This window comes from Streptomyces sp. NPDC005803, from assembly GCF_040630435.1.
Classification (GTDB): domain Bacteria; phylum Actinomycetota; class Actinomycetes; order Streptomycetales; family Streptomycetaceae; genus Streptomyces.
Genome location: NZ_JBEXXO010000008.1, coordinates 113,187 through 299,945, shown reverse-complemented (window position 1 = coordinate 299,945; position 186,759 = coordinate 113,187). Strand labels below are relative to the sequence as shown.

The window sequence follows — 186,759 nt, the reverse complement described above, 5'->3', positions numbered from 1 at the left end:
GGGCCCCCTGGGGGGCGCCCTGGCCCGCCCGTCCCCGCGCGGGGGCCCCCCCCGCCACCCGGGGGGGCCCCCCGGATACTAAACAAACGGGGGCGCCGCCCTCGGGCGTTGGGCGGGACTGGGTCGTCGTCGCTGCTCCGGCCCTGGTGGACGAGGCAGCGCGGCAGGAGCCGCTCGCTCCCGTACGGCACAGCACTCGGGCCGCCCCCTTCGTCGAGGGGGCGGCCCGAGTGCTGTGTGGTCCTGAACGCGGCGGCGGGGTCAGCTGTTGCCGCTGGTGAAGTAGTTCTGCAGACCCGGCACCGTCAGCGTCCCGCCGAACTGGCCCGCCTGCGTCACCTTCACGTTGGTGAAGAAGGCGAACGGCACGTTCAGCGGCGGCGGGGTCTGCGGGCTGAAGGTGATCGGGATGAGGCCGAAGAGGTTGCCCTTCAGCTCCTCCGTGTACATCGTCACCTCGCCGTCGCGGATGGTCGAGGTGGAGCCCTTCCGCGCCTTCACATGGCCGGTCACGCCCGGCTGCGGGCCGACCGTCAGCTGGTGGAGGTCCTTGATGTCGACGGAGGAGGCGGTGAACTTCAGCACCTTCTTCGTGGTGCCGTCGCCCTTCTCCACCTCGACGATGCCCTTGTAGTCGAGCCCGCCCAGGGTGAGCAGCGAACTCTCCAGGATCCACGGGTCGTTCGGGAGGCGCGGGATGCCCTGCTCCAGCTTGGCCGCGGCGAGGGCCTCCGGGTCGGCGGTCGGGCACGGGAAGGAGGGCTTGGCGCCGTCCGGGATGTCCTCGTCCGCCTTCGGGTCGAGTCCCTTGACGTCCTCGTCGAGCTCCTCGACCGGTTTGCCGGCCTCGTCCGCCGCCTTGCGGATGGCTTCGGTGGTCTTGTCGACCGTGTCCTTCGCCGCGTCCGTGACCTTCTCGACGGGCTTGTCGGCGGCCTTGTCCGTGGGCTCCGCGGTGGCGGACTTCGAGGGCTCCGGGGTCGCGGTGGTGGCGCTGGGGGACGGGCTCGCCGTCTCCTCGTCCGGGCCGTCGAAGAGGTCCTTGAGCGCGTCGCCGACGCCCAGCGGGTCGAGCGGGTTCGTCGACTTCGTGGGGGCGGGGCTCGGGCTCGTCGTCGCGGCCGGCGCGTCGGCGCTCTTCGTGGTCTCCTCGGCCGGCGCCTCGTCCGTGGCGCCCGCCGACGGGGTGGCCGTCGGCTTCGGGGTCGCCTCGTCGGTCGTGTCCGGCGTCGGCTCGGCGTTCTCGGTGGCCGAGGGGGACGGCGTCTTCGACGCCGAGGGCGACGGCTGCGCCGACTCGCTCGGCTCGTCGGAGCGGGTCACACAGGGGCCGGGCGCGAAGGGGATGTCCGTGGCGTCGTCGGCCATGGCGAGCTTGGGGGTGAGCCCCATGCCGACGAAGACGGCCGTCGGCATCGCGGCGAGCGCGAACGCCTTCTTGCCGGCGGGCATGTTCAGCTTCGTCAGCAGCGACTTCCGGGGGGCGGCGTGACGCGGCCCTCTGCGCTCCTGGAGCCCGCCGTCGTCCAAGGCGTTCGCCTGACTGTCGTCACCCCGCACGATGCCTCCCGCCGTCGACCTCAACTGTCGTGTCGTACTGCGCCGACTGCTGCTCGGGGACACCCATCCCGTGGAACGCGCCCTCGGGGTGGACCGGGGCCTGCTCGTCCTTCGTGAAGGAGATGCCCTCCGGTGCCTCCGCGCCAGGAGCGCCTTCGGCCGGTGCGGCTTCGTCCGTCTTCGGCTCGCCCGGGACCCAGGACACGGAGAGCGCGCCGCCGAGCAGGGCGAACAGGAAGCCGACCAGGAAGCCGCCGATGTTGGCGACGGGTATGGAGATGAGCGCGAGCAGAATCGCCGCGACGCCGGCGAACACCCGGACGATGCTGTGGAACCACATCGTCAGGCCCAGCGTGACCAGCAGGACGCCGATGATGAGCGACCCGGCGCCCGCGGTGGTGGACATGGCCAGCGTCATGTTGCCGAGGTGCATGTTCGCGTACGGGAAGTACGCGATGGGCACCCCGCCCGCCATGGTGAACAGGCCCGCCCAGAACGGCCGGTTACCCCGCCAGGTGCGGAAGCCCCGCCGGAAGACGCTGAGGTAGTGCTCGTTCTGCCCTTGGGATTCGGGGCTCATGGAAAACAGCTCCCTGGAACCGGTACTGCTGTGAGAAAGAGAAGGGTGGGTGGCCGGGGGTCCGCTGCAAGGCGTACCCCGGCCACCCGGGCGAGTGCTTAGTAGCACTCCTTGACGCCCTTGTGCAGCTTCAGCGACAGGCCCGGCAGCTTGAACGTTCCAGCCGTGGTGGCCCACGCCTGCTGGTGCACGTTCGACAGCTTGGCGGTGTCCGCCCGCTGCGAGAACCCGTAGGGGTTGGCCTGGGTGCCAGGCTGAATGCCTATGCTCCCGGGCTTGGTGGTCTTCAGCGAGCCGGCAGCCACACCGATGTCGATGTTCCCGAACTCGGCGTCCGCATCGAGTTGCGACACGTCAAGGTACAGGTCCTTGGCGTAGACCGGATCGTCACCCTTCTTCGGGTCACCGGCGTTGAGCTGCAGCGTGATGTTGCCCAGCCCGAACGGCAGGTCGGGCGTGACGACCGACTGGCACATCTTGGTGATGGTGGCCTCGCTGAACCCGGACACAGCGACCGGAGCCGCCATGTCCTTGCCCTTGAGGTCCTTGCCCGTCGCGACACTGCCGTACTGGACGAAGTTCTTGCCGTTCAGCTCTTGCGCGCTGACCTTGAACTCCTGGCCGGACACGCTGAACGACGCGGCGAGCGCGCCCTGTGCCAGACCCACACCCACCGCGGCGGTGGCTACGACGCTCGGCACCATGACGACAGCGAAACGCTTCCATCTCGTGCCACCGCGAACCTGGGAACTCATACTTTTCCTCCTTCTCGGACGTACATCTCCGGCCTGGCATCCTGCCGGACCTGGGATGGGAGAAGTGCTACGTCCTCGGAAAGGAGAGCACCCGCGAACGGAGGCCTGAACCGCCTCCGCGTCACCGGCGATCACCCCCGAGCGACAACCACTGGCCACGCGTTCGCGCAACCTGTTCGGACAGGCCCTGCCGGTCAGCAGGAACCCCCCTGTCCGGAGCCGGCGCGACTGCCGCCGACCCGCTCGGTGGGGACCCAACGGAGCCACCGCACCGACTGGCAGCCGGACTGGCGTTATTGGACCGAGCGTGGCCGATCGTGGTCCATTCGGGGCCGTCACACAAGGGGGTTCGTTACTGGCTAGTAACGGCCCGATAACCGACCCGCGACCGCGCGACACCGACCGGCCACACAGGGTTGCCTCGACCCGGCAGACGAAAGCCACGAATGCGGAGCGAACTCGGACAGATCCCGAAGATCGATTTACTGCGAGTAACAGGCCGTACTTTTGTCAAGATTTGGTAAAGCAGGGCCCACTCTTAGCGCCGGAACGCGAAAACGGCCGTGACCCCCGCCAGGGGCCACGGCCGTGTTGTCAGATCAGAACAAGACGCGCGCGAGCGCGGTCCGCGCGGCGCCGACGCGCGGGTCGTCGGGGCCGATCACCTCGAAGAGCTCCAGCAGACGGACCCTCACCCGGTCCCGGTCGTCGCCGAAATTGCGGCGGACCGTCTCGACGAGGCGCCCGAACGCGTCCTCCACGTGGCCGCCGACCAGGTCCAGGTCGGCCGCGGCGATCTGCGCGTCCACGTCCCCCGGGTTCTCGGCGGCGTCCTTGCGGACCTGCTGGGGGTCCATCTTCTGGACCCGGGACAGGAGTTCCGCCTGGGCCAGACCGAGCTTGGCCTCGCTGTTGGCCGGGTCGTCGGAGAGGACGTTGCGGTACGCCTGGGCGGCGCCGGCGAAGTCGTTGGCGTCCAGCGCCTGCGCGGCCGCCTCCAGATGGGCGTCGTACGGCCCTGCGGGCGCCTCGGGGGCCTGCGCGGCCACGTCGGGGCCCGCGGCGTCCTGGTCGACGACGATGCCGGTGAGGCCGAACCGCTCCTCGCCGACCTGGATCAGCTGGTCCAGCGTCTGCCGGATCTGGGACTCGGGGGCCGCGCCCTGGAAGAGGGGCAGCGCCTGTCCGGCGACGACCGCGAACACGGCCGGGATGCCCTGGATCCCGAACTGCTGCATCAGCATCTGGTTGGCGTCGACATCGACCTTGGCCAGTACGAACCGGCCGTTGTACTCATGGGCCAGGCGCTCCAGGAGCGGGCCCAGCTGCTTGCACGGCTCGCACCACTCGGCCCAGAAGTCGATGACGACGGGGACTTCGGCGGAGCGCTGGAGGACGTCGCTCTCGAAGCCCGCCTCATCGACGTCGATCACGAGGGAGGACGGGGGCACGGCTGCGGGGCCGCCCTGCCGGGCGGACTCGGCACGGGCCTGCTCCGCCTTCACCTTGGCCTCACCGGCCGCCTTCACCGCGGCGAGGTCGACGACGCCGCTCATGGACATGTTCCTAGGCTGCATACGTACATCCTCCCCCCTCGGCGCACTGTTCCGGAAAGCGATACGGGAACCGCACCCGTCCGCTGCCCCCGCCGGTGTGCGAGGTGCACGGACAGACACGGTCCGAGGGCCCCTGAAAGACCCGGTTCGGCGCCCGGTCCCCACCCGGCGCCTTGTGGTTGTAGCTCGTTCGCAGCGCCGCGACGGCGGACCATCGTTCTTACGCTACGACCCGTAGCGTAACTGGCACCCGCCCTCGGTGCGCAAGAGCGCCCGGTGATCTGTCTCACGGCCGACGGGGTCGGCCGAAAATAGCTACCGGCGGGTATGGTCACGGGATGCTGAGCCACAGCCACCCCAAACCCTCACGAACGGGACGTCCGCGCAGTGCCGCGGCCGACGAGGCGATCCTCGAAGCGACCAGAGCCTCCCTGGTCGACCTGGGCTGGTCGAAGCTGACGATGGGTGATGTGGCGACGCGCGCGGGGGTCGCCAAGACGACCCTGTACCGGCGCTGGGCGGGCAAGAACGAACTGGTCGTGGACGCCGTGGCGGTGCTCTTCGACGAGCTGGAACTGCCGGACCTGGGCAGCCTGTCCGACGATGTGCAGGCGATGGTGCTGCAGTTCGCGGCGCTGCTGGAGCGGCCGGAGACCCAGACCGCCCTCATGGCGGTGGTCGCGGAGTCGACCCGCGACGAGGCGCTGCGCACCCGGATCCGCGATTCGATCGTGAACCGGCAGAAGCGCCTCGTCCTCGAGGGGCGGCGGCGGGCGCAGGAGCGCGGGGAGTTGCCCGTCGAAGCGGACGAGGCGACGGCGGCGCTCACCGCCGACCTGGTCTTCGACGTGATCGCCGGCGCGGTGGTGCACCGGGCCCTGGTCAGCGCCGAGCCCGTCGATGCCGAGTGGGCCCGGCGCTTCACGCTGCTGCTGCTCGCGGGACTGGGCGCGGCCGCCGCGGGTTAGCCCCGGGCTTCCATGAGGTGGTGGGTTGCCCCTGCGCACCCGCCGCTCGCTACGGGACCGGCCCCTCCCTCGGAGATCAGCGTTCCACGCGGATCTTGAAGGGACTCATGTCGTCATCGGCGTCAACAGCCTGAAAGCCCGCAGATCCGAGGATCGCGATCAACGTCGCGTGCATATGCTCGGTCACAAAGCTGAAATACCGGAAAGCCGCCGACGACCGCATCTCATCCTTCTGCGCACTGTCCGCCAGAGCTTGGCTGAGGGACGGACCGATGAGCCACTCGACGAAGACTCCTCCCTCGGAGCCTTCTGCCGGGTCCGCCCAGACCAGCACGCTCCGCGCGACAGCCGGTTGGTTTATGTCCTGATGGACTGCAAATCCGGCCATCGTCAACGCTTGGGCCACCTGACCGGCCACATCGTTGCGTTCGGCGATCTCCGCCTCACTCGCCGCTTTGATGCCGAACATCACTACCTGCTGTCATTTCGCCATGAGGTCAGGAGAAGGGGTGGGTGACCCATCGGGTCACCCACCCCTTCGCATTCTACGAAGTTGCCTGGCCGGGATCAGGACCTTCGCCGCCCCGTCGGCGTACCGACGAGGCCTCATGACGGATCGTGACCGGCGGTGCCCCCGTGGTGCCGTCAGAAGCCGGGCGGCTCCGTGTAGGTGCCCCACTCCTCGCGCAGCACCCCGCAGATCTCGCCCAGGGTCGCCTCCGCGCGGACCGCGTCGAGCATCGGCGCGATCATGTTGGAGCCGTCGCGGGCGGCGGCCAGCATCGCGTCCAGCGCCGCGCTCACCCGGGCGTCGTCGCGGCCCTCCTTGCGGACGGCGAGCTCGCGGACCTGCTCGCGTTCGACCTCGTGACTGACCCGCAGGATCTCCAGGTCGCCGGTGACCGAGCCGTGCGCGACGTTGACGCCGACGACCCGCTTCTCCCCCTTCTCCAGCGACTGCTGGTAGCGGAAGGCGGACTCGGCGATCTCGCCGGTGAACCAGCCGTCCTCGATGCCGCGCAGGATGCCGGAGGTCATCGGTCCGACGGGGTGCTGCCCGTCGGGGTGGGCGCGCGTGCCGCGCTCCTTGATCTGGTCGAAGATCTTCTCGGCGTCGGCCTCGATCCGGTCGGTGAGCTGTTCCACGTACCAGGAACCGCCCAGCGGGTCGGCCACGTTGGCGACGCCGGTCTCCTCCATCAGCACCTGCTGGGTGCGCAGCGCGATCTCGGCGGCCTGCTCGGAGGGGAGCGCGAGGGTCTCGTCGAGGGCGTTCGTGTGCAGGGAGTTGGTGCCGCCGAGCACGGCGGACAGGGCCTCGACGGCGGTGCGTACGACGTTGTTGTACGGCTGCTGGGCGGTGAGCGAGACGCCGGCGGTCTGGGTGTGGAAGCGGAGCCACTGCGCCTTGTCGGTCGTGGCGCCGTACGTCTCCTTCATCCAGCGGGCCCAGATGCGGCGGGCCGCGCGGAACTTGGCGATCTCCTCGAAGAAGTCGAGGTGCGCGTCGAAGAAGAAGGAGAGGCCGGGGGCGAAGGTGTCGACGTCGAGTCCGCGGGACAGGCCGAGCTCGACGTAGCCGAAGCCGTCGGCGAGGGTGTACGCGAGCTCCTGCGCGGCCGTGGCCCCGGCCTCGCGGATGTGGTAGCCGGAGACGGAGAGCGGCTTGTAGGCGGGGATGTCGCGGGCGCAGTGCTCCATCAGGTCGCCGATGAGGCGCAGATGGGGCTCGGGCTGGAAGAGCCACTCCTTCTGCGCGATGTACTCCTTGAAGATGTCCGTCTGCAGCGTCCCGTTGAGCACGGCCGGGTCGACGCCCTGGCGCTCGGCGGCGACCAGGTACATGCAGAAGACGGGCACGGCGGGGCCGCTGATCGTCATCGACGTCGTGACGTCGCCGAGGGGGATGTCCTTGAAGAGGACCTCCATGTCGGCGGCGGAGTCGATGGCCACCCCGCAGTGGCCGACCTCGCCGAGCGCGCGGGGGTCGTCGGAGTCCCGGCCCATCAGCGTCGGCATGTCGAAGGCCACGCTCAGGCCGCCGCCGCCCGCGGCGAGGATCATCTTGTAGCGCTCGTTGGTCTGCTCGGCGTTGCCGAAGCCGGCGAACTGGCGGATGGTCCAGGTGCGGCCGCGGTAGCCGGTCGGGTGCAGGCCCCGGGTGAAGGGGTACTCGCCGGGCCAGCCGATCCGCTCGAAGCCCTCGTACGCGTCCCCGGGGCGGGGGCCGTACACGGGCTCGACCGGGTCCCCGGAGAGCGTGGTGAAGTCCGCGTCACGCTTGCGGGCCTTGTCGTAACGGGCCTGCCAGCGTTGGCGGCCTTCCTCGATCGCGTCAGCGTCCATACCCCTCAATTTACTAGGACGTCCTAGTAAATGTCGATGACAAACCGCCCGGTGCTTCGCACGGGGCGGTTCGGGCCGGACTTTTCGGCTCAGGCGTTCGCGGGCGCCGGGGCCGGGTCCGCGATCAGCGGCTCGACCTCGCGGACGACCTTGCGCTCGACGAAGAACGCGGCCGTCGGGATCGTGCCGGAGAGCAGCACCCAGGCCAGCTTGCCCATCGGCCACTTCGCCTTGGACCCGAGGTCGAAGGCGAAGATGAGGTAGATGATGTACAGCACGCCGTGGATCTGGGAGACGACGAGCGTCAGACCCTCACCCTTGTCGAAGCCGTATTTGAAGATCATGCACACGCAGAGGATCAGCAACATGACGGCGGTGACGTAAGCCATCACCCGATAGCGGGTCAGCACACTGCGTTTCATGCCATCGAGCGTAACCGCCCGTCCGGGGCGATCTTGCAGCGGGCCCGCGCCCGGAACGGCGTCTCTCAGATCTCCTCGAAGTCCTGCGCGGCGATGCGCAGCGGACGCAGCAGCGCGAAGATCTCCGCGCACTCCTCGGCGTCGTACGCCCCGAGTCCGAACTCCATCGCGACCAGGTCGCGGGTGGCGGACTCGACGACCTCGCGGCCCTTGTCGGTGATGGAGGCGAGGGTTCCGCGGCCGTCGTTGGGATTGGGGCGCTTGTCGACGAGGCCGGAGCGCACCAGCCGGTCCACGGTGTTCGTCACCGAGGTGGGGTGGACCATGAGCCGCTCGCCGATCTTGGACATCGGCAGCTCGCCGGCCTTGGAGAAGGTGAGCAGCACCAGCGCCTCGTACCGCGCGAAGGTCAGTCCGTACGGTTTGACGACCGCGTCGACCTCGGCGAGCAGGATCTGCTGTGCCCGCATGATCGAGGTGATCGCCCCCATGGAGGGCACCGGGCCCCAGCGCTGCTGCCAGAGTTCGTCGGCGCGGGCGATGGGATCGAAGGGAAGGCTGAGGGGCTTCGGCACGGCCACGACCTTACCCATGAGGAACTTGCCGCTCCTCCCCGTCTCGAACTTCGGTCCGAATCCCGGACGGGGTGGGGGCGCGCGAAGCCCCCGGCCGGTGACCGGCCGGGGGCTGGGGACGTGTGCGCGGACGGCGTCAGTCCGCGAGGTAGCGCTCCACGGTCTCGACCTTGGAGGTCAGACCGTCGGTGACACCCGGACGGATATCGGCCTTGAGCACGAGGGAGACCCGTCCGGCGCGGGCCTCGACGGCCGCGACGGCACGCTTGACGACGTCCATCACCTCGTCCCACTCACCTTCCACGGAGGTGAACATGGCGTCGGTGCGGTTGGGCAGCCCGGACTCGCGGACGACCCGGACGGCGTCGGCGACGTACTCGCCGACGTCCTCACCGACACCCAGCGGACTGACGGAGAAGGCGACGATCATGCGCTGACCGTACCTTCCCGGCGGGCCCGGGCGGCGATGACGCCGTCGGTCTCGTAGCGCTTCAGCACCTTGTCGCCGTACAGACCGCCGAACGGCAGCACGCAGAGCAGGAAGAAGAACGCGACGCGCTTGAGCGGCCACTTGGTCTTGTTCCAGACATCCAGCAGCGCCACGACGTAGATCACGAAGAGCACGCCGTGCAGCATGCCGAGCGGCATCATCAGGAAGTCGATGTCGGAGATCCGGCTCAGGACCGAGCCGAAGATGATCAGCGCCGGGAACGAGAGCGCCTCGGGAATCGAGATGAGGCGCAGCCGGTGCAGGGCGGTAGCGGTCTTGATGTCCACGGGGGCACCTTCGGTGGGAGGACGGTGACAGCTTGTGAACGCACGCACAAGCGGCCCCCATTGTGGCATCGCCCGTCACGGGCCGCGGCGGCGGGGGCGGCCCGGGGCCGTTCGGGTGACGCCCGGCGACCACCCGCTCCGCGCGGGATACGTCTTGATAAGGTCCGCATCCGGTCCCGGATGCGTATCAGGGGCGGTTCAGGGGGCCGGATCGCGCCGCGGGGCCTGTTGTCCCGGCCGCCTCTGCCGCTACCTTCGCCGGGTGGCGATGTTCCGACTCCAAGGCAGCAAGACGCTCGCCGTCGACCTGACCGGCGACGCCGTCAAGGCGAAGAACGGCTCGATGGTCGCGTACGACGGGCGGATGACGTTCAAGAAGATGACCGGCGGCGGTGAGGGCCTGCGCGGCATGGTGACCCGCCGGCTCACCGGCGAGCAGATGACCGTGATGGAGGTGACCGGGCAGGGCACCTGCTACTTCGCCGACCGCGCGAGCGAGATCAACCTCGTATCGCTGCGCGGCGAGAAGCTGTGGGTCGAGGCGAGCAATCTGCTCTGCACCGACGCCGGGCTGCGCACCGGCACCACGTTCACCGGGCTGCGCGGCGGCGCGACGGGCAACGGCCTGTTCACCACCACGGTCGAGGGAACGGGCCAGGCGGCGATCATGTCGGACGGCTCGGCGGTGGTCCTGCGGGTCTCCGCCCAGTACCCGCTCTTCGTGGACCCCGGCGCCTACATCGCCCACCAGGGCAACCTCCAGCAGCACTTCCAGTCCGGGGTGAACTTCCGGACGCTGATGGGTGAGGGCTCGGGCGAGTCCTTCCAGATCCGGTTCGAGGGCGAGGGACTCGTCTACGTCCAGCCCAGCGAGCGGAACACGATCGGGGGCGATGTCTGATGCCGTTCCGCGAGATCAACTCCAAGATGGTCGAGGCGACGGTGATCCCCGGCCAGAAGATGTTCAGCCAGCGCGGCGCGATGCTGGCCTACCGCGGCGAGGTGTCGTTCACGCCGAACATCCAGGGCGGCCAGGGCGGTGTGATGTCGATGATCGGCCGCCGGATGGCGAACGAGGCGACCCCGCTGATGACCGTCGAGGGAAGCGGCACCGTGATGTTCGGCCACGGCGGCCACCACATCCAGGTGATCAACCTGGCCGGGGACACCCTCTACGTGGAGGCCGACCGGCTGCTCGCCTTCGACGGGACGCTCCAGCAGGGGACGATGTTCATGGGCTCGCAGGGCGGCGTGATGGGCATGGTGCGGGGCCAGGTGACCGGCCAGGGCCTGTTCACCACCACGCTCAAGGGCCATGGCGCGGTGGCGGTGATGGCGCACGGCGGGGTGATCGAGCTGCCGATCACGCCGGGCCGCGAGGTGCACGTGGACCCGCAGGCGTACGTCGCGCACCACGGCGACGTACGCAACAAGCTCTCCACCGCGCTCGGCTGGCGCGACATGGTGGGACGGGGTTCCGGCGAGGCGTTCCAGCTGGAGCTCAGCGGCAGTGGTGCGGTGTACGTCCAGGCGTCGGAGGAGAAGCTGTGAGCACGCCCGTGGTCTTCGACCCGATGACGCTGCCGTCGGACGACAACGTCAACGCGTACACCTTCTGCGTGGAGCTCAAGGGGAGCCAGTGGTTCCTGCAGAAGGGCAAGATGATCGCCTACTACGGGCGGATCGAGTTCAACGGCATCGGCCACGGCCGCTTCGAGCGGCTGATCCGTACGAGCTTCCACTCGCCGCTGCACGCGAGCGACTGGGTGGTGGCCGAGGGCAGCGGAAAGATGCTGCTCGCGGACCGCGCCTTCGATGTGAACTCCTACGACCTGGACAACGGGAACCTGACGATCCGGTCCGGCAATCTCCTCGCCTACCAGCCGACCCTGGCGCTGAAGCAGTCGATCGTGCCGGGGTTCCTGACCCTGATCGGCACCGGTAAGTTCGTCGCCGCGTCCAACGGCCCGGTGGTCTTCATGGAGCCGCCGCTGCGGGTCGACCCGCAGGCACTGGTCGGCTGGGCGGACTGCCCCTCCCCGTGCCACCACTACGACCACGGCTACATGACGGGCGTAATGGGCGGGCTGCGGGCGTTCACGGGAATCGGGGGCGCCTCGGGCGAGGAGCACCAGTTCGAGTTCGTGGGCGCCGGTACGGTGCTGCTCCAGTCCACCGAGGTGCTGATGGCCGAGCAGCCGACGGGCGCGGTCCCGCAGCAGCCGGGCGTCCCGGGTGGCGGCGGGGGTCAACCTGGGTCCGCACCCCGCATGCCAGGTCAGCTGGGGGACCTCCAGCGTCGCTTCGGGCTGTGAGCGGTAGTCTGCGGAGTGTGACGTCGAACGTCTGCGCCCAGCCTGCGAGCGCGTGCCGGGCGTCACACTCCCAGACTTCGTCCGGCTTTCAACTTCTTAGGTAGAATCCATATATGGAGACCGAGACGGCCACTCGCTGGCTGAGCGACGCGGAGCAGTGCGCCTGGCGCACCCACCTGGACGTCGGCAGGCTGCTGACGCACCAACTGGAGAAGGACCTCCAACCGTTCGGCCTGACCATGAACGACTACGAGATCCTCGTCAACCTGTCGGAGTCGGACGACCAGCGCATGCGGATGAGCGACCTCGCCGGCGCCACGCTGCAGTCCAAGAGCAGGCTCTCGCACCAGATCACCCGCATGGAGAGCGCGGGCCTGGTCCGCCGGGAGAACTGCGAGTCCGACCGGCGGGGGCTGTACGCGGTCCTCACCGAGGCGGGCGCCGAGACGATGCGCGAGGTCGCGCCGCACCACGTGGCGTCGGTCCGCAAGCACTTCATGGACCTGCTGCCGCCGGAGGCCCTGGAGCAACTGCACGCCGCCCTGACCCCGGTCGCCGACCATCTGCGCGGACGGCGCGGGAAGCTCTGATCCCGGCCGGGACCCAGCGGGCGTCCGGCAGCCCCAGTGCGAACCGGGAGCCGCCTGACCCCGTGCCGCACGGGCGGAGGCGCGCCCCCGCCCCGCCCTCGTCGCGGGGGAACCGCACCCGTCGCCGCCTGCCGAGGCCGTGCCTTTCCCGTCCCGGTGCGGCCGCACGCCGCACCGGGACGGGGCCGCTCAGGCCTCCCCAGTCAGTCCCGCCACCAGTTCGTCCGCCGCCGCGTAGGGGTCGAGGCGGCCGGCCACGATGCGTTCGGCGAGGGCGTCCAGGCGGCGGTCGCCGTGCAGGTCGCCGATGCGTTCGCGGAGCCGGGTGACGGCGATCGTCTCGACCTCGCGGGCCGCACGGGCCGTGCGCCGCTCGGCCAGGACGCCGTGCTCCTCCATCCACGCCCGGTGCTTCTCCAGCGCCTCGACGACCTCGTCGATGCCCTCGCCCCGGGCGGCGACCGTCTTCACGATCGGCGGCCGCCAGTCACCGGCACCGCGGGACTCCCCCAGGCCCAGCATGTGGTTGAGCTCGCGGGCGGTGGCGTCGGCGCCGTCCCGGTCGGCCTTGTTCACGACGTACACATCGCCGATCTCCAGGATTCCGGCCTTCGCGGCCTGGATGCCGTCACCCATGCCGGGGGCGAGCAGGACGACGGAGGTGTCGGCCTGGGAGGCGATCTCCACCTCGGACTGACCGACGCCGACCGTCTCCACCAGGATCACGTCGAAGCCCGCCGCGTCCAGCACCCGGATCGCCTGCGGCGCCGCCCAGGCGAGACCGCCCAGATGGCCGCGGGTGGCCATCGACCGGATGTAGACGCCCGGGTCGGAGGCGTGGTCCGACATCCGGACCCGGTCCCCGAGGAGCGCGCCGCCGGAGAACGGCGACGAAGGGTCGACGGCGAGCACGGCGACCCGCTTGCCCTGCCGCCGGTAGGCGGAGACCAGCGCCGACGTCGATGTCGACTTGCCGACACCCGGTGATCCGGTCAGGCCCACGACACACGCGCCGCCCGCCAGCGGCGCCAGGGCCGCCATCACCTCGCGCAACTGCGGCGACGCCCCCTCCACCAGGGAGATGAGCCGGGCCACGGCCCGTGGCCTGCCCGCGCGGGCCTGCTCCACCAGGGTGGGGACGTCCACCATCACCGCTCCGTCTCCTCGTCGCGTGTTCTGCCGAGTACTACTTGCCCGGGACGCGGATGATCAGCGCGTCGCCCTGACCGCCGCCGCCGCACAGCGCCGCCGCCCCGGTACCGCCGCCGCGCCGCTTGAGCTCCAGCGCCAGGTGCAGCACCACGCGGGCGCCGGACATCCCGATCGGGTGGCCGAGCGCGATGGCGCCGCCGTTGACGTTGACCTTGTCCGAGGTGACGCCGAGGTCCTTCATGGACTGGACGGCGACGGCCGCGAACGCCTCGTTGATCTCGATCAGGTCCAGGTCCTCGACGCCGATGCCCTCCTTCTTGAGGGCGTGGCGGATGGCGTTGGACGGCTGCGACTGGAGCGAGTTGTCCGGACCGGCCACGTTGCCGTGGGCGCCGATCTCGGCGATCCAGTCCAGGCCCAGCGCCTCGGCCTTGGCCTTGCTCATGACGACGACCGCGGCGGCGCCGTCGGAGATCTGCGAGGAGGTGCCGGCCGTGATCGTGCCGTCCTTGGCGAAGGCGGGGCGCAGCTTGCCGAGGGACTCGGCGGTGGTCTCCGGGCGGATGCCCTCGTCCTTGGAGAAGAGGACCGGGTCGCCCTTGCGCTGCGGGATCTCGACCGGGGTGATCTCGGCCTCGAAGAGACCGTTCTTCTGCGCCGCGGCGGCGCGCTGGTGGGACTGGGCGCCGATCTCGTCCTGGGACGCGCGGTCCAGGCCGAGGCGGGTGTTGTGCTTCTCGGTGGACTCGCCCATCGGAATGTTCTCGTACGCGTCGGTCAGACCGTCGTACGCCATCGAGTCGAGCATCTCGATCGCGCCGTACTTGTGGCCCTCGCGGGACTTCGGGAGCAGGTGCGGGGCGTTCGTCATGGACTCCTGGCCACCGGCCACGACGATGTCGAACTCCCCGGCGCGGATCAGCTGGTCGGCCAGGGCGATGGCGTCCAGGCCGGAGAGGCACACCTTGTTGACGGTGAGTGCCGGGACGTTCATCGGGATGCCGGCCTTGACGGCGGCCTGGCGTGCCGGGATCTGCCCCGCCCCGGCCTGCAGCACCTGGCCCATGATCACGTACTCGACCTGGTCGCCGCCGATGCCGGCCCGGTCCAGCGCCGCCTTGATGGCGAAGCCGCCGAGGTCGGCTCCGGAGAAGCTCTTCAGGGAGCCGAGGAGGCGGCCCATGGGCGTACGGGCGCCCGCGACGATCACCGAAGTGGTACCGGTCGTTCCTGACATGAGGCACAGCCCCTTGGAATAGGAGTGAACGAGGGTTTACTCGAATGTACTGAGCAGTACCACGCCCGTCATCCGGCAGCGGGTGTGATCGCGCGCACGTTGCGTAACCATCCTCCGAGCGCTGCACTGGTTCCATGCTGACGCGAATCGACCACATCGGGATCGCCTGTTTCGACCTCGACACGACCGTCGAGTTCTACCGATCGACCTACGGGTTCGAGGTGTTCCACTCCGAGATCAACGAGGAGCAGGGCGTGCGGGAGGCCATGCTCAAGATCAACGAGACGTCCGACGGCGGAGCCTCGTACCTCCAGTTGCTGGAACCGACCCGCGAGGACTCCGCGGTGGGCAAGTGGCTGGCCAAGAACGGCGAGGGCGTGCACCACATCGCCTTCGGCACGGCGGACGTCGACGCGGACGCCTCGGACATCAGGGAGAAGGGCGTCAGGGTGCTGTACGACGAGCCCAGGACGGGGTCCATGGGGTCCCGGATCACCTTCCTCCACCCCAAGGACTGCCACGGGGTCCTCACCGAACTCGTCACGTCCCGTACGGAGCACTGACCCGGAAGCCCTCGTACGGCTCCTTCGGGGCATCCGGTGCGGCCGGCCGCACGGCGCCGGGGAGCCCTCGGGACCCAGCTGGGCGGGTCCGTGGCAACCCCGCGAGCGGCCGCGCCCGGCGTGCCGAGCCCAGCGGGAGCCGGACAACAGCTTCTCAGGGATACCCGGCCCGGTAGAGTGGGCGGTTCCGGGCCGGGGCCGGGTCGGGGCCGCGCCGCGTCCTCAGCCGTTGATCTGTCACCATTCCCCGGGGGACCGTTCGCCGGCGAACGGTACTCGTTTGGAGTTCGCGATCAGGGTTGGGGTCTCCCCTGCTCAGTGGGGCATCTCCTGCTCGAACGAAGTTGAGAGCTTGGGGAAGAAGTTGAGAGCTCGGGGAAGGATGGGACCGCGCAGTGCGGGGCTACGAACGCCAGGAGAGCCACCGAGCTGAAGTCGACCATCTCTCGCGGTTCGAAGCCGAGATGGACCGGCTGAAGACCGACCGGGAGAAGGCCGTCCAGCACGCCGAGGACCTCGGCTACCAGGTCGAGGTCTTGCGCGCCAAGCTGCACGAGGCCCGGCGCAGTCTGGCGACCCGTCCCGCGTACGACAGCGCGGACATCGGTTACCAGGCGGAGCAGTTGCTCCGTAACGCCCAGATCCAGGCGGAACAGCTCCGCAACGACGCCGAGCGCGAGCTGCGCGACGCCCGTGCGCAGACGCAGCGGATCCTTCAGGAGCACGCCGAGCACCAGGCGAGGCTCCAGGCCGAACTGCACAACGAGGCGGTGCAGCGCCGCCAGCAGCTCGACCAGGAGCTGGCCGAGCGCCGCCAGACCGTCGAGTCCCACGTCAACGAGAACGTCGCGTGGGCGGAGCAGTTGCGCGCCCGCACGGAGGCCCAGGCCCGCCGGCTGCTGGACGAGTCACGGGCCGAGGCCGAACAGGCGCTGGGCGCCGCCCGCGCCGAGGCCGCCCGGCTGGCCGACGAGACGCGTCGGCGCCTCGGCTCCGAAGCCGAGGCCGCCCGCTCGGAGGCCGAGGCGATCCTGCTGCGCGCCCGCAAGGACGCCGAGCGGCTGCTGGGCGCCGCCTCCAGCCAGGCGCAGGAGGCCACCGCCCACGCCGAACAGCTGCGTTCGTCGACGAGTGCCGAGACCGAGCAGGTCCGGCAGCAGACCACCGAGTTGAACCGGGCCGCCGAGCAGCGCATGCAGGAGGCCGAGACGCAGCTGCGCGAGGCCCGCGTCGAGGCCGAGAAGGTCCTGTCCGAGGCGAAGGAGGCCGCGGTCAAGCGGCTGGCCGGCGCCGAGTCGCAGAACGAGCAGCGCACCCGTACCGCCAAGTCGGAGATCGCCCGGCTGGTCGGCGAGGCCACCAAGGACGCCGAGTCCCTCAAGGCGGAGGCCGAGCAGGCGCTCGCCGACGCCCGCGCCGAGGCGGACCGGCTCCGTTCCGAGGCGGCCGAGAGCGCGCGCACCGCCGCGGCGGAGGACGCCGCGGCCCAGCTCGCCAAGGCGGCCCGCGCCGCCGAGGAGGTGCTGACCAAGGCGTCCGAGGACGCGAAGTCGACCACCCGGGCGGCGAGCGAGGAGGCCGACCGGATCCGCCGCGAGGCGGAGGCCGAGGCGGACCGCCTGCGCGGTGAGGCCGCCGAGCAGGCCGACCAGCTCAAGGGCGCGGCCAAGGACGACACCAAGGAGTACCGGGCCAAGACGGTCGAGCTCCAGGAGGAGGCCCGCCGGCTGCGCGGCGAGGCCGAGCAGCTGCGCTCCGAAGCGGTCGCCGAGGGCGAGCGGATCCGCGGCGAGGCCCGGCGCGAGGCCCTCCAGCAGATCGAAGAGGGCGCGAAGACCGCCGAGGAGCTGCTGGCCAAGGCCAAGGCGGACGCGGAGGAGCTGCGCGCCGCGGCGGGCGCCGAGAGCGAGCGCGTCCGCAGCGAGGCCACCGAGCGGGCGGCGGCGCTGCGCAAGCAGGCGGAAGAGGCCCTGGAGCGGGCTCGCGGCGAGGCAGAGCAGCTGCGCACCGAATCCGAGGAGCAGGCGGAGGCGGTGACGGCCGCGGCCGAGCAGGCGGCGGCCGGGCTGCGCGAGGAGACCGAGCGCGCGATCGCGGCCCGGCAGGCGGAGGCGGCCGACGAGCTGGCCCGGCTGCACAGCGAGGCCGAGACCCGGGTCGCCACCGCCGAGCAGACGCTGGGCGAGGCGCGTTCCGACGCGGAACGCATCCGGCGCGAGACGAACGAGGAGTCCGAGCGGCTGCGCACGGAGGCCGCCGAGCGGCTGCGCACGCTCCAGGAGCAGTCCGAGGCGGAGGCTCAGCGGCTGCGCGACGAGGCCGCGGCCGACGCCGCGCAGTCCCGTGCGGAGGGCGAGACCGTCGCCGTACGGCTGCGCAGCGAGGCGGCCGCCGAGGCCGAGCGGCTGAAGACCGAGGCCCAGGAGAGCGCCGACCGGGTGCGGTCGGAGGCCGCGGCCGCCGCCGAACGGGTGGGCACGGAAGCCGCCGAGGCGCTCGCCGCCGCCCAGGAGGAGGCGAACCGGCGCCGCCGCGAGGCCGAGGAGACCCTCGACGCGGCGCGTACCGAGGCCACCCAGGAGCGCGAGCGCGCCCGCGAGCAGAGCGAGGAACTGCTGGCCTCCGCCCGCAAGCGGGTCGAGGAGGCGCAGGCCGAGGCCCAGCGCCTGGTCGAGGAGGCGGACGCGCGGGCGACCGAGATGGTCGCCGCCGCCGAGCAGACGGCCCAGCAGGTGCGGGATTCGGTCAACGGACTCCAGGAGCAGGCCGAGGCGGAGATCGCGGGGCTGCGCTCCACCGCCGAGCACGTCGCGGAGCGGACGAAGGCCGAGGCGCAGGAGGAGGCGGACCGGGTCCGCTCCGACGCCTACGCGGAGCGGGAACGGGCCGGCGAGGACGCGGCCCGGATCCGCCGGGTGGCGCAGGAGGAGACCGACGCCGCGAAGGCGATGGCCGAGCGGACGGTCTCCGACGCGATCGCGGAGTCGGAGAAGCTGCGCGCCGACACCGCGGAGTACAGCCAGCGGATGCGTACCGAGGCGTCCGACGCCCTGGCCTCGGCCGAACAGGACGCGTCGCGCAGCCGGGCCGAGGCCCGGGAGGACGCCAACCGGATGCGGTCCCAGGCCGCGGAGCAGGCCGACAGCCTGGTGTCCGAGGCCACGTCCGAGGCCGAGCGCCTGGTGTCCGAGGCCACGGGCCAGGCCGAGCGGATCCTCACGGAGGCGACGCAGCAGGCGACCCGGCTCGGTGACGAGGCGGCGGGCGAGGCGGAGCGGCTGCGGGCGGAGGCGGCGGCGACCGTCGGTTCCGCGCAGGAGCACGCGGCCCGCACCCGTGAGGAGTCGGAGCGGCTGCGGGGCGACGCCGAGGCGGCAGCCGAGCAGATGCGCGCCGAGGCGCGCCAGGAGGCGGACCGGCTGCTGGACGAGGCGCGCGAATCCGCCGCGAAGCGCCGCGCCGACGCCGCCGAGCAGGCGGACCAGCTGATCAACAAGGCCCAGGAGGAGGCGCTGCGCGCTGCCACCGAGGCCGAGGAGCAGGCCGACACGATGGTCGGGGCGGCCCGCAAGGAGGCCCTCCGGATCACCTCCGAGGCGACCGTCGAGGGCAACTCCCTGGTGGAGCGGGCCCGGACGGACGCGGACGGGCTGCTGGTCGGCGCGCGCCGGGACGCCACCCAGATCCGGGAGCGGGCCGAGGAGCTCAGGACCCGCTTGGAGAGCGAGATCCAGGAGCTGCACGACCGCGCCCGGCGGGAGACGTCCGAGCAGATGAAGACGGCCGGGGAGCGCGTCGACCATCTGATGAAGGCGGCGACCGAGCAGCGCGAGGAGGCCGCCGCGAAGGCGAAGGAGCTGCTGGCGGACGCCAACTCCGAGGCGAGCAAGGTCCGGATCGCCGCCGTGAAGCGGGCCGAGTCGCTGCTGAAGGAGGCCGAGCAGAAGAAGGCCACTCTGGTGCGCGAGGCCGAGAAGCTGCGGGCCGACGCCGAGGCCGAGGCCAAGCGGACGGTGGACGAGGGCCGGCGCGAGCTCGATGTGCTGGTGCGCCGGCGCGAGGACATCAACACCGAGATCTCCCGGGTCCAGGACGTCCTGGAGGCGCTGGAGTCCTTCGAGACGCCCGGGGCGGGCGGTAAGGCGGCGGGCGCCGGTCCGCCGGGCGGTGTCAAGGCCACGGCGGCGGCGGGCACCCGTACGGGTGGCAAGCAGTCGGATGGGTAGCCGCCAGGTGCACTCCCGTGGTCCGGCAATGACGTTCAGCCCTCCGAGTGGCAAGTCTTACGGGGGTTAGCCACTCAAAAGGGGTGTCATTCTCCAGATCAAACGGGCATCCGCTCGATGACACGCCGTTCTGGCCCCTAGGATTCCCTCTATCACCTCACCGGTCTCACTTCGACAGGAACCCCATGAGTGACCCTTCCTCCCCCTTCGGCTTCGAGCTCGTGCGGCGTGGTTACGACCGCGGTCAGGTGGATGACCGCATTACCAAGATCGTCGCCGACCGTGATAGTGCTCTCGCCCGCATCACGTCTCTGGAAAAGCGCATCGAGGAACTGCACCTCGAAACGCAGAACGCCCAGGCCCAGGTGAACGACGCGGAACCGTCGTACGCGGGTCTCGGCGCGCGCGTGGAGAAGATTCTCCGCCTCGCCGAGGAGGAGGCCAAGGACCTGCGTGAGGAGGCCCGTCGCGCCGCCGAGCAGCACCGCGAGCTCGCCGAGTCCGCCGCCCAGCAGGTGCGCAACGACGCCGAGACCTTCGCCGCCGAGCGCAAGGCCAAGGCCGAGGACGACGGCGTCCGCATCGTCGAGAAGGCCCAGGGTGAGGCCAGCACGCTGCGCTCGGACGCGCAGAAGGACGCGGCCCAGAAGCGCGAGGAGGCCGACGCCCTCTTCGAGGAGACCCGCGCCAAGGCCGCCCAGGCCGCCGCGGACTTCGAGACCAACCTGGCCAAGCGCCGCGACCAGTCGGAGCGCGACCTCGCGTCCCGTCAGGCCAAGGCCGAGAAGCGTCTGGCCGAGATCGAGCACCGCGCCGAGCAGCTCCGCCTGGAGGCGGAGAAGCTCCGTACGGACGCCGAGCGCCGCGCCCGTCAGACGGTGGAGACCGCTCAGCGCCAGGCCGAGGACATCGTGGCCGACGCCAACGCGAAGGCCGACCGGATCCGCAGCGAATCGGAGCGCGAGCTGGCGGCGCTCACCAACCGCCGCGACTCGATCAACGCGCAGCTGACGAACGTCCGCGAGATGCTGGCGACGCTGACCGGCGCCGCGGTGGCCGCCGCCGGCACCCCCGCCGACGAGGAGCCCGTCTCCCGCGGCGTTCCGGCCCAGCAGACCCGCTGACTCCCGGGGTTCGACGCCGTAACCCTCGCGCGCCCGGTTCCGCCTTTGTGGTGGCGCCGGGCGCGCGGCCGTTCTAGCGTGAACGCATGATCGAGCTCGAGGGCCTCACGAAGCGCTTCGGCGACAAGGTCGCCGTGGACCAGTTGTCGTGCCGGATCAGGCCGGGGATGGTGACGGGTTTTCTGGGCCCCAACGGGGCGGGCAAGTCCACCACGATGCGCATGATGCTCGATCTCGACAACCCCACCAGCGGATCGGTGCGCATCGACGGCAAGCACTACCGCGAGCTGTCGGAGCCCCTGAAGCACATCGGCGCGCTGCTGGACGCGAAGTCGATGCACGGCGGCCGCAGCGCGTACAACAATCTCCTCTGCCTCGCCCAGAGCAACCGGATCCCGGAGAGCCGGGTGGCGGAGGTGCTCGACACCGTCGGCCTGACCGCGGTGGCGAAGAAGAAGTCCAAGGGGTTCTCCCTCGGCATGGGCCAGCGCCTGGGAATCGCTTCGGCACTGCTCGGTGATCCCGAGATCCTGATGTTCGACGAACCTGTCAATGGTCTGGACCCCGAGGGAATTCACTGGATTCGCAATCTGATGAAGGCGCTCGCCGCGGAAGGCCGGACGATCTTCGTCTCCTCCCATCTGATGAGTGAAATGGCGCTGACGGCCGACCATTTGATCGTGATCGGGCAGGGCCGGCTGCTCGCCGACACCTCGATGGCGGATTTCATCCATCAGAACTCCCGCAGTTATGTACGGCTGCGTTCCCCGCAGCAGGAGCGGCTGCGGGACGTCCTGCACGCGGAGGGCCTCATCGTGGTCGAGTCGGGCAACGGCACGCTGGAGATCGACGGCGCCACCACCGAGGCCCTGGGCGAGCTCGCCGCCCGGCACGCGATCGTGCTGCACGAGCTGAGCTCCCAGCGGGCTTCTCTGGAGGAGGCGTTCATGCAGATGACGGCGGACTCGGTGGAGTACCACGCGCATTCGGAGAGCGGGGCCGCGCCGCCACCGGCGGTGGGGCCGCACTGGGGTGACGAACGGGGCGGGCGCGGCACGACCCCGGGGGCTCCCGGCGAATCCGGCACCGGAACGGGGGTGTGACGGCGATGGCGTCGGTTCCCGCGGTCCTGACCTCCGAATGGACCAAGATCCGTACGGTCTCCTCGACGACCTGGACGCTGATCTCCGCGTTCGTCGTCACCGTCGCGATGAGCGCCGCGCTCTGTGCGGTGATGAACTCCCAGTTCGACGACCTCTCCGACGCGGAGCGGGCCACCTTCGACCCCACGTTCATCAGTTTCTCCGGGATGATCCTCGGCCAGCTGGCGATGGTCGTCTTCGGCGTCCTGGTGGTCGGTACGGAGTACAGCTCCGGCATGATCCGCACCTCCCTGGCGGCGGTGCCGCAGCGGGCCACCTTCCTGTTCAGCAAGATGCTGGTCGCCGTCGTGCTGGCCCTGGTGGTCGGGATGGCCACCAGCTTCGCCTCGTTCTTCCTCGGTCAGGCCCTGCTCGGTGACCACAGGATCGGCATCGGTGCGGACAACGTGCTGCGGGCGGTCTTCGGCGCCGGCCTCTACATGGGGCTGATCGCGCTCTTCTCCATGGGCGTGGCGGCGATGCTGCGCAGCTCCATGCTGTCGCTCGGCATCCTGATGCCGTTCTTCTTCCTGGTCTCGCAGATCCTGTCGGCCGTCCCGGGGGCCAAGAGCGTCGCCCAGTACTTCCCCGACCAGGCGGGCTCCAAGATCATGCAGGTGGTGCCCGACGCGATGAACAGCGATCCGGCTCCGTACGGTCCGTGGGCCGGTCTTCTCATCATGGTCGCCTGGGTGGCGGCCGCCGTGATCGGCGGTTTTCTGGTACTCAAGAAGCGCGACGCCTGACCGGAAGCCCTGGCTCCCGGACCCCGGCGTCCGGGAGGGACTCGCCCGGTGACGACTTGGCCGGAACCGTCAAGGCCTGGATATCCTCCTCACTCATACGGGGGGCGTGCGGCCGACGGCCTGTGCCCCGACGACAGAGAGTCGATGGGGCTGGAGCATGATCGAGGCAGTCGGCCTGACCAAGCGCTACGGCGCGAAGACGGCCGTGTACAACCTTTCCTTCCAGGTGCGGCCCGGCGCCGTCACCGGGTTCCTCGGTCCCAACGGGTCGGGCAAGTCGACGACGATGCGGATGATTCTCGGCCTGGACCGGCCGACGGCGGGCCGGGTGACCATCGGCGGCCACGACTTCCGCGCTCTGCCGAACGCACCGCGCCAGGTGGGCGCACTGCTCGACGCCAAGGCCGTGCACGGCGGGCGCAGCGCCCGCAACCACCTGCTCTCGCTCGCCCAGCTCGCCGGCATCCCGGCCGCCCGGGTGGACGAGGTACTGGGCGTCGTCGGCCTCCAGCAGGTCGCACGGAAGCGGTCCAGGGGCTACTCACTGGGCATGGGGCAGCGCCTGGGCATCGCGGCCGCCCTGCTGGGCGACCCGCAGGTGCTGCTCTTCGACGAACCGGTCAACGGTCTCGACCCGGAAGGCATCCTCTGGGTCCGGAACCTGATGAAGATGCTGGCGTCCGAAGGCCGCACGGTCTTCGTCTCCAGCCATCTGATGAGTGAGATGGCCCTCACCGCCGACCATCTGATCGTGATCGGCCGCGGCCAGCTGATGGCCGACATGAGCGTCACGGACTTCATCTCGGCCAACTCGGCCGATTTCGCCCGGGTCCGGGTTTCGGAGGACGGGCCCGAGCAGCGGGAGAAGCTCACCGCCACCCTCACCGAGGCGGGCGGCCAGGTCATGTCGGAGCCGGACGGGGCCCTGCGGATCACCGGTCTCCGGCTGCCGCGGATCAGCGATCTGGCCCATGAGGCCGACGTCCGGCTGTGGGAGCTCTCGCCGCACCAGGCCTCGCTGGAGGAGGCGTACATGCGGATGACGCAGGGGGCCGTGGACTACCGCTCCACGGCGGACCAGGTGGCCCACCTGCAGGCGCCGCCGGCGCCCGGCGGATACGGGCCGCAGCAGGGGTACGCCCCGCCGCAGAGCGCCCCCGAGGTGCCGCAGCAGGGCTGGTACGCCCCGCCGCCGCCGGGACAGAACCCGTACGCGGCCGCCCCGGCCCCCGCGGCCCCCGCGGCACCGGCCGCTCCGGTGGCGGCCCCCGCAGCCGCCCCCGCCCCGGCAGTCCCGGCCGCCGCCCCCGCCCCCGCCCCGGCGGTCCCGGCCGCCGCCCCCGCCCCCGCACCGGCGGCGCCCGCCGGATCCCCCGCAGACATGACCAAGCGCGACACCAGCGAGGACTCCCGATGACCACGCCGTCCACGCCGCCGACGCCCCAGGCCCCGTACCAGCAGCAGGCGTACCAGCAGCCCCCCGCTCCCCAGCAGCACGCGCAGGGCATGCACGGCACGCAGGGCATGCAGCGCGGCTACTACACCTCGCCGATCCCGGTGCGCGCCGCCACCCTCGGCGACGCGATCGCCTCCGAGTGGACCAAGATCCGTTCCGTGCGCTCCACGATGTGGACCCTCGGCGTCATGATCGTGCTGCTGCTCGTCATCGGGGTGATCTCGGCGGTCGCGGTCAACTCGACCGACGGCGACCTCGGCTCCACCCCGGTGCTCAGCCTCGGCTTCTTCGGCGTGCTCCTGGGGTCGATCTGCGTGATCACGCTCGGCGTGATGACCATCGCGTCGGAGTACGGCACCGGCATGATCCGCACGACGCTGACGGCCTGCCCGAGCCGGGGCCGGGTACTCGGCGCGAAGGCCGTCGTCTTCTTCCTGCTCACCTTCGTGCTGACGACCGTGATGACGACGATCGTCGCGCTGCTCCAGACGTCCATCCTGGACGGCGCGGCGCCCACCGGCGGCGAGTGGCTGCGCGGCACGGTCGGGGTCGGTCTCTACATGGCGACGCTGGGGCTGCTCTCGCTGGCGGTCGGCGCGCTGATCCGGCACTCGGCCGGAGCGATCACGATCATGATCGGCGTGGTGCTGCTGCCGCTCGTGCTGGCCATCTTCATGTTCGCCGAGTCGCTCTCGTCGCTCCGGGAGTGGCTGCTGGAGTACTCGATCCCCAACCAGCTCAGCATCTTCTACGACAACTCGGTCAGCTCGTCCGGCGGCCCGTCCGGCTGGGACCCGCTGTGGATCATGCTCGCCGTGGCCGCCGTCGCCCTGGGCGGCGCCTACCTGGTGATGAACAAACGCGACGTCTGACGGCGGCGGCCCCGGCGGCCGTTCAGTACCGAGGCGCGTTCCTGGACCGCTGCACCCGCGTGGTGCGGCGGTCCTTCGCGTTCCAGCACGCCTTGTGCCAGTGCCGGCGGTCGTCGATCCCGCCGTAGTCGGACCAGGCCACCAGGTGCGGGAGGCCCGAGGGGATCTCCTGGTCGCAGCCCGGGCACCGGTAGCGCTTGCCCTTGGCGCTCGCGCCGCTCACGGGGCGGACCGACCACTCCTCGCCCTGCCACTCCTCCGAGCGCCCTCCGCCGCCGTACCGGTCCCCCGCCGCGCCTGCGCTGTCGGTGGGACTCTCGCCGCCTCGGGGGCGGTTGCGGCGCGGGGACACGTAACACCTCACGGGGCAGGCTGGGCAGTTCCCGTCCAGCGTAGGGCCATGCGACGGGGGTAGGCGTCCCGCACCGCCCGGTACGGGCCCCGGGGCGGGACGGGTTACCGGAAAATCGCAACAACTTCCGGGCGGACCGTGCCTTTGGCACGTGTCAGACGTTGTTGCCAGTAGGGGAGAGCCGCGTCGGCCGCAAGGAGGTATCTGGCGATGCGTGTGGGAACGTTCGTACTGGCAGCTCAGTTTCCGGGGCAGGGCCCGGGTGAAGCGCTGCATCGCGCGATCCGGTCCGCCGAGGTCGCGGAGGAGTCCGGCCTCGACTCGGTCTGGCTGGCCGAACATCATTTCGTGCCGTACGGGGTCTGCCCGAACGCCGTGACGCTGGCCGCGCTGCTGCTCGGCCGCACGCGCCGGATCCGCGTCGGCACGGCGGTGAGCGTGCTGCCGACCCAGCATCCGGTCGCGCTCGGCGAACAGGCCGCGCTGCTGCACCTCACCAGCGGCGGCCGTTTCACCCTCGGTGTGGGCCGGGGCGGCCCCTGGATCGACCTGGAGGTGTTCGGCGGCGGCCTGGAGGCGTACGAGCACGGCTTTCCGGAGTCCCTGGGGCTGCTGCTCGACTGGCTGCGCGAAGCGCGGGTCTCGGGCCGCGGGGAGCGCTACGGCTTCCGCGAGGTGGCGGTGGTCCCCCGGCCCGACGAGCTGCTCGACGCGGAGAGCGGGGAGAGCCCCGGAGGACCGGAGGTGATCGTCGCGTGCACCTCGCCGAAGAGCGTGGAACTCGCCGCACAGAACGGCCTGCCGATGCTGCTCGGGATGCACTGCGGTGACGAGGAGAAGGCGGAGATGGTCGCTCTCTGGCGCTCCCACGCGCTCGCCGCGGGCCGTTCGCCGGAGAGCGTGCGCCAGGCCGGGCACGTGTCCGCGGGGGTGGCCCAGATCGCGGACCGCACCGACGACGCCCGCGAGACGCTCGTGAAGGCGATGCCCGGCTGGCTGCGGCAGGGGCTGGACGCCCATGTGACGGTCGACGGCCGGCACCGGGTGATGCGTGACCCGGTCGCGTACACGGAGCTGCTGTGCGGCCTTCATCCGGTGGGCCCGCCCCGGCTGGCGGCGGACCGTCTCGCGGCCACGGCGGAACGCACGGGCATCACCCGCTTCGCGCTCCTGGTGGAGGGTTCCGGAGATCTCGTGGCCACGGAGGAGAACGTAGCGCGGCTGGGCACCGAGGTGCTGCCCCTCCTCGAATGACCCACACCCACGGGCCGCACGGTGTGCGTACGGGAGCTGCCGCCCCGGACCAGTTGCACCTCCCGCGGCCCGGGTCGGCAGCAGAAGCGTTCAGCAGTCCCGTAGTTCGGGCGACTGGTTGAGCAACTGGCCCCTCACCGAGGTGAATCGGGCCAGCCGGTCGTCGACCGAGGCGTCCAGCGGGAACACCGCGACGCGGTGGCAGTTCTGGAATGCCAGGCGCACCCCGAAGTGCCGCTGCAGCGCACCGCGTATCGCATCACTCGCGAGCGCACGCAGCAGCTGACCACGTGCCTGCTCGTTGGGCGGCGGCGTCTGGTTGTCGGCGAACTCCCCACCGTCGACCTTCAGCTGAGCCACCAACGAGCTGATCATCTCCCATGCGTAGGGCAGGGAGGTCCGGACGCAGTCGACGAAGTCGGCTTCGTCGACCTCGCCTCGCTCGGCCTGTTCCAACAGCGCCGGTGAGACGTCGAGCGACATGGGTTCTCCTCTCGCGACCCCGGCACAGTGCCGGAGCCTTGGACCGGCCGTCACATGAGGGGGCGGCGTCGCGGGGCTGGGCACGCGCGTCTGCGGCGTTGTCGTCGATCACCATGGCTCCGCCATGCCTCGATCCTCCGCCTTGCAGCTGCACGCACCCGGCCACGCTCCTTCACCCACCCCCCCATGAGACGGTCGGCCTTACGGGCAGGGAAGGAGGACGGCGACGCAGCGTGCACGCACGGCGACCTCCTGCATCCACGGTAAGGGCGCAGTCCGGGCCGCACCAGGAGATTGGGAACACAACCGGCCAATAACGAAGGGGTTCAAAGCCGGGCAAGCCAGAAGGCGTCGCTCCCGGGCGGGGCGGGAGTGACGGGTGGGTGAATCGCGTCGAGTACCGGTCGTCGAGTAGCGTTGCCGACCATGCGTCTCGTCATCGCCCGCTGCTCCGTGGACTACGCCGGCCGGCTCACGGCCCACCTGCCCTCCGCTCCCCGTCTCATCCTGGTGAAGGCGGACGGGAGCGTGTCGATTCACGCCGACGACAGGGCGTACAAACCGCTCAACTGGATGTCGCCGCCCTGCACGCTGAAAGAGGGCTCCGACGACACCGCGGGCGTCTGGACCGTGGTGAACAAGGCGGGCGAAAAACTGATCATCACGATGGAGGAAATCCTCCACGACTCGTCCCACGAGCTGGGCGTCGACCCCGGCCTGATCAAGGACGGCGTGGAAGCGCACCTCCAGGAACTGCTCGCCGACCGGATCGAGACGCTGGGCGAGGGCTACACCCTCATCCGCCGCGAGTACTTCACCGCCATCGGCCCCGTCGACATCCTGTGCCGTGACGCCGACGGGCAGACCGTGGCCGTCGAGCTCAAGCGGCGCGGCGACATCGACGGCGTGGAGCAGCTGACCCGTTATCTGGAGCTCCTCAACCGCGATCCCCACCTGGCGCCGGTGAAGGGCATCTTCGCGGCCCAGGAGATCAAGCCCCAGGCCCGCGTCCTGGCGACGGACCGCGGCATCGGCTGCGTGATCCTCGACTACGACGCGATGCGCGGCATCGAGGACGACAAGCTCAGGCTGTTCTGACCTTCTCGGTACCCGAGCCCGTCCGGCGATCGAGGACGGGCCCTCCGCGCGGAGACCGGGTATCTCGCCGGACGGGCACGCGCGGACATCGGACCCGTCCGGAGCTCGCTGACACGGCGCGTCCAGGGGACGCCCCGGCTCAGGTCACCGACGGGCTCGCGCTCGCCCCCGTGGGCCCACTCGCCGAGTCGGACGAATCAGGCACGCCCGGCTCCGGCTCCGTCGTCTCGGTGTCCGTCGGTGTCGGGTCCGTGGGCGGCGTCTCCGTCGGCGGCTCGCTGGTCTCCGACTCGGCCGGCGAGGCACTGCTCGCCGTCGGCTTCGGCTTCGTACGCGTGGGCGACGGCTCGACGGACGACGATTCGCCCGGCGACGACGGGGTCGTCGCCGACGCCGTGCCCCCCGGGGACGTCGCCCCGCCCCCGCCCGCCGGCGCGGACCCGCTCCCCGACGGCCCCGGCGTCGCCGACGAGGACGACGACGACGCGGAACCGGACGACTTGGCGGACGGGGTCGTGCCGTCCGTGGACTCCTCGGCCGGCAGCTCCTCCTCCTGGCCGCCGCCGTCGGTCACCGACTGCTCGGCCGAGCCCCCTGGATCACCCTGCGGCTCGGTGTTCGAGGTGAGCCCGAGGGTCACCACCGTGCCGAGTACCCCGGCGAGCAGCACCCCCGCACCGGCCGCGACCAGATTGCGCCGGGCCCCGCCCAGCATCGCGAAGGGGCCGCCCCCCTGCTTCTCGGCCGCCTGCGGAGCGCTCTGCCGGGCAACGACGACGGTCTCGGCCGGGGACGTACGCGGCATCGAGAGGGGGATGACGGCCGGCAGACCGCGGGGCGAGGACGCCAGAAGGGGGTTCGACGGTATCTCGCCGCTCGTCCTGACCAGACCCGCGGCCGATCCGCCCGAGCGGTCCTCGACGAGGGCGAGCGCCCGTCGCCCGGCCACCGCCCCGGACTTGTCGGCGAGCGCCCCTCGCATGCTGATGGACGTCTCCAGCTCGGCCCTGGCCCGGTCGAGGTTGCCGGCGCAGAGGGCGAGCACGCCCAACTCGTGGTGGAAGTAGGCCTCTTCGGCGACCTCGCCGGCGATCCGGGCAGCCTCCTGGCCGATCCGCAGGGCCCTCTCCCAGGCGCTCCAGTGCAGCCCGGCGGCGAAGGCGGGCGAGGCGCTGCGGGCCAGCAGCACGGCGACGCTGGTCTGCCCGGCCCCGTCCCCCGGCACCAGCTGGGCCATCGCCGCGACGATCGCGTCCGCCTCGGCCACCACGCGTGCGGGGGTGACGGAGGGGTGGCCGGCCCACCAGGCGTAGTGCTGGGCCACCGTCCTGGCCCGCTCCGTGGCGTCGTCGCCGTATCCGGCGGCCTCCAGCTGGGCGAGGACGCCGGCGGCCAGCCGGTAGCGGGGACCGGCCGGGGACAGCAGCCCGCAGCCGGCCAGCTCACCGAGCGCCGCGTCGGCGTGCGTGTCCCCGACGAGCGCCGGCAGATGCGCCTGGTGCGGGACCTCGCCGCCGAGCGCGACCGCGAAGCGCAGGGTGGCGCGCGCGGCCGCGCTCAGCCGTGAACCGAGCAGCGCGGCGGGCGCGGCGCCCTCGCCGAGGCTGGGCAGCGGCACCTCCGCGGCCTGCGGACCGAAGGCGTCCTCGGCCGGCGGCTCATCGGCGGGCCGGTTCTCCAGGTAGCCGTACTCGTCGTAGGCGGTGGGGTCGGTGCCCAGCATGTCGCGCTGGCGCAGCAGGGCGCCCGCCTGGACGAAGCGCAGCGGAAGGCCCTCGGACTCGAACCAGAGGTCGCCCGCCCAGTTGGCCTCCTCCTCGGTGAGCTTCCGCTCGACGACCCGCTCCATCAGGTCGATGGAGGCGCCCCGGTCCAGCCCGGCGAGGAAGACCTCTTCGAGGTGGGAGTCGGGGCCGGGCGCGGCGACGTCGGGCGTCGCGGCCAGCAGGAAGGCGCATTCGGGCGTCGCGTCGAGCAGCTCGTCCAGGGCGGCGCCGCCGAGTTCCAGGTCGTCGAGCACGACGACGGCGCCGGTCGTCCGCAGTTTCTCCAGCAGCGCGTCGTGGTCCGGGCGGTGCAGCGGTGCGTCGTGAACGGCCTCGAAGAGTCCGTAAAGGAGGTCGGTGAGCGTGCGCTTGTGGCCGTTGAGCCGGACGACTCCGTCCGGTGCGAGCTCGGCGCAGTCGGCGGCGACGGCGTTCAGCAGCGCGGTCCGGCCGGAACCGGCCGGTCCGGTGAGCCGTACGGAGCGGCCGCCGGCCAGCAGACGCGTCAGTCGCTCGCGTTCGTCCTCGCGCTGCAGCAGGGGGAGCTGGAGGACGGGCGGGCCGGGCGGGACGGGGGGTGCGGCGGCCCGTTCACGGTCGGCCCGCTCCGCGGGGGTGCGCCGGACGGGTGCGGCGGGCTGCTCCCCGGGCGGGCACAGTTCGACCTCGCTGCCGTCGACGGGGTTGACGGTGAGCAGGAGGTCGCCGGATATCAGCGGGACGATGCGTGCCTGTTGCGGCGTTTGCTGACTGAAATCAGGCGTCAGCGGATCGCGGGAAGGACGGCGCCGGCCGGCTTCCTCGGCGAAGTCGTTGCTGTCGTGGCCGTACTCTTCCGGCCCCCGGTGTGTCGGGTCCATCGCCAAAGCCCCCAAGACGCGTCGAGCGCGGTAGTCCCTCCCGGCCTCACACGCCCAGCTGTCGCTTACGGTCCGGTGTCCGCCAGGTGGGTCCGTCAATCGGCAGACGGCCGAACCCTAAACCTTCGCACAGTATCTACGAACACCCGGGGCACCGCGCCGCCCCACAGATCACGGTCTCGTGAGGATTGTGTGGCGCCGGCCGGGGGTGCTGCGGGCCCGCCCGGGCACCTGGCCGGGCGTCCACCGCCCCGCGTCCGCCGCCGGGCGCACTCAGACGCGCGGCAGCGATTCCGCGGCGATCCCGCCCTCGATGGCCAGGATGCGGTGCAGTCGGGTGGCCACGAGAAGGCGTTGCATCTGCGGCGGTACGCCCCTCAGCACCAGCCGTCGCCCGGCGCGCCCGGCCCGGCGGTGGGCCCCCATGATGACGCCCAGCCCGGTGGCGTCCCACGAATCCAGCTCGGTCAGGTCCAGCACCAGGTCGCCGACTCCGTCGTCGAGGGCCGAGTGCAGAACCGTACGGGCGTCCGCCGCGCTTCGGACATCGAGGCGGCCCCCGACGACCAGCTCGGCATGGTCGCCCCTGATGTGCATATGCGCTCCCCTGGAATGCTCCGTGGCATGGTCGGTCTGTCTGAAACTGTCTCTGCCCCAACTGACTGCGGCAGCGACAGGGAAGTTGCCGTCTGTAAGCGAACCGATACCGAATTCACTCCGTGGAGTGACCCGGGCCCGCCGTGAGCCCTCTGCGGATCCGCTGGTTCCGGAAGGTGGCCCCCGGAATCCCGGGCCTGACTGACGGCAGATCAGGCGACCGGGGACCGAAAACGATCAGTACGTGTAGAAGCCCTGCCCGCTCTTGCGCCCGATGTCACCAGCATCGACCATTCGGCGCATCAGCTCCGGGGCGGCGAACTTCTCGTCCTGGGACTCGGTGTAGATGTTGCCGGTGGCGTGCAGCAGGATGTCGACGCCTGTCAGGTCCGCGGTGGCCAGGGGCCCCATGGCGTGGCCGAAACCGAGCTTGCAGGCGATGTCGATGTCCTCGGCCGAGGCGACACCCGACTCGTACAGCTTGGCGGCCTCGACGACGAGCGCCGAGATCAGCCGGGTGGTGACGAAGCCGGCCACGTCACGGTTGACCACGATGCAGGTCTTGCCGACCGACTCGGCGAACTCCCGCGCGGTGGCGAGGGTTTCGTCGCTGGTCTTGTAGCCGCGTACGAGTTCGCAGAGCTGCATCATCGGAACCGGCGAGAAGAAGTGCACGCCGACGACGCGCTCGGGGCGCTCCGTCACGGCCGCGATCTTGGTGATGGGGATGGCGGAGGTGTTGGAGGCGAGCACCGCGTCGTCCCGGACGATCTTGTCGAGGCTCCGGAAGATCTCGTGCTTCACCTCCAGCTTCTCGAAGACGGCCTCGACGACGACGTCCGCGTCGGCGACGGCGTCGAGATCGGTGGTCGTGGTGATGCGGGCGAGCGCGGCCTCGGCGTCGGACGCCGCGAGCTTGCCCTTGGAGACGAACTTGTCGTACGAGGCCTTGATGCCGTCACGGCCACGGGCGAGGGCCGCGTCGGTGACATCGCGCAGCACGACGTCCCAGCCCGCCTGGGCGGAGACCTGCGCGATACCGGACCCCATGAGTCCGGCGCCGATGACGGCGAGCTTCCTGGCCACGTTGGCACCCCTATGCTTTCTCAACGGTTCGTTCGCACGTGCTCTCCGGCGGAGATTAGTACCCGTGAGGGGCCCTGGGGCATCGAAGAGATGCGCGTCACGTCTCACATGACGGACATCACACCGGGACGCGTCATTCGGCGGCGCGCCGCGCGTAGTTGAGCACCCTCTCCCCCAGCAGGTCCTCGATGTCGTCGAGCAGGACCAGGGCGTCCCTGGACACCTCCCCGGCCCGGCGGCCCGCCACCATCTCGCCACCGATGTACGCCATGAGCGTCGCGTGCACCCAGGAGAGCTGCCCGGCCACCAGGCTCGCGGTCCGGTCCCTGGGCCCGGCCGGGCACTCCTCCTGAAGGGTCGCCTCCAGGTGCTGGAGGGCCTCCTGCTGGACGTGCCACAGGCGGGCCTTGAGGCTGTCCGCCCCTTCGATGACCCGCATGAACCGCTCGTAGCCCTCGATCAGGCCGACGGTGGGTGACACGCCCTCCACCTGGATGCGCAGTTCGCGCAGGACGGCGTCGGCCGCGGACTCCCCCTTGTCCCGGCCGCGGACGTACCGCGAGAGGCGGTCGACGATGCCGCTGCTGCGGTCGAGGAAGAGGTCCTCCTTGGTCGGGAAGTAGTTGTAGACGGTGTTCACCGAGACGTCGGCGACGCGGGCGATCTCGGCGATCGTGACCGCGTCGAAGCCGCGTTCCAGGAAGAGACCGGTGGCCACGTCCGACAGGTGCTGCCTGGTCTGGCGCTTCTTGCGCTCCCTGAGTCCCTCAGCCATGGCCCCATCGTAGGCCGCTCTGGGGTCCTTCAATATTTGGCGTCATTGCAATTTTTCAGTGCCTCTGTTTTTGTGGTCGCTATGCCAATCATCAGTACGTCCGGTCTCGCCCGGACCTTCGCCTCCAAGGCCGGCCCCGTGGAGGCCGTCCGTTCCCTCGACATGACCGTCGCTCCCGGGGAGATCGTCGGCCTCCTCGGCCCCAACGGAGCGGGCAAGACCACGACCCTGCGCATGCTCACCACGCTGCTCGCCCCCACCGGCGGCGCGGCCACCGTCGCCGGCCGCGACCTGCTCACCGACCCGGCGGGCGTGCGCGAGAAGTGCGGGTACGTGGCCCAGTCGGGCGGCGTCGACCCCCACGTCAGCGTCCGGGAGGAGCTGGTCACCCAGGGTCGGCTGTACCGGCTCGGCAAGACCGCGGCGGTGGCCCGGGCCGCGGCACTCGCCGCCGAGCTGGGGCTGACCGAGCTGCTCGACCGCAAAACGGTCACGCTCTCCGGGGGCCAGCGCAGGCGGCTCGACCTCGCGATGGGGCTCACCCACCGCCCGGCCGTGCTCTTCCTCGACGAGCCGACCACGGGCCTCGACCCGGGCAGCCGCACCGACCTGTGGGACCTGGTGCGCCGGCTGCGCGACACGTACGGCACGACCGTCGTGCTCACCACCCACTACCTCGACGAGGCCGACGCGCTCGCGGACCGGCTGGTCGTCGTGGACGGCGGCCTGGTCGCGGCCGAGGGCACACCGGCCGCGCTGAAGAGCCGCTACGCGGGCTCCCCCACCGCCTCGCTCCAGGACGCCTTCCTGGCGATCACCGGCCGCTCCCCCGCCCCCGCGGACGCCGCTCCCGTCGCCGTCTAGTGCCGCAGCCGGCCGGGCCGCCCCTGGCCCGTCTCCGGCAGCCCCTTCACCGCCGCCTGCCAGAGGAATCCGATGCTTCTCCACGACACCGCGCTCGTCTTCGGGCGCTACGCCCGCCAGACCCTGCGCTCCCGGTTCCAGATCCTCTTCGGCATCCTCATGCCGCTGCTGTACCTGCTGTTCTTCGGCCCGCTGCTCACCGGTCTGCCGCTCGGTCCGGACGGCGACTCCTGGCAGGTGCTGGTCCCCGGACTCCTGCTCCAACTGGGCCTCTTCGGCGCCTCGTTCACCGGCTTCGCCATCATTCTGGACAAGTCGACCGGGGTCATGGAGCGGATGCGCGTCACCCCGGTCAGCCGGATGGCCCTGCTCCTGGGCCGGGTCCTGCGAGACGCGCTGCTGTTCGTGTTCCAGGCGGTGCTGCTGGTGCTCGTCGCCGTGCTCATGGGGCTGCGCGCGCCCCTGCCCGGCGTGCTGATCGGCTTCGCCTTCGTCGGTCTCCTGACGGTCTCGCTGGCCTCGCTCTCGTACGCCCTGGCCATGAAGGTCGGCACGCCGCAGGAGTTCGGGCCGGTGATCAACTCGCTCACCATGCCGGCGATGCTGCTCTCCGGCCTGATGCTGCCGATGACGCTCGGCCCCCGGTGGCTGGACGTGCTGTCGCACTTCACGCCGCTGCGCTACCTCGTGGACGCGGTGCGGGACGCGTACGTCGGGTCGTACGCCACCGCGCACATGCTGTACGGCGTCCTGGTCGCCCTCGGATGCGCGGCACTCGCCGTGACGGTGGGCACACGCGTCTTCCGCAGGGCGGGCGCCTAACTAGGCTGGCCGCATGGTCAACCTGACACGTATCTACACCCGCACCGGCGACCAGGGCACCACCGCCCTCGGGGACATGAGCCGGACCGCCAAGACCGATCTGCGGATCGCCGCGTACGCCGACGCCAACGAGGCCAACGCGGTCATCGGCACGGCGATCGCGCTCGGGCAGCTGAGCGAGGACGTCGTCAAGGTCCTCGTCCGCGTGCAGAACGACCTGTTCGACGTGGGCGCGGACCTGTCGACACCGGTCGTCGAAGCCCCGAAGTACCCGCCGCTGCGGGTCGAGCAGTCGTACGTCGACAAGCTGGAGGCGGACTGCGACCGCTTCCTGGAGCAGGTGGAGAAGCTCCGCAGCTTCATCCTGCCGGGCGGCACCCCGGGCGCGGCGCTGCTGCACCAGGCGTGCACGGTGGTCCGGCGCGCGGAGCGGTCCACGTGGGCGGCGTTCGAGGTGCACGGCGAGGTCATGAACCCGCTGACGGCGACGTACCTCAACCGGCTCTCGGACCTGCTCTTCATCCTGGCCCGGGTGGCGAACCAGGAGGTCGGCGACGTGCTGTGGGTTCCGGGGGGCGATCGCTGACCCGGGGCGTCAACGCCGTCCGCGGGGTCCTCATCCCGCGGGCGGGCCGGGCACGCGCTTCGCGTCGTCCCGCGGTTCCGGCTTCGGGAACAGCGTGTAGCTCGCGGCGATCACCAGGTTGATCCCGAGCACGAAGAGCATGGTCCGCTGCCACGACCGCAGCGACGCCACGTCCCCGTCTCCCCCCACGTACCAGACCGCCGCCTGGAGCAGTGCGAGCGCCGTCACCGCGGCCACCGTCCACCGGCCGGCCACCCGCCACTCGTGCACGGCGCGCGCCCTCCCGTACTTCGGCGGCTTCACCGGCGGCGGACCGCCCGCGAACCGGTGGGCGACCCGGGCGTCGATCCACTTGACGGTGGAGTGCCCGAGGCCCAGCGTGAAGCCGATGTAGACAGCGGCCAGTCCGTGCTTCCAGTCCGGAGCGGCGCCGTGCTTCAGGTCGACGGCCGTCACCACCAGCAGGACGACCTCGAGCAGCGGCTCGCACAGCAGCACGGCGGCGCCCAGCCGCGGCCGCTTGAGCGCGTACCGCAGCGTGAGCCCGGCGGCGAGCAGCACCCAGAAGGCGATCTCGCAGAGGACGATCAGTGTGACGATCACGGTCCGTTTCCCTTCGCTCCCCTCCAGCTTCCCGGCACGGCCGTCCCCGGTCATCGCCCCCGGTGACGAGCGACCACTGCATCCTTCGATGTAGTGGCGGATCGCTCCCGGTGCGGACGTGCGCCACGGGCGGGCCGTGTTGGATGGGCGGGTGTTCTCCCTCGCCCGCCCCCACCGCCACGACCTCCTCATCGCGGTCGTCGGACTGCTCGGCGGAGCGGTCCTGTCCCTGCTCGGTCTGCACATGCAGAACGGCCGCCCCCTCGACGCGCCGTGGCTCGCGCTCCTCCCGCTCGCCGTGATGTCGGGGGCGGAGCTGCTGCGCAGGAGCGCGCCGCGGACGGCGCTGGGCATCGGCACGCTCGCGCTGGCCGTGGACCAGTTCACGCCCGGGAACCTGGCGACCGTGCTGATGTTCACCGACCTCATGTACGCGGCGGTGCTGTACGGGACCCCGGCCGCCGCGCGCCGGATTCCGGTGACCACGTTCCTGATCACGGTCGGCGTCACGATCGGCTTCCTGGCCTGGTTCCGGGAGCCCGAGGCGCTGCTCATCGGCATCGTCACCGGCCTCGTCTCCTTCGGGCCCGCCCTGACCGGCGTCAGTGTGCGCAACCACCGCGACGCCGCGGAGACCGCCCGGCTGCGCGCCGATCAGACCGCCCTGCTGGCCGAGATGGACCGCGCGCAGGCGGTGACCGCCGAACGCGCCCGGATGGCACGGGAACTGCACGACATAGTCGCCAACCACCTCTCCGCCATCGCGATCCACTCCACCGCCGCGCTGTCCATCGACGACCCGGCGACCTCCCGCGACGCGCTCGGGGTCATCCGTGAGAACAGCGTCGACGGTCTGGCCGAAATGCGCCGTCTGATCGGGCTGTTGCGCACCGGCGCGGCCGATCCGGAGCCGAGCAGCTCGCCCTCCCTCGGCTCGCTGGACGTCCTGGTCGAACAGCACCGTACGAACGCCGCCTCCAGCGGACTGACCTGCACCCTGGACGACACCCGCACCGACCCCGGCCGGCTGCCCGCCCCGGTCGAGCTGGCCGCGTACCGGATCGTCCAGGAATCCCTCACCAACGCCCTCAAGCACGCCGCGCCGGGCCCGGTCACCGTGCGGCTGGGGCAGACGGGCGAGCAGCTGACGGCGGAGGTGGTCAGCGTCTTCGGGGCCCGGCCCGGAGCGCGCGCCCCGGGGTCGGGGGCCGGTCTGACCGGGATGCGGGAGCGGGTGGCCCTGCTCGGCGGGGAGTTCGAGGCGGGCCCCGTCCCGGCCGGGGACGGGGCGAAGATCTGGCGGGTACGGGCACGACTGCCCCTGGGAGAAGGAAGCGTGAAGCCATGACGATCCGGGTTCTGGTCGCCGAGGACCAGTCGGCCGTACGGGCGGGGCTGGTGCTCATCCTGGGCAGCGCGCCGGACATCGAGGTCGTCGGCGAGGCCGGCGACGGCGAGGAGGCCGTCCGGCTGGCCCGCGCACTGCGCCCGGACGTGGTGCTGATGGACATTCAGATGCCCCGGCTCGACGGGGTGTCCGCGACGAAGCAGGTGGTCGCGGAGCGGCTGGCGGACGTGCTGGTGCTGACCACGTTCGACCTGGACGCGTACGTCTTCGGCGCGCTGCGGGCCGGAGCGGCGGGCTTCCTGCTGAAGGACACCGAGGCGCGCGGGCTGCTCGACGCGGTCCGTACGGTGGCGCGGGGCGAAGGGCTGATCGCCCCGTCGGTGACGCGACGGCTGATCGCGGAGTTCGCCGGGACCGCGTCCGCCCGGACGTCGGCGGGTCCGGACCGGGCGGTCCTGGACGCCCTCACCCGGCGCGAGCGTGAGGTGCTCGGCTGTCTCGGCGAGGGGCTGTCGAACGCGGAGATCGCGGTGCGGCTGTCCATGGCCGAGGCGACGGTGAAGACGCACGTCAGCCGGTTGCTGGGCAAGCTGGAGCTGCGCAGCCGGGTCCAGGCGGCCGTGCTGGCGCAGGAGTTGGGCGTATGAGGTTTATCCGCGCGGGACTCCGATCTTTGGTCTGGACCTCTTGACGATTGGTCCAGACCTTCCTAATCTCACCGAGCACACTGCGGTGAGCCCGCCATGACAAGCGGGCTCAGGGCGGCGCAGGGTACGCAGTCCACGGACCACCCCCCGTTCGGCCGGACCCCACCCGAGGAGCACCGTTGAGCACTGAGACCCCCCGCCGGACCCGATTCAGATTCGGTGCCGGAAGAGCCACCAGAACCCGAGCCGTCGCGGGCCTCACCGCACTGCTCCTTCCGATCGCCGCGCTGGTCGGCATGGCCTCCCCCGCCGAAGCGGCCACGTCGGCGACCGCCACCTACGTCAAGAAGTCCGACTGGGGCACCGGCTTCGAGGGCCAGTGGACGGTGAAGAACACCGGGACCACCGCCCTGTCCTCCTGGACCATCGAGTGGGACTTCCCCTCCGGCACCGCGGTCGGTTCCGCCTGGGACGCCACCGTCACCGGTTCCGGCACCCACTGGACCGCCAAGAACGTCGGCTGGAACGGCTCGGTCGCGCCGGGCGCCAGCGTCTCGTTCGGCTTCAACGGCACCGGCTCCGGCGCTCCCTCCGGCTGCAAGCTGAACGGCGCCTCCTGCGACGGCGGCAGCGTCCCCGGCGACAACGCCCCCTCGGCGCCGGGCACCCCCACCGCGAGCGCCGTCACCGACACCTCGGCGAAGCTCAGCTGGAGCGCCGCCACCGACGACCACGGCATCAAGAACTACGACGTCCTGCGGGACGGCGCCGTCGTCGCCACGGTCACCGGCACCACGTACACCAACACCGGCCTCACCGCGGGTACCGACTACTCGTACACCGTGAAGGCCCGGGACACGGCCGACCAGACCGGTCCGGCCAGCGGCGCGGTCAAGGTGCACACCACCGGCGGCGGGGGCACCGACCCCGGCACGGGCACCGGCGGCAAGGTCAACCTCGGCTACTTCGCCGAGTGGGGCGTCTACGGCCGGAACTACCACGTCAAGAACCTGGACACCTCCGGTTCGGCCGCGAAGATCACGCACATCAACTACGCCTTCGGCAACGTCCAGGGCGGCAAGTGCACCATCGGTGACTCGTACGCCGACTACGACAAGGCCTACACGGCCGACCAGTCCGTCGACGGCGTCGCCGACACCTGGGACCAGCCCCTGCGCGGCAGCTTCAATCAGCTGCGCAAGCTCAAGGCGAAGTACCCGCACATCAAGGTCCTGTGGTCCTTCGGCGGCTGGACCTGGTCAGGCGGCTTCGGCCAGGCCGCGCAGAACCCGGCCGCGTTCGCCCAGTCCTGCTACGACCTGGTCGAGGACCCGCGCTGGGCCGATGTCTTCGACGGCATCGACATCGACTGGGAGTACCCCAACGCCTGCGGTCTGACCTGTGACACCAGCGGCCCGGCCTCGCTCAAGGCCCTCACCTCCGCGCTGCGCACCAAGTTCGGCAGCAGCAACCTGGTGACCGCGGCCATCACGGCCGACGGCTCGCAGGGCGGCAAGATCGACCTCGCGGACTACGCGGGCGCCGCGCAGTCGCTGAACTGGTACAACGTGATGACGTACGACTTCTTCGGCGCCTGGGACGCGAAGGGCCCGACGGCCCCGCACTCCCCGCTCACGTCGTACAGCGGCATCCCGAAGGCCGGCTTCACCGCCGCCGAGGCCATCGCCAAGCTGAAGGCCCAGGGCGTCCCGGCATCGAAGCTGCTGCTCGGCATCGGCTTCTACGGCCGCGGCTGGACCGGCGTCACCCAGGACGCACCCGGCGGCACCGCCACCGGCGCGGCCCCGGGCACGTACGAGGCGGGCATCGAGGACTACAAGGTCCTCAAGAACAGCTGCCCCGCGACCGGCACCATCGCCGGCACCGCGTACGCCCACTGCGGCACCAACTGGTGGAGCTACGACACCCCGGCCACCATCTCGTCCAAGATGACCTGGGCGAAGAACCAGGGCCTGGGAGGCGCGTTCTTCTGGGAGTTCAGCGGGGACACCAGCAACGGTGAGCTCGTGAGCGCCATGCACGGCGGTCTGCAGTAGCCCCCGCCGCACGGCTCATCGCGTAACCCCCGAAAAGCGCCGGGGAGACAGGTCCGCCCCCTGTCTCCCCGGCTTTCGTGTGTGTGGTGCGTGGCGTGAGGCCACGGTCACCCGCCCCCGGGCTCCGTCCGGGGAGGCGCCCCTTGCCGGCGAGGCCGTCCGCTCAGGCCACGTTGACTCGCTGGCCGGGCGGGGCCGCCTCCAGCCAGGCGAGGAATCCGGTGAGGGCGTCCTCGCTCATCGCCAGCTCCAGCCGGGTCTCCCGGTGGAGGCAGCAGAGCACGACGGCGTCGGAGAGGAGCGCGAGCTCCTCCTCGCCCTCGGGCAGCCGGCGGGTGACCACCTCGATCGAGGCGCGCTCCAGCACCCGGCGCGGGCGCGGGGAGTAGCTGAAGACCCGGAACCAGTTCACCTTGTCGCCGCTGTACCGGGCGACTCCGTACACCCAGCCCTTGCCCGAGAGGTCCGGCTCCTCGGACACGTTCCATCGCAGGCTGCAGTCGAAGGTCCCGCCGGAGCGCTGAATCAGCCGCCGGCGCAGACCGAAGACGAAGAGACCCACCACGACCAGTGCGACGACCAGCCCGCCCACCCACAGCGCGAGGAACATCTCCACCGACCTCCTCGCGTCATCGAGTAAACGGATACCGCCCGAACTTCACCTGCATCTGCATCGCCTCAGCCGCGACACGGTCTGGAGGGGTCTCCAGCACGGGCCGCGGCTGAGGGTAAAGCCGTTGCGCGGGGTGACTAGTGCACCGCCACCGCACGCAGTCGCACATCGGCGCGGCGCTCGGCAGCGCCGTCCGTGTCCGACTTCGCACGCTCGAACGCACGCTCCGCGCGCTCGACATCGATCTCGTCCGCCAGCTCGGCGATCTCCGCCAGCAGCGAGAGCTTGTCGTCGGCGAAGGAAAGGAAACCGCCGTGCACCGCGGCGACGACAGTGGAGCCGTCGCTCGTACGGATCGTCACCGGGCCCGATTCCAGCACACCCAGGAGCGGCTGGTGACCGGGCATGACGCCGATGTCGCCGGACGTGGTACGTGCGACAACGAGGGTGGCCTCGCCGGACCAGACACTGCGGTCCGCGGCGACCAGCTCGACATGCAGCTCAGCAGCCAAGGGTGGCTCCTCGGGTCACCACCCGGCGGTCGTGCCGGGTGTTGGGTCAATTCTACGGGGCGTGGTGAGGGGGGCGGGACACACCCACCCCCCTCGGTGAGCCGGAGGCTCAGGAGACGCCGAGCTCCTTGGCGTTGGCCTTGAGGTCCTCGATGCCACCGCACATGAAGAACGCCTGCTCGGGGAAGTGGTCGTACTCCCCGTCGCAGATCGCGTTGAACGCGGCGATCGACTCGTCGAGCGGAACGTCCGAACCGTCCAGGCCGGTGAACTGCTTGGCGGCGTGGGTGTTCTGCGACAGGAAGCGCTCGACGCGACGGGCACGGTGGACAACGAGCTTGTCCTCCTCGCCCAGCTCGTCGATACCGAGGATCGCGATGATGTCCTGGAGGTCCTTGTACTTCTGCAGGATCCCCTTGACGCGGCTGGCCGTGTCGTAGTGGTCCTGCGCGATGTAGCGCGGGTCCAGGATGCGGGACGTGGAGTCCAGCGGGTCCACGGCCGGGTAGATGCCCTTCTCGGAGATCGGACGGGAAAGAACCGTCGTCGCGTCGAGGTGGGCGAACGTGGTGGCCGGGGCCGGGTCGGTCAGGTCGTCCGCGGGGACGTAGATCGCCTGCATCGAGGTGATCGAGTGACCACGCGTCGAGGTGATGCGCTCCTGGAGCACACCCATCTCGTCGGCCAGGGTCGGCTGGTAACCCACTGCGGACGGCATGCGGCCGAGCAGCGTGGAGACCTCGGAACCGGCCTGCGTGAAGCGGAAGATGTTGTCGATGAAGAGCAGCACGTCCTGCTTCTGCACATCGCGGAAGTACTCCGCCATGGTCAGGGCGGACAGCGCGACCCGCAGACGGGTGCCCGGCGGCTCGTCCATCTGGCCGAAGACCAGCGCGGTCTTCTCCAGGACGCCCGAGTCGGTCATCTCGTCGATGAGGTCGTTGCCCTCACGGGTGCGCTCGCCGACACCGGCGAACACCGACACACCGTCGTGCAGCTTCGCCACACGCATGATCATTTCCTGGATGAGGACCGTCTTGCCGACGCCCGCACCACCGAACAGACCGATCTTGCCGCCCTTGACGTACGGGGTCAGCAGGTCGACGACCTTCAGGCCGGTCTCGAACATCTCGGTCTTGGACTCGAGCTGGTCGAAGGCCGGGGCCTTGCGGTGGATCGGCCAGCGCTCGGTGATCTGCGCCTCGGCCTCCGGCTCGTTCAGGATCTGACCGAGGGTGTTGAACACCTTGCCCTTGGTGATGTCACCGACGGGGACGGTGATGCCCGCACCCGTGTCGGTCACCGGGGCCTGGCGGACCACGCCGTCGGTGGGCTGCATCGAGATCGCGCGGACCATGCCGTCGCCCAGGTGCTGGGCGACTTCCAGGGTCAGCGTCTTACGAGCGCCGGCCTCGGCCGGGTCGTCGACCTCGATGTGCAGGGCGTTGTAGATCTCCGGCATCGCGTCGACGGGGAACTCCACGTCGACGACCGGGCCGATGACCCGGGCGACGCGGCCCGTGGCAGCGGCCGTCTCAACTGTCGTCGTCATTACTTGTCACTCCCCGCGGACGCGTCGGCCAGCGCACCTGCACCGCCGACGATCTCGCTGATTTCCTGGGTGATTTCGGCCTGGCGGGCCGCGTTGGCAAGCCGGGAGAGGCTCTTGATCAGATCCCCGGCGTTGTCGGTCGCCGACTTCATCGCACGACGGCGGGCAGCGTGCTCGGAAGCGGCTGCCTGCAGCAGTGCGTTGTAAATGCGGCTCTCGACGTAGCGCGGCAGGAGGGCGTCGAGGACGTCCTCCGCCGACGGCTCGAAGTCGAACAGCGGAAGGATCTCGCCCTTCTCACTGCTCTCCTCCTCGACCTTGTCGAGCGACAGCGGCAGCATCCGGCCGTCGACCGCGTTCTGCGTCATCATCGACACGAACTCGGTGAAGACGATGTGCAGCTCGTCGACGCCGCCCTCGGCCGTGTCCGTGGTGATGGACTCGATAAGGGGCGCCGCGATCTTCTTGGCGTCCGAGTACTCGGGGCTGTCGGTGAAGCCGGTCCACGACTCCACGACCTTGCGCTCGCGGAACCCGTAGTAGGCGACACCCTTGCGGCCGACGATGTACGTGTCGACCTCCTTGCCCTCGGCCGCCAGCCGCTCCCGCAGCCGCTCCGCGGCCTTGATGGCGTTGGAGGAGTAGCCGCCGGCCAGACCGCGGTCGCTCGTGAGGAGCAGGACCGCCGCCCGGGCCGGAGCCTCGGCCTCGGTGGTGAGCGGGTGCTTGGTGTTGGAGCCGGTCGCCACCGCGGTCACCGCACGGGTGAGCTCGGTCGCGTACGGCATCGACGCCGCCACCTTGCGCTGCGCCTTGACGATGCGCGAGGCGGCGATCATCTCCATCGCCTTGGTGATCTTCTTGGTCGCGGTGACGGCTTGGATGCGGCGCTTGTAAACGCGAAGCTGAGCGCCCATCGATCAGCCCTCGCCCAGGAGCTTGCCGTCCGAGGTCTCGAACTGCTGCTTGAAGGCGGCGATCGCGTCGGCGATCGACTGCAGCGTGTCGTCGGACATCTTGCCGCCCTCGGCGATGCTGGTCAGGAGGTCCTTGCGCTCACGGCGCAGGTACTCCAGCAGCTCGCTCTCGAAGCGGCGGATGTCCTCGACCGGGACGTCGTCCATCTTGCCCGTGGTGCCGGCCCAGACGGAGACGACCTGCTCCTCCATCGGGAACGGGGCGTACTGCGGCTGCTTCAGCAGCTCGACCATGCGCTTACCGCGCTCCAGCGACGCCTTGGAGGCCGCGTCCAGGTCGGAACCGAAGGCGGCGAACGCCTCCAGCTCACGGAACTGGGCGAGGTCCACGCGCAGACGGCCGGAGACCTGCTTCATGGCCTTGTGCTGGGCGGAGCCACCGACTCGGGAGACCGAGATACCGACGTTGAGCGCCGGACGCTGACCCGCGTTGAACAGGTCGGACTCCAGGAAGCACTGGCCGTCGGTGATGGAGATGACGTTGGTCGGGATGAACGCCGACACGTCGTTCGCCTTGGTCTCGACGATCGGGAGGCCCGTCATCGAACCGGCGCCCATGTCGTCGGAGAGCTTGGCGCAGCGCTCCAGCAGACGCGAGTGCAGGTAGAAGACGTCGCCCGGGTAGGCCTCGCGGCCCGGCGGACGGCGCAGCAGAAGCGACACGGCGCGGTAGGCGTCGGCCTGCTTCGAGAGGTCGTCGAAGATGATGAGGACGTGCTTGCCGTCGTACATCCAGTGCTGGCCGATGGCCGAACCGGTGTACGGCGCCAGGTACTTGAAGCCGGCCGGGTCGGACGCCGGGGCGGCGACGATGGTCGTGTACTCGAGCGCGCCGGCCTCTTCCAGGGCACCTCGCACGGAGGCGATGGTGGAGCCCTTCTGACCGATGGCGACGTAGATGCAGCGCACCTGCTTGTTCACGTCGCCCGAGCGCCAGTTGTCGCGCTGGTTGATGATCGTGTCGACGGCCAGCGCGGTCTTACCCGTCTGACGGTCGCCGATGATCAGCTGACGCTGGCCGCGGCCGATCGGCACCATGGCGTCGACGGCCTTGTAGCCGGTCTGCATCGGCTCGTGCACCGACTTGCGGACCATGACGCCAGGGGCCTGCAGTTCGAGGGCGCGACGACCTTCGGTCGCGATCTCGCCGAGGCCGTCGATCGGGTTGCCGAGCGGGTCGACGACGCGGCCGAGGTAACCCTCGCCGACGCCGACGGAGAGCACCTCACCGGTGCGCTGCACCGGCTGGCCCTCCTCGATTCCGCTGAACTCGCCGAGGACGATCGCACCGATCTCGCGCTCTTCGAGGTTGAGGGCGAGACCGAGGGTTCCGTCCTCGAACTTCAGCAGTTCGTTCGCCATGGCGGAGGGCAGGCCCTCCACCTTCGCGATGCCGTCACCGGCAACGCTGACCGTACCGACCTCCTCGCGCGAGGCCGCGTCCGGCTGGTACGACTGGACAAAGTTATCCAGTGCGTCCCGGATCTCCTCCGGCCGGATCGTGAGCTCCGCCATCTGGGTTCCCTGCTCTCCTTGTTGGGCCCGAAGTTTCTTAAGGGGGTCTGGGGGCCGACCCCCAGGAATCTTCTGCAATTTCTGCACGGCCCAACCGGGCCGCTGGTCTTGCTCTGTTCTGTTGGTGCGCCGCGCGGTCTCAGCCGGCCATGCGACGGGTCGCCTCGTCGAGGCGCTCCGCGATGGAGCCGTTGATGATCTCGTCACCGACCCGCACCACGATCCCGCCGAGGACCTCGGGGTCCACGTCGAGGCTCAGGTGCATCTGCCGGCCGTAGATCTTCGCCAGCGCGGCGCCGAGGCGCTGCTTCTGCCGGTCACTGAGCGGCACGGCCGAGGTGACGACCGCGACCACGCGGTCCCGGCGGTCCGCGGCGAGCTTGGAGAGGGAGTCGAGTCCCGCTTCCAGGCTACGTCCCCGGGGCTGGGTGACAAGCCGCACGACGACGCGCTCGGTGGTGGACCGTACCTTTCCGCCGAGCAGGCTGCGCAGCAGCTCGCCCTTGGCGGCGGGGGTCGCGGTCCGGCTGGTCAGCGCGGCGCGCAGCTCCGGGTCCGAGGCCACGATCCGGCCGAACCGGAAGAGCTCGTCCTCGACGTCGTCGAGGTCTCCGCCGCGCTGGGCGGCGGTGAGGTCGGCGATGTTCGCCAGCTCCTCGACCGAGTCGACCAGGTCACGCGACTGCGACCAGCGCGAGCGGACCATGCCGGAGACCAGGTCGACGGCTTCGCCGCCCACCTGACCGCGCAGCAGCCGTCCGGCCAGCTCGGCCCGCGCCTCGCCGGCCTGCGCCGGGTCGGTCAGGACCCGGCGCAGCGACACCTCGCGGTGCAGCAGCGACGTGACGCCGGCCAGGTCCTCGGCGAGCTTCGCCGCGTCGACCGACGTGGTGTCGGTCAGCGCGTCGAGGCGCTCGCGTGCGGCAGCCAGTGCGTCGCGGCTCGCGCTGTTCATCGGACTGCCTCGGCCTTCGCCTCGAGCTCGTCGAGGAACCGGTCGACGGTGCCGCTCTGCCGGGCGTGGTCCTCGAGGGACTCGCCGACGAGCTTGCCGGCCAGGGCGGTGGCGAGCTTGCCCACGTCCTGACGCAGCGCCGAAGCGGCGGCCTTGCGGTCGGCCTCGATCTGGGCGTGGCCGGCAGCGACGATCTCCTCGCGCTGCCGCTGGCCTTCCGCCCTCATCTCCTGCAGGATCACGGCGCCCTGCTCCTGCGCCTCCTGGCGCAGACGAGCGGCTTCGTGGCGGGCCTCGGCGAGCTGAGCCTTGTACTGCTCAAGAACGCTCTGGGCCTCGGTCTGGGCCGCATCGGCCTTTTCGATACCGCCTTCGATGGCCTCGCGGCGCTCTTCCAGAACCTTGTTGATGTTCGGGAGGAGCTTCTTGGCGAGGAAGCCGAAGACGATGAGGAAGGCGATGAGGCCGATGACGAGCTCGGGGATCGGCGGGATGAGCGGGTTTTCCGTCTCAGCCGCGATCGTAAGCAACTGGCTCACGTCATTGCCTTTCGTCTAGGGGGCTTGTCTGGATCCGTGGATCAGGAGCCGTAGACGAACGGCATGACCAGACCGATGAGGGCGAGCGCCTCACAGAAGGCGAAGCCGAGGATCTGGTTGGCGCGGATGAGGCCGGCAGCCTCGGGCTGACGGGCCAGGGCCTGGGTGCCGTTACCGAAGATGATACCGACGCCGACGCCGGGGCCGATGGCCGCGAGGCCGTAGCCGATGGAGCCGAGAGCCTTCAGGTCGCCGGTGACAGCGGCAAGGGTCGCAGACATGCCAGTTCTTCCTTCTCTTTCAGAACCGGTGGTGGTTGGCCACCGGACGAGTACGGATGTGTTGGGGCGGACTCAGTGGTGCTTAGCGAGCGCGCCCTGGATGTAGGTGCAGGTCAGGAGTACGAAGACGTACGCCTGAAGCGCCTGCACAAAGAGCTCGAACGCGGTCATCACGATCGTCATCACGAACGAGACGCCGGCGTAGGCGAAACCGATGCCGTTCAGCAGGTACCAGCTGGCGATCGTGAAGAGCAGCAGCAGGGTGTGCCCGGCGAACATGTTCGCAAACAGTCGGACCGCGTGCGTGAACGGACGAACGAGCAGGTTCGAGAACAGCTCGATGAACGCCGCGAGATACGCGACCGCGCCAAGCGACTTGTCGTAGCCCGTGAAGTTCTTGAACGCCCCGACGAAGCCGTGCCGCTTGAACGTCAGGCTGACCCAGACGATGTAGACGATCGCCGCGAGTACCGCGGGGTACGCGATGATCGACGTCACCGGGAACTGGGCGACCGGGATGATCGCCCAAAGGTTCATCATCCAGACGAAGAAGAACAGCGAGACGACGAGCGGAACGTACTTCTCGCCCTCGCGCTTGCCGATCGTCTCGTAGACGATCCCCCGACGGATGAAGTCGTATCCCGTCTCGGCGACCATCTGCAGCTTGCCCGGGACGACCTTCGGCTTACGGAAGGCGGCCCAGAAGAAACCGACGATGACGATCGAACCGAGCAGGGCCAGCAGCATCGGCTTGTTGAAGTACAGGTTGCTGTCCGCGTCGCCCCAGAGGGGCTCGAACAGGAACGAGTGCAGGCCGGGTGCCGGGAAACCACAACCGTCGAAGATGTGGCAATCGGTCTCGAAGGCGAGCACCTGTGTCGGGTCAGCACTCACCGCGGGCTCCTTCAGCGTGGCGCATAGGTACGGCAACCTCGTTGTGTCGGCGCGGCGCGCAGCCGCGGTTCGGCACTGGACTGGTGTTACGGATGTGTGAGCGGCAGTCAGGCAATGAGCCTCGCGATCGAGCAGGCGTCAGCTCACATGCCCGCGCCCGCAGTGCCGCAGTTGGAACCGGACGATAGCAGGGTCGCGAACCTGCACTTATCCCGCCCCTACCCTTCACGCTGCGGACCCCGGCTTCTTGGGCTTTTCGTCCTTGTCGGACTCGGGTTCCACGTAAAGGATCTTGGCCTTCATGTGCGCACGCGCCTGTGCGCCGATCCACACGAGAGTCGTCACGACCAGGGTGATCGCGAAGGCCTTCGGGTTGAACAGCGAGGTGTTCTTGAATGCGGCGACAAAGATGAACAGCAGAAGCAACTGGGCTGTGTACAGCATCAGCCCCATCGCCTGGAACAGGTGGGGCAGGGACTTGGCGGTCCGTTGCAGGACCACCAGTCCGATCCCCATGAAGAGGATGACCACGATCGTCGCAACGATCGCGCCCAGGGCTCCCTTGCCACCGGCGACGCCAGCGCTGATCGCGGCGGCGACTGCGCCGGCGACAGCGGTGGGGACGGCGGTCTGGAGGAGAGTCCGGACGTCGTTGGACGGCATGGCGGCAGCTCCGCTTGCTGGGGATGGGCAGTGTGTCGTCATGGACGAGCGTAGGCCCGGTCCGAGTCGATGCCTCGGGCCAATGGACCGTGCTACTCAGGTCCTTCGGCTCTGTCACCGGGCTTCGTGAACGGTATCACAAACTATTTGATGAGGTCTTTACCTAGAAAGTGTGCTTGCTGTCACACGTGAGAGCTACTCGACGCGTGTGAGCAAGACAACTCAATGACTTGTCTGGTATTGCCCCTTGATGACCGAATCACCGACGCGTCGAATCAGCCTTGCGCCGGTCCGAGAAGCGCGAACGGGGGCCGATCGCGGTCGCTCCGTTGACGCCGGACACCCCGGCGGCGATCGGAGCCCGCGGGGCGGGCTCATGCCCGTCCTGCCCCATCTGATCATCCAGGGGCCCCTGTTGGCTCTCCAGCGCCTGTGACGGCTCCGCCCCGGCCTCCGCCCCGTGGCGGCGCCGGCGGCGGTAGCGCGGCGGCACGAAGCGCTCCGCCCAGCGCGGGGCACGCGGGGTGAACCGGGGCATCAGCAGCAGGATCAGGCCCAGCGCGCTCAGCCCCACGATCAGCAGCACGATCCACATCGAGGTCGAGTGCACCGAGTAACCGACGGCGCCGAAGGCGATCAGGGCCGACCAGAAGTACATGATCAGCACCGACCGGCTGTGCGAATGGCCGATCTCCAGCAGCCGGTGGTGCAGATGGCCGCGGTCCGCGGCGAACGGCGACTGGCCGTTCCACGTGCGCCGCACGATCGCCAGCACCAGGTCGGCCGCGGGAATGGCGATGATCGTCAGCGGCAGGAGCAGCGGGATGAAGACCGGCAGCATCGCGTGCGTCGCCTGCCGCTCGCTCCCCGCGAAGAGCTTCATCGCGTCCGGGTCGACCTGCCCGGTGACGGAGATCGCTCCGGCGGCGAGGACCAGACCGATCAGCATCGACCCGGAGTCCCCCATGAAGATCCGCGCGGGATGCATGTTGTGCGGCAGGAAGCCGAGGCACATGCCCATCAGGACCGCCGTGAAGAGCGTGGCGGGGGCGGCCGCCTCGATCCCGTACCCGTACCAGAGCCGGTAGGTGTACAGGAAGAGCGCGGCCGAGGCGATGCAGACCATGCCGGCCGCCAGGCCGTCCAGGCCGTCGACGAAGTTGACCGCGTTGATGGTGATGACGACGAGCGCGACCGTGAGCAGCGTGCCCTGCCACTGGGTGAGCGGGACCGTGCCGACGCCGGGGATCGGCAGCCACAGGATGGTGAGGCCCTGGAGCACCATGACGGCCGCGGCGATCATCTGCCCGCCCAGCTTGATCAGGGCGTCGATCTCGAACTTGTCGTCCAGGACGCCGATCAGCCAGATCAGGGCCGCCCCGGAGAGCAGCGCCCGCGGTTCGTTGGAGAGCTCGAAGACCCCGTCGAGGTTGGCCAGGTGATCGGCGACGATCAGCCCGGCGCAGAGCCCGCCGAACATGGCGATGCCACCGAGCCTCGGTGTCGGTTCCCGGTGGACGTCACGTGCACGGATCGCGGGCATCGCCCCGACCGCGATGGCGAACTTACGCACCGGGCCGGTGAGCAGATACGTCACCGCGGCCGTGACACAGAGCGTCAGCAAGTAATCACGCACGGGCTGCCCCATAAATGTCGCCGGCCATCTCAGCCCACACCTTAGCCCGACCGGCCCATGAGGCCGGTCGGGAGTAACGGCGTCGGCCTCACGGTGGAGGACACGGCGGTCACCGTGTCGGTTGCACTGGCCGCCACCACTGCGGAGGTACGGGGCATTTCACCCGGGGTACGGCGGGTGCTTCGCGGCCATCTCCCGGACTTCCGCGAGGACGTCCCCCTCCTCGCGCACGGCGGCCCCGATGAGCACCGCGAGGCGGGCCATGTCGGACTCGTCCATGCCCTGGGTGGTGACGGCCGCGGTGCCGAGCCGGATGCCCCGGGTGTCCCCGTAGGGAAGCGCGCAGGTGTCCAGCACCACACCGGCGGCGGCCAGCCGGGCACGCGCGGCGGGCCCGTCGACGCCGAGCGGGGCGGGGTCGGCGACGATCAGGTGGGTGTCCGTGCCCCCGGTGGTGACGTCGAACCCCTCGTTCTCCAGTCCGGCCGCCAGCGCCCGGGCGTGGGCCACCACACGGTGGGCGTACGCGGCGAAGGCGGGCGCCGCGGCCTCGCCGAACGCGACGGCCTTCGCCGCGACCGTGTGCATCTGGGCGCCGCCCTGCGTGAAGGGGAAGACGGCCCGGTCGATCCGCTCGGCCAGTTCCGCGCCGCACAGGATCATGCCGCCGCGCGGGCCCCGCAGCACCTTGTGCGTGGTCGCGCAGACCACGTCCGCGTACGGGACGGGGCTCGGCGCCGCTCCCCCGGCGATCAGCCCCATCGGGTGCGCGGCGTCGGCGATGAGGTAGGCGCCCACCTCGTCGCAGATCTCCCGGAACAGCTCGTGGTCCGGATGGCGGGGGTAGGAGATCGAGCCGCTGACGATGGCCTTGGGCCGGTGGGTGCGGGCCAGGGTGCGGACCTGGTGGTAGTCGATCAGCCCGCTCTCGGAGTCCACCCCGTAGCCGACGAACTCGAACCAGCGGCCGGAGAAGTTGGCGGGCGAGCCGTGCGTGAGGTGGCCTCCGTACGGGAGTCCCATCGCGAGCACCGTGTCACCGGGCCGCAGCAGCGCCGCGTACGCCGCGAGGACGGCCGAGGATCCGGAGTGGGGCTGGACGTTGGCGTGCTCGGCGCCGAAGAGCGAGGTGGCGCGGCGGATCGCGATGCGTTCGGCGGCGTCCGCCTGTTCGCAGCCTCCGTGGTGGCGGGCGCCGGGGTACCCCTCGGCGTACTTGTTGGCGAGCGGGGAGCCGAGGGCGGCCAGCACCGCGGGCGAGGTGAAGTTCTCCGCCGCGGTCAGCTGCAGGCTTTCGGACTGCCGGTGGAACTCCCCCACCAGCACATCGGCGATCTCCGGATCCTCCCGGAGCAGGGCGCCGAAGTCCTGCGGCAGGGGGGCGACGGCGGAGGGGGCGGCAGCGGTGGTGACCGGCATCGGGGGCTCCGGGCCTGGGGAGGGGTGGCGTCAGCTCCAATGTAGGCCCGTGAGGGGTCCGCTGCCCGCTGTCGTGGGCCGTGGTGCACCCGACCGGACCCCTGGGCGACCCACGGGCCCGGGTCGTCGCCGTACGCCCGTCAGCGGGGCGCGGAAGGCTCCGGGGCGCCCTCTTTCAGCGCGGGGCCGATACGCCCGTCAGCGCGGTGACGACCGGGTCCAGGGCCTGGTTGATCTCGTCCCCGATGGACCGGAAGAACGTGATGGGGGCGCCGTACGGGTCGTAGACCTCGTCCGCCTCGACGGTCGGGGCCAGCAGCCAGCCGCGCAGCGCGGCGGCCGCGCGGACCAGGGCGCGGGCGCGCTCGACGACGCCCTCGTCGCGGGCGTCGGGCAGCGTGGCGGGGTCGATCGCCCGGACCAGCCGGGTGAACTCCTTGAGCGTGAACGTCCGCAGCCCGGCCGAGTGGCCCATCGAGATCACCTGGGCCCGGTGGTCACGGGTGGCGGTGAGCACCAGGTCGGCGCGGATCACGTGCTCGTCGAGCAGCTCGCGGCCGGTGAACCCGGTGGCGTCGGCGCCGAAGTCGGCGAGGACCACCTCCGCGTTGGCCTCCATCGGGGCGCCCTCGTGGCCCCACGTCCCGGCGCTCTCCACGATCAGCCCGCCCTGGAGCGGGTCGCCCAGGCGGTCCACGAGGGCATGCCGGGTCAGCCGCTCGGTGATCGGTGAGCGGCACACGTTGCCGGTGCTGACGTGGAGGATGCGGAAGGTGTCGGTCCGCCCCGCTATGCCACGCCCCTCAGGGGCGGTCAATTGGCCACCTCGAGGTCGGGTACCACCTTGCGCAGCTCCTCCGCGGAGAGCGCGCCGGCGCGCAGCAGGACCGGCACCTTGCCGGTGACGTCGACGATCGAGGACGGCACGATGCCCGGGGTCGGACCGCCGTCGAGGTACACGGACACCGAGTCGCCGAGCATCTCCTGGGCGGCGTCGCAGTCCTCGGGCGAGGGGTGGCCGGTGAGGTTGGCGCTGGAGACGGCCATCGGGCCGACCTCCGTGAGCAGTTCGATGGCTACGGGGTGCAGCGGCATCCGGATGGCGACGGTGCCGCGGGTGTCCCCGAGGTCCCACTGGAGCGACGGCTGGTGCTTGGCGACGAGCGTGAGCGCGCCCGGCCAGAAGGCGTCCACCAGCTCCCAGGCCTGCTCCGAGAAGTCGGTGACCAGGCCGTGCAGGGTGTTGGGCGAGCCGATGAGGACGGGCGTCGGCATGTTGCGGCCGCGGCCCTTGGCGGCGAGGAGGTCGACGACGCCCTCGGAACTGAAGGCGTCCGCACCGATCCCGTACACGGTGTCGGTGGGCAGCACGACCAGTTCGCCGCGGCGGACGGCGGACGCGGCCTCGCGCAGACCCGTCGTACGGTCGGTCGCGTCGTTGCAGTCGTATCGCCGTGCCATCAGCCGGCCTCCTCAAGCGTGTACGGGTAGGGCTGGTACGGGTCGTGCGGGTGGCCGCCGGCGGTCACGGCATGGCCTTGCGGGCCGTGGCGAACCGGGGACGCCTGTTCAGGTCGGGGTGGTCGGCCGCGTCGGCCCAGCCACGCTCCTCGGTGAAGATCCACGGCACCTGGCCGCCCTGTGTGTCGGCGTGCTCGATGACGACGAGGCCGCCGGGGCGCAGCAGACGGTGGGCGGTGCGCTCGATGCCGCGGATGGTGTCGAGTCCGTCCTCACCGGAGAACAGGGCCATCTCGGGGTCGTGGTCCCGGGCCTCCGGGGCCACGTACTCCCATTCGGTGAGGGGGATGTACGGCGGGTTGGAGATGACCAGGTCGACCTGTCCGTCGAGCTCGGGAAGGGCCGTCAGGGCGTCTCCGCGGTGGACGGTGACCCTGGAGTCCTCGGCGTTCTTCCTGGTCCACTTGAGGGCGTCCTCGGACAGCTCCACGGCGTGCACGCGCGAGCGGGGCACCTCCTGGGCCATGGCGAGGGCGATGGCGCCCGATCCCGTGCACAGGTCGACGATCAGCGGCTCTACGACGTCCATCGCGCGGACGGCGTCTATCGCCCAGCCGACGACCGACTCGGTCTCCGGCCGGGGCACGAAGACCCCGGGTCCGACCTGGAGCTCCAGGTAGCGGAAGAAGGCGCGGCCGGTGATGTGCTGGAGCGGTTCGCGCGCCTCGCGCCGGGCGATGGTCTCCCAGTAGCGGGCGTCGAAGTCGGCGTCCGGCACGTGGTGGAGCTCGCCCCGCTTGACGCCGTGCACGAAGGCGGCGAGCTCCTCCGCGTCGAAGCGCGGTGAGGGGACACCGGCGTCGGCCAGCCGCTGGGTGGCCTGGGCCACCTCGGCGAGCAGCAGGTTCATCGCGGTTCTCCGTACGGGTTCACGAGCGGTGCGGGGCAGTGGGGCTCCGTGCTTACGCGGCGGCGAGCTTGGCCGCGGAGTCGGCGTCGACACAGGCCTGGATCACCGCGTCCAGGTCCCCGTCGAGCACCTGGTCCAAGTTGTACGCCTTGAAGCCGACGCGGTGGTCCGAGATGCGGTTTTCCGGGAAGTTGTACGTACGGATCTTCTCGGACCGGTCGACCGTGCGCACCTGGCTGCGCCGTACGTCCGACGCTTCCTGCTCGGCGGCCTCCTGCGCGGCGGCGAGGAGCCGTGAACGCAGGATACGCATGGCCTGCTCCTTGTTCTGGAGCTGGCTCTTCTCGTTCTGGCAGGAGGCGACGACACCGGTGGGCAGGTGCGTGATGCGGACCGCGGAGTCGGTGGTGTTGACGGACTGGCCGCCGGGGCCGGAGGAGCGGTACACGTCGATACGGAGATCGTTGGCGTGGATCTCGACGTCGACCTCCTCGGCCTCGGGCGTGACGAGCACACCGGCGGCGGAGGTGTGGATGCGGCCCTGGGACTCGGTGGAGGGCACGCGCTGCACGCGGTGCACGCCGCCCTCGTACTTCATCCGGGCCCAGACGCCCTGGCCGGGTTCGGTGGCCCCGTTGCCGCCCTTGGTCTTCACGGCGACCTGGACGTCCTTGTAGCCGCCGAGTTCGGACTCGGTGGAGTCGATGATCTCGGTCTTCCAGCCGACGCGCTCGGCGTAGCGCAGGTACATGCGCAGCAGATCGCCGGCGAACAGGGCGGACTCGTCGCCGCCCGCGCCCGCCTTGATCTCCAGGAGCACGTCCTTGTCGTCGCTGGGGTCCCGGGGTACGAGCAGGAGGCGGAGCCGCTCGGTGAGCTCCTCGCGCTCCTTCTCCAGGTTCTTGACCTCGGCGGCGAAGTCGGGGTCGTCGGCGGCGAACTCGCGGGCGGTCTCGACGTCGTCGCCGGTCTGCTTCCAGGAGCGGTACGTGGCGACGATCGGAGTCAGCTCGGCGTAGCGCTTGTTCAGCTTGCGCGCGTTGGCCTGGTCGGCGTGGACCGACGGGTCTGCGAGCTTCTTCTCGAGATCGGCCTGTTCGCCGATCAGTTCCTCGACCGCCTCGAACATCTTCGGGCTCCTGGTTCCTTCGCTCATCGTGCCTGCCGGCCGGCGGGTGCCTGCCGGGCGGGATACGGGGATGCCGTCGTCCCGGCCGGAAAAAAACGCCGGCCCCGGCGCCCCCGGGTAGAGGGCGCCAAGGACCGGCGCAGTGGCTCGCTACTTGCTGGCGGAGCCGGCGGCCTTGCCGAAGCGGGCCTCGAAGCGGGCCACGCGGCCACCGGTGTCGAGGATCTTCTGCTTGCCCGTGTAGAACGGGTGGCACTCGGAGCAGACGTCGGCACGGATGGTGCCGCTGTCCAGCGTGGACCGGGTGGTGAACGACGCGCCACAGGTGCAGCTGACCTGCGTCTCGACGTACTCGGGGTGAATGTCGCGCTTCAAGGGTTTCTCCTAGGTTCGGGAGGGCGCCGGGTCGTACGCGCGGATTGCGCGTCCGTGAACCGGGGCCGACGTACCAGTCTGCCAGGACCGGCCGTATCTCCCAAAACGGGGGTCGGCCGCCCACTATTCCCGGGCGGCCGGCGACCCCGCCGGCGCCGGGGCGCGCATCGCGCGCCGCGCGCCCGGATCACTGCACGATCTGCCCCGCGTCGCCCTTGTCGCCCGCCGACTTCTCGGTGGCGGAGGCGGGGACCGGCCGGTCGTGGAGGAGCGCCGTCCACACCTGCCGGCCGGCCTCCTCCTGCGGGACGACCCGGTTCGGGTCGGCCGGGTCGTACTCGACGGGCAGGGTCACCATGTGGACGTCGTCGGAGCCGAGGCCCTTGAGGCCGCTCGCGAAGCCCGTGAGCTTGGTGACCGAGCCGAGGCCGGAGTCGGTGGTGATGGCCTTGGTCGCGGTGTCCGCGATGCCGTACAGCTTGGTGCCGTCGAGGATGCCCACGCTCCTGGCCTGTTCCATCAGCGCCTTGACGAAGGCCTGCTGGAGCTGGATGCGGCCGAGGTCGCTGCCGTCGCCGACGCTCTTGCGGGTGCGGACGAGGCCGAGCGACTGCTCGCCGTCGAGGGTGTGGGTGCCGGGTTCGAGGTGCAGATGGCTCTTGGAGTCGTTGATCGCCTGCTTGGTGGTGATCTCGACCCCGCCGAGCTTGTCGACCAGGGCCTTGAAGCCGGTGAAGTCGACCTCGATGTAGTGGTCCATGCGGATGCCCGACATCGCCTCGACGGTCTTGACCGCGCAGGCCGGTCCGCCGACCTCGTACGCGGTGTTGAACATCGCGCGGCGCTCCCCGGCGACGGACCGCCCGCTCTCGTCACCGGTGCACTCGGGCCGGGTGACGAGGGTGTCGCGCGGGATGGAGACGACGCTCGCCGACTTGTGGCCCTTGTTGACGTGCACGACCATCGCGGTGTCCGAGCGGGCGCCGCCCTGGTCCTCGCCGTACTGCGCGTTGGCGCCGGAACGGGAGTCGGAACCCAGCACGAGGATGTCCTCGGAGCCGTTGTCGACGTTGTCGGGGCGGTCCTTGCCGAGGGCGCTGTCGATGTCGACGGCCTTGAGGTTGCCGTCGAGGTGGAAGTACGCGTAGCCGAGACCCGATCCGCCCACCACGATCACACCGGCCAGGGCCCAGGCGGCCACGACGGACGCCCTGCGGCGACGGGACGGTTTCCTCCGGCGCTTGCCGGTGGCCCGTATGCGGCTGCTGCTCCGGCTCTGCTCGCTCATCCGTCTCCTCGTGTCCTCGGCTGCTCCCGGCTACCCCCTGCAGTGGTGTGCGGGCCCTCTGTGCCGCTTTGTCGCTCCTGAGGTCGCTCTTGGTGACGACGCGGCGGCGACAAGAAGGGTTGCACAGGGCCCTGTGGGCCCCGGGTGGGCGCGGGACCTGTCCACGGGGTGCGGGACTCACCGGCGACCTGGCGCTCACCTGCGGTTTCGTGCCCACTGCGGGCGATGCGGGGCGACCGCGGGACCGGCCGGCCGTGTGGCGAAGGTCTCGGGAGCGCCGACGACGGGGTACGACGCAGGGCCGCCCCCGGCACCGAAGTGACGGGGGCGGCCCTGTGTACCGCCGGGGGCTGCGACTAGTCGTTGTTGCCCGGGGCCGGCGTCGTCTTCTGGATCTGGAGCAGGAACTCCGCGTTGGACTGGGTCTTCTTCATCCGGTCCAGGAGAAGCTCGATCGCCTGCTGCTGGTCCAGCGCGTGGAGCACCCGGCGCAGCTTCCAGGTGATCGCCAACTCGTCGCTGCCGAGCAGGATTTCTTCCTTACGGGTGCTGGACGCGTCGACGTCCACCGCCGGGAAGATGCGCTTGTCGGAGAGCTTGCGGTCGAGCTTGAGCTCCATGTTGCCGGTGCCCTTGAACTCCTCGAAGATCACCTCGTCCATGCGCGAGCCGGTCTCGACGAGCGCGGTGGCCAGGATGGTCAGCGAACCGCCGTCCTCGATGTTGCGCGCCGCGCCGAAGAACCGCTTCGGCGGGTAGAGCGCGGTCGAGTCGACACCACCGGACAGGATGCGTCCGGAGGCCGGGGCCGCGAGGTTGTACGCGCGTCCCAGACGGGTGATCGAGTCCAGCAGGACGACGACGTCGTGACCCAGCTCGACGAGACGCTTGGCGCGCTCGATGGCCAGCTCGGCGACGGTCGTGTGGTCCTCGGCGGGACGGTCGAAGGTCGAGGAGATGACCTCGCCCTTCACCGACCGCTGCATGTCGGTGACCTCTTCCGGACGCTCGTCGACCAGGACGACCATCAGGTGGCACTCGGGGCTGTTCACCGTGATCGCGTTGGCGATCGCCTGCAGGATCATGGTCTTACCGGTCTTCGGCGGGGCCACGATCAGGCCTCGCTGGCCCTTGCCGATGGGGGCGACCAGGTCGATGATCCGCGTCGTCAGGACGTTGGAGTCGGTCTCCAGGCGGAGCCGGTCCTGCGGGTAGAGCGGCGTCAGCTTCTGGAACTCCGGACGGCCGCGGCCGGTCTCGGGCGCCATGCCGTTGACCGAGTCGAGGCGGACCAGCGCGTTGAACTTCTCGCGGCGCTCGCCGTCCTTGGGCTGGCGCACGGCGCCGGTGACGTGGTCACCCTTGCGCAGGCCGTTCTTGCGGACCTGGGCCAGCGAGACGTACACGTCGTTCGGACCCGGCAGGTAGCCGGAGGTCCGGATGAACGCGTAGTTGTCGAGGATGTCCAGGATGCCCGCGACGGGGATCAGGACGTCGTCGTCGGTGACCGGCGGTGCGTCGCTCGCGAAGTCGTCGCGGCCACGACGGCCGCGGCGGTCGCGGTAGCGGCCCCGGCGGCCGCGCCGGCCGCCGTCGTCGTCGAAGCCGTCGTCCTGCGGTCCGCCGCCGCCCTGCTGGCCCTGGCCACCCTGGCCACCCTGGCCGCCCTGGCCGCCGCCCTGACCGCCCTGGCCGCCGCCCTGGCGCCGGCTCTGGCCACCCTGGCCGCCGCCCTGCTCGTCGCCCTTGCCGCGGCGGTCGCGCTGGCGCTCACGGCGCTCGCCGCGTTCGCCCCGCTCACCGCGCTGGCCGCGGTCCTGGCGGTCGCCACGACGGCCCTCGGCGTTGTCCGCGGCGGCTTCGGCCTTGGGCTCGGCACGGTCCTCGGCGGGAGCCTCGTGCTTCGGCTCCTCCTGCGTGCGGTCCTTGACCTGCGTCTTGGTGTCCGCCTTGGTGTCCGGGCTGCCCGCCTGAGCGGTGGCACGGCGCCGACGACGCTCGCCCGTGGGCTGGTCGTCGCTGGCCGGCTGGCCGGGGATGTCGATCTGCTGCTGCGCCGTGGCCTTCTCGGCGGGCGCGGCGGCCGGGGTCTCGTCCCCGGCGCCGGTGCGCGCCTTGGAGGTGGCGCGGCGCTTCGGCTTGGCCTCCGCCTCTTCGGCGGGGGCCGAGGAGGCCTTGGCCTTGGGCGCGGAGGAGCCGCCGGCCTGGGTCTCCTTGATGACCTCGATCAGCTGGCTCTTGCGCATCCGCGCGGTGCCCTTGATACCGAGGCCGGACGCGACCTGCTGCAGCTCGGCCAGGACCATGCCGTCAAGGCCGGTGCCGGAGCGGCGGCGCCGTGCGGTGGTGCCAGTGGCAGCACCTTCGGCGGGCGCGGCACTGTCGACGTTCTTGTCGGCAGTCACGCCCATCAGATCGGTGGTGTCGCTCACGAAGGGTCCTTCCCTGGAGCGGACGTCGGCCTTCTGGCTCGGCGACCGGTTGTGCTGTCCGACTGCGGTCTTCGGTGCGGACCGTGCCGGGGCGGTGGTCCGCCGGATAGGTACGGCGGAGAGATGAACGTGTGCATGGGCCCGGCGCGAGCATCCCCCTGCTCGGCCCACTCCTGGACGAGCGAGGGGTGTCGTGCCGGTTCCGGAGCGTGCTCGCAACTGCTCAGGCAGGCTGCTCAGGCAGTTGGGGAGGCTCCCGGAAGAAATGGTGGTCCCGGAAAGGGACACGAAGCAACGCGCCACATAGACGTCGATTGCAGACTTGAGGTTAACACTACCGGCTCCAACAAACATTCCCCCTCTCACTCACCGGCAATCACTTCTCGGCTACGGGGCGAGCGGCAGCACGCTCGCACCCTGGGCGTCGAGAGCGAGCCGGTTGGCCGCCCATCCCTCGCCCGCCAGCCGTGCCACCTTGTCGGCCGCACCCTCCTCGGCCAGCGCCAGCACGGTCGGCCCGGCACCCGAGACGACCGCGGGGACGCCGTCGGCGCGCAGCCGGTTCACCAGTTCCACGCTCTGCGGCATCGCCGGTGCGCGGTACTCCTGGTGGAGCCGGTCCTCGGTGGCCGTGAGCAGCAGCTCGGGGCGCCGGGTCAGGGCCTCGACGAGGAGCGCGGCGCGGCCCGCGTTGAAGGCGGCGTCGACGTGCGGGACGGTACGCGGCAGCAGTCCGCGGGCGGTCTCGGTGAGCACCGGCTTGCCGGGGACGAAAACCACCGGAACGATGGAATCAGCGGGATCCATCCTGATGGCACGGGCCGATCCGCCGTCCATCCACGCGAGCGTGAAACCGCCCAGCAGGCAGGCCGCGACGTTGTCCGGGTGGCCCTCGATCTCGGTGGCGAGCTCCAGCAGGGCCGCGTCGTCGAGCCGGGCGTCACCACCGGTGGTCACGGCGCGGGCGGCGACGATGCCGGCGCAGATGGCGGCGGAGGAGGAGCCGAGGCCGCGGCCGTGCGGGATGCGGTTCGCGCAGACGATCTCCAGCCCGCGGGGCTGGCCGCCGAGCACGTCGAAGGCGGTGCGCAGGGAGCGTACGAGCAGGTGCTTCTCGTCGCGGGGCAGCGTGTCCGCGCCCTCGCCGGCGATGTCGATGTGCAGCCCGGAGTCGGCGACCCGGACGACGACGTCGTCGTACAGGCCCAGCGACAGGCCGAGGGCGTCGAAACCCGGGCCCAGGTTCGCGCTGGTCGCGGGGACGCGCACCCGGACGGCGGCGGCTCGGAAGGCGGGACCGGCCATCGCTCTGACGACTCTCCTTGTGAGGCGGCGGGGAATGCGAGGAGCTGCGGGACGTGTCGGGGTTCTCGCGGCTCTTCGGGTTCTGCTCTGTGCGGCTCTTCGGTACTGCTCGGGCTCGGGGATTTCACGTGTGCGGGTGTGTGGGGTTTTCCGGGGCTGTTGCGGCTGCGGGTACGGCCTGACCCGGAAAGGAACCGACGGCCGCAACGGCCCGGGCACCCCGGCTCATGCGGGCGGGGCGGGTTGGGTACAGCTTATCGAAGGAAGGTTCTGTCGCGACATAGGGCGCACAGGAGGCGCACGATGCGTGTCGCATACCGTCGATGCGCTCTCCGCCCCGAAAAGGGGCGTTCGAGCTGCCTTTCTGACGAGCCGTCGCCGTGGCCGCACCCGGGGCCCGTCGTCCGGACCGGGGGTGCGGCCGCCCTGCGGCGGGGTACTGCTACGCGAGGCCCAGCTTCTCGGCGGCGGTGACCGCGTCGACCGGGACGGTGACCGGCTGGGGGGCGCCGGCGACGGCCCAGTCCGGGTCCTTGAGCCCGTTGCCGGTGACCGTGCAGACGATCTTCTGGCCGGGGTCGACCTTGCCCTCGTCGGCGGCCTTGAGCAGACCGGCGACGGAGGCGGCCGAGGCGGGCTCCACGAAGACGCCCTCCTGCGAGGCCAACAGGCGGTAGGCCGCCAGGATCTGGCGGTCCGTCACCTCGTCGATGAAGCCGCCCGACTCGTCCCGTGCGTCGAGCGCGTACTGCCAGGAGGCCGGGTTGCCGATGCGGATGGCCGTGGCGATGGTCGACGGGTCCTTGACGATCTCGCCGCGCACGATGGGCGCGGAACCCGAGGCCTGGAAGCCCCACATCCGCGGCGTGTGCGTGGCCATCGCGTCCCTGGCGTACTCCGTGTACCCCTTCCAGTACGCGGTGATGTTGCCCGCGTTGCCGACCGGCAGGACGTGGATGTCCGGGGCGTCGCCGAGCGCGTCGACGATCTCGAAGGCGGCGGTCTTCTGGCCCTCGATGCGGACCGGGTTGACCGAATTGACCAGCGCCACGGGGTAGTTGTCCGAGAGCGAGCGGGCCAGCGTCAGGCAGTCGTCGAAGTTGCCGTCGACCTGGAGGATCTTGGCGCCGTGGACGAGCGCCTGGCCCATCTTGCCGAGTGCGATCTTGCCCTGCGGCACGAGGACGGCGCAGACCATCCCGGCCCGTACCGCGTACGCGGCGGCGGAGGCGGAGGTGTTGCCGGTGGAGGCGCAGATGACGGCCTGCGCGCCCTCCTCCTTGGCCCGGGTGATGGCCATGGTCATGCCGCGGTCCTTGAAGGACCCGGTCGGGTTGGCGCCCTCGACCTTGAGGTGCACCTCGCAGCCCGTGCGCTCGGAGAGGACCTGAGCGGGAACGAGCGGCGTACCGCCCTCACGGAGCGTGACGACGGGCGTCGCGCTCGTGACCGGGAGACGGTCCCGGTACTCCTCGATGATGCCGCGCCACTGGTGGGTGCCCTTGGTGGTCATGGGTCCTTACTCCCCTTCAACACGCATGATGCTGGCGACACCGCGTACGGTGTCGAGCTTGCGCAGCGCCTCGACGGTCCCGGAGAGGGCCGCGTCGGGCGCGCGGTGGGTGACGACGACGAGCGAAGCCTCGCCGCCGCCGTCCTGTCGACTCTGCTGGCGGACCGTATCGATCGATACGCCCTGCTCGGCGAAGACCGTCGCGACCTGGGCGAGTACGCCAGGCTTGTCGGCCACGTCGAGGCTGATGTGGTACCGCGTGACGACGTCGCCCATGGGGCTCACCGGCAGACGCGTGTACGCGGACTCTCCGGGCCCGGGGGCCTCGTTGAGCTTGTTGCGGCAGACCGCGACGAGGTCGCCGAGGACCGCGGAGGCCGTCGGTGCGCCACCGGCGCCGGGGCCGTAGAACATCAGCTGCCCGGCGGCCTCGGCCTCGACGAACACCGCGTTGTACGCCTCGCGGACGGAGGCCAGCGGGTGGCTGAGCGGGATCATCGCGGGGTGCACGCGGGCCGTGACGGACTGCCCGTCGGCGGCCCGCTCGCAGATGGCGAGGAGCTTGACGGTGCAGCCCATGCGGCGGGCGGAGGCGATGTCGGCGGCGGTGACCTCGGTGATGCCCTCGCGGTGCACGTCGCCGATCTTCACCCGGGTGTGGAAGGCGATTCCGGCCAGGATGGCCGCCTTCGCGGCGGCGTCGAAGCCCTCGACGTCGGCGGTCGGGTCCGCCTCCGCGTATCCGAGGGCGGTGGCCTCGTCGAGCGCCTCGGAGTACCCGGCGCCGCTCGTGTCCATCTTGTCGAGGATGAAGTTCGTGGTGCCGTTGACGATGCCGAGGACCCGGTTGACCTTGTCACCGGCGAGGGACTCGCGCAGCGGCCGTACGAGCGGGATGGCGCCGGCCACGGCGGCCTCGTAGTAGAGGTCGCGGCCGTGCTGCTCGGCGGCGGCGTGCAGTGCGGCGCCGTCCTCGGCGAGCAGCGCCTTGTTGGCGGAGACGACGCTCGCGCCGTGCTCGAAGGCGGTGGTGATGAGGGTGCGGGCGGGCTCGATGCCCCCGATGACCTCGATGACGACGTCGATGTCCCCCCGTTTGACGAGGGCGGTCGCGTCGGTGGTGATCAGTGCGGGGTCGATGCCGGCGCGCACCTTGGAGGGCCGGCGCACGGCGACACCGGCGAGCTCCACCGGTGCGCCGATGCGCGCGGCGAGGTCGTCGGCGTGCGTCGTCATGATGCGGGCCACCTCTGAGCCGACGACTCCACAGCCCAGCAGCGCCACCTTCAGCGGACGCGTACGCATCATCCGACCTCGTTTCCTTTACATCTGATGTGTGAACCAGTCTCACTCACCGGACGGGGGTTTCCGCCACCCGTCCGGATCCTGAGATGTTTACCGGGGTCCTGGGGTGTCCCCCGGGAAATAGCGCATCAGCCGACGTCCAGGCGCAGGAGATCTTCCTCCGTCTCGCGCCGGACGATGACCCGGGCCTGTCCGTCGCGCACGGCGACGACGGGCGGGCGCAGGGCGTGGTTGTAGTTGCTCGCCATGGAGCGGCAGTACGCGCCGGTGGCGGGGACGGCGATGAGGTCGCCGGGGGCCAGGTCGGACGGCAGGAACGCGTCCTTGACCACGATGTCGCCGCTCTCGCAGTGCTTGCCGACGACCCGGACGAGCATCGGCTCGGCGTCCGAGGTGCGCGAGACGAGCGCGACGCTGTACTCGGCGTCGTACAGCGCGGTGCGGATGTTGTCCGACATGCCGCCGTCCACGCTGACGTACGTACGCAGCCCCTCCAGGGGCTTGATGGTGCCGACCTCGTACAGCGTGAAGGCCGTGGGCCCGACGATGGCGCGGCCGGGCTCGACGGAGATCCGGGGGGTGGCGAGCCCGGCGGCCTCGCACTCGCGGGTCACGATGTCGCCGAGCGACTTGGCGATCTCGTGCGGTTCGCGCGGGTCGTCCTCGGAGGTGTACGCGATGCCGAGGCCGCCGCCGAGGTCGATCTCGGGCAGCTCCACGCCGTGCTCGTCGCGCACCTCGGCCAGCAGCTGCACCACGCGCCGGGCGGAGACCTCGAACCCGGCCATGTCGAAGATCTGCGAGCCGATGTGGGAGTGGATGCCGATGAGTTCGAGCCCGTCGAGGGTGAGGGCCCTGCGGACGGCCTCGGCGGCCAGGCCGCCGGCCAGGGCGATGCCGAACTTCTGGTCCTCGTGCGCGGTGGCGATGAACTCGTGGGTGTGCGCCTCGACGCCGACGGTCACCCGGATCTGTACGCGCTGGCGCTTGCCGAGCCGCTGCGCGACGTGGGCGACCCGGACGATCTCCTGGAAGGAGTCGAGCACGATCCGGCCGACTCCGGCCGCGACGGCCCGCTCGATCTCGTCGACCGACTTGTTGTTCCCGTGGAAGGCGATGCGCTCGGCGGGCATCCCGGCGTCCAGCGCGGTGGACAGTTCGCCGCCGGAGCAGACGTCGAGGTTGAGGCCCTCCTCCTGGAGCCAGCGCACGACGGCGCGGGAGAGGAAGGCCTTGCCGGCGTAGAAGACGTCGGCGCCGGGTCCGAACGCCTCGGACCAGGCACGGCAGCGGGCCCGGAAGTCGGACTCGTCGAGGAAGTAGGCCGGAGTTCCGAACTCCTCGGCCAGCCGGGCGACTTCGACTCCTCCGACGGTCAGGGCGCCGTGCTCGTCGCGGGTGACGGTGCGGGACCAGACCTTCTCGTCGAGCACGTTGAGGTCTTCGGCGGGGGCGGTGTAGTGGCCCTCGGTCATGACGTCGGCGTGACGGGGCCCGGCGGGGTGTGCGGATCGGCTCATCGTGTTGCTCTGCTCTCTCGGGTCTCTCAGAGGTGTCGGGGCGCGCTGATGCCGAGCAGGGACAGGCCACCGGCCAGCACCGTCCCGGCGGCCTCGGCGAGGGCGAGCCGGGAGCGGTGGGCGGCCGAGGGTTTCTCGTCCCCGACGGGAAGGGGTGAGGCGGCGTCGTGGAAGTCGAAGAACGCCTGCGCGACCGCCTCGAGGTGCCGGGCGAGCCGGTCGGGGGCGTGGTGCCGAGCGGCGGCGGCGAGCACGGCGGGGTGGTCGGCGACGAGGGCGGCCAGAGCGTGCGCCTCGGCGCCGACGGCCTCCTGTCCGGGGTCGCCCGCGCATCCGAGGAGCGCCGCGCCGCGCGTCAGCGCGTGGACGCGGGAGTGTGCGTACCGGACCAGGAACAGCGCGTTGTCCTCGCCCTGGACGAGGAGCTCGCCCCCGAGGGGGGCGCGGTCGTGTCCGGCGGGCCGCAGCAGCCCCCAGCGGGTCGCGTCGGAACCGAGCCGGGCGAGCAGCTCCCCGGCGGTGGCGCCGGCGGGGACGGGCCGTACCTCCGCCGAGGACGTGGACGGCGGTGCCTGGACGTCCACGGTGACGCCCAGCCGCGCCCAGTCCGGGTCGGGCGCCTCGTCGCAGCCGACGCGCACGAGCGCGCCCTGCGCCCGCGCGAGCAGGCCCACCGCGTGGGCGGTGACCGCGGCCCGGACCTCGCGGGGATGGCGGATCTCCAGCTGTTCTCCGGCGAACGCGTCCCCGTGCCCGTACCGCGTCCCCTGCTCCCGCACCCGGGACATGAGCGTGCGGTGGGCGTCGGCACCGGCGGAGGCGTCGAGCGTGAAGTTCAGGAAGCCGGGGCCGGTGATCTCGACCCGCCCGATGCCGGGCGCCCCGGCCACCCGCTCCCGCAGGATCTCGGCGACCTCCCGCGCGGTGCGTGCGGCGGGTCCGGCCAGCTGGAGCGCGACGGCGCTGGCGTAGTCACCGCGCCCACCGGGCCGGGTCCGCTCCACCCGCACGCGCGCGGGCACGGGCGCGTGCAGGGCGTGCTCCTCCACGGCGCGGCGCACGGCGTGCAGCACGGTCGCGGAGAGGTCGGCGGGGGTCACGGGACAAGCGTAGGGGAGGAAGGGGGGCCTTCCGCGAACGCGTTTCGCCATCCGGTCAGCCGGCGGCGCTCTCCGCGCGGTCGGCGCCCTGTCGTCCGTCGAGCACCGATGTCCGCCCGCGCTCCACCAACTGGCGCACGAGCCGCACCAGCTCGCTCGGCTCGAAGGGCTTCGCCAGGAACGCGTCGACGCCGGCCGCGACACCGTTGTCCACCTCGTACGGCGTGCAGGCGCTGACGATCGCGAGGGGCAGATGCCCGGTCCGCGGATCGGAGCGCAGCCGGGTGGCCGTCTGCAGCCCGTCCAGCCGGGGCATGACGACATCGAGTGTGATCACGTCGGGCCTGACCCGATGGACCAGATCCAGACACTCGACACCATCGGCCGCGGTCACGACCTCGAAGCCCTCCAGCTCGAGATTGACCCTGATCAACTGCCGGATGACCTTGTTGTCGTCGACAACAAGCACGCGGCCGGACGCCCCTGACACCCTTCGAGAGTAGGCGGGGCGGAGTGGCTGCGTCCGGGTTTTGCCCACTTCCGTCCCCGGACGGGTGGCCGGATGTGCGTACGAGCGCCGGGGCGGGGCCCGGGGCGCCCGGCGGGGACGTGGAAATACCTGTTCACGGGCACCGGGTGGAAGCTGGTAGTGTTTCACCCGTCGCAGAGCAACACAGCGATACGCCCCCGTAGCTCAGGGGATAGAGCATCGGCCTCCGGAGCCGGGTGCGCAGGTTCGAATCCTGCCGGGGGCACTTCGCAGGAAGTGCCAGAAAAGACCTTCTGACCAGTGGGAACACTGACCAGGGGGTCTTTTTCATGCCCGCGTGAGGCGATGTGCCGGGGGCCGCGCCTCACGTTGCGGCGAGGCGTGAGCCGTCCCGGCCTCGGCCCGTGGCGCTCGGCCCCCTAGGGGCTGTCCCGGGGGACGCTCGCGGCGCCGCGCCCCGTCGCGGCGCCGTCGCGTCCCCTGGGGCAGGCAGGCAGCCCCGCCCGGGACTCACCCCACCGGCAGCCCCGGGGCCGGATACCCGTCCATCAGGGCCTTCACCTCGGCGCGCACCGTGGTGATCGTGTCCTCGTCGCCGGTGCGGGCGGCGGTGGTCACGCGGCCGATCCACTCCGCGACGGTGGCCATCTCGGAGGCCGGGATGCCGCGTGAGGTCAGGGCCGGGGTGCCGATGCGGATGCCTGAGGGGTCGAAGGGCTTACGGGGGTCGTAGGGAACGGTGTTGTAGTTGACGACGATGCCGGCGCGGTCCAGGGCCTTGGCCGCGGTCTTGCCGGGGACGTCCTTGCTCGTCAGGTCGATCAGCAGCAGGTGGTTGTCGGTGCCGCCGGAGACCAGGTCGAAGCCGCGGGCCGCCAGTTCCTCGCCGAGGGTGCGGGCGTTGGTCACCACGTCGTGGGCGTAGGTGCGGAAGTCCGGCGTGGCGGCTTCGCGCAGGGCCACGCCGATGGCCGCGGTGGTCTGGTTGTGCGGGCCGCCCTGGAGACCCGGGAAGACGGCGCGGTCGAGGGCGCGGGCGTGTTCGGCGCGGCTGAGCAGCATCGCGCCGCGCGGACCGCGCAGGGTCTTGTGGGTGGTGGTGGAGACGACGTCGACGTGCGGGGCGGGCGAGGGGTGCGCGCCGCCGGCGATCAGGCCCGCGATGTGGGCGACGTCCGCGACGAGGACCGCGCCCACTTCGCGGGCGATCGAGGCGAAGCCCGCGAAGTCGATCTCGCGGGGGACGGCGGTGCCGCCGCAGAAGATCACCTTGGGGCGCTCGGCGAGCGCCAGGTCGCGCACCTCGTCCAGGTCGACGCGGCCGGTGTCGCGCCGCACCCCGTACTGGACCCCGTTGAACCACGTGCCGGTGGCCGAGACGCCCCAGCCGTGGGTGAGGTGGCCGCCCATGGGGAGTGACATGCCCAGCACGGTGTCGCCCGGCTTGAGGAAGGCCAGGTACACGGCGAGGTTGGCCGGGGAGCCCGAGTAGGGCTGCACGTTGGCGTGGTCCATGCCGAAGAGCGCCCTGGCACGTTCGGCGGTGAGGGTCTCGACCTGGTCGATGATCTGCTGGCCCTCGTAGTACCGCTTGCCGGGGTAGCCCTCGGAGTACTTGTTCTGGAGCACCGTGCCGGACGCTTCGAGCACGGCCGCGGAGACGTAGTTCTCGCTGGGGATCAGGCGCAGGGTGTCGGCCTGGAGCTGTTCCTCGGCGACCACCAGCGCGGCGAGTTCCGGATCGGCTGCCGCGAGGGCGGGGTGGCGGGGGTGCGAGGGTACGGATGCGGTCACGGGGTCCTCCCGGGTCGGCCGCGTCACTGCGGCGTGGACCCGGATGCCCAGGCGGACGGCTCTCCGGCGATGTCTCCCCGGGCAGGCCCGGGGTGTGCCGCTCCCTCGTGGTCGATTCCACTGAGCACCCCGGCAGGGGCGCGCGCCAGTCGCGGCGATGTGTACCTTACCGGGCGGCGGGACGGCGGGGCCCGGCATTCCGTCCGGTCGGGGGTGTCGGCTCCCCACCGGAACCCGGACCCGCGGAAGGAGGGACGCCCGGCCCTCGGCCATTCGGGGCGAACTCCCCCATACCAGGTGCCCCTTGGCTGATTCTTGGTCATTGCATGCCCCCTACATGAGGTGTTCCTCGCCAGAGTGGCGCATTACATGTGCACATCATTCGGCACGTGCTCCACACGCGAGACCCACATCGCAGGGGGTTACTTTGAGAATCAGCCGCGCCCGACGACGCGCCGCGCTGAGCATGGCAGCGACACTGCCGCTGCTCGCCGGTGCGCTCGCCCTCGGGATACCCAACGCCAGCGCGGACTCCGCGCCGGGCGGCCGGGACGCGCTGCAGGGCACCAAGCCGGCCTGGGCCACCACCACGGCCGACCGGGGAGCCACGGCCGACAGCGCGAAGGTCGCCGTGCGGGTTCATCTCGCCGGACGGGACGCGAAGGGGCTGGCCGCCTACGCGGCCGCGGTCTCCGACCCGAGTTCGCCGTCGTACGGGAAGTACCTGAGCGCCGCCCAGGCGCAGGCGCGGTTCGGGGCCACCCGCGACCAGATCGACCGGGTCAGCCGGTGGCTGGAGTCCAGTGGGCTGACCGTCACCGGCGCCGACCAGCACTACGTCTCGGCCACCGGTGAAGCGGCCCAGGCCGAAAAGGCGTTCAGCACGCAGCTGCGCAACTACCGCAAGGGCAGCCGCACCTACCGCGCCCCGGCGTCCACCGCCTCGGTGCCGGCCGGGCTGAGCGATGCCGTGCTCGCCGTGTCCGGTCTCGACAACGCCCCGCACAGGTCGAATCACGACGAGGTCCTGCCGCCGCCGGACGCGGTGTTCCGCAACTCCGGGCCGTTCTCCTCGTACTTCGGCTCGGCGATCGCCTCCGCCCTGCCGAGCGCGTACGGGGCCAAGGTGCCGTACGCCGTCAAGGGGTACACCGGCAAGCAGCTGCGTGCCGCGTACGGGGCCGGGAGCTACACCGGGAAGGGGGTGACCGTCGCGATCACGGACGCGTACGCCTCGCCCACCATCGCGAAGGACGCCGCCGAGTACGCCGCGCGCAACGGTGACGCGCCCTACCGGCGCGGCCAGCTCAGCCAGGTGCTGCCGGACGACTACACGAAGACCGAGGAGTGCGGGGCGTCCGGCTGGTACGGCGAGGAGACCCTCGACGTCGAGGCCGTGCACGCGGTCGCACCCGCCGCGAACATCGTGTACGTCGGCGGCGCCTCCTGCTACGACAACGATCTGCTGGACTCGCTGAACAAGGTCGTCGACCACCGGCTCGCGGACATCGTCTCCAACTCGTGGGGCGACATCGAGGCCAACCAGACCCCCGACCTGGCGCTCGCCTACGACCAGGTGTTCAAGATGGGCGCGGTCGAGGGCATCGGCTTCTACTTCTCCTCGGGTGACGACGGCGACAACGTCGCGTCGACCGGCACCAAGCAGATCGACGTCCCCTCCAACTCCGCCTGGGTGACCTCGGTCGGCGGCACGTCGCTGGCCGTCGGCAAGCACGACTCGTATCAGTGGGAGACCGGCTGGGGCACCCTGAACGCCCCGCTGGCGGCGGACGGCACGAGCTGGACGGGCTTCCCGGGTCCGTACACCTCGGGTGCGGGCGGGGGCACCAGCTCCACCGTGAAGCAGCCGTCCTACCAGCGCGGCATCGTGCCGGACTCGCTGGCCCGGGCCAACGGGAAGACCCGGATGCGCACGGCTCCGGACATCGCGGCCGTCGCCGACCCGAACACCGGCTTCCTGGTCGGCCAGACCCAGACGCTGCCCGACGGATCGCTGGGCTACGACGAGTACCGCATCGGCGGTACGTCGCTCGCGGCGCCGGTCATCGCCGGTGTCCAGGCCCTGGCGCAGCAGGCGCGGCACGGGCGCCCGATCGGTTTCGCCAACCCGGCGATCTACGCACGCTACGACTCCCCGGTCTACCACGACGTGACGGACCACCCGCTGGGCGCCGGACGTGATCTCGCCGTCGCCCGGGTGGACTTCGTCAACGGGTACGACGCGGCGGACGGTCTGCGGACCTCGGTGCGCAGCCTCGGCAAGGACGCCTCGCTGTCGGCGGTGCGGGGGTACGACGACGTGACGGGGGTCGGTACGCCCGCCTCCGGCTACGTGAGCTCCTACAGCAGGCGCTGAGCCCTGGAGCGGCACGCGCGGACCGAACGGCCGTCCGGGGCACGGATCACGCCCCGTGGCGGCCGTTCGGCCGTCCTGCCGTGCCGGTGGCCGGCCGGGGCGGCCGCCGGTCCGTGCGGTGGGAGAGCGGTCCGGCCGTCAGGATCCGGGTTCCGCTCTCACTTCCCGCGGGCCGCGGGCGGCCCGGCTACGCGGAGGCGCGTTTGCGTGAGGCGGTCTTCGTGCCGCTCTGCTTCTTGGCCGCCGCCGTCTTCTTGGCCGCGGCACTCTTGGACGCGGCAGCCTTGGACGTGGTCTTCTTCGCGGCGGAACGGCCACCGGACGCGCTCTTCTTCGCCGCCCCCTTGTCCGCGGTCGCCGTGGACATCGCCCCCGAGGACTTCGGCGAGGAGGCGGCGGACTTCCGGGCCCCGCCGCCGGAGCCCGAACCGGACGAGGCCCGTCCACCCGGCTTGGCCCCGGAGCTCTTGCGGGTGGTGCCCGACGGCTTACGGTCCGCGAGGGCGGTGACCTTCGCGACCGGCGCCCGCGCCTTCTCCCCGTCGTTCGCGCCCCCCTCGTCCTCACCACGGGCCTCCTGCGCCGCCCGCACGCTGCTCTCCAGGGCCGCGAGCAGGTCGATGACCTTCCCGCCGGACTTGTCGGGCGGGGCCGGCTGAAGGGTCTCGCCGGAGGCCTTTGCCGCGATGAGCTCCTCGACCGCCTCGCGGTAGTCGTCGTGCAGCGAGTCCATGTCGACCTCGCCGAGCGTGTTCATCAGGGTGTCCGCCAGGTCGAGTTCGGCGTCCCGGACCGCCACGTCGCCCTCCGGGGCGACCCCTTCCGGAGCCCGGATCTCGTCCGGCCAGAGCAGCCCGTGCATCGCGATCACGTCGTCGACCACCCGCAGCATCCCCAGGCGCTCACGCCCCCGCAGGGCGTACTTGGCGAGGGCGACCTTCCGGCTCCGCTTCAGCGCCTCGCGCAGCAGGGTGTACGGCTTGGCGGCCGGCACCCCGTTCGCGGAGAGGTAGTACGCCGCGTCCATCTGCAGCGGGTCGATGGAGTCGGCCGGGACGAAGGCGACGATCTCGATCGTCTTGGCGGTGGGCAGTGGCAGCGAGCCGAGGTCCTCGTCGGTGATCGGGATCATCGAGCCGTCCGCGTCCTCGTACGCCTTGCCGATGTCGGCGGCGGCCACCTCCTCGCCGTCCAGTTCGCACACCTTGCGGTAGCGGACGCGGCCGCCGTCGGCGAGATGGACCTGCCGGAAGGAGATCGAGTGGTTCTCGGTGGCGTTGACCAGCTTGATCGGGATGCTGACCAGCCCGAACGAGATGGCGCCGTTCCAGATGGACCTCACCGGTCACCCCTTACATCCGCAATGTCCGTACAGATCCTGATTTCATGTGATTCTTATCGTATGACGCCGATCACTGTGGTGGAGGGGCGGCGCCTGTCGCTCAGCAACCTGGACAAGGTGCTGTATCCGGCCACCGGCACCACCAAGGGCGAGGTGCTGCACTACTACGCGGCCACGGCGGCGGAGGTGCTGCTCACGCATCTGCGGGACCGGCCCCTGTCCTTCCTGCGCTATCCGGACGGGCCGGACGGGCAGCAGTTCTTCACCAAGAATCCGCCGCCCGGTACGCCGTCCTGGGTACACACCGCCCCGGTGCCGCACCACGAGAAGGAACAGGCCAGGCAGGTCGTCGTGCAGGACCTCGCCTCGCTGATGTGGGCGGCCAACCTGGTGGTGGAGTTCCACACCCCGCAGTGGCGGGCCGAGACGCCGGGGCTGGCCGACCGGATGGTGTTCGATCTGGACCCGGGGGCCCCGGCGACGGTCGTGGAGTGCTGCGCGGTCGCCCGCTGGCTGCGCGAGCGGCTGGCCGCCGACGGACTGGAGGCGTACGGGAAGACCTCCGGGTCGAAGGGGCTGCACCTGCTCGTGCCGCTGGAGCCGACCGCGTCCGAGCGGGTGTCGGCGTACGCGAAGGCGCTCGCCGTGCAGGCGGAGCGCGAGCTCCCGGATCTGGTGGTGCACCGGATGAGACGGGCGCTGCGGCCGGGCAAGGTGTTCGTCGACTTCAGCCAGAACGCGGCCGCGAAGACGACCGCCACCCCCTACACCCTGCGGGCGCGGGCCGAGCCGTCCGTCTCCGCCCCGGTCACCTGGGCGGAGATCGAGGGGTGCCGGGAGCCTGGGGAACTGGTCTTCCTGGCGGGCGACATCGCGGAGCGGCTGGCGCGGTACGGCGATCTGCTCGCACCGCTCACCGCGCCGGACCAGGGGCGGCCGATTCCGGACACCGGGTAGGGCTTCCCTGGCCGGGCCATACCGCATGGGCGTCGGAGTTGTCATGTCCAAGGGCAAAAGGCCGGATGGGGCGGGCGGATCGTCCGAACGGTGGTGCACACTCTGCGCAGACACTGCTTCGTGGGAAACCGTGGGGAGGCGATGGCGTGTTCGCGGGGATCGACGAGGTCGACTGGGCCTCGATGGAGCATGCCTACGGGCCTGCCGATGATGTGCCGGGACTGCTTCGGGGCCTGGCGTCCGCCGATCCGTCCGAGCGCGAGGCCGCGCTGGACGGCATGTACGGGGCCGTCCACCACCAGGGTGACGTCTACGCCTGCACGCTCGCCTGCATCCCGTTCCTCTTCGAGCTGGTCGCCGATCCGGTGGTTCCGGACCGCGGGGGCGTCGTCGAGCTGCTGACCAGCATCGGCGGCATCGACCTGGACGAGGAGGACATCGGCGAGGACGAGGACGAGGCCGAGTGCATGGCGAACTACGCGATGGCGGCGGCCGCCGTCAGCGCGGGCGCCGGGGTCTTCTTCGCGCTGATGGCCGACGAGGACCCGGGAGTGCGGGTCTCCGCGCCGCTGGCCCTGGCCACCCTGCACGCCAGTCCGGGCCGCGTGCTGGCCCTGCTGCGCGAGCGGCTGCCGGTGGAGCCCGACGACGAGGTGCGGCGCGCCCTGGTGGAGGCCGCGGGCCGGGTCGCGCTGCGCCACCGCCCCCTGGCCGGCCGGATCGCGGACTGGCTGAGCCGGCTGGCCGCCGAGGCCAACGCGCCGGGGCTGCGGCTGGCGGCCCTGGCCCAGCTGGCCCGGTGCGCGCCCGAGGCGCTGCCGGGCGACGTGGTGAGGGTGGTGGCGGGTCTGCTGCGCCGGCTGCGCTCGGCCCCCGAGACCCCTGAGGCCCCCGAAGCCCCTGAAGCCCCGGAGTCCGCACAGGCCCCGGAGGCCCCGGAAGCGGTGTCGCGGGCGCACGGGGCCCCCGACCCCGCCGCCTTCGAGGCCGCGCCGATGGCCATGGTCGGGCAGCTGCGGGCGCTGCCGGCCGAGGACAGAGCCGGGCGCACGGCCCCCTGGACGGCCGACCTGCTGCGCACCCTGCACGTCGGGCTGGACGACCGGGTCGCCGACCGGACGGCTCTGCTCACCGATCAGCTGTGCAGCCCGGAACCGGGTCAGCGCATCGACGCCGTCCGGATGAGCGGGGGGCTGATCCGGGCCTGGCGCGGTTCCTACGGGGAGCTCGTGCGGCTGGTGGGCGAGCAGCTCCGCTCCGACGAGCCGAAGCTGGCCGAGGCCGCCTCGCACGTCCTGGAGGAGCTCTTCGGCCTGGCCGCACCCGCTGCGGACGCGCTGGCGGCCCGGGTCGCGGCCGATCCGGGGGCCTGGGTGAAGGAGTGGGCGAGCGGGCCGCCGGGGCTGGGCAGCGCGGTGAAGGCCCTGGCCCGGCTCGGCGACGCCCGCGCGGTGCCCGCGCTGGCGGCGGCGCTGGAGCGGCCCGAGGTGCCGCACGACGTGGGATTCGCCCTCGCGCACCTGGGCCCGGCGGCCCGGCCGCTGGCCGGCCTGCTGCGCCGCCGGCTGAGCGAGGTCGGGCTGGACGAGGAGGCGTACGACCGGGCGAGCCCGCTGCTCGCCGGGCTGACCGCGCTCCGGGCGGGCGAGGCGGCGCCGGAGGTGCTGCGCATCCTGCGCGGGGCGCCGGAGTACCGGGGCGAGTGGCTGCGGACGGCGGCGCTGCGGGCGCTCGGCTCGTTCGGGCCGGCCGCGCACTGCGCGGTCCCCGAGCTGCGGGCGCTGATCCGCCGCCCGGGGGCGGCGGCCACGGAGGCGGCCGAGGCGCTCTGGGCCGTCGACGGGGACGCCGGGGCGGTGCTGCCGGTCCTGATCGAGGGGCTCCAGGCGGACCACGCGCGCGAACGGCGGGCGGCGGCGAGCGCCCTGGGCCGGCTCGGCGCCCAGGCGGCGGTGACCGCGCCGCGGCTGCGGGCGCTGCTGCGTCACGAGGAGCTGTGGCTGCGGGTGGACGCGGCGATCGCTCTGTGGCAGGTTTCCGGACGGGCCGAGGAGTCCGTTCCGGTACTCCTCGCGGCCTGGGAGAAGAACCGTCATGTCAGGGTTCGGGTGGCCGAATGCCTGGCGCGGACGGGGGCTGCTGGTGCAGGGTCGGACGCGGCACACGTGCTGCGCGCCGAACTCGCCTCCGTACGCCGTCACCACGCGATGGACGGCGGATACGGCAGCCACGACACATACGAGGACGAGAAGCTGCTGGCGCTCTGCCGCCGGGCGCTCCTGGGTGACACGGGGAAGGGACCCACCACATGATCATTTTCGGTACGCGAGGCTATCTCTACCAACTGGCGGTCCTGACACTGGTCTGCGGCTGGTGCGGGAATCCGGCCGCGCACACGCTGCGCAAGCGGGTGACGAAGTTCACGCTGTTCTTCGTGCCGCTGTTCCCCATCTCGACGAAGTACGCCACCCAGTGCACGTTCTGCGGTGGCGAGCAGAAGATCCCCAAGGAGCAGGCCGACCAGCTGCTGGCCCAGCACGTGGCCGCGCAGGACGGGAACCCGTTCGGCCAGTCCCCGCAGCAGCCGGGCTACGCTCCGGGCACGCAGGGCCAGGGCCAGAACCCGTATCAGCGATGACGTACCGGTACTGAAGTATCAGCACTACATACGCATAAGGGATTTCCTTCCGCATAAGGTTGACGGAGCCGGAGTCGTGCGCACACACGTGCGATCCGGTCCGTCCGGCCGGCAAGGGAGGAACACATGCGTCCGCAGTACCGGACGGGGCGCCGTACCGCCGCCGCCTTCGCGGCCGTCACCGGCGCCGCGCTGCTGGCCGGCTGCGGCACCGGCGGCGAGCTGCGGAGCGCCGGCCGGGCCCCGGCCGCCATCGGTCCCGCCCGTCTCTGGCCGGAGCTGCCGCCCGCCTCCGCCGCCCCGTACGACTACGGCGAGGGCGAGACCGCCCGTATCCCCGGGATCACCGTCCCGGACGGCGACGTGCACGGACTGGATCCGGTGGCCGTGGTGCGGGCCGGGCTGAACGCCCGTCCGGACCGGTCCAGCGGCACGGCCGCGCTCCCCGCCGAGACCGTGCGCCGGCTCGACGACTGCCCGGACGCGCCCGCGTCCTGCCCGGTGCTGGCGCCCTACTACCGCGATCTGACGGGCGACGGCCGGGACGAGATGGTCCTCGGCATCCGGCTGCCCGGCCGTCAGCTGTCCGTACACGTCTACATGCCGGAGGCCGGCGGGCTCACCCGGATCATGTCGACCTCCGACGCCGTGATCAGCGTGGAGCTGGCGGGCCGGGACCTGATCATGCGGGCGCCGTCGGCCATCACGGGCTACCAGTACCGCACGGCCTGGTCGTGGGACGACCAGCAGCGCGCGATGCTGCCCACGCAGGACGAGATCCTGCGGACGACCCCGCGGGCCGGGCAGGGCCGGCGGCCCACCCCGGGCCCCCGGCCCTCCGCGCGGCCGGCCTCCCCGGCGAGCCCGGCGCCCGGCACCTCCGCGCCCACGCCCACCGCGGCCCCCTCGGCGGCCGTGAGCGCGGAGCGCCGGTGAGAGCCCGGCGGACCGGCGCGACCCGGACGCGGCGCACCCGGCGGCGGCTGCGTCTGCCCGCCTGGACGGCGACGCTCACCTGGAAGTCCGCGGTCTTCATCACCGTGATGTGCTGCCTGCTCGCCGCCCTGCTGGGCGTGCTGGTGCACACCGCGGTCACCCGGCAGACGGTCGGTCACGCCCGCGAGAAGGCGCTGTCGCGGCTGGAGGGCGTCACCGCCGCCTACGAGGCGGGCGAGGCGCTGCCGCCGCGTTCCGGGATCGATCCGCCGGGGCTGCCCGCGGCGCTGCGCGCCCTGGCCGTGGGCGGGGAGCGGGGCACCATGGTCGCCGACCACCTCGGCCGTCCCACGATGTGGGCCGCCGCCCCGGCCGACGGGCACGCCCTCGCGACGCAGGTCGACTACGGCCAGAGCGCCCGCACGATCAACGGCCTGGACGGGGCGATCGTCGGCTCCTCGCTGCTGGCCATCGGCGCCACGCTGCTGGTGGGCGCGTTCTCCGTCACCCGGGTCACCCGGCGGCTGCACCAGACCGCGCGGGTGGCCCGCCGGATCGGTGCGGGCGATCTGGACGCCCGTGTCGACGACCCCCGTACGGCCGACCCCTCGCGCCGGCAGGACGAGGTGGCCATCGTCGCCGGGGCGCTGGACACCATGGCCTCGACGCTGCAGCGCAAGCTCGTGGCCGAACAGCGCTTCACCGCCGATGTGGCGCACGAGCTGCGCACCCCGCTGACCGGCCTGTCGGCCGCCGCCGAACTGCTGCCGCCGGGCCGCCCATCGGAGCTGGTGCAGGACCGGGTCCGGGCGATGCGCGCGCTGACGGAGGACCTGCTGGAGATCTCCCGGCTCGACGCCCGTACCGAACAGGTCGATCTCGATGTGCACGAACTCGCGCCGCTCGCCGAGCGGGTGGCGGCGCGCCTCCCGGGCCCCGCGACCGAGGTCAGGGTCGCCCCGGGCGGGCCGCCGGTGCGGGTCGAGACGGACAAGCGGCGCCTGGAGCGGGTGCTCGGCAATCTGATCGGCAACGCGCACCGGCACGGCCGCCCGCCGGTGCTGCTGACGGTCGACGGGCCGGTGGTGACCGTGCGCGACCACGGCGAGGGCTTCCCGGACTACCTGGTCGCGGGCGGCCCGCAGCGCTTCCGCACGGAGGGCGGCGCCAAGGGGCACGGCCTCGGGCTGACCATCGCCGCCGGGCAGGCCGAGGTGATGGGCGCCGAGCTGACCTTCGAGAACGCGCCGGACGGCGGGGCGGTGGCCCGGCTGACGCTGCCGGAGTACGTACGCCTGGACCACGGCGGCGAGGAGCCGCCGCACTCCCCCGCGGGCGCCTGACGGGCGGCGGCGCGCCCGGAACCCACGAACCCCCACATCCGGACATAAGGGAAATAACACCCACCTCTTGCTACGTTGCGGGGCATGACCGCAACGACCGCGGACGCGCCCCCGCCCGAGCTGCGCCTGCCCAGGCGGCGCGGCGTGGAACTCTCGCTCCTCGTCGGGGCCGTCCTCATCTCCGTCTACGGCTACGCCGCCGTCGGTCTGGCCCACGACGACGCGGTCCCGCCCGATGTCGCCGGATACGGCGGCGGCCTCGGGCTGCTCGCCCTCCTGGCCCACCTCGCCGTCCGCTTCCGCGCCCCGTACGCCGATCCGCTGCTGCTGCCGATCGCCGTCCTGCTCAACGGCCTGGGCCTGGTGCTGATCTACCGGCTCGACCTGGAGACACCGAGGGACCAGGCGGCCCCCACCCAGTTGATCTGGTCCACGCTCGGCGTCGCGTTCTTCATCGCGGTGGTGGTGTTCCTGCGCGACCACCGGGTCCTCCAGCGCTACGCGTACCTCTCCGTCGCCGCCGCCCTCGTCCTGATGATCGTGCCGATCTTCTTCCCCGCCGTGAACGGCGCCAAGATCTGGATCAGGATCGGCGGATTCTCGTTCCAGCCAGGCGAGTTCGCCAAGATCCTGCTCGCCGTGTTCTTCGCCGCCTACCTCGCGGCGAACCACAACGCCCTCGCGTACACCGGCCGCAGGATCTGGAAGCTCCAGCTCCCCACCGGCCGGGTGCTCGGCCCGATCGTGGCGATCTGGCTGATCAGCGTCGGCGTCCTGGTCCTGGAACGCGATCTGGGCACGTCGCTGCTGTTCTTCGGCCTCTTCGTCATCCTGCTGTACGTGGCGACCGGCCGGACCGGCTGGATCGCCGTCGGGCTGCTGCTGGCCGCCGTCGGCGCGTTCGTCGTCGGCTCCTTCGAACCGCATGTGCACAGCCGGGTGCAGGACTGGCTCGACCCGTTCGCCTCCATCGACGCCGGCCAGGGCCCCGGCCAGCTCGCCCAGTCGCTGTTCGCCTTCGCCGCGGGCGGGATGCTCGGCACCGGGCTGGGGCTCGGCCACTCCGTCCTCATCGGCTTCGCCGCGAAGTCCGACTTCATCCTGGCGACGGCCGGCGAGGAGCTCGGCCTGACCGGGCTCACCGCCGTCTTCATGCTGTACGCCCTGCTGGTGGCGCGGGGGTACCGGGCCGGGCTCTCCCTGCGCGACGCGTTCGGACGGCTGCTGGCGATCGGTCTCGCCTCGATCCTGGCGCTCCAGGTCTTCGTGATCGCGGGCGGGGTGATGGGGCTGATCCCGCTGACCGGCATGGCGATGCCGTTCCTCGCGCAGGGCGGTTCGTCGGTGGTCACCAACTGGATCATCGTGGCGCTGCTGATCCGGGTCAGCGACGTGGCCCGAAGACCCCATGTCGACGAGGTCGAGACCGGCGTCGTCGCACCGGCCCTGGAGGACGACCTGTGACCCACCGCCCGACGACCGCCCGGGGGGACCGGCCGTGATCCGCTACATCCGCCGTGCCGCCGCGTTCTGCCTGCTGCTGCTCGTGGCACTCCTGGTGAACGCCGCCCGCGTCCAGGTCTTCCAGGCCGACGCGCTCGACGACAACCCCGCCAACCGCCGTACCACGATCGACCGTTACGACCAGCCGCGCGGCAACATCCTGGTCGGCGGCCGGACCGTCACCGGCTCGAAGGACACCGGCGAGCAGCTCGCCCACGAGCGCACCTACCGCGACGGCCCCCTGTACGCGCCGGTGACGGGCTACGCCTCGCAGACGTACGGCACGACCCTGATCGAGAACGCCGAGGACGCGCTCCTGACCGGCACCGATCCCCTGCTCGCGCCGCTCCCGTTCTGGAACGAGATCACCCGCGCCCGGCAGCCCGGCGGCGATGTCCTCACCACGATCAAGGAGTCCGTGCAACGCGCCGCGTACGAGGGGCTCGGCGGCCGCCGGGGCGCGGTCGCGGCCGTCGAGCCGACGACCGGCCAGATCCTGGCCCTGGTCTCGACCCCCTCGTACGACCCCGGGCGGCTCTCCGGGACCGGTTCGTCCGTCACCGACGCCTGGCGCGAGCTCAACGCGTCGCCGAGCCAGCCCATGCTCAACCGGGCGATCCGGCAGACGTATCCGCCCGGCTCCACGTTCAAGATCGTGACGGCCGCGGCGGCGATGGACGCCGAGGTGGTCACCGATCCGGACGCCGGGACCGACACCCCCTCCCCGTACGTGCTGCCGGGCACGTCGACCACGCTGCCCAACGAGGCCCGCGGCTGCGAGCAGGCGTCGCTGGCGGAGGCGATCCGGGTCTCCTGCAACACCGTGATGGCGCACCTCGGGGTGGAGGTCGGGCTGCAGGGCATGGTGGAGGCGGTCGGCAGGTTCGGCTTCAACGACACGGGGCTGAAGATCCCCTCCGGGGTGGCGAAGAGCAACTTCGACACGGACATGAGCGACGACCAGCTGGCCCTGTCCTCGATCGGCCAGTTCGACACGACGGCCACCCCGCTCCAGATGGCGATGGTGGCCTCGGCCGTGGCCAACGGCGGCGACCTCATGTATCCGCACCTGGTGGACCGCACGACCACGCACAGCGGCGCCACGGTCCACACCACCGGGTCGCGCACCTACCACCGGGCGATGAGTCCGATGACGGCGATGCGGTTGCGGCAGATGATGATCGACGTGGTGCGGGAGGGCACCGGCGCCAACGCGGCCATCGACGGCGTGACGGTCGGCGGCAAGACCGGCACCGCCCAGCACGGCATCGACAACTCGGGCACGCCGTACGCCTGGTTCATCTCCTGGGCGCAGGCGCGGGACACCGGGCGGCCGGCGGTCGCGGTCGCCGTGGTCGTCGAGGACGCCGCCGCCCACCGGGCCGACATCAGCGGCGGCGGCAGCGCCGCACCGATCGCCCGTGCCGTGATGGAGGCCGCCCTGGAAGACTGAGCCGGTGACGGGTTTCAGGGATGTCTGCGGCGCGCTGGCCGCGATCGGGCGGGAGGACCCGCGGCTGTGCGCCTTCCACGACGTGTGGGGGGAGGAGGCGCTCGCCCGGCTGCCGGCCGCGGCCCAACTCCCCCTCGCCGGGCTGCCGTTCGCGGTGAAGGGCCCCGCCGGAATCCGTTCGTACGCCGCCCGGCGGCTGCTCGCGGCCGGTGGCGTCCCGGTCGGCTCGACCTCCGTACCGGGCCCCGGCACGTCCTGGCAGACCTGGGGGCTGGGCGCCCACGGACGCACCGTCAACCCGTGGCGGCCGGACCGGACCCCGGGCGGCTCGTCGGCGGGCTCGGCGGTCGCGGTCGCGGCGGACCTCGTGGAACTCGCCACCGGCAGCGACGGGGCGGGGTCGGTGCGCATCCCGGCGGCCTGGTGCGGGGTGTTCGGGCTGAAGACGACCAACGGGCTGCTGCCCTCCCCCGACCGTTCCGGGCTCGCCTCCGCCGGGGTACTGACCCGCACGGCCGCGCGGGCGCACACCTACCTGCGCTGCGTCCTGGACGGCTACGAACCCGCCACGGCCGAACTGCCCCTGCCCGCCGCCTACAGCCCGGACCTGGGGTTCGCGGACGTCGACCCGGAGGTCGCGGCCGTGGTCCGGGCAGCGGTGCGGCGGCTGGTGACGGCGGGGGCCGTCCGGCTCGCGGACCACGGCTGCGCGCTGCTGGACCCGGCGGCGGCCTGGCAGGCCGTGCGCAGCGGGGAGGTGCCGCCGCCCCTCGCCGAGCTGCGGCGGGAGAACGACCGCAGGCTGGACGCCTTCTTCGCGGCCACCCCGCTGCTCCTGACGCCCGTCACCCCCAACCGCCCGCACGGCCACGACGGTCCGGGCGAGCTCTTCTCCACCTCGCTGACGTGGGCGTTCAACCTGAGCGGCCATCCGGCGGCGAGTGTGCCCGCCGGATTCACGCCGGACGGCTGCCCGGTGGGGCTCCAACTGGTGGCGCGACGCGGCGCGGACGCCCCGCTGCTCGCCATGGCCTGCGCGGTGGAGGAGGCGCTGACCGCCGCGCGGCGGTGACGGGCGGCGGGCTCCCGGTCAGTCGGCTTCGGCGGCGGCTATCGGTTTGCGCGACTCGGCCCTGACCTTGGCGGTCTGCAGCGCGGCCTTGTCGAGGTCGACCTTGTCCGGGGCCTGGAGCGCCGTCTCGGCGGTGACGACGGCGACGAAGGAGGCGGTGTTGTCGTCGCCCCACGCGCACATGGGAATGGTGCTGCTGATGGCGCCTTCCTCGGACCGCACGACCTGGCAGGACACCGTGATCCCGTACCCGGCGGGGGTGAACTCCCTGGCGGGCACGGCGATGGTCATGCCCTCGTTCTGCACCGCCCCCTCCAGGATCTTGTCCCGGGTGAACTCGGGTCCCTTGATGCGGCCCCACAGCCCGGAGATGACCAGGGTGCCGCCGCTCCCGGAGGTGTACTGGGTGACGACGGCCTTCGCGTCACGGATGGTCGGGTCGTAGGTCTTCTCGATGTCCCGCCCGTCCGTCGACGAGGAGTCCTTGAGGAGCGTGTACTCGTCGTCCAGCAGCTTCTTCGGCACGATCAGCCGGTATTCGGCCTTCGGGAAACCACCGGCCGTCGGAAGTCCGCCCACGTCCGCCTCGTCCACCAGCCGGAAGGCGCCGTACGCGAGGCCGCCGGCCACCACGAGGGCGCCGACGACGATCCCGACGACCAGCCCGGTCCGGTTCTTCCTCGGCGGTGGCGGCATCCCGGGGAACCCGGGCCCACCGGGCCCGGGACCGCCCCAGGGCGGGGGCGCCTGCGGATACCCGTAGGGCGGCTGCCCGGGCACCGGCTGCTGGGCGTACGGATTCTGCTGCGGCTGCGGCGGGCCGTACGGGCCCTGCGGCGTTCCGTACGGGCCCTGCGGGGGCTGGGGCGGGGGCGTGGTCATGCCGCCCAAGTTACGTCATCCGGGGGAACGTCGTTTCGAGTTCACGCCCCGGCAGCCGGGGCAGCGGGAGGTGCCTGCCGGGGCCGTACCCGCGTACGAGGCCTTCGAGGCCGCGGGGTGCGGCGGCGGGCGGCGGCGAGGTCCCGGGAGACGAGGGCAAAGGACACGGGCCCGTTCTCCCGCGGCGGTTCCGCGCCCGTACAACGGATTCCGGCAGCCTCCGGGCGCATGTGATTCTTGGGCCATGAACGATCGACGTGACCTTGTCGTCGTACGGCCTCCGGCCGGCGCCCTGTCCACCGTGGACGGGCTGTCCGGGCTGCTCGTCGACTACCACCTGCGGACGGAGGCGGAGAAGGGCGTGCCCGTCGCCGACGCGGCCGGTCTGCCCGACCGCTACCGGGCGGAGGCCGAGGATCCGGACCGCGCGTTCGCCGACGCCGTCGTGCTGGTCGCGCGGGACGGGGGCGCCGCCGCGGGATGCGTCGTGGTCACGGCCCCCGTGGACGGGCGGGTGGAGATCAAGCGGCTGTGGACGGACCCCGCGTTCCGCGGCCGGGGCGTCGCCTCCGCCCTGATCGACGCCGCGCTCGCGCACGCCGCCGCCCAGAGCGGGGTCCGCACCGCGCGGCTGTCGGTGTGGCAGTGGCGCACCGGAGCCGTCTCGCTCTACGAGCGGTTCGGCTTCTCCGTCACCGCGTCGTGGGACGGGCGCGCGGGACTGGTCTGCATGGAGCGGGCGGTGGAGTCGGCAACCCCCTTTACAGGGAAGGCGAGTTAGTCAATCGTTTCCGCTGTGACGGACAAGAACGGCAGCACGCACTGGCCCGGCGGCATCAGCGCCCTCACCCTGTTCACCGAGGACCTGGCGGCGACCAAGCGGTTCTACCAGGAGGTCTTCGCACTGCCGGTCACCTACGAGGACGACAACTCGGCGGTCTTCACCTTCGGCGGCACCCTCGTCAATCTCCTGCGGACCACCGCGGCGCACGGGCTGATCGAGCCGGCGGCCGTCGCCGGTCCGGACACCGGGGCGCGGATGCAGCTCACGCTCCCCGTGGACGACGTCGACGCCATGTGCGAGGTGCTGGCCGAGCGCGGGGTGACCCTGCTCAACGGGCCGGTGGACCGGCCCTGGGGCATCCGGACGGCCAGCTTCCGTGACCCGGGCGGCCACATCTGGGAGATCGCACGATGACCGCGACGGGGGACGGGGCCGGGAAGACCACCACCGCCGAACCCGGCAGCCCGCTCCCGGGCGCCGAGATCAGCGCCCTCCTGTCGTCGCTGGCCGGACAGCGCCGTCATGTCCTCGGCATCCTCGAAGGACTCGACGCCGAGGCCCTGCGGCTGCCCGTGCTGCCGTCCGGGTGGAGCTGCCTCGGGCTCGTCCAGCACCTGGCGCTCGATGTCGAACGGTTCTGGTTCCGTGCCGTGTTCACGGGGGACGCGGCCGTGATCGACGCCCTGGACGGGATCGACGACGCCTGGCAGGTGGCCCCCGGCGCCACCGCCGCCGAGGTCCTCGGCCGCTACCGCGCGGAGGCGGCCCTCGCCGACGCCGTCGTCACCGCGGCCCCGGCCGACGCGCCCTTGGCCTGGTGGCCCCACGACCAGTTCGGCGCGCCGCACCTGCACACGCTGCGCGACGTCCTGCTGCACGTGATCACCGAGACCGCGTGCCACGCGGGTCACCTCGACGCGGCACGCGAACTCCTCGACGGCCGGCGGTGGCTGGTCCTGACCTGAGGGCCGTCCCGTCGCCGCCCGGCCGGTGCTCAGGCGGCCGAGGGGTCCGCGCCGCCCTCCGCTATCGCCTCCGCGACCTCCGCCACCCGCGCCTGCTCCTCCGCCTCGAAGCGCTCCCGGTCGAGCTGCTCGGCTATCTCCTCGTCCTGGGCCATCAGCAGGTCCAGGTTCGAGTCGCCGAGCTCGAAGACCCCCATGTCGACGTACGCCTTCTGGAGGCGTTCGCCCCACAGGCCGATGTCCTTGACGCACGGGACGATCCGGCTGAACAGCAGCTTGCGGAACAGCTGGAGGAACTCCGAGTGCTCCGAGAGGTCCTTCGCCTCCTGCTTGGCGATGCCGAAGTTCTCCAGCACCTCGACCCCGCTGAGCCGGTCGCGCATCAGGTAGCAGCCCTCGATGACGAACTCCTCGCGTTCGCGCAGTTCGGCATCGCTCAGCTGCTTGTAGTAGTCCCGCAGCGCCATCCGGCCGAAGGCGACGTGGCGGGCCTCGTCCTGCATGACGTACGCGAGGATCTGCTTGGGCAGCGGCTGGGTCGTGGTGTCGCGGATCATGCCGAACGCGGCGAGGGCCAGGCCTTCGATGAGGACCTGCATGCCGAGGTAGGGCATGTCCCAGCGTGAGTCGCGCAGGGTGTCGCCGAGCAGCCCCTGGAGGTTGTCGTTGATCGGGTACAGCATCCCGACCTTCTCGTGCAGGAACCGGCCGTATATCTCGGCGTGCCGGGCCTCGTCCATGGTCTGGGTGGCGGAGTAGAACTTGGCGTCCAGGTCGGGGACGGACTCCACGATCCGGGCGGCGCAGACCATGGCGCCCTGCTCACCGTGGAGGAACTGGCTGAACTGCCAGGAGGTGTAGTGCTTGCGCAGCTCGCCCCGGTCCTTCTCGGTCATCTTCGCCCAGTGCGGGGTGCCGTACAGGGTGAGGGCCTCGTCGGGGGTGCCGAGCGGGTCGGCGGGGTCGACCTCGAGGCTCCAGTCGATGCGCTTGTTGCCGTCCCACTGCTTGTCCTTGCCCTTCTGGTACAGGGCGAGGAGACGCTCACGGCCGTCGTCGTAGTCCCAGCTGAAGCGGGCGGCGCCCGAGGCGGGCACCGTCCACAGCGGCTGCTCGGGGGCGGTGGTGTAGAGGTCGTGTGTCGACACGGACGGCTCCTTCGCCTCGCGGAATCCGGTAAGTCGGCTGGCGCCTCGTTCAGTTGGCAGGTTCACACGTTGGTAGACGCCGGGTCAACAAGTCGTGCGCAAGGGATTGACGGCCTTGCTGACAGGCAGTCTCATAGTGGATGACCGTCGGTAACCCATGGGAGAGGTGCGTCCAGCCATGACGACCGTGACCGAACGCGATGTGCAGTTGCTCCGCGACGCACTCGGCCCGCTCCGCGACCGCGAGCAGATCGCCGAACGACTCCTGGAGGCCTCCGCCAAGCACTCCTTCGACCCGGACAAGGAGCTCGACTGGGACGCGGCGGTCGAGGACGGCAAGTGGTTCTGGCCGCCCGAGCTGATCTCCCTCTACGACACCCCGATGTGGAAGAGGATGTCGCAGGAGCAGCGGCAGGAGCTGGCCCGGCACGAGGCCGCCTCGCTCGCCTCCCTCGGCATCTGGTTCGAGATCATCCTCATGCAGTTGCTCGTCCGCCACATCTACGACAAGCCGGTGGTCAGCAACCACGTCCGCTACGCGCTCACCGAGATAGCCGACGAGTGCCGGCACTCCATGATGTTCGGCCGGATGATCACCTGGGGCGGTGCGCCCTGCTACCCCGTTCCGCGCCGGTACCACCAGATGGCCCGGGTGCTGAAGACCGTCTCCACGACACCCGGATCGTTCGCCGCGACGCTGCTCGGCGAGGAGATCCTCGACTGGATGCAGCGGCTGACCTTCCCCGACGAGCGCGTCCAGACGCTGGTGCGCGGGGTGACCCGCATCCACGTGGTCGAGGAGGCCCGGCACGTCCGCTACGCCCGCGAGGAGTTGCGGCGCCAGATGGTGACCGCCCCGCGCTGGGAGCGCGAGCTCACCCGGGTGAGCTGCGGGGAGGCGGCCCGCGTCTTCTCCGTCTGCTTCGTCAACCCGCAGGTGTACGAGAACGTGGGCCTGGACCGGCGGGAGGCCGTGGCCCAGGTGAAGGCCAGCGGCCACCGGGCGGAGGTCATGCAGTCGGGCGCCAAGCGGCTGACGGACTTCTTCGACGACATCGGGGTGCTGAGCGGAGTGGGACGCAGGCTGTGGAAGAGCTCGGGCCTGCTGGCCTGACGGCGCCCGCCGGCCGCCGGTCGGTCTTAGGCTGGCCTGTATGACCCCTGCCGCACCCGCGCCGCCCAGCCGTGCGTACCGAAGGCTCAGCGTCGAGGAGCGCCGCGCCCAACTCCTCGGCGCGGCGCTCACCCTCTTCGCGCACCGGGCCCCCGACGAGGTCTCGCTCGACGAGGTCGCGACGGTGGCCGGGGTGTCGCGCCCGCTGGTCTACCGCTACTTCCCCGGAGGGCGCCAGCAGTTGTACGAGGCGGCGCTCAGGTCCGCCGCGGAGGAACTGAAGCTGTGCTTCGCCGAACCCGCCGTGGGCCCGCCCACGGAACGGGTGACGCGCGTACTCGACCGCTATCTCGCCTTCGTCGACGAGCACGACGCCGGCTTCAGCGCGCTGCTGCGCGGGGGCAGTGTCGCCGACACGTCCCGTACGAGCACGATCGTCGACGAGGTACGGCGGGCGGCGGCCGCGCAAATCCTTCTGCACCTGGGCCGCGGCGCCGGCAGCGAACCCGCGCCGCGGCTGCGGATGATGGTGCGCACCTGGATCGCCGCGGTCGAGGCGGCGTCGCTGATCTGGCTGGACGAGGGGAAGCGGCCGGCCGCGTCCGAGCTGCGCGACTGGCTCGTCGACCAGTTCATCGGTCTCCTCGCCGTCACCGCGGCCACGGACCCGGAGACCGCGGCCGCGGTGGCCGAACTGCTACCGCTGGAGACCGCGGACGGCCCGGCCGGACGGCTGGCGGAACGGCTGATCCCGGTGATCGGCGCGGCGGCGCACCTGCTGCCGCCGGGCTGATCGGTCAGACTGGCGCGGTGAGAAGCCAGAACACACCCTTCACCGGCGGCCCACTGGACGGGCGGGTCCTGCCCGTCCTGGTCGGCGCGACCGGCCACCCGCCCAAGTGGTACGAGGTCCCGGTCCCGGCCGCCGACGGCGGACCGGCCACCGTGTACGCGTACCGCAGGGTCCCGGCCGGGTACACCAAGCGGCTGGGGATCCAGCGGGGCTGGGTGTACGAGTACGCCCCGGACGGCCGCGAACGCCACCGGCCCAAGTGGCCCTGGTCGAAGCCGCAGTGACCCTTGCGGGCGGAACGGGCGGGGCCGGCCGGTCTAAGATCGACGGTCTGGTCCGAGGGACGGTCACAAGGGGGTGCGCCATGGAGGCGCTGCGTCAGGACGATCCACGCCGCTTCGGCCCGTACACCGTGCTCGTGCGGTTCCGTGAGACGGCCGCCGCGGTCCAGTACCTCGCGCACGGCTCGGACCCGGACGACCTCGTCCTGATCACCGCGGCCCGGCCGGCGCTTGCCGCGTTGCCCGCGTTCCGGCGGCGGTTCCACGCCGAGGCGGCGACCGCCGACCGGCTGGCCGGCGGCTGGGTGGAAGCGCGGCTGGACACTCCCGCGGACGGCTCCGAGGACGACGACCGGCCGTGGACGGCCTCGGCGTACGTACCGGCGCTGACCCTCGCCGAGGCGGTCGACCTCGCCGGGCCGCTCCCCGAGCGTGCCGTGCGGATACTGGGCGCGGGCATCGCGGAAACGCTCTCCCGGGTCCATGCGACGGGAGCCGTCCTGCAGGGGCTCGCCCCCCGGACCGTACTGCTGGCCGAGGACGGGCCGCGGCTCACCGCCTTCGGGCCGCTGGGCGCGGCGGCCGACGCCGAGGCGCGGCCGGGCGGCCAGCTCTCCGTACGGCTCGGCTATCTGACCCCGGAGCAGGTCGCGGGCCAGGAGGCCGGGGCCGCCTCCGACCTCTTCGTGCTGGGCCTGCTGCTCGCGTACGCGGCGACGGGCAGCACCCCGCTGGCGGACGGCCCGGCCGCCGAGGCCGCCGACCGGATCGCGCACACCGACCCCCGGCTGGACGCCGTGCCGGACGCGTTGCGGGAGCTGGTCGCCCGCTGCCTGGCGAAGGACCCGGCCGAGCGTCCGACGGCGGGCGCGGTGGCGGCGGAGCTGGCGCTGGAGGGTGCGGCCGGACTGGCCAAGGGTGGCTGGCTGCCGGAGCCGCTGAGGGCAGCGGTGGCCGAACAGAACGCCCGGGTGCGGGCGCTGGACGCCCCGCCGCCCGCCGCCGCCGAGGCCGGCGCGGCGGAGGCGGACGCCGCCCGGGACGCGGGGGCCGTGCCCGCCCCCGCCGAGCGCCCGGACGCCCTCGCGGACGCCCTGGTGATCGCGGACGCCGTCCCCGCCCCCGCCGCTGAAGACGCGAGGGCCGTGCCCGCCCCCGCCGAGGGCCCGGACGCCATCGCGGACGCCGTGGTGGTCGTGGACGCCGTCCCCGCCTCCACCGCTGAAGACGCGGGGGCCGTCCCCGCCCCCGCCGAGGGCCCGGACGCCCTCGCGGACGCCGTGGTGATCGCGGACGCCGTCCCCGCCCCCGCCGCTGAAGACGCGAGGGCCGTCCCCGCCCCCGCCGAGGGCCCGGACGCCATCGCGGACGCCCTGGTGATCGCGGACGCCGTGCCCGCCGCCGCCGAGGGCGTCCCCCAGGACCCGCCGTCCCCGCTCACACCCCACCGCGACACCCGGACCGCACAGTTGGGGGTCATCGACCACCAGGCCCCCCGGCCCGACCGGGTGACCACCCAGCTCGCCCTGCCGCCCGCGCCGCCCGTGCTGCCGACCGCCCTCCCCCTCGCGCCCCAGGCCCCGCGCCCGGCGGCAGCGCTGCCCGCCCCCGGGCCCGTCGCACCCCTCCCCTCCGCCGCGCCCCCGGCCCCCGCGAAGCGTGCCGCCGTCGACCGCCGGACCCTGCTGACCGCTGCCGCCGCCGGAGCCGTCGGCCTCCTCGCCGGGGGCGGCGGGGTGCTGGCGCTCGGCTCCGGCGACGACGTCGAGCCCACGGCCGACGCCAAGCCCGCACCGAGCCCCAGCCGGCCCGTCGTCGCCGGGCTGCCCCCGCAGCCGCGCTGGATCTACACGCACCCGGCGGCCGAACCGGCCCCCCTCACCGCCGCCCTCTGGAACGAACGGCTGCTGGTACTGACCGGCGAGACCCATGCGTCCGCCGTCGATCTGCGCACCGGGCGCCGGGTCTGGGAGAGCCCGGACGCCGCCAAGGGCCAGGCCGCCCTGGCCGCCGGCCAGGAGTTCTGCTTCGTCGCCGGACCGTCCGAGTTCCTGTGGCTGTCCGCGAAGGACGGCCGGGTCGCCCACCGGGTGGCGTACGCCGACGGCTTCGCGGGCGCTCCGCACCTGTCGGTGCGGCGTCTCGTCGGATCCTCCGGGCCGCACCTCTGGTTCACCGGCTCGCACCAGGTCACCGTGAAGGCCCCCAAGCCCGCGAAGGGCAAGAAGCCGGGCAAGGACCGGCAGGTCGTCAAGTCGTACCTGTTCGGGTACGACATCGAGCAGCGCAAGGAACTGTGGCGGACGCCCGTGCCCACCGGACGCGGCCCGATCGCGCCCGTGTACCGCCTGGTGGCGGTCCGGCCGGACGCCGTCGTCGTGCGGCAGGACCGGCTGACGCTCACCCCCGCCGATGTGAAGGCCGCCAAGGGCAAGGCGCTCTTCCGCTCCTTCGACCGGCAGACCGGAAAGCTCCAGTGGGCCAAGACCGTCGGCACGGTCGGCCCCGACGCGGCGGCCGTGGGAGACGCGGACGGGGTGCTGTACGCGGCGGTCGGCGACGACCTGCGGGCCTTCGAGACCCCCGGCGGCCGGCCGAAGTGGACGCTGAACGGCACCCCGGGCTCCGTCTTCGGAACCTCGGCCGAGGCCGGTGCGCTGCTGCACACCACCAACCGCAACCAGGAGGTGGGCGTGGTCGACCGGGCAACCGGGAAGCCGCGCTGGCGGCGGTCCACGGAGGAGGTGGCCGGCGGACCGGCCCCCGCGGTCACGGTCAGCGGCTCGGGCGGCACGCTGCTCGCGGCCGGAGCCGGACAGGTCACCGCGTTCGCGGCGGCCGACGGCCGACGGCTCTGGAAGTTCCAGGACATCGGGGACCAGGACCCGCAGGGGGCGACCGTCACCGCCCCGTACCAGGTGCTGGCCTACGGCGAGAGCGCGGTCGTCCGGCGCGACCGCGTGGTCTACGCCTTCCCGGTCGCCTGACGGGGCGGCCTGCCACGGCCGCCCCGCCGCCTTCCGGGGGAACCGGGCCGCCGCCACGCCCGGGGGTTCTTGCATTGCCCGAAGGGGAGTGAGCGTATGGAGGAATTGCGCTCACTCGTGGGGTAGTCGCACGATTCGCCCCGTTTTCCGGAGGTGGTGTCGTGTCGGGCAAACTCTTGCGCTCCCTCGGCACGGCGGCGCTGGCCGCCGTCATCGTGGCCTCGCCGGCCGCAGCGTTCGCGGCGCCCTCGCCCGGTCCCGGCGACCCCGCCTCCCCTGCCGCCGGGCCCACGGCCGACCCCGCCTCCCCTGCCGCCGGGCCCGCGGCCGCGCCCGCCGGCAGCGTCGCCGGACTGCTGAGCGAACTCCAGCGGCTGTACCGGCGGACCGAGGAGGCCGCCGAGACCTACAACGGGACGGCGGCCGAGCTGAAGAAGCGGACGGCGCAGGCGAAGAAGCTGGAGTCCGCGCTCGTCACCGCCCGGCTCTCGCTGTCCCGCGGCCGCGACGCCGCCGGCCGGCTGGCGCGTGAGCAGTACCAGGGCCGTTCCGACCTCTCCGTGTACCTGCGGCTGCTGCTGATGCGCGATCCGGAGCACGCCCTCGACCAGGGCCAGGTCATCCAGCGGCTGGCCGCCGGCCGGGCGGCCACCCTGAGGCGGCTCGGCGGTGCCGAGAAGCGCGCCGCCGAACTGGCGAAGGAGTCCCGCAAGGTGCTGGACCGGCAACAGGTGCTGGCGGCGCGGCAGAAGAAGGAACGCGACGCCGTCCGGTCCCGGCTGAAACAGGTCGAGGGGCTGCTCGCCACGCTCTCGCCGGACCAGCTCGCCGAGGTCAACCGCCTCGAACGGAAGGGCACGGACAAGGCCCAGGACGCCCTGGTCACCTCGGGCGCCCTCTCCTCGGCCCGGCGGGCGACCGCGGAGGGCGCCGAGGCGGTCCGGTACGCGATCGAGCAGATCGGCAAGCCGTACGTGTGGGGCGCCGAGGGGCCGGACTCGTTCGACTGCTCCGGCCTCACCTCGCAGGCCTGGGCGAGCGCCGGCCGCACTGTTCCCCGTACCTCGCAGGAGCAGTGGCGTCAGCTGCGGAAGGTGCCGCTGAACGCCCTGCGTCCGGGCGACCTGGTGGTCTACTTCCCGAAGGCGACGCACGTGGCGCTGTACATCGGCAACGGTCTGGTGGTGCAGGCGCCACGGCCCGGTTCCCAGGTCAAGGTCTCCCCGCTGGCGTCGAATCCGCTGCTGGGCGCTGTCCGGCCCGACCCGGAGGGCGTGCCGCTGACCACGTACGAGCCGCCGGAGCTTCCCGAGGGAGCCTCCGGGGGCTCCGACGAGGGATACGGCGCCACCTCGGCGCCCGGCGAGTGACGCACGGCCGGGCCGGGCCCGCCGCAGGAGCCGGCGGTGCCCGGCCCGGCCGGTGCGAGCGCGGAGTGCGCGGGGCTCAGGCCCCGGCCACCGACGCCAGGTACGCGTTCGTCTTCTCCGGGTCGAAGAAGAAGTTCTCGAAGTCCGCCGGGTTGTTGAACCCGTTGGCGAAGCGGTCGGCGACGGGCTGGAGCTGGCCGGCGGCGCCGATCAGGTTCAGCACGTGCTCCGGCGGGACGCCGAGCATGGCGTTCGTCCACTTCGTGACGTGCTGGGCGGTCTCCCAGTAGCGGTCGAAGGTGGCCTGCATCCACTCCGCGTCGAACGCGCGGTCGCCGTGCTCGATGATCGAGTCCAGGTAGGCGTTCGCGCACTTGGACGCGGAGTTGGAACCCTGGCCGGTGATCGGGTCGTTGGCGACGACGACGTCCGCGACTCCGAGCACCAGGCCGCCGCCGGGGAGCCGGCCGATCGGCTTGCGGACGGTCGGGGCGTAACGGCCGGCGAGGGTGCCGTTGGCGTCGGTCAGTTCGACCTTGGTGGCGCGCGCGTACTCCCACGGCGTGAACCGCTCCATGAGCTCCAGCGTCTTGGCGAGGTGCTCCGAGGGGTCCTTGATGCCCTGGAAGGCGTCGATCGGTCCGCCCGGGACGCCCTCCCAGAAGAGGATGTCGGCGCGGCCCGACGTGGTCAGGGTCGGCATGACGAAGAGCTCGCCGACACCCGGGACCAGGTTGCAGCGGACCGCGTCGAAGTCGGGGTGCTCGGGGCGCGGGCCCATGCCGTGGACGTACGCGACGGCCAGGGCGCGCTGCGGGGCGTCGAACGGCGAACGCGAGGCGTCCCTGCCGAACATGGAGACCAGCTCGCCCTTGCCGGCCGAGACCATCACCAGGTCGTACGTGCGGGAGAAGTAGTCCAGGTCGGAGACGGCCGCACCGTGGATGACGAGCTGACCGCCGCGCTGCGCGAAGGTCTCCATCCAGCCGGCCATCTTCACGCGCTGGTCCACGGACTGGGCGAAGCCGTCCAGCTTGCCGACCCAGTCGATGGCGCGCGAGGAGTCGGGGGCCGCGACGGAGACGCCGAGGCCCTCGATGCGCGGGGCCTGCGACTCCCAGAAGTTGAGCTGGTAGTCCCGCTCGTGCTGGAGGGCCGTGTGGAACATGCACTGCGTCGACATGACCCGGCCGGAGCGGATCTCGTCGGCCGTGCGGTTGGACATGAGGGTGACTTCGTACCCTTTGGACTGCAGTCCGAGGGCGAGCTGGAGCCCGGACTGGCCGGCTCCGACTATGAGTATCTTCCGCATCGCGGTTCTCCGTTGTGTGTGACGGCGAGTTACGCCGGGGTGGCGTCGAGAGCGTGGCCCACCAGGGCCAGCAGCGCCTCGACGACGGTGATCCTGTTACGCGCGTCCATGATCACAACAGGTACGTGCGGAGGGACGGTCAGGGCTTCCCGGACGTCCTCGGCCTCGAACCCGGGCGTCCCCTCGAAGTGGTTGACGGCCACGATGTACGGCAGTCCGCAGCTCTCGAAGTAGTCGAGGGCGGGGAAGCAGTCGGCGAGCCGGCGGGTGTCGGCCAGCACGACGGCGCCGATCGCGCCGCGCACGAGGTCGTCCCACATGAACCAGAAGCGCTGCTGTCCGGGGGTGCCGAAGACGTACAGCACGAGGTCGTCGTCGAGCGTGAGGCGGCCGAAGTCCATGGCGACGGTCGTGGTGACCTTGTCGGGCGTGGCGCTGAGGTCGTCGGTCTCCTCGCTGGCCTGGGTCATCATCGCTTCGGTCTTCAGCGGGGTGATCTCGGAGACCGAACCCACGAAGGTGGTCTTGCCCACCCCGAAGCCGCCCGCGACCACTATCTTCGTGGCGATCGGGGCCCGGGTGTGGTCGAGCTGCCAGGCCTGCAGTGCTTCCTCGGCCTGGTCCTTCGGCCCCGGCTGACGCGGGGCGAACAGCGGCGACTCAGAGACGACGGAGTCCATTGAGCACCCTTTCGAGCAGTGCGCGGTCGGGCTGGCCGGTGCCGTGACCGGTTCCGTACACGCGGATCTTTCCCTGGTCGGCCAAGTCGCTGAGCAGCACCCTGACCACGCCCAGCGGCATCTTCAGCAGGGCCGAGATCTCCGCGACGGTACGCATCCGGCGGCAGATCTCGACGATGGCCCGGAGCTCCGGCATGACGCGCGAGGCCAGGTTGCCGTTGGTCAGTTCGCGGCGCTCCTCGGGGGCTTCGAGCGCGGCGACGAACGTCTCGACGAGCAGGACGTGGCCGAAGCGGGTGCGGCCGCCGGTCAGCGAGTACGGACGCACCCGTGCGGGCCGTTTGTCGGCCCCGCGCACGGGGAGCCTGCGGGCGGGTTCAGCAGCAGCGGGGGTCACTGGGCGCTCTCCATCGATTTGCGCAGCTCACTGCGGAGTTCGGGGGTGAGTACGTGTCCGGCACGGCCGACGAAGAGCGCCATGTGGTAGGCGACGACGCTCATGTCGCAGTCGGGGGTGGCGTGCACACCGAGCAGCGAACCGTCGCTGATCGACATGACGAAGACGCTGCCTTCCTCCATGGCGACCATGGTCTGCTTGACGCCGCCGCCCTCCATCAGCTTCGCGGCGCCGACGGTCAGGCTGCCGATGCCGGAGACGATGGTCGCCAGGTCGGCGCTGGAGCCCCGGGGGCCGTCCTGCCGGCCGGTCGTCCGGGCGCTCTGGTGGCCGGGGTCGGAGGAGAGCAGCATGAGTCCGTCGGACGAGACGACGGTGACCGAGTGGACCCCTGGCACCTCCTCCACCAGATTGCTCAGCAACCAGTGAAGGTTCCGGGCCTCGGTGCTCAGCCCGAATGTGCTGGGCGCAGTCACTTGCGTGCCTCCTCGACTGTGTCCCCCGTCTCTCCGGTCGGGCCATCGGTACGGCCTGCCGGCTCGCTGTGCTCGGTACGTGGGGTGCCGCCGGCCGGGGCGGTGGCCTCGGCGATCTCCGCCTCGACGTCCCGGCGGCCGTTCTTCGCGCCCTGGTGGAAGCCGCCGAGTCGCCGGCGCAGGGCGTCCTTGTCCACGCTGCCGGTGCGCTCGGGCGCGGAGGCGGACGCGGGCTTGCTGATCTTGGGGGTGCGCTTGGGGAGCCCCTTGCCGGTCACCTGCGCCGGCTCCGGCTCCGGGTGGCGCGGCCCGGGGAGCGCGTCGGCGACGGAGGGCGCGGCGGGGGCCGGCCCGGGTGCCGGGGCGGGGTGCGGGGGGCCGGTCCGGGGCGGCGCGCCCTCGTCGGCGGTGCGCTCGTGCCGGTCGGGGCCGATGGCGTACGGGCCGGCGGCGGTCGTGGGCTCCGGGCCGTCCGCGTAGACGGGGGCCTGGGTGAACTCGGGTCCGTCCTCGACGTCGGGGACCAGCGGGAGCCGTACCTGCATCGTGGTCTCGGCCTCGGTCTCCACGGGGCGCACGGGCCCGGAGTCCGGGGCCGGCTGAGAGGAGAGCGCGGAGGGCGCCTCCTGCGCGCCGTCCGGCCCGCTCGCGGCCACGGGTGCGTGGCCGGCGGGGAGGTGGTCCTCGGCCGGGGCCACGGGCCCCGGGCCCGGCGCGGGGGCGGGCACGGCGCCGGTCTCGGCGATCGTCTGCTCGGCGGCCTCGATGAGCGGGTCGCCGGCCGGCGCGAGCGTGCGGCCCGGCAGGGCGTTGGAGTTGGCCTCGGCCACCGAGCCGGGCAGGTGCAGCGTGGGCGCGTCCCCGGGGGCCGTCACCGGCGGCGGGGTCGCGGCCGGGGGAGCCTTCGGGAGCAGGGCCTGCGGCAGCACGACGACCGCGGTCACCCCGCTGCCCTTCTGCTCGCGCAACTGGACCCGTACGCCGTGGCGCGCCGCCAGCAGCGACGTGACCTGGAGGCCGAGCCCGGCCCCGTCGGCGCTCTGCTCCCCCGCCTCGAAGAGCGACGGGTCGCCGAGACGGGTGTTGAGCTCGCCCATCCGTACGGACGACATGCCGATGCCCTCGTCCTGCACGGAGAGCATCACCTCACCGGTCTCCAGCAGCCAGCCGGACAGCTGGACGTGGGAGTCCGGCGGGGAGAACGAGGTGGCGTTCTCCAGGAGTTCGGCGACGAGGTGGCTGAGGTCGTCGGCGGCGAACCCGGCGATCTGGGCGTGCGGAGGCAGGGACTGGATGGTGACGCGCTCGTACCGCTCGATCTCGCTGACCGCCGCGCGCAGCACGTCGACGAGCGGGATGGGCCCCGGGTGCCCGTGTGCGTGGTCGGCGCCCGCGAGGACCAGCATGTTCTCGCTGTGGCGCCGCATGACGGTGGCCATGTGGTCGAGCTTGAACAGCGTGGCGAGCCGCTCCGGGTCCTGCTCGCGCTCCTCCAGGGACTCGATGACGCCGAGCTGGCGCTCGACGAGACCGAGGGTGCGCAGCGAGAGGTTGACGAAGGTGTGGTGGACGGTGTTCCTGAGCTTCTCCAGCTGCGTCGTCAGGTCCGCGGTGTGGACCTGGAGTTCGGCGCGCTGGAGGGTGAGGGCCTCGCGGCCGGCGATCAGTTCGCCGCGCTCGCCCTCCAGCTGCTCGAACCTTCCGTTGAACTCGTGGAGCAGTCCGTGCAGCCGGCCGTGCAGGGCGTTGATGGACCGGACGACCTGGGCGAACTCGTCGTTGCGGCCGGTGTAGCGGACCGGTTCGGCCGTCTCGGGCTCCGCGGCGAGCCGGCCGGCGCCGATGCGCAGGACGGCCAGCGGCTGGGTGAGGGTGCGGGCCACGGCGGTGGAGACGCCGACGGCGATCAGCAGGCAGCCGCCGAGCAGCGCGATCCGCAGTTCCAGCGCCGTGACGTCGTCGTCGCGCAGTTGTCCGAGCCGCTGGACCTGGGCGGTGCCGAGGGCGGACTCCACGCTCCGCATCCGGTCGATCCGCGCCGAGAGGGCCGCCTGGAGCTTCTTCCGGCTGACCTTCTGGTCGGACTCGGAGAGTTCGGGGCGGTCGGTGAGTCCGGCGAGGTACTTCTCCGCGCTGTTGACCTCGGGGCCGGTCACGGTGGTGGCCAGCTTGTCGCGGGCGGTGGCGCCGGCGGCCTGGTCGAAGTCGGCGAGGGCGGAGAGCTCGCCGACCCGGGACTGCTGGGCGGCGCCGCTCAGCTCGTCGCGGGCGCGGTCCTCCTTGGTCTCGCCCTCGTCCTCCGTCTGGACGGGCAGACCGGTGTACGGGTCGATCTGCGGGTCGGCCGGTTCCTCGCGGGGGACGGCGAGCGCGGCGAGCAGCAGTCCGCGGGTGGCGGAGGCCTGTTCGGTGGCCCGGCCGAGGGCGAGGGGGGCGCGGACCGCCTCGGCGGCGCGCGGCGGGGTCTCGTCCGCGAGTTCGTCGGCGAGGTCGTGGAGCTTGGAGATGACCTCGGTGTACGCCTGGTGGGCCTCCAGCGCCGTGCCCTTGCCGCCGAGGGCGTCCCGGCGCAGCGAGGGGATGGCGGAGAGGTCGCGGCGCAGCACGGCGGGGGCCGCGTCCCGGATCTCGTCCACCTGCTGGTCGACCCGGGCGCTGCGGCTCGCGGCGCCGTCCGTCCCGCCGGGCTTGCCCTCCCGGCCGGCCGCGATGAAGGCGGTGACCTCGTCGCGTTCGTCGGCGAGGGAGTGCGCGAGGGCGATGGCCTGCTGGTTCAGCTCGGCGAGGGTGACCAGCCGCTGCGACTCGGTCAGGTCGGACGAGGCGCTCAGGACCGCCGGCGCTCCCGCGGCTATGACGGTGATCCCGACGACCGCGACGCCCGCGACGAGCCGGCTGCGGACGCGCACGGCGCGCCCGCTCTCAGCCGGCGCCGAAGGCGCCACCTCGGACCCGCTGTGCTTGCTGCCCTTGCTCCGAGGCCGCTTCTTCTGCACCGGTGCTCGCAATCTCGACTCGTCCGCCCTTGAAGCAGAGGTGACGCTCGGTCACGTGAACGAGCGCCCCGTCCCCTGGTACGGCTTCCGACCATTCCAGTGCTTTTGAGAGGGGGGCGCGCATCAACCGCTCCGCCACTCGAACGAGTGAACCTCACTCCCGAGTTGGCGAACAAGTCTCCCCACGAGCCCCCGGCGGCACACCCGGGGCTCTGGCTGGATCTTCGGAGCAGGCTTTGGCAGGATGCCCGCCCGCACACTTCCCGGAGCGATTCCTTCCGCTCGACCTGCCCGTCTGACCTGCTGGTACGGGCCAATGCCCGGTCCGTGCAGGCTCCGTGAAGGCATCGTGCAGACTGGCCGCATGCGCATCGAACTCGCCACCGCCGCCGGCGCCGCCGGACGTCCGAACGAGGACTGGGCCGCCACCGTCCTGCCCGCCTCCGGCCAGGGTGGGGGGCTCGTCGTGCTCGACGGGGTGACTCCGCCGCGGGGTGACGACGGTTGTGCGCACGGGGTCGCGTGGTTCACGGCGCGACTGGGCGGTTCCCTGGTCGAACTGTCGGGTTCGCGACGGGATCTGCCCCTGCGGGAGATCCTCGCGGAGTCCATCCGGCGCACCGCCGACGCCCACCGTTCCTCGTGTGACCTTTCTCACGTGCGCACACCTCAGGCGACGGTTGTCCTGGCGCGTTGGGACGAGTCCGAGGTCGAGCATCTGGTGCTGTCCGACTCGGTGCTGCTGTTCGAGTCGCCGGACGGCGCCGTCCGCGCCCTGCTGGACGACCGGCTCGACCGGCTGCCACCGGGCTCGCTCGCCTCCGAGGCGAGCGCCGACGCGGTCCGGAACAAGGAGGGCGGCTTCTTCACCGCCGCCGCCGATCCGGCCGTGGCGGACCGCGCGGTCACCGGGCGGACGCCGCGCGCCGAGGTGCGGGCCGTCGCCGCGATGACCGACGGGGCGAGCCGCTGGACGGAGGTGTTCGGCGAGGGCGACTGGGCGGACTGCCTCGGCGTGCTCCACAAGGAGGGCCCCCAGGGGCTGATCGACCGGGTCCGGACCCTGGAGGGCGCGGACACGGACCGTACGTACCTGCGGCGGGGCAAACGGCACGACGACGCGACGGCGGTCTACGCGCAGCTGTGATCCGTCCCGCGCACCCGGCGCCCCCGCGGCGGCGGCCCGCCTCAGCCCTCGGCGCGGGCGTTCAGCTGGTGCAGCAGCCGGGCCAGCTCCGCCACCTCGGCACGGTCCCAGTCGGCGAGCTTGCGCACATAGCGGTCACGACGCGCGTCCCGGACGCTGCGGAAGCGGGCGAGACCCTCTTCGGTGAGGTGGACCAGGAACGCCCGGCCGTCGGCCGGGTCGGGCTCGCGCGCCACCAGCCCGAGGTCTTCGAGGGCGCGCAGTTGACGGCTCATGGTGGCCTTGCCGACGCCGAAGTACGAGGCGAGGTCGGTGGCCCGCTGGCGGCCGGCCGATTCCAGTCGCACGAAGAGACCGTAGGCCGCCGCCTCCAGTTCGGGGTGCACCTCGCGCGCCATTTCACCGGAGTTGGCCCGGGCGCGCCGCAAGAAGACCGCCAACTCCAGCTCCAGGGCGAGGAATTCGTGGTCCACACCACTTCCTCCGGCTGCGCCGGGTTCACTCGCGCTTTCGCTCCCGTGCACGTCAACACCCCTCATGAGCTTTCCCGCCGCTGAAAGTTTCTTCCGCCGCCGGCCATCACCGCAGCTCCGCCAGTATTTCGCAGGAGTAGACCAACGGCACCGCCCAGGCCCCCTTCCGCCGCCCGGTCTACGTGCGTAGCGTCATGTGTGGCATGTTCACACCATGACTTGCCGCCAGGGTGCGTCCGTCGCGCCCAGGGTCAGCAGATCCCCCCACCGAGGCCTCGGAGGCACGCCAATGCCCGTGCACAGATCCGGCTCCAAGACAGTCCGCCGCTCGCGCTTCGCCGCGGCGGGAACGCTGCTCGCAGCTCTCTCCCTCCTCGTCGCCCTGCCCGGCGCCGCCGGCGCGGCCCCCACCGCCGGGGACCCCACGAAGCCCGCCCGCGGCACGGCCACGATGGGCATGGGCGTCGTCGCCCATGACGGCCAGGGCGGACTGCCCACCACCCGCGCGGTCCAGACCGAGGGCGTGGACGTGAGCAGCCACCAGGGCAACGTCGCCTGGTCGACGCTCTGGAACAGCGGTGTGAAGTGGGCCTACACCAAGGCCACCGAGGGCACGTACTACACGAACCCGTACTTCGCCCAGCAGTACAACGGTTCGTACAACGTCGGGATGATCCGCGGCTCGTACCACTTCGCCACGCCGGACACCACGAGCGGCGCCGTCCAGGCCAACTACTTCGTGGACCACGGGGGCGGCTGGTCCAGGGACGGCAAGACGCTGCCGGGCGTGCTCGACATCGAGTGGAACCCGTACGGCGCGCAGTGCTACGGCAAGACCGCGGCCGGAATGGTCTCCTGGATCCGTGACTTCGTGAACACCTACAAGGCGCGTACCGGACGCGACGCGGTCATCTACACCGCGACCAGCTGGTGGCAGGCCTGCACGGGTGACAACGCGAGCTTCGGCGCCACCAACCCGCTCTGGGTGGCCCGCTACAACACCACGGTCGGCACACTGCCGGCCGGCTGGGGCTACTACACGATCTGGCAGTACACCTCGTCCGGCCCGACGGTGGGCGACCACAACCACTTCAACGGCGCCCTCGACCGCGTACAGGCGCTGGCCAACGGCTAGCCCCCGCCCCGCCCGTCCCTCCCCCGGAGCCCGGTGACGCACCCCGTCGCCGGGCTCCACCCTGTCCCGGCCCCGGTGGCCCGCCGCACCCGAAGGCCCTCACCACCCCCTATACATCGCATGTATACGCACTATGTATAGTCCTGGCGGTGCGCACGTGCGTGCGGCGTAAGCGACAAGGGGAGTGACCTGCCGTGCCCAGTAGGACGAAGTCGATCGGTACGGGGTTGGCCCTCGCGCTTGTGACGGCCCTCACGCTGACGCTGAGCGGCTGCTCGATGGAGACCACGGCGCCCGGGTCCGCCCGCGGCGACGCCGGCTCGGACGCCAAGGGCTCGTTCGGCCCGGTGGACTGCCGCACGGCGAAGTGCATAGCCCTGACCTTCGACGCGGGGCCGGGTGAGGACACCCCCGAGCTGCTGGACACCCTCAAGCGGGAGAAGGTCCACGCGACGTTCTTCCTGCTGGGCAAGAACCACGTGAAGAAGCACCCCGAGATCGTCCGCCGGATCGAGGCGGAGGGGCACGAGGTGGCCAACCACACTTGGTCGCACGAGATCCTGACGGACAAGAAGCCCGCGGAGATACGCGCCGAGCTGAAGAAGACGCAGGACGCGATCGAGGCCATCACCGGCAAGAAGCCGCGGCTGATGCGCCCGCCGCAGGGCCGCACCGACGACACGGTCTCCGCGATCAGCAAGGACCTCGGGCTCTCCCAGATCCTGTGGAGCGCCACCGCCAAGGACTACTCGACGACCGACCCCGCCCTGATCAAGAAGCGGATACTGGACCAGGCGAGCAGGGACGGCATCATCCTGCTGCACGACATCTACAAGGGCACGGTGCCCGCGGTGCCCGGCATCATCGACGAGCTGAAGAAGCGCGGCTACACCTTCGTCACCGTCCCGCAGCTGATGGCACCCGCCGAGCCGGTCCCGGGCACCGTCTACCGCCCCTGAGCCGTCCCGGCCCCGCACCGTCCGGGGCTCCGGCCCGGCGCACCGGGGCCCCTGCCGCCGCCGGTCCCCCGCCCCTTGCCCCCCGCCCCAGCCCCCGGCCCCCGCACGGCGACCCTGGACAGCGAACCCCCGGACACGCGGAACGGCCCGCCTCCCGTGAGGGGAGACGGGCCGCCCGTACCGGCCGTGTCCGCAGTGCCACGTCCGTCACGCCGTGACAGCTACGCCGCGGCCGGGATCCTCCGCTCCGCCGGGGCCGTGGCCGGGGCGAGGGCGATCTCCAGGACCTGGCGGACGTCCGTGACCGGGTGGACCTCCAGCGTGTCCAGCACCTCGGCGGGGACGTCGTCCAGGTCGGGCTCGTTGCGCTTCGGGATCACCACGGTGGTGATGCCGGCCCGGTGCGCGGCCAGCAGCTTCTGCTTCAGGCCGCCGATCGGCAGGACCCGCCCGGTCAGCGACACCTCACCGGTCATCGCCACATCGGTACGCACCAGCCGCCCGGAGAGCAGCGACGCCAGCGCCGTGGTCATCGTGATGCCGGCGCTCGGACCGTCCTTCGGCACCGCGCCCGCCGGGAAGTGGATGTGCGCACCGCGGTCCTTCAGGTCCGCGACCGGCAGTTCCAGCTCGGCGCCGTGCGAGCGCAGGAAGCTCAGCGCGATCTGCGCGGACTCCTTCATGACGTCGCCGAGCTGACCGGTGAGGGTCAGTCCGGACGCCCCGGTCTCCGGGTCGGCGAGCGACGCCTCGACGAAGAGCACGTCACCGCCCGCTCCGGTCACCGCGAGTCCGGTGGCCACGCCCGGCACCGCGGTGCGGCGCTCGGCCGGGTCCTGTGCGGACTCGGGGACGTGGTGCGGCCGGCCGATCAGCCCGCGCAGGTCGTCCGCGGTAACCGTGAACGGCAGTTCGCGGTCGCCCAGTTCGTGCTGGGCCGCGACCTTGCGCAGCAGTCGCGCGACGGCCCGCTCCAGATTCCGGACGCCGGCCTCCCGCGTGTACTCGCCGGCCAGCTTGCGCAGCGCGGACTCGTCGAGGGTGACCTCGGCCTGCTCCAGACCGGCCCGCTCCAGCTGGCGCGGGAGCAGGTGGTCGCGGGCGATGACGACCTTCTCGTCCTCGGTGTAGCCGTCGAGCCTGACCAGTTCCATCCGGTCGAGCAGTGCCTCCGGGATGGATTCCAGGACGTTGGCGGTGGCCAGGAAGACGACGTCGCTGAGGTCGAGTTCGACCTCCAGGTAGTGGTCGCGGAAGGTGTGGTTCTGCGCGGGGTCGAGCACTTCGAGGAGGGCCGCGGCGGGGTCGCCGCGGAAGTCGGAGCCGACCTTGTCGATCTCGTCGAGCAGGACGACCGGGTTCATCGAACCGGCCTCCTTGATGGCGCGGACGATGCGCCCGGGCAGCGCTCCGACGTACGTACGCCGGTGGCCGCGGATCTCCGCCTCGTCCCGGACACCGCCGAGCGCGACGCGGACGAACTTGCGGCCCATGGCGTGCGCCACGGACTCGCCGAGCGAGGTCTTGCCCACGCCGGGCGGGCCGACCAGGGCCAGCACCGCACCGCCACGCCGGCCTCCGACCACACCGAGTCCCCGGTCGGCACGCCGCTTGCGCACCGCGAGGTACTCGGTGATGCGCTCCTTCACGTCCTGCAGCCCCGCGTGCTCGGCGTCGAGGATCTCCTGGGCGCCCTTGATGTCGTAGGCGTCCTCGGTCCGCTCGGTCCACGGCAGTTCGAGGACGGTGTCCAGCCAGGTCCTGATCCAGGAGCCCTCGGGGCTCTGGTCGGAGGAGCGCTCCAGCTTGTCGACCTCCTTGAGCGCGGCCTCGCGGACGTGCTCGGGGAGGTCGGCGGCCTCGACGCGTGCCCGGTAGTCGTCGGACTCGTCCTCCGGGTCACCGTTGAGTTCGGAGAGTTCCTTGCGTACGGCGTCGAGCTGGCGCCGCAGCAGGAATTCGCGCTGCTGCTTGTCGACGCCCTCCTGGACGTCCTTGGCGATGGACTCGGCGACATCCTGCTCCGCGAGGTGCTCGCCGAGCCACTGGATGGCGAGCTTCAGCCGGGCGACCGCGTCGGCGGTCTCCAGCAGGCGCACCTTCTGGGCGGTGGAGAGGAAAGGGGAGTACCCGGAGTTGTCGGCGAGCGCGGAGACGTCCTCGATCTGCTGGACCCGGTCCACGACCTGCCAGGCGCCGCGCTTCTTCAGCCAGCTGGTGGCGAGCGCCTTGTACTCCTTGACCAGCTCGGCGACGGCTCCGGGAAGGGGTTCGGGGACGGAGACGTCGACCCGGGTCCCTTCCACCCAGAGCGCGGCGCCGGGACCGGTCGTCCCCGCCCCGATCCGCACGCGGCCACGTCCGCGGATGAGGGCGCCCGGGTCGCCGTCCGAAAGCCGGCCGACCTGTTCGACGGTTCCGATCACACCGATCCCGGTGTAGGTCCCGTCGATACGCGGAACGAGCAGCACCTCAGGCTTGCCGCCGCCCTCACGGGCCGCTGCCTGCGCGGCCTCCACCGCGGCACGCACATCACTGTCGGACAGGTCCAGAGGCACCACCATCCCGGGCAGCACGACCTCGTCATCGAGCGGCAGCACAGGCAGGGTGAGCGGAGTGACCGCATTGGACTCAGTAGCCATGATCTCCCCTTCGGCAGTCAAGTTGAGCTATGCAGACTCAATGCTCCTGAGTGGCTCATTGTTCCCGCAGGCGTGTTCGCTGTGAGCGATCACGGGATCGGCTGCCGGTGCGCTCTGTGCAACGCCGGACGCGCCCGGCGTAGTCCCCGCCCGGCGGTCCTCGCGCGCGGGGGCGGCGACATCCCGTGGAGGACGACGACCGCGCCGGACAGGACGGCTCCATCACCGGCGGGGGCTCCACGCCGTGACCACCACCACGCCGTACGTCCGGCTCCGCCCCGCACATGAACAGGGGCCGGCGGCCGGACGCGTCGCCCACCCGGGCCGCATCCCGCGGCCCCCCGATGGGGGCGGTATCCCGCAAACCGCTGGCCCGGCCGCCGCCCGGCGGGACAGGATGGCCGGGACACCGACCGCCACCACCGGAGATCAGCGCCATGCCCCACACCTTCGGCCCCGACGCCCTCGCCCCCGTCACCCTGGACCGTCGCGAGGGGCCGCACGGGGAGGTCGTCCTGCGCAGGCGGGGCGACGACTTCGAGATCATCGCCAACGGGTGCTTCCTGATGGACACCTCGGACGGTCGTTCCGAGCGGCTGCTGATCGACGCCGCGCTCGACGCGCTGCCCGCCGGCCGGCCCGCGCCGGCGGTGCTCATCGGCGGGCTCGGGGTCGGGTTCTCGCTCGCCCGGGCCGCCGCCGAGCCGAGGTGGGGGCGGATCGTGGTGGCCGAGCGGGAGCAGGCCATCGTCGACTGGCACCGGGGCGGACCCCTGGCCGCGATCTCCGGGGCGGCGCTCGCCGATCCGCGGACCGTCGTCCTGACGACGGACCTCGTCGAGCACCTCCGTACGACTACGGACCGTTACGACGCACTGTGTCTGGACATCGACAACGGCCCGGACTGGACCGTCACCGAGGACAACGGACATCTGTACTCCCCCGCCGGGCTCGCCGACTGCCTCGCGCGGCTCACGCCGGGCGGCGTGCTCGCGGTGTGGTCCGCACAACCCTCCGACGCGTTCGAACAGGCCTTGCGAGATGCCGGATTCCATGGGGTACGGACGGAAGAGGTAGGCGTTGCCCGGGGTGTGCCCGACGTGGTCCATCTCGCAATTCGAGCGGGCCGGTAACCCCCCGCCGGGTATGCGGGCCCCGGGACGCCCGGGGGCCAAGCGCCACAAGCGCGACACTCCGCCTCCGCCGCACCCCCGGCCGGGCCCCGCGGCCTTGCACCCTGCGTAGCCGGGAGCCCTCCGCTGCCTTTACGCTGCTGACCGATAGCGGGATCACCCACGAAAATTCACGAGCGAAAACCGTACGTCCGGGGGAATGGCCTCCGTGAGAACGGGCAGGGGCGGGGCGATGGAACAGACACACACCACCCACACAGGCGTAGCGGCCACCCCGGGCGCTCAGCGCCGCGTGCTGGTGGTCGAGGACGACGCCACGATCGTCGATGCCATTTCCGCCCGCCTGCGGGCCGAGGGCTTCCTGGTGCAGACCGCGCTCGACGGCCCGGCGGCCGTGGACGCGGCCGAGGCCTGGCAGCCGGACCTGATGGTGCTCGACATCATGCTTCCCGGCTTCGACGGCCTGGAGGTCTGCCGTCGCGTGCAGGCCCAGCGCCCGGTGCCGGTGCTCATGCTGACCGCCCGGGACGACGAGACCGACATGCTCGTCGGCCTCGGCGTCGGCGCCGACGACTACATGACCAAGCCGTTCTCCATGCGTGAGCTGGCGGCCCGCGTCCACGTCCTGCTGCGCCGGGTGGAGCGGGCCGCGCTGGCCGCCGTGACGCCCCGCAGCGGCATCCTCCGCCTCGGTGAGCTGGAGATCGACCACGCCCAGCGCCGGGTGCGGGTCCGTGCCGATGACGTGCACCTGACGCCGACCGAGTTCGACCTGCTGGTCTGCCTGGCCAACACCCCGCGCGCGGTGCTCTCGCGGGAGCAGCTGCTGGCGGAGGTCTGGGACTGGGCGGACGCCTCGGGCACCCGTACCGTCGACAGCCACATCAAGGCACTGCGCCGCAAGATCGGCGCGGAGCGGATCCGTACCGTGCACGGCGTCGGTTACGCGCTGGAGACCCCCGCGCCATGACCGCGCCCGGACCGGGGCTGCGGCCGTTCTCCATCAAGGCCAAGCTGGGCACGCTGGTCGTGGTGTCGGTGTTCATCACGACCGGGCTGCTCATGGTGGCCGTGCGCACGCGCACCGAGCTGCGGTTCATCACGGTGTTCTCGGTGATCGCGACCCTGCTGATCACCCAGTTCGTGGCGCACGGCCTGACCGCGCCGCTGGACGAGATGAGAGCGGTGGCCCGGTCGATCTCGCACGGCGACTACACCAGACGGGTGAGCGGCGCCGACCGGCGCGACGAGCTCGGCGACCTGGCGCAGACGATCAACCTGATGGCGGACGATCTGGCGGCCGTGGACCGGCACCGCAAGGAGCTGGTGGCGAATGTCTCACATGAGCTGCGCACGCCCATCGCGGCGCTGAGGGCCGTGCTGGAGAACGTCGTGGACGGGGTGTCCTCGGCCGATCCGGAGACGATGCGGACGGCCCTGAAACAGACGGAGCGGCTCGGACGGCTGGTGGAGACGCTGCTGGACCTGTCCCGGCTCGACAACGGCGTGGTCACGCTGAAGGCGGGCCGCTTCGAGGTGTGGCCCTATCTGTCGGGGGTCCTCAAGGAGGCGAACCTCGCCGCGGCACACCGCCGGCTGTCCTCGGGCTCCGGCAACCACTCCCGCAAGGACGTCCATCTGCACCTGGACGTGTCCCCGCCGGAGCTGACCGCCCACGCGGACGCCGAGCGGCTGCACCAGGTGGTCGCCAACCTGATCGACAACGCGGTGAAGCACAGCCCGCCGCACGGCCGGGTCACGGTGCTGGCGCGCCGCGGTCCGCAGCCCGAGTCGCTGCACCTGGAGGTCCTGGACGAGGGCCCCGGCATCCCGGAGTCCGAGCGGCACCGGGTCTTCGAGCGTTTCAACCGGGGCGAGGTGCCCTCCCCGCACGGTCCGGGCAGTGACGGCGGTACGGGGCTGGGCCTGGCGATCGCCCGCTGGGCGGTGGATCTGCACGGCGGCCGGATCGGTGTGGCCGAATCAGCGCGCGGCTGCCGTATACGCGTCACTCTTCCGGGGATCCCTCAGCCGCGAGGTTGACATAGGGTTCGAACCGGAGGGACGCGTTCTACGTGTTCTGCCTGTGTGTGTTCAGTTCTGTTCAAGGGGTACGGTCCAAGGGGCCGTAACTGCGGTCTCGCGTACCCGGAGTGAAGCGGAACCAAGCTTGTTTCCCGCCATTTCCTGCCCCGAAACCCGACTTTCGATGTGACTTGCACGACGAAGACCGGCCCGGCCTGCAGGGAACGGCCGGGGAGGCGTAGCCTTGATTTCCGCTGTCCATCACCTTGTGAAGCGGAAGAGGGCGGTTGCCGCCGTGTCGTCTCAGTCCCCCAGTAACTCGAGCATCTCGACCGACCAAGCCAGCCCGGGTACGAACCCGGCCGCTGCCTTCGGCCCCAATGAGTGGCTCGTCGACGAGATCTACCAGCAGTACCTCCAGGATCCCAATTCGGTCGATCGCGCCTGGTGGGACTTCTTCGCCGACTACAAGCCGGGTACGTCCGGCACGGCGGACAAGCCCGTTCCCGGCGCCGCAGCCGCGGGGGCTGCGGTGCCCGCGGCCCCGGCCGCCACCGCGCCCGCTCCCACCACCCGGACCGCGCCTGCCGCACCTGCGCAGCCCGCGGCCCAGGCCCCTGCCGCACCGGCGCCCGCGCCGGCCGCGGCCGCACCCGCCGCCCCGGCGGCTCCGGCGAAGGCCGCTCCGGCGAAGACCGCACCGGCCCCGGCCGCGAAGGCTCCCGCCGCCCCGGCCACCGAGGCCCCGGCCGGTCCGGAGTACGTCACGCTGCGCGGCCCCTCCGCCGCCGTCGCGAAGAACATGAACGCCTCGCTGGAGCTGCCGACGGCCACGTCCGTCCGAGCCGTCCCGGTGAAGCTGCTCTTCGACAACCGCATCGTCATCAACAACCACCTCAAGCGCGCCCGCGGCGGGAAGATCTCCTTCACGCACCTCATCGGGTACGCGATGGTGCAGGCCCTCAAGGCCATGCCGGCGATGAACTACTCCTTCGCGCAGAAGGACGGCAAGCCGACCCTGGTCAAGCCGGAGCACGTCAACCTCGGCCTCGCCATCGACCTGGTGAAGCCGAACGGCGACCGCCAGCTGGTCGTCGCGGCCATCAAGAAGGCCGAGACGCTCAACTTCTTCGAGTTCTGGCAGGCCTACGAGGACATCGTCCGCCGGGCCCGCAACGGCAAGCTCGGCATGGACGACTTCACCGGCGTCACCGCCTCGCTGACCAACCCCGGCGGCATCGGCACCGTCCACTCGGTGCCCCGCCTGATGCCCGGACAGGGCCTCATCATGGGCGTCGGCGCGATGGACTACCCGGCCGAGTTCCAGGGCACGTCGCAGGACACCCTGAACAAGCTGGGCATCTCCAAGGTCATGACGCTGACCTCGACGTACGACCACCGGGTCATCCAGGGCGCCGCCTCCGGCGAGTTCCTGCGGATCCTGGCCCAGCTGCTGCTCGGCGAGAACGAGTTCTACGACGAGATCTTCAAGGCGCTGCGCATCCCCTACGAGCCGGTCCGCTGGCTCAAGGACATCGACGCCTCGCACGACGACGACGTCACCAAGGCCGCGCGGGTCTTCGAGCTGATCCACTCCTACCGGGTCCGCGGCCACGTCATGGCCGACACCGACCCGCTGGAGTACCACCAGCGCAAGCACCCCGACCTGGACATCACCGAGCACGGCCTCACCCTGTGGGACCTGGAGCGGGACTTCGCGGTCGGCGGTTTCGCCGGCAAGACGATGATGAAGCTCCGCGACATCCTCGGGGTGCTGCGGGAGTCCTACTGCCGCACCACCGGCATCGAGTTCATGCACATCCAGGACCCGAAGCAGCGCAAGTGGCTCCAGGACCGGGTGGAGCGTCCGCGCCCCAAGCCCGAGCGCGAGGAGCAGCTGCGCATCCTGCGCCGGCTGAACGCCGCCGAGGCGTTCGAGACCTTCCTGCAGACGAAGTACGTCGGCCAGAAGCGGTTCTCGCTGGAAGGCGGCGAGTCCGTCATCCCGCTGCTCGACGCGGTCATCGACTCCGCCGCCGAGGCCCGCCTCGACGAGGTCGTCATCGGCATGGCCCACCGCGGCCGGCTGAACGTGCTGGCGAACATCGTCGGCAAGTCGTACGCGCAGATCTTCCGGGAGTTCGAGGGCAACCTCGACCCGAAGTCGATGCACGGCTCCGGCGACGTCAAGTACCACCTGGGCGCCGAGGGCACCTTCACCGGTCTGGACGGCGAGCAGATCAAGGTCTCGCTGGCCGCCAACCCCTCGCACCTGGAGGCGGTCGACCCGGTCCTGGAGGGCATCGCCCGCGCCAAGCAGGACATCATCAACAAGGGCGGCACGGACTTCACCGTCCTGCCCGTCGCGCTCCACGGCGACGCGGCCTTCGCGGGCCAGGGCGTCGTCGCCGAGACGCTCAACATGTCGCAGCTGCGCGGCTACCGCACCGGCGGCACCGTGCACGTGGTGATCAACAACCAGGTCGGCTTCACCGCCGCCCCGGAGTCCTCGCGCTCCTCGATGTACGCCACCGACGTGGCGCGCATGATCGAGGCGCCGATCATCCACGTCAACGGTGACGACCCCGAGGCCGTCGTGCGCGTGGCGCGGCTCGCCTTCGAGTTCCGTCAGGCGTTCAACAAGGACGTCGTGATCGACCTCATCTGCTACCGCCGCCGCGGTCACAACGAGGGCGACAACCCGCAGTTCACCAACCCGCAGATGTACACCCTGATCGACAAGAAGCGCTCGGTGCGCAAGCTGTACACCGAGTCCCTCATCGGTCGCGGCGACATCACGCTGGAAGAGGCGGAGCAGGCGCTCCAGGACTTCCAGGGCCAGCTGGAGAAGGTGTTCGCGGAGGTCCGCGAGGCCACTTCGCACCCGGCGCAGCCGCATGTGTCCGAGCCCCGGGCCGAGTTCCCGGTGGCCGTGACCACCGCGATCTCCCAGGAGGTCGTGAAGCGGATCGCCGAGTCGCAGGTCAACATCCCGGACCACATCACCGTCCACCCGCGCCTGATGCCGCAGATGCAGCGCCGTGCGGCCTCCGTGGAGGACGGCACGATCGACTGGGGCATGGGCGAGACCCTGGCCATCGGTTCGCTGCTGATGGAGGGCACCCCGGTCCGGCTCGCCGGCCAGGACACCCGCCGTGGCACGTTCGGCCAGCGCCACGCGGTGCTGGTCGACCAGGTGACCGGCGAGGACTACACCCCGCTGCTCTACCTGACCGACGACCAGGCCCGTTACAACGTCTACGACTCGCTGCTCAGTGAGTACGCGGCGATGGGCTTCGAGTACGGCTACTCGCTGGCCCGCCCGGAGTCGCTCGTCATCTGGGAGGCCCAGTTCGGTGACTTCGTCAACGGCGCGCAGACCGTCGTCGACGAGTTCATCTCCTCGGCCGAGCAGAAGTGGGGCCAGACCTCCGGCGTCACGCTGCTGCTGCCGCACGGCTACGAGGGCCAGGGCCCGGACCACTCGTCCGCCCGCCCGGAGCGCTTCCTCCAGATGTGCGCGCAGGACAACATGACGGTCGCGATGCCGACCCTGCCGTCGAACTACTTCCACCTTCTGCGGTGGCAGGTGCACAACCCGCACCACAAGCCGCTGATCGTCTTCACCCCGAAGTCGATGCTCCGCCTCAAGGCGGCGGCGTCGAAGGCGGAGGAGTTCACCACCGGCGGCTTCCGCCCGGTGATCGGCGACGACTCGGTCGACCCGAACGCGGTCCGCAAGGTCGTCTTCTGCGCCGGCAAGGTCTACTACGACCTGGACGCCGAGCGTCAGAAGCGTGGCGACACGGAGACCGCGATCATCCGTCTGGAGCGCCTGTACCCGCTGCCGGGTGCGGAGCTCCAGGCCGAGATCGCCAAGTACCCGAACGCGGCGAAGTACCTGTGGGCCCAGGAGGAGCCGGCCAACCAGGGCGCCTGGCCGTTCATCGCCCTGAACCTGATCGACCACCTGGACCTGGCCGTCGGCGCCGACATCCCGCACGGTGAGCGCCTGCGCCGCATCTCGCGGCCGCACGGCTCGTCCCCGGCGGTCGGCTCGGCCAAGCGCCACCAGGCCGAGCAGGCACAGCTGGTCGCGGAGGTCTTCGAGGCCTGACCGGTCGACCTGGGTGCGAAAGGGGCCCGGCCCGCGAGGCGATCGCGGGCCGGGCCCCTTCGCGTGCGGGCCTGGGCCGTGTCAGACGATCAACGGCTCGAAGTCCCAGTAGGGGCGGTTGCGGGAGCGGGCCGAGACGGTGTGGACGTGCTGTGCCCCGAGCGTCGCCACGAGGTCGCCCAGGGCCTCGCTCTCGATCTTCTCGGCCTTCTGCCGTTCCCGCAGGCCGCGCAGGTCCGCGGCGTGGGCGATCCGGGCGGAGAGCGTCAGCGGGTGGGTGCGGCCGAGCACCTCGACGGCCCGGGTGACGACCGAGTCCGTCAGCGCGGCGGCCGACTCCGGGTCACCCACCAGGTTCCGCACCGCCGAGGCGTTGACGGCGCAGCCCAGGGTCCAGGGGTGGTTCTCGCCCACGGCCCGGGTCATGGCGGCGAGCGACTCCTCCAGGAGCGCGTGGGCGTGCTCCCGCTCTCCCACGTTGCGCAGGATCAGGGCGTGGTTGGAGCGGGTCCCCGCCACATAGGGGTGCTCCTCGCCGAGCATGTCGGCGTAGCCGGCGACGGCCTTCTCGCTTATGGCCCTGGCCTGGTCGATGTTGGCGTGCTCCCGGGCGAAGCAGCTCTGTCCGGCCGCGAACATCATGGTCAGCGGGTGGCTCTCGCCGAGGACCCGTTCGCATCGTTCCAGGACGCGGGTGAACAGGGCCGCGGCCTTGGTCCGCTCCCCCGAACGGTAGTGGCACAGCGCGAGGTTGAACTCGGCCCGCAGGGTCTGCGGGTTGTCCGGCCCGAGGACGCGCCGGTGCACCTGGGCGCTCTGGTTCTGGAGCGACATCGCCTCGCCGTAACGGCCGAGCAGCCGCAGGTCGGTGGCGTAGTGGATCTCGGACGACAGGGTCCAGGTGTGCCGTTGGCGCAGGAGCTGGCGGCGGGAGTCCAGCGTCCGCCGGTTGAGTTCCAGGGATTCCTGGTACCGGCCCAGGAGCCGCAGGGTGACGGCCAGGTTGTTCTGCGCGTTGAGGGTGCGCGAGTCCTGGTCGCCCAGCAGTTCGTGGTACGAGGAGGCCACCCAGGTGGAGATCTCCAGCGCCTCGTCGTACCGTCCCAGGCCGCGCAGGTCCGCGGCCAGGCCGCTGGCGGCGCGCAGGTGCTCCAGGTCCTGGGGGCCGCGCTCGGCCCGCAGGTGGTCCACCGCCGCGCGTTCGATGGCCTCCGTACCCGCGTAGTCGCCGACGGCCCTGAGCAGGTTGGCGTAGTGGTAGCTGAGGTCCCAGATCCTGGGGTGGCTCTCGCCGAGGAGCTCCCGCCAGGCCGTCATGGCGCGTTCGCCGAGCTTGATGCCGGCCCGGTACTCCCCGGAGAAGTACATGTAGCGCAGGCAGTTGAGCACGAGGGTCTGCACGGCAGGGTCGGTGCTCCTGAGGACGTCGGCCCACTTCAGGTGCGGGGTGATCTCGGCGTACGTGGGCCACAGGCGGGTGTCGATGGGCCGGCCGGGGTCGGCGGCCGCGAGGGCCCGTCGGACGACGTCGATGAACTCCTGACGGTCCTGTTGCGCCATGTCGTGGCCGACGATCTGGTGGACCATGCGGTGCATGTAGAGCGATTCGCCGGACGACGCCCCGTCCACGCCCGCCTCGTGCGACTCCAGCCGCACCACGGAGTACTGACGGAGCTGGCCGATCGCCTTGTTCCACAGCAGCGGGTCGTTCATCAGTCCCGCCACCTGTTCCGGCAGCTCCCCCGGCGGCATCTCCTTCAACAGCCGTACGGGGATGGACCCGGGGGCGAAGAAGCTGCACAGGCGCAGCAGGTCGACGGATTCGGGGACGGTGTCCTTGAGCTTGTTCAGCAGTATCGACCAGGCGGTCTGGAAGGCGAGCGGGAAGTCCGCGGAGACCTTGACCACGTCCTGGTCGATCCCGCCTTCGAGGAGGCCGATGTACTCGTCGACCGAGAGGTCGGAGTCGTTCAGCCATCCGGCGGTCTGGTCGAGGAGCAGCGGCAGGTCCTCGAGGGCGTCGGCCAGCTGGTCGGCCTCGGCGGGGGTGAGTCGCGGTGCGCGGCGGCGGACGAAGGCGACGGATTCGTGGCGGGTGTAGACGGGGACCTCGACGAGGTCGCTGTTGTGCTCGCTCCACTCCGGGTTGCGGGAGGTGATCAGGACGTGTCCGGGTCCGGTGGGCACCAGGTCCCAGATCTGGTCGGGTTCGTCCGCGCCGTCCAGGATCAGCAGCCAGTGGGCGTGCGGGTCGCCGCGGCGCAGCGCGTCGCGCACGGCGCGCAGCCGTTCGCCGTACTCGGCGCCGGTGGACAGGCCCAGTTCGGGCGCGAGTTCGGCGAGCTTCTGCCGGTAGAGCGCACGCCGGTCGGCGGGCACCCACCAGACCACGTCGTACTCGGAACCGAAGCGGTAGACGTACTCGGCGGCCAGCTGGGTCTTGCCGACGCCTGACATGCCGTGCAGGGTGACGACCCCCGCGCCCGGTCCGGCCTCCTGGAGGGACCGGTACGCCTTGCTGAGGAGCTCCTCGCGCCCGGTGAACCGGATGTTGCGGCGTGGTACGCCGCCCCACACCTGGGGGGTCTCGGCCGGGTAGCGGGGGCCGGGCCGGGCCTCGACGGCCTCGGGCAGGGGATCGGCGGGCAGGCACAGGCGGGCCAGGAGCCGCCGCTCGGCCTCGTCGGCGCCGACATGGGTGAAGTCGGCGGCGCCGAAGACCGAGGTGGCGCCGGGCAGCGCGGAGGTGGTGACGCAGACCGCGGCGAACCGGTCGGGGTCCGGGGCGACCACGGCGCGCAGCGCCCTGTTCCACTCGTCGTGGCTGCGCGGGCCGAGCTGGAAGTACCAGTCGCTGAGGATCACCAGGATGCGTCCCTGGGCGAGCGTCAGATCCCGCAGGGACTCCTCCAGCGGGATCTCGACCGGCGGGTCCCAGCGCTGCTGGCGCACCGTCACGCCACGCCGTTCCAGACGGTCCGTGATCCATGCCGACCAGGCCCGGTTGAAACCGGCGAAGCTGATCGTGACGGTGTGCGTCCCGGCTACCCCAACTGACCTGTGTGCTCCGGGCATTCAACCGTCTCCCTGCCTCGGTACGAGCTTTTTCAACATACACCGGAGCGTGGCCGCTCCAGCCGGTGTCCCGCATGCGCTCACTGCCTTCGCGAGCCGTTCCTCTGCTGCCATATCACCTTGGCGGTGCTCACGTACGCCTGTGCGCGCGCGAGGTGCCCCGGCGGGGGCGGGGAATCGTCCAGACGGTGGTAGAGCGAGATCATCTCGTTGACCAGCACCCGGCCCTCGCGGGACAGCGCCGCCGATCCGGCCAGTACGGGCAGCACCGCGCCGACCTGTTCACGGCAGCGGGCGTGCTCGGCCCAGGCCAGGTCCCGGTGGACGACCCGGCGCGCGTGGAGCGCGTACCGCTGCCAGTAGTCGGCGAGCGCGAGGTGCGAGTACGTGCCGTGCAGGAGACCGTCGAAGGGCCGGGGGTCGGGGCGCCAGGGGGCGAAGTGGCGTGGGGTCGCGTCCTCCCGGTGCAGCGGTACGAGGTCGGCGAGGCCGGAGAGTTTGGTGTGCTGGAGCTCGTGGACGAGGGTCGCGGCGAAGTAGAGGGGGGTGGCCGGTCTGCTGCTGAGGACGGCGCCGAACGCCTCCCGCCTGGTTCCGCTGCAGTGCGCGGACCCCTCGCCCCCCGAGCCGGGCGGGGTGTCCAGCGGGACGACGCAGCGCAGCAGCACGGCCGCTTCGGTGAGGCGGTGGTCGCCGCCGATGCGCAGGAGGGGCTCCACTCCGGTCCAGGACTCGGCCCAGGCCTTGCGTTCCTGGTCGTCGACGGGGGCCGCGCTCAGCCCGTGGCTCGGGAGCCCGTCACCCCCGGCGCCGTAGGGGTCGACGTCGTCCAGGGGTACGGGGCGGGAGCCGGGCAGTGCGCCGGGCAGCATGAGCACCGGCAGCCAGCGGGGGTCGGCCGAGGTCAGGGCGCCGTCCGGCTGGGTCCGTACGGTCAGGGCCGGGGCGCCGGCCGGCCGTAGCGTCAGCTCGCCGTCCGCGTGGCTGAGTTCGACCGGCCCGGGTCCGGACCGGACCGCTCCCAGGGTGGGCAGGGAGGCCAGCGGGCCGTGGGGGCGGAGCCGGACGGCGCAGGGCATCCCCGCCCGGATCGCGGCCGCTGCCGCGAGTGCGGTCAGATGCGCCAGGTCGTCGAGGAGGCCGGGGCCCGCGGGGCGCGTGCCGATGAGGCCGGCCAGGAGCCGCTGCGCCCAGGGGCCGGCCAGGGGGTGGAACAGCACGGTGCGCACCGCGGGGCGGTCGGTGCGCTCGGCGGCTTCCAGCAGCGCCCAGTCCTCGCGCAGCCGGTCCAGCAGCGGGGGCGGGCACACGTGCGCGGGGGCGGCGGCGGCCGCGTCGAGCACGGCCCTGAGGAGGACCAGCCGTCGGGTGTCCTGGGCCCGGGCGAGCAGGGCGAGGGTGGCGGGGCCGCCCTCGGTCCGGCCGAGTTCGCGCAGTACGGAGTCGGGGACGGCGGTCATGGGGGGTCTCCTGCGGTTGCGTCGGCGAGCCTGTCCGCCACGTGCCGGACCAGCCGTTCGAGGTCGGCGCAGTAGACGGAGGGGTTGGCGAAGCCGTTCTCCGCGCGGTAGCGGTGGGCGTAGTGCCCGCCGCCGCACACCCTCAGCAGCGGGCAGGCGCGGCAGGCGGCGGCGAGTGCGCCGGCACCCGCCTGGCGGGCGGCGACACCGGGGTGGCGCAGGGCGTCGTCGAAGGTGTGCCGGAAGACGTCGAGGCCGGTGGCGGCCGCACCGTCGTAGGCGGACTTGAGCGAATCGACCTGTTCGATGGACCCGTCCGTCTCGATCACCACGGCGTTGAGGGGGTCGAGGCCGAGGGACTCGGTCGCGGCGGGCAGGCCGATCAGCAGGGCGAGGCACTCCTCGAACAGCCGGATGCGGGTCTCCCTCCGGGCGGCCGGCCACCAGCGGTCGAAGACCGCGCACAGCCAGTCGCCGTACGGTGTGGCGCGGCCGGACCCCGGCCCCCTGGAGGTGTCCGTCAGGTCCGGCAGCCCGGGCGGTGGGCTGGTCCAGTTGCCGTGCGGCAGCAGCAGATGGAGCGCCGGTGGGCGCAGGGCGAGCAGCGACTCGTACAGCTCCACGGGGTCGGTGCGCGGGTCGACGACGGTGAGGATGCCGGCGTACGCGTCGGGGTGGTGGTCGGCGAGGAGCCGGGCGCCGCGCGAGGCGGCGGGCCAGGAGGGGCGGCCCGCGTGGTCGGCGCGCTGGGTGTTGTGGGCGGGCAGGCCGCCGTCCAGGCTGATGCCGATGCGTATGCCATGCCGGGCCAGCGTGGTGATCCGCGCGTCGGTGAGCAGGGTGGCGTTCGTCTGCACGACGGCGTGGACGGTGCAGCCGGCGGGCGCGCGCTCGCGCAGCCGGTCGGCGAGGGCCGCCAGCCGGCCGGGGCCCGCGAGCAGGGGTTCGCCGCCGTGCATCACCAGGGCGACGTGCCGGAGCCGGTGCGCGGCCGCGTGTTCGGCGATCCGGTCCGCGGCACGGTCGAGGACCGCGGGTGACGCCGCCGCGGGGCGGGCGCGCCAGGTCCGGTCGGGGCCTTCGTACAGGTAGCAGTACCGGCAGGCCAGGTTGCAGCGGCCGTGCACCTTCACGATGAACTGCCCGAAGGGCACAGGCGGCGCCGTGACCGGCCGTGTCCCGGTCCGCGGGTGCGGCGCTGTGGGGTCGGCCATCTCAGAAGGCCGCGTCGAAACCCCAGAGCATCTCCTGCGGCTCTTGCGCCCGCCCGCGCAGATCGGCGACCACCTCGGCCAGCACCGGGTGGTCCAGGGTCCGCAGGTCCTCCAGGTCGAGTCCCAGCAGATCCGGCAGCTCACCGGCGGGGCCGGCCCCGCTCACGGCCGCTCCCGCCCCGTCGTCACGTGTCGACTCGCTCATCACGCCTCCCCGTACTGCAGCACCGGGTCCACCGTGCCGCGCTCGCCGTCGAGTGCACACCGCCGATCCCGCGTCCCTGACCCGCTTCGTCCCGCCGCGCGCCGCCGGCCCGTGACGTCCGTTACGCCGGCCGTCACCGGTCCTGGACCACCGGTGCTCGTCCTTGAGCACTCAGCGCTCCAGGACGGCCAGCCGCGCGGCGGTCGACTCGCCCGCCGCGCCACCGCCGTCCGGCAGTCTGCGCCACTCCTGGCGGGCCGCCCGGTACGCGTCCCGCGCGGCCCGGGGGCGTCCCGCACTCTCATAGGTCATACCCCGCCAGTGGTTGGCTGTAGCACTCAACTCCACTGCCTCCTGGGGCAGTTGTGGACCCTCCTGCTCCACTTGTGCCTCCGTCGCGGACTCGGCGGCCGCCCGGAACGCCTCCGCGGCCTCGTCGCGCCGGGCCGGCCGGTCCAGCACCACGGCCGCCCGGAGCAGCGCCCGGCCCAGCTCCAGCCAGCAGCGCGCCGCGGTCAGCGGGTCCACGGCCTCCTCGGCCGCCAGCTTGAAGAGGTACTCGGCCTCCCGCAGGTCGACCCGGTCCGTGGTGGCCCGGTGCCGCAGCATCAGGGCCCGGCCCAGCATGAGCAGCCGCTCGGACTGGTGCGCGCCGCCGGCCGGCGTCTCCGACCGGCAGTCGCGCAGCACATGCACCGCCGCGTCGATGTGCGGCGTGCCGTCGGGCAGTTCGGCGCGGCGCAGCAGGGTGGCGCCCCACTCGGCCAGCGCGTCGGTGTGGGCCCGCGAGTCGCGGGGGATGCCCCGGGCGCCCCGGCCGAACCACTCGGCAGCGGTGACGAGTTCGCCGGGATCACCGGTGTGCTCGTAGCGGGCGACCCGCACCCGGCCCTGCCTGATCTGCAGCTGGGCGCGCTGTCGCTGGTCGCGCACGGTCTCCAGCGCCTGGCCGGTCAGGACCGCGGCCTCGTCCGGTTCCGCGCCCGAGGCCAGGAGCGCGTCCACCAGGTCCAGCACGACGCGGCCCTCGGAGCCCGTGGTGTGCCCGCCGCCCTGGCCGAAGGCGGTCCGCAGCGAACGGGCCGACTGCCGGGCGTACTCCCGGGACCGCTCACCGTCCTCGGTGACGCGGGCGAGCTTCAGGAGCGTCCGGCCGTGCTGCAGCGGAAGGGCGGCGGGGCGGTTCTCCTGGTCGGGCCAGGCGTCGGCGAAGGCCTCCAGCATGCCGCAGGCACTCTGCAGCAGGGCGCTGTCGCCGTCGAGCCGCCACTGCGCCTCCAGCGCCCGCACCCGTTCCAGGGTCAGCCGTAACGCCTCGGCCGGCTCCAGTCCGGGGTCGGCGCAGGCCGCCGTGTACTCGCGGTCGGCTCGCCGCAGCAGCTCCAGGGCGCCGCGCCGGTCGCCGCGCCGGCGCCGGTCGTCGGCCGCCGCGTGCAGCACCTTGGCCAGCACCGCCCGCTCGCGCACCGCTCCGGGCCGGGAGGCCGCGCGTTCGGCGGCGCGTTCGGCCTCGCCGAGCAGGTCGCTCCCACCCTGCACCTCCCAGAGCCTCAGGACGCAGCGGGCGTACTCCGCCCAGAGCCCGGGATCGTCGGCCGACGGCGCACCGCTCTCGGCGGCGCCCCGCAGCAGTTGCACGGCGTCGATCAGCCGCTGCACCATCCGGTCGGCCTCGAAGTGCCGCACGAGTTCGCGCGCCCGCATCACGGCGAGGGCGGCGAGGGGGTCCGGAGCCCCGGGGGCCGCCGGTTCCCGGCTCACGAAGCTGGGGGGCACGGGCATGAAGCGCTCCAGTACGCGGGCTGCGACCTCGGCGAAGGCCTGGGGGACGCGCGGGCCGCCGCGCCGGTCGTTCCCTTCGCTCCCGCCGGGCTCCTCACCGTCCTCGGCGTCATCGGTTTCCTCGGCGGCCTCGGCGGCCTCGTCCGCGCGGCCGGGGCGGGCCGCCACGACGCCGCTCCCGAACGGGGAAGCGTGCCCGCCGCCGTCGCCGAGCTGGGCGAAGGCCAGGGCCGGGAAGTTGGGCCCGCCCTTGCCGAACCGCTGCTCCACGTACTGCGAACAGTGCTTGAGTACGAGCAGGGCCTCGTCCCGGCCGAGCGGACCGAGCAGGGCGTCCTGGACGTCGGGCTCGAAGGCGTACCACTGTCCGCGTCCCCCGCCGCCGTCGGCGCGCCTGAGGAGTCCGCTCAGCAGCACCTCGGCCAGTTCGGAGGGGCCCGAGTGCGGCAGCATCGTGCGCTGCACCAGTTGCATGACCGGCAGGTACAGGGGCGCCGCCGCGAGGTAGACGGCCAGCTGTCCGGCGAGCGGAGAGGCCGCCGACCGGAAGCGGCTGAGCAGTTGGAGCGAGGAGAGGGCTCCGCCCGGCCGCCGGGCGGGCGCGCCGGGCTGGTCGGCCCGCACCCAGCCGACCGCTCCGGAGATCCGCGCCGAACCGGTGCCGGAGAGCAGCCTGGCCCAGGCCGCGAGCGCGTCCGCCGTCGGCGGCAGGACCGGGACGGCCAGGGCCCCGGGGTGCGCGGCGGGCCCCGCTCCGGCGTCCCCGGTCACCTTCAGCGCGGTGGCTCCGGCGGGGCCCTCGCCCCGGGTCAGCGAGCCGAAGGTGACCGGCAGCCTGGTGCGGCTCCACATGCGTTGCGGCAGCGGCTGCAGGACGGCGACCGGGGCCAGCCGGGCCAGCTGGTGCAGCAGCCGGTGGGCCTGCCCGCTGTGCCAGAGCGGCCCTGCGCAGTCACTGATGACGACGGTGACCCGGCGCCCGGTGGGGTCGCTGAGCCGGTCGGCGGAGTGCAGGGCCGCCGCGGCGGGGTCGGCGCTGCGGCTGACCGCGCACCCCCCGTCGGGGCCCTGGTGGAGGTAGCGCACCTGGACGTCCCTGAAGGCGCCCAACTGGCCGAATATCTGCTGGAGTTCCCGGAACATCCGGTCCCACACCAGCATGGAGGAGGAAGCGTCCATCACGCACTGAAGGACGGCGTCCCCCCGCCGGACCCCCCGGAACACCGGCATGACCAGGCCGCCCGCGCGGGCGCTGCGCTCCGCGGTCGCGGTCTCGTCCAGGACCCGGCGTGAGGGGGCGGAGACGGGGCGGTAGCGCTGCAACGGGCGCAGCGCTCGGGTGAGTTCGAGCGGTGCCGGGAGGACGGGGGCGGCGGGCACGCCGAGCGGGAGCACGGCGGCGCGGGCCCGCGCGCCGGGCGCCGGGCCGTCCGGGGCCTCGTCGTCGTCCCGTCCGCCGGTCCGGGGGCCCCGGGGGACGGGGTGCAGGGCGATCCGTCCATCGTCCCGCGGCTCGCGCTCCTCGTCGGGCCGGTCGTCGCGGCCGGTGTCCGGCGCCGGGTCCTCCCGCGCGGCCGGTGAGCCGGCGGGGCCAGGGGCCGAGGTCTCCTCGGCGGGGCCGGAGGCCGCGGCCGGCGGCGCCACGCCGCCTTCGTCCGGTCCGGCGCCACGGGTCCACCTGGCCAGCCAGAGCGCGTCGCAGAGCTGCTCGACGTCGGGATCGAGGCCGGCTCCGCGCAGCCGGGCGACGAGCTCCGGCAGCAACCCCCCGTCGTACGGCCCGGGGACGCCGGGAGCCCCGGTGGCGCCCGCGCCACCGGGCATCGCGCCCGCCGCTCCCTCGGCGGGCGTCCGGTCCGCCCCGGGCATCAACGCCTCACCTCGGCCGGTCGAGTCGCTGGATGAGCAGGTCGGCCAGCCGGTCACGGCCGGACGGGGCCGCGGCATGCGTGAGGTAGATGGCGTTCAGCAGCTGGTCCGTGGCGAGGAGTTCGCTGCGCGAGCGCTCCAGGAAGTGGGCGATGAGGTCGTCGCTCGACCGGGCCGCCTCCTCGCCCAGGTGGGCCTTCACGAAGGACGCCAGCCGTTTGTGGTCGGGCCGGCCCAGCTCCAGGTGGATGCAGCGGCGCATCAGGGGGGCGGGGAAGTCCCGCTCGCCGTTGCTCGTGAGCACCACGAACGGGAACGCCCGGCACTGCACGCGCCCGCCCTTGATCCGCACCTTGTTGCCGTCGTGGTCGAGCACGTCCGTCTCGCCGTCGGGCAGCCGGTCGGCGATCCGTTCCAGCTCGGGGATGGCGAACTCGCCCTCCTCCAGCACGTTCAGCAGATCGTTCGGCAGGTCGATGTCGCTCTTGTCGAGCTCGTCGATGAGCAGCACCCGGGGGCGGTCCGCGGGGAGCAGTGCGGTGCCCAGCGGTCCGAGCCGGATGTAGCTGCCGACGCTCTGCGCGGATCCGGCTCCCCCGCCGCCGTCCGCCGAGGCGTGCGAGGCGATCTGTACGTCCTGGAGCCGGGCGATCGCGTCGTAGTGGTAGAGGCCGTCGAGCAGTGTGGTGCGGCTGACGACGGGCCAGCGCAGCACCTTGCCCAGTTCCAGCTCCCGGGCGACCGAGTGGGCGAGGGTGCTCTTGCCGGCGCCCGGGTCCCCGGTGACCAGCAGCGGCCGCCGCAGATAGAGCGCCGCGTTGATCATCTCGAGTTCCTCGGCGCCCGGCCGGTGCTCCTCGGCGATGCGCCCGGGAATGCCGAGCCGGCGGTCGGCCGACTCGCCCGCTCCCCCGGGTGCGCCGACGAAGTCGCGCCAGGGCGGCGGGGGCGGCAGTTGCGCCACCTCGTCGTGCGGTTCGCCGATTCCTCGGTAGATGAGCCACTCGCTGGGTTCACTCATAGCGTGTTCCTCATTGTCACTCGCCCGGCACGGGCGGCCGCCGTCGAACGTGCCTTACCGTAGACATCCCGGGTAACTCCCGTAAGGGGAAGCCGTGTTCGGCCCTCCGGGCGGTGTGGGGCACCTCGCGTCACGGCGCCTCCAGGAAGTCGTTGCCGGGGTCCGGCAGCGGATGGTGCGGATCGTCGAAATAGAGGGCCGCGCCCGCGGACCAGTAGGTCTCCGTACGTCCCGCGCTCACCCCTCTTCTCAGTTCGTGGATCTTCCACGGCAGCCGGTCACGGGTGCGGGCGTCCGCCACGGCCTCGGTCGCGCGTCGGTGGAATTCCCTGCAGACCGTGTCGGCCTCCGCGGGCCGCCGCTGCAGCAGGGCGACCCCGAAGCCGGTGTCGATCAACCGGACGACCCCGGCCGCGGTGTCGGGGTCCGGGCGGCCGCCGTAGCGGCAGAGGACCGGCACGGTGTCGTGGGCCAGGGCGCGCAACCGCGTCACGTCCGGTACGCGTACCCGTAGTTCGTCCTCGCAGTCGAGGACTTCGGCACGGGTCCCCGCCGCCGCCCCGGTGTCCCAGCGTGCGGAACGCTCGTCGGGCGGCCCCTGGTACGAGGTGCGCAGGACCACCGGGCGTACGGCTCCGAGGCGCTGCCCGTCCGTGGGGAGCACCCAGTCGTCGACCGGCAGCCCGAACAGTTCGGGGGCGACGACGACCTGGAGCATGGCCGGGCTGCCCGGTTCGTCGCACCGGCGGAAGGCCTCGGTGAGCGCGGCGGCGAGCCGGTCGGGAACGGTGCCGAGCGGGGTGCCGCGGCTGTCCTCGTCGATGGGCTCCGCGTCGGCGGCCCGCCGGTCGACGGCGACCCTCCAGTCGTACTGGTCCCGGGCCCAGCCCTGGAGGTCCACCTGGAGCACGACGCCGTCGCGTTCCCCGTAGAGGACGGGTTCGCCCGCCGGGGCGCGGGCGGCCCGCTGACGGTTCTGCTCCAGGCGCAGCCGGATGTCCGCCCACTCCACGTCGAGCTGGCGGCGCAGGTCCCTCGGCAGCTCGGCCTCCGCGATCCGCTTCACCCACCCCCAGAGCTCCTTGGCGTTCCGGGCGGACAGCTGTCCCCAGGGGCGGTCCGCCGCGAGGACGCCCATGCAGTAGCGCACGATCAGTGCGAACCGGGCCTCGCGGTCGCGGGCCCGCGTGTCGTACAGCGCCCCGAGGCCGTCGCGCCAGCCGCGCGGGGCCGGGCGGTGGTCGCGCGAGTGCACCCCGGGCAGGCCGTCGAGGAGGACGAGCAGACCGCGCGTGCTGGCGGGCGGGGTGAGCTCGGCGAGCCGCCCCAGCAGGTCCACCCGCAGCCGGGGGCCGAGGATGCCGCCGGGGGGCACCGGCAGCTCGCTCTGCGCGTCGGTCCACGTCCGCTCGGTGCCGGCGGAGCTGTTGTGCTGGTCCGCGTGGTAGCGGTCGTGGGCGTGGAAGACGGACTGGTAGAGGTCGTCGGTCTCGGTCTCGACGGGCGCGGCCGGCACCTTCAGGGTGCGCAGGCGCTCGATCCCCACGGCGGTGCCGCCCTGGTGGTTGTCGAGCCGCGACTTGATCACCCCGACCACCTCGCCCCGGACGAGGTCCACCAGGGGGCCGCCGGACATGCCCAGCTCCACCCAGTCCCCGTCGAGCCTGACCACCTGCTCGGCGTCGCCCGAGACCCCGTAGGAGCCCTTCACCACGCAGACACCGCTGCGGTTCTGCAGCCCCCCGCCCTGACCGGGCGCCCAGCCCACGCAGTGGATCTCGCGGCCGCGGAGCATCGCCTCGGAACGCTCGGTCACATAGACGCAGGGGTGGTCGACGGGCCGCTGGAGCTGGATGAGCGCGAGGTCGGGGGCGGGCCAGCCGCCGGCCCCGGGCGGCCGGGTGTCGGGCATCGCGGCGACGACCTTGCCGGGCACCTCGGTCAGTTCGGCGCTGTACCGGTCCTCCTTGAACCACACGCCCACCATGCCCCCCTCCCCCCGCATCGCCACGTGCGCACACGTGAGGACCCAGCTGGGTGCGACGAAGAAGCCGCTGCCCAGGAAGTCCCCTCCCGGCCCGTCCTGGGCATACCCGGACGGCGGGCGATGGATGCGCACGGTGGCGTCCTGCACGAGGTCGATGAGCGCAGCCTGGGCGGAAGCCAGTCCCTCCCCTGCGCCCCCTTCGCCGTCCGAGGTCATGCCCCGCCGCCGTCGGCGCCGCCCGCGCCGTCCGGGTGTGCCGGTGCGCCGGGGGGTGCCCCGGCGGGCGGGGAGGCCCCGGGTGCGCCCCCGAGCGGCGGGGGCGGGGCCGGCGGAGCGGGTGCCGGAGCGTGGGGCGGTGGCATCGGGGGCGCGAACGGGACCGGCGGCGTGGGTGCGGGGGGCGCGGACGCCTGCGCGGGCACCGGCGCGGGCGGGGGCGTGTCGACCGGTGGCCCGCCTCCGTTCCAGGTGAGCGTGATCTTGATGGCGCCCTTGGCCTCGCCGTCCGCGAGCAGCCCCACGACCTTGCCGGACTTGGCGGTGAGCTCGATCCCGAACTCGACGCTCACCTCGTCCGGCCGCACGGCGCGCAGCGGCACGGCGAGCGAGCGCGCGACGCCGGTCACCACGGACTGCAGGCTCTCGACCCTGGCCTGCACCCGGTCGGTGAGGTCCCCGAACCCGGTGTCCGTGTACGTCGGTCCGCCGCCGGGCTCCGGATCCGCCAGCGCCTCGGCCCCGGAGATCCTCGCCCAGACCGGTGTGCCGTCCGGCATCTCGATGCGCGTGATACGGGCCTCACCGTCGCCCATGACACCCCCCGTTCCCCAAGTACCCGCAGATTAACGGCCGTAGACGGCCGGTGCGGGGTACATGGACGAGGACGCGGGAGCGCCGCAGGCCGGTTCGCTGCCCCCCGCGCGCCCTGCGGGGGACCGGTCTCCCGGCCGTCGCAGGGCTCTCACCAGGCAGTAAACTCGGGCTATGTACTTCACCGACCGCGGTATCGAGGAGCTGGAGAAGCGGCGAGGCGAGGAAGAGGTCACCTTCGAGTGGCTCGCCGAGCAGCTGCGCACCTTCGTCGATCTGAACCCCGACTTCGAGGTGCCGGTCGAGCGCCTCGCCACCTGGCTGGCCCGGCTGGACGACGAGGACGACGACGAGGACTGATCACCGAGCCGCGCGGGCCGAGCGCCGGGGGCCGGATCACCGAGCCGCGCGGGCCGCGCGCCGGTAGGCCGGATCACCGAGCCGCGCGGGCCGTGACGGGGCCGGATCACCGAGCCGCGCGGGCCGAGCGTCGGCGGAGGAGCACCGATCGCCGTGCCATGGACCGATCGGCGAGGGCCTCAGGACCGGGCCGGTCCCTCCGGCCCCTCGGCCCTGATCCGGTCGTACGCGAGGCCGAGCGCCCCGTGCGCCATCAGGAGCGCCCCGGCGCAGACCCATCCGCCACTGCGCCGGCCCACTCCCCAGAGCGCGATCGGGAGTCCTGCAGCCAGTTGCACGGCCGCCAGTGCGCGGGCCCGGGGACCGCGCATCCAGGGCCCCAGGCGGCTGTTCTCGACCGCTTCGAGTTCGACCTTCACCGCGTCTCGCCAGCCGGTCCACGTGATCGGCTCGGCCGCCGGCGATCCGTAGGCCCCCGCGGTCAGCTGTCCGGAGGCCTCGCCGGGATCCAGGCCGGGCGGGAGCTCCAGCCCGGTGCGGGAGAGCACGGCGAGCACTCCGAGGAGCCGGGCCCGGGCGTCCGTCCCCGGCTCGGGGCGCGTCAGCGTTTCGAGCGCCTGGACGTCCAGCACGGGATCGAGGCCGAGCCGCTCGGCGAACGTGCGCATCGCCTCGTCCTCACCGGCCGGGGTCCCGTCGGCGAGCCAGACGTAGCCGACCGGGCGGCGGAAGCCCGCCGCGAGCGTGTACCCGGCCCGGTCGGCGTCCCACCACAGCGCCAGGACCGGCCAGGTGGAGCCGACCGCGAGCGCGGTGGCCCAGCCGCCGAGCACCCGGTCGACGGGCTCGACGGCCTCCCCCGCTCCCGGCCGCCCCCCGCGCTCACCCTGCCAGGGCTTCCCCTCCGGCACGAGGACGCTCCAGCCCTCACCGGCGGGCGCGAGCAGCATCCGCGCACGCAGCAGATGGGCGACCGGCCGCACCGTTTCGGGCTCGGCCCGGCACAGCAGCAGCGCTCCCACGGGTGGTGATGTCACGTCCATGCCCCACACGGTAGGACACATTGCCCGCTTTTGATGCACTTTGCGCCACCACTCATCCCCACCCTCCCCGCGACCCCGCCTTGACTTACCCGGTCCGCGATATATCGTGTTTGACAAGAGACGCGATATGTTGCGTCATCCGGGCTCCCCAGGAGGACAGATCCATGCCTGTGTCGACGTGGGCCATCGCCGAGCCTCGCAAGCTCACCTTCGACGAACCGGTGACCGCGCTGAGCGTGCGCATCGTCAACGGAACGGTCAACGTCGTCGGCACCGACGAGCCGACCGCCAGGCTGGAGGTCTCCGACATCGAGGGGCCACCGCTGATCGTCACGCAGGACGACGGCGTGCTGACCGTCTCGTACGAGGACCTGGCCTGGCAGAACATGCTCAAGTGGTTCGACCGCAAGGGCTGGCACCGCCGTGCGGTGGTCTCCCTCGCCCTCCCGGCCGGGTCGGCGGTGGAGGTCGGCGTGGTCGGCGCCGGCGCGTTCGTCTCCGGCGTCCGCGGCCGTACGGACGTACGCGGCGTCACCGGCGACACGACGCTCGTCGGCCTCGCCGGACCGGTCGGCGCGGAGACCGTCTCCGGCAACGTGGAGGCGCACGCCGTCACCGGCGATCTGCGCTTCCACTCGGTCTCCGGCGACCTGACCGTCGTGGAGGGCGCCGGGGCGTCCGTGAAGGCCGAGTCCATCAGCGGCAACATGGTGCTCGACCTGGACCCGACCGGGAAGCCCACCGACGTGCGGCTGGCCACGGTCTCCGGTGAGCTCGCCATCCGCCTGCCGCACCCGGCCGACGCGAAGGTGGAGGCGAACACCGCGAGCGGCTCCGTCTCCAACGGCTTCGAGGACCTCAGGGTCAGCGGCCAGTGGGGAGCGAAGAAGATCACCGGCACGCTGGGCTCCGGAACCGGCACACTGAGGGCGACGACGGTCTCGGGGTCGATCGCCCTGCTGCGCCGCCCACCGGCCGAGGACGAGCCGCACGACGCCGAGCCGACCGGAAAGGTGCTCTGACATGCCCCCCGTATTCGCCCACGGCCGCCTGCGCCTCTACCTGCTGAAGCTGCTCGACGAAGCCCCCCGCCACGGCTACGAGGTGATCCGTCTCCTGGAGGAGCGCTTCCAGGGCCTGTACGCCCCCTCGGCGGGCACGGTCTACCCGCGCCTGGCCAAGCTGGAGGCGGAGGGCCTGGTCACACACGCCACCGAGGGCGGACGCAAGGTCTACTCGATCACCGACGCCGGCCGCGCCGAACTGGCGGGCCGCACCGGCGAGCTCGCCGATCTGGAGCTGGAGATCAGGGAGTCGGTCTCCGAGCTGGCCGCCGAGATACGCGACGACGTCCGTGGCGCGGCGGGCAAACTGCGCAGCGACATGCGCGCCGCGGCCGACGAGTCGCGGCACACGGGCTCGTCCCGGCCGGGCGGCAAGGCCGGCAAGGCGTCCCCCTTCGGCGGCTTCGGTGACCTGGGCGACTTCGGTGACTTCGGCGACAAGGAGGCCTGGCGCACGGCGAAGGAAGAGCTGCGCAAGGCGAAGCAGGAGTGGAAGGAGCAGGCCCGCCGGGCGAAGGACGAGTCCCGCCGCGCCCGCGAGGAGGCCCAGCAGGCCCGCCGCCAGGCCAAGGAGGCCCAGGACCGGGCGCGTGAGCAGATGCAGAACGCGGCCCGCCAGGTCCAGGACCACTTCGCCCGCGGCGATTGGCCGGCGGGCGTACGGGAGGGGCTGGCCGAGATCACCGGCCAGCTGGGCAGCCTCGCCCGCACGGGCAACTGGCCCCCGTACACGAAGCCGGACGCCGCCGACGCCGACCCGGACTGGGGCAAGGACGCGGGCGGCACCGGCGACCCGGCCCGCGACCTGGACCGCCTGCTCGACCGGTTCCGCGACGACATCCGCGATGCGGCCAGGGACCGGGGGGTGACGGAGGACCAGCTCGCTCAGGCCCGACGCCACCTGTCGACGGCGGCCGCCCACATCGGAGCGCTGCTGCGGAAGGACGCCGACGGCAACAGCGACGGCAACGGCAACGCCGCCGCGAAGTAGGACAGGGCCAGCAGGGCCAGCAGGGCCAGCAGGGCCAGCAGGGCGGCCCCGGGGAGTGATCCCCGGGGCCGCCCCGCGTTCAGCCCGCGCTCCGTTCAGCCCGCCTTGCGGTCCTGGCCCGCGCCGCCGTCCCCGTACAGGGCGCGGCTGACCGTCTCGTACGTCGCACCGTGCTCGGCGAGCACGTCGGCGACGACTCCGGGGGACGCCGTGAGGGCCAGGAGGAGGTGCTCCTCGCCGATGAACCGGTCACCGCGGCCGAGTGCGATCCGCAGCGACTTCTCCAGGATCTTCTTGGCCTCCTTGGCGAACGGGCGGTTGCCCGACCACCACCGCCGGTCCTTGCGGTCGCCCCGCAGGGCGCCCTCGCCGTGCGCCTCCTCGATGCGGGAGACGATCGCGGTGAGATCGATGCCGATGTCCGCGAGGGCGTCGGCGTCGGCCCTGGTCATGCCGCCGCGCCTGCGGGCGTCGGCGAGTGCGGTCTCCACCGAGGCCCTGCGGTCGGTGAGGCCCAGTGCGGCGACGGCGTACGACGCCCGGCCGCCCTCCTGGTCCAGCAGGGCGAGCAGCAGGTGCTCCTCGGTGACCGAGCCGGAGTCGGCCCGTTCGGCGTGGGTCACGGCGCCGGTCACCGTGGCGCGGGCACCCTTGGTGAATCGCTCGAACATCAATGCCTCCCGTACTTCTTATGCACGGCCTGCCGGCTGACGCCCAGTTCGGCCGCGATCTCCTGCCACGACCAGCCCTGTACACGGGCGCTTCTGACTTGTACGGCTTCGAGCTGCTCCAGCAGCCGCCGCAGCGCGGCGACCGACCGCAGCCCCACCCGGGGGTCGCGGTCGCCTGCGCGCTCGGCGAGATCCGTTGCTTCGGTCATGATGTCAACTTACGTTGACACCATGAGGCGTGTCAACCCTCGTTGACAGTGAGCACGACCTTCCCGAACAGGTCACCCGTGGCCAGCTTCTGGAACCCCTCGCGGGCACGGTCGAGCGGCAGCACCTCGTCGATGACCGGACGCACCCCGGTGGTCGCGCAGAACGCCAGCAGGTCCTCCAGCTCGTCCTTGGACCCCATGGTCGAACCGACGACCTTCAGCTCCAGGAAGAAGATCCGGGTCAGCTCGGCGTGCGAGGGGCGGTCTCCGCTGGTGGCGCCGGAGATGACCAGCGTGCCGCCGGGGCGCAGGGACTTGACGGAGTGGGACCAGGTGGCGGCGCCGACCGTCTCGATGACGGCGTCGACCCGGTGGGGCAGCCGCGCGCCCGGTTCGTACGCCTCGATCGCACCGAGGCCGACGGCCCGCTCGCGCTTGGCCTCGTCGCGGCTGGTGGCGTACACCCGCAGCCCGGCGGCCCGGCCGAGCACGATCGCGGCGGTCGCGACACCGCCTCCGGCGCCCTGGACGAGGACGGAGTCGCCCGGCCGCACCCCGGCGTTGGTGAAGAGCATGCGGTACGCGGTCAGCCAGGCGGTGGGCAGACAGGCGGCCTGCTCGAAGGTGAGCTCCTTCGGCTTGGGCAGCACGTTCCAGCTCGGGACGGTGACCTGCTCGGCGAAGGTGCCCTGGTAGCGCTCGGTGAGGATGGAGCGGGGCTCATCGGGGCCGACCCCGTGCCCGGTCTGGCCGATGACGGAGTGCAGGACGACCTCGTTGCCGTCCTGGTCGGTGCCCGCGGCGTCGCAGCCGAGGATCATCGGCAGCTTGTCCTCGGCGAGACCGACGCCGCGCAGGGACCAGAGGTCGTGGTGGTTGAGGGAGGCGGCCCGGACGTTGACGGTGGTCCACCCGGGACGCGCCTCGGGAGCCGGGCGTTCGCCCAGCTCAAGGCCGTTGAGGGGGTGGTCGCGGTCGAGGCGGGATGCGTAGGCGGCGAACATGCGCCCGACGATAGGGGGCCCGCTACTCCCGCGTAACCGGCTGCGGGTGTGACACGCACCGCGCGTGACGGGCCGCCGGACGGCGGCTGCGGCGACGCGGGGGTGACGGCGTCACCCCCGGCCCGCGAACTCAGCGCCGGCGGGAGCGGGACCGATCCCCTCCGGCGGTCGGGGAACGGGGGCCCGGGGCAACGCCTTCGAGAAGGCGCCGCGCCCGGACCCCCGCCTCAGGACATCAGCGCCGGGCCACGCCCTCCGCCCGGGCCGCGGCGGCCACCGCGGCCGTCACCGCCGGGGCGACGCGCTCGTCGAACGGCGACGGGATCACGTAGTCGGCCGCCAGTTCGTCGCCGACCACGTCCGCCAGCGCGTTCGCCGCGGCGATCTTCATGCCCTCGGTGATCCGCGACGCCCGCACCTGGAGCGCGCCCGCGAAGATGCCGGGGAACGCCAGCACGTTGTTGATCTGGTTGGGGTAGTCCGACCGCCCGGTCGCCACGACCGCCGCGTACTTGTGCGCGACGTCGGGGTGCACCTCGGGGTTCGGGTTCGCCATGGCGAAGACGAAGGCCCCGGGCGCCATCGAGGCGACGGCCGGCTCCGGGACCGTACCGCCGGAGACGCCGATGAAGACGTCCGCACCGGCCAGCGCGGCCTCCAGCGGACCCGAGATGCCGGCCTTGTTGGTGAGCTCGGCCAACTCCCGCTTGACGTCGGTCAGGTCCTCACGGTCCCGGCTGACGATGCCCTTGCGGTCGGCGACGGCCACGTCGCCGAGCCCCGCCTCCAGCAGGAACTTGGCGATGGCCACGCCGGCCGCACCCGCGCCCGAGATGACAGCGCGCAGCTCGCCCAGGCCGCGCCCCGACAGCTTCGCGGCATTGCGCAGGGCCGCGAGGGTGACGACGGCGGTGCCGTGCTGGTCGTCGTGGAAGACGGGAATGTCGAGCCGCTCCTGGAGCTTGCGCTCGATCTCGAAGCAGCGCGGCGCCGAGATGTCCTCCAGGTTCACGCCGCCGAAGGACGGGGCGAGCCGGACGACGGTCTCCACGATCTCGTCCGCGTCGGTGGTCGCGAGCGCGATCGGCACCGCGTCCACGCCGCCGAACTGCTTGAACAGGATCGCCTTGCCCTCCATCACGGGGAGGGAGGCCTCGGGGCCGATGTCGCCGAGCCCGAGCACGGCGGTGCCGTCCGTCACGACGGCGACGACCTGGGACTTCCAGGTGTAGTCGTGGACGAGTTCGGGGTTCTCGGCGATCGCGCTGCACACCTTCGCCACGCCGGGCGTGTACGCGAGGGACAGGTCGTCCTTGTCCCGGATCGGGACGGTGGCCCGCACGGCCATCTTCCCGCCCCGGTGGAGCGCGAAGGCCGGATCGAACGGCTCGTCGGTGGCGCTGTCGGTGGTGCTGTCCGTGTTGCTGTCGCTGCGAGGATTGACGATCTCCGCTGCCATGGTGTTGACCCCTTAAGTCTTCATCGTTTGAGGGTGGCCACTCCTGGTTGAGGAGGGGTGGGCGGGCACCGCGTCCGTTCCCTGCGCTGGGCGACTGGTCCGCCGCGGCAGGGGGAGGTACGTACGCGCGGGCGCGCCGCACACGCGCCCTGGGCCCCGGATGAGGGGTGTAAACGTCCTTCTTACCGGACAGGCAGTACCGCCGACGAGTCGGTATACCCACGGTGACGCGTCTCATAGGGGGACATACACACAAGTCGACCAGGCGACATGAAACCCGCCCAGAGCGGGCTTCAGGCGGGGATCTTCCGGTAGGAAGGTGCGATTCCAGGGAAAGGTCCGGCCTTGATGTGCCGGCCCGCTGGGTTCGGGGGTGTCCCGTTACCCGATTTTGACATGCGGTGCCCCCTGTTTGGGCTAGTCCGAATGGCAAGATGCCGAAAACACACACGGTCGCGAAACTCGAAGAAGAGTTCCCGACCAGCTGGCAATGCCCCTCACCTGCCGGAGGACCCCGATCATGACCGCAAGCACCACCCGCCGTAAGACCACCGCCAAGTCCCGGATCGCCGCGGTGGGCGCCCTCGCGGTCGCCGGCGCGCTGCTGCTCACCGCCTGCGGTGACCAGACGAGCTCGGGCTCGGGCACCAAGGAGAGCGACACCGCCACGTCCTCCGCGGCCCCGCTGTTCGCGAAGCTGCCGAAGAAGTACCAGGACTCCCGCGTCATCAAGGTCGGCACGGACGCCTCCTATGCTCCGATGGAGTACGAGGAGGGCGGCAAGATCGTCGGTATCGACCCCGACATCGCCGCCGCGCTCGGCAAGGAGCTCGGCGTGAAGTTCGAGTTCACCAGCGGCACCTTCGACGGCCTCATTTCGTCGCTCAACACCGGGCGCCAGGATGTCGTCATGTCCGCCATGAGCGACACCAAGGCCCGCCAGGAGGGTCTCGACGACAAGGGCAAGAAGGTCGGCAAGGGCGTCGACTTCGTCGACTACTTCACCTCCGGCGTCTCGCTCCTCGTCAAGAAGGGCAACCCGGAGAAGATCACCTCGCTGGACGACCTCTGCGGCAAGACGGTCGCCGTGCAGCGCGGCACGATCTACGAGGACACCTTCAAGGCCCAGGCCACGAAGTGCGGCGACAAGAAGCTGTCCATCGAGCCGTTCGACACCGACGCCGAGGCCCAGAACCGCGTGAAGATCGGTGGCGCGGTCGCCGACCTCAACGACTACCCCGTCGCCGCGCACATCGCCAAGACGGCCGGAGGCGGCAACACCTTCGAGGTCGCGGGCAACCAGACCGACGCCGGCCCCTTCGGCATCGCCGTCAACAAGGACAACGCCCAGCTGCGTGACGCGCTGAAGGAAGCGCTCGCCACGATCATCAAGAACGGCGAGTACGCGAAGGTCCTGGAGAAGTGGGACGTCAAGAACAGCGCCGTCACCGAGGCAGCCGTCAACGCCGGCAAGTAGGTCCCGGCGTTCCCGCCTCAAGCGTTCCACTGAAGGGCAGTCACCGTGACTGACAAGTTCGACAAGTCACCCGCCGACGAACCACCCATGCACTCGTCGGTCTCCAAGGGCGCTTCCGTGCCCCCGCCCCAGATCAAGGCCATTCCGGTACGCCACTGGGGCCGGTGGCTCTCCGGTGTGGTCGTGGTGGCCGCGCTCGGCACGCTGGTCTACGCGTTCGCGCAGGGCGACATCAACTGGGGCACCGTCGGAGACTTCGTCTTCGACGACCGGATCGTCAAGGGCGCCGTCAACACGGTGATCATCAGCGTGCTGTCGATGATCATCGGCCTGGTGCTGGGTGTCGTCTTCGCGGTCATGCGGCTCTCGAAGAACCCGGTCACCGGAGCGGTCGCCTGGCTCTACATCTGGTTCTTCCGCGGCACCCCGGTCTATGTGCAGCTGCTGCTGTGGTTCAACCTCGCCCTGATCTTCCCGATCCTGAACCTCGGGTTCTACAAGGACGAGATGGTCGACGTCATGACGCCGTTCGCCGTGGCCCTCCTGGGCCTCGGTCTGAACGAGGGCGCGTACATGGCGGAGATCGTCCGGTCCGGGATCCAGTCGGTCGACGAGGGTCAGACCGAGGCCTCGCACGCCCTGGGCATGTCCAACGGCAAGACCATGCGCCGGATCGTCCTTCCGCAGGCGATGCGGGTGATCGTGCCGCCGACCGGGAACGAGTTCATCAACCTGCTGAAGACCTCGTCCCTGGTCTCCGCGGTGCAGTACACGGATCTGCTGCGGGCCGCCACGAACATCGGTTCCACCTCGTTCGCCGTCATGGAGATGCTGTTGGTGGCCTCGGTCTGGTACCTGGCCCTGACCAGCGTCTTCAGCATCGGCCAGTACTACGTCGAGCGGTACTACGCGCGCGGGTCACTGCGGCAGCTGCCGCTGACGCCGTGGCAGAAGGTCAGAATGAATCTGCGCTCCCTCACCAGCCCCAGGGGGGTGTGACATGACCGCCATGGTGAAGGCCGAAGGCGTGCACAAGTCCTTCGGTGCCGCCCACATCCTCAAGGGAATCGACCTGGAGGTCGCTCCCCGTGAGGTGTTCTGCCTGGTCGGCCCGTCCGGCTCCGGCAAGTCCACGTTCCTGCGGTGCATCAACCACCTGGAACAGATCAACAGCGGCCGCCTGTCCGTCGACGGCAAGCTGGTGGGCTACCGCCAGAAGGGCGACAAGCTGTACGAGCTGAAGGACAGCGAGGTCGCGGCGCAGCGCCGGGACATCGGCATGGTCTTCCAGCGCTTCAACCTGTTCCCCCACATGACGGCGCTGGCCAACGTCATGGAGGCGCCGATCCAGGTCAAGGGCGAGTCCAAGGCCGTCGCCCGCGCCCGCGCGGAACGGCTGCTGGACCGGGTCGGCCTGTCCGACAAGGCGAAGAACTACCCCTCGCAGCTGTCCGGCGGTCAGCAGCAGCGGGTGGCCATCGCCCGCGCGCTGGCCATGGAGCCGAAGCTGATGCTCTTCGACGAGCCCACGTCGGCGCTCGACCCCGAGCTGGTGGGCGACGTGCTCGACGTCATGCGCGGTCTCGCCGAGGACGGCATGACGATGATCGTCGTGACGCACGAGATGGGCTTCGCCCGTGAGGTCGGCGACGCGCTGGTCTTCATGGACGACGGCGTGGTGGTCGAGTCGGGCCACCCGCGCGACGTCCTGACCAACCCGCAGCACGACCGGACGAAGTCGTTCCTGTCCAAGGTCCTGTAGCCGCACAGGTCCTGGAGCCGCGCACCCGCGAGGGGGCGGTACCGCCCCGTCGGGCCGGTACCGCCCCCTCGCGCGTCAGGCGCTAGTGCCGCGTCACTAGTTCTTCGGCAGCAGCCGCGGGTCGAGCATCAGGGTCCGCAGCTGCGCCCGCGTCAGCGGCGGGGTGTCGAGCAGCGGCCCCAGCGCGGAATCCGCCTCGAAGCCGGTGCTGTCCCGGACGGCCAGTTGGCTGCCGTCCTTCAGCGTCAGCCGGGCCACCAGCTCCGGGCCCCACTTCGGGGTGCCGCCGTCCCCGTAGTCCATCGCGTCGCTCCAGACGGTCAGCACCCGCCCGTCCGGCAGTTCCTCGCGGACGCAGTCGGTGGGGGCCGGCTCACCGTTCCCCCGCTCGCACAGGTTCGTCGCCGCAGGGGAACCCCCGAGCTTCTTCTTGATCATCTTCGCGCTCCGCACGTCGACGGTCAGGTAGCCGACCCCTCCTTCGCGGCGGACCGCGTACTGACCGTCCAGCGGCCCGTACGGATGCTCCGCGGCCTGCTCGGGAGTCGCGTGCTTGATGATGACGGCCAGCGACACCTGCTCGACCGATCCGACGCCTTCGGGCAGCAGTCCGGTCAGTTCGCGGGCCCGGCCGGTGTCGCCCGCGGCCTTGACCGGGGCCGCCACCGAGGACGTCCGGGGTGCCTGTTCCCGTCCGGCGGAGAGTCCGGGCACCACGAAGGCACCCGCCGCCACCGCGCACACCGCCGCGGCCGACACCGCGACCCGGCGGCGCCTGCGCACCCGCTCCGCCCTCGCGTAGACCACCTCGGTGCTGATGACCGGCTGTCCCGCCTCCTCGGCGGCCCGCCCCAGCAGCTCACGCACGTCGCTCATACCAATTCCTCCGCCATCTCGGCGCGCAGCGCCGCCAACCCCCGAGCCGTGTGGCTCTTGACCGTGTTCTCCCGCATCCCGAGCAGTGCGGCCGTGGCCTCGACGCTCAGGTCCTCCCAGTAGCGCAGCACCAGGACGGCCCGCTGTCTGGGCGTGAGCCGGGCGAGTGCCGCCCGTACCGCGAGGCCGGTGTCCGTGTCGGGCCCGTGGGCCGCCCGGTCCGGCAGTTCGCCGTACGACTGCTCACGCCGCCAGAACCGGCGGCGGGCCGCGATGAAGGTGTTGACCAGGGTCTTGCGCGCGTACGCCTCGATATTGTCGAGCCGCCCGTGCCGCCGTCCGCCGAGCACCACCTTGACCAGCGTCGCCTGGACCAGGTCCTCGGCCTCGTGCCGGTCGCCGCAGAGCAGATACGCACTGCGGAACAGCGCGGTGCGTCTGCTCTCGACGAAGGCGTGCAGCGCGGCGTCGTCATCGCTCCGCATCCTCAGCGTCCTTCCCCCGGTCCGCGGGCGCGGACCGTCTCACCCTTCCAGTGCGGTGGCGCGCGGGGCGGGTTGCACGGCCGGCCGGAAAAGTCGGCGGGGCGGCGCGGACCGTCGTCCGCACCGCCCCGGGGCATGCTCCCGCTACTTCACCGCGAGCACCAGGCTGTCCGAGGGTGAGGCCCAGACGGGCCGCGCCTCGGCGAACCCCGCCGCGCGCAGGGTGTCCGCGTGCCATGCGGCGGACGGCACGTCGCCGTCGGCGTGCTCGCCGTAGATCGCGAACCGCTCGGCGGTCGGCCCCGCGAGCACCGGGTCCTCGGCGGCCCGTGCCCACCACTGCGCCCAGTCCAGGACCCCGGCGGCCTTGGCCCGGTCCATGCCGGCGTGCCGGTGGGCGCGTTCGGCGGCGTTGATCCGGGGAGTCCCCGTCTCGATCATGCGGTCGGCGTTCATGAACACGCCACCGTCCCGGACGAGGCCGCCGATCTGCCGGTAGAGGGCGGTGAGCGGCTCGCTGTGCAGCCAGTGCAAGGCGGTGGCGGTAAGGACGGCGTCGTACGAGTCGTGGGGCAGCCGCTCCGTCCACCGCGGGTCCTTGAGGTCCGCGGTGACGAAGGTCACGCGCTCGTCGCCGGCGAAGGAGCCGCGCGCGATGGCCAGCAGCGCGGGGTCGAGGTCGACACCGGTGCTCGTGGCCTTCGGGAACCGCCGCAGCAGCCTGTCCGTAATACTTCCCGTACCGCACGCGAGATCGAGCACCCGCGGTTCGGGGCCCGCGAAGGCCTCGACCATGTCGAGCATCACCCGGAAGCGTTCCTCGCGGTCGGGCATGTACCACTCCTGCTGCCGGTCCCAGCTCTCCTGCCAGGCCTGCCAGTCGGTCCCCGTCGCTGTCTCTGTCACCCGAACCCCTTCATGTAATACCCTGGACCCGTAACGGCCCATTACATCATCGCCGCATCGACCTTAGACCGACGCCGTAAGGACTACAAGTGGAACTGGCCTATTACTCGGACTACGCCGTGCGCCTGGTCAACACCGAGGAGCCGGCCCGCAACAAGGACGCCCTCACCTCGGTCGACGCGGTGCGCGAGCTCTTCGGCGCCAACGGGCAGGCGGCGCGGCGGGCGACCGACGCGGACGTCACCCGCTTCCGGTCCGTACGGGCTCGGCTCCGCGCGGTCTTCGAGGCGGCCGACGGGGGCGACGAGACGCTCGCGGTCGACCTGCTCAACTCACTGCTGCTGGAGTTCCCGGTCAGCCCGCAGATCTCCGGCCATGACATCCGGGACGCGGACGGCAAGCCGGACTGGCACATGCACCTGGCCGACCACCCGTCCAACGCGACGGCCGGCTACACCGCGATCGCGGCGATGGGCCTCGCCTTCCACCTCACCTCGTACGGCGTGGACCGGCTCGGCCTGTGCGAGGCGGCGCCCTGCCGCAACGCCTACCTCGACACCTCGACCAACCGGTCCCGCCGCTACTGCTCGGACCGCTGCGCGACCCGCGCCAACGTGGCCGCCTACCGGGCCCGCAAGCGCCTGGAGACCGAACGGGCCGCCGAGACCGGCCGCAGCGCGGAGACGGCCCAGACCACCACACCGCGCACCGAACGCTGATCCTTCGTCAGCGGCCGGTACCGGGCCCGCACCCTGGCCAGGACAAGCTCCTCGGGCACGGTCCCGTAATCCGTGCTGTCGCCGCCCGCGAAGCTGTTGTCACCCAGCACCCACCAGCCACCGGCCCGCCGCTCCACGGCACGCTTGACCACCAGCAGGTCCTGCTGGAACGGATGCCGCAGGATCACCACGTCACCGGGGCGCACCTCGGCCCCGTACTGCACGAGGAGCCAGTCCCCGTGGTGGAGCGTGGGCACCATCGAGGGGCCCGTCACCTCCACCACCTGGAACGGCACTCTCGCCGCCAGCCCCCGTCCGGGCTGCTCATCGGTCAGCTCCGGCACCTCCGGCACCTCCCGCATCTCTCCGGCACCTCCCCGGTCCGTCCCGTACCCCCGTACACAACAGGGTTCCGTACATTCGGCCACTGGTCCCATCCTCACCCCGGACTTTTGGCCTAAGCCCATGGGGGCACCCGCAAAAACACGCATCTCACGGAGTAATGTCCCACCTGAGAAGACGATCACGAGGAAGGACAGCTCAATGCTTTCCCGCCTGTTTGCCCCCAAGGTGAAGGTCAGCGCCCACTGCGACCTCCCCTGCGGCGTGTACGACCCGGCCCAGGCCCGCATCGAGGCGGAGTCCGTCAAGGCCGTCCAGGAGAAGTACCAGGCCAACGAGGACCCGCACTTCCGGGCCCGCGCGGTGGTCATCAAGGAGCAGCGCGCCGAGCTCGCGAAGCACCACGTCTCGGTGCTGTGGAGCGACTACTTCAAGCCCCCGCACTTCGAGAAGTACCCGCAGCTGCACCAGCTGGTCAACGACGCCCTCAAGGCGCTGTCGGCCGCGAAGGCCTCCACGGACCCGGCGACGGGCCAGAAGGCGCTCGACCTGATCGCCGAGATCGACAAGATCTTCTGGGAGACCAAGAAGGCTTGATCTCTGGTTGGGCCGTCTGACCCGCGGTTTCGCTGGTCATGTCGCATACCGGTCCGCACCCGGTCCGCAGGCCGCCGAGAACGGCGTCCCTCACGGACCGGGTGCGGTCTTCTTCCCCCGGCCACAGGTGCGCGGAGATCCGCAGCGTGATGACGGCGGACGCGTGGCCGAGGACCATCTGGACCTGCTTGACGCTCGCCCCGCCCGCGATGAGCGCGGAGGCGTAGAAGTGCCGCAGATCGTGGGTGACCAGGTGCGGCAGCGTCACGGGCTTGCGGCCGTCACGCCCGGCCGCTTCTTTCTCCTCCGCCTGGAGCGCCTTGCGGGCGCAGTTCCATTCGGTCTTCCGACGGCGGTGGGTCAGGGTGACACTGCTGCCGGTGAGCCGGTTAAATTCGGCGGCTCCAAACTTTCACCTGACCTGTCGATCCACCGCCTGCGCGAACGCTTCACCTCGCAGCCAGACGCCCCCGTGACCGCGCCACCGGCCCATCCGTGGCGCCAGGCCGAACGCTCTCTGCGATCCGCACACGCCGCCCTCACGGACCCGAACGGTGATGTGCACCGGGCTCAGGGCGAAATTGCAGCATTCGGCGACTTCCTCCACGCCGCCGCCCTGCACGGACCCCATCCTCTGCGAGCTGAGATACAGGCCGCGGCCAGCGCATTCAATCGCGCCAACCGGTCCATGATCCGCGCCGACCACCGGGCGGCCCACGCTCTGCGCAAGGCAGGACAGGAACTTCTCTACGGCACCAACAGCGCGGGCAACTTCGTCATCGCCGTACTCGCCGCCACCGTCCACTTGGCCCTCGCCGCCGCCCACTGGCACGAGCAGCGCGATCACCCCCAGCAGGCAGCCGCCGGCCAGCGGGCCCACGCCCGCCTCCGCAGCACCTACGAGGCACAGGCTGCACCCATCCTGTCCGAACTGATCCGTCGTACCCCGCCCACCGAAACCGGCGCGCGCTACGAAGGCGTCCCGAGGGCGACTCTCCCCGCCCAAGTCGACCGAATCCTGGCCTGCCCCGCGTGGCCCGCTCTGACCACCGCCTTGCGCCGTGCAGAGGCTGGCAGCCACTCGCCAGCCTCTGTTCTCAGCGCAGCCGCTGAAGGACGTGAACTCGACACCGCCGACCATCCTGCCCAGGTGCTGATCTGGCGGCTCGACAACGCGTCAAGCCGACGACTCGCAGCCGCGAAGGCAAGCAGCACAATGGCTGTAGAGCCGAGCATGCCAGCGGTCGTGCCTGCCGACTCCAAAGTTCCTCCCTCTCGTCGGCGTGGGCGGTAATGCCCCAACTTGGCGGTCGGATTCTCGTCAAAGTGACATGCTGGATACTTCACTGAAACAAGGGAGTTGGGCTCATGCAGTGGACCGTCCATGGCGAGCGGCAGATCTACAACAACCCATGGGTGAACCTCTGGCTCGTGGACGTCCAGCAGCCTGACGGCCGGCGGTGGGAACACCATGTGGTCCGGATGCGGCACCTGGCTGTAGCGGCCGTTGTCGACGACCAGAAGCGCGTGCTGATGATGTGGCGGCACCGGTTCATCACCGACACCTGGGGCTGGGAACTGCCGATGGGCCTAATCGAGGCCGACGAGACCCCCGAGCAGGCTGCCGCTCGCGAGGTGGAGGAGGAGACCGGGTGGCGGGTGGAGAGCGTCAAGCCGCTGGTTTACGCGCAACCCGCGAACGGCATCACGGATTCCGAGCACTTCGTCTTCCGCGCTGAGGCCGCCTCATATGCAGGCCCGCCTACCGAGTTGAACGAGTCCGACCGGATCGAGTGGATTCCGATCTCGGAGATCCGGGGCATGATCGACCGCCGTGAGGTCGTCAGCAGTGGCAGCCTGGTCGGTCTGCTGTATCTGCTTCTGGACGAGGCGACCGGAAGCTCGTAAGGGGTCAGCCGCGGGCGTCGCGCATGCGTTGCTCGAAGGCCAGGACGGGGGCTTCGCGTGCGTAGGGCAGCATTCGGCGGTGCAGTTCCCGGACGTGGCCCCTCACTCGTGGCGAGTCGATGGCTGCGGTGAGGTCAAGGGCAAGGCCGGCGCTGGTGCATGCCTCGTCGAGTTTGCCCAGCTGGAGCTGGGCGCTGGCCAGCCAGTAGGCGTGGAAGGCTCGGCCCCGCTGTTGGTCGGCATTCTCTCGACGTAGGCCCTCAGTGATGAGGGGTTCGGCGCGGGCTGGCTCACCGAGGCGCGCGTAGGCGATGCCGGTGTCGACGAGGAGTTTCGTCTCGTCGAAGTACTGGACCCAGTCAGGCGCCTCGGCTTCGCGTCCGCGTGAGCGTTCGTACTGGTCGCGGGAGCGGTCCACGGCCTGGTGGCACGCCTGGGCGTCTCGGAGGGTGGCGTGGGCAAACGCTTCGCGCAGGTGCAGCATCGACATGACGAGCGGCTGTTCTCCGGTGACGCGGGCCGCGTCCTGGGCACGGCACGCAAGGGTCACGGCATCGTTCGGGTTGCCGTCGTAGGTGGCCAGCAGGCTCATGCACGACAGCACATTTGCCATGAAGAGGCTGTCGCCTTGCGTGTGGGAGAGTTTGAGCGCCTGGGTGAAGTAGGTGCGAGCGGTGCTGTACTGGCGGGCGTCGAAGTAGGCCCAGCCGGAGAGCCGTGCCAGCTCGGCCGCAACCCCTTGGAGGTCGTGCCGTAAGCCAGCCTCGGCAGAATCGAGGAGACGGCCGACATAGCGCAGATGCCCCACGACGGCGGGCCGCAGGGTCGCGCCACCGTGTGCGTTGTCTCGCCGCCAGTAGTCCTGGACCGACGAGCGCAGAGCCGTAAGGGTGGAACGGGTGGCACGGCCGTCGACCAGGGCGAGAAGGTCGTCCAAATCCTCTGCCGGTTCGGTGCGCTGTGGTTCGCGCGGTGCAGGAAGGGGCTCGGGCGGCCTCTCGTCGGTGCGAGGCGGGGCAGGAATCTCCCAGGGGCGGTGGGCCAGGCCGAGCATTGCACCGGGGATACGCAGGCCGTCGGCGACGCGTTCGATCACGTCGATGTGTGCCAAGCCCCGCCGCCCCGCCATGATCTCGCCGACTCTGCTCGGCGTCATGCCGCACAGCGCGGCGATTCGCGACGGGTAGATCCCGGCCTTGACTTTGACCAGCCGGAAGATGCGGGCGAAGTCCCGAGCGCGACAGGCTTCCTGCCATGCCGCACTGGCCAGCAGTTCGGCCGGCAGAGCCCGGTGATCCTGCGAGCGTGCCACTCGTCCCCCTCACTCGCGCGTCCGGACGGGATGCCATGGGATCGACTGCCATAGAGATTACCCACGTTGGGTAACCACGGTGACCTGACTCTGTGATCGTCGCGGCAGTGAACTTGTGTCCCACAGCCCGCCCGTGACGAGGGGACGCGATGCACGCGATGACGACGTACGACCGACAGACCACCCCGTTGCGATGGCAGATGCAGTTCAGCCCGGTACGCAAGTGCGTGCCTCTGGCCCGCGCCCTCGTCTCCAAGACGCTTGCCAGCTGGGGATACGGCCAGGAGTGCATTGACCGGGTGGTCCTCGTCTGCGGAGAGCTCTCTGCCAATGCCGTCGAACACGGCGGCAGACGAGGGCACCTCTTCGAAGTTCGACTGACGGTTGACGGCCCACACTGCCTGGTCGAAGTCTCCGATGCAGGCCGCACCCCTCCCCGACCCATCCAGGCCGGGGAGGACGACGAAGGCGGCCGGGGCCTGCTTCTGGTCGCAGCGCTCTCTGAAGAAACCGGCCACCACGACCGCCACCCGATCGGCAAGACCGTCTGGGCCCGCCTGGTCCTCAGCAGCCCGAGCGAGGAGTCCGTATGCACGAGCTGATCGCCGCCCCGTACCTCGACCACCACCTCCTCGTACGGCCGGGCAACCCGAAGGCAGCACGCCTTCCCGCCTCCCGGTACGACGAACTGCACTCCGCATCGGGTACCTCAGCAGTGCCCGCGTGGCTGGCCGACGTGGCCCGTCAGGCTTGGAAGATCGATCTCAGCGACCGATGCCTCAATGAAACTGTGCTGGTTCGTTCCCGCTCTCCGTATGCATACGGGCGCGCCTCGTACGAACTGAACCTCGGCTGCAACTACGACTGCGAACACTGCTACCTCGGCCTGAAGCAATTCGCCGGCCTGGAGTGGCCTGAGCGTGAGCGCCTGCTGCACGCCATCAGGGACTCGGGGGTGCTTTGGCTCCAGCTCACAGGCGGTGAGCCGATGATCGACAAGCTGTTCCCCGAGACGTACCGGCTGGCGTACGAGCTGGGCATGATGGTCGAGATCCTCACCAACGGCTCGCGTCTTGCCGCACCGAAGAACCTCGCCCTGCTGACTCGCTTGAGGCCGAACCGGATCACACTCAGCCTGTACGGGGCCACCGCAGAGTCCTACGACGGGCTGACCCGGCGCCGGGGCGCGTACCGCATGTTCGTCAAAGGACTGGATGCAGCCCACGAAGCTGGGCTACCCCTCGATCTCGCCTTGATCATCACGCGGCACAACGCCCACGAGGCCGACCAGATGCGCGCCTTCGCCGGCCGCTACGACCTGCCGTACCGCGAATACACCCACATGTCGCCGACCATCTACGGCGGCGCGGAAACCCTCGCCACCCAGGCCCCGGACCACCTCGCAGATCGCGAACCCTTCAATGGCTGCAACGCCGGCCACACCTTCTTCCACGTCGACCCGCACGGCATGGCGACCATCTGCAAGGTCGGCCGTGACGAAGCGATCCCCCTCATGACCACGGGAGTCGAGGGCCTGAGCCGCCTCGGCGGCATCGCCGACTCCCTGATGCTTCGCACCGGTGGCTGCACCGGCTGCCAGCTCTCCGGCACCTGCCGGGTCTGCCGGCCGCTGGCCAAGGTCTACCAGGAGGCGAAGGCACCACTGGACAGGTACTGCCAACACGCGACTACAAGGAGCTGAACCATGACCGCCATCGCAGTCGAGATCGCCCCCATCCGCCCGCCGTCCGAGCCTGATGCGGAGATCATCCTCATCGACGACGTGGACGCCTTCGCTGCGGCCACCACGCCCGGCTGCGGGGACGACAACCCGTACAACTGACCATCCCTTCAGGGGCTTTCGGCGGTACCTCGCGCCGAAGGCCCCTGTTGGCGCGTAGATCTGGAAACCTGACGGCCATGCCCGCACCCTCCATCACCTTCGCCGGTCTTCCCTCTGGCGCTCGTACCGCCATCGAAGCCGAGATCGGCTCGATTCTCAGAATCGAAGACGTCAGCACTGGTCTTAACAGCTCCCTCTCCGCGCTCGCACACACCGCCGGCGGAGTCGTCTTCCTCAAGGGCCTGCGCTCCGACCACCGCTGGGTCTGGACGCAGCAACGCGAGGCAGACATCAACCCGTACGTGACCCCGCTCGCCCCGCGCCTGCTCTTCCACGTCATCGCCGGCGGCTGGGATCTCCTCGGCTTTGAGGCCATCGACGGTCACCATGCCGACTACTCCCCAGGCTCCCCCGACTTGCCCAAAGTCACCGGCGCCCTCAGAGAGCTCGCCGCACTTCCTTGCCCTGACATCGAACTCCGGCTCGCCGAACAGCGCTTGGCTGCCTACGTCGCCGATCCCGCCGATGCGGAAGCCTTCGCAGGGGACGCGCTGCTCCACACGGACTGGAACAACCACAACGTTCTCATCACCCACGACCGCGCCCACCTCGTCGACTGGGGCTGGGCCACCCGCGGAGCCGCCTGGTTGGATCCTGCGCACTGGATTATCTGGCTCGTCGCGGCTGGTCACACGCCATCCGCCGCAGAGGAGGCGGTCGCGCTTCTTCCCACCTGGGTGTCGGCACCACCCCGAGCGGTGGACGCCTTCGCCCACGCCAGCGCGAACCTCTGGGAAGAGATCGCGGGCTCCGCTTCAGACGACTGGACAATGAACATTCTCAACGCCGCACGGCTCTGGCACCAGCATCGAAGCCATCGCCCCTGACAGACGTAGCCTGCGGATGGATCGACCGTGGCACAGTCTCCCGCACCTTGATCTCGTGCTCCTGTGAACAGACGGGTCGGCGAACCTCTCCGAACTGCCCTTTTCTGCGGAACTGTTATAGCGGCCCCGTGGAGCCCTCGCTTGAGAATCAGTCCTACGAAGGGACCCCAATGCCCCAGCAGACCGACGACCAGTCGAAGGCACTCAAACCGGCGTTCGATTCGATGACCCTGCTGGTCGCTGCGGTCATCGTCCACGACAGGGCCACCAACCGCGTCGTCCTACTCCAACGCAGCAAGAAAGCCAAGTTCGCCCAAGGCATGTGGGACCTGCCGGTCGGCAAGAGCGAACCCGGCGAGCCCATCACCGAGACCGCGGTCCGCGAACTCTATGAGGAGACCGGCCTCACCGTGAAGACCGAGTCTCTCAAGGTCGCCCACATCATCCACGGCGCTTGGGGCGTCGAAGCCCCCAACGGGTTCCTCACCGTCGTATTCACTGCCCACGAGTGGACCGGCGAACCCGAAAACCGCGAACCCCGGAAGCATTCCCAGGTCCGCTGGGTCCACGCCAACGCCATTCCCGAAGAGTTCGTGGACACCACCGCAAGCGCCCTCCACCGATACTTCACGGGGGGCCTACAGGTTTCCCTTAACGGCTGGAATTAGGGGTGCCCGGCCCTTCTGACGATATGTTCAGCGCGAACCCACATTCGACCGCACACCGGTTAGAGCTTCCAACCGCTCAACGATGCTCCGCCATTCATCAATTATCACGTCCGGAGCATCCAACATACTCGACCTGCCGTGCAAAATATCCGATGCTCGAGCATATACATGCCTGACCAATCGCACCAGCCCGGCCGCTTCCGTAACTTCCTCCAGGGACACTAGTCCGATGACGATAGAAATCCGGCCAGGCACGTTATTGATATACAAAAGCGGGCTTTCTGGTTGACAAACCCGATGGTAAGCCTCCATTCGGCCCGTGATAGATGCTGATCCCAGGAGAAGGATCGATCTCCACGGCAATTTCGGATGCAGTTCCCTGAAACCCACAGAGGCGAAGCCCTTTGATGCCCCACAAATCCCCCGGGGTGGGGTCTAGCGCACCTTCGTTCTCACCTTGGAGCCGAGCAATCAACGCTCGCAGGTTTTCCCATCCGGCTTTCGTCTTAGTTGCGCCAGCTTGCATCTTCGTAGCAGCCTTGGCCAAGTCGGCATAGGTCAGCAGAGAGAGCTTTTCCTCCGGATATCGATGCTCGCCCCCACTCTCCGGGAGTTCTGCATCGAAGGATTGGTCATCTGTGACGGTCATGCCGACTCCACCGCCATGGCGCTTGTGCCGCATGTAGGGGCGTAATGCTAGCGGTGGGGCGGTGCGGACGTATGGGGTTTTTGGAGTCCCTCGGCCATGCGGGTGCTTATATCCACTTAGCGAATTACATCCTGATTCACAATGATAAGAGCCGCAGAAGCCGGCAACGCCAGCCGTGGGGCCATGACCAGGCGGCGCAGCAGCGGCACCGCTTGTCGGCACGGCTCGTGTCCGTCGATGTATCAGGAACGCTGCTATCTGCGAGCGGGCAGCAGTCCGAACACAGTCCGCAAGACACCCGATCAGGACCGTCGCGTCCCATCGCTGGCCAACGACAAAAGGCCAGGTCAGCAGCCCGCAGGGGCGATCCCCGCAGGTCGCCGACCCGGCCCGCTACTTGGAGACCAAGAAGGCCTGATCTCTGGTTGGGCCGCCTGACCTGCGGTTTCGCTGGTCGCGTCGCTCACCTGACCGCACCCGGTCCTCGGGCCGCTGATGATGGCGTGCCCGTCCGACCGGGTGCGGTTTTTTGCTGTCCGGCCACAGGCGGGCGGGGTCCGCGGCGCTGCCGTACGAGGCCGGCGGATGGGTGACCGGGGGCCCACCGGACCTGCGTGGGCGGTGGGCCCGGGCCGGGCCCATACGTCGTACATCCATTCGCTCTCCCGCGAGTCTCACAGGTGAGGCGCATGGTGCGCCTGTTGCATCCGGGAGGAATGACACGTGCCTCTGGCTCGTCCGACCCGACGCCGGCTCGCCGCCGCCGTCACCACCGTCCTCGCCGTCACCGTCGGCGCGAGTGCGCAAGCCGTCCCCGCGAACGCCGTCGCGGCGGCGGACGCCGGCCTCCACGCGAGCGCGGCTGTCACCGCCGCCGCCCCCGTCCCGTACCCCAAAGGCAGCCGGCTCGTCGCGGCCGGGGTGACCGGCTTCCTCACGACCGCACCCGACAAGACCTCGACGTGGAGGCGCTACTCGGACGGCTCCGGACAGGCGTACTCGGGCGACACTTACCTGCGGTCGACCCGGACCACCGACTTCCTGGTCTTCTCCGGCTCCTACCAGGTCACGCAACGGAATCTGAGGACCAGTGGTTCGCTGGAGATCCCCATCGGGTCGGCTGCGGACAGCGCGAAGTACGCCGGCTCGGCGGGCGACGCCGTCTTCACCACCCTCGCGACCGAGACGGGCACCGTCCTGCGCAAGCACACCGCGGCGGACAACAACGTGACGGTGACCGGCCTCCCCGCCGGCGCGACCTCCCTCTGGGTCGCGCCCGCCACTCCCGAGCGCGCGAGGATCAACTTCCATCAGGGCTCGGAGGCCAAGTGGGGCCTGCTCGACCTCGCCACCGGCACCGTCGGCTCCATCCGTGACCAGACGTTCGGCCAAGTCGGCGTCTCCGCGACCCGCACCGCGTGGTCGTACGAAGCGGCGGACGGGACTCCGCAGGTCTTCGCCTCGGACATCACGACCGGTGCCGTGCAGGAGATTCCGGTGGCACAGGTGCCGGCGTCGGGCGACTTCCACGTCGGCCTCGTCGGCGACTGGGTCGCGTACGGGCAGATCGGAGGTATGTCCTACTCCCAGCCCGGCGCGCACTACCCCCTCACCGCTTACAACCTCACTACCCACACATCGGTGAGGCTGCTCGACCACGCGTACGAGCTCGTGCCCGCCCCCGACGGCAGCCTCTACGTACGGGGCGGCCTCGTCGGCCAGGGCGAGGGCATGTACCGGATCGCGGCCACGGGGAGCGAGGCGCCGACGGTCGCGAAGGTCGCGACGACCGGCGATCCCACCGAGGTCGCTTTCACGGCCCTCACCGTTCCCGGCGCGGTCCTGGACCTCGACAAGAGCGACGGCTTCGCCTTCCGGTGGAGCCTGTCCCGAGTGGGAAACGTGTCGATCACCGTACGCCACGTGCGCACCGGGAAGACGCAGTCCCACACCTCGAACCAGACCTTGGCGACGGGGTTCGCCTGGCAGGCCAACAACTGGGACGAAGAGGTTCACAACGGCACGTACACCTGGGAGATCGTCGCCCGTCCGGACAACGGCATCGGCCCGGACGCCGTCGCCAAGGGCACCTTCGAGGTCGTCCGCAAGACCGCGCCGCACGACTTCGACGACAACGGCACCCCCGACCTGCTCACCCGGGACTCCGCCGGCCGCCTGTGGCGCAACGACCTCTTCTACCAGCCGGACAACCCGAAGCGCGGTATCCACGCAGGCGAGCCCAAAGCCCTCCTCGGTTCGGGCTGGAACATCTACGACCGGATCGAAGCCGGCGGCGACCTGGGCGGTTCGGCCGTCGGCGACCTCCTGGCCCGGGACGCATCCGGCGTGCTCTGGCTGTACCAGGGCGACGGCGTCGGCAACTTCAGCGGGCGGATCAAGGTCGGGGGCGGCTGGCAGATCTACGACAAGATCGCGTTCGGGAGCGACCTGACGAACGACGGCCGCCCGGACGCCGTCGCCACCGACAAGTCCGGCGTGCTGTGGCTCTACCCCGGCACCGGGGACGCCACGAAGCCGTTCGCCGCCCGCACGCGGATCGGCAGCGGCTGGGGCGTCTACAACGACATCACGGCCGTCGGGAACATCGCGGGCGCCCCGGCCGGCGACCTGGTGGCCCGTGACAAGGACGGAGTCCTGTGGCAGTACCTGGGCAAGGGCGACGGCACTTTCGCCGCCCGCACGAAGGTGGGCGGCGGCTGGAACGCGTTCGGCGGGCTCGTCGGCGCCGGTGACGCCGACGGTGACGGGCGTCCCGACCTCATCGGCCTGCGCAGGGACCGGGATTCGCTGTACAAGGGCACCGGCGACTGGAAGGCCCCGTTCCTGACCGCCGAGACGATGTACCTGGAGCCCTCGGTCAGCGCCTCGGATCTCGTGTTCTGAGCCCTCCGCCCCCCTGCGCGCGCCGTCGCCGAGGCACCGTGGCGCTTCGGCATCCCGCCGGCGGCCGGCGTGGCCCGAGGGGTGCGGACAGACGGACGCGGGGCCGTTTCGGCCCCGCGTCTCCGGTCGGTCGTGTGCGTACAGTGCGCGCTCCGCGCCGTCACCGCTGAGCGCCGCTCCCTTCCCGCCGCGGCCGGAGGAAGGCTCCGGCGAGGAGCGCTCCCGCCAGGACGAGGGCGGAGTTGACCAGGATGGCGACCGAGACACCGGAGAGGACGCCCTCCGGTCCCGCGTCGCCGAGGGCGGACATCCTGGCCGTGGCGATGGCGCTCATGACCGGGATGCCCATGGTGATGCCGACCTGCTGGGTCATCGTGGCGAGCCCGGTGGCCAGGCCCTGTTCGTCGTCGGGGAGGCCGGAGGTCGCGGTGACCATGAAGCCGACGATCATCAGCATGTTGCCGATGCCGCCGATGAACGTGGCGGCGAGCAGGAGCCAGATCCAGGCCCCGGACGTACCGAGTGCCACCAGGGAGAGCGTGGCCACCGCCTGGACGATGCCGCCGGCGACGATGGTCGTCCGGTTACCGAAGCGGCCGACGGCCCGGCCGCCGAGCGTGCCGCCGATCACCGTGCCGATGCCCAGGACACCGAAGGCGAGGCCCGTCGCGAGCGGCGAATAGCCCAGGACCTCCTGGAGGTAGAGCGTGAGCAGGAAGACCAGCGAGGTCTCGGTGACGAAGGCGATCAGCCCAGTGGCGTTGCCCCAGATGACGCTGCGGCGCTTGAGGATGCGTACGGGGACGAGGGGCGCGGCGGCCTTCTTCTCGACGAACCAGAAGGCGATGAGCAGCGCGGTGCCGGCGATCAGGGCGGCCAGGGTGGTGGGCGTGGTCCAGCCGGTCGCGCCGGCCTGGGTCAGGCCGTAGACCAGGAGCAGCAGTCCGCCGGTGACGGTCGCGGCGCCCGGGACGTCCAGCCGGGGGCGGCCCGCGGGGCGCGAGTCGGTGATGACGGACGGGGCGAGGGCGACGACGAGGGCGGCGACGGGGACGTTGACGAAGAACGCCCAGCGCCAGGAGAGCAGGTCGGTGAGGAGTCCGCCGAGGATCGCGCCCGCGGTGAACCCCGCCGACATCAGGGCGCCGTTGAGGCCGAGGGCGCGTTCACGCAGAGGGCCCTCCTTGAACGCGGTGGTGAGCAGGGCGAGTCCCGCCGGGGTGACGGCCGCGGTGGCGAGGCCCTGGAGGACGCGGGCGGTGAGCAGGATCTCCGGGGAGGTCGCCAGTCCGCCGAGCGCCGAGGAGAGCCCGAGGACGACCATGCCGCCCACGAAGAGGCGCTTGCGGCCCACGAGGTCGGCGATGCGGCCGAACAGGAGGGTGAAGCCGGCTGCCGCCAGGGCGAAGGAGGTGGCGATCCACTGGAGGTCCGGGAGGGAGAAGCCGAGTCCCTCGCCGACGACGGGCAAAGCGACGTTCAGGATGGAGAAGTCCACGGCGATCATGAACTGGGCGCCGAGGAGCAGGGCCAGGACGAGCTTCTGCCGTCCGGTCATGCGGGGCGGGGCCGACGTGGTGACGGCGGTGGCGCGTGGCGGGGTCTGGCTGGGTGCGGACATGGTCGTCCTTCCTCGGACGGAAGTTTTAACGGGTCTGTGGTTCCGTTAAGATGAAGTGACCGTAGCAGAGGAACAGCCATTAATGGAACTGGAGACCCGTTATGACGTCGGAGAGCGCTGAGAACGTGGAACCCGGCATGGTCCGGCCCGGCGGACGTACGGCCCGGGTCCGTGAATCCGTCCTGCGCGCGGCAGGCGACGCGCTGGCCGAGCACGGCTTCGACCGGCTCGACCTCGCCGACGTCGCGCGCCGCGCGGAGGTCGGCAAGACGACCGTCTACCGGCGCTGGTCCACCACCACCGGCCTGATCGCCGACCTCCTCGACGACATGGCCGAACAGTCCTCGCCGCGCGCCCGGACCGGCTCACTGGCCGAGGACCTCAGGGCCAACGCCCGGCTGGTGCTCTCGACGCTCACCGACGCCCGCCAGGGAGCCCTGTTCCGCTCCGTGATCGCCGCGGCGACCTGCGACGCGCGCACGGCGCAGGCTCTGCACCGCTTCTACGCGGTCCGCATCGCCGAGTGGGCGGGCTGCGTCACCGAGGCCGTCGAGCGCGGCGAACTCCCCGCCGGCACCGATCCCGACGAGGTGGTGCGCGCCGTCTCGGCCCCCCTCTACTACCGCCTGCTGGCCAGCGGCGACCCGCTCGACGAGGCGGCCGCCGACCGCGCCGCCGAGGCCGCGGTCGTGGCGGCGAAGGCGGGTACGTACGTGGTGTGAGCCGACCGCCTCGACGCGGGCGAGGTCGTCAGCCCGCCCGCAGCCGGGCCGCCCAGGGGTGTCCGGCGCCCTCGGCCAGGGTGATCGTCTCCGTCAGCCAGGAGCGCCGGTCGTCGTCCAGGACGGGCAGCACGGCCTCGAAGTCCCGCTCGTCCTTGGGCCGCCGCGACCTGGCCTTGTAGAGGAGCTGGACCTCGGGAGCGAGGTAGGGGACGCCGTCCCCGGAGACCCTGCCGAGCCGGTCCAGCGGGAGGCGGATCCTCGGGTCGCGGCGGAACACCCAGTCGCCGTCCTCCGCGTCGTCCAGCATAAACTGCACGCGCCACGGAGCCCCCACGCCCGGCCTGCACCAGATGTCGTGCACCCGCGGCGGCAACATCTCGCCGGCGCGCCAGGGCCTCAGCGTGCCGGGCGGGTCGGCGGCCCACCACTCCCAGTCCGGCAGGATCCGCTGGACGCTCAGCTGGTCGCGGCGCAACAGGAGTACGTCGATGTCACCGTGGTCCCGGTAGGCGCGGCCCACGGCCAGTTCGACCGCGTACCCGCCCGCGATCCACCACCGCGTGGGCTGCGGAGAGAGCAGGCGCACGGCGTCCCCGAGCGGCATCGGCTCCCAGGGGCCCCAGGGCGTATCCGTGCGCACCGGCCCTCAGCCCGGGGTGAGCAGGTGGCGGTAACTCTCCGGGTGCTCCCGGAGGTACGTGGCCAGACTCATGGGGGGCCTGCCGGTGAGGGTGGCCACCGCGTCCGAGACCGTGGCCATCTCCCCCGCCGCGATGGCCTCGTATGAGGTCACCCAGCCCGCCACCTCCCAGTCGTGGGCGCCGTAGTGGGACCGCGAGGCGTAGGCCTCCTCCCGGGTCTCCGGCTCGTAGGTGACGGTCCGGCCGGTGACCCGGCTCAGCTCCTCGGCGGCCTCGGCGAGGGTGAACGCCTCGGGCCCGGTCAGGTCGTACGTCTGCCCGTCGTGCGTGGGGCCCGTGGGGTCGGCGCCGGCCAGCAGGACGGCGGTCGCCGCGTCGGCGATGTCCTCGTGGGCCACCGCCGCGACCCGGCCGTCGCCCGCCGGGCCGCGCAGGACGCCGTCGGTGCCGGTCATCGCCGGGAGGCCGGCCAGATACCAGCTGTCGCGCAGGAAGGTGTGCCGGACGCCGGAGACCCGGATATGGGCCTCGGTGTCCCAGTGGTCGCGGGCGAAGGTGAACGTCGCGTCGGGGGCGGCGCCGAGGAAGGAGACGTACACGATCCGTTCGACGCCCGCCGCGACCGCCGCGTCCACCGCCGTCGTGTGCTCGTGCACCCGGTCCGGGCTCTCGTGCGCCGAGACGAGGAACAGGGTGTGCGCACCTGCCAGGGCGCGGCGCATCGCCTCCCCGTCCCCATAGGCGGCGGCCGGTGCGGTGTCGGCGCCGGGCAGGTCGGGCAGCCGCGACGGGTCGCGGCCGAGGAGCCGCACGGGGACGCCCGCCCGGGTCAGCCGCTTCGCGACCCGGCCGCCGAGCGCACCGCTCGCCCCGGTGACGGCGGTGAGCGGGCCGGTCACGACGCCCTTGGGATCCTGTGTGTCGTCCGTGGGGTTCATGCGGGGTCACCTTCCTTGTGCGGCCAGGGGCGCACCTCCACGACCGCCTCGACCGGAACGGGTCCGTAGATGTGCGGGAACTCCTCAGCGCCGGGCGACGGCGACTCGTACCGCACCGGCGCGGGGAGTCGTTCGGTGTCGATGACGAGCACCACCAGGTCCTCGTCCCCGGCCCCGGCCCGGCTCCCGGCGCCGTACAGGAACTCGGCGACACCGGCGAGCTGGTGGGGCAGCGAGCAGTGGATGAAGCCCTCTTCGTGCAGGGTGCGGCCACGGGTGGACATCTCGTACGTCCCGATCCCGCGAGCCGCCTCCCACAAGGGGCGTTCGGTCAGGTGCAGCAGTTCGGCCATGGGCCAAAACTAGCCGCGCCGGCGTGCCCTCCGGGCCATCAGCGTGGCCGCCGATCCAGCGATCAGCAGGACCACCGCGATCCCGCCGATCACCCATTCACCGCCGCGCGAACCCGTGTCCGGGAGCCGCCCCTCCCAGTGGAGAGGAAGGAGTGGCCGGCTGTGCGCCGGGCTGACCCCCTCCCCCTCCGCCTCCCTGACCAGGTGGTCGCCCGCGACGAGGACACCGAAGTCGCTGTCGCTCCTGCTGTCGTGGTGGATGACGGACGCACCGTCCGCCTCCGGCCGGAGGGGAGAGCAGCCGTCCCCCGGACACGAACCGGGTCCGCCGGGCAGCGGGGCGGCGGCGGCGACGGGAACGAGGGTTCCCGCCATGACCGCCACCGCTGCCGCCATCACCGCCGCGCGGTGATCTCTTCCGCTTCTGCGCGCCTTTGTTCCCATACAGCGCAATATGGAGCTTCACGGGGCCCGCGCGGGCCTGCCACGCCGGGACGGCGGCCGCCGACCCTCCCGGTGGCGGGGCCGGCCGGGGTGACAGGACTCCGGGGGCGGCCCGTCCCCCCGGCGGCGCCGGCCGTCAGTCCGCCAGCAGCTTCGCCTCGGTCGCCGGGTCGAGGCCCTTCAGCGGGCGGTCGGCGCGCTGCGGCGCCTTCCCGCCGAGCTCGCACAGCCACGCCCAGGTGTCGGCGACCGTCTCGTCGACCGGCCGGCAGCGCAGACCCGTCGCGTACGCCCTGCCGACGTCACCCTGGTGCATGGTGTCGTACAGCTCCCCCGGGGGCAGCCAGACCGGCAGGTCGGTCCAGGGTTCGACGCCCGCCGCGAGGATCCGGCCGGCATCGGTCCACCGCAGCTCGGCGCCCGAACCGGTGACGCGCACGCAGGCGTTCAGCAGTTCGCCCATGGTGGCGTGCCCGGGACGGCTGACCAGGTTGTACGGGCCGTGCAGCCTCTGGCCGGCGGCGTCCAGCAGCCATCCGGCGAGGTCGCGGACGTCGATGTACTGCAGGGCCAGATCCGGGGTGCCGGGCGCGAGCACCGGACCGCCCCGGGCGATCCGTGTCAGCCACCACGGCAGCCTCCCGACGTTCTCCCAGGGGCCGATGATCAGTCCCGCGCGGGCGAGCAACGCCCGGTCCCCGAAGGCGTCCAGCGCGGCCAGTTCGCCGCCGCGCTTGGCCAGGGCGTACGAGACGTCGCCGCCGGCGTCCGGCGAGGCGCCCTCCACCAGCGGCCCGTCCTCCGGCAGGCCCGCCGGTGCCGGATAGTCGTACACCGACCGGCTGGAGACGTACGTGTACCGTGCCGCCCGGCCGGACAGCAGCCGGGCCGCGTCCCGTACGGCCGAAGGCGCGCCGCTCCACGTGTCGACGACCAGGTCCCAGGTGTACGTTCCGTCGCCCGGTTCCGCGACCCCGGCGAGCGCGGCCAGTCCGCCCTCCGCGGTGCGGTCGCCGAGCAGTTCGGCCACTCCGGGCGGGGGTGCGTGACGGCCGCGGTGGAACACCGTGGTCTCCCAGCCGCGTGCGAGCGCCGCCTCGGTGACCGCCCTGCCGACGAATTCGGTACCACCCAGTATCAGAAGCCTCATGCCCCGACTCTGCCCGTCCGCGCCCCGGTCCGGGACGGTCCTCGCTCTCGGCTGAATCGGCCCGGACCGGGCGTGGTCCACCGGACGGGACCCCTCCGCGCCCGAAGGGCCGGGCTCAGGACAGGACGAGCGGGCTGCGGTGGCGCAGCAGCCACTGGTGGTAGCCGGCGGCCCGCTGGGCCGCCTCCCGGTAGGCGGCCTCCAGTTCCCCGTACACCACGGACATGTCCGCGCCCGGCCGGGAGACCAGGAGCAGCCGGACGGCGAGCGGGTCGTCGCGCAGCGGACGGATCGCCATGTCGTCGCGCGGGCCCGAGGTGGGCTGGCACGGCGCCACCGCCTCGCCGAGGACGACGAGTGAGGCGGCGGTGAGGTAGTCGCCGTGCAGCACCGTCGGCGCGACGCCGGCGGCGGTGAACACCCGGCGCAGCCCGTCCCATTCGCCGTCCACCGTGGGGTCGACCATCCAGCGGTCGGCGGCCAGGTCGGCCAGATCGACGACGGGCAGCGCCGCCGCGGGATGGTCGCGGGCCATGGAGATGAACTGGGGTTCCCGGTCCAGCAGCACCCGCTGCTCCAGGCCGTCGGGAACGGACAGCGGGCAGCCTTCCACCTCGTGCACGAAGGCGACGTCGAGCCGGCCCGTCTGGACCGCGCGCAGCAGTGCGCGGGCCGACACGTCGACCCGCAGCGAGATGTCCGTGCCGGGCAGCTCGATCCGCAGTCTGCGCAGCCAGCCGCCGATGACGCGGCTCGCGGTGCAGCCGATCCGCAGCCGCGGCCCGTCGGACCGGGCCGCTTCCACCTCCGCCTTCGCGTCGGTGACCAGCGCGTTCATGCCGTCGACGAGGGGACGGGCCCGGACGATGACGGCGCGGCCCAGCAGGGTGGGGTGGCAGCCGGTGCGCTCACGGCTGAAGAGTTCGGCGCCCAGCGCCCTCTCGATCCGGCGCAGCTGGGTGGTGAGCGAGGGCTGGCTGACGCCCAGTCGGCGGGCCGCCCGGTGCAGGCTGCCGGTGTCGGCGATGGCGCACAGCACCCTGAGGTGCCTCACCTCGAGCTCCATGCTGCCGAGAGTAGGGGGGCCGGGTCGCCACGCACCAGACGCCGCAACCCCATCAAATGCCCCTCATTCACCGACTGTTGGCGCGGCGGACGCCGGGTGGCCGGCCGTGTCCGAACGGGGCGATAGGGCTGCGCTATCACCGGTTGGCATCATCCGCGCGGGGCCGCGTTCCCCGACACTCGCTGCGTACCGCCCCCGTCCGCGTCCGCTGACCGGACGGGTCCCCAGGCAGGTAATCGGCAGGAGACCCCCCATGAGACACCCCAGGACCGTCATGTCGGCCGTGATCGGCCTCGGCTTCACGCTCGCCGCCGCGCTGGGCACCGCCCCCGCGATCGCCTCCGCCGCCCCGGCGGCGCCCGCCGCTCCCCCCACGTCCGCCTCCGCCGCCCACGCGGCGTACACCTCCCACGCCGGATCGCACGAGAGCGCCGCCGCCAACAAGGCGTTCTTCGAGGCGGTGGCGAAGTCGGTGGCCGAGAAGCGGGCCGCGCAGCCGGGCGTCCAGGCCGTCACCATCGTCTACAGCGCCGCCAACGCCCCGAGCTTCCGCTCGCAGATAGCCAGCAGCGCGCAGATCTGGAACAGCTCCGTCTCCAACGTCCGGCTCCAGGAGGGGTCCAACGCCGACTTCTCGTACTACGAGGGCAACGACCCGAGTGGCTCCTACGCGAGCACGGACGGCCACGGCAACGGGTACATCTTCCTCGACTACGCGCAGAACCGGCAGTACAACTCCACCCGTGTGACGGCCCACGAGACCGGGCACGTCCTCGGCCTGCCGGACCACTACTCGGGCCCGTGCAGCGAGCTGATGTCGGGCGGGGGCCCCGGTACGTCCTGCACGAATTCCTATCCGAACTCCCGTGAGCGCAGCCAGGTGAACTACCTCTGGCAGTACGGCTTCGCGGCCGCGCTCGCCCGCAGCGGTTCCTGACGCCGCCGCGACGGGCCACCTCGCAGGACGGGGTGGCCCTTCGCTGGGCGGCACGCCCCTTCAACGGGGCGGGCGTTCGTGCCTCACGGGGCGGGCCTGCGGGAACGGGTCAGGCCCTCGGGTCTCACGGGGGCGGGGCGGGCCTTCGTGGGGCGGGGGCTTCGGGCCTCACGGGGCGGGGCGGGCGTTCGGCGGCGTGCGGGCCCTGCGCGGGGGCCGGCGGCACGGCGGCGGTCACCCGGCGGCGAGTTCGCTGCGGACGAGGGCCAGCAGTTCGTCCTCCGTCATTCCGAGCTCGCGCGCCTCGCCGACCATCTCGCGCACGCGCTCCAGCAGCCTGGCGCGGTGCGGAGAGGCCCCGTGGGCGACGACCGCGCCGCGGCCACGGCGCAGTTCGATCAGCCCTTCCTCGCGCAACCGCTGATAGCCGCGCAGGGCCGTGTGCACATTCACGCCGAGCGATTCGGCGAGCACCCGGGCGGCGGGAAGCCGTTCGCCGGGGGCCACCGCCCCGTCGGCGACGGCACGGCGCACACAGGCCGCGATCTGGTCGCCGAGCGGCACGGTGGAGGTGGGGTCGACCCGGAAGAGCATGGTCAGTGTTCCGTTCGGCGCTGGTCGATCAGGGTGTTGAGGAGCGCGGCGGCTGTCGCCGAGTCGTCGACCGTCACCGCGAAGTCCCGGCCGTCGGCCAACCGTGCCACGATCCCCTCACCGGAACGGGTCATGACGCCGGTGCGCCCCGACCGGATCCGGTAGCCCCAGCCCCCGTACTCGGAGAGCGGGTCGATCTCCCGGCTGACCGCCGTGTCGATCCGGTCGAGCGGAACCCGCACCCTCGGCCACGGCAGCGACCCGGAGACGGTGAGCCCACGCCGGTCCACGGTCACGCAAGGACGGGCGAAGCTCGCCAGGAACAACCCGACCAGAAAGGGCGGAACCGCTGCTATCCAGTCCCCGGTGAACAGCAGCCCGATACCCACCACGCAGGGCAGGGCCGCCGCCGGCAGCAGCCACCGGTTCCCGGTACGGCGCGCCCACCCCGCCACCTCCCCGGCAGCCAGCTCGATCCGTTCCCTGTCAGCGGCCGGGGCGCCGGCCGACGGCCGCTCGTGTACGGGCAGGAGCGCGGCGAGCAGCAGCCCGAGCCCGGCCGCGAGCGCGGCGACCCCCAGCGCGGCGGCCAGATGCCACATCGGGAACGAGACGCCCTGCGCGCGCCCCTGCGCGTCCTCGGCGGCGTCCACGTTGACGAGCAGGACCACCGCCATCAGGTAGCCCAGGAAGCCGGCGACGGAGTAGCCGCAGGCCAGCGACCTGTGGTCCGCCCGGCCCTGGAACCCTCCCCTGGCGGTCAGCAGGGCCCACAGCATGCCCGTGCCGACGAGCAGCACCGTGGTGACGACCACGTACGTGGTCCGGCCCGCGTAGTCGTCCGCCCGGCCGTTGCCGACGAAGTGACTGGCCAGCTGTGCGGGCAGACGGTCCCTCCGAGTGGCGAAGACGACCAGGTCGACTGCGAGAGCGAGCAGGAACGGCAGGACGGCGAGAGCCGCCCGGCCGACGATTTTCCGGTTCATCAAAACCTCCATTGTTCGCATGCTAGTAGAACAATGATCGCGCGGCAACGCGGCAACGCGGAAACGCACCGACGCACCGACGCACCGCTGCGGGCTCAACGACGAACCGACGCGCGGGCGCAACGACGCGGGCGCAACGACGAACCGACGCGCGGGCGCAACGACGGACCGGCCCGACGGTGGTGGTGCGCCGTCAGGCCGGTTCGGAGGTATCGGTGGGACCGGTGAATCAGTGGCCGGGGAGCCCGGGAGTCAGGCCGCCGGTCCCCATGGCCCTTCGAGAGGGCCGGTCGGGCCGGCTTTTACGCCCGGTGGGGCGGGTCAGGCCGTTTCGAGCGGGAACGCGCCCCGGTGGCCGGTGCCCGCGCCCGCCTCCGGGCGCGCCTCGAACTCGTCGCAGCTCCAGACCTCCTGGACGAATCCGCTGCGCCGGTCCCACAGGTCGAGGACGTCGTCCTCGCCGGCCGCTCCGCGGTAGGCCTCCTTGGCGCCCCGGAAGCAGGCGAGCCCGCCGGAGAGCCCGCGGCCGGGCGCCGGGAAGTAGTCCGAGAAGGCGCACCCGATGCACGTCCGGAGCCGGATCCCGGGCGGCAGGGACCGCTGGATGGTGGCGAGTGCGGCCCCGAAGTCGCTCTCCGCCCGGTGGGACCGGAAGGCCGCGCCGCCGTACCGCAGCTCCAGGTAGAGATACGGGTCGGGCCTGCGCAACGACAACAGGCAGCTCAGTGTGGCCTGGTGGACCGTGCCGTCGGCGGTGACCGGGAACGGCAGGTCCCATTCCAGGACGCAGTCGTTGAGGACCCCGACCGCCAGGGTGAACACCTCGCTCTCCGGCGGCTTGCCCGCCACCGGGCGCAGGCCGTCGAAGCTCTCGCCCTCGAAGTCGACGCCCCTGATGCGAAGGCGGAGTTGCTGTCCGTCGGTGGTGAGGATGACGGCATCGGAGCCCTGCCGGTCCCGGTACCACCCTGCCCACGACTCATCTGTCATGGGCACGGACTGTAGCCCGTGGCTCGGACACTCCCCGTGCCGCCCTCCACTTCACCGCCCGGCCCCTGTGACCTCGGCCGATTCGTTCTCCTCGATCCGCCCCACCTTGGCCCGCCCCGCCCCGAACCGAAGAGCCTCCGCGCGATCCGGAACCCCTGTCTCCTCCGTTGCCCCCTCGCCTCCGTCGTCCCCTTAGCTGCGTCGTCTCCCTCGCCTTTGTCGTCCCCCGTAGCTGCGTCGCCTGCCTCGGCTTCGCCGTCCTCCCTGCCTCTCCCGCTCCCTTGCCTCCGTCGACCCTGTGGCCTCCGCCCCCGTACCTCCGTCGCCTCCGTTCAGTGCGTCCGGCGGGTGACGAACTCCGCCAGGGCCAGGAGATCGCCCGCCGCCGACAGATCGGGCACCGCCCGGGACAGGTGGTGCACCGCGCGCGCCATCCGGTCCGCGGCGCAGACCTGCGCCCAGTCGCGGCCGCCCGCCCGGTCCACGGCGTCGGACGCGCGGCTCACCTCACCGGATGTGGTCATGGGGCCCCGGTAGAGCGCGGCGAGCTCCGCCGCCGCCGGGGTGCCCGAGGTCAGCGCGGCGACCACGGGCAGCGACTTCTTGTGGGCGGCGAGGTCGGCGCCGACCGGCTTCCCGGTCTGGGACGGGTCTCCCCAGATGCCGATCAGGTCGTCGATGAGCTGGAAGGCGAGTCCGGCCTCCCGGCCGAAGCCGTCCATCGCTCCGACGGCGCGCTCCTCCACGCCCGCGTAGAGCGCGCCCAGCGCGCAGGCGCAGCCGAGCAGCGCTCCCGTCTTCGCCGTCGCCATGGTGAGGCACTCGTCCAACGAGACCTCGTCCGGTCCGCGTTCCTCGAAGGCGCAGTCCGCCTGCTGGCCCGCGCACAACTCGATGACGCACGTGGAGAGCCGGGCCGAGGCGCGGGACGACACCGCGCGGGGGTCCTCGGCGAGGAGCCGCTGGGCGAGGGCGAGCAGGGCGTCGCCCGCGATGACGGCGTCGGGGATGCCGAAGACCGTCCAGGCCGTGGCCCGGTGACGGCGGGTGCGGTCCTCGTCGATGACGTCGTCGTGCAGCAGCGTGAAGTTGTGGGCCAGTTCCACGGCGACGGCGGCCCGCACGGCCTCCGTCGGGTCACCGCCGAGCGCCCGGGTGGCGGCGAGGACGAGCGCGGGTCTGATCGCCTTGCCGGCGCCGCCCGCGGCGGGGCTGCCGTCGGCGTGCTCCCAGCCGAAGTGGTACATCGCCACGCGCCGGATCGATCCTGGCAGTGAGGCGATGGCGGCCCGCAGATGCGGATCGACGAGGGTCCGGGTGTACTCCAGGAGCGCCGCGGCCTCGTTGCCCTCGGTGGCGGCGGCGTCGGTACGGGTCATGGTCAATCGGTCACCCCGGTCGTTGCCGTCCCCGGCCCCCGATGACTCTCGCCCCGGGGGCCGGGGACGTGGGTGGTTGCTGTGGGTGCGCCGACTGCGGTCGACGGGGTCCCGGACCCGGTGGGCCCGGGACCCCGGGGACTCACCGCCAGCGGCTGACCTCGACGTTCTCCAGGACGCCCAGGGCGTCCGGGACCAGTACGGCCGCGGAGTAGTAGGCCGTCACGAGGTAGGAGATGATCGCCTGCTCGTCGATCCCCATGAAGCGGACCGACAGGCTGGGTTCGATCTCGTCCGGGATGCCCGACTGCTGGAGGCCGATGACGCCCTGTTCGGCCTCGCCGGTCCTCATGCAGATGATCGACGTGGTGCGGGCGTCCGTGACCGGGATCTTGTTGGACGGGAAGATCGGCACCCCGCGCCAGGCCGGCACGTGGTGACCGCCGACGTCCACGCTCTCCGGCACCAGCCCGCGCTTGTTGCACTCGCGGCCGAAGGCGGCGATGGCCCGGGGGTGGGCGAGGAAGAGCTTCGATCCTCGGCGTCGCGACAGCAGTTCGTCCATGTCGTCGGGGCCGGGCGCCCCGTCGTGCGGCTGGATCCGCTGCCCGTAGTCGCAGTTGTTGAGCAGGCCGAACTCCCGGTTGTTGATCAGCTCGTGCTCCTGGCGCTCGCGCAGCGCCTCGACCGTGAGCCGCAACTGCTGCTCGGTCTGGTTCATCGGCTGGTTGTAGAGGTCGGCGACCCTGCTGTGGACCTTCAGAACGGTCTGCGCGACGCTCAGTTCGTACTCGCGGGGCGCGGACTCGTAGTCCACGAAGGTGTGCGGGACGACGGCCTCGCCGACATGGCCCGCGGAGAGGTCGATCTCCGCCTCGCCGTACTTGTTGGTGCGCTGGTGCGGAATGGCGAGCAGCCCGGCGAGATGGGTGCGCAGCGATTCGGCGCGCTCGGCGAGGTTGAGCACATCGGCCCGCCTCAGCGTCAGGACCGTGCACGCCGTGACGGCGCGGGCCGTGTACTCCCACAGGGCGTCGCCCTCGATCAGGGAGTGGTCCCCGAAGTAGGCCCCGTCCGCATGGACGCCGAGCACCGTCTCGTCCCCGTAGGGGCCGGTGCCGACCTTCTCGACCTTTCCGTGCGCCAGCAGGAAGACCCGGTCCGCCGCCTCGCCCGCGGTGGCCAGGAGCTGTCCGGCGGGAATGTCACGCTGCTCGCACCGCCGGGCCAGTTCGGCGAGCACCTCCTCGTCCTCGAAGTCCCTGAGAGCCGGGAGTTCACCGAGTTCGGCGGGGATGACCGCGACCCGGTCCCCGGTCTGCACGAACGTCACGCGGCCGTCCCCGACCGAGTAGCTCAGCCGGCGGTTCACCCGGTAGGTGCCGCCCTGCACCTGGACCCACGGCAGCATCTTCAGCAGCCACCGTGAGGTGATCTCCTGCATCTGCGGAGCGGACTTGGTGGTCGTCGCGAGGTTCCGCGCGGCTGCCGTGCCGAGACTCTGCTGCGGCGGCACCTGCGCGTTCTGAACCTCTTCGCCAACGGACATCTGTCGTCCTCTCGATTCAACGGCTGACCTGCGAGAAGAACCTTTCAGCATGCGGACTCCGCACGCCATTACACAAAAGAGTGTGACTAATCGGGCTTTGGGTTGGGCACCACGCTGCGCGATGCCCTGCGGCCGAATAATTTGCATATGGCATGCAACTTCACTTACCGTGACCGCCATGCGGCTGACAAGGTTCACCGACGTGGCGCTGCGCGTGCTGATGCGTCTCGCCGTCGTGGAGAACGAGGACCCGCCGACCACCCGGGAGGTGGCGGCGACCATGCAGGTGCCGTACTCCCACGCCGCGAAGGTCGTGGCCCGCCTCCAGCACCTCGGTCTGGTCGAGGCCCGGCGGGGCCGCGGGGGCGGGCTCGCCCTCACACCGGCCGGCCGCTCCGCCTCCGTCGGCGGGCTCGTCCGCGAGCTGGAGGGACCGGGCGACGTCGTCGAGTGCGAGGGCGCCACCCCGTGTCCCCTGCGGTCGGACTGCCGGCTGCGCAACGCCCTGCGGGCGGCCTCGGAGGCCTTCTACGCCTCGCTCGACCCGCTCACCGTCGCCGAGCTGGTCACCTCCCCCACCGGGCCCCTGCTGATCGGCATCAGCAGCGGACCGCCGACGGACGGCTGAACGACCCCCCGCCGCACCGGGCCCACGGCCCGGTTTCTACACTGGATTTAAATGCGCATCTGAGATGCCAATTCTGATCCGAGGAGTTAACGATGCTCTCCGAGCCGTCGGCCGCCACCGTCCGCACCACCCTTCCCGCCGTAGGCGCGGCCATCGGAGACATCGCCGATCTCTTCTACCGCAAGCTGTTCGACGCCCACCCCGAGCTGCTGCGCGACCTGTTCAACCGCGGCAACCAGGCCTCCGGGGCCCAGCGCCAGGCGCTCGCCGGCTCCATCGCCGCGTTCGCGACCCAGCTGGTCGAGCACCCCGGCACCCGCCCCGATGTGATGCTCGGCCGCATCGCGCACAAGCACGCCTCGCTCGGCGTCACGGCCGCCCAGTACGACGTCGTGCACACGCACCTGTTCGCCGCCATCGCCGACGTGCTCGGCGACGCGGTGACCCCCGAGGTCGCGGCCGCCTGGGACGAGGTCTACTGGCTGATGGCCAACGCCCTGATCGCCATCGAGGAGCGGCTGTACGCACAGCAGGGCGTCGTCGCCGGTGACGTCTGGCGCGACTGGGAGGTGGTCTCCCGCACCGAGGTGACCGCCGACGCCGCCACCTTCCAGCTCCGCCCGGCCGACGGCGCCCCCGCCCCCGCCTTCCGCCCGGGTCAGTACGTCTCCGTCCAGGTCGAACTCCCCGACGGCGCCCGCCAGATACGCCAGTACAGCCTGTCCTCCGCCCCCGGGTCGGCACTGCGCTCGTTCACCGTCAAGCGGGTGCACGGCGGCGGAGCCCCCGACGGCGAGGTCTCACGGCAGCTGCACGCACAGGTCCGCCCGGGCGACCGGCTCCGGGTCTCCGCCCCCTACGGCGACCTCGTGCTGAAGTCCGCCGACGCCCCGCTCCTGCTCGCCTCCGCGGGCATCGGCTGCACCCCGATGCTGTCGATGCTGGAGCACCTCGCGGACTCCGGCCACCGCGCGCCGGTGACCGTGGTGCACGGCGACCGCTCCCCCGCCGACCACGCCCTGCGCGCCGACCACGCCCTGTTCACCGCCAAACTCCCCGACGCCGCCGCCCACTTCTGGTACGAGGACCCCGAGCCGGGCCACCCCGCGGACCGCACCGGTCTGGTCGACCTGACCGGCGTCGTGATCCCCTCCGGCACCCACGCCTACCTCTGCGGTCCCCTGCCCTTCATGCGGGCCGTGCGCACCCAGCTGCTCGCCAAGGGCGTCCCGGCGGCGGACATCCACTACGAGGTGTTCGGCCCCGACCTGTGGCTCGCCCAGGGCTGATGTCCGCGCGGTGCTCGCGGAGTTGTCCGGATCGGCTCGCACACCGTCCGAACAGGGCCCCGGAAACCCCCGGCGACTGGTCCGGGACCCTGTCCGGCGGGTACAAGCGCTGTACGGACGAACTCCCCCACGCACGAAGGAGGCGGTCATGTCCTCACCCATGTCCGCGAGCACCTTTCTCCGCGCCCTGAAGGACGAAGGACTCACCGTCGTCCAGGTCGGCGACTGGCGTACCCACAACCGCAACCACAAGGGCCCCTGGGGGCCTGTCAACGGCGTGATGATCCATCACACGGTCACCAAGGGCACCGCCGCGACCGTGCGGATCTGCCGCGACGGCTCCGCCGCACTGCCGGGGCCCCTGTGCCACGGCGTCATCGCCAAGGACGGCCGGGTCCACCTGGTCGGCTACGGACGGACCAACCACGCCGGGCTGGGCGACGACGACGTGCTGCGCGCCGTCATCGCCGAGAAGCGCCTGCCCTCGGACAACGAGGCCAACACGGACGGGAACCGGCACTTCTACGGCTTCGAGTGCGAGAACCTCGGCGACGGCGAGGACCCCTGGCCCGCCGTCCAGCTCGAAGCCATCGAGAAGGCCGCGGCCGCGGTCTGCCGCCACCACGACTGGACCTCGCGGTCGGTCATCGGCCACCGGGAGTGGCAGCCCGGCAAGGTGGACCCGCGCGGCTTCTCGATGACGGCCATGCGAGCCCGGATCCACGAACGCCTGAAGTAGGCCGGGGGCCGCTGCGGCCGGGGCGCGGCCACAATGGAGTCATGCCTTCCACCCCGCCCGACGCGCTCGGCCTCTCCCGGCTGCGGCCGGCGCTCCCGTCGCCCCTGCAGCCGGCCGAGGACGAACGCTTCGCGCGGCACGGCGTGACGCTGCTCCTCAAGCGGGACGACCTGATCCACCCGGACCTCCCGGGCAACAAGTGGCGCAAGCTCGCCCCGAACCTCCGCGCCACCGCCGGCCGCCCCGTGCTGACCTTCGGCGGCGCGTACTCCAGCCATCTGCGGGCCACGGCGGCCGCGGGCCGGCTGCTGGGCTTTCGCACCATCGGCGTCGTCCGGGGCGACGAACTCGCCCACCGCCCGCTCAACCCCTCGCTCGCCCGGTGCGCGGCCGACGGCATGCGGCTGCACTTCGTGGACCGCCGGACCTACCGCGACAAGGCCGATCCACAGGTCCTGGCGGGGCTGCTGAGCGCCCACGGGGAGTGCGAGGTCATCCCGGAGGGCGGCAGCAACGCGCTGGCCGCACAGGGCTGCACAGAGCTCGGCCGCGAGCTGCGCGGGGCGGCCGGTGTGGCGGCGGTGGCCTGCGGCACCGGGGGCACCCTCGCGGGACTCGCCGCGGGGCTGGCACCGGGCCAGCGGGCCCTCGGCATCCCGGTCCTGCGCGGCGGTTTCCTCGGGGACGCGGTGCGCGACCTCCAGCGGGAGGCGTTCGGCGGGCCGGCCGGCGCGTGGTCCCTGGACGACCGGTTCCACTTCGGCGGATACGCCCGCACCACCCCCGCGCTGCACGCCTTCGCCGACGACTTCGAGGACCGCCACGGGCTGCCGGTCGAGCGGCTCTATGTGGCCAAACTCCTGTACGCGCTCACCGTGCTCGCGGGGGAGGGCGCGTTCCCCGCCGGCACCGCCGTCGCGGCCGTGGTCACGGGACGCCCGGACGGACCCGGGGAGGATCAGCCGTCCGACTCCTCCCGGTAGGCGGCGGCCTCCTCCAGGTCGAGGCGCCTGAGCAGGGTCCGCATCATCTCGTCGTCGATGCGGCGCTCGTCCCGCAGCCGTACGAAGACCTCGCGCTCGGCGTCGATCATCTCGCGGGCCAGCCGCCGGTAGGTGTCGTCCGCCGACTCCCCGGTCACCGGGTTGGGCGCGCCGAGCCGTTCCCAGACGGCGTTGCGGCGGCGCTCCAGGACCGTGCGCAGCCGGTCGGTGAGGGGCTGGGGCAGGCAGTTGCGCCGGTCGGCGAGCAGTTCCTCCAGGCGCGCCTCGGCGGCCGTGGACGCCTCGCTCTGGGCCTGCGCCTCGGCGAGCGTCTCGGCCTGCCGGTCACGGCTCGGAAGCTTCAGGACCCGGACCAGGACCGGCAGCGTGAGCCCCTGGACGACCAGCGTGCCGATGACCGTGGTGAACGTCAGGAACAGCACCAGGTTGCGGGCCGGGAACGCCTCGCCGTCGCTCGTGACCAGCGGGATGGAGAAGGCGATGGCGAGCGAGACGACGCCGCGCATCCCGGCCCAGCCGACGATCAGCGGCGAGGTCCAGTTGGTCTCGGGTTCCCGTTCCCGGATGCGCCGGGACAGCAGGCGTGGCACGTAGGTCGCCGGATAGACCCAGATGAACCGGACCACGACCACGGCCAGGAACACCGCCACCGCGTACCAGAGGGCCTCGGCGACGGCATACGTACCGAGCCCCTTCAGTACGAAGGGCAGCTGGAGGCCGATCAGGGCGAAGACGGCGGACTCCAGGACGAACGCGACCATCTTCCAGACGGCGGCCTCCTGGAGCCTGGTGGCGAAGTCGACCTGCCAGGAGCGGTGCCCCAGGTAGAGCGCGACGACGACCACGGCGAGCACCCCGGAGGCGTGCACGCGTTCGGCGGCGGCGTACGCCACGAACGGGATCAGGAGCGACAGCGTGTTCTGGAGCAGGGGTTCCCTGAGGTGCGTACGAAGCCAGTGCAGCGGGACCATGAGCACCAGGCCGACCCCGACACCGCCGACCGAGGCCAGCAGGAACTCGCCGATCCCGCCGCCCCAGCTCATGCCCTCGCCCACGGCCGCGGCGAGCGCCACCTTGTAGGCGGTGATCGCGGTGGCGTCGTTCACCAGGGACTCGCCCTGCAGGATCGTCGTGACCCGGGCGGGCAGGCCGACCCGGCGGGCGATGGCCGCGGCGGTGACGGCGTCCGGCGGGGCGATCACGGCGCCCAGGACGAGGGCCGCCGTGAGCGGCAGGTCGGGCACCAGCCGGTACGCCAGCCAGCCCACCGCGACGGTGGCGAACAGCACATAGCCGACGGACAGCAGGGCGACGGGGCGGAGGTTGGCCCGCAAGTCCAGGTACGAACTGTCCACGGCCGCCGTGTAGAGCAGCGGAGGCAGCAGGAGCGGCAGCACGATGTGCGCGTCCAGCGTGTACGTCGGCACCCCCGGCAGGTACGAACCGATGAGCCCGAGGGCTACGACGAGGAGGGGGGCGGGCACGGGCGTCCGGCGAGCGAGTCCCGCCACCGCGGCGCTGGCCGCGACCAGCGCCACCAGGGGCAATGCGTCCATCCCATGATCCTCTCATCCGTCGTAACCTGGCCATCATGAGCGAGTGCCCCCACGTACCGGACCTGCCGCGCCCCGAACCGGCGCCCCTCTCCGAGACCTGTCTCGAATGCCGGGCGGCGGGCACCCACCCCGTGCAGCTGCGGCTCTGTCTGGTCTGCGGCCACGTCGGCTGCTGCGATTCGTCACCGCGGCAGGACGCCACGGGGCACTTCAAGGAGACCGGCCATCCGGTGATGCGGAGCTTCGAGGCCGGCGAGAGCTGGCGCTGGTGCTTCGAGGACGGTTCGATCGTCTGACGCCTGGGTACGTCAAACCGGCGCGTGGTGTTCGTAATTGACCGCCGCAACCCCCTAGCCACTGTGCGTACCCATGGGCTTACCATGAGTGACAGTCATGGGATGGGGTCTCGGCGACACGGCATCATGGATCGCGATAGCGTCGCCGGACCAAGAACCGAAGACGTACCGCATGGCTCCGGGCGACCCTTCCCGGATCCTCGAAGAGTTTGTGCCACCTTGGAGGTGAGGGTGTCCCAGATCGCAGGCGAGCCCGGGAATCAGGACTTCGTAGAGGTCCGGCTGCCCGCTGCGGGTGCCTACCTGTCGGTGCTGCGTACGGCCACGGCCGGCCTCGCAGCGCGTTTGGACTTCACTCTCGACGAGATCGAGGACCTTCGCATCGCGGTCGACGAGGCCTGCGCGATCCTGCTCCAGCAGGCCGTGCCCGGCTCCGTCCTCAGCTGCGTGTTCCGGCTCGTCGACGATTCTCTCGAGGTGACGGTCTCGGCCCCCACGACGGACGGCCGGGCCCCGGAGCGCGACACGTTCGCCTGGACGGTGCTCTCCGCACTGGCCGGAAAGGTCGACTCCTCGGTCGCCGATGACCGTACGGTCAGCATCAGCCTGTACAAACAGCGCGGCGCGGGACCCGGGCCGGCGTGAGCAACGGGAACGGGGACGGTCCTGTGCGGGACGAGACGATCCGACCAGGGGTGGTGCGCCCAGCGGGCATCCCGGAACAGCAGGCCCTGCCTCATCCGGTGGACGGGGCGGACCTGCCCCGTGCGGCGGGCGGGGCTGAGGGGTCAGCCGGCCCTACGGTCGCGGTGGAGCAGTCGCAGGCGGAGCGGGCGGGCCAGATGAGCGAGCACGGGCACCACGATCCACACGACCGCAGCGGGGCGCGGGCGTTGTTCATCGAGCTGGGCAAGCTCCCGGACGGATCACCCCAGAAGGCGGAGCTGCGCAACCGGCTGGTGCGGATGCACCTGCCGCTGGTGGAGCACCTGGCCCGGCGCTTCCGCAACCGCGGCGAGCCGCTGGACGATCTGACCCAGGTCGCCACGATCGGGCTGATCAAGTCGGTGGACCGGTTCGACCCGGAGCGGGGCGTCGAGTTCTCGACGTACGCGACACCCACGGTCGTCGGTGAGATCAAGCGGCACTTCCGCGACAAGGGCTGGGCGGTGCGCGTACCGCGCCGGCTCCAGGAGCTGCGGCTGTCCCTGACCACGGCGACCGCGGAGCTCTCCCAGCAGCACGGCCGCTCGCCCACGGTGCACGAGCTGGCGGAGCGGCTCGGCATCTCCGAGGAAGAGGTCCTGGAGGGTCTGGAATCGGCCAATGCGTACAGCACCCTCTCGCTGGACGTGCCGGACACGGACGACGAGTCCCCCGCGGTCGCAGACACGCTCGGCTCCGAGGACGAGGCGCTGGAGGGTGTCGAGTACCGGGAGTCGCTCAAGCCGCTGCTGGAGGACCTGCCGCCACGAGAGAAGCGGATCCTGCTGCTCCGCTTCTTCGGCAACATGACCCAGTCGCAGATCGCCCAGGAGGTCGGCATCTCGCAGATGCACGTCTCCCGGCTGCTGGCCCGCACGCTGGCCCAGCTGCGCGAGCGGCTGCTCGTCGAGGAGTAGGCAGGCCGTACGGGGCGGCGTCCGGCCGCCCCTGAGGCCGCCAGGCCGCCCGCCGGCCCCTCAGGCGTCGACGCCGTCCGTGTCGGGCTCCGAGCCCGGCCTGCGGATGCCGAGGGCCTCGATGGTCGCCGGCCGGGCCAGCTGGTAGAGCGCGGTCAGCGCCGCCGCGGCGAGCACGATGCCGGCCGGGATCAGCAGCCCGTGGGACCGCAGCAGCGTCCAGGCCACCGGCAGCGCGATGATCTGCGTGATGAGCGCCGGTCCACGGCTCCAGCTGCGCCGCAGGAGCAGTCCACGAGCGGCGAAGAGCGGGATCAGCCCCAGCGCGATGACCGTCAGGCCGCCCATCTCGGCCTGCTGCGGGCTGTCGGGGCGGCCGAGCAGGCCCATGGCCAGCATGGAGACACCGCCGATGACGAGGGCCGCGCCTTCGAGGGCGCTGATTCCGGCCACCAGCGTGATCCTGGCCGGCTTCGGCGGTTCGGCCGAGGGCATCGGCGAGGGCGCGTTCTGCTGAGTACTCACCCTTGCAGGTTGGCATCCCGGGCACGCGAAAGCGAAGCCGGGGTCAAAAGACCGCCGGGCCCCGGCGGGGTGACCTGGCCGACGCCGCGGGACGCCGCGCCCGGACCGTCGGACCGCGCCCGTTCCGTCACCCAGCGTGAACGCCGCCGGGCAGGACTTCAGGCCAATACCTCGCGGTAGGTACCCTGGCGGTCATGCGCGCACTTCTTGTGGTCAACCCAGCTGCTACCACCACCAGCGCGCGGACCCGTGACGTGCTGATCCATGCACTGGCCAGCGAAATGAAGCTGGAGGCCGTGTCCACGGAGTACCGGGGGCACGCCCGCGACCTGGGGCGGCAGGCCGCCGACAGCGACGACATCGACCTCGTGGTCGCACTCGGCGGCGACGGCACGGTCAACGAGGTCGTCAACGGTCTGCTCCACAACGGCCCGGACATCGACAAGCTGCCGAAACTCGCGGTGGTCCCCGGCGGCTCGACCAACGTCTTCGCGCGTGCCCTCGGTCTGCCGAACGACGCCGTGGAGGCGACCGGCGCCATCCTGGACGCACTGGCCGGCCGCACGGAGCGCACCGTGGGCCTGGGCCTGGCGGCGGGCACCCCCGGCACGGAGGACGAGTCGGTCCCGGACCGCTGGTTCACCTTCTGCGCCGGCCTCGGATTCGACGCCGGAGTGATCGGCCGCGTCGAACAGCAGCGCGAGCGCGGCAAGCGTTCGACCCATGCGCTGTACGTGCGCCAGGTGATGCGCCAGTTCCTGGACGAGCCGCACCGGCGGCAGGGAGTGATCACGCTGGAGGTGCCGGGCCAGGAGCCGGTCACCGACCTCGCGCTCTCCATAATCTGCAACACGGCACCCTGGACCTACCTGGGGAACCGGCCGATATACGCCTCCCCGAAGGCCTCGTTCGACACCGCCCTGGACGTCCTCGGCCTGCAGCGTCTGTCCACCGCCGCGGTCACCCGCTACGCCACCCAGCTGCTCACTTCGAGTCCGGAAAAGGGCCCGCGCGGCAAGCACGCGGTTTCACTGCATGACCTCACGGACTTCACCTTGCATTCAAAGGCTCCACTGCCCTTCCAGATGGACGGTGACCACCTGGGGCTGCGTACAAGTGTGACGTTCACAGGCGTACGCCGTGCACTGCGTGTGATTGTGTGAGTGGAAGGGACCAAAGTCCTTTAACTCGAACGTTTGGACTGGCTTCCACCCTCTAGAAGTACGGCTGTGACCTAGCCGACACCGAGGAATCAAAAAAAACTTTCCAGAAGGGGTTGTATCCGTCGCCGAGGTTTGCGAATCTCTACATGGCGATCGGGACGGCCCGCAACAACGGCCTCCACTGAAAGCCAGAACCCCTCCTCACTGCACAGGACCACAACCAGTTCATCTGGGCGTCGGCCCGACACGTGCGGGGGGATTCGTGAAAGCGTTCACATTCACAAGCACCGTACGTATACCAGGAGAGGTAGCAGCCATGGACTGGCGTCACAACGCCGTTTGTCGTGAGGAAGACCCGGAGCTGTTCTTCCCCATCGGCAACACCGGTCCTGCGCTGCTGCAGATCGAGGAAGCCAAGGCCGTCTGCCGTCGCTGCCCCGTCATGGAGCAGTGCCTGCAGTGGGCGCTCGAGTCCGGCCAGGACTCCGGCGTCTGGGGTGGCCTCAGCGAGGACGAGCGCCGCGCAATGAAGCGCCGCGCCGCTCGCAACCGGGCGCGCAACGCCAGCGCCTGACCGACGCCACCGCTACGAACCTCAGCCAGGCGGCGCGTACGGAGTGTACGCATCACCCCGCCCCCCGAGTCGCAGCGCGCAGTACCCCCGAAGCGCATGCTTGACCAGAGAGCCCGGACCGTCACCCACGGTCCGGGCTCTCTGCTGTGTGCCGCCGCCGACCGGGGCGGCGGATGCTACTTGGCGGCGCGGACCGGGATGTCGAGGACGACCTGGGTGCCGCGCTCGGGCGCCGGCACCATGCCGAACGAGCCGCCCAGCTCTCCCTCCACCAGCGTGCGCACGATCTGGAGCCCCAGATTCCCGGCACGCTGCGGGTCGAATCCCTCGGGCAGACCGCAGCCGTCGTCCTGAACGGTGATCAGCAGCCGCGCCTCACCGGTTGATCCGCCACGCACCGCGGAGACCTCGACCGTGCCGGACTCGGCCACGCCGAACGCGTGCTCCAGAGCGTTCTGCAGCACCTCGGTGAGGACCATCGCCAGCGGTGTGGCCACTTCGGCGTCGAGGATGCCGAAGCGTCCCGTCCGGCGGCAGGTCACCTTGCCCGGTGAGATCTCGGCGACCATGGCGATGACCCGGTCCGCGATCTCGTCGAACTCCACCCGCTCGTCCAGATTCTGGGACAGCGTCTCATGCACGATGGCGATCGAACCGACGCGCCGCACCGCCTCGTTGAGCGCCTCGCGGCCCTGCTCGGAGTCCATGCGACGGGACTGCAGGCGCAACAGGGCGGCAACCGTCTGGAGGTTGTTCTTCACCCGGTGGTGGATCTCCCGGATGGTGGCGTCCTTGGTGATCAACTCACGCTCTCGGCGACGCAGTTCGGTGACGTCGCGCAGGAGGACCAGGGAACCGATGCGGACCCCCTTGGGCTTGAGGGGGATCGCCCGGAGCTGGATGACGCCGCCCGCGCACTCGACCTCGAACTCTCGGGGCGCGTAACCGCTGGCCAGCTTGACCAGCGCTTCGTCCACCGGGCCCCGGGAGGGAGCGAGTTCGGCGGTGATCCCGCCGAGGTGCTGTCCGACCAGGTCGGAGGCGAGGCCCAGGCGGTGGTAGGCGGAGAGGCCGTTCGGGCTGGCGTACTGGACGACGCCGTCGGCGTCGAGGCGGACCAGCCCGTCGCCGACCCGGGGCGAGGCGTCCATGTCGACCTGCTGGCCGGGGAACGGGAAGGACCCGGCCGCGATCATCTGGGCCAGGTCGGATGCCGACTGGAGGTAGGTGAGTTCCAGCCGGGACGGGGTCCGCACCGTGAGCAGGTTGGTGTTGCGCGCGATGACGCCCAGGACGCGGCCCTCCCGTCGTACGGGGATCGACTCGACCCGTACCGGAACCTCCTCGCGCCACTCCGGGTCGCCCTCGCGCACGATCCGTCCCTCGTCCAGCGCCGCGTCCAGCAACGGACGGCGGCCGCGCGGGACCAGGTGGCCCACCATGTCGTCCTGGTAGGAGGTGGGACCGGTGTTGGGCCGCATCTGGGCGACGGACACGTATCGGGTGCCGTCGCGGGTGGGGACCCAGAGGACGAGGTCGGCGAAGGACAGGTCGGAGAGCAGCTGCCACTCCGACACCAGCAGATGGAGCCACTCGAGGTCGGTGTCACTCAGGGCGGTGTGCTGGCGGACGAGGTCGTTCATGGAGGGCACGTGTGCGAGCGTACCCGTGGATGCGCACAGCTTCCGAACCGGACGGCCCGCGCGTACGTGCAAGGGGAAGGGCCGGAAATCGTCGTGTCGTGCGGATGGACACCGGCGAGTGGTCTAGTCCACAATGTCAAGACAGAGCCTCCGCTCTCCCCGCACAGGAGAGCGGACCGAGATACCGCGCTCTCTGCCCTGACTGCGCCGGTATCTCTCCTCGGCCGGGGGCACCGCACACCGTCGGCCGAGCCGACCGCCCCGTAACGGGCGGTCCTGCTCCGGGCTGCGGTGCTGGTCGGGCTGAGGGTCCCGGCCCGGCGCCGCGGCCCGCGGGTGTTTCCGGGGCCGTGCCCCCTCACCCGCCTCTCAGCGGGTCTCGGTGACCTTCGCGAGCGCGCGGGGCGCGTCCGGGTCCTGACCGCGGGCGATCGTCACCTCGTAGGCGAGCATCTGCAGCGGCAGGATCTCCAGGATCGGCTGGACCTCCTCGGCGACCCCGGCCGTCGGCAGCACGAACCCTGCGGAGGCCGCCTGCACCTGTGCTTTCGGGCCGACCACGAACAGGTCGGCCCCGCGGCCGCGCAGCCGGTCGAGCACGGGCTGCAGGGCCTCGCCGCCCCGGCCGTCGGTGACCACGGCGATCACCGGGGAGATGTTGTCGACCATGGCGAGCGGACCGTGCAGCAGATCGGCGCCGGAGTAGGACAGGGCCGGGATGTAGCTCGTCTCCATCAGCTTCAGGGCGGCTTCCTTGGCCGTGGGATAGCCGTAGCCCCGCGAGGTGATGACCATGCGCTCGGCGAAGCGGTAGCGCGACGCCAGCGCCTTGACCTCGTCCTTGCGGGCCAGGATCGCCTCGGCGAGTTCCGGCAGGATCGCGGCCGCCGCGCCGTCGCCGCCGCGCAGCCCCTCCACGAAGAGGTACAGGGAGAGCAGGGAGGCGGTGTACGTCTTGGTGGCCGGCAGGGCCTTCTCCGGCCCCGCCAGGATGTCGATGTGGTACTCGGAGACCGCGGCGAGCGGTGAGTCCGGGCTGTTGGTCACCGCGAGCGTGACCGCGCCCGCCTCGCGGGCCGCCTTCGTGGACGCCACCAGGTCGGGCGATCCGCCGGACTGGCTGACGGTGACGACCAGGACGTCCTTCAGCTCCGGTTTCGCGCCGTAAGCGGTGGTCGTGGACATCGAGGCCAGTCCGCAGGGCAGCCCGAGCGTGATCTCCAGCAGGTACTTCGCGTAGAGCGCGGCATTGTCCGAGGTGCCGCGGGCGGTGAGCAGGACGAAGCGCGGCTTCCTGGCCGCGATCTCGGCGGCCACCGCCCGGATGGCGGGCGCCCCGCGTTCGAGGATGCGACGGAGCATCGCGGGCTGCTCGGCCATCTCGCCGGACATGATCCGGCCGGGCTGCTCGGCCTCGTCGGCCGGGTACGTGGCGGACATGTCCGGTGCCTCCCGCAGGTGTCGCGACGCGTGGTTCAAGTCGACCACGGCCCACCCCGTGCCCGCCAGCGGACGGCACCCGGTGCGGGCGGTCCCTCCGGTCCGGAAAACGTTCACCCGACCAGGGCCCGGGAGCCGTGTCCGGGGGCGTGAGGTCTGCTAGATTAGGCCTAGATTGGTCTATACCACATGTCTCCACTCCAGATCGGCAGGCCCCGCGTGGAAGTTGTCATCGTCCCGGACGCCAAGGCAGGCGGCGAACTGATCGCGGGAGCCATCGGCGCCCTGCTCAGCCGTAAGCCCGACGCCCTCCTCGGCGTGGCCACCGGCTCGACCCCGCTGCCCATCTACCAGGCGCTGGCCGAAAAGGTCCGCTCCGGCGCGGTGGACGCGTCGCGTGCCCGCATCTGCCAGCTCGACGAGTACGTGGGGCTGCCGACGGGCCACCCGGAGTCGTACCGCTCGGTGGTGCTGCGCGAGGTCGTCGAGCCGCTCGGGCTCTCGGAGGCGTCGTTCATGGGTCCCGACGGCTCCGCCGAGGACGTCCAGGCCGCCTGCGAGGCGTACGACAAGGCGCTCGCCGAGGCCGGCGGGGTGGACCTCCAGCTGCTCGGCATCGGCACGGACGGGCACATCGGCTTCAACGAGCCGTGCTCCTCGCTCGCCTCGCGCACCCGGATCAAGACGCTGACCGAGCAGACCCGCGTCGACAACGCGCGCTTCTTCGACGACGACATCGAGCAGGTGCCGCACCACGTCATCACCCAGGGCATCGGCACGATCCTGGAGTCGCGCCATCCGATCCTGCTCGCGACGGGCGAGGGCAAGGCGGACGCCGTGGCGCAGACGGTCGAGGGGCCGGTCGCCGCGCTCGTGCCCGCGTCGGCGCTGCAGCTGCACCCGCACGCGACGGTCGTGGTCGACGAGGCGGCGGCGTCCAAGCTGAAGCTGGCGGACTACTTCCGCGCCACGTATGCGGCGAAGCCGCTGTGGCAGGGGCTTTAGTTCTGCCGGTACGCGAGAGGGCCGGGGCACCGTGGGGTGTCCCGGCCCTCTCGCGTGCGGGGGCGTCCCGCTGAGCGCCTTTGTCCTCAATCGCCGGACGGGCTTGATCGCGTCCGCAGCGCCCGCCCGGCGCGACGCCGTGTCCTCAAGCGCCGGACTGGCTTATTTTCGCCTGGGTGATGACTTCCGCCGCCGCCAGGCCGCAGACCCGTGCCGCTCCGTGCGTGGCCACGTGGAAGGCGCCCCTGGGTTCGGCCTGGGGGACGCCCATCTCGACCACGATCGTGTCCGGACGCGCCGCGAGCACCACGTCGAGGGCCTCGGTCATCCACGGGTGGCGGTGCGCGTCGCGGACGACCGCGACGATGCGCCGCTCCCCCGCGGCCCGCAGCACCCCGGCCGCGGGCGCCTCGGTCCGGACGCTGTACGTGTCGGTTCCGGTGCCCGGGACCAGCCTCGCCAGTTCGGCGGCGACGCCCCACGGGGTCTCGTCCCCGACGGCGATGTTCGCGACCGGGGTGAACGCGGCGACGTACGCCGGGCCGGTGAGCGGCTCGACCGTGCCCGTCACCTTCACCGCGCGGCGGGCGGCGATCAGGCCGATGTCCGAGCCGATGCCCGTGCTGTCCCCGGTGCCGAACGCGGTCCCCTCCTGCACTGCCGCGCCCGGCTCCGGGGCAGTCCCCCTGGCCCGCCGCGTCCAGGACGCGAGGGCCCGCACCCGGGCGGCGGCGTCGGCCAGCCGCTCCTCGGGCAGTTCACCGGCACGGACCGCCGCCACCAGCGCGTCACGCAGTCGCAGGACCGTGCTGTCGTCGTCGAGTCCGCCGCCGACGCAGAGCGCGTCGGCGCCCGCCGCGATCGCGAGGACCGAGCCGCGCTCGATCCCGTACGTCGAGGCGATGGCCTGCATCTCCACCGCGTCGGTGACGATCAGTCCGTCGTAACCCAGCTCCTCGCGCAGCAGACCGGTCAGGATCTGCGGGCTCAGGGTGGCCGGGCGGTGCGGGTCGAGGGCGGGAAGCAGGATGTGCGCGCTCATCACCGATCGGGAGCCCGCGGCGATGGCCGCCCGGAAGGGCACGAGCTCACGGGCGTGCAGGGTCTCCAGGTCCACGTCGATGCGGGGCAGCGCGTGGTGCGAGTCGACCGCGGTGTCGCCGTGGCCCGGGAAGTGCTTGGTGCAGGCGGCGACACCGGCGGCCTGGAGGCCCTCGACGTACGCGGCGGTGTGCCGGGCGACCAGGTGGGGGTCGGCGCCGAAGGACCGCACCCCGATGACCGGGTTGCCGGGGTTGGAGTTGACGTCCGCGGAGGGCGCCCAGTTGAGGTTGACGCCGCAGTCGGCGAGCCGGCGGCCCAGCTCCTGGGCCACGGCGCGGGTCAGTGCGACGTCGTCGACGGAGCCGAGTGCCAGGTTGCCCGGGAAGGACGAGCCCTGACGCACCTCGAGCCGGGTGACGTCGCCACCCTCCTCGTCGATCGCGACGAGCACGTCGTCACGCTCGGCGCGCAGCTGCGCGGTGAGCGCGGCGAGCTGCTCGGGCGTCTCGATGTTGCGGCCGAACAGGCCGACGGAGGAGAGGCCTTCACCGACCCGGCGCAGCAGCCAGTCCGGTGCGGTGGTGCCGGTGAAGCCCGGCTGCAGCACGGCGAGGGCGTCGCGGGTGACGGTGTCTGTGGTGGATGCGAGGGTGGTCATGGGGCAGCGTTATCCCTTCACGGCGCCGGAGGTGAGGCCGGTCGCCATGTACTTCTGCACCAGCAGGAAGAAGGCCACGACCGGGATGGCGATCAGCGTCGATGCGGCCATCAGCGCGCCGTAGTCGACGCCTCGCGAGGTCGTGAAGTTCATCAGCCACACGTTGAGGGTGTACTTCTCGTTGTCCTGGAGGACGACGTAGGCGAGCAGGTACTCGTTCCAGGCCGTGATCAGCGAGAAGATCGAAGCGGCGGCCAGGCCCGGGGCCAGCAGCGGGAAGGTGATCCGCCAGAAGGCGCCCATCCGGCTGCAGCCGTCGACCATGGCCGACTCCTCCAGCTCCGGCGGGATGTTGATCACGAAGCCGCGGATCATCCAGGTGGCGAACGGCAGCGTGGAGACGAGGTAGATGACGATGACGCCCCAGTACTCGTTCAGCCCGCCGAGGTCGTTCAGCTGGATGTAGATGGGGATCAGCATCGCCGTCGGGGGCAGCAGCTGGACGACGAGCAGCACGATCATGAAGAACTTGCGGCCGCGGAAGCGGAACCGGCCGATGGCGAACGCGGCGATCGTGGCGAGCAGCATGCCGCCGATGACGGCGATCCCGCAGACGATCAGGCTGGACTCGATGGCCGTACCGAAGTTCGGCTGGTCGATGGCGCGGGAGAAGTTGTCGAAGGTGACCGACGAGGGCCAGAGCGTCTGGTCGTAGCTGCGGATCTCGGCGTTGGGCCGCAGGGAGCTGATGACCAGCCAGTAGACCGGGAAGGCCATCAGCACGAAGGCGACGAGGCCGGCGATGTTGTAGCCGATGCGGCTCTTCTTGCGGTCCGGGCGGAGGACCTGGGGGGTGGAGGTGCTCACTCGACCTCTCCGATCTTGAGCAGCTGGCGCAGGTAGTACACGGCGACGCCGGACAGCAGCAGGACCGTGATGAGGGAGATGGCAGCGCCCTGGCTGAACGAGTTGGACTCGAAGGCCTTCTCGAACGAGTAGATGCCGAGCAGCGAGTACTCCGGCTCCGGCTTGTTGCCGCGCATCAGGAAGACCTGGCCGAAGACGTTGAAGTCCCACAGCACGGAGAGCGTGGCGACCATCTGGAAGACGGGCTTGATGACCGGCCAGGTGACGTAGCGGAAGATCCCGGTGGTGCCCGCCCCGTCGAGCGAGGCGGCCTCTTCGAGCTCCTTGGGGACCTGGGTCAGCGCCGCGTAGAGCGTCACGGAGACGAAGGGGATCGCGCCCCAGACGACGACCGCTCCGATGATGACGAAGCCCTGCTTGGGGTCGAGGAACCAGTTGTGGCCCTGCGCGTCGATCCCGAGGTACTTGGTCAGCACCATGTTGATGACGCCGTAGTCGGAGTCGGCGAACCAGCGGAAGATGGAGGTGGCGACCAGCAGCGGCATCGACCAGGCGGCGACCAGCGCGGCGGTCAGCAGGAGCCGGACCCAGGTGGACATCCGCTGCATGAGCATGGACAGGACGAGGCCGACGGCCATGGTGACGAAGACGCAGACCACCATGAAGATGACGGTCCGCCAGGCGACGTCCCAGAACTCGCTGTCGCCGAGGATGTTGGTGAACTGGTCGAAGCCCACCCAGGGTGCGTCCGATCCGGACCACAGTTCGCGGCGGCCCACGTCCTGGAAGGACATGATGACCGTCTTGACGAAGGGCCAGACGAAGACTGCGGCGATGGCGACGAACGCCGGTGCTATGAGGAGGTACGGCAGCAGAGCGCCGGCCTTCCGCGGTTTACGGTTCACGTTCTTCGCGAGCTGAGGATCCGCGCCCTCAGGGGCCCGCGGGACGGACACCGGCGGGTCGGCTGCTTTCATGTCGGCGGCACTCATTGTGCTTGCCTTCCGTTTCGGACCGGGTACCGGAGGACGGGGATGGCAGCCCCTTTCGGGCCTGCCACCCCCGCAGACGATCAGGTGAGTCGGTGGCTCATGAACTCACCGGCTCGGACTCCGTGAGCTCGGGGCTCAGGACTCCTTGTTGATCATCGAGTCGATCTCCGCGTCGGCCGCCTTGGTGGCCTCCTCGACCGACTTGCCCTTGATGATGTCGAGCAGCATGATCTCGAGGGTTTCCTTCTTCTCGATCGCCGTCCAGCCCGGGGCGATCGGAGTGAACCAGGCGTCGGGGACGGCGTTGGCGATGGCCGCGGTCTCCGGCTTGGCCTTCAGCGGCTCAAGCTGCTTGGTGTTGTTCGGAAGGATGTTCTTCGAGGCGAGGACGGCTTCGGACTTCTCCGAGGTGAAGAGCGAGATCCACTCCTCGCCGAGGTCCTGGACCTTCGACTTGGAGATGGTGGCCAGGTCGGAGCCGCCGATGAAGGAGGGGAGCGCCTTGCCGTTCGGGCCGGGCATGCCCGCGGTGCCGATCTTGTCGGTCAGCTTCGCGTTGCCGTTCGCCTTGGGGTCGACGACGCTGCCGGCCTCCCAGCCGTTGCCGTAGAGAAGAGCGGTCTTCTCGTTGGCCATGACGTTGGCGTGGTCCGCCTCGTCCTTCGTCTTGTCACCGTGGTTGTACTTCTTGACCAGCTCGACGAAGTCCGTGATGCCCTTCTGGGCCTCCGGGGTGGACAGGGAGGACTTCCACTCCTTCTTGCCCTCGTCGTACTTCGCGATCTGGCCGCCCTCGGCAGCGACGTAGGACATCGCGGCGTACCAGTAGCGGCCCGGCAGGTACAGGGGCGAGAACGCCTTGTCCTTGCCGTACTTCGCGCCGATCTTGTCGAGCGCGGCGGTCAGCTCGTCCTGGGTGGTGGGGATGGTGTCCTTGCCGGTACCGGCCTTGAACATGTCCTTGTTGTAGATCGCGACACGGGCGCCGGCGTAGTAAGGCACGCAGTACTGCTTGCCCTCGAACGCGCAGGTGTCCTTGAGGCCCTTGATCCAGGTGTCCGAGTTCTCGTACTTCTTCGGGTCGATCTCGCCGAGAGCCCCGTTGAGGATGTACGTCATGGTCTCGGTGTTGCCGAGCTCCACCACGTCCGGGAACTTCTCGCCGGCCAGGGCGGCGTCAAGCTTCTTGGCCTTGTCGGCCCAGGTCTGGTACTGAACGTTGACCTTGACGTTGGGGTACTTCGCCTTGAACTGGGTGTTGACGTCCTTGACCAGCTCAGGCCACGTGCTCTGCGCGTCCGACATCAGCCAGACGGTGACCGTTTCATTGCGGTCCTTCGGGTCCTTCGACGACGTCTTGTCGTCGTCCGAACCACACGCTGCGATCGAAACCAACATGCCCGCGACGCCGATCGCCGCGATGAGCTTGCGCTTCACGCCACCCTCCTCAGGGATGCTGCAACCCCTGCCCACCGCGGAGACCGTCGACGAGTACTAGTGGGGCTGGGACCTGGTCTTTAATGGTTTAGACCAGTACCGGGAGCTTGGCCTAGACCTTTAGGGGTGTCAAGGGTGTATAAGAAGTGCACTCGCGTCCGTTATAGGACCGACACCTGAGGGAGGGCGACGACCCGTGACCGGGCCGTGCCACCATGTGAGCCGCGACAGACGGAGGAGCCGGTGACGGCAGCAACGCAGCAGTCGGGAAGGCGGGCCATGGGTGCCGACGGGGGCAATCCGGAGAACGAGACGGGCGTGGGCACGCGTACCGCCCGCGTCCCGAAGTACTACCGGCTGAAGCGACATCTCCTCGACATGACGGACACGATGCCGCCGGGCACACCCGTGCCCCCGGAGCGGACCCTGGCCGCCGAGTTCGACACCTCGCGCACCACCGTGCGCCAGGCACTCCAGGAACTGGTCGTCGAGGGCCGGTTGGAGCGCATCCAGGGCAAGGGCACCTTCGTCGCCAAGCCGAAGGTCTCGCAGGCCCTGCAGCTCACCTCGTACACCGAGGACATGCGTGCCCAGGGGCTGGAACCGACGTCCCAGCTCCTGGACATCGGCTATGTGACGGCCGATGACACGCTCGCCGGGCTGCTCGACATCAGCGCGGGCGGGCGCGTGCTGCGGATCGAGCGGCTGCGCCTGGCGAGCGGTGAGCCGATGGCGATCGAGACCACGCACCTGTCGGCCAAACGCTTCCCGGCGCTGCGGCGTTCACTGGTGAAGTACACCTCGCTCTACACGGCGCTGGCCGAGGTGTACGACGTGCGTCTGGCCGAGGCCGAGGAGACCATCGAGACCTCCCTGGCCACCCCGCGCGAGGCCGGCCTGCTCGGCACGGACGTGGGGCTGCCGATGCTCATGCTCTCCCGGCACTCGCTGGACGGACAGGGCGAGCCGGTCGAATGGGTCCGCTCCGTCTACCGGGGCGACCGCTACAAGTTCGTGGCCCGCCTGAAGCGCCCGCTGGACTGAGCGGCCGCACCGCCACTGTCCGCCGCACAGCCCCCGGGGAGCCGTTCTCCCGGGGGCTGTGCGGCGCTCCGGGAACAGCCGCCCACTCGGCCTGGACAAACTTGGTCTGGACCAACGCCCCGACGTTTGGCGTCATTTCGGTCAGGCGTCCGACGTCACGGGACCGTTGCCGGACCGCAATGCGGACAGGGGGTGACGATGGGCGGAACCCTCGCCTAGATTTTCGTGCGCGTTACACGAGGTGATCAGCGAGGGGACGGAGTCGCCGCCATGCCAGAAGACCCAGAAGGAAAGCCACCCACCGTCACACCGGTGCGGGTGGTCATCGCCCTATGTCTCATCGCGCCGTTCGTGGCGATGCTCTGGGTGAGTTCGTACGCCAAGGTCGACCCGACCTTCATCGGTATCCCGTTCTTCTACTGGTACCAGATGCTGTGGGTGCTGATCTCGACCGCGCTCACGATGATCGCGTACAAGCTGTGGCAGCGTGACCAGCGCTCCCGCAAGGGGGGTGCGTCGGCATGAAGGACGGCGTGAACGGCGTCGCACTCGGCGTCTTCATCTTCTTCTTCCTGGCCGTGACGGTGGTCGGCTTCATGGCCGCCCGGTGGCGCAAGGCCGAGAACGAGGCCAGCCTCGACGAATGGGGCCTGGGCGGACGGTCGTTCGGCACCTGGGTCACCTGGTTCCTGCTCGGCGGCGACCTCTACACCGCGTACACCTTCGTCGCCGTTCCCGCGGCGATCTACGCGGCGGGGGCCTCCGGCTTCTTCGCGGTGCCCTACACCATCCTGGTGTACCCGCTGATCTTCACCTTCCTGCCGCGCCTGTGGTCGGTGTCGCACAAGCACGGCTACGTCACCACCTCCGACTTCGTCCGCGGACGCTTCGGCTCCAAGGGGCTCTCGCTGGCGGTCGCCGTCACCGGCATCCTCGCCACGATGCCGTACATCGCCCTGCAACTCGTGGGCATCCAGGCGGTGCTGGACGTGATGGGCGTCGGCGGTGGCGAGAACACGCACTGGTTCGTCAAGGACCTGCCGCTGCTGATCGCGTTCGCGGTGCTCGCCGCGTACACGTACTCCTCCGGCCTGCGCGCACCCGCGCTGATCGCGTTCGTCAAGGACGGACTGATCTACCTGGTCATCGCCGTGGCGATCATCTACATCCCGATCAAGCTCGGCGGCTTCGACGACATCTTCGCCAAGGCGGGCGAGGCGTTCTCGGCGAAGAACGAGGCGGCCGGGAAACCGGTGGCCGGACTCGCGCCCGGCGAGGCGGGGCAGTGGGGTTACGCCACCCTGGCACTGGGGTCGGCGCTGGCGCTCTTCATGTACCCGCACTCGATCACGGCGACGCTCTCCAGCCGCAGCCGTGACGTGATCCGCCGCAACACGACGATCCTGCCGCTGTACTCGCTGATGCTGGGCCTGCTCGCGCTGCTCGGCTTCATGGCGATCGCCGCCGGGGTCAAGGTGGACAACGGCCAGCTGGCGATCCCGCAGCTGTTCGAGAACATGTTCCCCGACTGGTTCGCGGGCGTGGCGTTCGCCGCCATCGGCATCGGCGCGCTGGTGCCCGCCGCGATCATGTCGATCGCCGCGGCGAACCTGTTCACCCGCAACATCTACAAGGACTTCCTGAAGCCCGACGCGACACCCGCGCAGGAGACCAAGGTCTCCAAGCTGGTCTCGCTGCTGGTGAAGGTCGGCGCGCTCGCCTTCGTCCTCACCATGGACAAGACGGTCGCGATCAACTTCCAGCTGCTCGGCGGGATCTGGATCCTCCAGACGATGCCGGCCCTGGTCGGCGGGCTGTTCACCCGGTGGTTCCACCGCTGGGCCCTGCTCGCGGGCTGGGCGGTCGGGATGGTCTACGGGACGCTCGCCGCCTACGGGGTCGCGAGCCCGACCCAGAAGCACTTCGGCGGGTCCTCCAAGGAGATCCCGGGCATCGGCGAGATCGGCTACATCGGTCTGACGGCCTTCGTGCTGAACGTCGTGGTCACCGTCGTCCTGACCTTCGTCCTGAACGCCGCGAAGGCGCCCGCCGGGGTCGACGAGACCGCTCCGGGCGACTACACCGCGGACGCGGGCGACCCGGGCGTGCAGACGGAGCTCCCGCCGGCCACGGCCGGCGCGCCGGGCGGCCACTGATCGCGGGCACGGCACACGGGCCGTCGTACCCCTTCCGAAGGGGTGCGGCGGCCCGTCCGCGCGTCCGGCGGAAATCCCTTGCGGTCACGGCCCCCGGGTGCGGCAGACTCCCGTCCATGGACATGACGATCCGCCCCGTCACACCCGCCGAGCACGCGCTCCTCGGCGAGATCACCGCCGAGGCCTATCTCGGCGACGGCCTCCTGGACTACGGCGCCGACGACCCCTATCTGGTGCAGCTGCGCGACGTCCCCCGCAGGGCCGCCGAGGCCGAGGTGCTGGTGGCGGCCGACGCGGCAGGCCGCGTCCTGGGCGGCGTCACCTACGCCGCGCCGGGCAACCCGTGGGCCGACATCGCGACGGCCGACGAGGCCGAGTTCCGGATGCTCGCGGTCTCCCGTGAGGCCCGGGGCGCCGGGGCGGGCGAGGCGCTCGTGCGGGCCTGCATCGACCGCGCACGGGAGACCGCGGGGGTCACGGGGCTCGTCCTGTCCACGCAGCCGGCCATGCGCGGCGCCCATCGGATCTACGGGCGCCTCGGCTTCGTACGGACCCCCGAGAGGGACTGGAATCCGCTCGACGACCTCAAACTGCTGACCTACCGTCTGGAGCTGCGGCCCTTGCGGTGAAAGGGGTACCGCGACCTCGTACGACACAACATGTGGGGGCTGCCGCATCGGGCAGCCCCCACATGTATGCTCATGCTCGCTGTCGCCGCAGGGAAATCCGGTGCGAATCCGGAACTGTCCCGCAACGGTGTGTTCGGTGTGCTTTTGTGCACCCCCGAGTCCGAACTCCTGCCGGCAGCGCGTCCGGTTCGACCGATCCGGATGCCCAGACGTCCGGGCCTCGTGGATGGGCCGGTGGACGCCGCACGGAGCGCTGCCCTGCCGGGTACCGCCCCGCCCGGCTGCCCCCGCTCCCCGAAGGCCCCGAGCCGAGCGAGGGAGAGCACCGGTGACCATCGCGCCAGCCGATCCGGTTTCAGCGGCCGAGTCCGAAGCAGCCGAGCCGGAAACGGCCGGATCCGAAGCCGTCAGCTCCGGCGGACCCGCGAAGGACGGACCGGGGACCGCACTGCTGCGGACCCTGACCGACCTCACCGCCGATCTGCCCGACACCGACCCCGGCCGTGTCGCCGCCGCGGCGCTGCGCGGACGCAGCGCCCGGTCGGACGAGGCCGAGCTGCGCTCGCTGGCCACCGAGGCCGCCGCGGGCCTGATCTCCGAGGACCCCGCCTACTCCCGGCTCGCCGCCCGTCTCCTCACCCGCTCCATCGCGGACGAGGCGGCCGGACAGGGTGCGACGTCGTTCTCCGCGTCCGTCGCCGTCGGGCACCGCGAGGGCCTGATCGCGGACCGCACCGCCGAGTTCGTCACGCTCCACGCGGCCGCCCTGGACGCACTCGTCGGGCGGTCCCTCGCCGACGGCGCCGACCACCGCTTCGGCTACTTCGGCCTGCGCACCCTGCACAGCCGCTACCTGCTGCGCCACCCCACCACCCGGCAGGTCATCGAGACCCCGCAGCACTTCATGCTGCGCGTCGCGGCCGGGCTCGCCGAGGACACCTCCGCGCGCGCCCTGGACGAGGTCGCCGCGCTGTACGGGCTGATGAGCCGGCTCGACTACCTGCCCTCCTCCCCCACGCTCTTCAACTCCGGCACCCGGCACCCGCAGATGTCCTCCTGCTACCTGCTGGACTCCCCGCTGGACGAGCTGGACTCGATCTACGACCGTTACCACCAGGTGGCGCGCCTGTCCAAGCACGCGGGCGGCATCGGTCTCTCGTACTCCCGTATCCGCGCCCGCGGTTCACTGATCCGCGGCACCAACGGGCACTCCAACGGCATCGTCCCGTTCCTGAAGACGCTCGACGCCTCCGTGGCCGCGGTCAACCAGGGCGGCCGGCGCAAGGGCGCCGCCGCCGTCTACCTGGAGACGTGGCACGCGGACATCGAGGAGTTCCTGGAGCTGCGCGACAACACGGGTGAGGACCAGCGGCGTACGCACAACCTCAACCTGGCGCACTGGATCCCGGACGAGTTCATGCGCCGGGTCGACGCGGACGGCACCTGGTCGCTGTTCTCCCCGGCCGACGTGCCCGAGCTCGTCGACCTGTGGGGCGACGCGTTCGACGCCGCCTACCGTGCCGCCGAGGCGAAGGGCCTGGCCCGCAAGACCATGCCGGCCCGGGAGCTCTACGGCCGGATGATGCGGACCCTCGCCCAGACCGGCCAGGGCTGGATGACGTTCAAGGACGCCTCCAACCGCACCGCGAACCAGACCGCCGAGCCGGGCCGCGTCGTGCACTCGTCGAACCTGTGCACGGAGATCCTGGAGGTCACGGACGACGGCGAGACGGCCGTCTGC

Annotated in this window: 170 protein-coding genes, 1 tRNA gene, 1 pseudogene and 1 riboswitch (1 of these 173 cut by a window edge); of the genes and pseudogenes, 77 read left to right on the top strand and 95 right to left on the bottom strand. The window is 71.4% G+C overall.

Annotated elements, in window-relative coordinates; genetic code table 11:
- Positions 1 to 261: 261 nt before the first annotated feature.
- From ABZ454_RS14730 to ABZ454_RS14715, 4 genes are all read right to left on the bottom strand, one after another.
- Positions 262 to 1,560, bottom strand: coding sequence for a hypothetical protein (locus ABZ454_RS14730; protein ID WP_359538069.1), 1,299 nt, complete (start codon positions 1,558 to 1,560; stop codon positions 262 to 264).
- Positions 1,550 to 2,140 carry a DUF6114 domain-containing protein gene (locus ABZ454_RS14725; RefSeq protein ID WP_359538067.1) on the bottom strand — a complete coding sequence of 197 codons (591 nt, stop codon included), beginning with the start codon at positions 2,138 to 2,140 and terminating at the stop codon, positions 1,550 to 1,552. The genes ABZ454_RS14730 and ABZ454_RS14725 overlap by 11 nt, the downstream gene beginning before the upstream one ends.
- A gap of 98 nt (positions 2,141 to 2,238) precedes the next feature.
- On the bottom strand, positions 2,239 to 2,895 hold the full coding sequence (locus tag ABZ454_RS14720) for a DUF6230 family protein (protein WP_359538064.1): 657 nt from the start codon (positions 2,893 to 2,895) through the stop codon (positions 2,239 to 2,241).
- Positions 2,896 to 3,494: 599 nt separating this feature from the next.
- A complete protein-coding gene (locus ABZ454_RS14715) occupies positions 3,495 to 4,472 on the bottom strand; it encodes a tetratricopeptide repeat protein (RefSeq protein WP_359538062.1) in 978 nt (325 codons plus the stop codon).
- 317 nt (positions 4,473 to 4,789) lie between these two features.
- Between ABZ454_RS14715 and ABZ454_RS14710 the strand changes: the two genes are divergently transcribed.
- Positions 4,790 to 5,419: a TetR/AcrR family transcriptional regulator gene (locus ABZ454_RS14710; RefSeq protein ID WP_356318898.1), complete on the top strand. Its 630-nt coding sequence runs from the start codon at positions 4,790 to 4,792 to the stop codon at positions 5,417 to 5,419.
- A gap of 76 nt (positions 5,420 to 5,495) precedes the next feature.
- Here ABZ454_RS14710 and ABZ454_RS14705 read toward each other — a convergent pair whose 3' ends face one another.
- The 6 genes from ABZ454_RS14705 to ABZ454_RS14680 all read right to left on the bottom strand — a co-directional run bounded on the left by ABZ454_RS14705 (position 5,496) and on the right by ABZ454_RS14680 (position 9,539).
- The gene (locus ABZ454_RS14705) at positions 5,496 to 5,888 is read right to left on the bottom strand and encodes a hypothetical protein (protein ID WP_359538060.1); all 393 of its coding nucleotides are present in this window, start codon (positions 5,886 to 5,888) and stop codon (positions 5,496 to 5,498) included.
- A 176-nt stretch (positions 5,889 to 6,064) separates the two neighbouring features.
- On the bottom strand, positions 6,065 to 7,765 hold the full coding sequence (locus tag ABZ454_RS14700; RefSeq protein WP_359538058.1) for a methylmalonyl-CoA mutase family protein: 1,701 nt from the start codon (positions 7,763 to 7,765) through the stop codon (positions 6,065 to 6,067).
- Positions 7,766 to 7,854: 89 nt separating this feature from the next.
- Complete coding sequence (locus tag ABZ454_RS14695; RefSeq protein ID WP_356318896.1) at positions 7,855 to 8,187, bottom strand: DUF3817 domain-containing protein; 333 nt, start codon at positions 8,185 to 8,187, stop codon at positions 7,855 to 7,857.
- 65 nt (positions 8,188 to 8,252) lie between these two features.
- Positions 8,253 to 8,762 (bottom strand): MarR family transcriptional regulator, encoded by a 510-nt coding sequence (locus ABZ454_RS14690; RefSeq protein ID WP_356318895.1) that lies wholly within the window; start codon positions 8,760 to 8,762, stop codon positions 8,253 to 8,255.
- A 136-nt stretch (positions 8,763 to 8,898) separates the two neighbouring features.
- Positions 8,899 to 9,192 carry an MTH1187 family thiamine-binding protein gene (locus ABZ454_RS14685; protein WP_014048385.1) on the bottom strand — a complete coding sequence of 98 codons (294 nt, stop codon included), beginning with the start codon at positions 9,190 to 9,192 and terminating at the stop codon, positions 8,899 to 8,901.
- Positions 9,189 to 9,539: a DUF3817 domain-containing protein gene (locus ABZ454_RS14680; protein ID WP_359538057.1), complete on the bottom strand. Its 351-nt coding sequence runs from the start codon at positions 9,537 to 9,539 to the stop codon at positions 9,189 to 9,191. The genes ABZ454_RS14685 and ABZ454_RS14680 overlap by 4 nt, the downstream gene beginning before the upstream one ends.
- 268 nt (positions 9,540 to 9,807) lie before the next feature.
- On the opposite strand from ABZ454_RS14680, the gene ABZ454_RS14675 reads away from it, so the two are divergent.
- From ABZ454_RS14675 to ABZ454_RS14660, 4 genes are all read left to right on the top strand, one after another.
- On the top strand, positions 9,808 to 10,440 hold the full coding sequence (locus ABZ454_RS14675; RefSeq protein WP_359538079.1) for an AIM24 family protein: 633 nt from the start codon (positions 9,808 to 9,810) through the stop codon (positions 10,438 to 10,440).
- Positions 10,440 to 11,090: an AIM24 family protein gene (locus tag ABZ454_RS14670; protein WP_359538055.1), complete on the top strand. Its 651-nt coding sequence runs from the start codon at positions 10,440 to 10,442 to the stop codon at positions 11,088 to 11,090. The genes ABZ454_RS14675 and ABZ454_RS14670 overlap by 1 nt, the downstream gene beginning before the upstream one ends.
- Positions 11,087 to 11,854: an AIM24 family protein gene (locus tag ABZ454_RS14665; protein WP_359538053.1), complete on the top strand. Its 768-nt coding sequence runs from the start codon at positions 11,087 to 11,089 to the stop codon at positions 11,852 to 11,854. The genes ABZ454_RS14670 and ABZ454_RS14665 overlap by 4 nt, the downstream gene beginning before the upstream one ends.
- A 113-nt stretch (positions 11,855 to 11,967) precedes the next feature.
- The gene (locus ABZ454_RS14660) at positions 11,968 to 12,444 is read left to right on the top strand and encodes a MarR family transcriptional regulator (protein ID WP_359538052.1); all 477 of its coding nucleotides are present in this window, start codon (positions 11,968 to 11,970) and stop codon (positions 12,442 to 12,444) included.
- 189 nt (positions 12,445 to 12,633) lie between these two features.
- Here the strand turns inward: ABZ454_RS14660 and meaB are convergent, their stop codons facing one another.
- Both meaB and ABZ454_RS14650 read right to left on the bottom strand, forming a co-directional pair.
- Positions 12,634 to 13,593, bottom strand: a complete 960-nt coding sequence (gene meaB / locus ABZ454_RS14655; protein ID WP_359538051.1) for a methylmalonyl Co-A mutase-associated GTPase MeaB — start codon at positions 13,591 to 13,593, stop codon at positions 12,634 to 12,636.
- A gap of 37 nt (positions 13,594 to 13,630) precedes the next feature.
- Complete coding sequence (locus tag ABZ454_RS14650; RefSeq protein ID WP_359538049.1) at positions 13,631 to 14,833, bottom strand: acetyl-CoA C-acetyltransferase; 1,203 nt, start codon at positions 14,831 to 14,833, stop codon at positions 13,631 to 13,633.
- 134 nt (positions 14,834 to 14,967) lie between these two features.
- Here ABZ454_RS14650 and mce point away from each other — a divergent pair, with 134 nt between their 5' ends.
- From mce to ABZ454_RS14615, 7 genes are all read left to right on the top strand, one after another.
- Positions 14,968 to 15,396, top strand: coding sequence for a methylmalonyl-CoA epimerase (gene mce, locus ABZ454_RS14645; protein WP_356318888.1), 429 nt, complete (start codon positions 14,968 to 14,970; stop codon positions 15,394 to 15,396).
- A 395-nt stretch (positions 15,397 to 15,791) separates the two neighbouring features.
- A complete protein-coding gene (scy, locus tag ABZ454_RS14640; protein WP_359538047.1) occupies positions 15,792 to 19,622 on the top strand; it encodes a polarized growth protein Scy in 3,831 nt (1,276 codons plus the stop codon).
- A gap of 185 nt (positions 19,623 to 19,807) precedes the next feature.
- Positions 19,808 to 20,746 carry a cellulose-binding protein gene (locus ABZ454_RS14635; protein WP_356318885.1) on the top strand — a complete coding sequence of 313 codons (939 nt, stop codon included), beginning with the start codon at positions 19,808 to 19,810 and terminating at the stop codon, positions 20,744 to 20,746.
- Positions 20,747 to 20,832: 86 nt separating this feature from the next.
- The gene (locus ABZ454_RS14630) at positions 20,833 to 21,849 is read left to right on the top strand and encodes an ABC transporter ATP-binding protein (RefSeq protein ID WP_359538045.1); all 1,017 of its coding nucleotides are present in this window, start codon (positions 20,833 to 20,835) and stop codon (positions 21,847 to 21,849) included.
- A 5-nt stretch (positions 21,850 to 21,854) separates the two neighbouring features.
- Entirely contained in the window at positions 21,855 to 22,634 is a 780-nt protein-coding gene (locus ABZ454_RS14625; protein ID WP_359538044.1) for an ABC transporter permease subunit, read from the top strand.
- A gap of 157 nt (positions 22,635 to 22,791) precedes the next feature.
- Positions 22,792 to 24,051 carry an ATP-binding cassette domain-containing protein gene (locus ABZ454_RS14620; RefSeq protein ID WP_359538043.1) on the top strand — a complete coding sequence of 420 codons (1,260 nt, stop codon included), beginning with the start codon at positions 22,792 to 22,794 and terminating at the stop codon, positions 24,049 to 24,051.
- Positions 24,048 to 24,962: an ABC transporter permease subunit gene (locus ABZ454_RS14615; protein WP_356318882.1), complete on the top strand. Its 915-nt coding sequence runs from the start codon at positions 24,048 to 24,050 to the stop codon at positions 24,960 to 24,962. The genes ABZ454_RS14620 and ABZ454_RS14615 overlap by 4 nt, the downstream gene beginning before the upstream one ends.
- Before the next feature lie 22 nt (positions 24,963 to 24,984).
- Here ABZ454_RS14615 and ABZ454_RS14610 read toward each other — a convergent pair whose 3' ends face one another.
- Positions 24,985 to 25,314: an ATP/GTP-binding protein gene (locus tag ABZ454_RS14610; protein WP_356318881.1), complete on the bottom strand. Its 330-nt coding sequence runs from the start codon at positions 25,312 to 25,314 to the stop codon at positions 24,985 to 24,987.
- 210 nt (positions 25,315 to 25,524) lie between these two features.
- Between ABZ454_RS14610 and ABZ454_RS14605 the strand changes: the two genes are divergently transcribed.
- On the top strand, positions 25,525 to 26,568 hold the full coding sequence (locus ABZ454_RS14605; RefSeq protein WP_356318880.1) for an LLM class flavin-dependent oxidoreductase: 1,044 nt from the start codon (positions 25,525 to 25,527) through the stop codon (positions 26,566 to 26,568).
- A gap of 90 nt (positions 26,569 to 26,658) precedes the next feature.
- Here the strand turns inward: ABZ454_RS14605 and ABZ454_RS14600 are convergent, their stop codons facing one another.
- Positions 26,659 to 27,051 carry an SCO5389 family protein gene (locus tag ABZ454_RS14600; RefSeq protein WP_136328739.1) on the bottom strand — a complete coding sequence of 131 codons (393 nt, stop codon included), beginning with the start codon at positions 27,049 to 27,051 and terminating at the stop codon, positions 26,659 to 26,661.
- 426 nt (positions 27,052 to 27,477) lie between these two features.
- Between ABZ454_RS14600 and nucS the strand changes: the two genes are divergently transcribed.
- Positions 27,478 to 28,149, top strand: a complete 672-nt coding sequence (gene nucS / locus ABZ454_RS14595; protein WP_356318879.1) for an endonuclease NucS — start codon at positions 27,478 to 27,480, stop codon at positions 28,147 to 28,149.
- A gap of 139 nt (positions 28,150 to 28,288) precedes the next feature.
- Here nucS and ABZ454_RS14590 read toward each other — a convergent pair whose 3' ends face one another.
- The 4 genes from ABZ454_RS14590 to ABZ454_RS14575 all read right to left on the bottom strand — a co-directional run bounded on the left by ABZ454_RS14590 (position 28,289) and on the right by ABZ454_RS14575 (position 33,233).
- Positions 28,289 to 30,775, bottom strand: coding sequence for an ATP-binding protein (locus ABZ454_RS14590; RefSeq protein WP_359538041.1), 2,487 nt, complete (start codon positions 30,773 to 30,775; stop codon positions 28,289 to 28,291).
- Positions 30,776 to 31,048: 273 nt separating this feature from the next.
- A complete protein-coding gene (locus ABZ454_RS14585; protein ID WP_018102617.1) occupies positions 31,049 to 31,372 on the bottom strand; it encodes an STAS domain-containing protein in 324 nt (107 codons plus the stop codon).
- 237 nt (positions 31,373 to 31,609) lie between these two features.
- A complete protein-coding gene (locus ABZ454_RS14580; protein WP_359538039.1) occupies positions 31,610 to 32,458 on the bottom strand; it encodes a 3-hydroxyacyl-CoA dehydrogenase family protein in 849 nt (282 codons plus the stop codon).
- A gap of 133 nt (positions 32,459 to 32,591) precedes the next feature.
- Positions 32,592 to 33,233, bottom strand: a complete 642-nt coding sequence (locus ABZ454_RS14575) for a TetR/AcrR family transcriptional regulator (RefSeq protein ID WP_359538037.1) — start codon at positions 33,231 to 33,233, stop codon at positions 32,592 to 32,594.
- Between the two features lie 81 nt (positions 33,234 to 33,314).
- On the opposite strand from ABZ454_RS14575, the gene ABZ454_RS14570 reads away from it, so the two are divergent.
- The 3 genes from ABZ454_RS14570 (at position 33,315) to ABZ454_RS14560 (ending at position 35,505) form a co-directional block, all read left to right on the top strand.
- Positions 33,315 to 34,097, top strand: a complete 783-nt coding sequence (locus tag ABZ454_RS14570; protein ID WP_359538036.1) for an ATP-binding cassette domain-containing protein — start codon at positions 33,315 to 33,317, stop codon at positions 34,095 to 34,097.
- Between the two features lie 72 nt (positions 34,098 to 34,169).
- A complete protein-coding gene (locus ABZ454_RS14565) occupies positions 34,170 to 34,919 on the top strand; it encodes an ABC transporter permease (RefSeq protein WP_359538034.1) in 750 nt (249 codons plus the stop codon).
- A 13-nt stretch (positions 34,920 to 34,932) separates the two neighbouring features.
- Positions 34,933 to 35,505: a cob(I)yrinic acid a,c-diamide adenosyltransferase gene (locus ABZ454_RS14560; protein ID WP_356318873.1), complete on the top strand. Its 573-nt coding sequence runs from the start codon at positions 34,933 to 34,935 to the stop codon at positions 35,503 to 35,505.
- 30 nt (positions 35,506 to 35,535) lie between these two features.
- Here ABZ454_RS14560 and ABZ454_RS14555 read toward each other — a convergent pair whose 3' ends face one another.
- Positions 35,536 to 36,108: a hypothetical protein gene (locus tag ABZ454_RS14555; RefSeq protein WP_356318872.1), complete on the bottom strand. Its 573-nt coding sequence runs from the start codon at positions 36,106 to 36,108 to the stop codon at positions 35,536 to 35,538.
- A 151-nt stretch (positions 36,109 to 36,259) separates the two neighbouring features.
- On the opposite strand from ABZ454_RS14555, the gene ABZ454_RS14550 reads away from it, so the two are divergent.
- The 3 genes from ABZ454_RS14550 (at position 36,260) to ABZ454_RS14540 (ending at position 40,160) form a co-directional block, all read left to right on the top strand.
- Positions 36,260 to 37,456, top strand: a complete 1,197-nt coding sequence (locus ABZ454_RS14550) for a histidine kinase (RefSeq protein WP_359538031.1) — start codon at positions 36,260 to 36,262, stop codon at positions 37,454 to 37,456.
- Positions 37,453 to 38,103 carry a response regulator transcription factor gene (locus ABZ454_RS14545; RefSeq protein WP_359538029.1) on the top strand — a complete coding sequence of 217 codons (651 nt, stop codon included), beginning with the start codon at positions 37,453 to 37,455 and terminating at the stop codon, positions 38,101 to 38,103. Before ABZ454_RS14550 ends, ABZ454_RS14545 begins: the two co-directional genes overlap by 4 nt.
- A gap of 179 nt (positions 38,104 to 38,282) precedes the next feature.
- Positions 38,283 to 40,160: a glycoside hydrolase family 18 chitinase gene (locus ABZ454_RS14540; protein WP_356318869.1), complete on the top strand. Its 1,878-nt coding sequence runs from the start codon at positions 38,283 to 38,285 to the stop codon at positions 40,158 to 40,160.
- Between the two features lie 163 nt (positions 40,161 to 40,323).
- On the opposite strand, the gene ABZ454_RS14535 is transcribed toward ABZ454_RS14540, so the two are convergent.
- The 25 genes from ABZ454_RS14535 to ABZ454_RS14415 form a co-directional block, all read right to left on the bottom strand.
- The gene (locus ABZ454_RS14535) at positions 40,324 to 40,770 is read right to left on the bottom strand and encodes a DUF2550 domain-containing protein (RefSeq protein WP_356318933.1); all 447 of its coding nucleotides are present in this window, start codon (positions 40,768 to 40,770) and stop codon (positions 40,324 to 40,326) included.
- Positions 40,771 to 40,910: 140 nt separating this feature from the next.
- On the bottom strand, positions 40,911 to 41,285 hold the full coding sequence (locus ABZ454_RS14530; RefSeq protein WP_356318868.1) for a F0F1 ATP synthase subunit epsilon: 375 nt from the start codon (positions 41,283 to 41,285) through the stop codon (positions 40,911 to 40,913).
- A 109-nt stretch (positions 41,286 to 41,394) separates the two neighbouring features.
- The gene (gene atpD / locus ABZ454_RS14525; protein WP_356318867.1) at positions 41,395 to 42,837 is read right to left on the bottom strand and encodes a F0F1 ATP synthase subunit beta; all 1,443 of its coding nucleotides are present in this window, start codon (positions 42,835 to 42,837) and stop codon (positions 41,395 to 41,397) included.
- A complete protein-coding gene (locus ABZ454_RS14520) occupies positions 42,837 to 43,754 on the bottom strand; it encodes a F0F1 ATP synthase subunit gamma (RefSeq protein ID WP_356318866.1) in 918 nt (305 codons plus the stop codon). Before ABZ454_RS14520 ends, atpD begins: the two co-directional genes overlap by 1 nt.
- A 3-nt stretch (positions 43,755 to 43,757) precedes the next feature.
- Entirely contained in the window at positions 43,758 to 45,329 is a 1,572-nt protein-coding gene (gene atpA, locus ABZ454_RS14515; RefSeq protein ID WP_356318865.1) for a F0F1 ATP synthase subunit alpha, read from the bottom strand.
- Positions 45,330 to 45,468: 139 nt separating this feature from the next.
- Positions 45,469 to 46,284: a F0F1 ATP synthase subunit delta gene (locus ABZ454_RS14510; protein ID WP_356318864.1), complete on the bottom strand. Its 816-nt coding sequence runs from the start codon at positions 46,282 to 46,284 to the stop codon at positions 45,469 to 45,471.
- Complete coding sequence (locus ABZ454_RS14505) at positions 46,281 to 46,823, bottom strand: F0F1 ATP synthase subunit B (RefSeq protein ID WP_356318863.1); 543 nt, start codon at positions 46,821 to 46,823, stop codon at positions 46,281 to 46,283. The genes ABZ454_RS14510 and ABZ454_RS14505 overlap by 4 nt, the downstream gene beginning before the upstream one ends.
- Before the next feature lie 41 nt (positions 46,824 to 46,864).
- Positions 46,865 to 47,104, bottom strand: a complete 240-nt coding sequence (locus ABZ454_RS14500; RefSeq protein ID WP_356318862.1) for a F0F1 ATP synthase subunit C — start codon at positions 47,102 to 47,104, stop codon at positions 46,865 to 46,867.
- 72 nt (positions 47,105 to 47,176) lie between these two features.
- Entirely contained in the window at positions 47,177 to 47,998 is an 822-nt protein-coding gene (gene atpB / locus ABZ454_RS14495) for a F0F1 ATP synthase subunit A (protein ID WP_356318861.1), read from the bottom strand.
- Positions 47,999 to 48,223: 225 nt separating this feature from the next.
- Positions 48,224 to 48,661: a hypothetical protein gene (locus ABZ454_RS14490; protein WP_356318860.1), complete on the bottom strand. Its 438-nt coding sequence runs from the start codon at positions 48,659 to 48,661 to the stop codon at positions 48,224 to 48,226.
- A 259-nt stretch (positions 48,662 to 48,920) separates the two neighbouring features.
- A complete protein-coding gene (locus ABZ454_RS14485; RefSeq protein ID WP_356318859.1) occupies positions 48,921 to 50,309 on the bottom strand; it encodes an MraY family glycosyltransferase in 1,389 nt (462 codons plus the stop codon).
- Positions 50,310 to 50,456: 147 nt separating this feature from the next.
- A complete protein-coding gene (glyA, locus tag ABZ454_RS14480) occupies positions 50,457 to 51,716 on the bottom strand; it encodes a serine hydroxymethyltransferase (RefSeq protein WP_356318858.1) in 1,260 nt (419 codons plus the stop codon).
- A 175-nt stretch (positions 51,717 to 51,891) separates the two neighbouring features.
- A complete protein-coding gene (locus tag ABZ454_RS14475; RefSeq protein WP_356318857.1) occupies positions 51,892 to 52,533 on the bottom strand; it encodes a protein-tyrosine-phosphatase in 642 nt (213 codons plus the stop codon).
- Positions 52,530 to 53,177, bottom strand: a complete 648-nt coding sequence (locus ABZ454_RS14470) for an L-threonylcarbamoyladenylate synthase (protein ID WP_266782896.1) — start codon at positions 53,175 to 53,177, stop codon at positions 52,530 to 52,532. Before ABZ454_RS14470 ends, ABZ454_RS14475 begins: the two co-directional genes overlap by 4 nt.
- A 64-nt stretch (positions 53,178 to 53,241) precedes the next feature.
- On the bottom strand, positions 53,242 to 54,087 hold the full coding sequence (gene prmC / locus ABZ454_RS14465; RefSeq protein ID WP_356318856.1) for a peptide chain release factor N(5)-glutamine methyltransferase: 846 nt from the start codon (positions 54,085 to 54,087) through the stop codon (positions 53,242 to 53,244).
- A 52-nt stretch (positions 54,088 to 54,139) separates the two neighbouring features.
- The gene (gene prfA / locus ABZ454_RS14460; RefSeq protein WP_356318855.1) at positions 54,140 to 55,216 is read right to left on the bottom strand and encodes a peptide chain release factor 1; all 1,077 of its coding nucleotides are present in this window, start codon (positions 55,214 to 55,216) and stop codon (positions 54,140 to 54,142) included.
- 150 nt (positions 55,217 to 55,366) lie between these two features.
- A complete protein-coding gene (gene rpmE, locus ABZ454_RS14455; protein ID WP_356318854.1) occupies positions 55,367 to 55,591 on the bottom strand; it encodes a 50S ribosomal protein L31 in 225 nt (74 codons plus the stop codon).
- A 187-nt stretch (positions 55,592 to 55,778) separates the two neighbouring features.
- Positions 55,779 to 56,879, bottom strand: coding sequence for an LCP family protein (locus tag ABZ454_RS14450; protein WP_359538025.1), 1,101 nt, complete (start codon positions 56,877 to 56,879; stop codon positions 55,779 to 55,781).
- A 356-nt stretch (positions 56,880 to 57,235) separates the two neighbouring features.
- Entirely contained in the window at positions 57,236 to 59,311 is a 2,076-nt protein-coding gene (rho, locus tag ABZ454_RS14445; protein ID WP_356318852.1) for a transcription termination factor Rho, read from the bottom strand.
- A gap of 387 nt (positions 59,312 to 59,698) precedes the next feature.
- Positions 59,699 to 60,616, bottom strand: a complete 918-nt coding sequence (gene thrB / locus ABZ454_RS14440) for a homoserine kinase (protein ID WP_356318851.1) — start codon at positions 60,614 to 60,616, stop codon at positions 59,699 to 59,701.
- A 442-nt stretch (positions 60,617 to 61,058) separates the two neighbouring features.
- Positions 61,059 to 62,129 (bottom strand): threonine synthase, encoded by a 1,071-nt coding sequence (gene thrC / locus ABZ454_RS14435; protein ID WP_359538023.1) that lies wholly within the window; start codon positions 62,127 to 62,129, stop codon positions 61,059 to 61,061.
- Between the two features lie 6 nt (positions 62,130 to 62,135).
- On the bottom strand, positions 62,136 to 63,437 hold the full coding sequence (locus tag ABZ454_RS14430) for a homoserine dehydrogenase (protein WP_356318849.1): 1,302 nt from the start codon (positions 63,435 to 63,437) through the stop codon (positions 62,136 to 62,138).
- A 125-nt stretch (positions 63,438 to 63,562) separates the two neighbouring features.
- A complete protein-coding gene (lysA, locus tag ABZ454_RS14425; protein ID WP_359538021.1) occupies positions 63,563 to 64,954 on the bottom strand; it encodes a diaminopimelate decarboxylase in 1,392 nt (463 codons plus the stop codon).
- Positions 64,955 to 64,980: 26 nt separating this feature from the next.
- The gene (gene nrtL / locus ABZ454_RS14420; RefSeq protein ID WP_359538020.1) at positions 64,981 to 66,054 is read right to left on the bottom strand and encodes an ArgS-related anticodon-binding protein NrtL; all 1,074 of its coding nucleotides are present in this window, start codon (positions 66,052 to 66,054) and stop codon (positions 64,981 to 64,983) included.
- Between the two features lie 55 nt (positions 66,055 to 66,109).
- Positions 66,110 to 66,523 (bottom strand): response regulator, encoded by a 414-nt coding sequence (locus ABZ454_RS14415; protein WP_356318846.1) that lies wholly within the window; start codon positions 66,521 to 66,523, stop codon positions 66,110 to 66,112.
- Positions 66,524 to 66,737: 214 nt separating this feature from the next.
- On the opposite strand from ABZ454_RS14415, the gene ABZ454_RS14410 reads away from it, so the two are divergent.
- A tRNA-Arg gene (locus ABZ454_RS14410) sits at positions 66,738 to 66,809 on the top strand.
- 245 nt (positions 66,810 to 67,054) lie between these two features.
- Here the strand turns inward: ABZ454_RS14410 and glyA (ABZ454_RS14405) are convergent.
- A complete protein-coding gene (gene glyA / locus ABZ454_RS14405; protein ID WP_359538018.1) occupies positions 67,055 to 68,338 on the bottom strand; it encodes a serine hydroxymethyltransferase in 1,284 nt (427 codons plus the stop codon).
- Between the two features lie 466 nt (positions 68,339 to 68,804).
- Here glyA (ABZ454_RS14405) and ABZ454_RS14400 point away from each other — a divergent pair, with 466 nt between their 5' ends.
- A complete protein-coding gene (locus ABZ454_RS14400) occupies positions 68,805 to 70,715 on the top strand; it encodes a S53 family peptidase (protein ID WP_359538016.1) in 1,911 nt (636 codons plus the stop codon).
- Positions 70,716 to 70,902: 187 nt separating this feature from the next.
- On the opposite strand, the gene ABZ454_RS14395 is transcribed toward ABZ454_RS14400, so the two are convergent.
- Positions 70,903 to 72,057, bottom strand: a complete 1,155-nt coding sequence (locus tag ABZ454_RS14395; RefSeq protein WP_359538014.1) for a Ku protein — start codon at positions 72,055 to 72,057, stop codon at positions 70,903 to 70,905.
- Between the two features lie 60 nt (positions 72,058 to 72,117).
- Between ABZ454_RS14395 and ligD the strand changes: the two genes are divergently transcribed.
- From ligD to ABZ454_RS14355, 8 genes are all read left to right on the top strand, one after another.
- Positions 72,118 to 73,014, top strand: coding sequence for a non-homologous end-joining DNA ligase (ligD, locus tag ABZ454_RS14390; RefSeq protein ID WP_359538013.1), 897 nt, complete (start codon positions 72,118 to 72,120; stop codon positions 73,012 to 73,014).
- Positions 73,015 to 73,160: 146 nt separating this feature from the next.
- Complete coding sequence (locus ABZ454_RS14385; protein WP_359538011.1) at positions 73,161 to 75,326, top strand: PBS lyase; 2,166 nt, start codon at positions 73,161 to 73,163, stop codon at positions 75,324 to 75,326.
- The gene (locus ABZ454_RS14380) at positions 75,323 to 75,652 is read left to right on the top strand and encodes a zinc-ribbon domain-containing protein (RefSeq protein ID WP_356325591.1); all 330 of its coding nucleotides are present in this window, start codon (positions 75,323 to 75,325) and stop codon (positions 75,650 to 75,652) included. The genes ABZ454_RS14385 and ABZ454_RS14380 overlap by 4 nt, the downstream gene beginning before the upstream one ends.
- A gap of 126 nt (positions 75,653 to 75,778) precedes the next feature.
- Positions 75,779 to 76,588 (top strand): hypothetical protein, encoded by an 810-nt coding sequence (locus ABZ454_RS14375; protein ID WP_359538009.1) that lies wholly within the window; start codon positions 75,779 to 75,781, stop codon positions 76,586 to 76,588.
- A complete protein-coding gene (locus ABZ454_RS14370) occupies positions 76,585 to 77,931 on the top strand; it encodes a HAMP domain-containing sensor histidine kinase (RefSeq protein ID WP_359538007.1) in 1,347 nt (448 codons plus the stop codon). Before ABZ454_RS14375 ends, ABZ454_RS14370 begins: the two co-directional genes overlap by 4 nt.
- 84 nt (positions 77,932 to 78,015) lie before the next feature.
- A complete protein-coding gene (locus ABZ454_RS14365) occupies positions 78,016 to 79,395 on the top strand; it encodes an FtsW/RodA/SpoVE family cell cycle protein (RefSeq protein ID WP_359538005.1) in 1,380 nt (459 codons plus the stop codon).
- Positions 79,396 to 79,429: 34 nt separating this feature from the next.
- The gene (locus tag ABZ454_RS14360; protein WP_359538003.1) at positions 79,430 to 80,887 is read left to right on the top strand and encodes a penicillin-binding transpeptidase domain-containing protein; all 1,458 of its coding nucleotides are present in this window, start codon (positions 79,430 to 79,432) and stop codon (positions 80,885 to 80,887) included.
- A 4-nt stretch (positions 80,888 to 80,891) separates the two neighbouring features.
- Positions 80,892 to 81,959, top strand: a complete 1,068-nt coding sequence (locus ABZ454_RS14355) for an amidase (RefSeq protein ID WP_359538001.1) — start codon at positions 80,892 to 80,894, stop codon at positions 81,957 to 81,959.
- A gap of 18 nt (positions 81,960 to 81,977) precedes the next feature.
- On the opposite strand, the gene ABZ454_RS14350 is transcribed toward ABZ454_RS14355, so the two are convergent.
- The gene (locus ABZ454_RS14350; protein WP_359537999.1) at positions 81,978 to 82,841 is read right to left on the bottom strand and encodes a hypothetical protein; all 864 of its coding nucleotides are present in this window, start codon (positions 82,839 to 82,841) and stop codon (positions 81,978 to 81,980) included.
- Between the two features lie 244 nt (positions 82,842 to 83,085).
- Here ABZ454_RS14350 and ABZ454_RS14345 point away from each other — a divergent pair, with 244 nt between their 5' ends.
- From ABZ454_RS14345 to ABZ454_RS14335, 3 genes are read left to right on the top strand one after another with little or no spacing between them, the layout of a single operon-like run.
- Positions 83,086 to 83,622, top strand: a complete 537-nt coding sequence (locus ABZ454_RS14345) for a GNAT family N-acetyltransferase (protein WP_359537997.1) — start codon at positions 83,086 to 83,088, stop codon at positions 83,620 to 83,622.
- A 15-nt stretch (positions 83,623 to 83,637) separates the two neighbouring features.
- Positions 83,638 to 84,039: a VOC family protein gene (locus tag ABZ454_RS14340; RefSeq protein ID WP_356323088.1), complete on the top strand. Its 402-nt coding sequence runs from the start codon at positions 83,638 to 83,640 to the stop codon at positions 84,037 to 84,039.
- Complete coding sequence (locus tag ABZ454_RS14335; protein ID WP_356323091.1) at positions 84,036 to 84,590, top strand: DinB family protein; 555 nt, start codon at positions 84,036 to 84,038, stop codon at positions 84,588 to 84,590. Before ABZ454_RS14340 ends, ABZ454_RS14335 begins: the two co-directional genes overlap by 4 nt.
- Before the next feature lie 29 nt (positions 84,591 to 84,619).
- Here the strand turns inward: ABZ454_RS14335 and ABZ454_RS14330 are convergent, their stop codons facing one another.
- Positions 84,620 to 85,738 (bottom strand): ferritin-like domain-containing protein, encoded by a 1,119-nt coding sequence (locus ABZ454_RS14330; RefSeq protein ID WP_356323093.1) that lies wholly within the window; start codon positions 85,736 to 85,738, stop codon positions 84,620 to 84,622.
- 178 nt (positions 85,739 to 85,916) lie between these two features.
- Between ABZ454_RS14330 and ABZ454_RS14325 the strand changes: the two genes are divergently transcribed.
- From ABZ454_RS14325 to ABZ454_RS14305, 5 genes are all read left to right on the top strand, one after another.
- Complete coding sequence (locus tag ABZ454_RS14325) at positions 85,917 to 86,852, top strand: diiron oxygenase (RefSeq protein ID WP_356323095.1); 936 nt, start codon at positions 85,917 to 85,919, stop codon at positions 86,850 to 86,852.
- 40 nt (positions 86,853 to 86,892) lie between these two features.
- On the top strand, positions 86,893 to 87,645 hold the full coding sequence (locus tag ABZ454_RS14320) for a TetR/AcrR family transcriptional regulator (RefSeq protein ID WP_356323097.1): 753 nt from the start codon (positions 86,893 to 86,895) through the stop codon (positions 87,643 to 87,645).
- Positions 87,646 to 87,662: 17 nt separating this feature from the next.
- Positions 87,663 to 87,929 (top strand): hypothetical protein, encoded by a 267-nt coding sequence (locus ABZ454_RS14315; protein WP_356323099.1) that lies wholly within the window; start codon positions 87,663 to 87,665, stop codon positions 87,927 to 87,929.
- A gap of 80 nt (positions 87,930 to 88,009) precedes the next feature.
- Complete coding sequence (locus ABZ454_RS14310) at positions 88,010 to 90,913, top strand: PQQ-binding-like beta-propeller repeat protein (protein ID WP_359537993.1); 2,904 nt, start codon at positions 88,010 to 88,012, stop codon at positions 90,911 to 90,913.
- A 161-nt stretch (positions 90,914 to 91,074) separates the two neighbouring features.
- Positions 91,075 to 92,283: an NlpC/P60 family protein gene (locus tag ABZ454_RS14305; protein ID WP_359537991.1), complete on the top strand. Its 1,209-nt coding sequence runs from the start codon at positions 91,075 to 91,077 to the stop codon at positions 92,281 to 92,283.
- A 76-nt stretch (positions 92,284 to 92,359) separates the two neighbouring features.
- On the opposite strand, the gene ABZ454_RS14300 is transcribed toward ABZ454_RS14305, so the two are convergent.
- The 5 genes from ABZ454_RS14300 to ABZ454_RS14280 are packed head-to-tail and all read right to left on the bottom strand — an operon-like array spanning position 92,360 to position 98,144.
- The gene (locus ABZ454_RS14300) at positions 92,360 to 93,595 is read right to left on the bottom strand and encodes a styrene monooxygenase/indole monooxygenase family protein (RefSeq protein WP_356323105.1); all 1,236 of its coding nucleotides are present in this window, start codon (positions 93,593 to 93,595) and stop codon (positions 92,360 to 92,362) included.
- A 29-nt stretch (positions 93,596 to 93,624) separates the two neighbouring features.
- The gene (locus ABZ454_RS14295) at positions 93,625 to 94,275 is read right to left on the bottom strand and encodes an ATP/GTP-binding protein (protein ID WP_356323107.1); all 651 of its coding nucleotides are present in this window, start codon (positions 94,273 to 94,275) and stop codon (positions 93,625 to 93,627) included.
- Positions 94,256 to 94,672, bottom strand: coding sequence for a DUF742 domain-containing protein (locus ABZ454_RS14290; RefSeq protein WP_356323109.1), 417 nt, complete (start codon positions 94,670 to 94,672; stop codon positions 94,256 to 94,258). Before ABZ454_RS14290 ends, ABZ454_RS14295 begins: the two co-directional genes overlap by 20 nt.
- The gene (locus tag ABZ454_RS14285) at positions 94,669 to 95,148 is read right to left on the bottom strand and encodes a roadblock/LC7 domain-containing protein (protein ID WP_356323112.1); all 480 of its coding nucleotides are present in this window, start codon (positions 95,146 to 95,148) and stop codon (positions 94,669 to 94,671) included. Before ABZ454_RS14285 ends, ABZ454_RS14290 begins: the two co-directional genes overlap by 4 nt.
- Positions 95,145 to 98,144, bottom strand: a complete 3,000-nt coding sequence (locus ABZ454_RS14280; RefSeq protein WP_359538077.1) for a nitrate- and nitrite sensing domain-containing protein — start codon at positions 98,142 to 98,144, stop codon at positions 95,145 to 95,147. The genes ABZ454_RS14285 and ABZ454_RS14280 overlap by 4 nt, the downstream gene beginning before the upstream one ends.
- A 364-nt stretch (positions 98,145 to 98,508) precedes the next feature.
- Here ABZ454_RS14280 and ABZ454_RS14275 point away from each other — a divergent pair, with 364 nt between their 5' ends.
- Entirely contained in the window at positions 98,509 to 99,291 is a 783-nt protein-coding gene (locus ABZ454_RS14275) for a protein phosphatase 2C domain-containing protein (protein ID WP_359537987.1), read from the top strand.
- Positions 99,292 to 99,332: 41 nt separating this feature from the next.
- On the opposite strand, the gene ABZ454_RS14270 is transcribed toward ABZ454_RS14275, so the two are convergent.
- Positions 99,333 to 99,815, bottom strand: a complete 483-nt coding sequence (locus tag ABZ454_RS14270; RefSeq protein ID WP_356323116.1) for a MarR family transcriptional regulator — start codon at positions 99,813 to 99,815, stop codon at positions 99,333 to 99,335.
- 238 nt (positions 99,816 to 100,053) lie between these two features.
- Here ABZ454_RS14270 and ABZ454_RS14265 point away from each other — a divergent pair, with 238 nt between their 5' ends.
- The gene (locus ABZ454_RS14265) at positions 100,054 to 100,899 is read left to right on the top strand and encodes a lysozyme (protein ID WP_359537985.1); all 846 of its coding nucleotides are present in this window, start codon (positions 100,054 to 100,056) and stop codon (positions 100,897 to 100,899) included.
- Positions 100,900 to 101,177: 278 nt separating this feature from the next.
- Entirely contained in the window at positions 101,178 to 101,858 is a 681-nt protein-coding gene (locus tag ABZ454_RS14260) for a polysaccharide deacetylase family protein (RefSeq protein ID WP_359538075.1), read from the top strand.
- Positions 101,859 to 102,079: 221 nt separating this feature from the next.
- Here ABZ454_RS14260 and lon read toward each other — a convergent pair whose 3' ends face one another.
- Positions 102,080 to 104,500 carry an endopeptidase La gene (gene lon / locus ABZ454_RS14255; protein ID WP_356323120.1) on the bottom strand — a complete coding sequence of 807 codons (2,421 nt, stop codon included), beginning with the start codon at positions 104,498 to 104,500 and terminating at the stop codon, positions 102,080 to 102,082.
- Positions 104,501 to 104,937: 437 nt separating this feature from the next.
- On the opposite strand from lon, the gene ABZ454_RS14250 reads away from it, so the two are divergent.
- From ABZ454_RS14250 to ABZ454_RS14235, 4 genes are all read left to right on the top strand, one after another.
- Positions 104,938 to 105,633 carry a spermidine synthase gene (locus ABZ454_RS14250; RefSeq protein ID WP_359537982.1) on the top strand — a complete coding sequence of 232 codons (696 nt, stop codon included), beginning with the start codon at positions 104,938 to 104,940 and terminating at the stop codon, positions 105,631 to 105,633.
- A gap of 232 nt (positions 105,634 to 105,865) precedes the next feature.
- A complete protein-coding gene (locus ABZ454_RS14245; RefSeq protein ID WP_024491908.1) occupies positions 105,866 to 106,603 on the top strand; it encodes a response regulator transcription factor in 738 nt (245 codons plus the stop codon).
- The gene (locus ABZ454_RS14240) at positions 106,600 to 107,676 is read left to right on the top strand and encodes a HAMP domain-containing sensor histidine kinase (protein WP_356323124.1); all 1,077 of its coding nucleotides are present in this window, start codon (positions 106,600 to 106,602) and stop codon (positions 107,674 to 107,676) included. Before ABZ454_RS14245 ends, ABZ454_RS14240 begins: the two co-directional genes overlap by 4 nt.
- A gap of 277 nt (positions 107,677 to 107,953) precedes the next feature.
- Complete coding sequence (locus ABZ454_RS14235; RefSeq protein ID WP_359537979.1) at positions 107,954 to 111,775, top strand: multifunctional oxoglutarate decarboxylase/oxoglutarate dehydrogenase thiamine pyrophosphate-binding subunit/dihydrolipoyllysine-residue succinyltransferase subunit; 3,822 nt, start codon at positions 107,954 to 107,956, stop codon at positions 111,773 to 111,775.
- 81 nt (positions 111,776 to 111,856) lie between these two features.
- Here the strand turns inward: ABZ454_RS14235 and fxsT are convergent, their stop codons facing one another.
- From fxsT to ABZ454_RS14195, 8 genes are all read right to left on the bottom strand, one after another.
- Positions 111,857 to 114,850, bottom strand: a complete 2,994-nt coding sequence (gene fxsT, locus ABZ454_RS14230) for an FxSxx-COOH system tetratricopeptide repeat protein (RefSeq protein WP_359537977.1) — start codon at positions 114,848 to 114,850, stop codon at positions 111,857 to 111,859.
- Between the two features lie 80 nt (positions 114,851 to 114,930).
- Entirely contained in the window at positions 114,931 to 116,310 is a 1,380-nt protein-coding gene (locus ABZ454_RS14225; protein WP_359537975.1) for an HEXXH motif domain-containing protein, read from the bottom strand.
- The gene (locus tag ABZ454_RS14220; RefSeq protein WP_359537973.1) at positions 116,307 to 117,524 is read right to left on the bottom strand and encodes an FxsB family cyclophane-forming radical SAM/SPASM peptide maturase; all 1,218 of its coding nucleotides are present in this window, start codon (positions 117,522 to 117,524) and stop codon (positions 116,307 to 116,309) included. Before ABZ454_RS14220 ends, ABZ454_RS14225 begins: the two co-directional genes overlap by 4 nt.
- A gap of 1 nt (position 117,525) precedes the next feature.
- Positions 117,526 to 117,729, bottom strand: coding sequence for an FxSxx-COOH cyclophane-containing RiPP peptide (gene fxsA, locus ABZ454_RS14215; protein WP_359537971.1), 204 nt, complete (start codon positions 117,727 to 117,729; stop codon positions 117,526 to 117,528).
- Between the two features lie 171 nt (positions 117,730 to 117,900).
- Positions 117,901 to 121,380 carry an SAV_2336 N-terminal domain-related protein gene (locus tag ABZ454_RS14210; RefSeq protein ID WP_359537969.1) on the bottom strand — a complete coding sequence of 1,160 codons (3,480 nt, stop codon included), beginning with the start codon at positions 121,378 to 121,380 and terminating at the stop codon, positions 117,901 to 117,903.
- 7 nt (positions 121,381 to 121,387) lie between these two features.
- Positions 121,388 to 122,401 (bottom strand): MoxR family ATPase, encoded by a 1,014-nt coding sequence (locus ABZ454_RS14205; RefSeq protein ID WP_359537967.1) that lies wholly within the window; start codon positions 122,399 to 122,401, stop codon positions 121,388 to 121,390.
- A 130-nt stretch (positions 122,402 to 122,531) separates the two neighbouring features.
- Entirely contained in the window at positions 122,532 to 124,604 is a 2,073-nt protein-coding gene (locus ABZ454_RS14200; protein ID WP_359537965.1) for a trypsin-like peptidase domain-containing protein, read from the bottom strand.
- A complete protein-coding gene (locus ABZ454_RS14195) occupies positions 124,601 to 125,200 on the bottom strand; it encodes a CU044_2847 family protein (protein WP_359537963.1) in 600 nt (199 codons plus the stop codon). Before ABZ454_RS14195 ends, ABZ454_RS14200 begins: the two co-directional genes overlap by 4 nt.
- A gap of 172 nt (positions 125,201 to 125,372) precedes the next feature.
- On the opposite strand from ABZ454_RS14195, the gene ABZ454_RS14190 reads away from it, so the two are divergent.
- On the top strand, positions 125,373 to 125,558 hold the full coding sequence (locus ABZ454_RS14190) for a DUF6104 family protein (protein ID WP_046907272.1): 186 nt from the start codon (positions 125,373 to 125,375) through the stop codon (positions 125,556 to 125,558).
- 179 nt (positions 125,559 to 125,737) lie between these two features.
- On the opposite strand, the gene ABZ454_RS14185 is transcribed toward ABZ454_RS14190, so the two are convergent.
- Positions 125,738 to 126,601, bottom strand: a complete 864-nt coding sequence (locus tag ABZ454_RS14185; protein WP_359537960.1) for a hypothetical protein — start codon at positions 126,599 to 126,601, stop codon at positions 125,738 to 125,740.
- A gap of 164 nt (positions 126,602 to 126,765) precedes the next feature.
- Between ABZ454_RS14185 and ABZ454_RS14180 the strand changes: the two genes are divergently transcribed.
- The gene (locus ABZ454_RS14180; protein WP_359537959.1) at positions 126,766 to 127,623 is read left to right on the top strand and encodes a hypothetical protein; all 858 of its coding nucleotides are present in this window, start codon (positions 126,766 to 126,768) and stop codon (positions 127,621 to 127,623) included.
- Position 127,624: 1 nt separating this feature from the next.
- Positions 127,625 to 128,656 carry a helix-turn-helix transcriptional regulator gene (locus tag ABZ454_RS14175; protein WP_359537957.1) on the top strand — a complete coding sequence of 344 codons (1,032 nt, stop codon included), beginning with the start codon at positions 127,625 to 127,627 and terminating at the stop codon, positions 128,654 to 128,656.
- Positions 128,657 to 128,751: 95 nt separating this feature from the next.
- On the opposite strand, the gene ABZ454_RS14170 is transcribed toward ABZ454_RS14175, so the two are convergent.
- From ABZ454_RS14170 to ABZ454_RS14155, 4 genes are all read right to left on the bottom strand, one after another.
- Positions 128,752 to 129,327 carry a Clp protease N-terminal domain-containing protein gene (locus ABZ454_RS14170; protein ID WP_359537956.1) on the bottom strand — a complete coding sequence of 192 codons (576 nt, stop codon included), beginning with the start codon at positions 129,325 to 129,327 and terminating at the stop codon, positions 128,752 to 128,754.
- Positions 129,327 to 129,536, bottom strand: coding sequence for a sigma factor-like helix-turn-helix DNA-binding protein (locus ABZ454_RS14165; RefSeq protein WP_266782775.1), 210 nt, complete (start codon positions 129,534 to 129,536; stop codon positions 129,327 to 129,329). The genes ABZ454_RS14170 and ABZ454_RS14165 overlap by 1 nt, the downstream gene beginning before the upstream one ends.
- A gap of 32 nt (positions 129,537 to 129,568) precedes the next feature.
- Positions 129,569 to 130,540: a zinc-binding dehydrogenase gene (locus ABZ454_RS14160; protein WP_359537954.1), complete on the bottom strand. Its 972-nt coding sequence runs from the start codon at positions 130,538 to 130,540 to the stop codon at positions 129,569 to 129,571.
- Between the two features lie 235 nt (positions 130,541 to 130,775).
- Positions 130,776 to 131,999, bottom strand: coding sequence for an NADP-dependent malic enzyme (locus tag ABZ454_RS14155; protein WP_356316947.1), 1,224 nt, complete (start codon positions 131,997 to 131,999; stop codon positions 130,776 to 130,778).
- A gap of 520 nt (positions 132,000 to 132,519) precedes the next feature.
- Between ABZ454_RS14155 and ABZ454_RS14150 the strand changes: the two genes are divergently transcribed.
- Genes ABZ454_RS14150 through ABZ454_RS14140 form a run of 3 tightly spaced genes read left to right on the top strand, consistent with a single transcriptional unit; the run spans position 132,520 to position 135,238 of the window.
- Entirely contained in the window at positions 132,520 to 133,476 is a 957-nt protein-coding gene (locus ABZ454_RS14150) for an ABC transporter substrate-binding protein (protein WP_359537952.1), read from the top strand.
- Positions 133,477 to 133,521: 45 nt separating this feature from the next.
- Complete coding sequence (locus ABZ454_RS14145; protein WP_359537951.1) at positions 133,522 to 134,475, top strand: amino acid ABC transporter permease; 954 nt, start codon at positions 133,522 to 133,524, stop codon at positions 134,473 to 134,475.
- Between the two features lies 1 nt (position 134,476).
- Positions 134,477 to 135,238 (top strand): amino acid ABC transporter ATP-binding protein, encoded by a 762-nt coding sequence (locus ABZ454_RS14140; RefSeq protein ID WP_356316941.1) that lies wholly within the window; start codon positions 134,477 to 134,479, stop codon positions 135,236 to 135,238.
- A gap of 96 nt (positions 135,239 to 135,334) precedes the next feature.
- On the opposite strand, the gene ABZ454_RS14135 is transcribed toward ABZ454_RS14140, so the two are convergent.
- From ABZ454_RS14135 to ABZ454_RS14125, 3 genes are all read right to left on the bottom strand, one after another.
- Positions 135,335 to 136,114 carry a hypothetical protein gene (locus tag ABZ454_RS14135; RefSeq protein WP_356316939.1) on the bottom strand — a complete coding sequence of 260 codons (780 nt, stop codon included), beginning with the start codon at positions 136,112 to 136,114 and terminating at the stop codon, positions 135,335 to 135,337.
- Positions 136,111 to 136,599: a SigE family RNA polymerase sigma factor gene (locus ABZ454_RS14130; protein ID WP_356316937.1), complete on the bottom strand. Its 489-nt coding sequence runs from the start codon at positions 136,597 to 136,599 to the stop codon at positions 136,111 to 136,113. Before ABZ454_RS14130 ends, ABZ454_RS14135 begins: the two co-directional genes overlap by 4 nt.
- Before the next feature lie 144 nt (positions 136,600 to 136,743).
- Positions 136,744 to 137,547, bottom strand: a complete 804-nt coding sequence (locus ABZ454_RS14125) for a class I SAM-dependent methyltransferase (protein WP_359537950.1) — start codon at positions 137,545 to 137,547, stop codon at positions 136,744 to 136,746.
- A 47-nt stretch (positions 137,548 to 137,594) separates the two neighbouring features.
- Between ABZ454_RS14125 and ABZ454_RS14120 the strand changes: the two genes are divergently transcribed.
- On the top strand, positions 137,595 to 138,224 hold the full coding sequence (locus tag ABZ454_RS14120; protein WP_359537948.1) for a CGNR zinc finger domain-containing protein: 630 nt from the start codon (positions 137,595 to 137,597) through the stop codon (positions 138,222 to 138,224).
- On the opposite strand, the gene sodX is transcribed toward ABZ454_RS14120, so the two are convergent.
- A complete protein-coding gene (gene sodX, locus ABZ454_RS14115; protein WP_356316931.1) occupies positions 138,128 to 138,586 on the bottom strand; it encodes a nickel-type superoxide dismutase maturation protease in 459 nt (152 codons plus the stop codon). The two genes, ABZ454_RS14120 and sodX, sit on opposite strands and share 97 nt — an antisense overlap.
- A gap of 181 nt (positions 138,587 to 138,767) precedes the next feature.
- On the opposite strand from sodX, the gene sodN reads away from it, so the two are divergent.
- On the top strand, positions 138,768 to 139,163 hold the full coding sequence (gene sodN, locus ABZ454_RS14110; protein ID WP_356316929.1) for a superoxide dismutase, Ni: 396 nt from the start codon (positions 138,768 to 138,770) through the stop codon (positions 139,161 to 139,163).
- A 49-nt stretch (positions 139,164 to 139,212) separates the two neighbouring features.
- Here the strand turns inward: sodN and ABZ454_RS14105 are convergent.
- Positions 139,213 to 139,527, bottom strand: a pseudogene (locus ABZ454_RS14105) (tyrosine-type recombinase/integrase); the annotation flags it as partial.
- A 1,004-nt stretch (positions 139,528 to 140,531) separates the two neighbouring features.
- On the opposite strand from ABZ454_RS14105, the gene ABZ454_RS14100 reads away from it, so the two are divergent.
- Positions 140,532 to 141,071: an NUDIX hydrolase gene (locus ABZ454_RS14100; RefSeq protein ID WP_356316928.1), complete on the top strand. Its 540-nt coding sequence runs from the start codon at positions 140,532 to 140,534 to the stop codon at positions 141,069 to 141,071.
- A gap of 4 nt (positions 141,072 to 141,075) precedes the next feature.
- Here the strand turns inward: ABZ454_RS14100 and ABZ454_RS14095 are convergent, their stop codons facing one another.
- On the bottom strand, positions 141,076 to 142,383 hold the full coding sequence (locus ABZ454_RS14095; protein WP_356316926.1) for a helix-turn-helix domain-containing protein: 1,308 nt from the start codon (positions 142,381 to 142,383) through the stop codon (positions 141,076 to 141,078).
- Between the two features lie 158 nt (positions 142,384 to 142,541).
- Between ABZ454_RS14095 and ABZ454_RS14090 the strand changes: the two genes are divergently transcribed.
- The 5 genes from ABZ454_RS14090 (at position 142,542) to ABZ454_RS14070 (ending at position 145,781) form a co-directional block, all read left to right on the top strand.
- Complete coding sequence (locus ABZ454_RS14090) at positions 142,542 to 142,985, top strand: ATP-binding protein (protein WP_350984479.1); 444 nt, start codon at positions 142,542 to 142,544, stop codon at positions 142,983 to 142,985.
- Positions 142,973 to 144,085: a radical SAM protein gene (locus ABZ454_RS14085; protein WP_359537944.1), complete on the top strand. Its 1,113-nt coding sequence runs from the start codon at positions 142,973 to 142,975 to the stop codon at positions 144,083 to 144,085. The genes ABZ454_RS14090 and ABZ454_RS14085 overlap by 13 nt, the downstream gene beginning before the upstream one ends.
- 3 nt (positions 144,086 to 144,088) lie before the next feature.
- On the top strand, positions 144,089 to 144,226 hold the full coding sequence (locus tag ABZ454_RS14080) for a hypothetical protein (protein ID WP_356316921.1): 138 nt from the start codon (positions 144,089 to 144,091) through the stop codon (positions 144,224 to 144,226).
- Positions 144,227 to 144,303: 77 nt separating this feature from the next.
- Complete coding sequence (locus ABZ454_RS14075; RefSeq protein ID WP_356316919.1) at positions 144,304 to 145,113, top strand: aminoglycoside phosphotransferase; 810 nt, start codon at positions 144,304 to 144,306, stop codon at positions 145,111 to 145,113.
- A gap of 170 nt (positions 145,114 to 145,283) precedes the next feature.
- Positions 145,284 to 145,781 (top strand): NUDIX domain-containing protein, encoded by a 498-nt coding sequence (locus ABZ454_RS14070; protein WP_356316917.1) that lies wholly within the window; start codon positions 145,284 to 145,286, stop codon positions 145,779 to 145,781.
- A 256-nt stretch (positions 145,782 to 146,037) separates the two neighbouring features.
- On the opposite strand, the gene ABZ454_RS14065 is transcribed toward ABZ454_RS14070, so the two are convergent.
- Positions 146,038 to 146,430 (bottom strand): hypothetical protein, encoded by a 393-nt coding sequence (locus ABZ454_RS14065; RefSeq protein ID WP_356316915.1) that lies wholly within the window; start codon positions 146,428 to 146,430, stop codon positions 146,038 to 146,040.
- 723 nt (positions 146,431 to 147,153) lie between these two features.
- On the opposite strand from ABZ454_RS14065, the gene ABZ454_RS14060 reads away from it, so the two are divergent.
- Positions 147,154 to 149,334 carry a VCBS repeat-containing protein gene (locus ABZ454_RS14060; protein WP_359537941.1) on the top strand — a complete coding sequence of 727 codons (2,181 nt, stop codon included), beginning with the start codon at positions 147,154 to 147,156 and terminating at the stop codon, positions 149,332 to 149,334.
- 160 nt (positions 149,335 to 149,494) lie between these two features.
- Here ABZ454_RS14060 and ABZ454_RS14055 read toward each other — a convergent pair whose 3' ends face one another.
- Positions 149,495 to 150,955 (bottom strand): MFS transporter, encoded by a 1,461-nt coding sequence (locus ABZ454_RS14055; protein WP_359537940.1) that lies wholly within the window; start codon positions 150,953 to 150,955, stop codon positions 149,495 to 149,497.
- A 101-nt stretch (positions 150,956 to 151,056) separates the two neighbouring features.
- Between ABZ454_RS14055 and ABZ454_RS14050 the strand changes: the two genes are divergently transcribed.
- Positions 151,057 to 151,677 (top strand): TetR/AcrR family transcriptional regulator, encoded by a 621-nt coding sequence (locus ABZ454_RS14050; RefSeq protein WP_359537939.1) that lies wholly within the window; start codon positions 151,057 to 151,059, stop codon positions 151,675 to 151,677.
- A gap of 28 nt (positions 151,678 to 151,705) precedes the next feature.
- On the opposite strand, the gene ABZ454_RS14045 is transcribed toward ABZ454_RS14050, so the two are convergent.
- The 6 genes from ABZ454_RS14045 to ABZ454_RS14020 form a co-directional block, all read right to left on the bottom strand.
- Positions 151,706 to 152,320: an amino acid transporter gene (locus tag ABZ454_RS14045; RefSeq protein ID WP_356316907.1), complete on the bottom strand. Its 615-nt coding sequence runs from the start codon at positions 152,318 to 152,320 to the stop codon at positions 151,706 to 151,708.
- Positions 152,321 to 152,326: 6 nt separating this feature from the next.
- On the bottom strand, positions 152,327 to 153,220 hold the full coding sequence (locus ABZ454_RS14040) for an SDR family oxidoreductase (RefSeq protein ID WP_356316987.1): 894 nt from the start codon (positions 153,218 to 153,220) through the stop codon (positions 152,327 to 152,329).
- A gap of 35 nt (positions 153,221 to 153,255) precedes the next feature.
- Positions 153,256 to 153,612: a DUF952 domain-containing protein gene (locus ABZ454_RS14035; RefSeq protein ID WP_356316905.1), complete on the bottom strand. Its 357-nt coding sequence runs from the start codon at positions 153,610 to 153,612 to the stop codon at positions 153,256 to 153,258.
- A 9-nt stretch (positions 153,613 to 153,621) separates the two neighbouring features.
- Positions 153,622 to 154,056, bottom strand: coding sequence for a hypothetical protein (locus ABZ454_RS14030; protein WP_359537937.1), 435 nt, complete (start codon positions 154,054 to 154,056; stop codon positions 153,622 to 153,624).
- Between the two features lie 136 nt (positions 154,057 to 154,192).
- A complete protein-coding gene (locus ABZ454_RS14025; protein ID WP_359537935.1) occupies positions 154,193 to 155,206 on the bottom strand; it encodes an NAD-dependent epimerase/dehydratase family protein in 1,014 nt (337 codons plus the stop codon).
- 115 nt (positions 155,207 to 155,321) lie between these two features.
- Positions 155,322 to 156,272 (bottom strand): LysR family transcriptional regulator, encoded by a 951-nt coding sequence (locus tag ABZ454_RS14020; protein ID WP_359537933.1) that lies wholly within the window; start codon positions 156,270 to 156,272, stop codon positions 155,322 to 155,324.
- A gap of 253 nt (positions 156,273 to 156,525) precedes the next feature.
- Here ABZ454_RS14020 and snpA point away from each other — a divergent pair, with 253 nt between their 5' ends.
- On the top strand, positions 156,526 to 157,209 hold the full coding sequence (gene snpA, locus ABZ454_RS14015) for a snapalysin (protein ID WP_359537931.1): 684 nt from the start codon (positions 156,526 to 156,528) through the stop codon (positions 157,207 to 157,209).
- 234 nt (positions 157,210 to 157,443) lie between these two features.
- Here the strand turns inward: snpA and ABZ454_RS14010 are convergent, their stop codons facing one another.
- The 5 genes from ABZ454_RS14010 to ABZ454_RS13990 all read right to left on the bottom strand — a co-directional run bounded on the left by ABZ454_RS14010 (position 157,444) and on the right by ABZ454_RS13990 (position 162,707).
- Positions 157,444 to 157,803: a GntR family transcriptional regulator gene (locus tag ABZ454_RS14010; RefSeq protein ID WP_356316895.1), complete on the bottom strand. Its 360-nt coding sequence runs from the start codon at positions 157,801 to 157,803 to the stop codon at positions 157,444 to 157,446.
- Positions 157,804 to 157,805: 2 nt separating this feature from the next.
- A complete protein-coding gene (locus ABZ454_RS14005; protein ID WP_359537929.1) occupies positions 157,806 to 158,789 on the bottom strand; it encodes a DUF1648 domain-containing protein in 984 nt (327 codons plus the stop codon).
- 321 nt (positions 158,790 to 159,110) lie between these two features.
- On the bottom strand, positions 159,111 to 159,779 hold the full coding sequence (locus ABZ454_RS14000; protein ID WP_359537927.1) for a DUF6304 family protein: 669 nt from the start codon (positions 159,777 to 159,779) through the stop codon (positions 159,111 to 159,113).
- 332 nt (positions 159,780 to 160,111) lie between these two features.
- Positions 160,112 to 161,158, bottom strand: a complete 1,047-nt coding sequence (locus tag ABZ454_RS13995; protein ID WP_359537924.1) for a family 2 encapsulin nanocompartment cargo protein polyprenyl transferase — start codon at positions 161,156 to 161,158, stop codon at positions 160,112 to 160,114.
- Positions 161,159 to 161,300: 142 nt separating this feature from the next.
- Positions 161,301 to 162,707 (bottom strand): family 2B encapsulin nanocompartment shell protein, encoded by a 1,407-nt coding sequence (locus ABZ454_RS13990; protein ID WP_359537922.1) that lies wholly within the window; start codon positions 162,705 to 162,707, stop codon positions 161,301 to 161,303.
- A 178-nt stretch (positions 162,708 to 162,885) separates the two neighbouring features.
- On the opposite strand from ABZ454_RS13990, the gene ABZ454_RS13985 reads away from it, so the two are divergent.
- The 4 genes from ABZ454_RS13985 (at position 162,886) to ABZ454_RS13970 (ending at position 166,346) form a co-directional block, all read left to right on the top strand.
- Positions 162,886 to 163,335: an Rrf2 family transcriptional regulator gene (locus ABZ454_RS13985; RefSeq protein WP_356316885.1), complete on the top strand. Its 450-nt coding sequence runs from the start codon at positions 162,886 to 162,888 to the stop codon at positions 163,333 to 163,335.
- Positions 163,336 to 163,427: 92 nt separating this feature from the next.
- The gene (locus ABZ454_RS13980) at positions 163,428 to 164,624 is read left to right on the top strand and encodes a globin domain-containing protein (RefSeq protein ID WP_359537920.1); all 1,197 of its coding nucleotides are present in this window, start codon (positions 163,428 to 163,430) and stop codon (positions 164,622 to 164,624) included.
- A 148-nt stretch (positions 164,625 to 164,772) separates the two neighbouring features.
- Entirely contained in the window at positions 164,773 to 165,363 is a 591-nt protein-coding gene (locus tag ABZ454_RS13975; protein ID WP_359537918.1) for an N-acetylmuramoyl-L-alanine amidase, read from the top strand.
- Between the two features lie 41 nt (positions 165,364 to 165,404).
- Positions 165,405 to 166,346, top strand: coding sequence for a pyridoxal-phosphate dependent enzyme (locus ABZ454_RS13970; protein ID WP_359537916.1), 942 nt, complete (start codon positions 165,405 to 165,407; stop codon positions 166,344 to 166,346).
- On the opposite strand, the gene ABZ454_RS13965 is transcribed toward ABZ454_RS13970, so the two are convergent.
- The gene (locus ABZ454_RS13965) at positions 166,322 to 167,923 is read right to left on the bottom strand and encodes a Na+/H+ antiporter (RefSeq protein WP_359537914.1); all 1,602 of its coding nucleotides are present in this window, start codon (positions 167,921 to 167,923) and stop codon (positions 166,322 to 166,324) included. The two genes, ABZ454_RS13970 and ABZ454_RS13965, sit on opposite strands and share 25 nt — an antisense overlap.
- A 35-nt stretch (positions 167,924 to 167,958) precedes the next feature.
- Between ABZ454_RS13965 and ABZ454_RS13960 the strand changes: the two genes are divergently transcribed.
- The 3 genes from ABZ454_RS13960 to ABZ454_RS13950 all read left to right on the top strand — a co-directional run bounded on the left by ABZ454_RS13960 (position 167,959) and on the right by ABZ454_RS13950 (position 169,841).
- Positions 167,959 to 168,219, top strand: coding sequence for a UBP-type zinc finger domain-containing protein (locus ABZ454_RS13960; RefSeq protein ID WP_356316872.1), 261 nt, complete (start codon positions 167,959 to 167,961; stop codon positions 168,217 to 168,219).
- Between the two features lie 231 nt (positions 168,220 to 168,450).
- On the top strand, positions 168,451 to 168,864 hold the full coding sequence (locus ABZ454_RS13955; RefSeq protein ID WP_067163834.1) for an anti-sigma regulatory factor: 414 nt from the start codon (positions 168,451 to 168,453) through the stop codon (positions 168,862 to 168,864).
- Between the two features lie 23 nt (positions 168,865 to 168,887).
- Positions 168,888 to 169,841: an RNA polymerase sigma factor SigF gene (locus ABZ454_RS13950; RefSeq protein ID WP_356316985.1), complete on the top strand. Its 954-nt coding sequence runs from the start codon at positions 168,888 to 168,890 to the stop codon at positions 169,839 to 169,841.
- A 60-nt stretch (positions 169,842 to 169,901) separates the two neighbouring features.
- Here ABZ454_RS13950 and ABZ454_RS13945 read toward each other — a convergent pair whose 3' ends face one another.
- A complete protein-coding gene (locus ABZ454_RS13945) occupies positions 169,902 to 170,294 on the bottom strand; it encodes a hypothetical protein (RefSeq protein WP_359538074.1) in 393 nt (130 codons plus the stop codon).
- A 266-nt stretch (positions 170,295 to 170,560) separates the two neighbouring features.
- Here ABZ454_RS13945 and ABZ454_RS13940 point away from each other — a divergent pair, with 266 nt between their 5' ends.
- Both ABZ454_RS13940 and ABZ454_RS13935 read left to right on the top strand, forming a co-directional pair.
- Positions 170,561 to 171,529, top strand: coding sequence for a diacylglycerol kinase family protein (locus tag ABZ454_RS13940; RefSeq protein ID WP_359537912.1), 969 nt, complete (start codon positions 170,561 to 170,563; stop codon positions 171,527 to 171,529).
- A 316-nt stretch (positions 171,530 to 171,845) separates the two neighbouring features.
- The gene (locus ABZ454_RS13935; RefSeq protein WP_003953983.1) at positions 171,846 to 172,103 is read left to right on the top strand and encodes a WhiB family transcriptional regulator; all 258 of its coding nucleotides are present in this window, start codon (positions 171,846 to 171,848) and stop codon (positions 172,101 to 172,103) included.
- Positions 172,104 to 172,279: 176 nt separating this feature from the next.
- Here ABZ454_RS13935 and ABZ454_RS13930 read toward each other — a convergent pair whose 3' ends face one another.
- Both ABZ454_RS13930 and ABZ454_RS13925 read right to left on the bottom strand, forming a co-directional pair.
- Positions 172,280 to 173,746, bottom strand: a complete 1,467-nt coding sequence (locus ABZ454_RS13930; RefSeq protein ID WP_356316981.1) for a histidine kinase N-terminal domain-containing protein — start codon at positions 173,744 to 173,746, stop codon at positions 172,280 to 172,282.
- A gap of 369 nt (positions 173,747 to 174,115) precedes the next feature.
- On the bottom strand, positions 174,116 to 175,186 hold the full coding sequence (locus ABZ454_RS13925) for an SIS domain-containing protein (protein ID WP_356316867.1): 1,071 nt from the start codon (positions 175,184 to 175,186) through the stop codon (positions 174,116 to 174,118).
- 219 nt (positions 175,187 to 175,405) lie between these two features.
- On the opposite strand from ABZ454_RS13925, the gene nagB reads away from it, so the two are divergent.
- On the top strand, positions 175,406 to 176,191 hold the full coding sequence (gene nagB, locus ABZ454_RS13920) for a glucosamine-6-phosphate deaminase (protein ID WP_356316979.1): 786 nt from the start codon (positions 175,406 to 175,408) through the stop codon (positions 176,189 to 176,191).
- A 145-nt stretch (positions 176,192 to 176,336) separates the two neighbouring features.
- On the opposite strand, the gene ABZ454_RS13915 is transcribed toward nagB, so the two are convergent.
- From ABZ454_RS13915 to ABZ454_RS13900, 4 genes are all read right to left on the bottom strand, one after another.
- Positions 176,337 to 177,893 (bottom strand): glycoside hydrolase family 3 protein, encoded by a 1,557-nt coding sequence (locus tag ABZ454_RS13915; protein WP_359537909.1) that lies wholly within the window; start codon positions 177,891 to 177,893, stop codon positions 176,337 to 176,339.
- Positions 177,894 to 177,902: 9 nt separating this feature from the next.
- On the bottom strand, positions 177,903 to 178,760 hold the full coding sequence (locus ABZ454_RS13910; protein WP_356316863.1) for a carbohydrate ABC transporter permease: 858 nt from the start codon (positions 178,758 to 178,760) through the stop codon (positions 177,903 to 177,905).
- Positions 178,757 to 179,752, bottom strand: a complete 996-nt coding sequence (locus ABZ454_RS13905; RefSeq protein WP_356316861.1) for a sugar ABC transporter permease — start codon at positions 179,750 to 179,752, stop codon at positions 178,757 to 178,759. The genes ABZ454_RS13910 and ABZ454_RS13905 overlap by 4 nt, the downstream gene beginning before the upstream one ends.
- Positions 179,753 to 179,887: 135 nt before the next feature.
- Positions 179,888 to 181,189 (bottom strand): sugar ABC transporter substrate-binding protein, encoded by a 1,302-nt coding sequence (locus ABZ454_RS13900; RefSeq protein ID WP_356316858.1) that lies wholly within the window; start codon positions 181,187 to 181,189, stop codon positions 179,888 to 179,890.
- Positions 181,190 to 181,468: 279 nt separating this feature from the next.
- On the opposite strand from ABZ454_RS13900, the gene ABZ454_RS13895 reads away from it, so the two are divergent.
- The 5 genes from ABZ454_RS13895 to ABZ454_RS13875 form a co-directional block, all read left to right on the top strand.
- Complete coding sequence (locus ABZ454_RS13895) at positions 181,469 to 182,233, top strand: GntR family transcriptional regulator (protein WP_359538072.1); 765 nt, start codon at positions 181,469 to 181,471, stop codon at positions 182,231 to 182,233.
- Positions 182,234 to 182,503: 270 nt separating this feature from the next.
- Positions 182,504 to 182,758: a DUF3311 domain-containing protein gene (locus ABZ454_RS13890; protein ID WP_356316856.1), complete on the top strand. Its 255-nt coding sequence runs from the start codon at positions 182,504 to 182,506 to the stop codon at positions 182,756 to 182,758.
- The gene (mctP, locus tag ABZ454_RS13885) at positions 182,755 to 184,389 is read left to right on the top strand and encodes a monocarboxylate uptake permease MctP (protein WP_356316854.1); all 1,635 of its coding nucleotides are present in this window, start codon (positions 182,755 to 182,757) and stop codon (positions 184,387 to 184,389) included. The genes ABZ454_RS13890 and mctP overlap by 4 nt, the downstream gene beginning before the upstream one ends.
- Positions 184,390 to 184,505: 116 nt before the next feature.
- Complete coding sequence (locus tag ABZ454_RS13880; RefSeq protein WP_359537906.1) at positions 184,506 to 185,018, top strand: GNAT family N-acetyltransferase; 513 nt, start codon at positions 184,506 to 184,508, stop codon at positions 185,016 to 185,018.
- Between the two features lie 59 nt (positions 185,019 to 185,077).
- A riboswitch (cobalamin riboswitch) is annotated at positions 185,078 to 185,209 on the top strand.
- Positions 185,210 to 185,346: 137 nt separating this feature from the next.
- On the top strand, positions 185,347 to 186,759 hold the 5' portion of the coding sequence (locus ABZ454_RS13875) for a ribonucleoside-diphosphate reductase subunit alpha (RefSeq protein WP_359537905.1). Its footprint extends 1,011 nt past the window's final position; 1,413 of the gene's 2,424 nt are visible here — the first part of the coding sequence; its start codon is at positions 185,347 to 185,349; the stop codon falls past the right edge of the window.

Coding starts and splice junctions, on each gene's coding strand:
- ABZ454_RS14025 (WP_359537935.1), bottom strand. CDS start 155,206: ATGAGGCTTCTGATACTGGGTGGTACCGAATTCGTCGGCAGGGCGGTC.
- lysA (WP_359538021.1), bottom strand. CDS start 64,954: ATGAGCCGATCCGCACACCCCGCCGGGCCCCGTCACGCCGACGTCATG.
- ABZ454_RS14520 (WP_356318866.1), bottom strand. CDS start 43,754: ATGGGCGCTCAGCTTCGCGTTTACAAGCGCCGCATCCAAGCCGTCACC.
- ABZ454_RS14085 (WP_359537944.1), top strand. CDS start 142,973: ATGCACGAGCTGATCGCCGCCCCGTACCTCGACCACCACCTCCTCGTA.
- ABZ454_RS14570 (WP_359538036.1), top strand. CDS start 33,315: ATGCCAATCATCAGTACGTCCGGTCTCGCCCGGACCTTCGCCTCCAAG.
- lon (WP_356323120.1), bottom strand. CDS start 104,500: ATGGCTACTGAGTCCAATGCGGTCACTCCGCTCACCCTGCCTGTGCTG.
- mctP (WP_356316854.1), top strand. CDS start 182,755: ATGAAGGACGGCGTGAACGGCGTCGCACTCGGCGTCTTCATCTTCTTC.
- ABZ454_RS13895 (WP_359538072.1), top strand. CDS start 181,469: ATGGGTGCCGACGGGGGCAATCCGGAGAACGAGACGGGCGTGGGCACG.
- ABZ454_RS14725 (WP_359538067.1), bottom strand. CDS start 2,140: ATGAGCCCCGAATCCCAAGGGCAGAACGAGCACTACCTCAGCGTCTTC.
- ABZ454_RS14220 (WP_359537973.1), bottom strand. CDS start 117,524: ATGGCCGACCCCACAGCGCCGCACCCGCGGACCGGGACACGGCCGGTC.
- ABZ454_RS14700 (WP_359538058.1), bottom strand. CDS start 7,765: ATGGACGCTGACGCGATCGAGGAAGGCCGCCAACGCTGGCAGGCCCGT.
- ABZ454_RS14545 (WP_359538029.1), top strand. CDS start 37,453: ATGACGATCCGGGTTCTGGTCGCCGAGGACCAGTCGGCCGTACGGGCG.
- ABZ454_RS14705 (WP_359538060.1), bottom strand. CDS start 5,888: ATGTTCGGCATCAAAGCGGCGAGTGAGGCGGAGATCGCCGAACGCAAC.
- ABZ454_RS13970 (WP_359537916.1), top strand. CDS start 165,405: ATGCCTTCCACCCCGCCCGACGCGCTCGGCCTCTCCCGGCTGCGGCCG.
- atpD (WP_356318867.1), bottom strand. CDS start 42,837: ATGACGACGACAGTTGAGACGGCCGCTGCCACGGGCCGCGTCGCCCGG.
- ABZ454_RS14335 (WP_356323091.1), top strand. CDS start 84,036: ATGACCGCGACGGGGGACGGGGCCGGGAAGACCACCACCGCCGAACCC.
- meaB (WP_359538051.1), bottom strand. CDS start 13,593: ATGGTGGACGTCCCCACCCTGGTGGAGCAGGCCCGCGCGGGCAGGCCA.
- ABZ454_RS14245 (WP_024491908.1), top strand. CDS start 105,866: ATGGAACAGACACACACCACCCACACAGGCGTAGCGGCCACCCCGGGC.
- ABZ454_RS14615 (WP_356318882.1), top strand. CDS start 24,048: ATGACCACGCCGTCCACGCCGCCGACGCCCCAGGCCCCGTACCAGCAG.
- ABZ454_RS14345 (WP_359537997.1), top strand. CDS start 83,086: ATGAACGATCGACGTGACCTTGTCGTCGTACGGCCTCCGGCCGGCGCC.
- ABZ454_RS13940 (WP_359537912.1), top strand. CDS start 170,561: ATGCGCGCACTTCTTGTGGTCAACCCAGCTGCTACCACCACCAGCGCG.
- ABZ454_RS14070 (WP_356316917.1), top strand. CDS start 145,284: ATGCCCCAGCAGACCGACGACCAGTCGAAGGCACTCAAACCGGCGTTC.
- fxsT (WP_359537977.1), bottom strand. CDS start 114,850: ATGCCCGGAGCACACAGGTCAGTTGGGGTAGCCGGGACGCACACCGTC.
- ABZ454_RS14535 (WP_356318933.1), bottom strand. CDS start 40,770: ATGTTCCTCGCGCTGTGGGTGGGCGGGCTGGTCGTCGCACTGGTCGTG.
- ABZ454_RS14240 (WP_356323124.1), top strand. CDS start 106,600: ATGACCGCGCCCGGACCGGGGCTGCGGCCGTTCTCCATCAAGGCCAAG.
- ABZ454_RS14050 (WP_359537939.1), top strand. CDS start 151,057: ATGACGTCGGAGAGCGCTGAGAACGTGGAACCCGGCATGGTCCGGCCC.
- ABZ454_RS14225 (WP_359537975.1), bottom strand. CDS start 116,310: ATGACCGCCGTCCCCGACTCCGTACTGCGCGAACTCGGCCGGACCGAG.
- ABZ454_RS14210 (WP_359537969.1), bottom strand. CDS start 121,380: ATGCCCGGGGCGGACCGGACGCCCGCCGAGGGAGCGGCGGGCGCGATG.
- ABZ454_RS14625 (WP_359538044.1), top strand. CDS start 21,855: ATGGCGTCGGTTCCCGCGGTCCTGACCTCCGAATGGACCAAGATCCGT.
- ABZ454_RS13925 (WP_356316867.1), bottom strand. CDS start 175,186: ATGTCCGCCACGTACCCGGCCGACGAGGCCGAGCAGCCCGGCCGGATC.
- ABZ454_RS14260 (WP_359538075.1), top strand. CDS start 101,178: ATGGAGACCACGGCGCCCGGGTCCGCCCGCGGCGACGCCGGCTCGGAC.
- ABZ454_RS14130 (WP_356316937.1), bottom strand. CDS start 136,599: ATGCGGAGCGATGACGACGCCGCGCTGCACGCCTTCGTCGAGAGCAGA.
- ABZ454_RS14075 (WP_356316919.1), top strand. CDS start 144,304: ATGCCCGCACCCTCCATCACCTTCGCCGGTCTTCCCTCTGGCGCTCGT.
- ABZ454_RS14650 (WP_359538049.1), bottom strand. CDS start 14,833: ATGTCAGGAACGACCGGTACCACTTCGGTGATCGTCGCGGGCGCCCGT.
- ABZ454_RS14575 (WP_359538037.1), bottom strand. CDS start 33,233: ATGGCTGAGGGACTCAGGGAGCGCAAGAAGCGCCAGACCAGGCAGCAC.
- ABZ454_RS14195 (WP_359537963.1), bottom strand. CDS start 125,200: ATGGGCGACGGTGAGGCCCGTATCACGCGCATCGAGATGCCGGACGGC.
- ligD (WP_359538013.1), top strand. CDS start 72,118: ATGACGCCGATCACTGTGGTGGAGGGGCGGCGCCTGTCGCTCAGCAAC.
- ABZ454_RS14100 (WP_356316928.1), top strand. CDS start 140,532: ATGCAGTGGACCGTCCATGGCGAGCGGCAGATCTACAACAACCCATGG.
- ABZ454_RS14150 (WP_359537952.1), top strand. CDS start 132,520: ATGACCGCAAGCACCACCCGCCGTAAGACCACCGCCAAGTCCCGGATC.
- ABZ454_RS14715 (WP_359538062.1), bottom strand. CDS start 4,472: ATGCAGCCTAGGAACATGTCCATGAGCGGCGTCGTCGACCTCGCCGCG.
- ABZ454_RS14720 (WP_359538064.1), bottom strand. CDS start 2,895: ATGAGTTCCCAGGTTCGCGGTGGCACGAGATGGAAGCGTTTCGCTGTC.
- ABZ454_RS14205 (WP_359537967.1), bottom strand. CDS start 122,401: ATGAGTGAACCCAGCGAGTGGCTCATCTACCGAGGAATCGGCGAACCG.
- ABZ454_RS14660 (WP_359538052.1), top strand. CDS start 11,968: ATGGAGACCGAGACGGCCACTCGCTGGCTGAGCGACGCGGAGCAGTGC.
- ABZ454_RS14585 (WP_018102617.1), bottom strand. CDS start 31,372: ATGCACATCAGGGGCGACCATGCCGAGCTGGTCGTCGGGGGCCGCCTC.
- ABZ454_RS14030 (WP_359537937.1), bottom strand. CDS start 154,056: ATGGGAACAAAGGCGCGCAGAAGCGGAAGAGATCACCGCGCGGCGGTG.
- ABZ454_RS14000 (WP_359537927.1), bottom strand. CDS start 159,779: ATGACAGATGAGTCGTGGGCAGGGTGGTACCGGGACCGGCAGGGCTCC.
- ABZ454_RS14620 (WP_359538043.1), top strand. CDS start 22,792: ATGATCGAGGCAGTCGGCCTGACCAAGCGCTACGGCGCGAAGACGGCC.
- ABZ454_RS14630 (WP_359538045.1), top strand. CDS start 20,833: ATGATCGAGCTCGAGGGCCTCACGAAGCGCTTCGGCGACAAGGTCGCC.
- ABZ454_RS14180 (WP_359537959.1), top strand. CDS start 126,766: ATGCCTGTGTCGACGTGGGCCATCGCCGAGCCTCGCAAGCTCACCTTC.
- ABZ454_RS14165 (WP_266782775.1), bottom strand. CDS start 129,536: ATGACCGAAGCAACGGATCTCGCCGAGCGCGCAGGCGACCGCGACCCC.
- ABZ454_RS14065 (WP_356316915.1), bottom strand. CDS start 146,430: ATGACCGTCACAGATGACCAATCCTTCGATGCAGAACTCCCGGAGAGT.
- thrB (WP_356318851.1), bottom strand. CDS start 60,616: ATGGCCGGTCCCGCCTTCCGAGCCGCCGCCGTCCGGGTGCGCGTCCCC.
- ABZ454_RS14365 (WP_359538005.1), top strand. CDS start 78,016: ATGACCGCAACGACCGCGGACGCGCCCCCGCCCGAGCTGCGCCTGCCC.
- ABZ454_RS14320 (WP_356323097.1), top strand. CDS start 86,893: ATGACCCCTGCCGCACCCGCGCCGCCCAGCCGTGCGTACCGAAGGCTC.
- ABZ454_RS14090 (WP_350984479.1), top strand. CDS start 142,542: ATGACGACGTACGACCGACAGACCACCCCGTTGCGATGGCAGATGCAG.
- fxsA (WP_359537971.1), bottom strand. CDS start 117,729: ATGAGCGAGTCGACACGTGACGACGGGGCGGGAGCGGCCGTGAGCGGG.
- ABZ454_RS13960 (WP_356316872.1), top strand. CDS start 167,959: ATGAGCGAGTGCCCCCACGTACCGGACCTGCCGCGCCCCGAACCGGCG.
- ABZ454_RS14275 (WP_359537987.1), top strand. CDS start 98,509: ATGCGCATCGAACTCGCCACCGCCGCCGGCGCCGCCGGACGTCCGAAC.
- thrC (WP_359538023.1), bottom strand. CDS start 62,129: ATGACCACCAAGGGCACCCACCAGTGGCGCGGCATCATCGAGGAGTAC.
- ABZ454_RS13975 (WP_359537918.1), top strand. CDS start 164,773: ATGTCCTCACCCATGTCCGCGAGCACCTTTCTCCGCGCCCTGAAGGAC.
- prmC (WP_356318856.1), bottom strand. CDS start 54,087: ATGAACCTGCTGCTCGCCGAGGTGGCCCAGGCCACCCAGCGGCTGGCC.
- sodX (WP_356316931.1), bottom strand. CDS start 138,586: ATGCGGGAGGTGCCGGAGGTGCCGGAGCTGACCGATGAGCAGCCCGGA.
- ABZ454_RS14295 (WP_356323107.1), bottom strand. CDS start 94,275: ATGGACTCCGTCGTCTCTGAGTCGCCGCTGTTCGCCCCGCGTCAGCCG.
- ABZ454_RS14300 (WP_356323105.1), bottom strand. CDS start 93,595: ATGCGGAAGATACTCATAGTCGGAGCCGGCCAGTCCGGGCTCCAGCTC.
- nucS (WP_356318879.1), top strand. CDS start 27,478: ATGCGTCTCGTCATCGCCCGCTGCTCCGTGGACTACGCCGGCCGGCTC.
- ABZ454_RS14670 (WP_359538055.1), top strand. CDS start 10,440: ATGCCGTTCCGCGAGATCAACTCCAAGATGGTCGAGGCGACGGTGATC.
- ABZ454_RS14675 (WP_359538079.1), top strand. CDS start 9,808: ATGTTCCGACTCCAAGGCAGCAAGACGCTCGCCGTCGACCTGACCGGC.
- ABZ454_RS14005 (WP_359537929.1), bottom strand. CDS start 158,789: ATGAACCGGAAAATCGTCGGCCGGGCGGCTCTCGCCGTCCTGCCGTTC.
- ABZ454_RS14125 (WP_359537950.1), bottom strand. CDS start 137,547: ATGGGCCGTTACGGGTCCAGGGTATTACATGAAGGGGTTCGGGTGACA.
- ABZ454_RS14710 (WP_356318898.1), top strand. CDS start 4,790: ATGCTGAGCCACAGCCACCCCAAACCCTCACGAACGGGACGTCCGCGC.
- ABZ454_RS14380 (WP_356325591.1), top strand. CDS start 75,323: ATGATCATTTTCGGTACGCGAGGCTATCTCTACCAACTGGCGGTCCTG.
- ABZ454_RS14375 (WP_359538009.1), top strand. CDS start 75,779: ATGCGTCCGCAGTACCGGACGGGGCGCCGTACCGCCGCCGCCTTCGCG.
- ABZ454_RS14485 (WP_356318859.1), bottom strand. CDS start 50,309: ATGGGGCAGCCCGTGCGTGATTACTTGCTGACGCTCTGTGTCACGGCC.
- ABZ454_RS13935 (WP_003953983.1), top strand. CDS start 171,846: ATGGACTGGCGTCACAACGCCGTTTGTCGTGAGGAAGACCCGGAGCTG.
- ABZ454_RS13880 (WP_359537906.1), top strand. CDS start 184,506: ATGGACATGACGATCCGCCCCGTCACACCCGCCGAGCACGCGCTCCTC.
- ABZ454_RS14490 (WP_356318860.1), bottom strand. CDS start 48,661: ATGCCGTCCAACGACGTCCGGACTCTCCTCCAGACCGCCGTCCCCACC.
- ABZ454_RS14635 (WP_356318885.1), top strand. CDS start 19,808: ATGAGTGACCCTTCCTCCCCCTTCGGCTTCGAGCTCGTGCGGCGTGGT.
- ABZ454_RS13980 (WP_359537920.1), top strand. CDS start 163,428: ATGCTCTCCGAGCCGTCGGCCGCCACCGTCCGCACCACCCTTCCCGCC.
- mce (WP_356318888.1), top strand. CDS start 14,968: ATGCTGACGCGAATCGACCACATCGGGATCGCCTGTTTCGACCTCGAC.
- ABZ454_RS13995 (WP_359537924.1), bottom strand. CDS start 161,158: ATGACCCGTACCGACGCCGCCGCCACCGAGGGCAACGAGGCCGCGGCG.
- ABZ454_RS14185 (WP_359537960.1), bottom strand. CDS start 126,601: ATGGACGTGACATCACCACCCGTGGGAGCGCTGCTGCTGTGCCGGGCC.
- ABZ454_RS13965 (WP_359537914.1), bottom strand. CDS start 167,923: ATGGACGCATTGCCCCTGGTGGCGCTGGTCGCGGCCAGCGCCGCGGTG.
- ABZ454_RS14695 (WP_356318896.1), bottom strand. CDS start 8,187: ATGAAACGCAGTGTGCTGACCCGCTATCGGGTGATGGCTTACGTCACC.
- glyA (WP_356318858.1), bottom strand. CDS start 51,716: ATGCCGGTCACCACCGCTGCCGCCCCCTCCGCCGTCGCCCCCCTGCCG.
- ABZ454_RS14565 (WP_359538034.1), top strand. CDS start 34,170: ATGCTTCTCCACGACACCGCGCTCGTCTTCGGGCGCTACGCCCGCCAG.
- ABZ454_RS14135 (WP_356316939.1), bottom strand. CDS start 136,114: ATGAGCGACGTGCGTGAGCTGCTGGGGCGGGCCGCCGAGGAGGCGGGA.
- ABZ454_RS13930 (WP_356316981.1), bottom strand. CDS start 173,746: ATGAACGACCTCGTCCGCCAGCACACCGCCCTGAGTGACACCGACCTC.
- ABZ454_RS14470 (WP_266782896.1), bottom strand. CDS start 53,177: ATGGCACGGCGATACGACTGCAACGACGCGACCGACCGTACGACGGGT.
- snpA (WP_359537931.1), top strand. CDS start 156,526: ATGAGACACCCCAGGACCGTCATGTCGGCCGTGATCGGCCTCGGCTTC.
- ABZ454_RS14310 (WP_359537993.1), top strand. CDS start 88,010: ATGGAGGCGCTGCGTCAGGACGATCCACGCCGCTTCGGCCCGTACACC.
- sodN (WP_356316929.1), top strand. CDS start 138,768: ATGCTTTCCCGCCTGTTTGCCCCCAAGGTGAAGGTCAGCGCCCACTGC.
- ABZ454_RS13985 (WP_356316885.1), top strand. CDS start 162,886: ATGCGGCTGACAAGGTTCACCGACGTGGCGCTGCGCGTGCTGATGCGT.
- ABZ454_RS14055 (WP_359537940.1), bottom strand. CDS start 150,955: ATGTCCGCACCCAGCCAGACCCCGCCACGCGCCACCGCCGTCACCACG.
- ABZ454_RS14170 (WP_359537956.1), bottom strand. CDS start 129,327: ATGTTCGAGCGATTCACCAAGGGTGCCCGCGCCACGGTGACCGGCGCC.
- ABZ454_RS14200 (WP_359537965.1), bottom strand. CDS start 124,604: ATGACCTCGGACGGCGAAGGGGGCGCAGGGGAGGGACTGGCTTCCGCC.
- ABZ454_RS14190 (WP_046907272.1), top strand. CDS start 125,373: ATGTACTTCACCGACCGCGGTATCGAGGAGCTGGAGAAGCGGCGAGGC.
- ABZ454_RS14080 (WP_356316921.1), top strand. CDS start 144,089: ATGACCGCCATCGCAGTCGAGATCGCCCCCATCCGCCCGCCGTCCGAG.
- ABZ454_RS14160 (WP_359537954.1), bottom strand. CDS start 130,540: ATGTTCGCCGCCTACGCATCCCGCCTCGACCGCGACCACCCCCTCAAC.
- ABZ454_RS14560 (WP_356318873.1), top strand. CDS start 34,933: ATGGTCAACCTGACACGTATCTACACCCGCACCGGCGACCAGGGCACC.
- ABZ454_RS14510 (WP_356318864.1), bottom strand. CDS start 46,284: ATGAACAGCGCGAGCCGCGACGCACTGGCTGCCGCACGCGAGCGCCTC.
- ABZ454_RS14430 (WP_356318849.1), bottom strand. CDS start 63,437: ATGATGCGTACGCGTCCGCTGAAGGTGGCGCTGCTGGGCTGTGGAGTC.
- ABZ454_RS14155 (WP_356316947.1), bottom strand. CDS start 131,999: ATGGCAGCGGAGATCGTCAATCCTCGCAGCGACAGCAACACGGACAGC.
- ABZ454_RS13990 (WP_359537922.1), bottom strand. CDS start 162,707: ATGTCCGTTGGCGAAGAGGTTCAGAACGCGCAGGTGCCGCCGCAGCAG.
- ABZ454_RS13890 (WP_356316856.1), top strand. CDS start 182,504: ATGCCAGAAGACCCAGAAGGAAAGCCACCCACCGTCACACCGGTGCGG.
- ABZ454_RS14325 (WP_356323095.1), top strand. CDS start 85,917: ATGACGACCGTGACCGAACGCGATGTGCAGTTGCTCCGCGACGCACTC.
- ABZ454_RS14010 (WP_356316895.1), bottom strand. CDS start 157,803: ATGCTCTTCCGGGTCGACCCCACCTCCACCGTGCCGCTCGGCGACCAG.
- ABZ454_RS14350 (WP_359537999.1), bottom strand. CDS start 82,841: ATGACCACGCCCCCGCCCCAGCCCCCGCAGGGCCCGTACGGAACGCCG.
- ABZ454_RS13905 (WP_356316861.1), bottom strand. CDS start 179,752: ATGAGTGCCGCCGACATGAAAGCAGCCGACCCGCCGGTGTCCGTCCCG.
- ABZ454_RS14140 (WP_356316941.1), top strand. CDS start 134,477: ATGACCGCCATGGTGAAGGCCGAAGGCGTGCACAAGTCCTTCGGTGCC.
- ABZ454_RS14450 (WP_359538025.1), bottom strand. CDS start 56,879: ATGAGCGAGCAGAGCCGGAGCAGCAGCCGCATACGGGCCACCGGCAAG.
- atpA (WP_356318865.1), bottom strand. CDS start 45,329: ATGGCGGAGCTCACGATCCGGCCGGAGGAGATCCGGGACGCACTGGAT.
- prfA (WP_356318855.1), bottom strand. CDS start 55,216: ATGTTCGAGGCGGTCGAGGAACTGATCGGCGAACAGGCCGATCTCGAG.
- ABZ454_RS14020 (WP_359537933.1), bottom strand. CDS start 156,272: ATGGAGCTCGAGGTGAGGCACCTCAGGGTGCTGTGCGCCATCGCCGAC.
- ABZ454_RS14175 (WP_359537957.1), top strand. CDS start 127,625: ATGCCCCCCGTATTCGCCCACGGCCGCCTGCGCCTCTACCTGCTGAAG.
- ABZ454_RS14500 (WP_356318862.1), bottom strand. CDS start 47,104: ATGTCTGCGACCCTTGCCGCTGTCACCGGCGACCTGAAGGCTCTCGGC.
- ABZ454_RS14600 (WP_136328739.1), bottom strand. CDS start 27,051: ATGTCGCTCGACGTCTCACCGGCGCTGTTGGAACAGGCCGAGCGAGGC.
- ABZ454_RS13915 (WP_359537909.1), bottom strand. CDS start 177,893: ATGACCACCCTCGCATCCACCACAGACACCGTCACCCGCGACGCCCTC.
- ABZ454_RS14400 (WP_359538016.1), top strand. CDS start 68,805: ATGGCAGCGACACTGCCGCTGCTCGCCGGTGCGCTCGCCCTCGGGATA.
- ABZ454_RS14035 (WP_356316905.1), bottom strand. CDS start 153,612: ATGGCCGAACTGCTGCACCTGACCGAACGCCCCTTGTGGGAGGCGGCT.
- ABZ454_RS14685 (WP_014048385.1), bottom strand. CDS start 9,192: ATGATCGTCGCCTTCTCCGTCAGTCCGCTGGGTGTCGGTGAGGACGTC.
- ABZ454_RS14265 (WP_359537985.1), top strand. CDS start 100,054: ATGCCCGTGCACAGATCCGGCTCCAAGACAGTCCGCCGCTCGCGCTTC.
- ABZ454_RS14250 (WP_359537982.1), top strand. CDS start 104,938: ATGCCCCACACCTTCGGCCCCGACGCCCTCGCCCCCGTCACCCTGGAC.
- ABZ454_RS14605 (WP_356318880.1), top strand. CDS start 25,525: ATGCGTGTGGGAACGTTCGTACTGGCAGCTCAGTTTCCGGGGCAGGGC.
- ABZ454_RS14590 (WP_359538041.1), bottom strand. CDS start 30,775: ATGGACCCGACACACCGGGGGCCGGAAGAGTACGGCCACGACAGCAAC.